Raw genomic sequence first — 223042 nt, 5'->3', positions numbered from 1 at the left:
CGCCTGCCAGCCTGCGTGATGACCAACTGCCGACTTACAACAGCTACGACAATGCCGTGCTGTACAACGACTTCGTGGTGTCCAGCCTGATCAACGAGTACGCCAAGAAGGACGACAACGGCTTCCTGCTGTACCTCTCCGACCACGGCGAAGATGTGTTCGACTCGGCCTCCGGCAACGTCCTCGGCCGTAACGAGGCCAAGCCTACGGCGCCGATGTACACCATTCCGTTTATGGTCTGGGCCTCGCCGAAATGGCGCCAAGGCCATGAGTGGAGCTTTATTGCCGATACCAAACGGCCTTACAGCAGCTCGCAGTTGATCTACACCTGGGCCGATCTCGCCGGGCTCAGCTTCGATGAATACGACGCGAGCAAAAGCATCGTCAGCGCCGAGTTCAAGGAGCGCCCGCGGATGATTGGTGACCCCTATGGAGCGAAGAAATCGCTGATCGACTTCAGCCTGATCAAGCCCAAAGCACCGACCAGTGACCTGGAAACTGCACAGAAATAAGCCCGGTCAGGCCTCTACAACGCCCCGTTCAGGGGCGTTTTCATGTCTGAAAACGACTACCGGGCCCAAGGTAGTGGCTAGAAGCCATGCAAGTTACCGTTGCTGACCTACTCTTTTGCTTGGGCAGGCGTATAAGTAGGAAATCTCTTGCGCATGGTGTCGTCCGTTTCCGGGGTAGTGGGTGTTATGCGGCCGTTTCTTTCTATTTTGCTGGGGGCACTCCTGTGGGCGGGCTCGACACTGGCGCAGGCGGCGCCAGGGATAGCGTGCACCCGCACCATGACCTTGGCCTTGCATGACCACGGTCTGCTTTATTCCGCCGACACCGATGCAGGTATCGACAAAGATTTCGCCGAAGAGCTGATCAAACGCAGTGGCTGCAAAGTCACTGTGACCCTGCTGCCGCGCGCGCGGATCTGGCAGTTGATTGAGCAGGGCGCGCTGGACTTCAGCCTGTCCGGCATTGCCGATGAAGCGCGCAACCGTTACGCCAGCTTCGCCTGGTATTTCTCCGATCAGTTCTACCTGCTGGTGCGCCAGGATGCCCAGGTGCAAAGCCTGGCCGACTTCGCCGCCAACCCGGCGTTGCAGTTGGGCGTGATTCGCAGTTTTCGCTACAGCCCGCGGGCCAACCAGTTGGTCGACGAGCTGACCACGCAGCGTCGGGTGCGCAATGCCAGCCGCCTGGAGCCGCTGTATGACGTGCTGATGGCCAACCAGATCCAGGGCATGATCATTGAACCGTTCGACTATCCCCAGGTGCAGAGCGACGAGCTGCGCCAACACACGCGGGTGGTGGAAACCGGCGACGCGCCCACGCCCCATGGGCTGATCATGTCGAGAAAGTCCCTGACGATCGAGGAACAGGCGCAGTGGCGGGCCGTGGTCGATGGAATGCGTGCCGACGGCACCGTGGAACGGATTTTCGCCAAGTATCTGCCAGCGGATCTGGCGCATACCTTGGTTAATTTCTGATCATGTCCAGACTGGGCTTGCGCTACAAGCTGCTCGCGCCGCTGATTCTGTTGGTGTCGCTGGGCATCACCTATTGGCTATGGCAGCACGAGCAACGCAACGCGCTCATCGACCGCCTGGAAACCGCCGACTACAACCTGCGCGAAGCGACCAGCAGCATCGACCAGCGCATTGCCGCCTACGAGCAGGTGTTGCGCGGTGTGCAGGGGCTGTTTGCGGCCTCCGATGTGGTTCGCCGCGAGGAATTCAAAACCTACCTCGACTCACTGCAACTGGGCGCTGATTTTGCCGGTCTGGAGGGCATCGGCTACGTGCAGTGGACCGCTCAGGCTGATCTGCCAGCGCTGATTGCCGAGCAGAAAAAAACCGGCATCAGCGACTACCAGATACGCCCGGAAGGACAGCGCGAGTTTTATGCGCCGGTGGTGCAAATGGAGCTGCTGTCAGGTAATAGCCACCTGGTGCTGGGCATCGACCCCTACGCCAACGCCGAGCGGCGGTTGGCCATGGAGCGCGCACGGGATTCGGGCGATGCGAAGATCACCGGCAAGGTGGACCTGGTGATCCCCGGTGAAACCGATGCCCAGACCAAAGCCGGCTTTCTGATGTTCTTGCCGGTGTACGCCAAAGGCCACGCCCACTCCACCCAGGCCGAACGCCGCGTGGCGCTGATCGGCTGGGTGGTGGCGCCGCTGCGCATCAACAAGCTGATGGCCAGCCTCTATGGCGGTCGCACCGCGTCGGCGTCGATCCGCATCTACGAAGGGGTGAAGATGGCCAAGCAGTCGCTGCTCTACGACTCCAGCCAGAGCGGCAGCCGCCCTTACAGCCTGCGCAGCGACGCGGTGGAATACCTGGAAGTGGCCGGGCGTACCTGGACCTTGGAAATGCTCGGCGAACAACAGCGCGAACGGCCCATCAGCAAAGACAACTCGGGAATGATCGCCGGTGCCGGCATCGCCTTGAGCCTGCTGCTGACGGTGCTGACCTGGGTGCTGGCCACCGGCCATTCCCGCGCGCATACCCTGGCGCGGGAAATGACCCGCGAGCTGCGCGACAGCGAAACGCGCCTGCGCCATCAGGCTGAGCACGATGCCCTGACCGGGCTGCCCAACCGTGCGCTGTTCAGTGATCACCTGAGCCATGCCCTGGCCCAGGCACGGCGCAACCGGGCGCGGCTGGCGTTGATGTTTATCGACCTCGACCGTTTCAAGCCGATCAACGACACCCTGGGTCATCATGTCGGCGATGCCCTGTTGCAGGTGGTGGCGGAGCGTTTGCAGCACTGTGTGCGTGAATCGGACATTGTTGGGCGCATGGGCGGGGATGAGTTTGTGGTGTTGTTGCCGGTGATCGAGACGGAAGAGGATGCGTTGCTGGTGGCGGAGAAGATTCGGGAGGCGCTGAATCTGCCGTTTGAGTTGGGCTGTGGGCAGCCGTTGCGGTTGTCGTCGAGTACCGGGATTGCGATTTTTCCGGAGCACGGTGTGGATGAGGTGCAGCTCACCAAGAATGCGGATGCGGCGATGTATCTGGCCAAGGACAATGGGCGCAATCAGGTGCAGCTGTATCGGGTGGGGGTGGGGGTTACCTAGGGAGGGCTAGGCGCACCGGCTTTGCTTCGGTGTTCTTCTATATTCGCGTGGGCTGGGCGTTTTGTTTCGCGCCTTACGCGCGCCTCACTTTTTGCCAGTCGCCGGTGTGCCGGACCAGGCAAAAAGTAAGCAAAAAACGCTTGCCCTAACCTCGGGTCTCCGCTGCGCTGCGACTCCCTTCGCTAACGGGGCGGGTGGATCAAGATCAGCAGCCAGATCAAGATCACAAACCTATCGGCGTTTCCCCTGTAGGAGCGGCCGGTCTGGCGCTCCGGTCAGCCGCGATCCCTGCACAAGGCGATTCAGGTGGACTGCTCAATGCAATTCCGGTGTCGCTCTGAGCTGGCGCAACCGTTCGCTGAGCAGCAAGCGCTGCGCGGTGTCGTCGCACAGCAGCAGGGCGTGTTCGACGTCGTAGCGTTCGCCTTGTGGGCATTCCAGTTGGCGGTAGATGTCGGCGCGGGCGAGGTGGTCTATCAGGCTGGGTTGGCCGAGCAGCAGCACGCGTTCGGCGTCTTTGAGGGCGGCGAGCGGGTCTTGTGCCTGGGTGTGCAGGCTGCGCAGGTTGCGCGACAGGCGTTGCAGCATCTGTTTCGGGGTGCAGCTTTGCAGGTGGCCGGCTTGCAGTTCGGCTTTCGGGCCGAGGGTGCGTAGCAGCAGTTCACGGCAGTCGCGGGTGTAGAGACGGCGGCCGGTGCTGGGGTCCAGCAGGTGGTCGGCGGCGGGCACACGCACCAGGAAGTGGCCGGGGAAGTTCACCCCTTGCAGGGGAATTTGCAGGCGCTGGGCCAGTTCCAGGGCAATCAAAGCCAATGACAAGGGTTGCCCGCGTCGGCGCAGTAGCACTTGGTCGAGCAGGGCGCTGCGCGGTAGCAGTGGGGTGCTGTCGTCTTCGTGGAAGTCCAGTTCGCCCAAGCGGCGCAAGAGTGGCTGGGCCAGTTCATGGGCGGGAAGGTGCGGCAGGCCGCTGCTGACTTGCTGGGTCAGGCCGCTGAAGTCACGCAGGACTTGCTGCGGCACCAGGCTGTCGTCGTGTTCAGCGCCGATCCAAAGCGCGGCTTCGAACAGCGCGGGCGGTTCACGGTCGAGACAGGCAAGGCAGGCTTGGCGTGGGGTCATCGGATTCTCCGGTTCGCCCTAGGTTTGTAGCGGGTCGCCGCGTCTTCGTCCAGCCCCGCGTTATGCCCAGGCCAGAGGGTGGCGTCGGTACTTATGCCTGGCTGGTCGGTTGGTTCGAAAGTGGCCACCTATACTGCTTGGAATTACAAAAACAAGGAGTCACCGCATGTTCGCTTTAATGGAAGCGGCACGTGTCGAGGCCCTGCATTGTTTCAATGATTCTGCCACCGGGCTGCGGGCCGTCATTGTTATCCACAGCAGCCGTCTGGGGCCGGCTCTGGGCGGCTGTCGTTACCTCAGTTACCCCGACGAAAAAAGCGCCATCGAGGACGCCGTGCGCCTGGCCCAGGGCATGAGCTACAAGGCGGCACTGGCGGGGCTCGCCCAGGGCGGCGGCAAGGCGGTGATTCTGCGTCCGCCAGGGGTGGATGATCGCGCCGCGCTATTCGAAGCCTTTGGCCGCGCTATCGACAGCCTCGGTGGCCAATACATTACCGCCGTCGACAGCGGCACCCTCAGCGCCGATATGGACTGCGTCGCCCAATACTCCAGCCACGTCACCAGTACCACCAGCGCCGGCGATCCTTCGCCGCATACCGCCATGGGGGTGTTTGCCGGCATCCGCGCCACCGCGCAGGCGCGGCTGGGCAGCGATGATCTGGAAGGCTTGCGGGTGGCGATTCAGGGGCTGGGCAATGTCGGCTTTGCCCTCGCCGAACAATTGCATGCGGCCGGCGCCGAATTGTTGGTAAGTGACCTGGACCCCGGTCGCGTGCAACTGGCGGTCGAGCAACTGAACGCCCGACCGGTGGCCAACGAGGCGCTGCTCTGCACCCCCTGCGACATTCTCGCGCCGTGCGGCCTGGGCGGGGTGCTGAACACCCAGAGCGTGGCGAAGCTGCGCTGTTCGGCAGTGGCGGGTGCGGCCAACAATCAACTGCTTAGTCCCGGCGCTGCCGATGAGCTGGAGGCGCGCGGCATCCTTTATGCGCCGGATTACGTGATCAACTCCGGGGGCCTGATCTACGTCGCGCTCAAACACCAGGGCGAGGAGCTGCCGGCGATCACCGCGCACCTGACCCAAATCGACCGGCGCCTGACCGAAATCTACGGCCACGCCCAGGCGGACAAACGCTCACCGGCGCGGGTGGCGGATGCGTTGGCAGAGAGGATTTTGTACGGCAATCGCTAGGCGGGCAGTGCCGCCTTGGCGTGGGGCGACCACGGCAGTGGTCGCCCAGGGGAGGGCAAAGCTTAAATATCGATTTCGCCGTTGGCCTTGTGCTTCCAGCTGTCATTGCCTGGCAGCAGCAAGTTGAGGCCGATGGCGACGATGGCGCAAAGGGCGATGCCCTTCAGGCCGACGTCGTCCGGACCGGTGCCGGTACCGATCAGTACGCCACCGATACCAAACACCAGGGTTACCGAAACGATCACCAGGTTGCGCGCCTCGGCCAGGTCGACCTTGTGGCGGATCAGGGTGTTCATGCCCACCGCCGCGATGGAGCCGAACAGCAGGCACAGAATGCCGCCCATGACCGGCACCGGGATGCTCTGCAGCAGCGCGCCGAACTTGCCGATGAAGGCCAGGACGATGGCGAACAGGGCTGCGTAGGTCATGATTTTCGGGTTGTAGTTTTTGGTCAGCATCACCGCGCCGGTCACTTCGGCGTAGGTGGTGTTGGGCGGGCCACCGAACAGGCCGGCCACCGAGGTGGCGATGCCGTCACCCAGCAGGGTGCGGTGCAGACCGGGTTTTTTCAGGTAGTCGCGACCGGTCACGCTACCCACTGCAATCACCCCACCGATGTGCTCGATAGCGGGTGCCAGGGCCACTGGCACGATGAATAGAATCGCCTGCCAGTTGAATTCCGGTGCGGTGAATTTCGGCAGTTCCAGCCAAGGTGCGGCCGCGATCTTGGCGGTGTCGACCACGCCGAAGTAGAACGCCAGGGCAAAACCCACCAGTACCCCGGAAATGATCGGCACCAGGCGGAAGATGCCTTTGCCGAACACTGCCACGATCAGGGTGGTGAGCAGCGCCGGCATGGAAATCATCATGGCGATCTTGTACGGGATCAGCTCGGTGCCGTCGCCGGCCTTGCCCATGGCCATGTTGGCGGCGATGGGGGCCATGGCCAGGCCGATGGAAATCACCACCGGGCCGATCACCACGGGTGGCAGCAGACGGTCGATGAAACCGGTGCCTTTGATCTTCACCGCCAGGCCCAGGAAGGTGTACACGAAGCCGGCGGCGACGATACCGCCCATGGTCGCGGCCAGGCCGAACTGGCCCTTGGCGAGAATGATCGGGGTGATGAAGGCGAAGCTCGAGGCGAGGAACACTGGTACCTGCCGGCCCGTGACGACCTGGAACAAAATGGTGCCCAGGCCTGCGGTGAACAGCGCGACGTTAGGATCCAGACCTGTAATCAGCGGCATCAGCACCAGCGCGCCAAAGGCCACGAAGAGCATTTGCGCACCCGACAGCACCGTGCGCCAGAGTGGATCGTTGAATTCGTCCTGCATGGGTTAGGCGTCCTTTTGCTTGGTGCCGAAGATTTTGTCGCCGGCATCGCCCAGCCCGGGAATGATGTAACCGTGTTCGTTGAGTTTTTCATCGATCGAGGCGGTAAAAATCATCACCTCGGGGTGAGCGTCCTGAACCGCTTTGATGCCTTCGGGTGCAGCCACCAGCACCATGGCGCGGATGTCTTTGCAGCCGGCTTTTTTCAGCAGGTCGATGGTCGCGACCATCGAACCACCGGTGGCCAGCATCGGGTCGATGATCAGCGCCAGGCGCTCATCGATTTCCGGCACCAGCTTTTCCAGGTAGGTATGCGCTTGCAGGGTTTCTTCGTTACGGGCCACACCGACGGCGCTGACCTTGGCGCCCGGAATCAGGCTGAGCACGCCTTCGAGCATGCCGATGCCAGCGCGCAGAATTGGAACTATGGTGATCTTCTTGCCAGCGATTTTTTCTACCTGGACAGTGCCACACCAGCCGTCGATGGCGTAGCTTTCCAGGGGCAGGTCCTGGGTCGCTTCGTAAGTGAGCAAGGCGCCCACCTCCTGTGCCAGTTCGCGGAAGTTTTTCGTGCTGATATCGGCGCGCCGCATCAGACCGAGCTTGTGGCGGATCAGTGGGTGGCGGATTTCACGGATGGGCATGGGTAGGCTCCGAAACGGCTGGCAAAAATTTGTGACAAGAGTAAAGCATTCGATATGCCAAGTGGCGGGGTGACCCAGCGGTCATGGCGATTTCCTGTGCTTGCGGACAGGAAATGTCGCAAGCAGATACGCCGCGCATCATCGGCGACACGTGACCGACGGGGCTTGCCCCAGGGCATGGGGATGCGTACCTTTGCCGACTTTTATTTTGACGCCTTGATCAAGTTTTGATCGGCGCACCTAAACCCCTTGAGGAATAGCCCATGTCCGTCGATCTCGTCCATATCCGCCAAGTGATGGCCGAAGCCGATTGCCTGTACAGCAATGCCGAGGTCGAAGTGGCCATCGACACCATGGCGGCCGCCATCAACAGCGAAATGGCCGAAAGCAACCCGGTGGTGTTCTGCGTCATGAACGGCGGCCTGATCTTCTCTGGCAAACTGCTGCCCAAGCTCGACTTCCCGCTGGAACTGTCCTATCTGCACGCCACCCGTTACCGCAATGAAACCAGCGGCGGCGAGCTGTTCTGGAAAGCCAAACCGGAAATTTCTTTCATCGACCGTGATGTGCTGATCATCGACGACATCCTCGACGAAGGTCATACCCTCGGCGCGATCATCGACTTCTGCCGCCACGCTGGCGCCCGTAACGTGCGCATTGCCGTGCTGGTCGACAAGACCCACGACCGCAAAGCGCGTCCGGACCTCAAAGCTGACTACGTCGGCATGCCGTGTGTGGACCGTTATGTGTTCGGTTACGGCATGGACTACAAAGGCTACTGGCGGAACGCTCCCGGTATCTACGCCGTAAAAGGAATGTAAGCGTTACTAACCGATCGGCTGCGCGTCGGCCCTGCGGCGTTAAAAAGCCCTGCAGGTCGTAGGTTGGGTTGAGCGTAGCGAAGCCCAACGGGCGATGGGCTTGCAAACGACGGTTGCCCTCGTTGGGCTTCGCCTGCGGCTCAACCCAACCTACGGCTTCGTTTAACCTGCTTTTTTCATTACAACCCCACATCCAACAACACCGGTCGCTTGGCCAGCGCTTTTTCCATCACCCCTTCGACAAACAACCGATCACTGTCCGGCAACGCCAGGCGCGGTGGGCGGGTGAGGGCGCTGCCGCGTTGCATGATTTGCTCGCAGAGCTTGATGCATTGCACCAGGTCCGGGCGGGCGTCGAGGTGCAGCAGTGGCATAAACCATTCGTACAGCGGCATGGCCTCGGCGAAGCGGCCGGCCTTAGCCAGGCGGAAAAGGGTTTCGCCTTCTTTGGGGAAGGCATTGGACATGCCCGACACCCAGCCCACCGCGCCCACCGCAATGCTTTCCAGCACTACGTCATCCAACCCTGCGAACAATACAAAGCGGTCGCCCATTTCATTGCGCACGTCGATAAAGCGCCGGGTGTCGCCGGAAGAATCCTTGAAGCAGACGATGTTGTCGCAATCGGCCAGGGAAATCAGGATGTCCGGGGTGACGTCGTTTTTGTAGATCGGCGGGTTGTTGTAGACCATCACCGGCAGGTCGATGCTGGCGGCCACGCTGCGAAAATGCGCGGCGGTTTCGAAGGGTTTGGAGGAGTACACCAGAGCCGGCATCAGCATGATGCCGTCGGCCCCCACACGCTGAACTTCCTTGGCCACTTTGCTGGCGTTCAGGCTGGTGAATTCGGCCACCCCGGAAATCACCGGCACGCGGCCGGCCGCGGCGTCTTTGGCGACCTCTACCAGGCTGATTTTTTCCTCGACGCTCAGGGAGGTGTTTTCCCCCACCGTGCCGCAGATCACCAGGCCCGACACGCCATCGCGGACCAAGCCGCTGATCACCGCGTGGGTGGCGTCCAGGTCCACCGAGAAATCGGACCGAAATTGCGTGGTAACGGCGGGGAACACCCCACTCCAGCTAGGTTTGCTGCTCATGCTCGACTCCAGGATTGGCTGTGAATAAACAGGGGGGAACGCAAAGGCCGGACATGCGTAGGGCGAATATCGCCGTAGGCGATATCCGCCGATTCACGGTTTCGGCAACGGCGGATATCCACGGTGTGGATATTTGCCCTACGAGGTGATGCCTTCTCGATAGGCCGTCGGCGACAACCCGGTCAGCGCCTTGAACTGGCGACTGAACGCGCTGTGGTCGGTGTAGCCGCACTGCAGGGCGATCTCGGTGATCGGCAGTTCGCCGGCCAGCAATTGCGAGGCTGCGCCCAGGCGGGCTTTGTGGATCATCTGCCGCGGCGTGAGCTGGAAGATGCGTTTGCAGTGGCGCTCCAATTGCGCCACCGACAGGCCGGCGATCTGCGTCAGGTCGCTGAGGCTGATGGGCTGGGCATAGTGCTGGCGAATATGGGCGTCGACGCTGGCCAGCTTCTGGTACGCGGGGTGGCTGGACTGCGGCGCCAGCAGGTCGTAGGAAATGCCCGCCATGCCAATGATCGCCCCGTGCACATCGCGTAGCGCCAGCTTGTGGGTCAGGCACCAACCGGGTTCGCGGCCGGGGTAGAGGTGCAGCTCCAACTGGTCGCTGAGCGGGTTGCCGCCATTCATCACCTGCAGGTCCTGCTCGGTATACAGCGAGCCGAAGCGCGGCGGAAACACCTCTGCAGCGGTCTTGCCCAACAGTTCGTGTTTGTCGCGCAGGCCGCAGCGTTGCGCCAGGGTCTGGTTGGCCAGTACGTAGCGGGCTTGCATGTCCTTGATGAAGAACACCACCCCGGGCATGGCGTCCAACAGGGGGGCGATCTGCGTCAGGCTGCCGAGCAGGTCGGGCAAATCCCGTGGAGTGGGCAGCGCGGCGGGGAACATGGGTGAGGGCGACTCCGGTCATGGCGGCGGGCCTACTCTACGACTGGCTGCACCGCGCTGGGAAGCGCGGCGGCGGGCAGCAGGCTGGCGACTCGAGCGGGCACAAAGGGCGCACGCAAGCTCGGGGTCGGCCAGCCAAGCAGAAATTCAGCGGCGGTGCCACACACTCGGCCTTGGCAGGCGCCCATGCCGCAGCGGCTGTGCAACTTGGCCTGGTGCCAGTCGGCGTGACCGGCAACGACGCCATAGGGCACGTCCTCGCAGCGGCACAGCAGGGTGTCGGCGCTGGGCAGGTTTTTCAGTTCGGGTTTGAGGGCGAAGTGACGCTTGAGCAGGTCGGCGAAGCGCTGCCAGTGTTGGCGCTGGGCGAACAAGGCCTGGGCTTGCGGCAATCGGCCGACCGCCGCAAAACCGGCGATGGCGCCTTCCACTTGCGCCAGTTCGTTGCCACCGATGCCGGTGCATTCGCCGGCGGCGAAATGGCTAGCGAGGGTGGTGCGTTGCAGGTTATCCACCGTGATGGCCTGGTCGGCGACGCTGCAGCCGAGGGTTTGGGCCAACTCGGTATTGGCACGCAACCCGAACCCGCAGGCCAGGCGTTCGCAGGGGACTTCGATCAGCGTATCGCCATGACGAATCCGTACCGCTTCCAGGCGGCCATTGCCGAGTGCTTCGACTACGTGGCTATTGCTGCGGTAGTGCCGATCAAACAGCTGCACGGCCTGGTGCAGTTTGCTCGGCCAGCGTGGTAGTTGCATGGCGAAAGCGGCCAGGTCGGTGGCAGTGGCCTGTTCGGCGATGTACGCAATCTGCGCCCCGGCGGCTTTGGCGCTGGCGGCGCTGGCCAGCAATAACGGACCGCTGCCGGCGAGCACCAGGCGTTCGCCATGCACCGGCATACCGCCTTTGATCAGCGCCTGCAAACCACCGGCGCCGGTGACGCCAGGCAACGTCCAGCCGGGGAACGGCAGCAGTACCTCACGGGCGCCGCTGCACAGAATCAGCTGGCCATAGCCGATGCGCCAGCTGTGCAATGGGTTTTCCAACAACAGCTCGTGGGCGCCGGTGTGTGCAATCACACGGGTGGCGGTGAACAGCTCGATATTTTTTTCAGCCGCCAGCGCGGCGCGCAATTTTTCCGCCGCGGGATAGTTGGGGGCGTTAACGCCGGTACGCCAGATCTGTCCGCCAGTGGCCGGGTTATCGTCCACCAAGGCGATACGTTGGCCACTGGCGCTGGCAGCTACGGCCGCCGCCATACCTGCCGGGCCGGCACCGAGAATCAGCAGGTCGACGTCGCGTTTCATGGCTGGGTCTCCACCTGCATGCCGGCACTGCATGACGTCTGGCAGGCCAGGCGACGTTGGCCGTCGATAGTCACCCGGCACTCCTGGCAGATGCCCATGCCGCACAGCGGCGCGCGGCGCTGGCCGTTGACCGAGGTGCGGCTGCTGCCGTCGCCGGCCAGGTAGAGGGCTGCGGCCACGCTGGTGCCGGGGGAAACGCGCAGGGCTTGGCCGTTGATCTGCAGTTCGATCATGCCGGCTGCTCCGTCAGGGCAAAACGCTGCGGCAGATAAGGCGCGGCGTCGATGGCGCAGGGCTGGCTGAACACCTGGTTGACCAGTAGCTGCGCGCTGGCCGGCGCGGTAGTCACGCCCAGGCCTTCATGGCCTAGCGCCAGCCACAGGCCCGGTTGAGTAGGGTGCGGGCCGAGCAATGGCAGGCTATCCGGGGTAGCAGCGCGAAAGCCGGTCCAACTGCGGATGGCGTTCATCTGCGCCAGGCCAGGCAAATAGTCGATGGCGCGTTGCAGCATTCGGGCGAGCACGTCGTGCTCGACGGCGGGATCCAGGCTGTCGAACTGCCGCGACGAGCCTATGAGGATCTGCCCCGTCGGCCGCGGTTGGGCATTGAACGCCACCGAAGTGCCGGAGCTGCTGTGGGCACTGCTGACATAACCGAGCTCCACCAGTTGATGGCGGATGCCGGCGGGGTAACGATCAGTGATCAGAAGGTGTCCTTTTTTCGGCTTGATCGGCAGTTCCGGGCACAGTTCACGGGCGCTGCCGGTGGCCAACACCACGACCTCGGCACTCAGCCATTCGCCGCTGTGCAACCGCAGGCGGTTGCCGCTGACTTCGCTGACCCGGGCCTGCTGCTGGCGGATGCGGTTCGGCTGTTGGGCCAACAACCAGCGCACCACATTTGGGGCATAGACAATAGCGTCGCCACTCACATGCAGGCCGCCCACCAAGCCTGGACGCAGCATCGGTTCGGCGGCCTGCACGGCGCTCGCAGTGAGCATGCGGCAGCCCAGGCCTTCGCTGTCGAGCAGGGCGCGTTTGTGTTCGGCCACAGCCAGCTCTTCGTCATTGGCCGCCAGCCACAGGGTGCCGCAGTTGCGGTAAGCACAGTCGTCTGTCAGTTGCGGCGCCCATTGCCGCCATAGATTCAGCGAGTAGTGGCTTAGGGCAAGCTCGGCGGCGTTATCGTCCATCACCACCAGGTGCCCCATGCCGGCCGCCGTGGCGCCGCCGCGGGCATCATCAAGCAGCAGCACATCGAGGCCGCGCGCGGCGAAGGCATGGGCGCAGGCCGCGCCGATAATGCCGGCGCCGACGATGATGATTTCGGCATTCACAGCACGATGCCCCAGGCGAACGGGTCGTCGTCCTGCAGCAGCAAGGTGGCCTCGGCGCTCAGGTGGGCGCGGCCGCGGATGGTGGGAATCACCCGGCCCGGTTCGCCGTCGTTGAGCCAGGCGTAGCTGCCTTCAAACTGGCTGCCGATGACACTGGCCTGGCGCCAGATCTCGCCCGGCTTGAGTTTGCCGTCGGCGGCCAGGCAGGCCAGTTTGGCGCTGGTGCCGGTGCCGCAGGGCGAGCGGTCGTAGGCTTTGCCGGGGCACAACACGAAGTTGCGGCTGTCGGCCTGGTGGTCGTCGGCGAACAGTTCGATATGGTCAATCACGCCGCCGTCTTCACCGTAGATGCCCTGCGCCTGCAGCGCCGCGCTGACGGCCACGGTGTAGGCGGTGAGGGCGTCCAGGTTACTGCCGTCGATGCGTTGGCCATGCTGGCTGATGAGGAAAAACCAGTTTCCGCCCCAGGCGACATCGCCGGTCACCGCGCCATACCCCGGCACCTCGACCCGCACCGCAGAGCGGTAACGGTAGGCTGGCACGTTGCGCACGCTTACCGAGTGGTCGTCGTGCAAGGTGGCCTCGACGGTGCCGACCGGGGTTTCGATGCGGTGCGTACCGACGCCGATGCGACCCATATGGGCCAGGGAAATCACCAGGCCGATGGTGCCGTGGCCGCACATGCCGAGGTAGCCACTGTTGTTGAAAAAGATCACCCCGGCACAGGCGGTGGGGTCGACCGGGGTGCAGAGCAGGGCGCCGACCAGCACATCGCTGCCGCGTGGCTCCAACACGGTGGCGGCGCGATAGGCATCGAAGCGTTCGGCCAGCAATGCGCGGCGCTCAGCCATGCTGCCAGCGCCCAGCTCGGGGAAACCGTCGATCACCAGGCGGGTTGGTTCGCCACCGGTGTGGCTGTCGATAATCTGGATGCGGCGCATGGATCGTCCCCGAAAGCCTTGGAAGGTCCTGCAAGAGTGAGCCTTGCAAGGCCGTGTCGGCTTGATGGTTTTGCGCCGTCGGCGTGACGAAATCAGCACAGAGGTGTCGCGGCTGAAGCCCCTCCCACAAGGGATCGCCTATTCCAGTGGGAGGGGCTTTAGCCGCGATGCTCTTGCGGTTAAGGTGGGCGCTGATTTTTCCTGGGAGGTTGTGATGCTGTCGCGCGTTTTGGTTTTGGCTCTGCTGCTCGGCTCACCTGTAGCCATGGCCGCTTTGCCCCACGAACAATACCTGCCCCCGGACGAGCAGAACCTGCGTCAGGAAGCGCCCGAGCAGCAGCAAGTGCTGCAGGTCACCGAGTATTCGGTGGTGGTCGGCAGCCAGCGCGAGTCCAGCCAGCAACCTATTCCCATCACCTCGCCGACCTGGTTGCTGCTGAAAACCAAGGCGCTGGGCAAGGGCGCGGCGGCCACCAAGGTGGTGGTGCGCTTTGAGTCCGAAGGCAAAAGCATCAAACGCCCCAGCTATGACGAGGCGAGCAAGACCCTCAGCCTCAACTACCCGCTGGCGCAGTACAGTGTGCTGCTCGATCTGCTCAGAAATGGCACGGTGTACGTGCAGTTTCTCAGCTACCCCAACGGCCATGTCTGGGCCGACTTGCACACCGGCGCGCAGCGCGCGCGTTGAGCCGGCGCCCCGGGGCGGAGTAAACTGCCGGCCCGGCGCTTTCCCGTTAAGAGAAATGAATCATGCGTAAAGACAAGAAACAGGTGATTGGCGAAGAGATTGGTGACGAGCCGATCAAGCTGTTCCTCACGGTGGAACCGGCCGATGACACCCCACCGTCGCTGCACAAGCTGGTGAAGGCTTACCGTGGTTTGCGCATCGACGACTTCGAGCGTTTCCTCGGTTTCTTCGTCGAAGCCGGTTACGACCTCAACGCCAAAGATGCTCAGGGCCACGACTTTGTTGCCCTGATCCAGGACCAGCGTCTGGCTGAGCCCTACATCGAGGCGATCAAAGCGGCTCGCGGTTAAATCCAGCGCCGTTGTTGAAAAGCCCGCCGAGTGCGGGCTTTTTCATGGGCTAAAGCGGCGGCATGCTGCCAGCGGTACGCAGGTAGGCTTCAAACTGCTGGATGATCGCCGGCCAGCCTTGGTGGCTGGCGTGCTGGCGCGCATTCAGACGCATGCGGCGCAGGGTTTCCGGGTCTTCCAGCAGCCAGCAGGCGTTGTCGATAAACGCCTCTTCATCGCCCGGCATAGCCAGCGCGCCGTTGTGGCCGTGGCGAATATGCTGACCAGCGGCCGCCTGGTCATAGGCGACCACCGCCAAGCCCGAGGCCAGCGCTTCCAGCAGCACATTGCCGAAGGTTTCCGACAGGCTCGGGAACAGGAACAGGTCGGCGCTGGCGTAGTGCGCGGCGAGCGCCTGGTCACGCTGCATGCCGCAGAACACTGCGTCTGGCAGTTCCTTCTGCAAGGCCGCGCGCTGCGGACCATCACCGACCAGGATCAGCTTCATCCGCCGCTGTGGATAACGTTGTTGCAGGGCGCGGAAGCTGCGTACCAGCAGGGTCAGATTTTTCTCCGCCGCGATCCGCCCCACATGCAGCACAGCCAGTTCATCGTCAGCCAGGTCCCAGTCGGTGCGCAGTGCGCTGCTGCGTTTGGCCGGGTGGAACAGCTGGCTGTCGACGCCGCGGGCGAGCAAGTGCACGCGCTCGAAACTGCGTCGCTGCAGTTCCAGGCTCTGGCTGGCGCTGGGTACCAGGGTGAGCTGCGAGCGGTTGTGGAACCAGCGCAGGTAGTTGGTCAGCACACGGGTGAGCAAGCCCAGGCCGTAATGGCGACTGTATTGCTGGAAGTTGGTGTGGAACCCACTGATCACCGGAATCTGCAAACGCCTGGCAGCGCGCAGGGCGGAAAGCCCCAACGGACCTTCGGTGGCGATGTACAGCACGTCTGGGCGCTGGCGTTTCCAACGCCGCAACAGCTTGTGCATCGACGCCTGGCCCCACTGCAAACCGGGGTAGCCGGGCAATGGCCAGCCACGGGTGAGGAGTAGTTCATCGGTGCTTTTCTGGCCGTCATCAGCACTTTGCCGGGGGCGTACCAGTTGCAGCCGATGGCCCCGTTCACGCAACCCCGCACACAGGCGCCCCAAGGTGTTGGCGACGCCGTTGATTTCCGGGGGAAAGGTTTCGCTGATCAGCGCGATATGCAGGGGAGATGGGCTCATGACGCCAGTGTCGACCGGCGCCGTTTAAGCCATGTGACGTTAGCGTTGCAGCGTTGTGACAGGAGCGTCGCTGCGTTCGCGTACCCAGAACAGCGTCGCCCCGGCCACCGCTGCCGGCATCATCACCACGTTGACCCCGGGGATCAGCAGCGCCAGGTACACCGAGCCACCAAAACCCAGACTCTGCCAGCGCTTCTCGCGCAGCCAGGCGAGCATTTCGTTCCAGCCCAGTTTGTTGTTGTCCGCCGGGTAGTCGATGTACTGCACGCACATCATCCAGATGCCGAACAGCACCCACAGCGGCGCGGCGATGATGTTCAAACCGGGGATGAACGACAGAATGAACAGGCCGATCGCGCGCGGCAGAAAGTAGCCCAGCTTGCGCAGCTCTCGACCGAGGGTGCGCGGAACCATGGCCACCAACTCGCTCCAGCGAAAGGGCGGGAAGGGGTCTTCGCCGCGCACCACCACTTCGACTTTTTCCGAAAGAAAACCGTTGAACGGTGCGGCGATGATGTTGGCCAGCGTGGTGAAGGTGAAGAACACCATCAGCAGGATCAGCACGAAAAACACCGGCCAGAGAATCCAGCTGAGAAAGCTCAGCCAGCCGTCCGGGTTGGGCATCAGGGCGTGCAGCCAGCCGTTGAACTCCTGCACGGCAAAGCCGATCAGGCCGATGAACAGGATCAGGTTGATGGCCAGCGGCAGCAGCACGAACAGGCGCAGGCCTGGGCTGAGCACCAGCTTCAGGCCTTCGCGCAGGTATTGGGGGCCGGAGAGAACGGGGGCGGGCATTGGTTATTCCTTTGAGAGTACGTGCCGAACATAGACGCTTCACACAGACATCGAAAGCGCGCCGCTGTTTCCGTTTGTCTGCGAGCCCGTTAAGAGTCCAGATCAAGATCAAACGCGTGGAATAGGGCCGGGCTATCGAAGATATAAGAATTGGGCATTTCCGGCTCAGGGGGCGTCTGAGTAACCTTGCCGCCATTGCAGTCCGCGGTGCGGACACAGTTTGCGGGACGCCCACTCTCTAAAGCCTTCCCCAAGTGCTCGGGCAGTCCCTTTTTATTTCCGGCTGCGGCCGGGAGAGGAGCAGTCAATGTCGGTTCGCCACGCTCGCGTCATCATTCTCGGCTCCGGCCCTGCCGGTTATTCAGCGGCGGTGTATGCCGCCCGCGCCAACCTCAAACCTCTGCTGATCACCGGCATGCAGGCTGGTGGGCAACTGACCACCACCACCGAAGTGGATAACTGGCCGGGGGACGTGCATGGCCTCACCGGTCCGGCGCTGATGCAGCGCATGCAAGAGCATGCCGAGCGCTTCGAAACCGAGATCGTCTTCGACCATATCAATGCCGTGGACTTCGCCGGCAAGCCCTTCACCCTGACCGGTGACAGCGCTACCTATACCTGCGATGCACTGATCATCGCCACCGGCGCCAGCGCCCGTTACCTGGGCCTGCCATCGGAAGAGAAGTTCATGGGGCAGGGCGTTTCGGCCTGCGCCACATGCGATGGTTTCTTCTACCGCAACCGCGAAGTGGCGGTCGTCGGTGGTGGTAATACCGCCGTTGAAGAGGCGCTGTACCTGGCCAATATCGCCAGCAAGGTTACCCTGGTGCACCGCCGCGAGACCTTCCGCGCCGAGAAGATTCTGATCGACAAACTCCATGCGAAAGTCGCCGAGGGCAAGATCGAGCTCAAGCTCAATGCCTCTGTGGATGAAGTGTTGGGGGATAACACCGGCGTGACCGGCGTGCGCTTGCAGCACAACGACGGCGGCAGTTCAGAGCTGAACGTGGCAGGCGTGTTTATCGCCATCGGTCACACGCCGAACACCTCATTGTTCGAAGGCCAGCTGGCGTTGAAAGACGGTTACCTGGTGGTCAACGGCGGCCGCGATGGCAACGCCACGGCTACCAGCATTCCCGGTGTTTTTGCGGCGGGTGACGTGGCGGATCATGTGTATCGCCAAGCCATTACTTCTGCCGGTGCCGGCTGCATGGCGGCGTTGGACGTTGAGCGTTATCTGGAAGCGTAAGTCTCAAGTGCTTTTAAAACTCAGCCGCGACTCAGTCGAGGGTTTCGGGGCGAAGGTCAGGCAAGGCGCCCCGGAGCTTTTAAGCGCAGCGTACTGCAGTACGTGAGCATTAAAAGCGAGGACGCAACGCAGCATGGCCGAAGTCCCGGAAGCCGCTTATTGCTGCAATTCGTTGAGCGCCTCTGGATTCTTAAAGGCTTTAGCAAATACATCGCGATTCTTCGCCATGTAGATACCAATTTCCTCTACCTGCTGCTCGCTCAGCGACGGCACGGCTTTTTGCAATACGTCGGCCAACGATTCGGCCAATTCCAGCATCTTGTCGTAACGATCGGCTTCGGCTTTATCCATGAACAAGCGCTCCGGATCGCGACTGCTGCGGTACACCACTTCGACGGCCATTCATCACCTCACCTTCTAACAAGCTATTACTGTGTATTTATACAGGTGGCGAGCATAAAGCACTCGCACCGCCTTGAACAGTCACGCGCTGAAATCAGGGCAGCGGTGAGAACTCCACCGGTACCCAGGCAAAACCGGTGCCTTTCTTGCGCACATGGCCAATACCGGGGAAGGGCAGGTGCGCGCCGGCCACCAGAAACTTCTCGGCAGTGGCCTCGGCGAGGATGTGTTTACGGGTGGCGATGGCCTGTTTCGAGTCGCTGTCGAAATCAATCGCCACCTGCGGGTGGGCGAACTGGATCGAGTGGCTGTGCACCACATCGCCCCAGACCAGCAGCTTTTGCCCTTTGGAGGTGAACAGATACCCGCTGTGTCCCGGCGTATGGCCGTGCAGCGCCAGGTCTTTCACCCCTGGCAACACTTCGGTGCCGTCGGTGAACAGCTTGAGCTTGCCCGCCGCTTTGTAGGGCGCGGCGCTGGCGGCAATCATCTTCAGGCGTGCCTGCTTGTCGGCCGGAGCCTTGGCCAGCAGTTCCGGGTTCAGCCAATAGTCCGCTTCGGCCTTGTTCAGCATCAGGGTGGCGTTGGGAAAGGCGCGTTCGCCTTTGCTGTCGAGCACACCGCAGGCGTGGTCGGGGTGCATGTGGGTAAGCAGCAGGGTGTCGACTTGTTCGAGGGTGTAGCCGGCAGCTTCGATATCGCGCTGCACGTTACCGAGCTTGTCGGTCAGGCATTTGCCGGCGCCGCTGTCGACCAGCACCAGGTGCTCACCGGTGTTGATCAAAAAGGCGTTGACCGCCGTCTGCACGCCATTGCTGGAGTCGAGAAAGGCGCGCGCCTGAGCGCTCTGAAGAGTCTCGGCACTGGCGCCTTTGAGCAGTTTGTTGTTGATGAAGTTGACACCGTCGAACAGCGCCGTCACTTCGAAATCGCCCAGGGCCATGCGGTAGTAACCGGGCACCTGGTTGTTCTGTTTAGCTACCGGGGCGGCGATGGCCAAGCCCGGGTGGATCAGGCTGAAGGCGCACATCAGCGCCAGAACGATCAGCAGCAACGCCTGGTGCGTCGTGCAGCACAGTGGGTTTTTCATCGCGAGGCTCCCATCGAAAATTGTCCCCAACCACGATAGACGGACTTGGGCCGGGCAGCGTTTATCGCTGGGAAATCGATTGGCTGTCCAGTGAAAGCGCTGTGACAGACTGTTTCTACTCGTCGTCCATGGCCTTTAATCTGCATGACAGCCTGTCATCTGCTGGCCATAGCCTTGGCCACACACCCTCAAGGAAGCACTGGTTTGAAAATCAAATGGGCGGAAAACCTCAAGCAGTCCATGCATGGTCTGGCCGAGTCACTGGGCGATCTGCTGGTGGAAGGCTTTCACTACCTGGCGCTGTTCGGCATTGGTGGCATCACGGCCTGGGCGGCGGTGACGGCGTTTCTGCAGATGGTCGAGAAGGGCCACATCACGGTCGACGACATTCTGCTGCTGTTCATCTACCTGGAGCTGGGGGCGATGGTCGGCATCTACTTCAAGACCAACCACATGCCGGTGCGCTTTCTGATTTACGTGGCGATTACCGCGCTCACGCGGCTGCTGATTTCCGATGTGTCGCACCATCAGAGTCCGGATATGGGCGTGGTCTATGTGTCGGGCGCGATTCTGCTGTTGGCCCTGGCGATACTGGTGGTGCGTTATGCGTCGTCGAATTTTCCGTCGGTGACGCCAAGCAAAGCGGACAGCAAAAGCGCTTCGTCCTCACGCTCGACCGAAGCCGAGGCAGCGGACACCGACTAGGCGCTGTGCTGTGGGGGAAGGGGCCTAAACCGCAGCGTGTTCGAGCTCAATGCGTTGCTGCAAGGAGCGGATCACGTTGCGAAGCCGTCGTTCGTCATTGCGCTGGGCCGGGCTGATCAGCCGTTTGGCCACTACTGTCTGCTCTTCTGACAAGGTCAACATGATGCTGCCATCGAGCCGCTCGATGCTCAGGTTGACGCGGTATTGCGGGTGGAACGCTTCGGTCAGTAACTGAAAGGGATTGTGCATAGTCCATTACCTGTTTGCTAAATAGGGCTGAATAAAACTTGGCAGTGGCAGGTAGTTGAAACAGCCTGGTTTGCACACCAGTTAGGCAAGTCTTGTTATTCAAGTCTTGGTTGTTGACCGGTCGCGCTCGTACAAAGTTCTGGTCTTCGGACAAGAAGTTTTGCGACACAGGTATCCAGCGTAGTCGGCCCTCGGAAAACCTCCAAATTCCCCCGCGCAATTAAATGAATGGCCTTTGGTGGCCGGATAATGGCACCGCAAAATAACTGCCCAGTAACAGGGCAAGTGATTGTTTGCGGTGCACTTTTCGCTGAAACGAGCGTGTGAAAACAAGCGCAAAACCGCGTTCAGAACTGCCAAGTCGGATAAATAGCGACCTCAAAGCTTTTATTCACGACCGCTTGTCGCGTTGGATACAAACTTGGCCCCTGACTTGCGAAGGGATTAGCCAGAAACCGAACAAACCGAGGTATGAGGCCATGGTTAATCCCTTCAAATACGTCAGCGACTCTTTTAAGGATGAGTTCCTGGTGCGTTTCAGCATCGGCAGCCCGGATGGCAGCGCGATGCTTTCCTTGTCCAACGACCAGGGCCGCGTGGCCCAGCGCATGCTCAGCAGCGACCAATTGGCGGACGTGGAAAAGCTTGAACAGGTGATCACCAGCATTCGCTTCGGCCTGGCCATCGACCAGGGACGCGGGCTGTCCTGCCTGGGCAAGCTCAGCCCGGCAGCCAATGAAACCTTGGTGTAAGCGGCGGTCGATTTCTGCGCGAAACATCAACAGCATCGCGGCTAAAGCCCCTCCCACGGAGTAGGTGATTCCTTGTGGGAGGGGCTTTAGCCGCGATGCCTTTAGGGCTCGGCAACGGCATATGCGTGACACTATGTCTTAATTGAAATATATTCGCATTTAAGAACGTGTCACCCATTCAGGTGCAGGCTGTGCCGGCTCAATCCGCGTTTTCCTCCTTTCTTTCTGCGCTGTACTACGACCATCACCGCTGGCTGAATGGCTGGTTGCGGCAACGTACCGATTGCCCGCACAACGCCGCTGACCTGGCGCAGGACACCTTCGTGCGCGTGCTGTTGCAGCGCGAAAGCAAAGAGCTGCGTGAGCCGCGCGCTTTTCTTGCCACTATCGCCCGTGGCCTGCTGATCGACCACTACCGCCGCGCCAGCCTGGAACGTGCCTACCTCGACGCCCTGGCCAATCTGCCCGAGCCAGAAGTGCCGTCGCCGGAATCGCGCGCCCTGGTGCTGGAAACCCTGATTGAAATCGACCGCCTGCTCGATGGCCTCAAACCCAAGGTGCGCGAAGCCTTTTTGCTCTCGCAGCTGGATGGCCTGACCTACCCGCAGATCGCCGAGTGCATGGGCTTGTCCATCAGCTCCATCCAGCAATACATGACCCAGGCGTTCAGCCATTGCTACAAGGCGCTCTACGCATGACGGCGCTGAATATGGCAGTGGTCGAACAAGCCATTGCCTGGCGGGTGCGTCTGGCTTCCGGCACCTGTGCGGCGGACGAAGTGAACGCCTGCCAATACTGGCGCGCCCAGCACCCGGACAACGAACTGGCTTGGCAACGCCTGGACGCCCTGGGCGGACGCTTCGCGGCGATCACGCCCGGTATCGGCCACGCCACCCTCGACGGCGCCCGCCACGATCCGCAACGTCGCCGCGCCTTGAAAGCCCTGGCGGTATTGATTGCCGCAGGCGGCACCGGGGTTATCGCCAGTCACAGCAACGGCGTGCAGCCCTGGCTGGCGGACCTGCGCACCGGCGTTGGCGAGCGGCGCAAATTCACGTTGCCCGATGGCGGCAGCCTGCACCTGAATGCCAGCACGGCGGTGGATATTCACTACAGCAGCGAGCAACGGCTGATCCGCCTGTACCAGGGCGAGATCTTTATCGAAACCGCCGCCGACCCGCAGCGCCGTCTGTTCTGGGTCAATACCGCGCAGGGTCGTTTGCGCGCCTTGGGTACGTGTTTTCTGGTGCGCGAACAGGGCGAACTCTGCGATTTGGCGGTGTATGCCGGGGCGGTGGAGGTGCATCCCGGCAATGGCAGCAATGCCAGCGTGGTGGAGCAGGGCTGGCAGACCCGTTTTGGCCTCGACGGCATACGGACTCCACAACCGGTGGACAGCGAGCGCAGCAGCTGGATCGACGGCGTGCTGGTCGCCCGGCAGATGCGCCTGGCCGACTTCGCCAGCGAGTTGAGCCGTCAGCGCCACGGCGTATTGCGCTGCGATCCGGCAGTGGCCGAGCTGCGCATCTCGGGCGTGTTCCCTCTGGACGACAGCGAGCGAGCCCTGCAGGCCGTGGCCAGAACCCTGCCGGTGCAGGTGCTGTATCGCACCCGTTGGTGGGTCACCCTGGCGCCGGCATAAGCCCTGTTACAACTGCAAAGCCCGGAAATACGGCCTTTTGGTCGTCTCTTGATTGCAATTTGCTCGCCGATGTAAATAATTCGCAAAAAGTTTTGCAGGTTTTTCGGATTTGCTCGGCCTCCCTTCCGCTAACCATTTTTTCTAGCCGAAGGATTCGTTCATGGCCGTTCTTTGCACTCCGCATTCCCTGGCCCGCGCCGTGCGCGTGGCATTGCTCAGCGTCAGCCTGCCCCTGGCCGTATTGCCGATGGCCGCCAACGCTGCGCCGGCAACACAGGATTACCAGATTCCGGCGGGTTCGCTGGACAGCGCCTTGAACGCCTTTGCCCGGCGTGCCGGGGTGTTGCTCAGCTTCGACCCGCAGCTTACCGCCGGGCGCAGCAGTGCCGGGCTCAGCGGGCAATACCCGGTGCAGCAGGGCTTTGCCCAGTTGCTCGCCGGTTCAGGGTTACGTGCGGTGCAGGCCAGTGATGGCAGTTTTCGGATAGAACAGGCTCCAACCCTCAAAGGGGGAGAGGTGGAATTGGGCGACATCAACATCAATAGCAGCACGCAGGTCGACTCCGCTGTCGGCCCGGTGGGCAGTTATGTCGCCAAACGCACCCGGGTCGGGACCAAGACGGACGCCTCGATTCTGGAAACCCCGCAATCGATCTCGGTGGTCAGCCGCGAACAGATGGACGCCCGGGGCGTCACCACAGTCGAACAAGCCCTGCGCTACACCCCCAACGTCAGCGTGCCTTATGGCTACGACCCGCGTTACGACTGGATGAGCTTGCGCGGCTTCGACTCCAAGAGCTCGACCTTCGTCAACAGCTTGCCGCTGGCGCGCAGCACCTACGGCATCATGCGTCCCGACACCTACCTGCTCGAACGGGTGGAAGTGCTGCGGGGCCCGGCCTCGGTGCTGTACGGCCAGAGCGAGCCAGGCGGGGTGGTCAACCTGGTGAGCAAACGTGCCCCCGACACCCCGCTGCATGAAATCAGTGTGCGCGCCGGCAGCCATGACCTTGGCGAACTGGCCGCCGACTTCGGTGGCCCGTTGGACGACCAGGGCACACTGGCGTATCGGGTGACGATGCTTGGCAATGACATGAATGGCCAGGTCGACAAAACCGACAACCGCCGCCAAGCCTTCGCGCCGACCCTCACCTGGCGGCCGAGCGATGACACCGAACTGACCCTGCTCGCCACCTACCAGAAAGACGACGGCGACTTCGCCTTCAGCCGCGCCTTTGCCCCGGAGCTGGTTCAAGCGTTCCGCCTGCAAGGCAATCGCGACCGCGAGTTCTACGAGGGCGACCCGAACTTCAACAAGTTCGAGCGCACCCACGCCTCGCTCGGTTACGAGCTGTCCCATCGCCTCAACGACGTGTGGTCGCTGCGCCAGAACCTGCGCTACGAAAACATGAATTACGACTACCGCTACCTGAACAACAACGGTGTGCGTTTCGATGGCCGCACCTTGACCCGTACCTCCAACGTCAAGGACGAGCAATTCAACGCCTGGTCGCTGGATAACCAGGCCGAAGCCAATTTCGCCACCGGCCCCCTGAGCCACAACCTGTTGCTGGGTGTCGACTGGCGCCGTCTGGATGACCATGAGATCAGCCGCCTGGGCACCGGGCCGACCCTCGACCTGCTCGACCCGCATTACGGCCTCAATGTGGCACTGCCCGGCAAAGACGCCGACAACGACATCATGCGTCGCCAAACCGGCTTCTATGCCCAGGACCAGATCAAGTTCGATGAACACTGGAACCTGCTGCTCGGCGGGCGCTACGACATTGCCAAGGGCGACACCGACAGCAACCTCAACGGCAGCAGCGTCAGCCGTGACGACGAAGCCTTCACTGGCCGCGTAGGTCTGGTGTATGTCGCCGACAACGGCCTGGCGCCTTATGTCAGCTACAGCGAGTCGTTCAACCCGACCGCCGCCACCGACCCGGTGACCAACCAGCCGTTCGATCCCGAAACCGGCAAGCAGTACGAAGCAGGGATCAAGTACCAGCCCGATGGTGGGCGCAGCTTTATCAGCGTGGCGTACTTCGATATCACCAAGCAGAACGTGGTCAGCACCAACCCCAACAACCCCACCGACGTGCGTCAGGTGGGCGAAGTGCGCAGCAAAGGCTTCGAGATCGAAGCACTGGCCAGCCTCGCCGAAGGTCTGGACCTGACCGCCAACTACAGCCGCACCGATGCGCGTGTGCGAAAGAGCGTCAACGCCTGGGAAGAAGACACCCGCATGCCCTACGTGCCACGCGAATCAGCCGGTGCCTGGCTGGACTACACCCAGCAGAGCGGTCCGCTGGCCGGCCTGGGCGCAGGTTTTGGCGCGCGTTATACCGGCGAGACCTCGTACACCGGCCGCAATGCCCTCTATGGCCTCTACGGCCCGCGCATCATCAACGTGGAAACTGGCGGCTACACCTTGTTCGACGCCAGCCTGCACTACAAAATCGACGGCCTGAAACTGGCGGTGAACGCCAGCAATCTGGACGACAAGGAATACTACAGCTCGTGCACCGAGCAAGCCTGCTACTTCGGCTACGGGCGCACGGTAACGGCGAGCGCGACCTATGACTGGTAACGCGGCAATGAAGGAGTCCTGTGAGTAACGTTATTTCTGCCAAAACCACCGCCAAGGCCTGGAGCACATCTCCGGGCCTGGCCTTGGGTTCGCGCATCGTCGCGGCAATTTTCGCCGGCTATGGCCTGGCGTATGCCAGCACCATGTTCCTGACCGTCTACCTGCCGCTGGTGCGCAGTGACCGCGTGGTGTTCGCCAGCCTGGCGAGTTTTATCGTCTACCTCACGGCTATTGTTTATACCTTCGCTGCCCGGTCCGCCTCGCGGGCCTGGCTGGTGCTGGTGGGGTTGAGCGTGGTGTTGGCGCTGGCAGCCCTGCTGGCAGGTGATTTTGGAGCACGGCGATGAGTTCGGCGGATAACACTTCGGTGACTACGGTAAAAAACAAAAGCTTGCGCCAGGCCATGGCCGGGCTGCACACCTGGGGCGGCCTGCTGCCGTCCTGGTTGCTGTTTGTGATTCTGTTCGGCGGCAGCATTGCCTGCTTCGACAAAGAGCTGGAAGTGTGGATGCGCCCGGCCCTGCACCCGGTCGGCGAAACCAGCCTGAGCCTCGACCAGGTCAGTGCCTGGGTGCAAAAGCAGGCACCGAAACCGCCGCACGCCATCTGGATGCGTCCGCCAGATGACCGCCAACCCTACTGGTATGCCGGTTACGAGCCGCAAAACGAGCTGGAGCCGTTTGTCAGCTTCACCCTCGACCCGCAAACCGGCGAAGCTCTGCCGAAAACCCTCGGCGGCAATTTCTGGTTCACCCTGCACTACAACCTGTTTGGCGGCATGCTCGGCATGTACATCGTCGCGATTGCCGGGATGTTCATGCTGGTGGCGCTGGTCAGCGGCATCATCATTCACCGGCGTATCTTCAAAGACTTCTTCACCCTGCGCCCCGACGCCAATGGCCAGCGCGCCTGGCTGGATGCGCACAACCTGTTCGGCGTAGTCGGCCTGCCGTTCCACCTGCTGATCGCCTACACCGGCCTGGCGATTTTCGTCACCTTCTATATGCCCGCCGGGCTCAAGGTCGGCTACAAGGGCGACATCGAAAAGATGTTCTCCGAAGTGCAGGGCCAGTTCGGCCGCGAAGAGCTCAAGCGCAAAACCGACCATGCCGCCTCCATCGACAAGCTGGTGCTCGACGCCAAGCGGCGTTGGGCTGCCAGTGATCAGGGCGGTACTGAACTGGGCTGGATCAGCGTGCACCACCCAGGCGACAAAGGCGCCGTGGTGGACATTCGCCGCTACGACCGCTCCCGCGTGGTCGACTTCCAGTGGATCATGTCCTACGACGCCACCACCGGCGCCTTCCTCCACGAACAGAAACCCTACAAGCCCGGCTACACCGCGTATGCCTGGCTGACCAATGTGCACATGGCTCAGTTCGGCGGCGCCATTGTTCGTTGGCTGTACCTGGGTCTGGGCCTGATGGGCTGCGCCATGGTGGTCGGTGGCCTGCAAGTGTGGCTGCGCAAGCGCGAAGCCAAGGGCGGCTGGGGCATCGGCTTTGTCCGTGCCATGAACGGCGCAGTGATCGGCGGCCTGCCGATTGCCAGCCTCGGCCTGCTCTACGGCAACCGCCTGATTCCGGCTACCGTCAACCTGCGCGACCATTGGGAAGCCTACGTCTTCATCGCTGTGTGGGTCGCCGTGGCACTGTGGGCTGTGGTCCGCCGTAACAGCGGCCGGGTAGGGCGCGACCTGTTCGCCGTCGGCGCGGTATTGGCACTCGGCGTGCCAGCGCTCGACGTTCTCACCGGCCAACCGGGCGCCCTCAGCGCTGCCATTGCACGGGGTGACTGGCGTGTGCCGGGCATCGACCTGGCGATCTTCGCCGCCGGCCTGCTGTGCGCCAAGATGGCCTGGTGGCCGCGGGTGGCCAAAGAGGCGCCGGTGAAGGCGCGGAGCAAACGTGAACGGCGTGAACTGGTCGAGGAGGGCGTCTGATGTTGTTCCTCGCATTCGGTCTCAACTACCTGGGCATGACCGCCCTGTGCCTGGCCATGTCCCGTCATCACAAAGCACTGCTCAGCAGCGCACCGTCCACCGCCCGCACTCGAAGCTTACGGGCGGTCGGCGCCCTGTTGCTGGCAGTGGCCATGGGCCTGAATATCGCCGAGCTGACGGCGGACATGGGCATCATCACCGGCCTGCTGCAACTGATGCTCGCCGGCCTGGCCGTCGGCCTGCTGATGGCCTGGCGTAACCGCTGGGTGCTGCCGATCGGTGGCTTGCTGCCGTTGGGTGGTTTGTTGGCGTTGTTGGCATAACAAACGCAGAAACTGGTGGGAGGGGCTTTAGCCGCGAGCTTTTAAGATCAACATCTCGCGGCTAAAGCCCCTCCCACAAAAAACGCTTACCGCAGCGCCAACCGATACTCCCCAGGCGTCGCGCCCAGGGCATTGCGGAAGGTGGTGCTGAAATGGCTGGCGCTGGCAAAACCACACGCCAGCGCCACTTCGCCCAGGGGCAGGGTGGTTTGCTTCAACAGCTGCTGCGCTCGCACCAGCCGCCGTGCCAACAGGTAACGGTGCGGCGGCACGCCGAAGCTTTCGCGGAACATCCGCGCGAAGTGGTATTCCGATAACGCCGCTATTCCGGCCAATTGCCCCAGGCTGATCGGCTCGCTCAGGTGCGCTTCGATGTAATCGCGCAACTGCCGGCGCAAGCCCGGCGCCAAACCACCTTTCAAGCGCAGATTCTGCCGCTGACCCACCTGATGCAGCAGGGCGTGGCTGAGCATTTCATGGGCCAGGCTGCTGGTCAGCAAACGCTCGCCCGGCTCGTTCCAGTTCAACGCGCTGAGCTGGCGAAACAGCTGCGCCTGCACCGGGTCGTCGACGAAGGTGCTTTCACGCAATTCCACTTCCCGTGGCTCGCGGTCCAGCAAGCTGACTGCGCTGAGGGCAAAACGCTCGGGGCTGATGTACAGGTGCGCCAGGCGGATATCGCCATTGATCACCCAGGACGAATCGTGACCGGCCGGCATAATGCACAGCTTGCCCGGCCCGCCCTTGGCGCCTGGGTTGTCGCGGCGGAAGGTGCCGGTACCGCCGGCCAGGTAGCACGACAGGGTGTGATGACTCGGCCTCTGGTACTCGCGGGCGTCGTGGTAATTGCTCCACAGCGCGGCGGTGAGGCCATCACCCAACTCGGCACAATGCTCCAGCTGCGCATGGGGCGAGCTGTTGAGCGATTGGAACACCTGAATGTGCGGAAGCTGGGACATCGAGCGCGGCCGTCGGCAAGCTGACTGTGGCGCCTATGCTAACGCGCGCACGCGCGGCTGCCAGCCGCCCGGGGCAAATAAGCGCAAGTTTCTGCAAGCGCGCAGACCACCGGTTACGCAGACTGCCGGCATTGCTCAGGAGCTTTGCCATGAACCTGTCGTTGTACCTGCTGACCGTCCTTATCTGGGGCACCACCTGGATCGCCATCAAACTGCAAGTGGGCAGCGTCGCCATCGCGCTGTCCATCGCCTACCGCTTCGGCTTGGCGGCGCTGGTGCTGTTTGCCATTCTGCTGCTCAGCCGCCGCCTGCAAGCGGTCAACCGCCGTGGCCAACTGCTGTGCCTGGCCCAGGGGCTGTGCCTGTTCTGCGTCAACTTTCTGTGCTTTTACACCGCCAGCCAGTGGATCCCCAGCGGCCTGATCGCCGTGGTGTTTTCCACGGCCACGCTGTGGAACGCGCTGAACGCTCGGGTGTTCTTTGGCCAGCGCATTGCCGTCAACGTGCTTGCCGGTGGCGCCTTCGGTCTGGCCGGGCTGGCGCTGCTGTTCTGGCCGGAACTGGCCGGCCACCAGGCCAGCCGCGAAACCCTGATGGGCCTCGCGCTGGCGCTGTTCGGCACCCTGTGTTTTTCCGCCGGCAACATGCTTTCCAGCCTGCAACAGAAAGCCGGCCTGCGGCCGCTGACCACCAACGCCTGGGGCATGCTCTATGGCGCGCTGATTCTGACTGGCTACTGCCTGCTCAGCGGCACTCCGTTGAGCATTGATTGGCGGCCGCAGTACTTCTGGTCGCTGGTGTACCTGGCGATTCCCGGTTCGGTGATTGGCTTTACCGCCTACCTGACATTGGTGGGGCGCATGGGCGCGGATCGGGCGGCTTACTGCACCGTGCTGTTTCCGGTGGTGGCGTTGAATATCTCGGCGTTCGTCGAGGGCTACCAATGGACAGCGCCGGCGTTGATGGGCTTGGTGTTGGTGATGCTGGGGAATGTGCTGGTGTTCAGGAAGCCCAAGGCGGCGGTAGCGCCCGCGTTGGCTCGTTGAAAGCGCATCGCGGCTCAAGCCGCTCCTACGGGGTCGCACAATTTGTAGGAGCGGCTTTAGCCGCGATGTTTTTGATTTTGTGGTCATTGACCAAAATCTGACCCACGGGTTTACAATCGCCGCTCTTCCAACGGAGCACCCCCGTGTTAACCCATCTCGACTCCCAAGGCCGCGCCAATATGGTCGATGTCACCGACAAAGCGGTGACTTCCCGTGAAGCCGTGGCCGAAGCGCGGGTGCGTATGCAGCCGCAGACCCTGCAGATGATCCAGGCCGGCGGCCACCCCAAGGGCGATGTGTTCGCCGTGGCGCGTATTGCCGGTATTCAGGCAGCGAAAAAAACCTCCGACCTCATCCCCTTGTGCCACCCGCTGATGCTCACCAGCGTCAAAGTCGAGCTGAGCGCCGAGGGCGATGACTGCGTGCGCATCCAGGCGCGCTGCAAACTGGCCGGGCAGACCGGGGTAGAAATGGAAGCCCTGACCGCCGCCAGCGTCGCTGCCCTGACGATTTACGACATGTGCAAAGCAGTCGACCGCGGCATGGTTATCGAGTCGGTGCGTCTGCTGGAAAAACTCGGCGGCAAGAGCGGCCACTTCAAAGCCGGCGAGGACCAGCGATGATTCGCGTGCAGTATTTCGCCCGGTACCGCGAAGCCCTGGGTATCGACGCCGAGCAATTGAACGATGCCAGCGCCTTCACCACCCTCGACGCTCTGCGCCTGCACCTGCTGGCCCGTGGTGGGGTGTGGCAGGTACTGGCCGAACAGAACCTGATGTGCGCCCGCAACCAGGAACTGTGCAGCCTCGACGAACCCTTGGCCGACGGCGATGAAGTGGCCTTCTTCCCCACCGTGACCGGAGGCTGAGATGGCCATTCGCGTGCAGACTGCGGCTTTCGACCCAGGCCATGAACTCAATGCCATGCACGCCGCCAATGCCGGCGTTGGCGCGGTGGTGAGTTTTGTTGGCTACGTGCGCGACTTCAACGATGGCCGCGAGGTGTCCGGGATGTTCCTCGAACACTTCCCTGGCATGACCGAAAAGGCCCTCGGCAAGATCGCCGACGAAGCCGGCCAGCGCTGGCCGCTGCTCAAGGTCGAGGTGATTCACCGCATTGGTCGCCTGGAACCGGGCGAGCCGATCGTCTTCGTTGCCACCACCAGCGCCCACCGCCAGGCCGCCTTCGACGCCTGCGCGTTCATCATGGACTACCTGAAAACCCGCGCGCCGTTCTGGAAACAGGAAGACACGCCCGAAGGGCCGCGTTGGGTGGAAGGCAAGTGCAGCGATAAAGACGCCGCCGAGCGTTGGGGCGAATAACGCAACGAGCAAAAAAAGCCCGTCACATGGACGGGCTTTTTTGTGGGGCGACGGTCAGTGCTTTCGCGGCACCGGCGTCAGCAACTCGGTCGGCGGCGTCTCGCAATTGATCTTGCGCCCGAGCAACTCTTCAATCGCCGGCAGCTGATACGAGTCATCTTCACCGGCGAAGCTGATGGACACACCGCTGGCGCCCGCGCGACCGGTACGGCCGATGCGGTGCACGTAGTCGTCCGGCATTTCCGGCAGGGTGAAGTTGATCACGTGGCTGATGCCGTCGATGTGGATGCCGCGGCCGGCCACGTCGGTGGCAACCATCACGCGGATCTTGCCTTCGCGGAAGCCTTCCAGGGTCTTGATCCGTTTGTGCTGCGGCACGTCGCCGGACATCTGCGCGGCGCTGACGCCGTCACGAATCAGGCGCTCTTCGATGCGGCGCACTTCGTCCTTGCGGTTGGCGAAGACCATCACCCGTTCCCAGTTGTTCTGGGTGATCAGGTTGTACAGCAGCTTGTATTTGTCGCTGCCGGCCACGGCATAGATGTGTTGCTCGACCGTGTCGCTGGCGACGTTTTCCGGTTCGATCTCGACGATTGCCGGGTCGGTGGTCCACTGCTTGGCGAGGTTCATCACGTCTTCGGTGAAGGTCGCGGAGAACAGCAGGGTCTGGCGTTCGTTCTTCGGCGGGGTCTGGCGGATGATCTGGCGTACTTGCGGGATGAAGCCCATGTCGAGCATGCGGTCGGCTTCGTCGAGCACCATCACTTCGACCATGTCCAAGTGCACTTCGCCGCGCTGAGCGAAGTCCAGCAGGCGACCCGGAGTGGCCACCAGAATGTCGCAGAAGCGCGATTCGAGCTGCTTGAGCTGCTTGTCGAAATCCATGCCACCGACAAACGACATCACGTTCAGCCCCGAGTACTTGGTCAGCAACTCGGCGTCTTTGGCGATCTGCACCACCAACTCGCGGGTTGGCGCGATGATCAGCGCGCGCGGCTCGCCCATGTAGCGCTCTTTCGGCGCCGGGGTTTGCTGCAGCTGGGTGATGATGGAGATCAGGAAGGCGGCGGTTTTACCGGTACCGGTCTGAGCGCGGCCGATGGCGTCCTGGCCCTTGAGGGTGAAGCCCAGAACCCCGGCCTGGATCGGCGTGCAGTACGGGAAACCCAGGTCGTGGATGGCGTGCATCAGCTCGTCGGACAACTTGAAATCATGGAAACGGGTTTTGCCGGCTTGCGGCTCAACCACGAAGTCTTCCAGTTTCCAGGTGCTCACCACCGGCGCCGGACGGGCCCGACGGGGTTTTTCTGAATGGCTGGTGGTGCTGGTGGCGCTTTCGGCTGGCGCTGGAGTCGCGACAGTGCGCTCGGTTTTTGCTGCGCGTGGTTGCCGCGGCTGGCTCGGTTTGGCCTGGCGGGGGCTGTCTACGGCAGGGGTGGACGCGGAAGAGGGGGCGGCAGGGACAGGCGCCGGCAGCTCGCCTTCGCCTTTGCCAAACATTTTCTTGAGTGCTTTGAGCACGGGAATCTCTTCAATTGGTTAAGGAATGAACGCCCGCCAGTGTAAAGCAATAAGGCGGTGCGGCGAAATGTTGCAGGCAACTGCCTAAACATCCGAGCGCGGCGAACGTTCTTTCCCCTTTGCTCAGCTCTGCGGCAGGGTTTGCAGCAGCAGGCGTTGCACATTGCCACCCATGATCGCGGCGATGTCTGCCTGGCTGAAGCCGGCCTTGAGCAGGCCTTCGGTCAGCTGCGCGAGGCCAGTGCTGTCGAACGGTGCGTGGATGGTGCCGTTGAAGTCCGAGCCCAGCGCCACATGGGCCACGCCGACTTTGTCGGCGGTGTAACGAATGGCTTTGACGATCGCCGGTACTGAGGTCTCGCACACCGCGGTTTCCCAGAAGCCGATGCCGATCACTCCGCCGGTGGCGGCGATTTTCTCGATGTGTGCATCGCTGAGGTTACGGGTACCGGGGCAGGTGCCCTCGACCCCTGTGTGCGAAACCAGCACCGGGCGGGTGGCCATGGCCAGTACATCGTCGATCAACGGCCGCGAGGCATGCGCCAGGTCCACCAGCATGCCTTTCTGTTCCAGGCGAGTGATCACCTGACGGCCCAGTGGAGTGAGGCCACCCTTGGCCAGACCATGGGCCGAACCGCCGACTTCGTTATCGAAGAAGTGGGTGAGACCAGCGATGCGGAAGTCGGCGTCATACAGGCGGTCGACGTTGTCCAGCTTGCCCTCGATCACCTGCAGGCCTTCGGTGGCCATGATCCCGGCGACGCGGTTGGGGTCTTTTTTCCACGCTTCTATAAAGGAAGCCAGATCGCCGCGGGTTCTGATCACCACCAGCTTGCCGTCGCTATTGGCTGCGCCTTCGTGCAGTTTCTGGCTCTGGTACAGGGCGCGTTGCAGCAGGCTTTTCCAAGTGGCGGTGGGCCAACGCTGGGCCATCACCAACAGGGTAATGTCGTCGCTGTCGCTGCCGTTGGATTCGTAATTGAGGTTGTGCGGGGTTTTGGTGACGGTGGAAAACACCTGCAACGCTACTCGCCCCTCGATCAGCCGCGGCAGGTCGGAGTGGCCATAACTCACGCGCTTGAGGATATCGCGCTGCCACAGCAGTTCGTCGTTGTGCAGGTCGGCGATGAACAGGGTCTTGTGCAGGGTTTCGGCCTGCTCGTTGGCCGGGTAGGGGGCCGGGTTTTCCACGCTGTTGAGCGTGCGGTCGAGGTAACTGGGCAGGCTGAAAAACACCCCGAAACCGATAAGTAGCAAAACCAGTACGGCAATAGAAAGTTTACGCATGGGTAGCTTCCGAGCTTTTTGTTGTTGTGGCCCGGACTGTAGCAAATCGGGGGCGGTGCTGGGCGCACGGCAGCTGGCCTTGAGGCTGCGCAGACGCAGCCCTCCCCAAGGACATACGAGTAGTCGCGGGGAAGATTTAGGCGGTGGTCAGGTTTTCAGGCCGCTTCGTACCACAACGGCAAACTGCGCCCGGTGCGCGGGTCCACTTCCGGGAGGTCCTGGTGTTCATGCCCGCCGAGGGCGCAATACACCAGCCAGTGGCGGTCCTGCACATTGAAGGCCAGGGCGTCGATCAAAGCCGACTGCTCATCGCTGGGGTTGATGAGATAGAGCGGGTCCTGGTTGTGCGCGTGCAACATATCAAGCTCTCTTGCCAGTCGAGGTAGGGCGCCAGTCTGGCCAGCCTGTTTGACGCGCTGATGACGGCCTGAGGCATTCGTCGGAAAGCCGTGCAGGCTGTTTGGGCTTCGGTAGAATCCGCCGCCGTAGCGCCCCGAACCGGGCGGCGCAGATCCATCCAGAGCCCTTTTCGCAGGCTCTGAAGCCGAGGTTGTAGATGTCGTTGCAGGCGCTGTTTTCTCTTGCGTTGTCCCACCCCGCACAGTCAATCAATGCCCTGGCGCTATTTTTCGCCGTCGCCGGCAGCTGGCTGTTGATCGCCACCCACATTCGCCAACGCCGCGCCATTGCCGGCCTGCTAGCGGACAGCGAAGTGGCTGAGAACGCCGAACTTTCGACCCTTGATGCCTCTACCCTGCAGCTCAATCGTTTCTTCATCAGCTTTGGCTACGCCTGCCTGGGCATCGCCTTGCTGGTGTCCTGGTTCAGCACCCAGTTCTAAGCGTTGCCCTTGCAGGAGCGGCTTCAGCCGCGATGCGCTTGAGCCAATATTCTTGATTCAATAAAAAAGGCGGCACCCGAAACCGGGGCCGCCTTTTTTGTTGCGGGCCGCGCCTTACAACGGCAGGCCAGCCTTGATCCGATACTGATTGCGCACCGGTGTGGCGTACTGCACCACCAGAAACGGCCGCTGCTCAGCCGGGCAAGCGTCCAGACGCTTCTGCCACTCCTGCTGCGCCGCCGTCAGTTCCTCGGCCGGGAACAGCTCGGTGGCGTCCGGCACCTGCAAGCTCGGATCGCGGTCGGCCCACTGCGCATAGGCCAGGTAATGCGCCGGGAACAGTCGATAGCCGCTGAGAATCTGCCGGTCCATCTCCACCGCCAACTGTTTGCTGTCCTCGAAGCCGTCGACCACCGGCGGAGCGAAGTTCAAGTGCACCCGGCCCTTATAGCCGGTGATACCCAGGCCGATGCTCTTGTCATCTTCACCGGCCGCCTTCTCGTAACTGCCGGTGCTGGCGCGGATAAACAGTTCGCGGGCCTTGGCCTGGTCGCAGGGGTCGTACTCGTAACTGATCGACACCGGCACCAGATTCAGCCCGCCAATCACCTCGGCGAAGGCTTCGTCCTTGCGGCTCATATGGAACATTTTCAGAATCGCCGAATCGGTGCGGTCGTCACCGTCCTTGGCGCGGCCTTCTGCCTGGGCGATCCAGATCGACTCGTGGTCATTGCGAATCGAGTGATTGATATAGGCCGACAGCAACTGGAACGCCGCCAGCTTTTCGCGCCGGCCGCTCAGGGAACGGTGCACGATAAAACTCTTGTTCAAACGCATCAGGTCGCTGACAAAGGGCTTTTGCAGCAGGTTGTCGCCGATGGCGATGCGCGGCGTCGGCAAGCCGGCGTGGTACACCGCGTAATTGACGAAAGCCGGGTCCATCACGATGTCGCGGTGGTTGGCCAGAAACAGATAGGCACTGCCCGCCTTGAGGTGCTCCAGGCCGCTGTACGTCACGCCATCGGTGGCCTGTTCAATACTGCGGTCGACATACACCTCGACCTTGTCCTGCAACGCCGCCACCGAGTTGATCGAGGCGAACTGCGCACGCAGGCGATGGGCTATCAGCGGCTTGAGCAGCCAGGAAAAATGCCGGGAAAGGCGAGGAAAGCGGAAGTGCGTGATGATCTGCAAAAACGCCGGGTCCGCCAACAGGCGTTCCAGCACAGCGGGGACTTCGGCGTCAGCGTACGGTCGGATGGCATCGAATTCGCCCATCATGCTCTCTTGTTCTGCTAGCGGTTACGGTGGAAAGGCGCCTTGCAGGCCACGGCGGGGCTGCACGGTCAGCAATAGACCGGTGATTATACCTACAAGTCACAGGGAGACTGCGATGAGGTATTAGCCAGCCTTGGACCGAAGCTGCCATTTCCTAGCTGTTATCGCGGACCTGAGCCAGCGCTTTTCTGACCTTGCACTTCCTTTGCGAAGGGGCTGTCGTGGTGTTCTACGCTTGTTCCTATAGCGCTTCGCTAGGTTGAGACGTTCCGGAGTTCCCTATGCTCGAAACCCAGTTCTACGATTGCCCGTATTGCGGTGAGCCGGCCGAGGCGCTGCTGGATCTGTCCGGTGGCGACCAGCAATACATTGAGGACTGCCCGGTGTGTTGCCGGCCAATCGTGTTCGACCTGCGTACCGACGGTGATGGCTGGGATCTGGATGTTCGTGCGGAGAATGATTGATGCAGCGCATATACGAGCCACAGGATCTGATGGAAGCGGAATTGCTCACCTGCATGCTGGCCAGCGAGGGCGTGGAAGTGCACGTGACCGGTGGGCATCTGCTCGGGGCAGCGGGGGAGTTGCCGGCCTTGGGTTTGTTGGGCCTGATGGTGCCCAATCAGCAGGCCGAGCACGCACGCGGTCTGATCGCCGCGTACAATGCCGCGCAGCCGCTGCCGGGCGATGAGCCGGAGGAGTTTCAGGGCGTGCTTCTTTGTTAATTGATTGTTTTTAGATGAGCCCCTCTCCTGATGTGTGGACGCTACGCCCTGTTTCGCTGGACGCCCGCCCTGGCGGCAACCCCTGGTTTCCCCGCCGACCAACAGCCGGGCTGGAACATCGCGCCCAATAGCCAGGTGCTGATGCTGCGCCAGGTCGAGGGCCAGCGTCAGGCCGAGCGCGCCCGTTGGGGGCTGACTCCGCCCTGGCTCACCGATCTGTCGAAAACCCCCGCCCATGCCCGTGCCGAAACCCTGGCCGAACAGCCGATGTTCCGCGATGCCTTTCGCCTGCGCCGGGCGTTGCTGCCAGCCAATGGCTTTTACGAATGGCGCGGTTCGGTGCGCAAGCGCCCGTACTGGATTACCGCCGAAGCCTCGCCGCTGTATTTCGCCGCAGTGTGGGAGGCGTTTCCGGTCGAGGGGCACACCTACCTGAGCGTGGCGGTGGTGACTCAACCGGCCAATGGTTTGCGTCGCCCGCTGATTCTCGATGCCGAGGGCCAGGCGCGTTGGCTGGCGGATGACACACCATTGCCGGCCCTGCAGGAATTGCTCTGCCAGCCCAGCCCGGTGCTGCGTGAGCGGGCGCTGGCGCATTTCGTCAACGACCCGAAAGCCAATGGCCCGGAGTGCCTGACCCCGGCCTAAGGCTGTTCGGGAAACAGGGTTTTGTCGCTGAACTGCGCCACCAGGTGGTCGAACACCAGGCGCACCCTCGGCGACACCGGGCCACGCTGCGGCCGGTAGATAAACAAGTCCCAGGCACTCGGCGCGATATCCTCCAATACCGTCACCAGGGCGCCGCTGCGCAGGTACGGCACTGCCAGGTAACTCGGTACTTGAGCAAAGGCCAGGCCGGCCAGCACCACTTCCAACTCGGCTTCTGCGTCGTCACTGATAAAGGCCGCCAGCTCCGGTAGCAGTTGCTCGTTATTGGCAAACAGCCACGGCCAGGGTTTGCCGCTACGGCGGTCGATCAGGGCGGACAGCGGCCGCTGGTGCAACTGCTCGATGTTCGCCGGGGTACCGCTTGCGGCCAGCAATTGCGGACTGGCCACCACATGCAGCGGCACCTTGGCCATCGGCCGGGCGATATAACGGCGGTCGCGGATCATGCCAACGCGAATGCCGATGTCGATCTGCGCACTGACCGCATCGGTCATCTCATCCTCCAGGCGCAACTCCACCTGCAGACCCGGGTGCTCGCGCAGCAGTGGCACCAACAACTGAACCAGAAAACGCCGGCCAATGGCGTGCGGCGCGGTGATGCCGACCCGACCGCTGATTTCATTGCTCGGGTGGCGCGCGTTGCGTTGGAACAAGTGGTCGACGCTGGCCAGGGTCTGCTGCGCCTGCGCCACCAGGCTCTGGCCAAAGGCAGTGATCTGTACCTGGCGAGTGCTGCGGTGAAAGAGGATTTCGCCGAACTGCTGCTCCAGTTCCTGAATCGCCCGGGTCACGCTTTGCGGCGAAATGCTCAGGCGTGTGGCAGCTTCCCGGAAGCTGCTGGCTTCGGCGGCGGCACAGAGAATTTTCAGCAGTTCCATGCGGTTGAGCATCGGTGGGGGCCTCCTCAGATTTGTTCCATTTTATGGAATAGCCAAATCCTATCTGTTCCATTTTCAGTTGCAAGCTCGCTGCCCATACTCGCCCTCAACCGGAGCCAACTCCCTGGCCCGACATTTTGAGGACTGCATCATGAGCAATAACATCGCTGGAAAAGTTGTTGTCATCACCGGCGCCAGCAGTGGCCTGGGCGAAGCGACTGCCCGTCACCTGTCGGCCCTGGGCGCTTCGGTGGTGCTCGGTGCTCGCCGCAAAGACCGCCTCGACAGCCTGGTCACTGAACTGACCGCCGCCGGTGGCAAGGCGGTGGCCTACGCCACCGACGTGACCAAGCGCGCCGAGGTTGAAGCGCTGCTGCAAGGCGCGGTCGACAGCTTTGGCCGCGTCGATGTGCTGATCAATAACGCCGGCCTGATGTCCATCGCACCGATGAGCGAGATCAAGGTCGAGGAATGGGACCGTATGATCGACATCAACATCAAAGGCCTGCTCTACGGCATCGCCGCCGCGCTGCCTCGCTTCCAACAGCAGAACAGCGGGCACTTCATCAACGTCGCCTCGATTGCCGGGCACAAGGTATTCAGCCCGGGCGGTACGGTGTACAGCGGCACCAAGTTCGCCGTGCGTGCCATCAGTGATGGCCTGCGTCATGAAGTGGGCGGGGCGATTCGCACCACGGTGATTTCCCCGGGCGCGGTGGACACCGAGTTGAAACACGGCAGCTCGCACCAGGCCAGCAGCGACGGCCTCAACGAGTTCTACAAAATGGCGATTCCAGCCGATTCGGTGGCACGGGCGATTGCCTTTGCCATTGAACAGCCGGCCGATGTGGATATCAGCGATATCTTGCTGCGTCCAACCGTGCAGGATTTCTGAGGTCGATCGCCAATTGTGTGAGGCCAACGAAGATCAAAAACGTCGCGGCTGAAGCCCCTCCCACCAGGAATCGAGTTTTCTGTGGGAGGGGCTTCAGCCGCGAGCTTTTGATCTGTTGTCTTCAGTCCTTGCGGCGCTTCAACTGATCGCGCAGCTGCGTCGGCAGGTTGCGGATGGTGAGGATGCCTTGCTCTTCGTTGTAGTCGATGTTCGAGCCCAGCAAGTGCGCTTCGAAGCTGATCGACAGGCCTTCGGCGCGGCCGGTGAAGCGGCGGAACTGGCTGAGGGTGCGTTTGTCCGCCGGGATCTCTGGCGACAGGCCATAGTCCTTGTTGCGGATATGGTCATAGAAGGCTTTCGGGCGTTCTTCGTCGAGCAGGCCGGACAGCTCTTGCAGCGTCATTGGCTCGCCCATTTTGGCCTGGCTGGTGGCGTAGTCGACCAGGGTGTCGGTCTTGGCGCGGGCCTGTTCTTCGGGCAGGTCTTCGCTTTCGACGAAGTCGCTGAAGGCTTTCAGCAGGGTGCGGGTTTCGCTTGGCGAGTCGACGCCTTCCTGGCAGCCGATAAAGTCGCGGAAGTACTCCGAGACCTTCTTGCCGTTCTTGCCCTTGATGAACGAGATGTACTGCTTGGACTGCTTGTTGTTCTGCCATTCCGACAGGTTGATGCGCGCCGCCAGGTGCAGTTGGCCGAGGTCCAGGTGTTTGGCCGGGGTCACGTCCAACGCGGCGTTTACCGCCACGCCTTCACTGTGGTGGAGCAGGGCGATGGCCAGGTAGTCGGTCATGCCTTGCTGGTAATGGGCAAACAGCACGTGGCCGCCGGTGGACAGGTTGGACTCTTCCATCAGTTTTTGCAGGTGCTCAACGGCCTGGCGACTGAAGGCGGTGAAGTCCTGGCTACCGGCCTGGTACTCCTGCAACCAGCCACTGAACGGAAACGCCCCCGACTCTTCCTGAAAGTAACCCCAGGCCTTGCCCTGCTTGGCGTTATAACTTTCGTTGAGGTCGGCGAGCATGTTCTCGATGGCCTGCGACTCGGCCAGCTCGCTGCTGCGGGCATGGAGAACGGCGGGGGTGCCGTCGGGTTTTTTCTCGATCAGGTGGACGATGCAGTGGCGGATCGGCATGGAGTTCTCGTTTCAAAGTGCAAATTTCAGAGCGGCCGGCAGTTTACCCGACCACTTCGGTCTGGGTCGCCCTTCGCCGCTGTAAGGCTTGCAAACGCTCGATCATGTAACGCAAATGCATGTGCAGTTCGTACAGCTCGTTGGAGTAGGAAAGCGGCACTTCGACCCGTGCCAGTTCGTCTTCCAGCCCTTCCAGGCGGGCGATCTCGGCGCTGAGGTCGGTGGGCAGTTTGCCTTTGTACAGCTGCTGGTCGATTTCGCGCAGGTGCTTGTACCAGCGGTAGATGCGCGCACGAATGCGCCATTGGTAGATCGGGCCGATGGCTTTGAACAGCGGGAATAGCAACACCAGCAGCGGGATGGCCAGAATGATGTAGCGGTCGGCCAGCGAGGCGATGCGGAACGGCAGGTAGCGCTGCAGAATCGGCAGGCCTTTTTTGTAGTAGTAGTCGGCTTCGTCCAGGGTATGCAGCGACAGCGGCGGCGGCGCCGGGTAGCTACCGGCGGGGTCGAGCAGGCTGCCGTTTTTCAGCACGGTTTTCGCCGCTTCCAGAATTAGTGCGGTGAGCGAGGGGTGGAAGTTTTCGCCACTGACCAGGGTTGCCATCGGGCCGAGGGTGACGATGTCGTGGTCGGGGGTGTTCTGCGCCATATCGAGCATGCCTTCGCCCACCGTCAGTTCGCTCAGGTAGGGCAGGCGCGCCAGGTAAGCGGCCGTGCGGCGCAGGCTGACCAATTGCAGGTTGGGGTCGGCGGCCAGGCGCTGCACCAGTGGGTTTTCCGCCGGGCCGACGAAAAATGCGGCGTCCAACTCGCCGGCGATCAGCGCATCAGCCGCCTTGCCGCCGCCCAGCGCCTGCCAGGTTTTCGGGTACTGCGCCGGTTCGATTCGGTTGGCCGCAAACAGCGCGGCGGTGACCGCCTGGGTGCCGCTGTCTTCGACGCCGATTGCCACGCGCATTTTCATCAGGTCGGCGAGGCGGTCGAACTTGGCTTTTTTGCCCAGGAACAACCACAGCGGTTCGCGGTACATCACGCCCAGGCCGTTGAGTTTGCTGCGCTCGGCAGGCTCAATGCTGAGCTCCTGGCCGCTTTGCACCAGGGCCAGTTCAACCTCGCCCTTGGTCAACTTGTTGAGGTTGTCTTGCGAGCCTTTGCTTTCCACCAGCTCCAGGTCGAAGCCCTGTTTATCCAGCTCGGCTTTGAGTTTTTCCGCGAAGGCGTGGTAACCGCCACCGGCGGCACCCGTGGCCATGCGTGCATGCATGGGCGGCGGCGGGGCAACGAAATAGAAGAGGGCTCCAACCAGCGCTGCGACCACCGGGACGATCCAGAGGTTGGTCAGCAGCATTATTTTCAGGTCACGCAAAATCCGACGCATCGCTTTTCCTTGGCAGCGCTCCGAGTGGATAGAGCGTAACCGCCAAGTTCTTTTTTTGCTCGCGGGTTTAGGTTGAACAGCAAAAGCATCGCGGCTGAAGCCGCTCCTACGCGTATGCACAAACCGTAGGCGCTGCGGTCCGGCGCTCCGGTTAGCCGCGATGCTCTTGCTTAGTGCGCGGAGTGCTGTGGCGTGGCGTTGCGCCGGGTGCGAATGAAGTCCAGCGCCGCCAGCGCCAGCAACAGGCCGAGGGCATACCAGGCGTCATTGCCCAGGGCCACCATCACCAGTGCACAGAGCAGCGCGCTAAACGCCGCCACCCAACGCCACACGCCTTTGAGCAGCACCCAGCCGGCCGCCATGCTGAACAGGTAGATCAGCACAAAGTTACCGTTGGCGTAGCGAATCAGTTGGTCCACCGAGAGCTGTAACACCGCCGCCAGGCTGGCGCACAGGGCGCAGATGAACACCACCAGCAGCAGTGCCCGTGCTGGCACCCCATGCTGGTTACGTTGCGCCAGCGGCTGCGGCAGTTTGCCTTCGTCGGCGAGGCTCCAGATCAGTCGGGCAAAACCCTGCACATACACGTTCATCGAGGCGAAGCAGGCCAGGTAGCCGATCAGCGCGCTGAGCCAGCGGGCTTTGGCGCCGAACAGTTGGTCGAGCATGCGCGGCAGCGAGGCGGCATCGGTGCTCACATCGCCATAGGCATGGAAGCTCAGCACCGCCAGTGAACAAGCCCAATACACCAGACCGGCCAGCAGCACGCCGAGCAACAGGGCCAGCGGGAAATCGCGCTGCGGGTGTTTGAATTCCTCGCCCATGTGGGTGAAGGCTTCGATGCCGACAAAACACCAGAACATCACCCCCAGCGCCGCCGGCAGCAGGTGCCAGGAACCGTTGAGCTCTGGCAGTAGCGGCTGGTTGGCATGGGGCAGATCGCCGGCCCACCAGATCAAACCGACGGTGGCGATAATCGCGATGGCAATCGCGCCCTGCACCATGCCCGAGGCTTTCGCCGGGCGCTGGCCGAGCAGCAGCATGGCGCCGAGGGTGGCCAATTGAATCAGCAAGGCTTCGCCGCGGCCGATGGCGAACAGGGCCTGGAAAAAACCGGTGGAGATATTCAGCGCGGCGGGCAGACCGACCGGCAGTACGGCGAGAAACAGCAGGGCGCTGATGCGCTCCATACGGGGGCCGAAGGCACGGCCGATCAAGTGCGGAGCGCCACCGGCATGGGGAAAGTGGCGGCCCAGTTGGGCGAAGGTGAACGCTACTGGCAACACCAACACGATCAACAGCAGCCAGGCCCACAGCGAGGCGTCACCTGCAGCCGTGGCGGCCAAAGCCGGCACAACAAAAATGCCCGTGCCGAGCAAGGAGGTGCTCAGCAGGCCGATGCCCTGCAACAGGCTCAATTCTTGGTTCAGGCGACTCATGGGGTATGCTCTGCGGTCCGTCGTAGCCCATGGTAAGTCGCTGGCTATTTTTGCGATCCAGACAGACTGTCGGCTTTGCCCGGCAAAGTGGCGGAAGTCACCGTCAACCTGCTTTTGCGTGAGATTCCCTGTGGACAAGTTCGATCAGCAGATCATCGCCCTGTTGCGTGCCGACGCCCGTCTAGCCGTGAGCCAGATCGCCCGCGAGGTCAACCTTTCGCGTTCGGCGGTCAGCGAGCGCATCCGCCAGTTGGAACAAAGCGGCGTGATCCAGGGCTACCACGCGCGCATCGCCGAACCGCAAGGCGTGGCGGTGAAGTGTTATCTGGAGCTGTTCTATAACGGCGGGCGCTGCGAAAACTACGTTGAGCGCATGCGCGTTTACCCGGAAATTCGCCGCATCAGTGGCATCAGCGGCGAGACCGACATGCTGGTGTACATCGAAGCGCCGTCGATGCAGCGCCTGGCCGAGGTTCGCGGCGAAATCGAAAACTTCCCCGGCATGCAGAAAGTGAAGACCCATATGGTGGTGAAGGATTGGGCGTTCTAACCAACACCTCCGTCGTCCCAGCGCAGGCTGGGACCCAGAATCGCCCGACACTGATCTCCTGACAACGTCTGGATTCCGAATCGTCGGACCGCAGCCTGCGCTGGAATGACGGCACTACGGCAACACATCCCTCGGCGGCTCGCGTCGCAACCGCTCCACCAGCGCCGGCAACTCATCCATATGCCGAATCAGATGCTCCACGCCTAATTGCCGCAGCGTTTCGCCATGCTCGGGCGGAATGTGGCTGGCGCCGAGAAAACCGATCACCCGCATGCCGGCGGTGAGCGCGGCGGTCACCCCGGTGCTGCTGTCTTCCACCACCAGGCAGCGCTGTGGCGCGACACCATTGGTTTTCGCCGCCAGCAGGTAGACGTCCGGCGCCGGTTTCGGCCGTGGTACCTGTTCGGCGCTGAAGATGCCGCTGTCGATCCGCGGGGTCAGTTCGCAGCGTTGCAGCGAGTGCACGATGCCGGCCAGGTGGCTATTGGAGGCCACCGCCAGCGGCAGGTCGATGGCCATGTAGGCCTCGCGCGCACCGGCAATCGGCAGAGCGTCGTCGTGGATGCGGGCAGCGGTACCGCGGTACAGATCGCGGATAAATGGCTCGTCGAGCTTGATGTCGAAATGCGCTTCCACGCGGGCCAGAATGTCGCGCGCCTGCAGGCCGAAGGTGCCATGCAGTACCCGCTCCAGTTCCTGCAACGGCACGAGTTTGCCCAAGGCTTCGCGCACCAGGCGCTCGGCAACGATTTCGCTGTCGATCAACACGCCATCGCAATCGCTGATCAACAGGTCGATGTAGCTCACAGCTGTCATAAGGCACAGGCTCCGATGCGCTGACACCGCAGCGCGTTGTGATTTGCCAAGGGGGGCACTTTGCTCCAAGGTTGGCGCCTTGAAAACCGCGAGAATAAAACCGGGATGCGCATTCTGCACAGCTCTGACTGGCACCTTGGCCAGCATTTTATGGGCAAGACCCGCCAGGCCGAACACCAGGCTTTTACCACATGGCTGATTGAACAATGTGCGGCGCATGCCGTGGATGCGCTGATTATTGCCGGCGATATCTTCGACACCGGCGCGCCGCCCAGCTATGCCCGCGAGCTGTACAACGAATTTATCGTCGCCCTGCGCGCTACCGGTACGCAACTGGTGGTGCTGGGTGGCAACCATGATTCGGTGGCCATGCTCGGCGAAAGCCGCAGCCTGCTGACGCACCTCAACACCCGGGTGATTCCCTCGGTAACCCGCGACCTCAACGAACAATTGCTGGTGCTGCAGGATCGCGCCGGCAACCCTGCGGCAGTGCTCTGCGCTATTCCGTTTATCCGCCCGCGCGATGTCATGAGCAGCCAGGCCGGACAAAGCGCGCAGGACAAACAGCTGTCGTTGCAGGAAGCCATTCACGACCATTACCAACAGCTGTATAGCCTGGCCGAACAGCGCCGTGACGAACTCGGTGGCGCGCTGCCGATCATTGCCACTGGCCACCTGACCACCGTTGGCGCCAGTGCCAGCGAGTCGGTGCGCGAGATCTATGTTGGCGCCCTTGAAGCCTTTCCGACCAGCGCCTTTCCGCCGGCGGCCTATATCGCCCTGGGACATATTCACCGGCCGCAGAAGGTCGGTGGCCTTGAGCACATCCGCTATAGCGGTTCGCCGATTCCGCTGAGTTTCGATGAGGCCAAGCAGAGTAAAGAAGTGCTGCTGGTGGAGTTCCACGGGCGTGCGTTGCACAGCATTCAGGCGCTGGCGGTGCCGCGTTCGCAGGCCCTGGTGTCGGTGCGTGGCAACCTTGAAGAACTGCAAAGCGCAATCACCAGCGCGGCCGAGCAAGGCACGCCCGAACAGACGGTGTGGCTGGAAGTGTGTGTGAGTGGCGACGATTATTTGAGCGACCTGCAAAGCCGCATCCAGGCGATGACCGAAGGCCTGCCAGTGGAGGTCCTGCGCATCCGCCGTGAACGCGGCATGGCCAAGGCCAGCTTGCAGGGCAGCGCCAAGGAAACCCTCGACGAGTTGAGCACCGACGAGGTATTTGCCCAGCGCCTGAGCAGCGAGACCCTGGAAGCGGATTTGCAGCAGCGCCTGCAAGGCCTGTATCGCCAAGTAGTCAGCGAGTTGCAGGAGGGCGATGAATGAAGATCCTCAGCCTGCGCCTGAAAAACCTCAATTCGCTAAAGGGCGAATGGAAGATCGACTTCTCCGCGGAGCCGTTCAAAGACAACGGCCTGTTCGCCATCACCGGGCCGACCGGCGCCGGCAAAACCACCTTGCTCGATGCCATCTGCCTGGCCCTGTACCACCGCACGCCGCGCATGAGCACGCTATCGGCCAGCGCCAATGAACTGATGACCCGGCACACTGCCGATTGCCTGGCCGAGGTCGAGTTCGAAGTAAAGGGGCAGCGCTATCGGGCGTTCTGGAGCCAGCGTCGGGCACGGGACAAAAGTGACGGCGCGTTGCAGGCCCCCAAGGTCGAACTGGCCAAGGTTGATGCCGCCAGCGGCGAGGGGGAAATCCTCACCGACAAGATCAATGAAAAGTACCGCCTGACCGAGAGCCTCACCGGCCTCGATTTCGAGCGCTTTACCAAGTCCATGCTCCTGGCCCAGGGCGGCTTTGCCGCCTTTCTCGAAGCCAACGCCAACCAGCGCGCCGAGCTGCTGGAAGAGCTGACCGGCACCGACATCTATGGGCAGATTTCCCAGCGTGTGTTCGAGCGCACCCGTGAGGTGCGTGAAGCGCTTGGGCAACTGCGCGCGCGGGCCGAAGGTGTCGAGCTGCTGAGTGATGAACAGCGCCAGGCGCTGGAAGAGGAAGGGCAGCAGCTGGGGTTGAGCGAAGCCACCCTGGTAGCGGAGCAACAGCAGGTACTGCGTCAGCGGCAATGGCGTGAGGACTTGAGCAAAGCCCAGGCGCAGCAACAGCAGGCGCTTGAGCAGGCGCAACAGGCACAGCAGCAACTGACTGCCGCCCAGCCGCAACTGGCGCGCCTCGCCGCGTGTGCGCCGGCATTAAAACTGCAGCCGGTGCACAACGCTTGGCAGCGTGCACTGAACAGCGTGGCGCAGCGCCAGGCTGAGCTGCAAAACACTGAGCAGGCACAACGCCAAGCCAGCGAGCAGGTGCAGCAGAACCTCTGGCTGGCCAGCCAACTGGCCGAGCAGATCATGGCGGCTCGTCAGGCTCAGGTAACCCAACTGGGCGAACAACAGCAGGCCGTGAGTCAGCAGTTGGCCGAACAACCCCAGCAGCGCCAGCTCGGGGAAAACCTCGGCGCCTGGCGTGCGCAGTTTGCTGCCCGCACCGAATTGCTGGAGGCCGTTACTGCCCAGCAACAGCGCCAGCAACAGACGCTGCAAACGGCAACGACTCTGGCTGAGCAACTGCAGGCACTGAGCGCCCAAGTCGGTGTAGCCGAGCAGCAGGTCCAGCAGGCCCAGGCAGCGGAAGCTGAACAACAACGGCAGTTGCAGCAGTTGCTTGCCGGCCAGGCGGAAAGCGAACTGCGCGAGCAGAGTCAGCGTCTGCTCACTCAGGGGCATGGGCTGGAGCGCTTGCAGCAGATTGGCCAACAACGTCAGCAGCTGACCCAGCAGGCCGCGCAGTTGACGGCCAGTCTGGCCGAGCTTGCGCAGCAGAAAAGCACTAAAGATCAGGCGCTGCACACCATGCGCGAGCAGTACAAAGATCTGCAGCAACAGGTGCGCGATAAGGAAAAACTGCTGGAGCAGGAGCAGCGGATTCAGGACCTCGAGGTGTACCGCGCGCAGTTGCAGGCACAGCAACCCTGCCCGTTGTGCGGCTCGCTGGAGCACCCGGCGGTGTCGGCTTACCAAGCCCTCGACAGCTCCGCGACCGAGCAGGAACTGCTGGCGAAAAAGGCCCAGCTCGATGCCCTGCGTGAGCAGGGTGAAGCACTCAACAGCGCGCTGGCGGCGTTGACCGAACGCGTGCAGCAGCAGAGCCAACAGCAGGCCGCCGTGGAGCAGGAACGCCAACAACAGGCGCAACTCTGGACCGAGCAATGCCAGGCGCTGGGCGTGCAACTCGACGATGCGGCGGCGCTGAAGGCTGAACAGGCGAGTCACCAACAAAACCTCAGCCAGCTGCAGCAGCGCCTGGCCCCGCTGGAGCACCTGAAGTCCGCGTTGGAAACCGCGCGCACTGCCAGCCAGCAAGCGCAGGCGCAGCACCGCGACCACGTCCAACAGTTGGCGCTGTTGGCGAAAGACCAGCAGGCCAATCAGCAGCAACACACCGACCTCGGCGAACAACTGAAGCGCCTGCAACTGCAGCAACAGGAGCAGCACAGCCGCCTGGCCGCCGCCCTGGCCGAATTCGGCTACGACATGCCGGAAGAAGGTGCGCAGTGGCTGGCCGAGCGCGAGCAGGAATGGGCGCTGTACCAGCAACGCCAGCAACACCTGCAGAACCTTCAGGAGCAACTGCGCGATGCGCAACATGGGCTGACGGTGGCCAGCGAAGCGTATGCGCTTTGGCAGCAACGCTGGCAGCAGCAAGGGGCGGTGACGTTTGCCGAGCTGGAGGCTGGCGATGATGCCGTGCCGCGTCTGGCCGCTGTCGAGCAACAGTACGCGGCGGCGTTGCAGCAGGTCAGCGCGCTGCTGGGCAAACAGCAAACCCTCCGCGATCTGTTGGAACAGGAGCAGGGCCAGTTACAGCAGCAGCAACAGGCCTGGAATGAAGCGCTCGTGTTGAGCCCGTTTGCCGTCGAGGCCGACTATCTGGCGGCCTTGCTCAGCGACCAGCAACACGCCGAGCTGCAGCAACTCAAGCAGCAGCTGGACAAGGCCCTGACCGAGGCGCAAGCGCTGCAGGCGGCCAGTGCCCAGGCATTGACGCAGCTGCAGGCCGCGCCGCAGACCGAACTCAACAGCGAGCAGCTCGACCAGCAACTGGAGCTGCTCAACGAGCAGCTCAAACAGCTCAGCCAACGCCAAGGCGAAATCCGCAACCAACTGCAAGGTGACGCCGTCCGCCGCGCCGGCCAACAGGCGTTGTTCGCCGCGATTGGCGAAAAGACTGCCGAGCACGACCTGTGGCAACACCTCAATGGTCTGATCGGTTCCGCCGACGGCGCCAAGTACCGCAAGTTCGCCCAGGGCCTGACCCTCGACCACCTGGTGTACCTGGCCAACCAGCAATTGCAGCGCCTGCACGGCCGCTACCAACTGGCCCGGCGCGGCAGCGGCGAGCTGGAGCTGGAAGTGCTGGACACCTGGCAGGGCGACGCTGCCCGCGACTGCAAAACCTTGTCGGGCGGCGAAAGTTTTCTGGTCAGTTTGGCGTTGGCCTTGGCGCTGTCCGACCTGGTCAGCCACAAGACCAGTATTGACTCGCTGTTCCTCGACGAAGGCTTCGGCACCCTTGACGGCGAAACCCTGGAAGTGGCCCTGGATGCACTCGATGCGTTGAATGCCAGTGGCAAGATGATCGGCGTGATCAGCCACGTTGAGGCACTGAAAGAGCGGATTCCGGTGCAGTTGAAAGTGCACAAGAGCGTGGGGTTGGGGTACAGCGCGCTGGATCGGCGGTATGCGGTGGTGGCAGGTTGAAGATCACCCGCGATCCCTGCAAACGGAGGTCACGAGATTGAATTTGAGCAAAGGAGATTTTCAATGGCCCATCGCCCCCTGCAGCACTACCAAGGCAGCTGCCACTGCGGCGCCGTGCGTTTCCAGATCGAGACCGACTTCCCCGAATTGACCCAATGCGACTGCTCCATCTGCCGGCGCAAAAACGCCTTGATGGTGGCGGTGCATGAAAGCCGTTTTCAGCTCCTGGCCGGTGAGGATGCGCTAACCGAATACCAGTTCCATACACACGTGGCGCGGCATTTCTTCTGCAAGGTGTGCGGCATCTACCCGTTCCACCGCAAGCGCTCGATGCCGGATCATTTCGGCATCAATGTTTATTGCCTGGAGAATTTCGAGCCGACCGGGATAACCGTGCGCCAGGCCGTGGGCAAGGGTATGCCGTGATGAATCACTCGACCGAGCTGACCGCTTCGATCTGCTCATCGGAGTAGGTGCCACGGTAGAACTTGGCCAGGGTACCGTCGCGTTTCATCTCGTCGAGTACCCGCTGCCAGCGCTGGATGGTGCTGTCCGGAGTCGCCAGCGAGAAGGCGATGTACAGCTCGCGAATATCCAACTCCAGCACCCGTTTGATCGTGACGGGTGGCAGGCCGACGGTGGCCAGAAAGGCATCTTTTTCGATGTCGCTGGTGGCCCACATCTCCACGCGTTTGTGCAGCAGCATGCTCAGACACTGTTCCGGCAAAGTAGGCAGGGACAGGTTGTCGAAGCCGTTTTGCAGCAGCATGTCGGCGCTGCTGTCGCCGTTGTAGGCACAGATGCCGGTGCTGCTGCGGGCTTGCTCCAGGTTGTCCAGTGGCTGCGCATTTTCCTCCAGGGTGTACAGGCCACGGGAGATTCGTTTGATCGGGCCCACCCACTTGAACAGCTTCTCACGCTCGCGGGTACGCGTCGTTTCGAACAGCGCCACCTGCTGGCTGCTGAGGGCGTAGTCATAACCGCGTTTCCACGGGTGCATTTCGATTTCAGCGGTTTCGCCCGCGCGGCGCATCAGCTCGCGGACCATTTCGGCGGTAGGCCCGGTGACTCGACCGGACGGCTCCTGGTATTCGCCGGGCGGCGAGTGTTCGGTGAGTACGCGCAACTTGCCCAGGGTGTTCTGCGGTTCGGCGAATGCGAGGGCGGGAAGGGCAATCAGCGTGGCAAGAAAAACGTGGCAAACACGACGGGCATACACGGCCATGCGGTCGGTCTCCTCAGTCATGTTTCACCTGCGTTGTGCCAGCCAATGGAAACGGCAGGCTATCAGAACTGCACAGCTTCCACAGCGCAATTTAGTACGTTGAATTTGTACGATTTAGAGCGGCTGACGGGGTGCTGACAGCACGCTGACGTTGCTCACGTACCAGCTCGATAAAGTGCTGGGCACCGAGCCCCAGCGGCTTGCTGTTGGACCACACCAGATCGACCCACAACGACAGCTGGGAGATGTTGCTCAGCTGCAATTCCACCAAGCTGCCGGCCTGCAATTGCGGGCGCACCAGCGACTCCGGCAAGTACCCCCAACCGAGCCCCGCCTGCATCATGCGCAAGGCGGCGGTGTGGCTGTCGGTGCGCCAATGGTGATGGGCTTGCAGAAAGCGTGGCTGCAGCGGTTCCGGGTCACGCCCGGCGACCACGATCTGGCGGTGTTCGGCCAGCTCATCGATGCGCAGCTGCAGGCCGTTGGCAATCGCTGGGTGTTGCGGCGCGATGACTGCCAGCAGAGTTTCCTGGGTGGTTTCCTGGCAGCATTCGCGGCTGTCGAAATTGGGGTTCTCGAAGACCAGCGCCAACTGCACCCGGCCTTCGTGCAGCAGGCGGATGGCATCCGCTTCGGGTGCCGCCAGCACTTCTACATCCAGGGTGGGATAACGCTCCGCCAGCTTGGCCAGCGGTGTGGCCCAATCCGAGGCCAGCAGCTCCGGGGCGATGGCCAGGCACAGGCAGCTTTCCAGGCCTGTGGATAACGCCAGGGCCTGCGCCTCCCACAACTCGAACTGCTGCAGCATAAACCGCGCTTTGGCCTGCAACGCCAGGGCGGCGGCAGTGGGTTGCGGCTCACGGCCGCGGCGATCGAACAGCTCCAGATTGAGGTCGGCTTCGAGGTTGCTGATGGTCATGCTCACCGCCGAAGGTACTCGCCCGATACTGCGCGCCGCGGCGGAAAACGAGCCCTTGTCGAGCACCGCGAGAAACACCTGCACTGCGTCTTTGCTGAGGCTCATCTATCAGAATTCCTGAAATAAGCTGACTAAAGGTTTCAGCTCATTAGAAATACAGTGGTCGCACATTGGCAAGCGTGAGTACGCGGTGATGCAAGGCAAAAAACGCAAAGTGGTGCAGGCGGTCAGCTATGAGCTGGTGGCACTGATCTTTATTACCCCGGCCATGGCCTGGGTGTTCAAGGGCGGCCTGGCACTGTCCGGCGCACTGGCCTTGGCCCTGTGCCTGGTGGCGATGGCCTGGAATATGCTGTTCAACAGCCTGTTTGAGGCTTGGGAAAAGCGTCAGCGCAAACCGCAACGCACTGTCGCGCGGCGAGTGCTGCACGCCATCACATTCGAGTTGGGGCTATTGCTGATGACGGTGCCCATGCTGGTATGGGCCTTGAGCATCGGCTGGTGGCAGGCACTGGCCACCGACTTTTCGCTGATGCTGTTTTTTCTGCTGTACGCGTTTGTCTTTCAGTGGGGCTTCGACCTGCTGTTTGGCGTGCCGAGTGCGACGCTGGTTGACCATGGCATCTAAACCGCGATGCTTTTTTTGCGCTAGCTCCAGCGCGCCTTGCGCCACGCCCGACGCTGATTCTTGTCGAGAAAGGTCCAGGCCACGAAGCGGCTCTGCTTTTGCCCTTGGGCCATGTCCACCACGCGGACATCGCCAGCGCCCAGTTGCTGCAAACGCTGTTGCAGCAGGGCGACGTTACTGATTTTCGACACCAGGGTGCTGAAACAGAACACCCGCTCGGCAAAGGCCGCACTCTCGTCAGCCATGCGGCTGATAAAGGCCAATTCCCCGCCTTCACAGTGCAGTTCGTTGCTTTGCCCGCCGAAGTTCAGCTCGGGCAGTTTACGGCTGGGGTCGAGCTTGCCGAGGTTCTTCCATTTGCGCTGACTGCCGCTGCGCGCTTCGTCCAGGGAGGCGTGGAAGGGCGGGTTGCACAGGGTGAAGTCGAAACGTTCGTCGCTACCGATCAGGCCCTGAAAGATATGCGCGGGGTCGGCTTGCTGGCGCAGTTCGACAGCAGCGGCAACGGTTGGGTTGGCCTTGAGAATGGCGGCGGCCGAGGCCAAGGACTGCGGATCGATATCGGCGCCGACAAATTGCCAGCCGTAGTCGTGCTGGCCAATCAGCGGGTAGATGCAGTTGGCGCCCACGCCGATATCCAGGCCGCGCACGGCCGGCCCGCGAGGAATCACGCCGTCATGGCTGGCGCCGAGCAGGTCAGCCAGGTAGTGCAGGTAATCGGCACGGCCCGGTACCGGTGGGCACAGGTAGGCCGCTGGAATATCCCAACCACGCACGCCGTAGAACTGTTGCAGCAACGCGCGGTTGAAGGCTTTTACCGCCGCCGGGTTGGCGAAGTCGATGCTCTCTTTACCGTACGGGTTGATGATCACGAAGGCGCCCAACTCGGGGCTGGCCTTGATCATCTGGGCAAAGTCGTAGCGGCCTTGATGGCGGTTACGCGGGTGCAGCACGGGCTTCTTTTCGGCGGGGTTTTTCGGGGACATCAGGGGTAACCCAATACGCGTTTGATCGCGGCCAGGTTGGCGCCGATCCATTGCTTGTCGATGGCGCCCCAGCTGCGAATTTCATAGTGCCCGGCGTTGTTGCGCTCGCCGGCTTGCTGGGCGAATTGGCAGTCGATATCCAGGTCGGCCAGGGCCAGCAGGGTGTCCTGGGCGGTGCGCCGCGGCATGCCGGTGGCGTCCATCAGGGCCGGCACGCTGCTGGCGCCGCCGCTGTCGATCAGCCAGGCCACGTACAGGCGGCGGTAGAAGCTGCTTTTGGTTTTGCTGACGTCCATGGGCGCTCCCGCCATCAGTGCAGTTGTTTACGGTCACGGGCGCGCAGAGCGCGGTGCCGGCTGGCGAAGAACAGACGGAGAAAGCCGCGCACCAGCCAAGCGGCGAGCAGCGGTTCAACGGTGAGCTGGTCGACCACCCGGGTGCCGCCATTGTCGGCGCTTTCCAACCTGCGTTCATGGCGCCATAAGCGGGTGCCAGTCATCGGCGATTGCTCGATAAAACCCACCCCGTGCGTGAGTTCCAGCAGGGTCAGTTTCGACACGCCAAGCGGCAGCAGGCCGAACAGCCACAGCCAACTGGTAAACAGCGGCTCGCCGGGTTGGATGTCGAGGTCTTCGAGGTTGCGCACGCCGAACGGAATACTCATCCACAACCACGGGCGCATTTCGCGGCGCAGGCAGCGCACGTCGGTGATCCAGCGCCAGACTTGGCTAGGGTCGGATTTCAACGTGGATTCAAAACGCAGGGAAATGGCCAATCGTGTGGGTGCTCTGGAAAAAACTCGGCCCTGATTAACAGGGCCGGGTTGGGGTTACAGGCTAGCGATGCGGGCGCGCTGTTCAGTGAACTGGGCCACCGCCTGTTCGGCTTCGGCCAGTTTTGCGCGCTCTTTGGCGATGACGTCGGCCGGTGCCTTGTCGACGAACGCGGCATTGCCGAGTTTGCCGCCCACACGGCCCACTTCCTGGGTCAGGCGTTGAATCTCCTTGTCCAGGCGCGCCAGTTCTGCGTCTTTGTCGATCAGGCCGGCCATCGGCACCAGCACCTGCATCTCGCCCACCAGCGCGGTGGCCGACATCGGCGCTTCGGCGCCGGCCGCCAGCACGGTGACGTTATCCAGCTTGGCCAGCTTGTTCAGCAGCGGCGCGTTGTCGGTAAGACGACGCTGGTCCTCGGCACTGGCGTTTTGCAGGAACACGTCGATGCGTTTGGCCATGGAGATATTCATCTCGCCACGGATCTGGCGCAGGCCGAGCATCAACGCTTTCACCCATTCGATATCGCCTTCGGCGGCGGCATCGATGCGTGCTTCGTTGGCCACTGGCCAGGCTTGCAGCATGATCGTTTCACCACTAACGCCAGCGGCGTTTTTGATGCGCTGCCAGATTTCTTCGGTGATAAACGGCATGAACGGGTGTGCCAGGCGCAGGATCACTTCCAGCACACGCACCAGGGTACGGCGGGTGCCGCGCTGGCGTTCGATCGGCGCGTTCTCGTCCCACAGCACCGGCTTGACCAGCTCCAGGTACCAGGCGCAGTACTCGTCCCAGACGAATTCGTAGAGGCTTTGCGCGGCCAGGTCGAAGCGGAAGTTGTCCAGTTGGCGGGTAACTTCGGCTTCGGTGCGTTGCAGTTGGGAGATGATCCAGCGGTCGACCGACGACAGCTCGACTTCTTCACCGTTAACGCCGGTGTCCTGGTCGTCGGTGTTTTCAATCACGAAGTTGGCGGCGTTCCACAGTTTGTTGCAGAAGTTGCGGTAGCCCTCGACGCGGCCCATGTCGAACTTGATGTCGCGGCCGGTAGAGGCCAGCGAGCAGAAGGTAAAGCGCAGGGCGTCGGTGCCATAACTGGCGATGCCTTCGGGGAATTCGGCTTTGGTCTGCTTGGCGATTTTTTCCGCCATCTTCGGCTGCATCAGGCCGCTGGTGCGTTTTTCCAGCAGGGTTTCCAGGTCGATGCCGTCGACGATGTCCAACGGGTCGAGCACGTTGCCCTTGGACTTGGACATTTTCTGCCCCTGGCCATCGCGCACCAGGCCGTGCACGTAAACGGTCTTGAACGGAATCTGCCCGGTCAGGTGGGTGGACAGCATGATCATCCGGGCGACCCAGAAGAAGATGATGTCGAAACCGGTCACCAGCACGTCGGTGGGGTGGAAGGTTTTCAGCGCTTCGGTGTGGTTCGGCCAGCCGAGTGTGGAAAACGTCCACAGGCCGGAGCTGAACCAGGTGTCGAGCACGTCTTCGTCTTGACGCAGAGACCCATACCCCATCGTTATGGAGTAGTACTGGATGACGCTTAGCTCATCATCAAGGCCATCGAAATCCGCTGAAAGACGTGCATTAAGAATCAAGTTTTCTTCAGGAATTGAGCTGTCGAGTTTTGTGCCTTTCTCAAAAAGACGCATGTCGATCGGGTCATCGTTTTTCTTAAAAAGCTGGCTGTATGCAGCTTTACCATCTCTCGCTACATACACCTGACCGGCTTCGTCGTACCAGGCCGGAATGCGGTGGCCCCACCAGAGCTGACGGCTGATGCACCAGTCCTGGATGTCACGCATCCAGCTGAAGTACATGTTTTCGTACTGCTTGGGCACGAACTGGATCTCGCCACTTTCCACCACTGCGATGGCTTTTTCCGCCAAGGGTTTGGTGGAGACGTACCACTGATCGGTCAGCCACGGCTCGATGACGGTGCCGGAGCGGTCGCCCTTCGGCACTTTCAGAGCGTGGTCGTCGACCTTTTCCAGCAGGCCCTGGGCATCGAGGTCGGCGACCATTTGTTTACGGGCGACAAAACGGTCCATGCCGGCGTATTGCTGAGGCAGGCTGGCTTCAAAGGTGTCGTTGACGCTGCCATCGATGTTGAACACCTGAGCGCGGCCAAGGATGGCTGCGTTCTTGTCCAGCACGTTGATCAGCGGCAGGTTGTGGCGCTTGCCCACTTCGTAGTCGTTGAAGTCGTGCGCCGGGGTGATCTTCACGCAGCCGGTGCCGAACTCGGGGTCGCAGTATTCGTCGGCCACGATCGGAATCAGACGGCCCACCAGTGGCAGTTTCACGAACTTGCCGATCAGCGCCTGGTAGCGCTCATCGCTCGGGTGCACGGCCACGGCGCTGTCGCCGAGCAGGGTTTCCGGGCGGGTGGTGGCAACGATCAGGTAGTCCAGGCCATCGGCGGTCTTGGCGCCGTCGGCCAGTGGGTAACGCAGATTCCACAGGAAACCTTTCTCGTCGTGGTTTTCCACTTCGAGGTCGGAGATCGCGGTGTGCAGCTTGGTGTCCCAGTTGACCAGGCGCTTGCCGCGGTAGATCAGGCCGTCTTCATGCAGACGCACGAAGGCTTCCTGTACGGCTTCGGACAGGTCGGGGTCCATGGTGAATTTTTCGCGGCTCCAATCTACGGAGGAACCGAGGCGGCGGATCTGCCGGCTGATGTTGCCGCCGGACTGGTCTTTCCATTCCCAGACTTTTTCCAGGAATTTCTCGCGACCCAGGTCGTGACGGCTGAGACCTTGGGCGCCGATCTGACGCTCTACCAGCATTTGCGTGGCGATACCGGCGTGGTCGGTGCCCGGCTGCCAGAGGGTGTTGCGACCCTGCATGCGGCGGAAACGGATCAAGGCGTCCATGATCGCGTTGTTGAAGCCGTGGCCCATGTGCAGGCTGCCGGTGACGTTCGGCGGCGGGATCATGATGGTGTAGGAGTCGCCGCTCCCCTGCGGGGCGAAATAGTTCTTCGACTCCCAGGTTTCGTACCAGGAGGTTTCAATGGCGTGGGGCTGGTACGTCTTGTCCATGCGGATCGGGACCCTGTTCGGCAGCTAATCGGAAAGCCGGCAAGTATAACGGGGTTGATCGCAGGCGGGTAATGCGCGTGATACGCGGGGATGGTACTGGCTGAGTTACTTGATTCACCACCGTCGTCCCAGCGCAGGCTGGGACCCAGAGTGGTTCAGGAGAACGCGCATGACTGGAAAGTCTGGGTCCCAGCCTGCGCGGGGACGACGGCGTTTTGCCTCAGCTTTTACGCTGTGGCAATAACCGGGTCAGGCGCGCTTCCAGGCGGCGTTTGAGTTCGGCTTCGATCTGCGGCACGAAGTCGTCGATCACGTCTTGCAGAATCAGTTGTGCGGCGGCGCGCAGTTCGGCGTCCAGGCGCAGCAGGTCGCTGGTGGTGTTGCTGCTTTCCACGCTGCGTTGCACGGTCTGGGCGATGCTCGGCGCGGGTTGTGGTGCAACCGGGGCCGGTGGTTGCGGCGCATGCGGTTGTGGGATGGCCGCCGAGGCGGTGCCGGCAGTTGGTGCATGCATGCCGGGGGCGGCCACGGTTGGGGCAATGGCCGCAGGTGACGGGTCCGGGCGCGGCACGGCAGGTGGCGGCGTATGCGCTGGCGCCGCAGGAATACTCGGCCGGGCCTGTACGGGCGGCGGAGTAAGCGGGGCGGCTGGAGGGGGAGCGACGATGTCGGAGAGCAGCGGAATCTGGCCCATCTCCACCGAATCGGTGAGCAGCGGCAGATCGAGATAGTCATCCGGGTTGCCGCCAGTGGCGTCGTTGTTGCTCAGAAACTCGCGGATCGACTCCAGGTCGTCGAGCAAGTGATTGGGCTTTTGCGGTGGTTTTGGGGTGTCCATGGCTACAGTTCAACGCGCTTGGGGTCATAACCCTGCTGGCGGTAGGTGCGGAAATTTTCCCGCGAGCTCGCCAGTTGTTCGGGTTGCTGGTTGACGATTTCGATCACCCGGCTGAAACGCTGCACGTGGGGCGACAGACTGCTGTTGAGGTTGATCAACAGGCCCTGGCTGGCCGCAGGTTCATCGTCCAGGCCGATCACCACGGGCGCTTCGGGCGCGTCGCGGTGCAGGCTGTGGGGCACGAAGGTTTCGGCCTTGAAACGCCACAAAAGTTCGTCGACTTCAGCGCATTGCGCCTCGTCGCTGGCGCGCATGAACACCGGCATGCCATGGCGCCAGGCCTTCATCGCCAATTGGCAGGCCGCACGCAGGCGGTCGGCGGGGGCGGTGGAGGAGAGGACGTAGAATTCGATGCGGGGCATTGGGCTTGATTCGTTGGAAACGGGGAGCGCTCTTTGTAGGAGCGGCTTCAGCCGCGATGCGCTTCACGATCAAAAGCATCGCGGCTGAAGCCGCTCCTACGAGGGAACGGCGTGGCTTAAACCTTAGCGCGGTCCAGCAGGTATTGGGTCAGCAAGGGCACCGGACGACCAGTGGCGCCTTTGTCCTTGCCGCCGCTGATCCACGCCGTACCGGCGATGTCCAGGTGCGCCCAGTTGAATTTCTTCGCAAAGCGCGACAGGAAGCAGGCGGCGGTAATGGTGCCGGCTTTCGGCCCGCCGATGTTGGCGATGTCGGCGAACGGGCTGTCGAGCTGTTCCTGGTATTCGTCAAACAGCGGCAGTTGCCAGGCGCGGTCGTCGGCGCTTTGGCCAGCGGCGAGCAGTTGCTGCAGCAGTTCGTCGTTGTTACCCAAGAGGCCCGAGGTGTGGCTGCCCAAGGCAACGATGCAGGCGCCGGTAAGGGTGGCAATATCGATCACCGCCTGCGGCTTGAAACGTTCGGTGTAGGTCAGCGCGTCGCACAGCACCAGACGGCCTTCGGCGTCGGTGTTGAGGATTTCCACGGTCTGCCCGCTCATGGTGGTGACGATGTCGCCAGGGCGAGTGGCGCTGCCGCTGGGCATGTTCTCGGCACACGCCATGACGCCCACCAGGTTGATCGGCAGTTGCAGTTCCAGCACCGCTTTGAAGGTGCCGAACACGCTGGCGGCGCCGCCCATGTCGTACTTCATTTCGTCCATGCCGGCCGCCGGCTTGATGCTGATGCCGCCGGTGTCGAAGGTGATGCCTTTACCTACCAAGGCAAATGGCTTGTCGCCTTTTTTGCCGCCGTTGTACTGCAGCACGATCAGGCGCGGCGGTTGCACGCTGCCCTGGGCCACAGCGAGGAACGAGCCCATGCCCAGTTCCTTAAGCTTCTTCTCGTCGAACACTTCGACTTTCAGCGATTTGTACGCCTTGCCCAATGCCTTGGCCTGCTCGCCCAAGTACGTCGGGTGGCAGATGTTCGGCGGCAGGTTGCCCAGATCGCGGGTAAACGCCATGCCGGCAGCAATGGCTTGCGCCTGGGTACTGGCGCGCTCGACGTCGGCGAGGCTGGTTTTTTCGGTCAGCAGGGTGATTTTGCTGAGGGCGCGGGCTTCGCTCTTCTGGCTCTTGAACTGCTCGAAGGCGTATTGGTTGTCGGCCAGGGTTTCCACCAGCAGACGGGTTTTGCTGTAGGCGTCGCGGCCTTTTACCTGCAAGTCGTCGAGCGCCAGTACGGCGTCTTTGCCGCCGAGGCCTTTCAACACGCCTTGCACGGCGGTGATCAATTTGCGCAGTTGGCGGTCAGACAGCTCGGTTTCTTTGCCGCTACCCACCAACAGCACGCGTTCGGCTTTGAGGTTGGGCAGGCTTTGCAGCAGCAGGGTCTGGCCGACTTTGCCAGCCAGGTCGCCGCGCTTGAGCACGCTGCTGATGGCGCCGTTGCTGGCCACATCGAGAATCTGGGCGGCGGCGCCAAGGGCGCGGCCTTCGCCAACGGCGACTACCAGGGTGGCGGTTTTCAGTGCGTCTGGACGTGCGTTCTTAACAACAAATTCCATGGCGAGGAGTCCCCAAGACAACCGGTAGGTATTACAGGATAATGCCGCGCTCTAACGGTGTGAAAACCGCGCGGCGAGAGAAAGCCTTTTGAAAAACGGGCTCGGACTGCGCAGCAGGCTCTAGTAAACTCCGCGTCCTTGTCGTTGTTCGGCAGGCGTGACCCGCGATGGTTTCGTATCCACACCTGCAAATTTTCGGTCGCTGGCCTTTACTGGGCTGGCAACAGGTCGGCTAGTTTGAGCTTAGCCGCCTGAGCCTGACAACCCTGGAGTGTCTGGTTTGATTGTCTTCCGCTATCTGTCCCGTGAAGTGATGCTGACCCTGAGTGCGGTAAGTGCCGTGCTGTTGGTGATCATCATGAGCGGTCGTTTTATCAAGTACCTGGCCCAGGCGGCATCGGGTGCCCTCGATCCGGGTGTGCTGTTCCTGATCATGGGCTTTCGGATGCCGGGCTTTCTCGAGCTGATTCTGCCGCTGGGCTTGTTTCTCGGCATTCTGCTGGCCTACGGGCGCCTGTACCTGGACAGCGAAATGACCGTGCTGGCCGCCACCGGTATGAGCCAGCAACGCCTGCTGGCCTACACCCTGGCACCGGCCACCATCGTGGCGTTGCTGGTGGCGTGGTTGAGCCTGGGCCTGGCGCCGCAAGGCGTGGCGCAGGTAGCGAAGATCCTCAACGAGCAAGATGCCCTGACCGAGTTCGACACCCTGGTGCCGGGCCGCTTCCAGGCCATGCGCAGCGGCACGCGAGTGACCTACACCCAGGAAATGTCCAGTGACCGCAGCCAGCTTGGCGGCATCTTCATTTCGGAAAAACGCCTGTCGAAAGAAGGCGATAAAGAGCGTGGCATCACCGTGCTGGTGGCCGACAAAGGTCGCCAGGAAATCCAGCCGGACGGCAGCCGCTACCTGATTCTGGAAAACGGCTACCGCTACGACGGCAACCCGGGTGCCGCCGATTATCGCTCAATCAAGTACGACACCTACGGCGTGCTGTTGGTGAAGCCGGAAGTCAGCAGCGACATCAGCGAGCGAGAAGCGCTGACCACCCGCGAGCTGATTGGCAGCGACGAGCCGCGTAAACAGGCCGAGCTGCAATGGCGCCTGTCGATTCCGCTGCTGGTGTTTGTGGTAACTCTGTTGGCGGTGCCGCTGGCGCGCGTCAACCCACGTCAGGGCCGTTTCCTCAAACTGCTGCCGGCGATTCTTCTTTATATGGCCTACCTGTCCCTGCTGATCGCCGCCCGCGGCGCGCTGGACAAGGGCAAGATCCCCATGAGCATCGGCTTGTGGTGGGTACACGGGTTGTTTTTGCTGATTGGTCTGACGCTGCTGTACTGGGAGCCGTTACGCCTGAAGTTGGCGGGGCGCCGCATGGCACGGGAGTTGGCCCATGGTTAAGTTGGATCGTTACATTGGCACCAGCGTGTTTTTCGCCATTCTGTCGGTGCTCGGCATCATTGTCGGCCTGGCGCTGCTGTTCGCCTTTATCGACGAGTTGGGCGACGTGCAGGGCAGCTACGGCCTGGATGACGCTGCCTGGTACATCTTCCTGACCACCCCGCGGCGGGTCTATGAAATGCTGCCCATGGCGGCGTTGATCGGCTGCCTGATCGGCCTCGGTAGCCTGGCCAGCAGCAGCGAGCTGACCATCATGCGGGCGGCCGGTGTGTCGGTCGGGCGGATCGTCTGGGCGGTAATGAAGCCGATGCTGGTGCTGATGCTGGCGGGCATTCTGATCGGTGAATACCTGGCGCCCTGGAGCGAGAACATAGGCCAGGCTTCACGTTCCATGGCCCAGGGCGGCGGTGAAGCGCAAAGCTCCAAGCGCGGCCTGTGGCACCGTCAGGGCGATGAGTTCGTGCACATCAACGCCGTGCAACCCAATGGCGTGCTGTACGGCGTCACCCGCTACAAGTTCGACGATCAGCGCCACCTGCAATCCTCCAGCTTTGCCAAGAAGGCCCATTACCAGGGCGATCACTGGCAGCTGGAAGACGTTGCCACCACTTTGTTCCACGAGCGCAACACCGAAGTGGTGCAAACCCCGAGCGAGCGCTGGGACGTGCAATTGACCCCGCAACTGCTCGGCACCGTGGTGCTGGAGCCCGAAGCGTTGTCGGTGACCGGTTTGTGGCGTTACATCCACTACCTCGCCGACCAGGGCCTGGCTAATGGCAAGTACTGGCTGGCGTTCTGGACCAAGGTGTTGCAGCCGGTGGTCACGGCGGCGCTGGTGCTGATGGCGATCTCGTTCATCTTCGGCCCGTTGCGGTCGGTAACCCTCGGCCAGCGCGTGTTCACTGGGGTGCTGGTGGGTTTTGTGTTCCGGATTGCCCAGGACCTGCTCGGGCCATCGAGCCTGGTGTTCGGCTTTCCGCCGTTGCTGGCAGTGCTGATTCCGAGCTTGATCTGCGGCATTGCCGGGTTCTGGATGTTGAGGCGCGCGGGGTAAACCGCCGCCCATAAAAAAGCCCCGCTTCGGCGGGGCTTTTTATTGTCTATCAAGATCAGAAACTCGAGGCTGAAGCCTTTCCCATACTGGATTGAGGTCCCTTGGGAGGCTTTTAGTTTTTCTTCTTCTTCGGGATATGCACCAGGCGCGTTTCTGAATAGATGTCATGCCAGCTGCGTTTCTGCTTGTCCCACAGCGCCCAGAAAAAACCCAGACCCAGGCAGCCCCACGAGGCAATCGACACCATAAAGCGCAGCAGCGCCTGCCACAGGCTGATGGCGCTGCCGTCGGCATTCTGCACACGCACGCCCCATACCTGCATGCCCAGGGTCTGGCCCGAGTGCGTCCAGAACTTGGCGAAGAAGGCAAAAATGGTGAACAGCACAACGGTGGAGAGCACAGGATCCACATCCAGTGCTTTGTTGTTAGCCAACTCCAGCAGACGGTCGCTGCCAAAGATCAGGCGCAACACGACTTGCTGATACAGCAGGCCGGTGACGATTGCGATGGCCACACACAGCAGGAAGTCATAGAACATCGCGGCAGAGCGACGGAGCAGGCCGACAGCGGGGAAATCGCCCTGAGGCTGAAGAATACGTTTGGACATGCGGAGCTCGCGGTGGGTGAAAAGCGCGAGGCACTTTACTGCAAAAGCAGGCTGGTGAAAAAACCTGCGCGAATTTGTCCCACGGCAACAACAAAAAGCCCCGCACTAGGCGGGGCTTTTTGTTGAGCATTCGGATTAACCGACTACTTGTACTTGGTCGGCTTGCAGGCCTTTCTGACCTTGTACCGAGACGAAGCTGACTTTCTGGCCTTCTTTCAGGCTCTTGAAGCCGTCGCCTTCGATAGCGCGGAAGTGCACGAACAGATCCGGACCGCTTTCTGGAGTGATAAAACCAAAACCTTTCTCGTCGTTAAACCACTTGACGGTACCGTTCTGACGATTCGACATATCTTATTTCCTTGGAGCTTTAGTTAATGACAGCCTCGAGCCGAGGGCTGGACTGGTTGTCGGCGTCGCGATTGGGCGCGATCCCGGCAGCACAGTGGGCGGAACGATAGTTAAGTTTTGGGCGAAAAACAACCCCTTGAAATAGCCCGTACAGCGCCTGATTCCGGTGCTTCCAGGCCTTTTTGGCATAGCGCTAAAACCTGCCGGAATAGTCGCCGTAAGGGCGGTGAAATAAAGCTGCAAAGCCTCCATGCGGTAATTGACGAGTGGAAATTTCCGAGAATACAATTAGCTTGCTAACTAATTAAATTTTCGCGTCCTTTTCAATGACCCTCGAAGCACTCCAGCTCAATATCAGCAGCGGCATGGTGACGGCGTCCCGCCATTGGCGACGCATTTGCCAGGCGACGTTGGCCAACTACGGAATTTCCGAAGCCTGCGCGGTGCCGTTGCTGATGATCGTGCGCCTGGGTGACGGTGTACGACAGGTGGCGGTGGCGCAGGCCGCCGGGTTGGAAAGCCCGTCACTGGTGCGCCTGCTCGACCAGTTGTGCCGCGCCGGTTTTGTTTGCCGCAGTGAAGACCCGGACGACCGCCGCGCCAAAGCCTTGAGCCTGACCCCGCGCGGCCGCGAGCTGGCCGAATCGATTGAAAACGAGTTGGTGCGCCTGCGCCGCGAAGTGCTGCAGGACATTCCCCCGGCGGACCTCGAAGCTGCGCTGCGCGTGGTGCGCGCCTTTGAAGATGCCGGGCGCACTAGCGGCGGAGAACCTTTATGAAAGGCTTCTTCGCCGGCATGCCGCCGGCCCGCGACTGGTTCTATGGCGTGCGAACCTTCGGCGCCTCGATGCTGGCGCTCTATATCGCCATGATCATGCAGATGCCGCGTCCGTACTGGGCGATGGCCACTGTCTATATCGTCTCCAGCCCCTTTGTCGGCCCTACCAGCTCCAAAGCGTTGTACCGCGCCGTCGGCACCTTGGTTGGCGCGGCGGCTGCCGTACTGTTTGTGCCGTTGTTTGTGCAGACGCCCTTGCTGCTGGTCGTGGTGGTTGCGTTGTGGACCGGCACCTTGCTGTTTCTGTCGCTGAACCTGCGCACCGCCAACAGCTACGCGCTGATGCTCTCGGGCTACACCTTGCCGCTGATTGCGCTGCCGGTTGTGGATAACCCCAGCGCGGTGTTCGACATCGCCTCGTCGCGTACCCAGGAAATTTTCCTCGGTATCGTCTGTGCGGCGGTAGTTGGTGCGGTGTTCTGGCCTCGGCGCCTGGCGCCGGTGCTGATGGACGCCGCAGGTGCCTGGTTCGCCGACGCCACGCGCTACAGCCAGCACTTTCTCAGCCGCGGCGCTGCGGCAGCGGAGGTGGGCAGCTTGCGTGCGGCGATGGTGGCCAGCTTCAACACCCTGGAACTGATGATCGGCCAGCTTCCCCATGAAGGCGCGCGGCCACAGACGGTGCGCAATGCCAAGGAATTGCGCGGGCGGATGATTCATCTGCTGCCGGTTATCGATGGCCTGGACGACGCGTTGATCGCCATCGAACGCCGTTCGCCCGATCTGGTGGCCTTGCTCGCGCCCGTGTTGGAACAGGCTCAGCAGTGGCTGCTGAGCACCGCCAACGATGCCAATCCTGAACGCTGGCAGACGCTGCGCGAGCAGCTCGACGCCTTGCAGCCGACCGCTGAAGCGCTGGACGAACGCCGCCAATTGCTGCTTTCCAACGGGCTGTATCGCCTAGGCGAGTGGGTCGATCTGTGGCAAGACTGCCGCAGCCTGCAGCACGCGATTCTGCTCGATGACCAGGCGCCCTGGCGCGCGGTTTACCGGCACTGGCGCCTGGGTCGCCTGACGCCGTTTTTCGACCGTGGGCTGATGCTCTATTCGGTGTTTTCCACCATCAGCGCGATCATCGTCGCCTCCTTGCTGTGGATCGGCCTGGGCTGGACCGATGGCGGCAGCGCGGTGATTCTCGCCGCCGTGGCCTGCAGCTTCTTCGCCGCCATGGACGACCCGGCGCCGCAGATTTACCGGTTCTTTTTCTGGACCGCGATGTCGGCGCTGTTTGCCAGCCTCTACCTGTTTCTGATCCTGCCCAACTTGCACGACTTCCCGATGCTGGTGCTGGCCTTTGCCGTGCCATTTATCTGCATTGGCACTCTCACCGTGCAACCGCGTTTTTACCTCGGCATGCTCCTGACCCTGGTGAATACCTCGTCGTTCATCAGCATCCAGGGCGCCTACGACGCCAACTTCATGACCTTTATCAACAGCAACCTGGCCGGGCCCGTGGGCTTGCTGTTCGCCTTTGTCTGGACCCTGGTGATGCGCCCCTTCGGCGTCGAACTGGCGGCCAAGCGTATGACCCGTTTCAGCTGGCGCGACATCGTCGCCCTCACCGAGCCGGCGACCCTGGCCGAACACCGGGGCATGGGTGTGCGCATGCTCGATCGCCTGATGCAGCACCTGCCGCGTCTGACCCAGACCGGCCAGGACACCGGCAGCGCGCTGCGTGATCTGCGCGTGGCGCTGTGCTTGCTCGACGTGCTCGCCTACCTGCCGCGTTTGCCGGTCAGTGCGCAAACCTCGCTGCAGCAAGTGGTGGCTGAAGTGGGTGAGTACTTCCGCGCCTGCCTGAAAGCCGGAGAGCGCCTGCCCGCGCCCAAGGGCTTGCTGATGACCATGGACCGCGCCCGCCGGGCGATCAATTTTTCCGCCTGTGCCGAGGCCGAACAGGCCCGGCTGCACAGCCTGCTGGCCCTCAGTGGTCTGCGTCTGGCCTTGTTGCCGGGCGTGGAAGTGCTGGTAGAGGCAGGCGATGCACAGGAACAACTGCCCTACGGCATCGATGGAGCTGCACTGTGATCGGTGATCTGGATATCAGCGGGGTATTCCTGCCCACGCTGCTGGTGATGATGGCCTTCACCTATGTGCTGTACCTGTTGGTGCATGGCGTGCTCAATCGCCTGCACTTCTACCGCCTGGTCTGGCACCGGGCCCTGTTTAACGTTGGTCTCTACGCCGTACTGCTCGGTGCGGTGGATGCTATTTGCCGAAGCCTGATGCTATGAAAAAACCTATGTTGACCCTGGGCCGCGTGGTCCTGACGTTGTTGATGGTGACCCTGGCTACCGTGGTGGTCTGGCGCATGGTGATGTACTACATGTTTGCGCCCTGGACCCGCGACGGCCATATCCGCGCCGATATCATCCAGATTGCCCCGGACGTGTCCGGGCTGATCGAGAAGGTCGAAGTGCGTGACAACCAACCGGTGAAACGAGGCGATGTGCTGTTCACCATCGACCAGGACCGTTTCACTCTGGCGCTGCGTCAGGCCGAAGCCACGGCCGCCGAGCAGAAGGAAGCCTTGGCGCAGGCGCAGCGTGAAGCCAAACGTAACCGTGGTCTGGGCAATCTGGTCGCCCGTGAGCAGCTGGAAGAAAGCCAGTCCCGCGAGAGCCGTGCCCAGTCGGCAGTGGCGGCCGCGCAGGTGGCGGTGGATGCCGCCAAGCTCAATCTGGATCGTTCGGTGATCCGCAGTCCGGTGGACGGTTACCTCAACGACCGTGCGCCGCGTGCCCATGAGTTCGTTACCGCCGGGCGGCCGGTGTTGTCGGTGGTGGACGGCGAGTCGTTCCACATCGATGGCTATTTCGAAGAGACCAAGCTGCAGCACATTCACATCGGCCAGGCTGTGGATATCCGCGTGCTTGGCGACAATACCCGTCTGCGCGGTCATGTGCAGAGCATCGTTGCTGCTGTGGAAGACCGCGACCGCACGAGCGGCAGCAACATGCTGCCCACTGTTAACCCGGCTTTCAGCTGGGTGCAATTGGCCCAGCGCATTCCGGTGCGTATCGCCTTTGACGAGGTGCCGGCCGACTTCCGCATGATTGCCGGGCGCACCGCCACGGTATCGATCATCGAAGGCGGCGACGCGACGGCGGAGAACGCGCAATGAACCGCCAGGCAGCTCGCGGTTTACTGACGGCAGCCAGTTTCGGCCTGGTGTTGTCGGCATGCCAGGCAGTCGGGCCGGATTATCAATTGCCTAAAGAGGCCGCCGTGCAGCGCGCGGATCTGCAAGGGCAACTGGCGACCGGCAACAGCGACGTGGTGTCGGCACCGGTGCCGGCGGACTGGTGGAAACTCTACCAGGATCCGCGTCTGGACCAGTTGGTGCAGCAGGCTATGGCTTCCAACACCGACTTGCGGGTGGCTGCCGCCAACCTGGCGCGTGCCCGCACCCAGGTCGAAGAAGCACAGGCCGAAGGTGGTTTCAGCGGCAGCGCCAAGTTTGGCGCCGAGCGTTTGCAGGAGTCCGGCGAAGCCTTCCTGCTCACCGAAAAAGTGCCGGTCGCCAACATCGGCAGCGGCTCGATCAGCACCTCGTATCAGTTCGACTTGTGGGGCACCTTGCAGCGTGGCATCGAGTCGGCGCAGGCCAATGCCGATGCGGCGCAAGCGGCGGCAGACACCGCTCGAATCACCCTGGTGGCCGAAGTGGTGCGCGCCTACACGCAAGTGTGCGCCGCCAACGAGGAGCGCAAAATCGCCCAGCAATCGCTGGACCTGCAAGAGGAGGGCGTAACCCTGGTGCAGCGCCTGCGTGATGCCGGGCGTGGCGATGAAACCCAGGTGACGCGCACGCAGACTCAATTCAAATCGCTACGCGCCGAGATGCCGCGCTACGACGCGGCGCAACAGGCAGGCTTGTTCACCTTGTCGATGCTGCTGGCCAAGCCGGTCAATCAATTGCCGGCGGGTGTCAGCGATTGTGCTGAGTTACCGCATATCGCTCAGCTGTTGCCGGTGGGTGATGGTGCCGAGCTGCTCAAACGCCGCCCGGACATCCGTCAGGCCGAACGCAGCCTGGCTGCCGCCACCGCCAAGATTGGCGTGGCCACCGGGCAGCTGTACCCGAACATCAGTATCGGGGCGACCGTGGGCAGCGTGGGTATCCTCGACCACCTCGGTGAGCCGGCCACCAACCGCTGGGGCTTTGGCCCCCTGATCAGTTGGACCATTCCCACCAATGGTGCGCGGGCTCGCATTCGTGAAGCCGAGGCGGGCACCCAGGCGGCATTGGCGCATTTTGATGGTGTGGTTCTTAACGCTGTACGGGAAACCCAGACCGGTCTTGTGCAATACAGCGCCTTGCTCGACCGCCGCGACGCCTTGGCCGATGCCGAACATTCGGCGCAGCAGGCGGCCAACCAGACGCATCAATTCTTCCAGGCAGGGCGGGCGTCGTTCTTGGCGGATTTGCAGGCGACCAAGACCTACACCGATATGCGTGCACAACTGGCGGCGGCCAATACCCAGGTGGCGATGGCGCAGATCAATCTGTTCCTGGCGTTGGGTGGGGGGTGGCAGGAGTCGGAGCGGCCATCCAACGTAGCGAAGCCTTAAGCGCGCTCCAGCGGCGCGAATGGGCCTTAGCGCCATGCGGCCTGTGCTTGGCGCGGGGCTGTGCAGGCGGGTTTCGGCAAATGCAGCGTTTACGTTTTCCCTTCCCACAACTCTCGCTGCTGTTGGTCGGTGCAGCTTAGGTTGCGGTCTACAGACTCCTTTGGTTCGGACTTTTAGCGTTGGCCTATGAAAGCCGGCACGCGCTTTCTATGTGCACGGCGTGTCACGACGTGCAGGTGAATAGTCTGGATAGAAGGAAGATCCGCTATGTGTTCTCAATCGTCGCTACGAAGCGCTTCAATTTCTCCATCCGCCAAAATCAGGCAGGCTTTTTTGGCTCTGATTGTCCCGTTTATCGCGCTGCCCGCCGTTGCCGAGAAAGCCGATGAACCGATTATTTATGTCGCTCAGGACGGCGACGCCAGCGCTGCATACGGAAACGGGAAGTTATCGATATTGACCCTGGATGCAGCCACGCCAACCGCAGAAATCGACAGTTACATCAATGCGCCGCGTATGGGCGCCGATGCGGCCGGCAATATCTACGTGGTCAGTTATCATTCCGGCACGCTGACGCGATATCCCGCGGGCGGCGGCGACGGCGTGGTGTTGAAGCGTGGTTTGGTTGGGCCCTCTGACGTCGTGGTTGATCGCCAAGGAGGTATCTACATCAGCGAAAGCTACCGGGTTTCGTACTTCCCGGCAGAAGGCGGAGAGCGGGTGGTGGTCGCTAATGTGATGGCGAGCCGACTGGCCCTGGATGATGACGGCAACCTGTATATATCGTCGCCCCAAGAGCGCACGGTATTTCGGAGAAACGCGGCTACTAACACGTTAGTGCCGTTGATTACTGGCGTGAGTTTTCCTACAGGCATGGCGCTTGACCCTGCCGGTAACCTCTACTTCTCGGTGGCCAAAACCAGCGAGGGGGACGGACCAGGTATTTACCGGTACAGCCCAGGGCAGTCCAAGCCTGTGCAGATAGTAAGTGGCGGCGAGTCACAGGGCTTGGCGACCGACGCCGCCGGGAGCTTGTACATGACGTGGGGCAAGACCATCTACAAGCTGGTCGTGGGCGACGGCGGGGCTGATTTCGAGGTGGTCGCCGACAACCTGAAATATCCCCAGGATCTGGTCATCACCCCGCGTTATGCCACGCCGCCATCCCTGCGGATAACCTCACCCAACCCACAGGAACTTGAGTATCTGCCCACGCAGCGGCCAATGGTTCAAGGCACTGGCGCGGTTGGCGCAGTCGTCACGGTAAGTATTAGCGCAGGGCCTGCCAGTGGCCCGGTAACGGTAGGCACCTATGTGTGCAATACCACGGTCAGCGCGCGCGGCACCTGGGAATGTGAGTCAACGGTTGATCTGACGCGTGGGCAAACCTTCGGTTTGCTGGCGTCCTCCTGGGGCTTGGATGGGACCCCTTCGCGCTCGAACGTCAGCGTTGCGATCAAGCATTAAGCCCGGCGTTGCTGATGTTCAGTGTCTAGTCCTGAAATAGGTTTACACCTGCTTCACTCTCAAAACGCCCGATGCACCGCATCGGGCGTTTTGTATTTCAAGGCCAAATGTGGCCGCTCTTCGTTATAAATCCCTATCGATTCGTCCACCATCTTTCGATCTTCTGAGAGGTTCTTGGGACGATGCAACAGGAACTCCATCTTCAAAATTCCGTTCACGCGCTCGGCCATTGCGTTTTGGTAACAGTCGTAGCCGTCGGTCATTGAGCAAGTCCCTGACTGCCACTTCTACGCTGAAATTCTGCCAGCGGATTACCCCGCTAAGGCCTTCTCTGGGGTATTCGCTCGGAACGATAAAAAGGGTTGGGTGCCAGCTGTACAGGGGGAAGCTCCTCCTGATGGTTACCACTTCGCCGAAAGCCTGCCGGATACCAGTTTGTTCGTAGCGCTGACTCAGGTTGATGCGGAACGGGATCGCCACATTGATGCTGGGATTGAGTTCGGCGGGATCCTCTATCAGTCCCGTGCCACTGACCGAGAGAACATTTCGGGCGCCGCTCAGCTCAGGTTCATGGCCGTCGTTTCCGGTGCCGTCGTCGGCGACTTGCGTTGGTCGAATCTTGGCTCTGACTTTCAGGATTGCCTCCGACAACTCCCTGGTGGCAATGGATGCTTTTACTGTGGTGGAGTTCGGCAAAGCCTCGGCGCAACGCAAAGCAGCGCTGATCTACGCCGGGCGAGCTTTGAAAAACCTGTCGGAAATTCCAGTCGATTTCGCAGCCGATAAGTGGTCGCCTTGATGAATCGTTTCCCCAATTCCTTGCAAGTAGAGTTGCAAGGGAACCGCAGAACATGGCGCCTCCTGGCGCTTTTTTCTTATCTGGCACCTGGCTTTGGTGCGATTACTGTTCCGCCGGATTTTGAGACTGACTTCGCGTCGGTCCGTCCGGTGCGCACGGCTGGCGTGTTTGCAGTACTTATCGGCCTGGTTCTGACACTGTTTGTGCCGTGGGTTGGCTCGTTGCTGGCGGCATTCGGTCTGGCTGCGCTGTTGCTCTATGCCGCAGTGGTTTCCTATGGGCAAGAAGCGGCCGTGATCCACGACTACCTGTATGCCACGGGGCTTTTGCCCCGGCTGTTGGCGGACCGTGTTTTTCGTGATGCCTTGCGTTCCAGCGGTCATGCACGCTGGCGGGCTGGGCTTATGTGGGCAGGCGTTCGACTCGGAGGGCGCTCTCGATTTAAAAAAGGTTAAACCTTGGCGTCGAGCACTGTTTTAAGCACGTTGAACAGCAGAAGGACATAGGGTTGGGGAGTGCCGATCGTGTCAATTCTAAGTTCGCCGTCTTCATTGAAGACGTCACCGTTCTCGTTGACTAGAAAAGCACCAGCCTGGAAATTTTTCTCGTCAGTAATTCTGGTGCAGATGATGTCCACCCTGGCGTAAATTTTCTCCCCAATTTGGACTGGGGTGGTCGATAGCCAAAATGGCTTGCTCAGCACAGTTCCTTCGGCAACACGAGGCGGCATATCCATGGTCCAAAAAGTGGCGTAGTCGCCAACGGCGTGCTGCCAGAGTTTGCGCCAGGTTAGGAAAATATTTGCGACCTGGTCATTGGCATTGCGCCAGCTGTTTTCTGCCCGAAAAAATTCTGCTGGGTAGTCTCTGCCGTCTCGGCTCTTAATTTCAAACATCCCTTCGTATCCTTTCCTGTGGGCGCTTACGTTGATGCCTGCGCGATTATTTCTGATGGAGTTTTAATGGAACTCACGGAGCAACAGTTGCTTCGTAACATGCCCAACGCCCGCCGCCAAGCGGGCGTTTTTGTTCCTGTCCTCAATGCGGCGATGTCACGCCACCAAATCAACACGCCCCAGCGCAAGGCTGCATTCCTCGCGCAGATTGGTCATGAGTCCGGCCAGCTTCAGTTTTTGCGTGAGCTCGGTGGCGATAACTATCTGGCCAAGTACGACACCGGCCCCTTGGCCGAGCGCTTAGGCAGCACGCCCGCGCCAGATGGTGAAGGCCAGCGATATCGCGGACGAGGGCTGATTCAGATCACCGGCCGGAAAAACTACCAGGTGTGCAGCGCCGCGTTATTTGGCGATCAGCGCTTGATGGAAAAACCGGAACTGCTCGAACAGCCAGAGTGGGCGGCAGAGTCCGCGGCGTGGTTCTGGTGGGTGCGCGAGCTCAACGCGTTGGCTGATCACGGCGACTTTGCTGGCTTGAACGCCGTTTTGCTGAAGGCGCTCCCGTATCTGCTCGCTGCTGGCTTGGCGTTCGCCGCTCTGTTCGGTGCCTATACCCACGGCGTGACTGTCACCGACAACAAGTGGAAAGCAGCCAATGCCGATCAGGCCTTGCTCAAGGCTAAAGGCCTGGCGGCCGAAACCGGCAAGGCCCGGACTACAGAGCAGGGCTGGCAACAGAACTCCAACCAGGTGGGAAAAGATGCCCGAGTACAAATCGCGGCTGCGGCCGCTGATGGGATTGTTGCTGATGCAGCTGGTGACGGCGTGCGGGACGCAGCAATCAAACTGGCCGCCGCTGCCGGCAACGTGTCCTGTGATACCGGAGCTATCGAGAGAGGCGCGGCAGCCACCCGCGCCGCGATGGTGCTCTCCGAATTGTTCCAGCGCGCTGACAAGCGAGCGGGGGAATTGGCTAAAGCTTTTGACCAATCCCGAATAGCAGCAATGGCGTGTGAGGCTAGTTACGACGCCATCGCAAAGAGTATTGATTAGGCTAAATCAGGTCGAAGCCTTTCCAGTAATCTACGAAGCCGTCTTTGGAAATGAAGTATTTGGTTTGTAGTTCGTTGTTAATAGCGTCGATCTTCTTGTGAAGATTCTTAATTTGTGGGTGGGAGTCTTTGAATAAGAACCAGCTTTTTGCCTGGGGGGAGTAGACTGATTTAGAGTAACCCCATTGGTCCATCAAGATTTCCATGCTCTTATTAGTATGGAACGCAGTATGGACCATGGGCGTAATATAAAACCAGTTCGGATCGTTCGGGACTGTCTCGCAAACTACGGTATGGATCATAAGTACACCGTTATTGCTAACGAGATTGTTAACCTCGTTGAGCGAATCACGATGTGTCACGTGCTCAAACATTGCGCTATTTATAACTAGGTCGTAATGCTTGAGATTCGGCTCTTCCACGTAGCCGGAGTTTTGGTCAGTCGATCTGACGAACTTGTCGAATATCGAAATTTTATGATTGAAGTACTTGGCAAGGGCCTTCGCCATGGTTCCATATCCTGCGGCATAGTCCAGAGTGTTATCCAGTTGGACCAGTCCGTGTTGATTAAGAATGGTTAAGGCAAGGGATTGGTCGATATAAGGTGGTTGGTTCGATATTTGGGATTCAGGATTTTGTTCGAAAAAATGATGCCACTTGTAGTTTAGTTCAGACCATTGGTCTGCACTCATTTGTTGGTGGGTCTTCGAAAGTACGAAACCGCAGTGGTCACATTTAAAATACTGCACTTCAAGTGGAGTCGAGTACGGGCTAGGAGACCCTGCCGAATAAGTCTTTGAGAAAAAATAAGTTGTCCGAGACGCGCAGATTAGGCAGGCGTCCTGCGTGTTAGGGTGGCTCACGGTGTCGTCCTTGAAGGTTATTGTATCGAGCATGTTACGTTGGTTCGCGGCATGGGTCGATGCACGTGAGTACCTGTATTGGCGTGGCTGCGTTTCGTTAGTACGCCTGGTCGGGAGCGCGTTGTAAGGTGGCGTCGCCTCTAGTGCTGTTTATTTGTACAGTATAAGGGGTTGCGCGATGATGTTTTTAGTGGTGGCAAGGCGTAACCGTGGAGTGACCTTGAACAGGGAGGGCCTCAACAGGATGAAGCCAGTAAGGGGGGGCGTTTTGATCGATTCTGGGAGGGTGGATTCGTTGGCGCGTTTTAGCGTGGTCGCGCGCATTGCTCCGATAGAGCCCCTCGACCCTGATCCGTTGCCCCGGCTGCTGGACGTAACGATCCAAGGGATGGCGCAGAACGATATGGTTTTAAGTGGAATTGAGGAGATTGATAACTGCTTCTACGCCCAGTCATGGTGGTGCCGTTTCGAGTGACGGTAATGACAGTAAGTAGCGCCCGGTGTCCCAGGTTTAGCCTGTGATCCCGGGCGTTTTTTTATGCCTGAAATTTGGGGTGGAGCTCCGGCATTGCACCGAAGTCGTTACGCCAATTTTACGCCAGGCATAAAAAAAGGCCTTGCTGATGCAAGGCCTTTTTAATGTGCTTGGTGCCCCGGGGGAGACTCGAACTCCCACTCCTTGCGAAAACGGATTTTGAATCCGCCGCGTCTACCAATTCCGCCACCAGGGCACATAGGGCGCGCAGTATAGGGAGACCTTCGCGAGTGGTCAACGGGGTCGCGTGGTCAAATTTGCCTATTTCCGTTAAACTTCGCGCCCCTGAAAAATGACCTCCCATCATGCGTGTTGCCGATTTCAATTTCGAGCTGCCGGACGCCCTGATTGCGCGCCATCCACTGGCCCAGCGCCAGGGCAGCCGCCTGCTCAGCCTCGACGGCCCAACCGGTGCTCTGGCCCATCGCCAGTTCTCTGACCTTCTCGAATACCTGCGCCCCTGCGACCTGATGGTGTTCAACAACACCCGCGTGATTCCGGCGCGCCTGTTCGGCCAGAAGGCTTCCGGCGGCAAATTGGAAGTGCTGGTGGAGCGCGTGCTGGATAACCGCCGCGTGCTCGCCCATGTGCGTTCGAGCAAGTCGCCCAAGCCGGGCTCGAGCATTCTGATCGACGGCGGTGCTGAAGCCACGATGTTGGCGCGCCACGATGCGCTGTTCGAGCTGGGTTTCAACGAAGACGTATTGCCGCTGCTCGAGCGCGTCGGCCATATGCCGTTGCCTCCTTATATAGACCGCCCTGACGACAGCGCCGACCGCGAGCGTTATCAGACCGTGTACGCCGAGCGTGCCGGTGCGGTGGCGGCGCCGACGGCGGGGCTGCATTTTGATCAGCCGCTGCTGGCCGCTATCCGCGCCAAGGGCGTGGAGACCGCGTTCGTTACCCTGCATGTTGGTGCCGGCACTTTCCAGCCGGTGCGGGTGGAAAAGATCGAAGATCACCACATGCACAACGAGTGGCTGGAAGTGACGCAAGAAGTGGTCGATGCCGTGGCCGCCTGCCGTGCGCGCGGAGGCCGGGTGATCGCCGTCGGCACCACCAGCGTGCGTTCGCTGGAAAGCGCCGCGCGCGATGGCCAGCTCAAGCCGTTCAGTGGCGACACTGACATCTTTATCTACCCGGGCCGACCCTTCCATGTGGTCGATGCCCTGGTGACCAATTTCCATCTGCCCGAATCGACATTGCTGATGTTGGTTTCGGCATTTGCCGGTTACCCGCAAACCATGGCGGCCTACGCTACGGCGATTGCCGAGGGTTACCGGTTCTTCAGTTACGGTGATGCCATGTTCATTACCCGCAATCCCGCCGCGCGCGGACCCGAGGAGCAAGCATGAGCCGCACCTGCCGCATGACCTTCGAACTGCTGGCCACCGACGGCAAAGCCCGCCGTGGTCGCCTGACCTTCCCCCGTGGCGTGGTGGAAACCCCGGCGTTCATGCCGGTGGGTACCTACGGCACCGTCAAGGGCATGCTGCCGCGCGACATCGAAGCGATTGGCGCGCAGATGATCCTCGGCAATACGTTCCACCTGTGGCTGCGACCCGGTATGGACGTGATCAAAGCCCACGGCGGCCTGCACGAGTTCATGCAGTGGAAAGGCCCGATCCTCACCGACTCCGGTGGTTTCCAGGTGTTCAGCCTGGGCGCCATGCGCAAGATCAAGGAGGAGGGCGTGACCTTCGCCTCGCCGGTCAACGGCAGCAAGGTGTTCATGGGGCCGGAAGAGTCGATGCAAGTGCAGCGTGACCTCGGTTCCGACATCGTGATGATTTTTGACGAGTGCACACCGTACCCGGCAGACGTCGATGTGGCGCGCACCTCCATGGAGCTGTCGCTGCGTTGGGCCAAGCGCTCGAAGATCGCCCATGGCGACAACACCGCGGCGCTGTTCGGAATCGTCCAGGGCGGCATGCATGAAGACTTGCGCATGCGCTCGCTGGATGGCCTGAGCGAAATCGGTTTTGACGGCCTGGCCATTGGTGGCTTGTCGGTGGGTGAGCCCAAGGAAGAGATGATCCGCGTGCTCGACTACCTGCCAGGGCGTATGCCGGCAGACAAACCGCGTTACCTGATGGGCGTTGGCAAACCTGAAGACCTGGTTGAAGGTGTGCGCCGTGGTGTGGATATGTTCGACTGCGTGATGCCAACGCGTAATGCGCGCAACGGCCATCTGTTCGTCGATACCGGGGTTCTGAAGATCCGCAATTCGGCTCACAAGCAGGACAACAGCACGCTTGACCCGACCTGCGATTGCTACACCTGTCAGAACTTCTCCCGGGCCTATCTGCATCACTTGGACAAGTGCGACGAAATGCTCGGTAGCATGTTGAATACCATCCACAATTTGCGTCATTACCAGCGCCTGATGGCTGGTTTGCGCGAGGCTATTCAACAGGGTACATTGGCCGCCTTCGTCGATTCCTTCTATGCCCGGCGCGGGCTTACTACACCGCCGCTGGACTGACAGATCACCTTTTAAAGAATCTCTAACAGGAGTTTTACATGGGCTTTTTCATTTCCGACGCTCTCGCTGACGGCGCAGCGCCAGCCGCTGCTGCCGGCCCTATGGGCGGCGACAGCATGTCGATCATCTTCCTGGTCGGCTTCATGGTCATCTTCTACCTGATGATCTGGCGTCCACAGGCCAAACGCGCGAAAGAGCAGAAGAACCTCTTGAGCAACCTGGCCAAGGGCGACGAAGTGGTGACCTCCGGTGGCATCGCCGGCAAGATCACCAAAGTGACCGACGATTTCGTGGTCATCGAAGTGTCCGACACAGTTGAACTGAAAATTCAGAAAGGCGCCATTGGTGCCACGCTGCCCAAGGGCACTCTGAAAGCCATCTAACTTCACCATTTTTACCATTCGACGGGGCGCTAAAGGCGCCCCGCGTCATAAGCGGGCGGCGTCATGCTGAACAAATACCCTCTGTGGAAATACCTGCTGATCGCTGCGGTTCTGGTGATCGGCTTCATTTACTCTGCGCCGAACCTGTACCCGGATGACCCGGCCGTACAGATCAGTGGTGCCAGCACCGCCCTGCAGGTCAGCCAGGCTGATCTGGATCGCGCGAGCAAGGCCCTGACCGACGCAGGTATCGAGGTCAAAGCGGCCACCTTGGCTGCGCAGGGGAAGGGCGGTCTGATCCGTCTGCTGAAAAAAGAACAGCAACTGCCGGCCAAAGACGTTGTGCGCAAGACCATGGGCGATGACTACGTCGTCGCGCTGAACCTGGCGCAAACCACGCCGAACTGGCTGCGTAGCCTGGGTGCCAGCCCGATGAAGCTGGGTCTGGACTTGTCCGGCGGTGTGCACTTCCTGCTGGAAGTGGACATGGAAAAAGCCCTGGATGCCCGTCGCAAAGTCTACGAAGGCGATGTGAAGAGCCTGCTGCGCAAAGAGCGGGTGAAATACCGCAGTCTGCCTGATCAGGATGGCGCCATTCAGTTGGGCTTCAGCGATGAAGATTCGCTGAGCAAAGCGCAGGCGCTGATCCGCAAAGACTTCACCGATTTCCAAGTGACCGCTGTCGAGCGTAACGGCATGCAAGTGCTGCGTCTGGCGATGACCCCGGCCAAGCTGGCCGAGATCCGCGAGTACTCGATCAAGCAGAACTTGACCACTGTACGTAACCGCGTCAACGAACTGGGTGTGGCTGAGCCGCTGGTTCAGCGTCAGGGTGCCAACCGCATCGTGGTTGAGCTGCCAGGCGTGCAGGACACTGCTGAAGCCAAACGTATTCTCGGTAAGACCGCCAACCTGGAATTCCGTCTGGCCGCAGGCCCGGATGCCACCAAGGCTACTACCGAATCGTTCGAATTCCGCGAGCCGGGCCGTCGCCCCGTGCCGCTGGAGCGCGGTTTGATCATCACCGGCGACCAGGTGACTGACGCCAAGGCCAGCTTCGACGAAAACGGTCGTCCGCAAGTGAACATCACCCTTGATGGTCACGGCGGCGAGCTGATGAGCCGCGCTACGCGCAGCAACGTCGGCCGCAGCATGGCGGTGATCTTCATCGAGCAGAAGCCGACTACGACCTACACCAAGCAAGTGGTCGACGGCGTCGAAAAAGATGTCGCGCTGCAGACCTTCAAAGAAGAGAAGAAGATCATCAGCCTGGCGACCATCCAGTCGCCGCTGGGTAGCTCCTTCCGCATCACCGGTCTGGAAGGTAAGGGCGAGTCGTCCGAGCTGGCTCTGCTGCTGCGTGCCGGTGGTCTGGCGGCGCCGATGTACTTCGCTGAAGAGCGCACCATTGGCCCGAGCCTGGGTGCGGACAACATCACCAAGGGTATCGACGCCTCGCTGTGGGGCATGGTCCTGGTTTCGCTGTTCATCATGGCCATCTACCGCTTCTTCGGTGTGCTGGCGACCGTCGCCCTGGCCTTCAACATGGTCATGCTGCTGGCGCTGATGTCTTTGCTGGGTGCAACCCTGACCCTGCCAGGTATCGCCGGTATCGTCTTGACCATGGGTATGGCGGTGGACGCCAACGTGCTGATCTTCTCGCGGATACGTGAAGAGATAGCCAACGGCATGACCGTGCAGCGCGCCATTCACGAAGGTTTCGACCGCGCCTACGCGGCGATTCTCGACGCCAACCTGACTACCTTGCTGGTTGGCGGCATCCTGTTCGCCATGGGCACCGGGCCGATCAAGGGCTTCGCCGTGACCATGTCGCTGGGTATCGTCACTTCGATGTTCACCGCCATCATGGTTACCCGCGGCATGGTTAACCTGATTTTCGGTGGTCGTGACTTCAAGAAGTTGTGGATCTAAGGGGCTGCTATGAAACGTACGATTAAGTTTATGGCCGTGCGCAACGTTGCGTTCGGCTTCACCCTGCTGCTCACCGCCATCGCGCTGTTCAGCATGTTCCACAAAGGCCTCAACTACGGCTTGGACTTCACTGGCGGTACGCTGATCGAGCTGACCTATGAGCGCGACGCGAACCTCATGCAGGTGCGTGAAGAGCTGCAGAAAGCCGGTTTTGCCGATGCTGTAGTGCAGAGCTTTGGTGCCACCAACGAATTGCTGGTGCGCATGCCTGGCGATGACCCGCAACTGGGCAGCCGTGTGGCTGATGCGCTGCGTAAAGTGGATGCCGATAACCCGGCTACCGTGAAACGCGTTGAGTTCGTTGGTCCGCAAGTGGGTGAAGAGCTGCGCGACCAAGGCGGCCTGGGCATGTTGCTGGCCTTGGGCGGCATCATGCTGTACCTGGCTTTCCGCTTTCAGTGGAAGTTCGCGGTCGGCGCCATTGTTTCCCTGATTCACGACGTGATCGTGGCGGTAGGGGTGATTTCCTACTTCCAGATCACCTTCGACCTGACGGTGCTGGCAGCGGTACTGGCGATCATCGGCTACTCGCTCAACGACACCATCGTGGTCTTCGACCGTGTACGGGAAAACTTCCGTGTACTGCGTAAAGCCACGCTGATCGAGAACATCGATATCTCCACCACCCAGACCCTGCTGCGGACCATGGCGACGTCGATCTCGACCTTGCTGGCGATTGCGGCGCTGCTGTTCTGGGGTGGCGACAACCTGTACGGCTTCTCTATCACCCTGTTCATCGGCGTGTTGGCGGGTACCTACTCGTCGATCTACATCGCCAACGTGGTGCTGATCTGGCTCAACCTGAATGTGGAAGACCTGATCCCGCCAGCCACGACTGAGGCGGTGGACGAGCGTCCATAAGCTTACTGGCTACACTGTGACCGCGGTCGCGCTTGGCGTGTACCGCGGTTTTTTTTGGTCGGTTGTTTTGAACTGGTTGTAGGAAATGGACTCCAAGGCTAGGAGAAAGGCGCTACGGCGCTTCTGTGTCAACCAGGAGGTTTCAAGTGAACAAGTCGATGCTAGTTGGTGCGGTGCTGGGCGCGGTAGGTGTTACCGCCGGAGGTGCTGTTGCAACTTACAGCTTGGTGGGCGGTGGCCCGGAGTACGCACAAGTACTCGCGGTAGAGCCGATTAACGAAACCATCAAGACTCCGCGGCAGGTTTGCAAAGATGTCACCGTGACCCGGCAAAAGCCGGTCAAAGACCAACATCAGATCGTAGGTAGCGTGCTGGGCGCTGTGGCCGGTGGCCTGCTCGGCAACCAGGTAGGCGGCGGTAACGGCAAGAAAATCGCCACCGTGGCCGGTGCAGTTGGCGGCGGTTACGCCGGCAACAAGGTGCAGGAAAACATGCAGGAAAATGACACCTACACCACCACCGAAACCAAGTGCAACACGGTCACCGACACCAGCGACAAGCTGGTCGGCTACAACGTGAAGTACCAATTGAAAGACAAGGTTGGCCAGGTGCGGATGGACCGTGATCCGGGCAGCCAGATTCCGGTGGATGAGAAGACCGGTCAGTTGATCCTCGGTCAGAACCAGCCGGCTCAATAACCCAGCCATAAAAAAGCGCCCCTTGGGGCGCTTTTTTTATTCCTGAAAAACTTAGCGTTTTTGCTGAGCCGACAGGTGCGGCTGGATCGCGGTGAGTACAGCCTTGAAGCATTTGGTGTTGCCGGCAACCACGTGACCTTTTTCCAGGAATTCGTGACCGCCGGTGAAGTCGCTGACCAGGCCGCCTGCTTCTTGAATCAGCAGTACGCCAGCAGCCATATCCCACTCCGACAGGCCCGCTTCCCAGAACGCATCGAAACGGCCGGCAGCGACGTAAGCCAGGTCCAGGCTGGCAGCGCCGGCGCGGCGGATGCCTGCGGTCTGGCCAACCAGGCTGCGGAACATGCCTAGGTAGTTATCGAGGCCGTCCATCTGGTCGTCACGGAACGGGAAGCCGGTGCCCAGTAGGGCGCCTTCCAGGCTGGTGCGGCCGCTGACGCGCAGGCGACGGCCGTTCAGTTGGGCGCCACGGCCACGGCTGGCGGTGAATTCTTCTTGGCGAACCGGGTCGAGTACCACGGCGTGCTCAAGGCGGCCGCGGTATTTGCAGGCAATGCTCACCGCGAAATGCGGGATGCCACGCAGGAAGTTGGTGGTGCCGTCCAGTGGGTCGATGATCCACAGGTAGTCTTCGCCGTCGCCGCTACCTGGGTGCAGACCGGTTTCTTCGCCGAGGATGGCGTGGGTTGGGTAGGCTTTGCGCAGGGCGGTGATGATGCTGGTTTCAGCAGCGCGGTCGACTTCGGACACGTAGTCCTTGGCGTCCTTCTCATCGACCTTGATGGTATCCAGGCGCTCGATGGAGCGGAAAATCAGTTCACTGGCGCTGCGGGCGGCGCGCAGCGCGATATTCAGCATTGGCTGCATGGATGGGTCACCTGGGTCGTTAAAGAAAGCCGAGCAGTCTATCAGAAAACCTTAGATGAAGAAGAGCCGCCTGGCATGCGCATGGTGTTTGCTGGGGTGCTTCTGTAAGATTTGCCTCCCTTTATCGTCTGTGTGAGCGCTTGTCTTGCTGGAAAATATCCGCGTGGTTTTGGTCAATACCAGTCATCCCGGCAACATCGGCGGTGCCGCGCGGGCGATGAAAAACATGGGGCTGTCGCGCCTGGTGTTGGTCGATCCGCAAGATTTTCCCAGTCATGAAGCCAGCGCTCGCGCCTCTGGCGCCGATGGCATTCTGGAAAGCGCTCAAGTGGTTGCCACTCTCGAAGATGCGTTGGTTGGCTGCACCCTGGTGCTCGGCACCAGCGCGCGCGACCGGCGCATGCCCTGGCCGATGCTCGACCCCCGCGAGTGCGGCGTGCACGCGGTAGAGCGGGCGGCCGAGGGCGGCGAGGTGGCGTTGGTGTTCGGCCGCGAATACGCCGGCCTGACCAACGATGAGCTGCAGCGGTGTCATTACCATGTGCATATCCCGTCCGATCCGGACTTCAGCTCGCTCAATCTCGCCGCCGCCGTGCAAGTGCTGGCGTATGAGGTGCGCATGGGTTGGCTGGCAAGCCAGGGGCAGAGCAAGCGCGCCGAGAAGGTCGAAGTGGCCTCGCCGCGCAGTGAACAGCTGTCGACCATGGATGAGTTGGAACTGTTTTACGGGCACCTGGAAAGTACCTTGGTACAAATCGGCTTTCTCGATCCGGAAAACCCCCGGCACCTGATGTCGCGACTGCGTCGGCTGTTTGCCCGTAGCGCCGTAAGTCAGTCGGAAATGAATATTCTGCGTGGCATTTTGACCGAAACTCAAAAGGCCGCTCGCGGAGAGCCCCACAAGCGGAGAGGTGAAGATGTTTGAGCGCGTAAGAGAAGACATTCAAAGCGTATTCCATCGTGACCCGGCGGCGCGTAACGCTTTTGAAGTCCTGACGTGCTATCCGGGGCTGCATGCCATCTGGCTGCATCGCCTCTCTGGCTGGTTGTGGCTGGCGGGCTGGAAATGGCTGGCGCGCATGGTCTCGAACTTCGGTCGCTGGCTGACAGGCATCGAGATTCATCCGGGCGCCAAAATCGGTAAGCGCTTCTTTATCGATCACGGCATGGGCATCGTCATTGGCGAAACCGCCGAGATCGGCGATGACGTCACCCTGTATCAGGGCGTGACCTTGGGCGGTACCAGTTGGAACAAGGGCAAGCGTCACCCCACGCTGGAGAGCGGTGTGGTGGTGGGGGCGGGTGCCAAGGTGCTGGGTCCGTTCACTGTCGGCGCCAACGCCAAAGTTGGCTCCAATGCGGTGGTGACCAAGGCAGTGCCGGCCGGCGCTACCGTGGTCGGTATCCCGGGTCGCATCATCGTTAAGGCTGATGATGAAGTGGAAGCCAAGCGCCAGGCCATTGCCGAGAAGCTTGGTTTCGATGCCTACGGCGTCAGCCAGGACATGCCCGACCCCATCGCCAAAGCCATCGGTCAACTCTTGGACCATTTGCAAGCCGTAGACGGACGTCTGGAGGGGATGTGCTCGGCGTTGAAAGCCCTCGGTAGTGATTACTGTGCCCAAGAGCTGCCAGCACTGCGTGACGAGGACTTTGACGACGTCTGCAAAGGTCTGGACGACAAGCCGGCCGCCTGATGCGCGCCAAAGCGCATTTTTTGCTATTATTCGCGCCCCTCATTCCGCGCAATCCCGAGTGTTTTAATCGGTCTTATAGTTGACCTAAATACTCGGGAATAGCATACTTGCGGCATATTCAGTGATCTCGCGGTACAAGCCATGCGATTGACTACCAAAGGTCGTTACGCCGTGACCGCCATGCTCGACTTGGCACTTCATGCCCAGCATGGTCCGGTTTCTCTGGCGGATATTTCCGAGCGCCAGGGCATTTCCCTGTCTTATCTCGAGCAATTATTCGCCAAGCTGCGTCGCGGAAATCTGGTGTCCAGCGTGCGCGGTCCGGGTGGCGGTTATCAGTTGTCGCGTGACATGCGTGGCATTCAGGTCGTCCAGGTGATCGACGCGGTCAATGAGTCGGTGGATGCCACCCGTTGCCAGGGCTTGAGCGGTTGCCACGATGGCGACACCTGTCTGACCCATCACCTGTGGTCCGACCTTAGTCAGCAGATTCACGAATTTCTTAGCGGTATCAGTTTGGCCGACCTTGTTACCCGCCATGAGGTGCAGGACATCGCCAGACGCCAGGATCAGCGTCACTGCTCAAGCAGAACGCCTCGCATGGATAAAATTGAAGCGTCCGCCATCGATTGAGTAGGGCGCCAGGCTGATTGGCCTACACCTGATTAGGAGACATCAATGAAATTGCCGATTTATCTCGATTACTCCGCGACAACACCGATCGATCCACGTGTTGCGCAGAAAATGAGCGAATGCCTGCTGGTCGACGGTAACTTCGGTAACCCGGCCTCGCGCTCCCATGTTTTTGGCTGGAAAGCCGAAGAAGCGGTAGAGAACGGTCGCCGGCAGGTGGCTGAGCTGGTTGGTGCTGACCCGCGCGAAATCGTCTGGACCTCCGGTGCCACCGAGTCCGACAACCTCGCTATCAAGGGTGTCGCGCACTTCTACAAGAGCAAAGGCAAACACATCATCACCTCGAAGATCGAGCACAAAGCGGTGCTCGACACCACGCGCCAGCTGGAGCGTGAAGGTTTCGAAGTGACCTATCTCGACCCGCAAGAAGATGGCCTGATCACCCCGGCCATGATCGAAGCGGCTCTGCGCGAGGACACCATTCTGGTGTCGATCATGCACGTCAACAACGAGATCGGCGTGATCAATGACATCGCGGCCATTGGCGAGCTGACCCGCTCGCGCGGTGTGTTGTTCCATGTCGATGCGGCACAGTCCACCGGCAAGGTCGAGATCGACCTGAGCAAGCTGAAGGTCGACCTGATGTCGTTCTCGGCGCACAAGACCTATGGCCCTAAGGGCATCGGCGCGCTGTACGTCAGCCGTAAGCCACGTGTACGTCTGGAAGCTCAGACCCACGGTGGTGGCCACGAACGCGGCATGCGTTCGGGCACCCTGGCGACCCACCAGATCGTCGGCATGGGCGAAGCGTTCCGTATCGCCAAAGAAGAAATGGCCCAGGAAAACCAGCGCATCGCGGCCCTGAGCGAGCGTTTCTTCAAGCAGGTTGACGGTCTGGAAGAGTTGTACGTGAACGGCAGCAGCACCGCGCGCGTTCCACACAACCTGAACCTGAGCTTCAACTATGTGGAAGGCGAGTCGCTGATCATGGCGCTCAAGGACCTGGCCGTATCGTCCGGTTCGGCCTGCACCTCGGCTTCCCTTGAGCCTTCGTACGTCCTGCGCGCCCTGGGCCGCAACGACGAACTGGCACACAGTTCCATCCGCTTCACCTTCGGCCGTTTCACCACCGAAGAGGAAGTCGATTACGCCGCCGCGAAAGTGCGCGAGGCCGTTACCAAGTTGCGCGAGTTGTCGCCGCTTTGGGACATGTTCAAAGAAGGTGTCGACATTTCCAAGGTGGAATGGGCGGCACACTAAGTAGCTGCCACTAGAGCGGCACCTGATGAGTTTCTGAGGAATTAACCATGGCTTATAGCGAAAAGGTCATCGACCACTACGAGAACCCGCGCAACGTCGGCAAGATGGACGCGGAAGACCCAGACGTCGGCACCGGCATGGTCGGCGCACCGGCGTGCGGCGACGTGATGCGTCTGCAGATCAAGGTCAACGATCAGGGTGTCATCGAAGATGCCAAGTTCAAGACCTATGGCTGCGGTTCGGCTATTGCTTCCAGCTCCCTCGCCACCGAGTGGATGAAGGGCAAGACCCTGGATGAAGCCGAAACCATCAAGAACACCCAGCTGGCCGAAGAATTGGCCCTGCCGCCAGTGAAAATTCACTGCTCGGTACTCGCTGAAGACGCCATCAAAGCGGCCGTTCGCGACTACAAGCAGAAGAAAGGCCTGCTCTAACCAGCAGTCGTTTGCGACTAAGGAGTTCTCATGGCTATCAGCATGACCGAAGCGGCGGCCCAACACGTACGCCGTTCCCTCGACGGGCGTGGCAAAGGTGACGGTATTCGCCTGGGTGTTCGCACCACTGGTTGCTCCGGCCTGGCCTATGTCCTGGAGTTTGTCGACGAAGCGCAAAGCGAAGACGAAGTGTTTGAAAGTCACGGCGTGAAAGTGATCATCGACCCGAAAAGCCTGGTGTACCTCGACGGCACTGAGCTGGACTTTGTCAAAGAAGGTTTGAACGAAGGCTTCAAGTTCAACAACCCTAACGTGCGCGGTGAATGTGGCTGCGGCGAGAGCTTCAACATCTGAGGCTGGCTGTGGGTACCCCTTGTCACTTTGCGTTATTTGAGCTGCAACCCAGTTTCCGCCTGGATCTTGAGCAGTTGGCGGTGCGCTACCGCGAGCTCGCGCGGACCGTGCACCCTGACCGTTTTGCCGACGCCTCCGAGCGCGAGCAGCGTCTGGCGCTGGAGCATTCCGCGAGCCTCAACGAGGCCTACCAGACGTTGAAAAGCGCACCCAAGCGGGCGCGTTATCTGCTCGGGTTGCGTGGCCATGAGTTGCCGCTCGAAGTCACGGTGCAGGATCCCGAGTTCCTGATGCAGCAAATGCAGTGGCGCGAGGAGCTGGAAGACCTGCAGGACAGCGCCGATCTGGCCGGTGTCGCCACCTTCAAGCGACGCCTGAAGGTGGCTCAGGACGAGCTCAATGACAGTTTCGCAGCCTGTTGGGATGTGACTGCACGCCATGAAGAGGCCGAGCGCCTGGTTCGTCGCATGCAGTTCCTCGACAAGCTCAGCTACGAAGTGCGCCAGCTGGAAGAGCGCCTCGACGATTAACTTCCGCGCCGCTCCAGCGGCGCGCCTGATGCGCAGACAAGCATGGCATTACTGCAGATCGCTGAACCCGGGCAAAGCCCGCAACCGCACCAACGCCGCCTGGCTGTTGGTATCGACCTGGGCACCACCAACTCGCTGGTAGCCGCTCTGCGCAGTGGCATTTCGGCGCCGCTGGCCGATGCCGATGGCGAGGTCATCTTGCCGTCCGCCGTGCGTTATCACGGTGATCGCGTCGAGGTCGGCCAGTCGGCGAAAGCGGCTGCTGCCAGTGATCCTTTTAACACCGTGTTGTCGGTCAAACGCCTTATGGGTCGTGGCCTGGCGGACGTCAAGCAGTTGGGCGAGCAGTTGCCCTACCGCTTCGTTGGCGGTGAATCTCACATGCCTTTTATCGACACCGTCCAGGGGCCGAAAAGCCCGGTGGAAGTGTCGGCCGATATTCTCAAAGTCTTGCGTTTGCGCGCCGAAGCGACTCTGGGTGGCGAGCTGGTCGGAGCGGTCATTACTGTTCCGGCGTATTTCGACGACTCGCAGCGCCAGGCCACCAAAGACGCCGCCCGCTTGGCTGGTCTTAACGTGCTGCGCCTGCTCAATGAGCCCACGGCCGCAGCGGTGGCCTACGGTCTCGATCAGAAAGCCGAAGGCGTCGTCGCCATTTATGACCTGGGCGGCGGTACCTTCGATATCTCGATTCTGCGTCTGACTGGCGGCGTCTTCGAAGTGCTGGCCACCGGCGGTGATAGCGCCCTCGGCGGTGATGATTTCGATCACGCGATTGCCGGCTGGATCGTTGAGCAAGCCGGTATCTCCGCTGATATCGCCCCGGGCGAGCAGCGCAGTCTGTTGCAGGCCGCCTGCGCGGCGAAAGAAGCGCTGACCAACGCTGATGCCGTCGCTGTCAGCTACGGCGAGTGGCGCGGTGAACTGACCCGCGCCCATTTCGATAGCCTGATCGAACCGATGCTGCAACGCAGCCTGAAATCCTGCCGCCGCGCTGTGCGCGACGCCGGCATCGAGATCGAAGAAGTTGAAGCTGTGGTGATGGTCGGCGGTTCGACCCGCGTGCCGCGTGTACGCGCCGCGGTGGGCGAGCTGTTTGCCCGCCAGCCGCTGACCGATATCGATCCGGATCAAGTGGTGGCCATCGGTGCCGCGATCCAGGCCGACACGCTGGCTGGCAACAAGCGCGATGGCGAAGAACTGTTGCTGCTCGACGTGATTCCGCTGTCCCTGGGGCTGGAAACCATGGGTGGCCTGATGGAGAAGGTAATCCCGCGTAACACCACGATTCCGGTGGCGCGCGCGCAAGACTTCACCACCTACAAAGACGGCCAGTCGGCCATGATGATTCATGTGCTACAGGGCGAGCGCGAGCTGATTAGCGACTGCCGCTCCCTGGCGCGCTTCGAATTGCGCGGCATTCCGGCGATGGTGGCGGGCGCGGCGAAAATTCGCGTGACCTTCCAGGTGGATGCCGATGGTCTGCTCAGTGTTGCCGCACGTGAGCTGGCTTCTGGTGTGGAGGCGAGCATCCAGGTGAAGCCGTCTTACGGCCTGACTGACGGCGAAATCGCCCGCATGCTCCAGGACTCGTTCCAGAACGCCGGTGACGACAAGGTTGCCCGCGTGTTGCGTGAGCAGCAGGTGGATGCCGAGCGCCTGATCGAGGCGGTGCAGGCAGCGTTGCTGGTTGATGGCGAGCGTTTGCTCGACGCCGAAGAGCGCCTGGTGATCGACCTGCAGGTGCAGGAACTGACCGAATTGATGAAAGGTACTGATGGTTATGCCATCGAGCAGCAGACCAAGCGTCTGTCGCAAGTGACCGATGCTTTTGCTGCCCGCCGCCTGGACTCGACGGTGAAAGCCGCGTTGGCGGGGCGCAATCTGAATGAAATCGAGGATATCTGATGCCGCAGGTGATTTTTCTGCCCCACCCGAAGTTCTGTCCGGACGGCATGGTCGTAGAGGCTGAGCCCGGCACGTCGATTCTCGATTTGGCGCATGAGCACCATATCGAGATGGAGAGTGCCTGCGGTGGTGTGTGCGCTTGCACTACCTGCCACTGCATCGTGCGTGAGGGGTTTGATTCGCTGGAAGAGGCCGACGAGCTGGAAGAAGACTTCCTCGATCGCGCCTGGGGTTTGGAGGCGCAGTCACGTCTGGCGTGTCAGGCGATTGTCGGCACCGAAGACATCACCGTCGAAATCCCGAAATATTCGCTTAACCACGCCGCCGAAGCGCCGCACTGATTCAAGGAACTGACATGAGTCTGAAGTGGACTGATGTACTGGAAATCGCCATTCAACTGGCAGACAGCAAACCTGACGTAGACCCGCGCTACGTAAATTTCGTTGACCTGCAGCGTTGGGTGATTGCCCTGCCGGAGTTCAGCGACGATCCGCAACGTGGTGGTGAGAAGGTGTTGGAGGCCATTCAGGCGGCCTGGATCGAAGAAGCCGACTGAATACCATCGCCGTGCGCACCACGGCTGGGCGCGAGCCCTACGCATTTACCCGGAACCCGCGTATAATTCGCGGGTTTAATTTTTGGCTTAACTCTTAGTTTCTGGAGCTTCACATGGCTGTTCAACGCACTTTCTCCATCATCAAGCCCGACGCCGTTGCTAAAAACGTAATCGGCGAGATCGTTACCCGTTTCGAAAAAGCCGGCCTGCGCGTCGTCGCTTCGAAAATGAAGCAACTGTCCAAAGCCGAAGCTGAAGGCTTCTACGCTGAGCACAGCGCCCGTGGCTTCTTCGGTGAACTGGTTGCTTTCATGATCTCCGGCCCGGTTGTTGTTCAGGTTCTGGAAGGCGAAGACGCCATTGCCAAAAACCGCGAACTGATGGGCGCTACCAACCCTAAAGAAGCTGCTGCTGGCACCATCCGTGCTGACTTCGCCGACTCGATCGACGCCAACGCCGTTCACGGTTCGGACTCCGAAGCTGCTGCTGCTCGCGAAATCTCGTACTTCTTCGCTGCTACCGAAGTAACTGCACGTACTCGCTAATTAGCGAACGGGCGAGGGTGAAGACATGACTGAAGCTACCGGCAAAATCAATCTCCTGGGTCTGACTCAGCCTGAGATGGAAGAATTCTTCGACTCTATCGGGGAGAAGCGTTTCCGTGCCGGTCAGGTGATGAAGTGGATTCACCACTTTGGCGTCGATGATTTCGCCGCCATGACCAATGTCGGCAAGGTCTTGCGCGAAAAGCTCGAGGCCCGTGCCTACATTCGTGGGCCGGAGGTGGTGAGTGAAGACATCTCCACCGACGGAACCCGCAAATGGGTAGTGCGCGTCGCGTCCGGCAGCTGTGTCGAGACCGTGTACATTCCTCAGGGCAGTCGCGGCACCCTCTGCGTTTCGTCGCAGGCGGGTTGTGCGCTGGACTGCAGTTTCTGCTCCACCGGCAAACAAGGTTTCAATAGCGATCTGACGGCGGCCGAGATCATCGGCCAGGTGTGGATCGCCAATAAGTCGTTCGGCAGTGTGCCGGCGAAAATCGATCGCGCCATCACCAACGTGGTGATGATGGGCATGGGCGAGCCGCTGTTGAACTTCGACAATGTGGTCGCCGCCATGAAACTGATGATGGACGACCTCGGCTACGGCATCTCCAAGCGCAAGGTGACCCTGTCCACCTCCGGCGTGGTGCCGATGATCGACAAGCTTGGTGAAGTCATCGACGTGTCCCTGGCCCTGTCGCTGCACGCACCCAACGATGCGCTGCGCAACACGCTTGTGCCGATCAATAAGAAGTATCCTCTGGCGGTGTTGTTGGCTGCCTGCAAGCGTTATGTGGCGCGCCTCGGCGAGAAACGCGTGTTGACCATCGAGTACACCTTGCTCAAAGACGTCAACGACCGCACCGAGCACGCGGAGGAGATGATCGAGTTGCTCAAGGACATTCCTTGCAAGATCAACTTGATTCCGTTCAATCCTTTCCCCCATTCCGGTTACGAGCGGCCGAGCAACAACAGTATTCGTCGCTTCCAGGACCTGCTGTATAAAGCAGGGCACAACGTCACCGTGCGCACCACGCGCGGCGAAGACATTGATGCCGCCTGCGGGCAACTGGTTGGCCAGGTCATGGATCGTACCCGCCGTAGCGAGCGCTACATCGCGGTGCGCCAACTGAGCAACGAGGCTGACGCTCCACATACCGCTGCAAACCGAACCTAAGGTAGGACACCTATGACATTGCGCACTGCGCTGCTGCTTCTGTTCACTGGCTTACTGTTTGGCTGTGTCTCAACGGGTCATGTCGATCCGATGAAAACCGACAAAGGGCGTGATGAAGCGCGTGATGCGTACATTCAGCTGGGTATCGGCTACCTCAACCAGGGCAATACCGAACAAGCCAAGGTGCCGTTGAAAAAGGCCCTTGAGCTCGACCCTGGCAACGCCGACGCCAACGGCGCACTGGCGATTCTGTTCCAGAACGAAATGGAGCCTGAACTGGCCGACGAACATTTTCGCAAGGCCATTTCCAGCCGCCCCGATTCGCGCTTCCTGAACAACTACGGCGCCTTTCTGTATGAACAGGGTCGTTACGCCGAAGCCAAAGAGCGCTACCTGCAAGCGGTCAAAGACAACATGTATCCCGAGCGTTCGCGGGTATTCCAGAACCTCGGTCTGGTGTCGCTGAAACTCAATGATCGCGCCGAAGCCAAGCAGTACTTCGAGCGTTCGATCCGTCTCAACAAGCGTCAGGCCCGTCCGCAACTGGAGCTGGCCAAAATGGCCTATGAAGACAAGGAGTACGTGCCCGCGCGCAAGTATTACGACGCCTTCAGCAAACTCACCGAGCAGAACGCTGAAAGCCTGTTGCTGGGCGCGCGTCTGGCGAAAATCTTTGATGACCGGGACAAAGCGGCAACCCTCGGTCTGCAGCTCAAACGTCTTTATCCCGGCACGCCGGAATACAAGCAATACATGTCGGAGCAATGATGAAAGCGGTGCATCCCGAAGCTCTAGCTGTTTCTCGCAGCAACCCAGGCGAGACACTGCGTAAGGCCCGCGAGAACAAGAACTGGTCGCTGGCTGATGTCGCCGGCCAGCTCAACCTGACCAGTCAGCGCCTGACTCAACTGGAAGCTGGGCAATTCGACCTGCTGCCCGGGCATACCTTTGCCCGTGGTTATGTACGTGCCTACGCCAAACTGCTGGGCATGGACCAGACCCTGATCGTCCAGGAGTTCGACCAGTACACCGGCACCAATGCCTCCGGCAGCGCCGTGCATGAGCTGGGCCGAATCGAAGAGCCGATGCGTCTGTCGCAGAACTTGCTGCGTCTGGTGTGCTTCCTGTTGCTGCTGGCCTTGGCCGGTGGTGGGTTTTTCTGGTGGCAAGATCAGTCGGCCAGCCGCGGCGGCGAAACCGCCGGCATCAGCCTGGGCCATGTCGAAGTGGACGGTGCCGATGGCACCACCGAAATCCACCCGCTGGATGAGCCCGAAGACCAGGCCGTGGCAGACGCCGAAGGCCTGCAAGAAGGTACCCCGGCCGAAGTGTCGCCGGAATTGGCGGCGCAACCGGAACACCCGGCTGCCGCTCCCGAAACACCCGCCGCCGCACCAACTGCCCCTGTTGCCAGCGCTCCAGCAGCGGTAGCGCCCACCGCGCCAGCTCCTGTTGTCGCGGCGCCAAGCGCAACGGTTGCCGCTCCAGCACCAGCACCAGCAGCACCTGCCGCTCCGGCAGCGCCGGTGGTGGCCGCTGCAGGCGAGGGCGTGGTGGCGATGGATTTTTCCGCTAACTGCTGGATCCAACTCACCGATGGCAACGGCAAAGTGGTCGTCAGCGGCCTGAAACGTGCCGGTGAAAAACTCGAAGTTTCTGGCAAGGCGCCGCTCGAGCTGCGCTTGGGTTACGCCCGTGGCGCCCAGGTGCGCTACAACGGTCAGCCGGTCGATGTGGCCACGTTCACCAGTGGTGAAACCGCCCGTATCAAGTTGGGACAATAACCATGCACGCCGAATCGCCAATCATCCGTCGCGTCTCGCGCAAGATCTGGGTCGGGTCCGTACCTGTCGGTGGTGATGCGCCGATTGCAGTGCAGAGCATGACCAACAGCGACACCTGCGATGTCGCTGCCACCGTGGCGCAGATCCTTCGCCTGGAAGAAGCCGGCGCCGATATCGTGCGCGTTTCGGTGCCGGACATGGACGCCGCCGAAGCCTTCGGCAAGATCAAGCAGCAGGTCAACGTGCCGCTGGTTGCCGACATCCATTTCGATTACAAAATTGCCCTGCGCGTAGCTGAGCTGGGCGTCGACTGCCTGCGCATCAACCCGGGCAACATCGGTCGCGAAGACCGGGTCAAAGCCGTGGTTGAAGCTGCCCGTGACCGCGGCATTCCGATCCGCATCGGCGTCAACGCCGGTTCGCTGGAAAAAGACCTGCAGAAAAAGTACGGCGAACCGACTCCGGAAGCCTTGGTGGAATCGGCGCTGCGCCATGTCGAGCACCTCGACCGGCTGAACTTCCCCGACTTCAAAGTCAGCGTGAAAGCCTCCGACGTGTTCATGGCTGTCGCCGCCTACCGCCTGTTGGCCAAGCAGATCGAGCAACCGTTGCACCTGGGTATCACCGAAGCCGGTGGCCTGCGTTCCGGTACGGTGAAATCCGCTGTGGGCCTGGGCATGCTGCTTGCCGACGGAATTGGCGATACCATCCGCATCTCCCTGGCGGCAGACCCGGTGGAAGAGGTCAAAGTCGGCTACGACATCCTCAAATCCCTGCGCTTGCGCTCGCGTGGCATCAACTTCATTGCCTGCCCGAGCTGCTCGCGACAGAACTTCGACGTGGTGAAAACCATGAACGAACTGGAAGGGCGCCTGGAAGACTTGCTGGTTCCGCTGGACGTGGCCGTAATCGGCTGTATCGTCAACGGCCCCGGTGAAGCCAAAGAAGCCCATATCGGTTTGACCGGTGGTACGCCAAACAATCTGGTGTACATCGATGGCAAGCCCGCTACCAAACTGACCAATGACAATCTGGTGGACCAGCTCGAACAGCTGATCCGGCAGAAAGCGGCCGAAAAGGTCGAAGCCGACGCAGCGCTGATCGCCCGTGGCTGATAAGAACTCTAAGGATTCTGTGTGAGTAAGTCCCTGCAAGCCATCCGTGGCATGAACGACATCCTGCCGGAGCAAACCCCGCTCTGGCGTTATTTTGAAAACAGCGTGGCGCGCCTGCTTGATGGCTATGGCTATCGGCAGATCCGCATGCCCATCGTTGAAGCCACCGAGCTGTTCAAACGCTCGATCGGCGAAGTAACCGATATCGTCGAAAAAGAGATGTACACCTTCGACGACCGCAACGGCGACTCCCTGACCCTGCGCCCTGAAGGCACTGCCAGCTGCGTACGCGCGGTGCTGGAGCATGGTATTTCCGGTGGCGGTCAGGTGCAGAAACTCTGGTACATCGGCCCGATGTTCCGCCACGAGCGTCCGCAGAAAGGCCGTTATCGCCAGTTCCACCAGATTGGCGTGGAAGTGTTCAACCTCGACGGTCCGGACATCGATGCCGAGCTGATCGTGCTCACCTGGCGTCTGTGGGGCCTGTTAGGCATCCGCGACGCGGTAAAGCTCGAACTCAACAGCCTGGGCACCAGCGAGGCGCGTGCTACTTACCGCGAAGCCCTGGTGGCCTATCTGTCGGCACGTGCCGACCAGCTCGACGAAGACAGCAAGCGCCGTCTGCTCAGCAACCCGCTGCGCGTGCTCGACAGCAAAGTGCCGGAAACCCAGGCCCTGCTCACCGATGCGCCGAAGCTCGCCGACTACCTCGACGACGCCTCCCGCCTGCACTTCGAAGGGCTCAAGGCGCGTCTGGACGCCGCCGGCATTCCGTACGTGCTGAACACCAAACTGGTGCGTGGTCTGGATTACTACAGCAAGACCGTTTTCGAATGGGTCACCGACAAGCTCGGCGCCCAGGGCACTGTATGTGCCGGCGGCCGTTACGATGGTCTGGTCGAGCAGATGGGCGGCAAGCCCACGGCCGGCGTCGGTTTTGCTATGGGCATCGAACGTCTGATCCTGCTCCTGGAAACCCTGGAAAAGGTCCCGGAAGAAATTGCTCGTCAGGTGGATGTGTACCTCTGTGCGTTTGGCGATGCTGCCGAACTCGCCGGGCTGCAACTGGCTGAACGTCTGCGTGACCAGTTGCCGGGCGTGCGCCTGGTGGTCAACGCCGGAGCTGGCAGCTTCAAGAGCCAGCTGAAGAAAGCCGACAAGAGCGGTGCGCTGTTCGCTGTGGTACTGGGCGAAGACGAACTGGCTCAGCAAGTGGTAGGTTGCAAACCGCTCCGTGGTCAGGGCGAACAAGAAACTATTGCCTGGGATGCTCTGGCCGAGCACCTGGAAGCCTGTTTAAAACAGAACTAATCAACAGGTTCGAGCATTCAGCGAGTTTAAGGAGCATTGGCGTGTCGAGTACCGAAGACGAACAACTGGCGGACATCAAGGACTGGTGGAACCGCAACGGCAAACCGCTGTTGACCGGTGGCGTACTGGCCCTGGCCGTAGTAGTGGGCTGGAACACCTGGCACAAATACCAGGCCACCCAGGCGCAGAATGCCTCGGTGCTCTACCAGCAATTGCTGGAAACCACCTTTGATCCGTCCGGCAAACCGGATGTGGCCAAAGTGGCGGACCTGTCCAACAAGCTCAAAAGCGAATTCGCCGGCACTTACTACGCTCAGTACGCCAGCCTGTTTGCCGCCAAGACTGCGGTCGACAATGGCAAACTCGACGATGCGGTTGCCGAACTGCAAAGCGTGATCGCCAAGCCGGTGGATGCCACCGTCGGCGAGTTGGCGCGTCAGCGTCTGGCCCGTGTTCTGGCTGCTCAGAACAAGGCCGAGGAAGGTCTCAAGCTGCTGGATGGCGACGCCGAAAAAGCGTTCATTGCCAGCCGTGAAGAGCTGAAAGGGGATCTGCTGGTGAAAGTCGGCCGTGCCGACGATGCTCGCAGTGCCTACGAGAAGGCCAAGGCAGCCCTGTCCGATGAAGCGGCAGTGGGTGGCTTGCAAATGAAGCTCGACGATCTGGCCAAAGGGGATGCGTGAAGTGATGCGCTGGAAATATGCCGCACTGTTGGCCCTGGCCGTTCTTGCCACGGGTTGCAGCAGCACTAGCAAGAAAGAATTGCCACCGGCTGAACTGCCGGACTTCACCGAAGAAGTCGAGCTGCACAAAGAATGGAGCCGCTCGGTCGGCGACGGCCAGGGCGACACCTTCAACATGCTGGTACCAGCTGTTGATGGCGACAGCATCTTTGCCGCCGACGTGAACGGCGAAGTCATGGCAATCAACCGCTTCTCCGGCGACAAGCTGTGGGAAACCGATCTCGACCTGCCGGTCTCCGGTGCCGTTGGCGCGGGTAGCGGCCTGGTTCTGGTTGGCACCCTGAAGGGCGAAGTGGTTGCCCTGGACGGCGCTACCGGCGAAGAGAAATGGCGCGCCAAGGTCACCAGCGAAGTGCTGGCAGCCCCGGCCACCAACGGTGATGTGGTTGTCGTGCAAACCCAGGACGACCGCGTGATCGGCCTCGATGCCAGCACCGGCTCGCAGCGCTGGATTTACGAAAACACCCCGGCGGTACTGACCCTGCGTGGCACGGGTGCACCGCTGGTTAATGACCGTCTGGCCTACGCCGGCCTGTCCACTGGCAAGGTGATCGCCCTCGACACCCAACGTGGCCTGCCCGTTTGGGAACAGCGCGTAGCTGTGCCGCAAGGCCGTTCCGAGCTGGATCGCGTGGTGGATATCGACGGTGGTCTGCTGCTTTCGGGCAACACCCTGTATGCCGTGACCTACAACGGTCGTGTCGCCGGTCTGGACGCGAGCAACGGTCGCATCATCTGGCAGAAAGAAGCCTCCAGTAACGTCGGTCTGGCGGAAAGCATCGGTAACGTTTACCTGTGCCTGGCCAACGGCACCGTAGAAAGCGTCGATGAGCGTTCTGCTTCCTCGCTGTGGAGCAACGATGCGCTGGCTCGCCGTCAGCTGTCGGCGCCGGAAGTGTTCTCCAGCTACGTGGCGTTTGGTGATTTCGAAGGTTACTTGCACCTGGTCAGCCAGGTAGATGGTCGTTTCGTCGGGCGCACGCGCATCGACAGCGACGGTCTGCGTGCCCGGCCATTGGTGGTCGCCGATTGGCTCTATGCTTTCGGTAACAGCGGAGAGCTGGTTGCGCTGACCATCAAGAAGTAGGCCCCACCGCGCTGAGGCCGGCTCCGCAGGGGGCTGGCATCAGGCAGTGAGGCCTGCGCAACAATGAGTTCGGCCGCTGCCGTTTGACGGTAGCGGCCTTTGTATTTTCTGCAATTGAGTGGAGGGGCCGTATGGTTCCCGTAATCGCCCTGGTGGGCCGTCCTAACGTCGGCAAGTCCACCCTGTTTAACCGCCTGACCAGAAGTCGCGACGCCATCGTCGGCGACCTGGCTGGTCTGACCCGTGATCGCCAGTACGGTGAGGCCAAGTGGCAAGGGCGAACCTACATCCTGATCGACACCGGTGGTATCTCCGGTGACGAGCACGGCATGGACGAAAAGATGGCCGAGCAATCGCTGCTGGCCATCGAAGAAGCCGACGTGGTGCTGTTCCTGGTGGACTCGCGCGCCGGCTTCACTGCCGCCGACCAGATGATTGGCGAGCACCTGAGAAAGCGCAACAAGACCTCCTACGTGGTCGCCAACAAGGTCGACAACATTGACCCGGACCTGGCCCGCGCCGAGTTCTCGCCGCTGGGTATGGGCGATGCGATTCCGATTGCCGGCGCCCACGGTCGCGGTATCGCGCAGATGATGGAAATCGCCCTGGGCGGTTTCCCGAAAGATGCCGAAGAACCGGAAGAGGGCGAAGTCGAGGAAGACGTCGCCGAAGGTCAGGAAGCCAAGCGCATTCCCGGCCCGAGTGAAAAAGACGGGATCAAGATCGCCATCATCGGCCGTCCTAACGTCGGCAAGTCGACCCTGGTCAACCGCATGCTCGGTGAAGATCGGGTAATCGTTTATGACCAGCCCGGCACCACCCGTGACAGCATCTACATTCCCTTCGAACGTAACGAAGAGAAGTACACCCTGATCGACACCGCCGGGGTGCGTAAACGCGGCAAGATCCACGAGGAAGTGGAAAAGTTCTCGGTGGTGAAAACCCTGCAGGCGATCAAAGACGCCAACGTGGTGATCTTTGTCATGGACGCCCGCGAAGGGGTGGTCGACCACGACCTCAACCTGCTGGGCTTTGCCCTGGAGTCGGGGCGCGCCCTGGTGATCGCCCTGAACAAATGGGACGGCATGGAGCCAAGCGAACGTGACTACGTGAAGACCGAGCTGCAACGCCGGTTGTTCTTCGTCGACTTCGCTGACATCCACTTCATCTCGGCGCTGCACGGCACCGGCGTCGGCAACCTGTACCAGTCGGTGCAGAACGCCTTCAAGTCGGCCGTTACCCGCTGGCCGACCAGCCGCCTGACGCAGATTCTCGAAGACGCCGTTAGCGAGCACGCCCCGCCCATGGTCGGCAGCCGCCGCATCAAGCTGCGCTACGCCCACTTGGGTGGCGCCAACCCGCCGCTGATCGTGATCCACGGTAACCAGGTGGAGGCGGTGCCCAAATCCTACGTGCGCTACCTGGAAAACACCTACCGGCGCGTGCTGAAGCTGGTCGGTACGCCGATCCGCATCGAGTTCAAAGGCGGCGAGAACCCGTACGAAGGCAAGAAAAACACCCTGACCGATCGCCAGGTCAACAAGAAGCGCCGCTTGATGTCGCACCACAAGAAGGCAGACAAGAAACGCCGCGACAAGAAGTGAGTTCGGCAGCGATCGGCTGCGCGTCGGCATGGCTCGATCTTGAGTTGTGGGGCTGCTGAGATCGGTAGATCAAAAGCATCGAGGCCGAAGCCTCTCCCACCTGGACAACGTTATTTGTGGGAGAGGCTTCAGCCTCGATTCCTGCAAACGGCGAGTTCTAACCGGAGCGGTGAAAAGGTTCTAGCGATATGCCAAAGGGCACCTCCGGGTGCCCTTTTTCATGCCCGGTCGATCCGTTATTCTGCCTGTCCTTATGGCTGCAGCCGTGCCATGACCGGTCGAACAGGAAGGCGTGATGATCACCAGCAAGTTGCCCAACATCGGCACCACCATCTTCACTCGCATGTCGCAGTTGGCCAATGAGGTGGGCGCGCTCAACCTCTCCCAGGGCTTTCCCGATTTCGATGGCCCGCAAGCCTTGCTCGATGCCGTTTCGCGTCATGTGCAGAGTGGCCATAACCAATACGCGCCAATGACTGGTCTGCCAGCATTGCGTGAGCAAGTGGCGGCGAAAATCGCCAGCTGCTACGGCCGCACCGTCAGCGCCGACAGCGAAATCACCATCACCCCCGGTGCCACCCAGGCGATCTTCTGCGCGATTCAGACCCTGATCCGCGCCGGTGATGAAGTGATCGTCTTCGACCCCAGCTACGACAGTTACGAGCCTTCGGTGGACCTCGCTGGTGGCCGCTGCGTGCACGTGCCGCTCAGCCAGCCGGACTTTGCCATCGACTGGCAACGCCTGAGCGATGCCATCGGCCCACGCACCCGCCTGATCATCCTCAACAGCCCGCACAACCCCAGCGGTGCGTTGATCACCCGCCGGGAGCTGGACCAACTGGCGGAGCTGATCCGCGGCCGGGATATCTACCTGATCAGTGACGAGGTGTACGAGCACCTGGTATTCGACGGCGCCCAACACGACAGCGTGCTGGCCCACGAGGAGCTGTATCAGCGCGCCTTTGTGGTCAGCTCGTTTGGCAAGAGCTACCACGTTACCGGCTGGAAAACCGGCTACGTGGTGGCGCCACCGGCGTTGAGCGCCGAGCTGCGCAAGGTGCACCAGTACGTCAGCTTCTGTGGCGTTACGCCGCTGCAATGGGGCCTGGCCGATTTCATGGCGGCCAACCCGCAGCACGTCAGCGAGTTGCCGGCTTTCTACCAGGCCAAGCGCGATCTATTCTGCGACCGCCTGGAAAACTCGCGCTTTCGCTTCACCCGCGCCGCCGGCACCTTCTTCCAGTTGGCCGACTATTCGGCCATCCGCGATGACCTCAATGACGTGGCCATGGCCGAATGGCTGACCCGCGAGCACGGCGTGGCGGTCATCCCGATTTCAGTGTTCTACCAAGAAGCGCCGAAAGACCTGCGCCTGGTGCGCTTCTGCTTTGCCAAGCGGGAAGAAACCTTGATTCAGGCGGCGGAGAAGCTATGTCAGATCTGAACCTGGGGCGCGCCATAAAAGACCTGCCCGACCTCAAGCTGGCCCTGGTGCAAACCACCCTGGCCTGGCACGACCCGGCCGCCAACTTCGCCCATTTCGAGGCCCTCCTTGAGCAGGCTCGTGGCGCCGACCTGATCGTCCTGCCGGAAATGTTCACCACCGGCTTCTCGATGGACTCCGAAGCGTTGGCAGAGCCGGAGGAGGGCGCCAGTTACGCGTGGCTGCGCGCCCAGGCCCAACGCCTGAACGCCGTGGTCACCGGCAGCGTGATCATCCAGGCCGCCGATGGCAGCCACCGCAATCGCCTGTTGTGGGCGCGCCCCGATGGCAACGTGCTGCACTACGACAAACGCCACCTGTTCCGCATGGCCGGCGAGCACAAGCACTACAGCCCCGGCGAACGCCAGATGCAGATGGAGTTGCACGGCTGGCGCATCCGCCCGCTGATCTGCTACGACCTGCGCTTCCCCGTGTGGAGCCGCGACCCCCACGACACCGACCTGCTGCTGTACACCGCCAACTGGCCGGCTGCGCGCCGTTTGCACTGGAACCGTCTGCTGCCCGCCAGGGCCATCGAAAACCTCTGCTACGTGGCCGCCGTGAACCGCGTGGGCAGCGATGGCAAGGGTCACCCCTACAGCGGTGACAGCCAAGTGCTCGACTTCCAGGGTGAGGCACTGCTGGACGCGCAAGACGCCGACGGCGTGTTCTGCGTAACGCTCAAGGCCGCCGACCTGGCCGCCTACCGCGAGCGATTCCCGGCGCATCTGGATGCCGATCCGTTTCACATTGACTGAAAAGTATCGCGGCTAAAGCCGCTCCTACAGGAGCACGCTATCCGTAGGAGCGGCTTCAGCCGCGATGCATCTCCCCATAAAAAAGGGCAGCCACCGGGCTGCCCTTTTTCATTTCTACCGCATCACTCAGCCAACGCCACTTCCGGAGCTTCCGGCGGCTTGGGCAGGGACGACAGCAGCGCCATGATCAGCGCCGCCAGGTAAGGCAGGGACTGCACCAGCAGCATCGCTACCCAGAACTTCACGTCGTTGCTCGGGAAGCCCTGGACGATACCGATGCCGATCGCCGCGCCCCACAGCAGCAGCATGATGAACACCTCTTCACGCGCCTCGGCCATGGCCACCATAAAGCCGTGGCTGGAGCGCATTTTCGGCGTGCGGAAGAACGGGATGCTGGTGGTGAAGAAGCCGTACAGCACCGCTTTGGCGATGGTGTGCGACAACGCCAGGCCGGCCAGCGCCGCGCAGAACGCATCCTTCAGGTTGACGCCAACGGCGCGCTGGTAGAGGAACACGATCTTGCCGAACTTGAAGAAGAACAGTGCCAATGGCGGGATCGCGAAAATCAGCAGCGGTGGGTCGACTCGTTGCGGCACGATGATCATCGCCGCCGACCACAGCAGGGCACCGGCGGTGAAGAAGATGTTCAGGCCGTCCGCTACCCACGGCAGCCAACCGGCCACGAAGTGGTAACGCTGACCGCGTTTGAGCTCGGTGTCTTTGCCGCGGAACAGCTCGCGGGCGTGGCCTTTCATGATCTGAATGGCGCCGTAAGCCCAACGGAAGCGCTGCTTCTTGTAGTCGATGAAGGTGTCTGGCATCAGACCCTTGCCGAAGCTGTCGTAGGCGTAGGCCGCAGAATAGCCCTTCTCGAACACCCGCAGACCCAACTCGGCGTCTTCGCAGATGGTCCAGTCGGCCCACTTCAGCTCGTCCATCACGGTACGGCGAATCATGGTCATGGTGCCGTGCTGAATGATCGCGTCGCGGTCGTTGCGGGTGACCATGCCGATGTGGAAGAAGCCTTTGTACTCGGCGTAGCAGAGCTTTTTAAAGGCGCTGCCGTCCTGGTCGCGGTAGTCCTGTGGCGACTGCACCACGGCGATTTTCGGGTCGGCGAAGTGCGGCACCATGTGCTTGAGCCAGTTCGGGTCAACGCAGTAGTCCGAGTCGATCACTGCCACCACTTCAGCATCCGGCGCGGTGTGCGGCAGGATGTAGTTCAGCGCGCCACCTTTGAAGCCATGCAGCGGCGCCACGTGGAAGAAGCGAAAGCGCGGGCCCAGAACATTTTCACAGTAGGCCTGCACCGGTTCCCATACCGCCGGGTCCTTGGTGTTGTTGTCGATGATCAACACTTCGAAGTCCGGGTAATCCAGTGCCGCCAGCGCGTCGAGGGTCTGTTTGACCATCTCCGGAGGCTCGTTGTAGCACGGCACGTGGATCGACACTTTCGGCCGGTAGGTGCTGTCGCCGATCACCGGATTGAACGGCCGGCGACGTTTGTGTACCCACACCGCTTCAGCCAGTTCGTGGGCTTCGGTGAGCAGCACGATAAATACGCCGATCGCGCCGATACCGAGCAACAGGCCCACCGTCAGGCTGAACCAGGTGCTGTATTGCTGGCTGTAGTCGTAGCCGATCCACACCAGCACCGAACCGCCGGCAAACGCTACGAAGGTCAGGAAGGTGCGGCCACGTTGACGCAGGGCGCTGCCGTCGATCAGCAGCAACGCCAGGGCCAGCATTGCCAGCACCACCGAGCCGATGGCCAGCACGCGCCATTGCGGAATGGCAACCACCGGGCCTTCAAAGGCGAACTTCTGCTGGCGTGCGGCGTTGAACACGCCCCAGTACGCGCCTACCGAACCTTCGTCGCTGGCCTTCCACGGTTGGTCGAAGGCTTCGATGACGAAGTAGTTGTAGCCCTTGGCGTTCAGGGTATTGACCAGCGTGCGCAGGTAAATGGCCTGGTCCGCCTGGGTGGCATCCGCACCACCGCGCATGCGGCCGTTGCTCGGCCAGCCCACTTCGGAGAGCAGCAGCGGTTTTTTCGGGAAGATGCGCTTCAGGTCGCGCGCACGGTCGAGCACGAACTGGGTGGAATCTTCCATGGGAATGAATTCCCAGTACGGCAGGATGTGCGCGGCCACCAGGTCGGTGTGCTTGGCCAACTGTGGGTATTTTTCCCAGATGTGCCATTGCTCGGAGGTGGTCACCGGCACTTTCACTTGCGCGCGGACGCGGTCAAGGAAGGTGATCAGTTGCTTGGTGGTGACTTCGCGGCGGAACAGCGCCTCGTTACCCACCACCACCCGCACAACACTGCGCGAGGAATTGGCAATCTCGATACCGCGTGCGATTTCGCGCTCGTTGCGCTCCTCGTCCGGGCTGATCCAGATCCCCAGGGTCACCCGCAGGCCGAATTCTTCGGCGATTTTCGGGATGTCGCCCAAGGTGCCATCCACCGAATAGGTGCGGATGTTGTCGGTGTGTTTGCTCAGCAGTTCGAGGTCTTCCCGAATCTGCTCGTCGCTCGGGTATTGATCCTTCTGCGGGTTCTGATCGAGACGGAACGGCGAGAAGGAGAAACCGGAGATCTGCTCGGGCCAGTCCGGGGCTGTGACCGGACGGTTGTACAGCGCCCATATGCCGGTGAAGAGCGCGGCGATTGCCACGAATACCACCAGGTTGAGTCCAAATTTACGCGATGACATAGACGTTTCAGGTTCCAAAGGGTGGAACGGAGAGATGCCGGCGAGCGCCGGTCGGCGCGCATCCTACTCCGGCGTCAAATGGCTGTATAGCTCCGCCATATAGCCCGGTTTTATTGCCCGCCAACCTTGGTCAGCACCGCCTGTTTTTAGTTCTGCGCCGACCCAGCAAAGCTGGCGATTTACTAGCACTTTGCGGGTGTAAGTGCCGGTGGCAGTTAAGCATAGGCAAGCATCGCTGCGCACGCGTTGAACCATACTTGAACAACCAGCGTGGCATGCGCCGGTGACGCTTCATATAATGCGCGCCGATTTGCCGGACGCGTCCTTATATAAGGGGGCGGTATAGAGGTGGTGTGATGAGTACAGATGAACAACGCTTTGGCGGCATCGCCCGCCTGTACGGCCGTGACGGCCTGGCCCGCCTGGCGGCCGCCCATGTGGCGGTGGTCGGCATTGGTGGCGTCGGTTCGTGGACTGCCGAGGCGTTGGCGCGCAGTGGCGTCGGCGAGATCTCGCTGTTCGATCTGGACGATGTCTGCGTGACCAACACCAACCGGCAGATTCACGCCCTGCAGGGCTCCATCGGCCAATCCAAGGTCGAGGTGATGGCCGAGCGCATTCGCGCCATCAACCCCAACTGCGTGGTGCATGCGGTCAGCGACTTCGTCACCCGCGAGACCATGGCCGAGTACATCACCGTGCAGTTGGACTGCGTGATCGACTGCATCGACAGCGTTAACGCCAAAGCCGCGCTGATTGCGTGGTGCAAGCGGCGCAAGATCCAGATCATCACCACGGGCGGCGCGGGCGGGCAGATCGACCCGTTGCTGATCCAGGTTGGCGACCTGAACAAAACCGTCAACGATCCCCTGGCCTCCAGCGTGCGTTCGGCGCTGCGCCGTGACTACGGCTTTTCCCGCACCCAGGGCCGTCACTACAGCGTGCCGTGCGTGTATTCGCGCGAGCAGCTGCGCTACCCGAAACCCGATGGCAGCATCTGCCTGGAGAAGAAGTTCGTCGGCGACGGGGTCAAGCTCGACTGCGCTGGCGGCTTTGGCGCGGTGATGATGGTCACCGCCACCTTTGGCATGGTGGCCGCCGCCAAGGCTGTGGATAAGTTGGTGGCCGGCATTCGCCGGCCCTCGGAGCGCGCGCCCGGCTAACACGTATCGTAGGAGCGGCATGTATCAGGAAATTTACCCGCCGATTACCCAGTCATTACCCGCTTTTCACAGCGTTTGAGGCACACTGCGCAAGCCCCCGGTTCGCCGGTTTTTTTCGCGGATACCTTGCATGTCCAAACATTCTTTTCAGGCCTGCCGTCTGCCTGTCGCACTGGTGCTTGCCACTGCCTTGCTAGGCGCCTGCGCCAGCAAACCCAACGATTTGCGTAACCCCCACGAGTCCATCGCGGCCTTCGCCGAAAAGTCTTATCAGTCGCCTCAGCATGCTCCCAGCCAGGGATGGGATGCCGCGTTCACCGTGGCCGAACAGCCCGTGGACGTCAGCTGGTTGGCGCCGGCCCAGGCGTCGGCTGCTGCGCCCTTGGTGGTGTATCTGCCGGGCCTGGGCGAGGGCGCCAGCGCGGGCCTGCAATGGCGCCGCACCTGGGCTGAAGCCGGCTACGCGGTGGTGTCGATCCAGCCGCAGGAATATGGCCGTGCCGTCTACTCCAGCAGTGAGGCGAAAGCCGGTACGTTCCGTGGCATCGCCCAGCGCGCTTATTCCGATAAGGCCCTGAAGGCGCGGATTGCGGTGGTGCAGCAAGTGCTCAACGAGCTGCGCGTGCGCGGCCAGGCGAGCGACCCGCAAGTGGCGGGTGTCGATTGGAACAACGTGGTGATCGCCGGTTATGACCTCGGTGCACAGACCGCCGCCGCCTTGGCAGGTGACAGCCTTCTCAAGGGCTGGCAACCGAAAGCGGTGATTCTGCTCAGCCCTTATGTCGGTCCCGGCAGCCCGGTGGCGCGGGTGGACGTGCCGCTGTTGAGCGTGACCGGTCCACACGACGAAGACCCCTTCAGTTGGGTGGACTCGCCCGAGCGGCGTTTGGCCATGTGGCGCGGTAATCCTAATCCGGGCAGCTACCAGCTGATTTCCAAGAATGCCCAGCACCAGTTGTTCAGCGGTTCGCTGGATGAGCTGCCAGGGCCGGATGAGGGAGGCCATCCTCGTCCGCAACGGGATGCCGATCTGGCACCGGGTGCGGGCGGTCGCGACGGCACCAGTGGCATACCGGGCGCAGACGGTGGCGAAGCGCCAAAACGGCGGCCGCGTCCGGACACCATGGGCCATGGTCAGGACAGCATGAACTGGTTCGATGCCCGCCAGATCGCCAACGTGCAGACGGTCAGCACGGCGTTTCTGGATGCTACGGTTCGCCGTTCCCCTGAAGCCAAAACGTGGCTCGGCCAGGATGCCACCCAGGCAATTGGCCAGGCCGCCACACTCGAGGTGCGTTAAGCGGTCAGTTCAGCCATGCGTTTCAGCACGGCCTGCAGGCCGTTGCTGCGCGAAGGCGAAAGGTGACGGGCCAGACCCAGCTGGGTAAACCAGTGGGTCAGGTCGAGCGCCTGTAACTGCTCGGCGGGCAAGCCGTTGACCCGCACCAGCAGCAGCGCCAGCAGACCACGAATCAAGCGGGCATCGCTGCTGGCGCGAAATTGCCAGTGGCCATCGCGGTAATCGCCCACCAACCACACCTGACTTTCGCAGCCGTCGACCCGATTGGCCTCGCTGCGCTCGTCGTCGCTCAGCGGCGCCAACTGCTCGCCCCAGGCCATTAACAAACGTGCGCGTTGCTCCCAACTGGCAGGTTCGCTGAAGGTGCGCAGCGCCTCTTCAGCAGCTGCGGGCAGGCTCACTGGAGAATCTCCAGGGCCTGATCGAGGGCAGCGAAGAAGCGCTGCAAATCGCTGCTGTCGTTGTACAGCGCCAACGACACGCGAATCGCGCCGGGCAAGCCCAGGCCACGCAACAACGGCATCGCACAGTGGTGCCCGGCACGTACGGCAATGCCCTGTTCGGTGAGCAGATGAGCGAGGTCGGCGCTGTGCACGTCGTCCACCACAAAGCTGGCCAGGGCGGTTTGCGGCGCGCCGAGAACGCGCACGTCGCTGCGGGCGGCAAGGCCACTAAGCAGTTCTTGGTGCAGGGCGGCCTCATGGGCCAGGACCGCGTTGTTATCCAGGCTGGCCAGGTAATCCAGGGTCGCGCCCAGGCCGATCACGGCTGATACCGCGGGCGTGCCGGCTTCGAAGCCGAGCGGCGCCGGACGGAATTTGGCTGTGTAGTAGTCGGTCTGCAACAGCATCTCGCCGCCGAACTGCCAGGGCAGCACGCGCTGCAAAGTCGCGGCGCGGCCGTAGAGCACACCGACGCCATCCGGGCCATAAAGCTTGTGACTGGAGCAGACATAGAAGTCGCAGCCCAGTTGTTGCATATCGTGGCGGCCATGGACCACACCCTGGGCGCCGTCGACCACGGTGATCGCGCCATGGCTTCGGGCGATGGCTAGCAGTTCGGCCAGTGGTTGCCAGCTGCCGAGCACGTTGGACAGTTGGCTGACCGCCAACAGGCGGGTGCGTGGGCCGATCAGGTGGTTGGCAGCCACCAGGTCAACCTGGCCGGCTGCGGTGATCGGCAGCACGATCAGCGCCAGGTCACGGCGCTGCGCCAGTTGTTGCCAGGGCAGCAGATTGGCGTGGTGTTCGAGGGCGCTGATGACGATCTCATCGCCTGGGTGGAAGTGTTCCTCCAGGCCATAGGCGAGCAGGTTCAGCGCCTCGGTGGCGCCGCGGGTGAAGATGATTTCATCCTGGCTGACGGCATTCAGCCAGCGCGCGACCTTGCCACGCGCGTCTTCAAAGGCTCGGGTGGCGCGTTCGCCGGGCAGGTGCTGGGCACGGTGCACATTGGCAGCGCCAGCGCTGTAGTAACCCAGCAGGGCATCGAGCATGGCCTGGGGTTTCTGCGAAGTGGCGGCGCTGTCGAGATAGGTCTGGCCTTCGGCGGCGAGGGCCGACAGGGCAGGGAAGTCCGCACGCCAGGGAGAGGTCAGCGACATAACGGGTTCCAAGGTAGGGTGTGCTGTGCGCACCAGGCGATTGGTTGGCGTACGCCATGGTGCGCACAGCACACCCTACGGTCGATTAACCGTAGGGTGTGGCGCTATCAGTTATGCGCGTGCAACGCGGCGTTCAGCTCGATCGCGGTTTTGTGCGATTTGGCTTCCACCGCGCCAGTCTGCGAGTTGCGGCGGAACAGCAGGTCCGGCTGGCCAGCCAGGTCACGGGCCTTGAGCACTTTTACCAGTTGGTTCTGGTCGTCCAGTAGTGCCACTTTGGTGCCGGCGGTGATGTACAGGCCCGACTCCACGGTATTGCGATCGCCCAATGGAATACCGATACCGGCATTGGCGCCGATCAGACAGCCTTCGCCCACGCTGATGACGATGTTGCCGCCACCGGACAGGGTGCCCATGGTCGAGCAACCGCCGCCCAGGTCGGAACCCTTGCCGACGAATACGCCCGCCGATACACGGCCTTCGATCATGCCCGGGCCTGCGGTGCCGGCGTTGAAGTTGATGAAACCTTCGTGCATGACGGTGGTGCCTTCGCCCACATAGGCGCCGAGGCGGATGCGCGAGCTGTCAGCCAGACGCACGCCAGCCGGCACCACGTAGTCGGTCATTTTCGGGAACTTGTCCACCGAGAACACTTCCAGCAGCTCGCCCTTCAGGCGTGCTTCCAACTGACGCTCGGCCAGTTCGCTGAGGTCGACGGCGCCCTGGCTGGTCCAGGCCACGTTCGGCAGCAGCGGGAAGATGCCGGCCAGGCTCAGGCCGTGCGGCTTTACGAGGCGGTGAGAGAGCAGGTGCAGCTTCAGGTAGGCCTCGGGGGTGGAGGTCAGGGCTGCGTCTTCAGCCAGCAGGGTGGCCACCAGCGGGCGCTGGCTTTCGGCCAGGCGGGTGAGCAGGGCGGCTTGCGCGGCGTCGACGTTTTTCAGCAGGTCGGCCAGTTCGGTGGCCTGGTTGCTGGTGAAGGCGATGGCCTGGTTGCCACCTTGGTAGCCGAGCTTTTCGCTGACCTTGGCAACCAGGTCGCTGGCCGGGTTGAGCAGTGGCTGTGCGTAAAACACTTCTAGCCAGTTGCCTTCGCGGTTTTGGGTGCCGACGCCGAAGGCCAGGCTGAACAGGGAATTGGACATGGTGTTTCCTCTTGCTGAATTAGGTCGACGCGCCGGATGGCGGCGGCTGTCACGGTGTTTTGTTCCGCCTGCCTGGTCGTGGCCAGGCAGCGGTTTATTTGAATGCGGCGGTGTACAGATCGGGCTTGAAGCCGAGCAGCGTCTTGCTGCCCAGGTCCAGCACCGGACGCTTGATCATCGAAGGCTGGGCCGCCATCAGTTCAATCGCCTTGGCTTGGTCGAGGTCGCTTTTGTCAGCGTCGCTCAATTTGCGAAAGGTGGTGCCGGCGCGGTTCAGCACGCTTTCCCAGCCATGTTCGCTGCACCATTGCTGCAGGTGCTCCCGGTCGATGCCCACGGCTTTGTAGTCGTGAAAGGCGTAGTCGATCTGGTGCTCGTCCAGCCAGGTGCGGGCTTTTTTCATCGTGTCGCAGGCTTTGATGCCGTACAGGGTAATGCTCATGCGTGTGCCTTGTTCTGAATGAAGGCGCGGATCCGCGTAGCGGCTTCCACGCACTCGGCCAGCGGTGCGACCAGGGCCATGCGCACACGGCCTGCGCCCGGGTTGAAGCCCTCGACTTCGCGCGAAAGATAGGAGCCCGGTACCACGGTGACGTGTTCTTCAGCGAACAGCTCACGGGTGAACTGGGCATCGTCCATCGGCGTTTTTGCCCACAGGTAGAAACCGCCGTCCGGGCGTTGTACGTCCATCACCGGCTGCAGGATATCCAGCACGGCGTCGTATTTTTCCCGGTACAGGTCGCGGTTGGCGCGCACGTGGGCTTCGTCATTCCAGGCGGCCACGCTGGCCAGTTGGGTTTGTACCGGCATGGCGCAGCCGTGGTAGGTACGGTACAGCAGGAATGATTTCAGGATTGCGGCATCGCCGGCCACGAACCCGGAGCGCAGGCCCGGCAGGTTGGAGCGCTTGGACAGGCTGTGGAACACCACGCAGCGGGCAAAGTCGCTGCGGCCCATGGCGGCGCAGGCACTGAGCAGGCCGGCCGGTGGGTTGGCTTCGTCGAAGTACAGCTCGCTGTAGCACTCGTCGGCGGCGATCACGAAGTCGTACTGGTCGGCCAGCTTGATCAGCTTTTGCAGGGTGGCTTGCGGAATCAGCGCACCGGTAGGGTTGCCGGGGGAGCACAAAAACAGGATCTGACAGCGCTGCCAGACGTCGGCCGAGACGGCGTCGAAGTCCGGGTTGAAGCCGTTTTCTTCCAGGCACGGCAGGTAGTGCGGCTTGGCGCCGGCCAGCAGGGCTGCGCCTTCGTAGATTTGATAGAACGGGTTGGGGCTGACCACCAGGCCGTCGTCGCTGCGCTGCACAACGGTTTGGGTGAAGGCGAACAGCGCTTCGCGGGTGCCATTTACCGGCAGCACATGCCTGGCCGCGTCCAGCCAGCCGGCAGGCACGTTGAAACGGCGCTCGCACCAGGCGGCGATCGACTCGCGCAGGGCTGGAATACCCAAGGTGGTCGGGTACACGGCGAGCTGGTCGAGGTTATCGCTCAGGGCCTTGGCGACGAAGTCCGGCGAGCGGTGTTTGGGTTCGCCAATCGACAGCGCAATCGCCTTCTTCTCAGCCGGCGGCTGGGCGCCGGCCAACAGGGCGCGGAGCTTCTCGAAGGGGTAGGGCTGCAGGTTGTTCAGGGCGTCATTCATGTTCGGGCGTCGCTATTCAAATACTGATACGGGAGAGTTCGACCCGGTTGCCGTCGGCATCGGAGAGCTGTTGGATGATCGCGTCCTGCAAACGGGCACACAGGTCGGGATCGGACAGCGGCTGGTTGTGCGCATCGGTGACGAAGAATATGTCTTCCACGCGCTCGCCCAGGGTGGCGATCTTGGCGTTCTGCAGCGACAGGTCGAAGTCGAGGAAGATCTTGCCGATCCGCGCCAGCAGGCCAGGACGGTCCGGGGACGTCAGTTCGAGCACGGTAACCGGGCGCCCGGCGTCGTTGGAAATCACCACCTGCGGGGCAAACGCGAAGTGCTTGAGCTGGCGCGGCACGCGGCGCTGGATGATGGCCGGGTAGTCGTCCGGGTGGCTCAGGGCATTGACCAGGCCATCGCGGATTTCCTTGATGCGCGCCGGGTTGTCGCCAATCGAGCCGCCGTCGGCGTCGAGCACGATGTAGGTGTCGAGGGTGAACTGGCTGCTGGAGGTGATCACCCTGGCGTCATGGATGTTCAGGTTGAGCTGGTCCATGGCGGCCACGGTCACGGCGAAGAAGTCGTGCTGGTCGGGCGCGTAGATGAAGATCTGCGTGCCGCCTTCGAACTCGCGCTGGGTGGTCTCTTTGATCAGCACCAGCGGGTCGTGGGCTGAACTGTGTTGCAGGATCGCGTCGGTATGCCAGGCCACGTCGCCCGCGGTGTGGCGCAAGAAGTAGTCATCACCCAGTTGCGACCACAGCTGCTCGGCGTCGTCCGGGTCGGTGCCGCTGCGCACCAGAATATCCAGGGCGGCGTTCTGCGTTTGGCGGATCTGCTCTTCGCGGTCCACCGGGTGTTCCAGGCCGCGGCGCAGGGCACGCTTGGTCTCGCTGTAGAGCTGGCGCAGCAGGCTGGCGCGCCAGGAGTTCCACAGCGTCGGGTTGGTGGCGTTGATGTCGGCCACGGTGAGTACATACAGATAATCGAGGTGCACCTGGTCGCCGACCATCTGGGCGAAATCGTGGATCACCTGCGGGTCGGATAAGTCCTTGCGCTGCGCGGTGGTCGACATCACCAGATGGTTTTGTACCAGCCAGACGATCAGCCGTGAGTCCCAGGCCGGCAGTTGGTGGCGTTCGCAGAAGGCCTGGGCGTCTACCGCGCCAAGCTCGGAATGGTCGCCGCCACGGCCTTTGCCGATGTCGTGGTAGAGGCCCGCCAGGTAGATCAGTTCCGGCTTGGGCAGGGTGCCCATCAACTTGCTGGCCAGCGGGAATTTCTCGGAAATCGGCGTGTACTGCAGTTTGCGCAGGTGCTTGATCAGGTTCAGCGTGTGCGCATCGACGGTGTAGATGTGGAACAGGTCGTGCTGCATCTGCCCGACGATATCGCCGAACTCCGGCAGGTAACGGCCGAGAATGCCGTAGCGGTTCATCCGACGCAGATTGCGGTGAATGCCGATCTCGCACTTGAACAGCTCGATGAACAGGCTGGTATTGCGAATGTCCTTGCGGAACTCGTCGTCAATAAGGTGCCGGTGCTCGCGCAACAGGCGCACGGTGTCAGCGCGCACGCCTTTGATTTCGGGGTTCTGCGCCATCAGCACAAACACTTCGAGAATCGCGAAGGGCGTGCGTTTGAACACGTTGGAGGCGGTGACTTCAATGTAACCGTCGCGCAACTGGAAGCGGCTGTTGATCGGCGACACCTGGCTTTCTTCGCCGCTGCGCAGAATCACTTCCTCGAAGTGCTGCACCACCAGCTCGCTCAGCTCGGAGATGCTCATCACCACGCGGTAGTAGTTCTGCATAAAGTGTTCGATGGCCAGCTTGCCGTTGCTGTCCTCGAAACCCAGGAGCTTGGCGATAGCGCGCTGGTGGTCGAACAGCAGGCGGTCTTCGGCGCGCCCGGCGAGCATGTGCAGCGCGTAACGCACCTTCCAGAGGAATTCCTGGGAGGAGGCCAGCAGCGAGTATTCGCTTTCCAGCAAGAAACCCTGGCCGACCATGGCATGCAGGTTCAGCGTGCCGAAATGGCGGCGGGCCACCCAGAGAATGGTCTGGATATCGCGCAGACCGCCGGGCGAGCCTTTGACGTTGGGCTCAAGGTTGTATTCGGTGTCGTTGTACTTGGCGTGGCGGGCGGTCTGTTCTTCGCGCTTGGCGACGAAAAATTCCTTGCTCGGCCACATCTTGCTGGTGCTGGTGACCTCGATCATGCGCTGGCGCAACCGCTCGGGGCCGGCGATGGTGCGGCTTTCCATCAGGTTGGTGACCACCGTCAGGTCCGCGCGGGCTTCGGAGGCGCATTCATCCACCGAGCGCACGCTCTGGCCCACTTCCAGGCCGATATCCCACAGCAGCGTGAGGAAACGTTCAATGGAATCGCGGAAGATTTCGTGGTCGGCGCTGTCCAGCAGCAACAGCAGGTCGATGTCCGAATAAGGGTGCAGCTCGCCACGGCCGTAGCCGCCAACGGCCAGCAGGGCGATGTCGGCGTCTTCGCTCCAGTCGAACTGGGCCCAGGCTTCACGAAGGATCTGGTCGATGCACCAGGCGCGGTCTTCCACTAAGCGGCGGACGTCGCGGCCTTCCTTGAAGCGCGCATCGAGCACTTCATGGGCGCGGCGGATTGCTTTTTTGAACGCCGCAATAGGGCTGGCTTTCAGCGCCAGTTCCGCCTGGAACTGGCCGCGGTCGAACAACTCGGGGTCCACCTGCGGCATTCAGCAGCTTTCCTTTCTATCTATAGGTGAGCGGGATGATCAGGCCGAGGTGCGGGCAATGGTGTCATCGCTGCGCAGGGTGAAGATCTCGTAGCCGGTGGCAGTCACCACCAGGGTGTGTTCCCACTGGGCCGACAGCTTGCGGTCTTTGGTGATGGCGGTCCAACCGTCGCCCAGCACCTTGGTGTCGGCGCGGCCCTGGTTGATCATCGGCTCGATGGTGAAGGTCATGCCCTCTTTCAGCTCCATGCCGGTGCCGGCGCGGCCGTAGTGCAGAATCTGCGGCTCTTCGTGGAACACCTTGCCGATGCCGTGGCCGCAGAACTCGCGAACCACCGAGAAGCCGTTCTTTTCCGCGTGCTTCTGGATTACTTCGCCGATGTCGCCCAGGCGGCAGCCAGGCTTGACCAGCTCAATGGCCTTGTACATGCACTCTTGGGTGACTTGCGACAGGCGCTCGGCCCAGACCGGCACGCTGCCGACGTGGAACATGCGGCTGGTATCGCCGTGGTAACCGTCTTTGATCACGGTGACGTCAATGTTCAGGGTGTCGCCATCCTTCAGCGGCTTTTCGTTCGGAATACCGTGGCACACGACGTGGTTGATCGAGGTGCAGATCGACTTGGGGTAGCCCTTGTAGTTCAGCGGCGCGGGAATGGCCTGCTGAACGTTGACGATGTAGTCGTGGCAGATACGGTCGAGTTCTTCGGTGGTGACGCCAGGTTTGACGTATTCGCCGATCATTTCCAGCACTTCACTGGCCAGACGGCCGGCGATGCGCATTTTTTCGATTTCCTCGGGCGTCTTGATAGTGACGGTCATACGAACTCTCTCAGCGCCCGTTTGGCGCTCGGCAAAAATACGGAAAGCGCGATTCTAGCATTCCAAGGGGGCTAACTAGCCAGTTTAGGGCAGCTTGCCTACGTGCCTTTGGCGCTTTCCTTATAGTAGTGTGGGTTTTACCTTCGATCTGTTGTCAGTTCGCGACGTACTTTCGGGTTCCGTTTGCTGCTCTGCTGTGGTATAAAATGCGCCGCTTTCCGGGCACCAGTCCGAAAGCCTAAACCCCACACACGTGTCGACACGATGGCCTGGGTGCCTCTCAGTAGTTCCTTATAAAGAACGGCTGGGGGTTGGTCATTGGGATACGTGGAGGCCTAACCCGACTTATCAAGGAACTATCATGTCCCAAGTCAATATGCGCGATATGCTGAAGGCCGGTGTGCACTTCGGCCACCAGACCCGTTACTGGAACCCGAAAATGGGCAAGTACATTTTCGGCGCGCGCAACAAGATCCACATCATCAACCTGGAAAAAACCCTGCCGATGTTCAACGACGCTCTGTCGTTCGTTGAGAAACTGGCTTCGGGCAAAAACAAGATTCTGTTCGTCGGCACCAAGCGTTCCGCTGGCAAGATCGTTGCTGAAGAAGCAGCACGTTGCGGTTCGCCGTTCGTCGATCACCGCTGGTTGGGCGGCATGCTGACCAACTACAAAACCATCCGCCAGTCGATCAAGCGTCTGCGTGAGTTGGAAGTTCAGTCGCAAGACGGCACTTTCACCAAACTGACCAAAAAAGAAGCTTTGATGCGTACTCGTGATCTGGAAAAACTGGATCGCAGCCTGGGTGGTATCAAGGACATGGGCGGCCTGCCTGATGCCCTGTTCGTAATCGACGTTGATCACGAGCGCATTGCTATCACCGAAGCTAACAAGCTCGGCATCCCGGTTATCGGCGTAGTCGATACCAACAGCAGTCCGGAAGGTGTTGACTTCATCATCCCAGGCAACGATGACGCCATCCGCGCCATCCAGCTGTACATGGGTGCAATGGCTGACGCAGTAGTGCGTGGCCGCAGCAACGCCAACGGCGGCACCGACGAATTCGTCGAAGCTCCTGTTGCTGCTGAACAAGCTGAAGGCTGAGTAGACCGCTTCTAGCGTCTCTCGGTTAGCAAAAAGGGGGCTAGGCCCCCTTTTTGCCACCTTAGAATTGATCATCATCCGGCCCGCCGGGTGGGACTTATCCAAGAGGATTTCGAAATGGCAGAGATTACTGCAGCGCTGGTCAAAGAACTGCGTGAGCGTACTGGCGAAGGCATGATGGATTGCAAAAAGGCCTTGACCAAGGCTGGCGGCGACATCGAGAAAGCCATCGACGATATGCGTGCTTCAGGCGCCATCAAGGCCGCCAAGAAAGCCGGTAACGTGGCTGCCGAAGGCGCCATCGCGGTCAAGGTTACTGCTGACAACAAGCGTGCCGTGATCATGGAAGTGAACTCGCAGACCGACTTCCTGGCTCTGCAAGACGACTTCAAGAAGTTCGTAGCCGACAGCATCGACCAGGCTCTGGCCGAAAACCTGACCACCGTTGAGCCGCTGATCGCTGCTCGCGAAACCGCTCGTGTTGAGCTGGTTGCCAAGGTTGGTGAGAACGTCAACATTCGCCGTCTGACCGCTGTTGAAGGCGACGTGCTGGGTGCTTACGTTCACGGCAACAAAATCGGCGTGATCGTTTCGCTGAAAGGCGGTACTCCGGAACTGGCTCGCGACATCGCTATGCACGTTGCTGCCAGCAACCCTGAGTTCCTGCTGCCATCGGAAGTTTCCGCTGAAGCCATCGAGCGCGAGAAGGGCGTTTTCCTGTCCCTGAACGAAGACAAGATCAAAGGCAAGCCAGCCGAGATCGTCGAGAAGATGGTTGCCGGTCGTATCTCCAAGTTCCTGGCCGAAGCCAGCTTGGTTGAGCAGTCTTTCGTGAAAGATCCAGAAGTCACCGTTGGTGCTCTGGCCAAGAAAGCCGGCGCTGAAATCGTTTCCTTCGTACGTTACGGCGTAGGTGAAGGCATCGAGAAAGTTGAATCGAACTTCGCTGACGAAGTAGCGGCTCAACTGGCTGCCAGCAAGCAGTAAGACGGGTTTTTACCTGTCGCCCCGAAGAGGCTGCCCGCTCACGCGCGCAGCCTCTTTGTCGAAATGGGGCCGACAATTGCATATGTAAACGGTATTGGTGCACTGTGCTGCACCAAATGCCCTGAGCGCTGTCCAAGCGCTCGATCAATGCAGGCATTTCGCCTGTTCAGAATTCAAACGCCGCAGGAGAGATACGCATGGCTCAGCAGGTGAGTGGTCGCCAACCTCGCTACAAACGCATTCTGCTCAAACTAAGCGGCGAAGCCTTGATGGGGTCGGAAGACTTCGGTATCGACCCTAAAGTGCTCGACCGCATGGCCCTTGAAGTCGGCCAACTGGTTGGCATTGGCGTGCAGGTAGGTCTGGTGATCGGTGGCGGTAACCTGTTCCGTGGAGCTGCCTTGAGCGCTGCCGGCATGGACCGCGTAACCGGTGACCACATGGGTATGCTGGCCACGGTGATGAACGCCCTGGCCATGCGCGACGCGCTAGAACGCTCGAATATCCCCGCTATCGTGATGTCGGCGATTTCCATGGTCGGCGTCACCGACCATTACGATCGTCGCAAAGGCATTCGTCATCTGAACTCCGGGGACGTGGTGATTTTCGCCGCCGGTACCGGTAACCCGTTCTTCACTACCGACTCCGCAGCCTGCCTGCGTGCCATCGAAATCGATGCCGATGTGGTGCTGAAGGCGACCAAAGTGGACGGCGTGTACACCGCCGACCCGTTCAAAGACCCGAATGCTGAAAAGTTCGACCGTTTGACCTATGACGAAGTATTGGATCGCAAGCTCGGCGTGATGGACCTGACGGCCATCTGTCTGTGCCGCGATCACAAGATGCCGCTGCGGGTCTTCAATATGAACAAGCCCGGCGCACTGCTGAATATCGTAGTGGGCGGCGCGGAAGGAACCCTGATCGAGGAAGGCGAGCAATGATCAACGAAATCAAGAAAGATGCCCAAGAACGTATGCAGAAGAGCCTGGAATCGCTTGTCCACGCCTTCAGTCGCATTCGCACCGGCCAGGCGCACCCAAGCGTGCTCGGCGGCGTGATGGTGCCTTACTACGGCGCTGATACCCCGCTGAACCAGGTCGCCAACGTCACCGTTAAAGATTCCCGCACCCTGCAGATCGTCGCGTTCGAGCGCAACATGCTCAGCGCCGTCGACAAGGCTATCCAGAGCTCCGGCCTGGGTCTGAACCCGACCAACCTCGGCGAGCTGCTGCTGGTGACCATGCCGGCACTCACCGAAGAAACCCGCAAGGGCTTCACCAAGCAGGCGCGTGACGCTGCTGAAGACGGTCGTGTCGCCGTGCGCAACATCCGCCGTGACGCGCTGAGCCAGCTCAAAGACCTGGTTAAAGAGAAAGAAATCAGCGAAGACGAAGAGCGCCGTGCGGCCGACGATATCCAGAAACTGACGGACAAGTTCGTCGGCGAGATTGAAGTGGCTGTGAAGCAGAAAGAAGCGGATCTGATGGCCGTTTGACGGCCGGTCTCGTCATGGAAAAGACCGTAAAAGCCGGCTCGCCGGGCGTGCCACGACATGTGGCGATCATCATGGATGGCAATAACCGCTGGGCCAAGAAGCGCCTGCTGCCCGGCGTCGCCGGGCACAAGGCTGGCGTCGATGCGGTTCGTGCGGTGATTGAGGTGTGTGCCGAAGAGGGCGTCGAGGTACTGACCCTGTTCGCCTTTTCCAGTGAAAACTGGGATCGACCGGCAGACGAGGTTGGCGCCTTGATGGAGCTGTTCCTCTCGGCGCTGCGGCGTGAGGCGAAACGCCTGAACGCCAATGGCATCAGCCTGCGCATCATTGGTGACCGCTCGCGTTTTCACCCGGAGCTGCAAAGCGCCATGCGTGAAGCCGAGGCGCTGACTGCCGGCAACGACCGTTTTGTCCTGCAAGTGGCTGCCAACTATGGCGGCCAGTGGGATATCGCCCAGGCTGCGCAACAGTTGGCGCATCAGGTGCAGGCCGGTCATTTGCGTCCGGAAGACATCACCCCGCGTTTGCTCCAGGGGCACCTGGCCACCGGCGATCAGCCGTTGCCGGACCTGTGCATCCGTACCGGTGGCGAGCACCGCATCAGCAACTTTCTGCTGTGGCAGCTGGCGTATTCCGAGCTGTATTTCTCCGACCTGTTCTGGCCGGACTTCAAACACGACGCCATGCGCAAAGCGCTGGCCGATTACGCTACCCGCCAGCGCCGCTTTGGGAAAACCAGCGAGCAGGTGGCAGCTGAGGCTCGCGCACAATGTTGAAGCAACGCATCATCACCGCCCTGATTCTGGCGCCTATCGCCCTTGGCGGTTTTTTTCTGCTGAGCGGCGCTGCCTTTGCTCTGTTTATCGGCGCCGTTGTAACCCTCGGTGCCTGGGAGTGGGCGCGTCTGGCTGGGTTTCAGGCGCAGCCGGTGCGGGTTGCTTTCGCCGCAGCGGTAGCGGTGTTGCTAGTGGGGCTTTACCACCTGCCAGGTCTGGCGCCTGTGGTCTTGGTGCTGGGTATTCTCTGGTGGCTGGTGGCGACCCTGCTGGTACTGAGTTTTCCCAATAGCCACGGTTTCTGGTCGGGCAGCGCGCCGATAAAAGTGCTGATCGGTCTGCTGATTTTGCTGCCGGCCTGGCAGGGTTTGGTGCTGATCAAGCAGTGGCCTCTGGCGAACTGGCTGATTTTCGCCGTGATGATCCTGGTCTGGGGTGCTGATATCGGCGCCTATTTCTCGGGTCGCAAATTCGGCAAGCGCAAGCTGGCGCCGCGTGTGAGTCCCGGGAAAAGCTGGGAGGGCGTTTACGGCGGCCTGGCTGCTTGCCTGGCAATAACCGTCGGCGTCGGCATTTTTCGCGGCTGGAGCGCTGGTGAGTTTGTCTTCGCGTTGCTGGGTACGGCGTTGATCGTCGCAGTCTCGGTGGTGGGCGATCTGACCGAAAGCATGTTCAAGCGCCAGGCGGGCCTCAAGGACAGCAGTAACCTGCTGCCAGGCCATGGCGGTGTGCTGGATCGCATCGACAGCCTGACTGCCGCCATCCCCATGTTCACCGTGTTGCTCTGGGGCGCAGGCTGGGGCTCGCTGTGAGTCAGCCGCAACAGATCACCGTGCTGGGAGCCACTGGTTCCATCGGCCTCAGCACCCTCGACGTGATTGCCCGTCATCCGCAGCGTTACCAAGTGTTTGCCCTCAGCGGCTTCTCGCGATTGGCCGAGCTGGAGGCGCTGTGTCTGCAGCATCGCCCGCGTTACGCCGTGGTCGCCGACAGTGCCGCAGCGGACAAACTCCGTGCCGCCCTGCAAGCCGCCGGTTTGCCGACTCAAGTGCTGGAAGGGCAGGGCGGTCTGTGTGAAGTGGCTGCGCACCCGGAAGTGGATGCGGTGATGGCGGCGATCGTTGGTGCGGCAGGTTTGAAGCCAACCCTGGCAGCGGTCGAGGCCGGCAAGAAAGTCTTGCTGGCTAATAAGGAGGCACTGGTGATGTCCGGCGCGCTCTTTATGCAGGCGGTGCGCAAGAGCGGCGCCGTGCTGCTGCCGATCGACAGCGAACACAACGCGATTTTCCAATGCCTGCCCACCGACTATGCGCGCGGCCTCAATAATGTCGGCGTGCGGCGCATTCTGCTGACGGCTTCCGGTGGTCCGTTCCGGCAGACGCCGCTGGGCGATCTGCAGCACGTCACCCCGGAACAGGCCTGCGCTCACCCGAATTGGTCGATGGGGCGCAAGATCTCCGTCGACTCGGCCAGCATGATGAACAAGGGCCTGGAGCTGATCGAGGCCTGCTGGCTGTTCGATGCGCCGCCGTCCAAGGTCGAAGTGGTGATTCACCCGCAGAGCGTCATTCACTCACTGGTCGACTATGTCGATGGCTCGGTGTTGGCGCAGTTGGGTAATCCGGATATGCGCACGCCGATCAGTCATGCCCTGGCCTGGCCGGAGCGAATTGATTCCGGGGTGTTGCCGCTGGACCTGTTCGCCATCGCTCGTCTGGATTTCCTGCCGCCCGATGAACAGCGCTTCCCTTGCTTGCGCCTGGCGCGACAGGCTGCCGAGGCTGGCGGTACGGCGCCGGCCATGCTTAACGCGGCCAATGAAGTGGCGGTGGCGGCGTTTCTCAAGCGGCGCATTCGTTTCCCCGAGATCGCGAGTATGATTGACGCGGTCTTGAACGCTCAGCCGGCCCTGCCGGTGGACAGTCTCGACGCCGTGCTGGCGGCCGATGCCAGTGCGCGAGCCCAAGCTGAACACTGGTTGAGTCACCACGGGCGCTAGCTCGGAGGATGTAAATGAACATGCTGTATATGGTCTGCGGCCTGCTGGTCGCGCTGGGCGTGCTGGTTACCTTCCACGAGTTTGGCCATTTCTGGGTCGCCCGCCGTTGCGGGGTGAAGGTGTTGCGCTTCTCCGTTGGCTTCGGCACCCCGCTGGTGCGCTGGAGCGACCGTCACGGCACTGAATTTGTCATCGCCGCCATCCCGCTGGGCGGCTATGTGAAGATGCTCGATGAGCGTGAAACCGACGCGCAGATCGCCGCCGAAGACCTCCCTTTCACGTTTAACCGTAAGCCGGTGCTGCAACGCATCGCCATCGTTTCTGCCGGTCCTATCGCCAATTTCCTGCTGGCGATCTTCTTTTTCTGGATTCTTGCCATGATGGGCGGCCAGCAGGTGCGTCCTGTTATTGGCGCGGTCGAGCCGCAGAGCTTGGCGGCGCAGGCCGGTCTGACTGCTGGGCAGGAAATCATCGCCGTCGACGGCGAAAAGACCACCGGTTGGAGTGGTATTGGTTTGCAGCTGGTGCGCCGCTTGGGTGAAAGCGGGCAAGTCGCGGTACAGGTGCTTGAGCCGGGCTCCAGCACCGAATCCACCTATCAAGTTCAGTTGCAGGATTGGCTCAAAGGCGCCGAAGAGCCGGACCCGATTGGTGCTCTGGGTATTCGTCCTTGGCGGCCGGTATTGGAGCCGGTGCTGGCGACACTTGATCCGGAAGGTCCGGCACAGGCTGCCGGGCTGAAAGTAGGTGATCGGTTGGTGAGCCTCGACGGCGCCCCGCTAAGCGACTGGCAACAACTGGTCGATGGCGTGCGGCCTCGTGCTGGTCAGCGCGTGATGTTGGTGGTGCAGCGCGACGGGCAATCGGTCGATGTTCCCGTCACTTTGGCCGCCAAAGGTAAGGATAAGGCTCATGCAGGCTACCTTGGCGCGGGTGTGCAAGGTGGCGAGTGGCCGGCCGATATGCTCCGCGAGGTCCGCTTCGGCCCCCTGGAATCAGTGTCCGAGGCGCTGAAACGCACCTGGACGATGAGCCTCTTGACCCTTGATTCGCTAAAGAAAATGCTCTTTGGCGAGCTCTCGGTAAAAAACTTGAGCGGGCCGATAACCATTGCTAAAGTGGCGGGCGCTTCAGCCCAGTCCGGGGTAGGGGATTTTCTAAATTTCCTGGCCTATCTGAGCATCAGTTTGGGGGTTCTCAATCTTTTGCCGATTCCCGTGCTTGACGGGGGGCACCTGCTTTTCTATCTGATCGAATGGGTGCGTGGTCGCCCGGTGTCGGAGCGAGTGCAGGGGTGGGGGATGCAGATCGGCATCAGTCTGGTGGTTGGGGTGATGTTGCTGGCGCTGGTCAATGACCTGAGCCGGTTCTGAAGTTTCATCGTTATACCGTTAACCGAATTACAAAAAGTGCCGCACCTGCGGCAGATTTTTTATCGTCAGTTGGAATAAGAAAGGACTTCATGAAACGTCTGCTGCTGCTACCTGTGGTGCTCTTCGCACTGATGATCGCCGAAGTTCACGCCGAGTCCTTCACCATCTCCGATATCCGCGTCAACGGCCTGCAGCGGGTTTCCGCCGGCAGCGTGTTCGGCGCATTGCCACTGAACGTGGGCGAGACGGCCGATGACCGCCAATTGGTCGAAGCGACCCGCTCGCTGTTCAAAACCGGTTTCTTCCAGGACATCCAACTGGGTCGTGACGGCACCGTGCTGGTCGTGACAGTGGTCGAGCGTCCGTCGATCTCCAGCATCGAGATCGAAGGCAACAAGGCCATCACCAGTGAAGACCTGCTCAAGGGTTTGAACCAGTCCGGTCTGTCCGAAGGTGAGATCTTCCAGCGCGCCACCCTCGAAGGTGTGCGTAACGAGCTGCAGCGCCAGTACGTGGCCCAGGGCCGTTACTCGGCCGAGATCGAAGCGGAAGTGATTCCACAGCCGCGCAACCGCGTCGCGCTGAAGATCAACATCAACGAAGGCACCGTGGCCGCCATCCAGCACATCAACGTGGTGGGCAACACCGTGTTCCCGGATGAAGACCTGGTTGATCTGTTCGAACTGAAGACCACCAACTGGCTGTCCTTCTTCAAGAACGACGACAAGTACGCCCGCGAAAAGCTCTCCGGTGACTTGGAGCGTCTGCGTTCCTACTACCTGGACCGCGGCTACATCAATATGGATATCTCCTCCACTCAGGTATCCATCACCCCGGACAAGAAGCACGTCTACATCACCGTCAACGTTGATGAAGGCCAGAAGTACACCGTCCGTGAAGTGAAACTCAGCGGTGACCTCAAGGTTCCCGAGGAAGAAGTCAAAGCCCTGCTGCTGGTGAAGAAAGGCCAGGTGTTCTCGCGCAAGCTGATGACCACCACCTCCGAGCTGATCACCCGCCGTCTGGGTAACGAGGGTTACACCTTCGCCAACGTCAACGGCGTGCCGGAAGCGCACGACGAAGACCACACCGTTTCGATCACATTCGGCGTCAACCCGGGCAAACGTGCTTACGTCAACCGCATCAACTTCCGTGGCAACACCAAGTCCGAAGACGAAGTGCTGCGCCGTGAAATGCGTCAGATGGAAGGCGGCTGGGCTTCGACCTACCTGATCGACCAGTCGAAAACCCGTCTGGAACGTCTGGGCTTCTTTAAAGAAGTAAACGTCGAAACCCCGCAGGTTCCAGGCACTGACGACCAGGTTGACGTGAACTACAGCGTGGAAGAACAAGCGTCCGGTTCGATTACCGCTAGCGTCGGTTTCGCCCAGAACGCTGGTCTGATCCTCGGTGGTTCCATCAGCCAGAACAACTTCCTGGGTACCGGTAACAAGGTCAGCATTGGCCTTACCCGCAGCGAATACCAGACCCGCTACAACTTCGGCTTCGTTGACCCCTACTGGACCGTCGACGGCGTAAGCCTGGGTTACAACGCCTTCTACCGCACCACTGACTACGACGAACTGGATACCGATGTTTCCAGCTACGCGGTAGACAGCTACGGTGGTGGTGTGAGCATCGGCTACCCGATCAGTGAGACCTCGCGTCTGACCTTCGGCCTGACCGTACAGGAAGACGAAATCAAGACCGGTGACTACACCGTTGACGAGATCATCAACTTCCTCGACCAGGAAGGGGATAACTTCCTCAACTTCAAAGGCTCCATCGGCTGGTCCGAGTCCACCCTCAACCGAGGCGTACTGGCTAACCGTGGTCACTCGCAAAGCCTGGTTCTGGAAAGCACCATTCCAGGTAGCGACCTGTCCTTCTTCAAGTTGGACTACCGCGCGCAGATCTTCGCGCCGCTGACCACTAACACCACCATGCGTTTCCATACCGAACTGGGTTATGGCGATGGCTACGGTTCCACCTCCGGCCTGCCGTTCTATGAGAACTACTACGCTGGTGGTTTCAACTCGGTGCGCGGCTTTGAAGACAGCAGTCTCGGCCCACGCAGTACACCGAGCTATGTAGCCGGTGGTGGTCAGGACAAATACGGTCGTTACACTGACCCGGACCAAGATCCGCTGCCATTTGGCGGTAACGTGTTGATCCAGGGTGGTGCGGAATACCTGTTCCCACTGCCTTTCGTGAAAGACCAGCGTTCCCTGCGTACCTCGTTGTTCTGGGATGTGGGTAATGTGTTCGATACCAATTGCAGCTCCACGCAGAAAAATCGTGGTGACAGCGGTTGTGATCTCGACTTGAACAGTCTGGCCAGCTCCGTGGGTGTTGGTGTGACCTGGATTACCGCGTTGGGCCCACTCAGCTTCAGCTTGGCCATGCCAATCAAGAAGCCGGACGACGCCGACACCCAAGTGTTCCAGTTCTCCCTCGGTCAGACGTTCTAATTACCTGAACCACAACAGTTTTGCAGGAGTTCACCGTGCGCAAGTTGATCCAATTGGTACTGTTAAGCGCTGCCGTTCTGGCAGGCCCGGCCTTCGCCGACATGAAAATTGCCGTGCTGAACTATCAGCAGGCACTGCTTGAGTCGGATGCTGCGAAGAAATATGCAGTCGATGCCGAGAAGAAATTCGGTCCGCAACTGACCAAGCTCAAGGCCCTGGAAACCAGCGCCAAAGGCATTCAGGACCGCCTGGTCAAAGAAGGCGAGAAAATGCAGCAAGGCGAGCGTGAGCGTCTGGAGCTTGAATTCAAGCAAAAGGCCCGCGACTTCCAGTTCCAGTCCAAAGAGCTGAACGAAGCCAAAGCCGCTGCTGACCGTGAAATGCTGAAGAAGCTGAAGCCGACTCTGGACAAGGCTGTTGAAGACGTCATCAAAAATGGCGCCTTCGACCTGGTGCTCGAGCGCGGTGCGGTGATCGATGTCAAACCTCAGTACGACATCACTCGCCAAGTCATCGAGCGCATGAACCAGTCGCGTTAATTATGACTGCTTCGGTTTTCTCCCTCGGCCAGCTGGCCGAGCGTCTAGGCGCCACCCTGCGTGGCGCTGCGGACATCCGCATCAGCGGCCTGGCCACCTTGCAAGAGGCTGGCCCGGAACAGCTGAGCTTCCTCGCCAATCCCCAATACCGCAAATTCCTCACTGACTGCAAAGCCGGTGCGGTGCTGCTGACTGCGGCTGATGCCGAAGGTTATGCGGGCGCGGCGTTGGTGGTGGCCAATCCTTACCTGGCCTACGCCGAACTCTCCCACTTGTTCGACCGCAAACCGCGTGCGACGGCTGGCGTGCATGCCACTGCCATTGTGGCGTCAGATGCTGTGGTCGATGCGACCGCCAGTATCGGTGCTTACGCGGTGATCGAGAGCGGTGCCCAGATCGGTGCCGGGGTGACCATCGGTGCGCAGTGTTTTATCGGCGCGCGCACGGTGATCGGCGAGGGCGGCTGGTTGGCGCCACGCGTGACGCTTTACCACGACGTGTTTATCGGCAAGCGGGTAGTGATTCAGTCGGGCGCCGTGATCGGCGGCGAGGGCTTCGGCTTCGCCAATGAAAAAGGCGTGTGGCAAAAGATCGCCCAGATCGGCGGCGTCACCCTCGGTGATGACGTTGAAGTAGGTTCCAATACCACCATCGACCGTGGTGCCCTGGCCGATACCATTATCGGCAACGGGGTGAAACTGGATAACCAGATCATGATCGCGCACAACGTCCAGGTCGGTGATCACACCGCCATGGCCGCCTGTGTCGGGATTTCCGGCAGCACCAAGATCGGTAAGCACTGTATGCTTGCCGGCGGTGTGGGGCTGGTGGGCCACATCGATATTTGCGATGGCGTGTTCGTCACCGGCATGACCATGGTTACCCGCTCGATTACCGAGCCCGGTTCCTATTCTTCCGGCACCGCCATGCAAACGGCTGCGGAATGGCGCAAGAGCGCCGCCCGTTTCCGTAACCTGGATGACATGGCGCGTCGCCTGCAGCAGCTAGAAAAGCGTCTGGCCGCCGTGACCCCGGCCGACGATGCTTCATCTGATGCGTGACTGACGGCATTCGTCAGTCCCCTTCCTCTATTACAGGCTTTTCCGAACATGATGGACATTAACCAGATCCGCGAATACTTGCCGCACCGCTACCCGTTCCTGCTGGTAGACCGTGTGGTCGACTTGGATGTGGCAGACACCAAGACCATTCGCGCCTACAAGAATGTCAGCATCAACGAGCCTTTTTTCAACGGTCACTTCCCTGAACACCCGATCATGCCGGGCGTGCTGATCATCGAAGCCATGGCCCAGGCCGCTGGTATTCTCGGTTTCAAGATGCTGGACGTGAAACCGGCCGATGGCACGCTTTACTACTTCGTCGGCTCGGATAAGCTGCGTTTTCGCCAGCCGGTTACCCCTGGTGACCAACTGATCCTCGAAGCCACCTTCATCAGCTCCAAGCGCAGCATCTGGAAGTTCGCATGCCGCGCCAGTGTCGATGGCAAAGAAGTGTGCTCGGCGGAAATCATCTGCGCGGAAAGGAAACTATGAGTTTGATTGACCCTCGAGCGATCATCGATCCGACTGCCAAGCTTGCCGACGACGTAGAAGTCGGCCCTTGGTCGATCGTCGGTCCCGGTGTGGAAATCGGCGAGGGTACGGTTATCGGGCCCCACGTGATTCTCAAGGGGCCGACGCGCATTGGTAAGCACAACCGAATCTACCAGTTTTCGTCCGTGGGCGAAGACACCCCCGATCTCAAGTACAAGGGTGAAGACACCCGCCTGGTGATCGGCGACCACAACGTCATTCGCGAAGGCGTGACCATCCACCGCGGCACCATTCAGGACCGCGCGGAAACCACCATCGGCGACCACAACCTGATCATGGCCTATGCCCATGTCGGGCATGACAGCGTGATCGCCAACCACTGCATCCTGGTCAACAACACCGCGTTGGCCGGCCATGTGCACGTGGATGACTGGGCGATTCTGTCGGGCTTTACCCTGGTGCATCAGTTCTGCCATATCGGCGCCCACAGCTTTTCCGGCATGGGCACTGCCATCGGCAAGGACGTACCGGCGTACGTCACCGTGTTCGGCAACCCCGCCGAAGCGCGCAGCATGAACTTCGAAGGCATGCGCCGTCGCGGCTTCAGCGAAGAGGCGATTCAAGCCCTGCGTCGTGCCTACAAAGTGGTGTACCGCCAAGGCCTGACCGTCGACAAGGCGCTCGCCGAGTTGGCCGATTCGGCAGCGCAGTACCCGGAAGTCGCGGTGTTTATCGACTCCATCAAGGCGTCATCCCGCGGCATCACCCGCTGATCATGGGCCGCACTGTTCGCATAGCCCTGGTCGCCGGTGAGGCGTCTGGCGACATCCTCGGCGCCGGCCTGATGCAGGCTCTCAAAGCGCAGCATCCACAGGTTGAGTTCATTGGCGTCGGTGGCCCGCGTATGCAGGCCCAGGGGCTGAACTCGTATTTCCCCATGGAGCGCCTGGCGGTCATGGGCTTGGTGGAAGTGCTCGGCCGGCTGCCGGAACTACTGTCGCGGCGCAAGCGCCTGATCCAGACCCTGACGGCGGCCAAGCCCGATGTGTTCATTGGTATCGACGCGCCGGACTTCAACCTGCACCTGGAACTGAAGTTGCGTCAGGCCGGGATCAAGACTGTGCACTACGTCAGTCCGTCGGTCTGGGCCTGGCGGCAGAAGCGCGTGCTGAAGATTCGCGAAGCCTGCGACCTGATGCTGACCCTGTTTCCCTTCGAAGCTAAGTTCTACGACGAGCACCAGGTGCCCGTGCGTTTTGTCGGTCACACCCTGGCGGACGCCATTCCTTTAGAAGCTGATCGTGCTGCTGCCCGCACCGAGCTGAATCTGCCGGCAGACGGCCCTGTAGTCGCGCTGATGCCTGGCAGCCGTGGCGGTGAAGTGTCGCGCCTGGGTGGCCTGTTTCTCGATGCGGCTGTGCGGTTGCGCGCGCTGCGTCCGGGGGTACGTTTCGTGTTGCCCTGCGCCAGCCCTGAACGCCGCGCGCAGATCGAAGCGCAGTTGGTGGGCCACGATATTCCCGTCACGCTGCTCGAAGGTCAGTCGCATACCGCGCTGGCCGCCTGCGATGCAGTGTTGATTGCCTCCGGTACCGCGACCCTGGAAGCACTGCTGTACAAGCGTCCGATGGTGGTGGCCTACCGCGTGGCACCGATGACCTACCGCATTCTCAAGCGCATGCTGAAAAGCCCCTATGTGTCGCTGCCCAACCTGCTCGCCGGCCGCCTGTTGGTGCCTGAGCTGTTGCAGGATGCCGCCACCCCGGATGCCTTGGCACAAACCCTGGCGCCGCTGCTGGTTGGCGGCCAGGCGCAAACCGAGTTTTTCGATCAGATCCACCGTACCTTGCGCCGCGATGCATCCACCGAAGCGGCCAAGGCCGTGCTTGAACTGGCGGGAGCGCGCTGATGCAGTTGGGGCTGGATTTCACTCTGGTGGAAGAATTGGTCGCCGGTGTCGATGAAGTCGGCCGTGGTCCGCTCTGCGGCGCGGTGGTGACCGCCGCCGTGATCCTCGATCCGGCGCGGCCGATCCTTGGTCTCAATGACTCGAAGAAGCTCACCGAAGCCAAGCGCGAAAAGCTCTTCGACGAAATCAAAGAGAAAGCGCTGGCCTGGTGCATCGCTCGCGCCGAGGTCGAAGAAATCGACCAACTGAATATTCTCCACGCCACCATGCTGGCCATGCAGCGGGCGGTCGAAGGCTTGAGTGTGACCCCGCGTCTGGCGCTGATCGACGGCAACCGCTGCCCGAAGCTCAAGGTGCCCAGCGCCTCGGTGGTGCAGGGTGACAGCAAGGTGCCGGCGATTGCTGCGGCCTCGATTCTGGCCAAGGTCAGTCGCGACCGCGAAATGCAGGAAATGGAAGCGCTGTACCCCGGCTACGGCATCGGTGGGCACAAAGGCTATCCAACACCGGTTCATCTGGAAGCCTTGCAGCGTCTAGGTCCTACACCTATTCATCGGCGCTCCTTTGCCCCCGTGCGGCGGTTATTGGAAGACGTTTAAAGCTCTGAGCTGATGTTTGCGCCAAGGCCCGGTACAATCCGGGCCTTGTCGTTTTTGCGCTTTATAGGATCAGCATGCCGGCCACCTTTGTTCATCTGCGTTTGCATACCGAGTTCTCCCTGGTTGACGGTCTGGTGCGGGTCAAACCGCTGGTCAAGGCCGCCGCCGGCGCCGGTATGCCCGCCGTGGCGGTTACCGATCAGCGCAACCTGTGCTCGCTGGTGAAGTTCTACAAAGCCGCCATGGGCGCCGGGATCAAACCGATCTGCGGCGCCGATCTGATGCTCGCCAGCAAGGACGAAGACGGTCCGCTGAGCCGTATCACCCTGCTGGTGATGAACGCCAAAGGCTATCGAAACCTCACCGAGTTGATCTCGCGCGGCTTCACCGAAGGCCAGCGCAATGGCGAAGTGATCATCGAGCGCGAGTGGGTCAAGGAGGCGTCCGAAGGCTTGATTGCCCTGTCCGGTGCCAAAGAGGGTGAGATCGGCTTGGCTCTGCTGGCCGGCAATACCCAGGAAGCCGAAGCTTCGCTGCGCGAGTGGCAGGACGTATTCCCCGACCGCTTCTACCTGGAGCTGCAACGCACCAGCCGCGTTCACGACGAAGAATACCTGCACCTGGCGGTCGACCTGGCTGGCCGCTGCGACGCCATGCTGGTGGCCACCAACGATGTGCGCTTTATCAAGCAAAGCGACTTCGAAGCCCACGAAACCCGAGTGTGCATCGGTGAAGGCCGTGCCCTCGACGACCCGCGCCGCGCCCGCACCTACAGCGATCAGCAGTACCTGAAGTCGCCGGAAGAAATGTGGGAGTTGTTCAGCGACATTCCCGAGGCGCTGGAAAATACCGTCGAAATCGCCAAGCGCTGCAACATCGAGATTTTGTTGGGCAAGAGCTTCCTGCCCAACTTCCCGGTGCCGGACGGCATGACCATGGACGAGTTCTTCCGCAAGATCTCCTTCGAGGGTCTGGAGGAACGCCTGGCGGTGCTGTGGCCAAAAGAGACCACGCCCAACTATGAAGAGAAGCGCCAGGTCTATGTCGACCGCCTGAATTTCGAGCTGGATATCATCATCCAGATGGGCTTCCCCGGTTACTTCCTGATCGTGATGGACTTCATCCAGTGGGCCAAGCGCAACGGCATTCCCGTCGGTCCTGGCCGGGGGTCAGGTGCTGGTTCCCTGGTGGCTTATGTACAGAAGATCACCGACCTCGATCCGCTGCAGTACGACCTGCTGTTCGAACGCTTCCTTAACCCGGAACGGGTATCGATGCCCGACTTCGATATCGACTTCTGCATGGACGGCCGCGACCGGGTGATCGAGTACGTGGCCCAGGCATACGGCCGTAACGCGGTGAGCCAGATCATCACCTTCGGGACCATGGCCGCCAAGGCGGTGGTGCGTGACGTGGCGCGGGTGCAGGGCAAATCTTATGGCCTGGCGGACCGTCTGTCGAAGATGATCCCGTTTGAAGTCGGCATGACCCTGGAGAAAGCCTACGAGCAGGAAGAGATCCTGCGCGACTTCCTCAAGGTCGATGAGGAAGCCGCTGAAATCTGGGAGATGGCCAAGAAGCTTGAAGGCGTGACCCGTAACGTCGGCAAACACGCCGGTGGTGTGGTGATCGCACCGACCAAGCTCACTGACTTCGCCGCCATTTATTGCGACGACGAGGGCGGCGGCCTGGTAACCCAGTTCGACAAAGACGACGTGGAAGCCGCCGGCCTGGTGAAGTTCGACTTCCTCGGTCTGCGTACCCTGACGATCATCGACTGGGCGCTTAAGACCATCAACCGCGAGAAGGCCAAGGTCGGCGAAGCTCCGCTGAACATCGACTTCATTCCGCTGGACGACAAGCCGACCTACGCGCTGCTGCAGAAAGCTGAAACCACCGCGGTATTCCAACTTGAATCGCGCGGCATGAAAGAGCTGATCAAAAAGCTCAAGCCCGACTGCCTGGAAGACCTGATCGCCCTGGTGGCCCTGTTCCGTCCGGGACCACTGCAATCGGGCATGGTGGACGACTTCATCAACCGTAAACACGGTCGCGCTGAGCTCGCCTACCCGCACTCTGACTACCAGTACGACGGCCTGAAGCCGGTGCTGCTGCCGACCTACGGCATCATCCTGTACCAGGAACAGGTGATGCAGATCGCCCAGGTCATGGCCGGCTACACCCTCGGAGAGGCGGACATGCTCCGTCGTGCCATGGGTAAGAAAAAGCCCGAGGAAATGGCCAAGCAACGCGGCGGTTTTATTGAGGGTTGCAGCAAGAACAACATCGACCCGGACCTGGCCGGTAACATTTTCGACCTGGTGGAAAAATTCGCCGGTTATGGCTTCAACAAATCCCACTCCGCCGCCTACGGCTTGGTGTCGTACCAGACGGCCTGGCTGAAAGCCCACTACCCCTCGCCCTTCATGGCCGCGGTACTGTCGGCGGATATGCACAACACCGACAAGGTCGTGACCCTGATCGAAGAGTGCCGCAGCATGAAGCTGCGCCTCGACGCGCCGGACGTGAATACCTCGGAGTTCAAGTTCACGGTTAACGACGACGGCCGGATTGTTTACGGTCTGGGCGCGATCAAGGGTGTGGGCGAGGGGCCGGTGGAGGCCATCGTCGAGTCGCGTCAGGCCGGGCCGTTCAAGGACCTGTTCGATTTCTGCGCGCGCGTCGACCTCAAACGCATCAACAAGCGCACCACCGATGCCTTGATTCGCAGCGGTGCGCTGGACCGTCTGGGCCCGTACTTCCACGACGAAATCAAAGCCTACCAGGCCAACATCGACCGCAACCGCGCGGTGCTGCTGGCCTCGATGGAGGAAGCGATTCAGGCCGCCGAGCAGACCGCCCGCAGCCACGACAGCGGCCACGCCGACCTGTTTGGCGGAGTGTTTGCTGATGAAACCGCCGACGTCTATGCCAAGCACAAGAAGGCCAAAGAGCTGTCGCTCAAAGAGCGTCTGCGCGGCGAGAAGGAAACCCTGGGCCTGTACCTCACCGGTCACCCGATCGACGAGTACGAAGGCGAGATTCGCCGCTTCGCCCGTCAGCGCATCATCGACTTGAAGCCGGCGCGCGACAGCCAGACCATCGCCGGTCTGATCGTCAACCTGCGGGTAATGAAGAACAAGAAGGGCGACAAGATGGGTTTCATCACCCTCGACGATCGCTCGGGCCGTATCGAAGCCTCCTTGTTTGCCGATGCCTTCAACTCGGCGCAGGCGCTGTTGCAGACCGATGCCCTGGTGGTGGTCGAAGGCGAAGTGAGTAACGACGATTTCTCCGGCGGCCTGCGCCTGCGTGCCAAGCGCGTGATGAGCCTGGAAGATGCACGTACCGGCCTGGCGGAAAGCCTGCGGGTGCGGGTCAAGAGCGATGCGCTGAAGGGCGATCGCCTGCGCTGGCTGGCGGAATTGTGCAAAAAGCACCGCGGCGGTTGCCCAATCACCCTCGACTACACCGGCAGCGAAGCCAAGGCCTTGTTGCAGTTCGGCGAAGGCTGGCGAATCGACCCGGCTGATGGATTGATTCAAACATTGCGTGACCAGTTCGGGCGCGACAACGTCTTTTTGCACTATCGCTAGTTTTTGGCGTGCCGAGCGGGGCAATCCCTGCTCGCCGCACGGTTTTTACTCTCGACCTGACTGCGCCTGTTCCCGTAAGGTAAGGCGCTCAACGGACTAAGCCGCCAGGCCACGGCCTCGGCGCAAGACGGATGACTATGAACCCGAACTTTCTCGATTTCGAACAGCCGATTGCCGATCTGCAAGCCAAGATCGAAGAGCTGCGCCTGGTCGGTAACGACAATTCGCTGAACATCAGTGATGAAATTGCCCGTCTGCAAGACAAGAGCAACACCCTGACCGCGAGCATCTTCGGTAGCCTCACCAGTTGGCAGATCGCCAAGCTGGCCCGCCACCCGCGCCGGCCCTACACCCTCGATTACATCGAACACATCTTCACCGAGTTCGACGAACTGCACGGCGACCGTCACTTCTCCGACGACCCGGCTATCGTTGGTGGCGTTGCCCGTCTGAACGATCAACCGGTGATGGTGATCGGTCACCAGAAAGGCCGCGAAGTGCGCGAGAAGGTTCGCCGCAACTTCGGCATGCCGCGCCCTGAGGGCTACCGCAAAGCTTGTCGTCTGATGGAAATGGCTGAGCGCTTCAAGATGCCGATCCTGACCTTTATCGACACCCCCGGTGCCTACCCGGGCATCGACGCTGAAGAGCGTGGCCAGAGCGAAGCGATTGCCTGGAACCTGCGCGTGATGGCGCGGCTGAAAACCCCGATCATTGCCACCGTTATTGGTGAAGGTGGTTCCGGCGGCGCATTGGCCATTGGCGTTTGCGACCAACTGAACATGCTGCAGTACTCCACCTACGCGGTGATCTCGCCGGAAGGCTGCGCTTCCATCCTGTGGAAAACCGCCGAGAAAGCGCCGGAAGCTGCCGAAGCCATGGGCATCACGGCTGAGCGTCTGAAGGGTTTGGGCATTGTCGACAAGGTTATCGACGAGCCACTGGGTGGCGCGCATTCGGCCCCGGCCGTGGCAGCCGAATCGATTCGTGCCGCCCTCGGCGAGCAGCTGAAGTCTCTGCAGAAATTCGATACCGACGCGCTGCTGGCCCGTCGTTACGAGCGTCTGATGAGCTACGGCGTCGCCTGAGTGAGCCTTCACGCCAGGTTGCTAGCTGGCCTGGCACCCTGGCGCACAGCGCCGGCTTGGCATATCGCCTTGTCCGGCGGATTGGACTCCACCGTTCTGCTGCACCTTCTGGCTAGTCTCGGGCACACCGAGCACCTGCCACCTCTCCACGCTATTCATATCCATCACGGTCTGCAGGCTGCGGCTGACGGCTGGCCGGCGGTTTGCCAGCAGCTGTGCGCTGGGCTGGGTGTGCCGCTGCGCACTATCAATGTGCAGGTTGTGCCGGGCGCCAGTCTGGAGCGGGCGGCGCGCGAGGCGCGTTATCAGGCATTTACCCAGGTGCTGGGGGAGGGCGAGGTACTGCTCACCGCTCAGCACCGTGATGATCAGGCGGAGACCATACTGTTTCGCTTGCTTCGAGGTGCCGGTGTGCGCGGGCTGGCGGGCATTCCGGTGAGCCGTCCGTTAGGGCGGGGCACTGTGGCGCGGCCGCTCCTGGAATGCTCGCGCACTGAATTGCTGGCTTATGCCCACGAGCACGGCCTGAGTTGGGTGGAAGACCCTTCCAATACTGACCCGGCCTACGCCCGCAATCATTTGCGCCATCAGGTATTCCCGCAGTTCGCTGCGCATTGGCCGCAGGCTGCACAAACCCTGGCGCGCAGTGCCGCGCATTTGCGTGAGGCGCAGGGCCTGCTGGACGAGCTCGCCGAATTGGACCTGAAGCTTGCGCAAACGCCCAGTCCCTTCGCCTGGCTGAGCTTGCCTTCGCTGGTTTTGCAGCCGCTGCTCGGTCTCTCGCCGGAGCGCCAACGTAATGCCCTGCGCCATTGGCTGACGCCGCTGACCTTGCTGCCCGACAGCGAGCATTGGGCTGGCTGGAATGATCTGCGTGATGCCGGCCCTGAGGCCAAGCCTGTGTGGCGGCTGGCTCAAGGTGAGCTGCATCGCGAGGGTGGCCGACTGTGGTGGTTGAGTGGTGACTGGCTGATGCCCACGGCGCAGCCGCCGGTCTGGGCAAGCCCGGAACGGGCGCTGGAACTGCCGGGTAACGGTCAGTTGCGTATTCATGGCGAGCCGCCGCTAGGCCCATTACAGGTGCGCTACCGCCAGGGCGGTGAAGTGCTGAATATCCCTGGCCGCGGTCACCGCGATCTCAAACGCCTGCTCAACGAGCAGGCGATTCCCGCTTTTGTTCGCAGTCGATTGCCGTTGTTGTACCGCGCTGATGAGCTTCTGGCGGTCGCCAATCTGCCTGCAATCCGCGGCCCTGCTGAGGTGCGCTGGTTATTGCAGTGGCAGGCGCCGACGAATGACCAACGTTTGAGCTGAAAGGGTAGTTCCGGTAGACTACGCTCCCGTCTCATACAGCTAATGCGTAGACCTTCTGGTTCTCTGCATGGCTATCAATTTTCAAGGCGCGGCCAACAGGCTTCGCTGGTAATGGGTGGGCAGCAGCCCTCCTTCAGCTTTCCCCGGCGGCGCAAACCGCCTAAACGCAGACTTCTAGGGTTTTTCATGACGCGCTACATATTCGTCACGGGCGGTGTTGTTTCTTCATTGGGGAAAGGCATCGCCTCGGCTTCATTGGCGGCTATCCTGGAGGCGCGGGGCCTGAAGGTCACGATGCTCAAACTGGACCCCTACATCAACGTCGATCCGGGCACTATGAGCCCGTTCCAGCACGGTGAAGTGTTCGTCACTCACGACGGTGCCGAGACCGACCTCGACCTTGGCCACTATGAGCGGTTCATCCGCACCACCATGACCAAGGGCAATAACTTCACCACCGGCCGCGTCTACGAAGACGTGCTGCGCAAAGAGCGCCGTGGTGACTACCTGGGTGCGACCATCCAGGTGATTCCGCACATCACCGACGAAATCAAACGCCGCATCATCAAAGGTGCTGGCGATGCCGACGTGGCCATGGTGGAAATCGGCGGTACCGTTGGCGACATCGAGTCCCAGCCGTTCCTCGAAGCCATCCGCCAACTGCGCGTGGAAGTGGGCGCCAAGCGCGCCATGCTGATGCACCTGACCCTGGTGCCGTACATCGCCACCGCGGGTGAAACCAAGACCAAGCCGACCCAGCACTCGGTCAAAGAGCTGCGTTCCATCGGTCTGCAGCCTGACGTGCTGATCTGCCGTTCCGACCACCCGATCGATGTGTCCTCGCGCCGCAAAATCGCGCTGTTCACCAACGTTGAAGAGCGTGCGGTGATTGGTCTGGAAGACGTCGACACCATCTACAAGATTCCTTCCGTGTTGCACGCCCAGGGCCTGGACGATTTTGTCGTCGAGCGCTTCGGTCTGGAGTGCGGCGGTGCCGACCTGTCCGAGTGGGATCGGGTTGTCGACGCCAAGCTGAATCCGGAAAAAGAAGTCAACATCGCCATGGTCGGTAAGTACATGGAACTGCTGGACGCCTACAAATCGCTGATCGAAGCGATGAGCCATGCCGGCATCCAGAACCGCACCAAGGTCAACCTGCGTTATATCGATTCCGAAGACATCGAACAGCAAGGCACCGGCCTGCTGGAAGGCGTTGACGCCATTCTGGTACCGGGCGGCTTCGGTCTGCGTGGCGTAGAAGGCAAGATCACCACGGTGCAATACGCCCGTGAAAACAAGATCCCGTACCTGGGCATCTGCCTCGGTATGCAGGTGGCTGTCATCGAGTTCGCCCGTAACGTCCTGGGCTGGACCGATGCCAACTCCACCGAGTTCGACAAAGTCAGCGGTCACCCAGTGGTCGGTCTGATCACCGAGTGGGAAGACGCTGAAGGCGGTGTGGAAATTCGCACCGAAGCCTCGGACCTGGGCGGCACCATGCGCCTCGGCGCGCAGGATTGCCACCTGATCGAAGGCTCGAAAGTGTTCGACTGCTACGCCAAAGAAACCATCGTTGAGCGTCACCGTCATCGCTATGAAGTGAACAACAACCTGCTGCCAAAACTGCAGGAAGCTGGCCTGAAAATCACCGGCCGTTCCGCCGATGGCGCCCTGGTTGAAGTGGTTGAAGCGCCGGATCATCCGTGGTTCGTGGCCTGCCAGTTCCACCCTGAGTTCACCTCCACCCCGCGCGATGGCCACCCATTGTTCAGTGGTTTCGTTAACGCCGCCCTGGCGCAGAAAGCGAGAAAGGCATGACCCAGAAAGTCATCAAAGTTGGCAATATTGAAATCGCCAACGACAAACCCTTTGTGCTGTTCGGCGGTATCAACGTTCTTGAATCCCGCGACCTGGCGATGAAAGCCTGCGAAGAATACGTGCGCGTTACCGACAAGCTCGGCATCCCTTACGTGTTCAAGGCCAGCTTCGACAAAGCCAACCGCTCCTCCGTGTCTTCCTTCCGCGGCCCAGGCCTGGAAGAGGGCATGAAGATTTTCGAAGAAGTGAAGAAAACCTTCGGCGTGCCGGTTATCACCGACGTGCACGAGCCTGAGCAAGCCGCTCCGGTTGCCGCGGTGTGCGACATCATTCAACTGCCGGCGTTTCTGTCGCGGCAGACCGATCTGGTAGTGGCGATGGCCAAGACCGGCGCGGTGATCAACATCAAGAAAGCCCAGTTCCTCGCTCCCCAGGAAATGAAACATATCCTGGCCAAGTGCGTCGAAGCCGGTAACGACCAGCTCATCCTTTGCGAGCGCGGTTCGAGCTTTGGCTACAACAACCTGGTGGTGGACATGCTTGGCTTCGGCATCATGAAGTCGTTCGAATACCCGGTGTTTTTCGACGTGACCCACGCCCTGCAAATGCCGGGCGGGCGTTCCGACTCCGCTGGCGGCCGCCGTGCCCAGGTCACCGATCTGGCCAAGGCCGGCATGAGCCAGGGCCTGGCGGGCTTGTTCCTCGAAGCCCACCCGGACCCGGACAACGCCAAGTGCGATGGTCCATGCGCCCTGCGCCTGGACAAGCTGGAGCCGTTCCTCACTCAGCTCAAGGCCCTGGACGACCTGGTCAAGAGCTTCCCGCCGATTGAGACTGCCTAAGCGCAGCAACTTTCGGTAAAGTGCCGCTCGGGCGAGCTCTGACCCGTGAGTCAGAGAGTCGTCGAGCGGGCTGGTTTGATTTCAAGCTGCCTGCATCAACCTCTCTGCAGCGCCGTTTTCGTCATATTTTGGAGTGTTAACAACAATGGCAAAGATCGTCGACATCAAAGGTCGTGAAGTTCTCGACTCCCGCGGCAATCCGACCGTCGAAGCAGACGTCATTCTCGACAACGGTATCGTTGGCAGCGCCTGCGCGCCGTCGGGTGCCTCCACCGGTTCGCGCGAAGCGCTGGAACTGCGTGATGGCGACAAGAGCCGTTACCTGGGTAAAGGCGTTCTGAAAGCAGTCGCCAACATCAATGGCCCGATCCGTTCCCTGCTGCTGGGCAAAGACCCGGTAGACCAGAAAGCCCTCGACCTGGCGATGATCGCCCTCGACGCCACCGAGAACAAAGGCAGCCTGGGTGCAAACGCCATCCTCGCTGTGTCCCTGGCCGCTGCCAAAGCCGCTGCCCAGGATCAGGATCTGCCGCTGTACGCGCACATCGCCAACCTCAACGGCACACCGGGCGTGTATTCCATGCCGGTACCGATGATGAACATCATCAACGGCGGCGAGCACGCCGATAACAACGTCGACATCCAAGAGTTCATGGTTCAGCCAGTAGGCGCCAAGACTTTCGCCGACGGCCTGCGCATGGGCACCGAAATTTTCCACCACCTCAAAGCCGTGCTGAAAGCTCGCGGCCTGAGCACCTCGGTGGGTGACGAAGGTGGTTTCGCGCCGAACCTGGCGTCCAACGAAGACGCTCTGGCCGCCATCGCCGAAGCCGTGGCCAATGCTGGCTACAAACTGGGCACCGACGTGACCCTGGCTCTGGACTGCGCTTCCAGCGAATTCTTCGAAGGCGGCAAGTACGACCTCGCCGGCGAAGGCAAAGTGTTCGACGCTGCCGGTTTCGCTGACTACCTGGCTGGCCTGACCGAGCGTTACCCGATCATCTCCATCGAAGACGGCATGGACGAGTCGGACTGGGACGGCTGGAAAGTGCTGACCGACAAGATCGGCGCCAAGGTGCAACTGGTCGGTGACGACTTGTTTGTTACCAATACAAAAATTCTCAAGGAAGGCATCGACAAGTCGATCGCCAACTCGATTCTGATCAAGTTCAACCAGATCGGCACCCTGACCGAAACCCTGGAAGCCATCCAGATGGCCAAGGCTGCTGGTTACACTGCCGTGATCTCGCACCGCTCGGGCGAAACCGAAGACAGCACCATCGCCGACCTGGCTGTGGGCACTGCCGCCGGTCAGATCAAAACCGGGTCGCTGTGCCGTTCCGACCGCGTTTCGAAGTACAACCAACTGCTGCGTATCGAAGAGCAGTTGGGTGCCAAAGCACCGTACCGTGGTCGCGCCGAGTTCCGCGGCTAAGCTGCCGGTGGTAAAAAGGGCACCGGAAGGTGCCCTTTTCATATGAGAAAAACCGATTTTGCGTAGCCCTTACTGGTTATTCGTCGTTCTGATCTTAGTGCTGGCCGGCCTGCAGTACCGCCTTTGGGTGGGCGAAGGTAGCTTTGCGCAGGTCACCGACTTGCAGCGGCAGATTGCCGAGCAGAAGGGTGAAAACGAAAACCTGCTGGAACGTAACCGTATCCTTGAAGCGGAAGTCAGTGAGCTGAAGAAGGGTATGGAAACTGTCGAAGAGCGTGCCCGTCATGAACTGGGCATGGTCAAAGACGGCGAAACCCTCTATCAGTTGAACGAATGACGACTCCCGTTTTGCCTGCCTTCTGGGCTTTGATCCCAGCCGCAGGCGTCGGCGCCCGAATGCTCGCCGACCGGCCCAAGCAGTACCTGCAACTGGCCGGCAAAACCATTCTCGAACATACCCTCGACTGCTTTCTCGACCACCCGCAATTGCGTGGGCTGGTGGTCTGCCTGTCTGTCGATGACGCCTACTGGCCGACGCTGGCTTATGCCAGCAACCAACGCATCGAGCGTGCTGACGGCGGCTGCGAACGTGCCGACTCGGTGCTCAATGGTCTGATCCGTCTGGCTGAACTCGGCGCGGCTGAAGACGATTGGGTGCTGGTGCACGATGCGGCGCGGCCCAATCTGTCGCGTTACGACCTCGATCTGTTGCTGGCCGAATTGGCCAATGATGCGGTCGGCGGGCTGCTGGCAGTGCCGGCACGCGACACCCTGAAACGCGCCGGCGCCGATGGCCGCGTGCAGGAAACTGTCGACCGCTCAGTGATTTGGCAAGCCTATACGCCGCAGATGTTTCGCCTTGGCACCTTGCACCGGGTGTTGGCGGATGCGTTGGTTTCCGGTGTGCAGATTACCGACGAAGCCTCGGCCATCGAATGGGCTGGGCAGGCGCCACGGTTGATTGAGGGACGGGCGGATAATCTGAAGGTTACCCGGCCGGAAGACCTCGAATGGCTGCGCCTGCGGTGGGCGCACAAAAGCTGATTCGAGCTCTCTGTAGGAGCGGCTTCAGCCGCGATGTTTTTGATCTCAATCGCATCGCGGCGGAAGCCGCTCCTACGAGTGCAGTGTTCGTTCAGCCCAAATGCGCCAACCCCGCCTTCAAGTGATCGACCAACTGCCGCACCTTCGGCGACAGATGCCGCTGCTGTGGATACAGCGCCCACACCGCCGTATTCGGCGCCTGATGTTTTTCCAGTAACGACACCAACGCGCCAGTGTGCAAATGCTCTTGCACGTAATAGTCCGGCAACTGACACAACCCCAACCCTTGCAGCGCCGCATCCAGCACCGCCTGCCCGCTATTACAGCGCCAGTTGCCGTGCACCCGCTGCGACAACTCACGGCTGTCCTGCTGAAAGCTCCAGCTGTCGCTGCTGCCGATAAGGCAGTTGTGCTGGCTCAGTTCCGACAGGCTGTGGGGCTGCCCGTAACGCTGCATATAGCTGGGTGCCGCACACACGTACATCCGCCTCGGTGCCAGACGCGTGGCCACCAGTCGTGAATCCTGCAAGCGCCCCAGACGAATCGCCAGATCGATGCCGTCCTGCACCAGGTCCAGGGTTCGGTTGCTCAGTTCGATATCCACTTTCAACAGCGGGTGGCGGCTCATGAATTGGGTCACCAACGGCACGATAAACCGTTCGCCATAGGCCACCGCGCAGGTCATGCGCAGCAACCCCTTGGGTTCGCTGCCCAGATCGCCGACTGCCAGCAGTGCTTCTTCACGGGCATCCTGCAGACGTTGGCAATGTTGCAGAAAGGTCTGCCCGGCCTCGGTCAGCGCCACGCGCCGGGTGCTGCGGTAGAACAGCCGCGTTTGTAGGTTCTCTTCCAGGCGGGCGATTTGCCGGCTGACCTGTGACGACGACAATCCCAGGCGCTGCGCTGCCGCCGTGAACTGGCCGCACTCGGCCACCGCGACAAATTCATCCAGGCCATCCCAACTGTTCATGTGTGCTCCTCCAGCTAGGCGGCGATTATCCCTCAATAGCAATAATGTTTTGCCATTTGCCAGATTATTTCCATAAAGCACCTTGGACTACACTCTGTGCCACTGTTTTAACCCGCTGGAGAGCGACCATGATCAAGTCCCGTGCTGCCGTAGCCTTTGCCCCGAACGAGCCGCTGAAAATCGTAGAAGTCGATGTTGAAGCGCCGAAAGCTGGCGAAGTGCTGGTGCGCATCGTCGCCACCGGCGTCTGCCACACTGACGCCTACACCTTGTCCGGCGCTGATTCGGAAGGCGTGTTCCCCTCGATTCTCGGCCATGAAGGCGGCGGCATCGTCGAAGCCGTGGGCGAGGGCGTGACCTCGGTGAAGATTGGCGACCACGTCATTCCGCTGTACACCGCCGAATGCCGCGAGTGCAAATTTTGCAAATCCGGCAAAACCAACCTGTGCAGCTCGGTGCGCGCGACCCAGGGCAAAGGCCTGATGCCCGACGGCACCAGCCGTTTCTCTTACCAAGGTCAGCCGATTTATCACTACATGGGCTGCTCGACCTTCTCCGAATACACCGTGCTGCCGGAAGTTTCTCTGGCGGTGATTCCGAAAGAAGCGCCGCTGGAAAAAGTCTGCCTGCTGGGTTGCGGCGTCACCACCGGCATCGGCGCCGTGCTCAACACTGCAAAGGTGGAAGAGGGCGCCACCGTGGCGATCTTCGGCCTGGGTGGTATTGGTCTGGCAGCGATCATTGGCGCCAAGATGGCCAAGGCCTCGCGCATCATCGCCATCGACATCAACCCGGCCAAGTTCGACGTGGCCCGTGAACTGGGTGCCACCGACTTCGTTAACCCCAAGGACTACGACAAGCCGATTCAGGACGTGATCATCGAGCTCACCGACGGCGGCGTCGACTACAGCTTCGAGTGCGTCGGCAATGTGCAGCTGATGCGCGCCGCCCTGGAATGCGCCCATAAAGGTTGGGGCGAGTCGGTGATCATCGGTGTGGCCGGTGCCGGTCAGGAAATCAGCACCCGCCCGTTCCAACTGGTGACAGGTCGCGTCTGGCGTGGTTCGGCTTTCGGCGGCGTCAAAGGCCGCACCGAGCTGCCGAGCTATGTGGAAAAAGCGCAGAAGGGCGAAATTCCTTTGGACACCTTCATCACCCACACCATGGGCCTGGAGCAGATCAACGAGGCGTTCGACCTGATGCATGAAGGCAAGAGCATCCGCACCGTCATCCACTACTGATTACGGCGGGCCTGCCCATGACCCTTGAAATCGTTTCCAGCAACAAAGCCTTCGGCGGTTGGCACAAGCGTTACCGCCACCGCTCCAGCTCGCTCAACTGCGACATGGTGTTCGCCGTCTACCTGCCACCGCAAGCCGAGCAGGGCGTCAAGCTGCCGGTGCTGTACTGGCTCAGCGGCCTGACCTGCAGCGACGAGAACTTTATGCAGAAGGCCGGCGCCCAGCGCCTGGCCGCTGAATTGGGGCTGATCATCGTCGCGCCGGACACCAGTCCGCGCGGTGAAGGTGTGCCGGATGATGCCAATGGCGCCTACGACTTCGGCCTGGGCGCCGGCTTCTACGTCAACGCCACCCAGGAACCCTGGGCGCGGCACTACCGCATGTACGACTACGTGGTGCAGGAGCTGCCGGCGTTGATAGAGGCCAACTTCCCGGTGTCAGCCAAACGTGGCATCAGCGGCCACTCCATGGGCGGCCACGGCGCGTTGATCTGTGCGTTAAAAAATCCGGGGCGCTACCAGTCGGTGTCGGCCTTTGCGCCGATCAGCAATCCGCTGAATTGCCCATGGGGCGAGAAGGCACTGGGCAACTACCTGGGCGCCGATCGGTCGCGCTGGCGCGAGTGGGATGCCAGCTTGCTGATTGCCGAGGCCACGGAAAAGCTGCCGCTGCTGGTCGACCAAGGCGATCGCGATGACTTCCTCGAAGGCCAACTGAAACCCCAGGCACTGGAAGCAGCGGCGAAAGCGGCGGGTCATCCACTGACCCTGCGGATGCAGCCGGGCTATGACCACAGCTATTACTTCATTGCCAGTTTTATCGATGACCACCTGCGTCATCACGCGGCGGCGTTGCGCAGCTGAGCGCTGGAGCAGGGCGCCCTGGCGTCAAAGCGGTTAGAATCTGGCCCTGACTTTTCAGGGCCTTATTTTTTCATGAGCAGCTCCATGCGTATCGGCCACGGCTACGATGTTCACCGCTTTTGCGACGGCACCTTCATCACCCTCGGTGGCGTACAGATTCCCCACAAGTTCGGCCTGCTCGCCCATTCCGACGGCGACGTGCTGTTGCATGCCTTGAGCGATGCGTTGCTCGGCGCAGTGGCGCTTGGCGATATCGGTAAACACTTCCCCGACACCGACCCCACCTTCAAGGGCGCCGACAGCCGCGTGCTGTTGCGCCACGTGGTCAGCCTGGTCAAGGCCAAGGGCTGGAAGGTCGGCAACGTCGACGCCACCATCGTCGCCCAGGCGCCGAAGATGGCGCCGCATATCGAGACTATGCGCGCGGCCATCGCCACGGACCTCGACGTCGAGTTGGACCAAGTCAACGTCAAAGCCACCACCGAAGAAAAGCTCGGTTTCACCGGTCGTGAGGAAGGCATTGCGGTACACGCGGTCGCGTTGGTGGTGGCGTTATGAACGAATTCGAATTGCTCGGCCCGCTGGCCTTCGGCGAACCCGCCGGGCGCGCAGTACTGAAAGCCACCGCCGAAGATTTCCAGGTTGATGAAGTGCTGGATATTCCCCTGGCCGGCGAAGGCGAGCACCTGTGGCTGTGGGTGGAAAAACGCGGCCTGAATACCGAAGACGCTGCGCGCCGTCTGGCCAAGGCTGCCGGAGTGCCGCTGCGGATGATCAGCTATGCCGGCCTCAAGGACCGTCAGGCCCTGACTCGCCAGTGGTTCAGCCTGCACCTGCCGGGCAAGGCTGATCCGGATTTCACTGCCGCGCAGAGCGATAGCCTGATCATCGTCAAAACCGCCCGGCACAAACGCAAGCTGCAACGCGGCGCACACTCGGCCAACGGTTTTACCCTGCGCCTGACCCAGGTGCAGGGCGACACCGCCGCGCTCGACGCGCGCCTGGAGCAGATCAAAGCCCACGGCGTGCCCAACTATTTTGGTACCCAGCGGTTTGCCTACCAGGGCGGCAACGTGGTGCAGGCGCGGGATTTCGCCAGTCGCCAGGAACTGCCCGATGCGCGCAATGTGCGCTCGCGCTTGCTGTCGGCGGCGCGCAGCTACCTGTTCAATCAGGTGTTGGCTGCACGGGTTGCAGACGGCAGTTGGCAGCGCGCGCAAGTCGGTGACTTGCTGGCGTTCACCGACAGCCGCAGCTTTTTCCCTGCTGGCGAAGCCGAGTGCAGTGATCCGCGCCTGGCGATTCTCGACCTGCACCCCACCGGCCCGTTGTGGGGCGAAGGGCCGTCGCCGGCCGCGGGTAGCGCCCATGAACTTGAGCAATCGGTCGGCGAAAAAGAGCCAGCATTGCGCGACTGGCTGGTCGCAGCGGGCATGGCTCACGAACGGCGTATCCTGCGCCTCCCCATCGGGGGTTTGACGTGGCATTATCCCGAGCCTGACATTCTGCAACTGGAATTCGTCCTGCCGGCTGGATGCTTCGCCACCGCTGTGGTGCGTGAAATCGTCGAGCTGTTGCCGGTAGGGCAGACGGACAACTCATGCGCATTCTGATTTCAAACGACGATGGGGTGACGGCACCCGGCCTCGCCGCGCTGTACGGCGCGCTGGCGGATTACGCCGACTGCGTAGTTATCGCCCCCGATACGGACAAGAGCGGCGCTGGCAGCTCACTGACCCTGGATCGTCCGCTGCACCCGACTACCCTCGGTAACGGTTTCATCAGCGTCAACGGTACCCCCACCGACTGCGTGCACCTGGGCCTCAATGGCTTGTTGCCCGAGCTGCCGGATATGGTGGTGTCGGGTATCAACCTGGGTGCCAACCTGGGTGATGACGTGTTGTATTCCGGCACCGTCGCCGCCGCGCTCGAGGGGCGCTTTATCGGTGCGCCGGCTTTCGCCTTCTCGCTGACCTCGCGCCAGGTTGATAACCTGCCGACCGCCGCCCATATCGCTCGCCGTCTGGTTGAGGCGCATGCACGCCTGAATCTGCCGCCGCGTACCGTGCTCAATGTGAATATTCCCAACCTGCCACTCGATCAGATTCGCGGCATTCAGTTGACCCGTCTGGGCCACCGCTCGCGTGCGGCGGCGCCGGTAAAAGTTGTCAATCCGCGTGGTAAAGAAGGCTATTGGATTTCAGTGGTGGGCGAGGCCGAAGACGGCGGCCCGGGAACTGATTTTCATGCGGTCATGCAGGGCTACGTGTCGATTACCCCGCTGCAACTGGATCGCACCTTCCATGCCGGCTTGCCGAGTCTAGAGCCTTGGTTGGAGGGGTTGCTCTGATGGCGCGTGGGCAAGACGATCTGCAACACCGCGGCATAGGCATGACCTCGCAGCGCACCCGTGAACGGCTGATTCAACGTCTGTACGAGGAAGGGCTGTCCAACGCCAGCGTCCTCGAAGTGATTCGCCGTACCCCCCGTCATCTGTTTGTCGATGAGGCCTTCGCGCATCGCGCCTATGAAGACACTGCACTGCCCATCGGCCACAACCAGACCATCTCCCAGCCTTATATGGTTGGGCGCATGACCGAATTGCTGCTGGCTGCCGGGCCTTTGGACAAGGTGCTGGAGATCGGCACCGGTTCTGGTTATCAGACCGCCGTGCTGGCCCAGGTGGTAGAGCGGGTATTTTCGGTGGAGCGCATTCAGGCGCTGCAGGAGCGGGCGAAAGAACGATTGCAGGCACTCAATCTGCGCAACGTGGTCTTTCGTTGGGGCGATGGCTGGGAAGGTTGGCCGGCATTGGCCAGTTACAACGGCATCATCGTCACCGCCGCTGCCGCCGAGGTACCGCAAGCGTTGCTGGATCAACTGGCGCCGGGCGGGCGCCTGGTGATTCCGGTCGGCGCGGGGGATGTGCAGCAGTTGATGTTGATCGTCCGTGAAGAGAACGGCTTCTCCCGCCATGTGCTGGATGCCGTGCGCTTTGTGCCGCTGCTCAACGGGCCTGTGGCCTGAGCCGCGTTGGCACGGGCCAGGCGGCCCAACTTAGGGTTGGTTTCGGCGTAAGTAGAATTTTTTTGTCACCGGATAGGGAGAGGCGGGTGAGTCTCACAGCCATTCAGCAGTGGATTTGCATCGCAGGCGCCAAGCGTCTGGTGAGTGGCGTGGTCCTTGGTGTGTTACTGGCCGGTTGCAGCAGCACCCCGCCCGGCGGCGTAAAGGTGGTGGACCGTACCACCGGTGGTAGCAGCGCTCCCAGTAGCGCCGCCACCCCTCAGCGCCCGGCCACCACCACCGGTCAATACCGCGTGCAGCGCAGTGACACCCTCTACTCCATTGCCTTTCGTTTTGGCTGGGATTGGCGCGCGCTGGCGGCCAACAACAATATCCCGGCGCCTTACACCATCAAGGTTGGCCAGGTGATTCGCTTCGATGGCGGCCGTCCGCCGACCGTGGTGAAAGGCCCGACGAGCACCGCCAATAACGGCAGCAAACCGCCTTTGGTAGTGGTGCCCACCAACACCGTTCCGGTCATCGCCAGACCCGCACAACCGCCCGTTGCCACCACCCCGGCAACCACGCCAGTGCAGGCTGTGAGTCGTTCCGCTACAGGTTGGGCATGGCCCACAGGCGGTGCTTTGATCGGCAAATTCTCCTCAAACGGTAGTTTGAATAAAGGCATTGATATAGCCGGGGAATTGGGACAGCCTGTTCTTGCCGCGTCGGATGGTTCTGTTGTGTACGCCGGAAGTGGATTACGGGGCTACGGCGAATTAGTGATCATCAAACACAGCGATACCTACGTAAGCGCTTACGGTCACAACCGCAAGTTGTTGGTACGGGAGGGGCAGCAGGTCAAGGTTGGGCAGACGATTGCCGAAATGGGTTCCACAGGAACCGATCGGGTGAAACTCCACTTTGAGATTCGCCGTCAGGGTAAACCTGTGGATCCGCTGCAATTTTTGCCTGCCCGTTGATAGGTTGTCAGCCCGATCCAGCCACGTAGGCCGGACGGGCTCAGGTGTTGCCAGGGATATTGGCGCCACTGAGCTTATGTCGAACTCAGCAAGGGATAAGAACAATGGCACTCAACAAAGAAGCGCCGGAGTTTGACTTGGATGATGACGTGCTGCTTATGGAGCCCGGCATTGTTCTGGAAGACGTGCTCAATGATGAGTCGGAAGTTCCGACTAAGCGCACGAAAGCCAAGCACTCCACTGCGGTCAAGCAACACAAGTACATCGACTACACCCGGGCGCTAGACGCCACTCAGCTTTACCTCAACGAAATCGGTTTCTCCCCCCTCCTTACTCCTGAAGAAGAAGTTCATTTTGCGCGGCTGGCGCAGAAGGGCGACCCTGCGGGCCGTAAGCGCATGATCGAGAGTAACCTGCGGCTGGTAGTGAAGATCGCCAGGCGCTACGTGAACCGAGGTTTATCGCTGCTGGACCTGATCGAGGAGGGCAACCTTGGCTTGATCCGGGCGGTAGAGAAGTTCGACCCGGAGCGCGGTTTCCGTTTTTCCACCTACGCCACTTGGTGGATCCGGCAAACCATTGAACGCGCGATCATGAACCAGACGCGCACCATTCGTTTACCCATTCATGTGGTCAAGGAGCTGAACGTCTACCTTCGCGCTGCGCGGGAACTGACGCAGAAACTCGACCACGAACCCTCGGCCGAGGAAATCGCCAACCTGCTGGAAAAACCGGTGGGCGAGGTCAAGCGCATGCTCGGCCTCAACGAGCGGGTGTCTTCGGTGGACGTGTCCCTGGGGCCAGACTCTGACAAAACCCTTCTCGACACCCTGACCGATGACCGCCCGACCGATCCCTGCGAACTGCTACAGGATGATGATCTGTCGCAGAGCATTGATCAGTGGCTGTCGGAACTCACCGATAAACAGCGGGAAGTGGTGGTGCGGCGCTTTGGCCTGCGCGGCCATGAAAGCTGCACTTTGGAAGAGGTTGGCCAGGAGATTGGCCTGACGCGCGAGCGAGTGCGGCAGATCCAGGTCGAGGCGTTGAAACGTCTGCGGGAAATCCTCGAGAAAAATGGTCTGTCCAGCGACGCCTTGTTCCAATGACGTAGTAATTGGGCGACAGACGAAACCCGGCTTAGGCCGGGTTTTTTTTGTAGGGAGCTTCTTACTAAATTGGGATGTGTAAGATATTGCTTACAAAGCTTGTAAGTGATGCGAGGAATGATTAGCCGGCGGAAGGCCCGTTTCGCCGCTTCGCTTTCTATAACTTATTGAAATTAAACGAATTGTATAATTTCGATAGCTGGGGTTGGCTATCTTTTAGTCGATTTCGCGAGTTGAACCGCCCCTGGATATCGCTAATATCACCCCTGTGCTTACGGATTAGCACGGGCTGCCACGGATGATGGCCAGGAACATCGAAGGACACGATTCATCAGGACGATGAGTGGGAAATAGAGGGAATAGGGACGAAAGAGTGGGCGGGTCAAACCGCCCCTTTTTTTTGCCTGCCGAAAGGTAGGCACAAACAAAAGGCCCGCTTGCGGGCCTTTTGTCTTTATCACGGTTTTTATGTCTTGTAGCGGCAGGCGCCTCGTTGGACGCCTTCTCTCGCTGCTGCAACGCTGGTGCTTAACGCTCCAGAAGTTCCAGCTTGTTCTTCTTGCCATCCCACTCTTCCGCATCCGGCAGAGCGTCTTTGCGCTCAGTGATGTTCGGCCAGACTTCAGCAAGATCCGTGTTCAGGGCGATGAACTCTTGCATGTCTTCTGGCACTTCATCTTCGGAGAAGATCGCTTGGGCCGGGCATTCTGGCTCGCACAGGGCGCAGTCAATGCACTCGTCCGGGTGGATCACCAAAAAGTTCGGGCCTTCGTAGAAGCAGTCCACCGGACAGACTTCTACGCAGTCGGTGTACTTGCACTTGATGCAGTTGTCGGTGACGACGAAGGTCATTTCTAATTCTCTCCTCAGGCGGCTGGGGAACCCGGTTCAGTAATTGGGCTCCTCGGCTCGGGAAACGATAGCGCCGATCCAGGCTAATAGATCGGAGCTTTCCCAAAGCGCGCGGGATTCTAACAGCTTGTGCGCACAGGCGTTAGATGCGTGCTTTCAATGTATATAACAGTTCGAGCGCACGGCGCGGGGTTAAATCATCGGGATTGATTCGGCCCAATTCCTCAACCACCGGGTGCGGCGCACTGGCGAACAGGTCACTTTGCATCGGTACCGACGGTTTGCCCGGCTCGCTACGTGGCGTCTCGTGTGGCAGCGCGGTGGTTTCCAGACGCGCCAAGTGCTCCTTGGCGCGCACGATCACATCGCCGGGCACCCCCGCCAACTGCGCCACCGCCAAGCCATAACTCTGGCTCGCCGGGCCTGGCAGAACGTGGTGTAAAAACACGATACGTTCGTTGTGCTCGGTGGCATTGAGGTGCACGTTGGCGACGATCGGCTCGCTTTCCGGCAACACGGTCAGCTCGAAATAGTGGGTGGCGAACAGCGTATAGGCGCGCAGGCGTGCCAGGTGTTCAGCCGCCGCCCAGGCCAGCGACAAGCCGTCAAAGGTGCTGGTGCCGCGGCCCACTTCATCCATCAGCACCAGGCTGCGGTCGGTGGCGTTGTGCAGGATATTGGCGGTTTCGCTCATCTCCACCATAAAGGTCGAGCGCCCGCCGGCCAGGTCATCGCTGGAGCCGATACGGGTGAAGATACGATCCACCAGCGACAGCTCGCAGCTGGCCGCCGGCACGAAGCTGCCGATGTGCGCGAGCAACACGATCAACGCCGTCTGGCGCATGTAGGTGGACTTACCGCCCATGTTTGGGCCGGTGATGATCAGCATGCGCGTGCCGTCATCCAGGCTCAGGTCGTTGGCCACGAACGGCGTGGTCAGCACCTGTTCCACCACGGGGTGGCGGCCCTGGCTGATGCGCATGCACGGCTCGTCGACGAAGCGGGGGCGGTTGAGGTCGAGGGTCAGGGCGCGCTCGGCGAGGTTGCTCAGCACGTCCAGCTCGGCCAGGGCGGCAGCGCTGTCTTGCAGCGGGCCGAGGTGGCCGATCAGGCGTTCGAGCAGCTCGTCATAGAGCATCTTCTCCCGTGCCAGGGCGCGACTTTTCGCCGATAGGGCTTTGTCTTCGAACTCTTTCAGCTCGGGCGTGATGAAGCGCTCGGCGCCTTTGAGCGTTTGTCGGCGGATGTAATCGGCCGGCGCCGACTCCGCCTGCTTGCTCGGCAACTCAATGAAATAACCATGGATGCGGTTGTAGCCGACCTTGAGGTTGGCCAGGCCCGTGCGCGCTTTCTCGCGCGTTTCCAGATCCATCAGATATTGCCCGGCGTTTTCGCTGAGCGATTGCAGCTCATCCAGTTCGGCGTCGTAACCGGTTTTCAGCACGCCGCCGTCACGGATCACCGCAGGCGGGTTGTCGATAATCGCGCGCGCCAGCAGCTCGGCCAGTTCCGGGTAGGTGCTGACGGTACCCGCCAGCGTCTGCACATGCGGGCTTTCCAGATTGGCCATGGCCATCTGCAGATCCGGCAGCGCCGCCAAGGCATCGCGCAGGCGCGCCAGGTCGCGGGGACGGGCGTTGCGCAGGCCGATACGGGCGAGGATGCGTTCCAGGTCGCCGATTTCTTTCAGCTGCGGCTGCAGGTTCTCGAAGCGGTAGCGTTCCAGCAGGCAGGCGATCGACTCCTGACGGGCGTCGAGCACTGCGCGCTGGCGCAGCGGGCGGTTCAGCCAGCGGGTCAGCAGGCGGCTGCCCATGGCAGTCTGGCAACGATCGACCACCGATTGCAGGGTGTTGTCGCGACCACCGGCGAGGTTGGTATCCAGTTCCAGGTTGCGGCGGCTGGCGCCATCGAGGATCACTGTGTCGTCGATGCGCTCGTGGCGCAGGCTACGCAAGTGCGGCAGGGCGGTGCGCTGGGTTTCCTTGGCGTAGCCGAGCAGACAACCGGCGGCGCCGATAGCCAGGGTCAGGTTTTCGCAACCAAAGCCTTTGAGGTCCTGGGTGGAAAACTGTTGGCAGAGGCTCTTGTGCGCTGAATCGCGCTCGAAATCCCATGGCGCGCGGCGGCGTGAGCCACGGCGTTTTTCCGCCGGCAGGCCTTGCGGCCAGTCATCGGGAATCAGCAACTCAACCGGGTTCAACCGTTCCAGCTCGGCCAGCAGGTTTTCCCATCCGGCAATCTCCAGCACGCTGAAGCGGCCGCTGGTGATGTCCAGCACGGCCAGACCGAACAGGCGCTCGTCACCGAGCACGGCGGCCAACAAATTGTCGCGGCGCTCATCGAGCAGCGCTTCATCGCTCACCGTACCCGGGGTGATGATGCGCACCACTTGGCGTTCCACTGGGCCTTTGCTGGTGGCCGGGTCGCCGATCTGTTCGCAGATCACCACCGACTCACCGAGCTTCACCAGCTTGGCCAGGTAACCTTCGGCAGCGTGATAAGGGATGCCGCACATGGGAATGGCCGTGCCGGCGGACTGGCCGCGCGCGGTCAGGGTAATGTCCAATAGCTTGGCGGCCTTCTTCGCGTCTTCGTAGAAAATTTCGTAGAAGTCGCCCATGCGGTAGAACATCAACTGGTCGGGGTGCTGATTTTTCAGCCGCCAGTATTGTTGCATCATCGGTGTGTGTGCGGAGAGATCGGTCATTCCCAAGCCTTGCGCGCAAAAGGCGCTAGTGTACGGTATCCCCCTCATCCTCTTTAAGCCCGGAGTTCGCCTTGGACGCGATTACCCAACTGGCCACGCAATTGGGCCAGGCATTGCGTGCGCTGGACGCACAAGTGAGCACGGCCGAGTCCTGCACCGGCGGCGGCATTGCCGAAGCCATTACCCGAATTGCCGGTAGCTCGGCCTGGTTCGAAGCCGGCTATGTCACCTATTCGAATGCGCAGAAAACCCGCCAGCTCGATGTGCCGCCGACCTTGTTTACCTCAGTGGGCGCGGTCAGTTGTGAGGTGGTGGAGGCCATGGCAAGAGGGGCGCAGGCGAAAAGTGCGGCGCGCTTTTCCGTAGCAGTCAGCGGCGTTGCCGGCCCGGACGGAGGTACAGCGCTAAAGCCCGTAGGCACGGTCTGGCTGGCCTGGGCGGACGGCGAGCAGCTATTCACCCGCAAACGCCTGTTTGCCGGGGATCGCGAAGCCGTGCGGCGACAAACGGTGGAATCCGCACTGGCCGGGCTGATCCGACTAGCTGCAGGAGAAATTCCAGATCAGGGGTAGGCGCTCGACTTGCGCTGTGGAATAATACTGGCTACTTATACAGTTGTTAGCGGCCGCTAGGCCCTCTTGATCACGTGAGGATTCAATGGACGAGAATAAGAAGCGCGCCTTGGCTGCAGCCCTGGGTCAAATCGAAAAGCAATTCGGCAAAGGCGCAGTCATGCGCATGGGCGACCATGAGCGCCAAGCCATTCCTTCTATCTCCACTGGCTCGTTGGGTCTGGACATCGCCCTCGGCATCGGCGGCCTGCCGCGCGGCCGTATCGTGGAAATCTACGGTCCGGAATCGTCGGGTAAAACCACCCTTACCCTGTCGGTGATCGCCGAAGCCCAACGCATGGGCGCAACCTGCGCCTTCGTTGACGCCGAACACGCCCTCGACCCGGACTACGCTGGCAAGCTCGGCGTCAACGTCGATGACCTGCTGGTTTCCCAGCCTGACACCGGCGAACAAGCGCTGGAAATCACCGACATGCTGGTGCGCTCCAACGCCATCGACGTGATCATCGTCGACTCCGTGGCCGCTCTGGTGCCGAAAGCGGAAATCGAAGGTGAAATGGGTGACATGCACGTCGGCCTGCAAGCCCGTCTGATGTCGCAAGCGCTGCGTAAAATCACCGGTAACATCAAGAACGCCAACTGCCTGGTGATCTTCATCAACCAGATCCGCATGAAGATCGGCGTGATGTTCGGTAGCCCGGAAACCACCACCGGTGGTAACGCCCTGAAGTTCTACGCCTCGGTACGTCTGGACATCCGCCGCACCGGCGCGGTGAAAGAAGGCGACGAAGTGGTAGGTAGCGAAACCCGCGTGAAAGTGGTGAAAAACAAGGTGGCACCGCCATTCCGTCAGGCTGAATTCCAGATTCTGTACGGCAAGGGCATCTACCGTAACGGCGAGATCATCGACCTGGGCGTTCAACTCGGTCTGCTGGAAAAGTCCGGCGCCTGGTACAGCTACCAGGGCAACAAGATCGGTCAGGGCAAGGCCAACTCGGCCAAGTACCTGGAAGACAACCCGGAAGTGGCAAAAACCATCGAGAAGCTGATTCGCGATCAGTTGCTGATGGCCGGTAAAGATGCCGCTGCTGCAGCCGCTGCCGCCGCGGTAAACAACACCGAAGACGACCTGGCTGACGCCTAAGCCCTGCCATGTCCGTTGTACTCGACAGCCCTGCCGCAGTACGACGGACAGCCATGGATTTGCTCGCACGCCGTGAACACGGGCGTGTCGAGCTTACCCGCAAGTTGCGCCAACGCGGCGCCCCGCCTGAATTGATCGAACCGGAACTCGACCGCCTGACGGAAGAGGGCCTGTTGTCCGAAGCCCGTTACCTCGAAAGCTTTGTCTCCTACCGTGCCCGCTCCGGGTATGGACCTGTACGTATCCGCGAAGAACTCGGCCAGCGCGGCTTGGCGCGCGCGGATATCGAACAGGCACTGCGCGAATGCACTGTCGACTGGCGTGAGCAGATGGCCGAGGTATGGCGGCGCAAGTTCGGCGAACAGCCGCAAGATGCCCGTGAGCGCGCCAAGCAAGGACGTTTTCTCGCCTACCGCGGTTACTCAATGGACATGATCAGCCGGCTGTTGCGTGGTGAGTTGTACGACTGAGTCCGCAATCCTGTAGGAAGGCCTGGCGGCGCTCCTACGGGAGAGGTGGGGTTGCCCAATTCTGCGGCGCATTGAGAAAGTCATACAGCTCACGCAACCGTCCATATTCCCTTCCCCGAAAGGTAAACGCCAAACGGCTTAGCGACGCCAGATCCGGCTCGTCGCCTTCGCTGTCGAATGGCCCTTGTTGCTGGACGAAACCGCCGCTTTTACACAGGTCGGAAAACAGTTCCGGTAGTTGCGCCATGGCCTCGGCGTTCAAAGCGTGGTGCAGGCGCACGACAAAACGCTCGTTCAACCAACGGCTGGAGTGGTAGTTGCCGTAGAAGCGGGTGATTTCTGCGACCGCGGCGTCGGCGCTGCTCGTCAGGGTCAGTAGTTTCTGGTCGCTGGGCAGGATGTAGCCGTTGCCTTCCAGTTGCTTGTGGATAAACGTCAGGGCGTCCTGCCAGAAACTGCCGTCGGGTTCATCCAGCAGCACCACCGGCACCAATGGGCTTTTGCCGGTCTGGATCAGTGTCAGCACTTCCAGGGCTTCATCCAGGGTGCCGAAGCCGCCTGGGCAGAGCACCAGGGCGTCGGCTTCTTTGACGAAGAACAGCTTGCGCAGGAAGAAGAACTTGAACGACAGCAAATTGCTACTGCCTTGCAGGGTGGCATTGGCGCTTTGTTCGAACGGCAGGGCGATGTTCAACCCCAGGCTGTGTTCCAGGCCGGCGCCTTCGTGGGCCGCTGCCATGATGCCGCCACCAGCGCCGGTGATTGCCATCAGTTCATTACGGGCCAATACCGCGCCGAGCTCTTTGGCCAGTTGGTAGAGGGGATGGTTGATTGGCGTGCGGGCAGAGCCAAATACGGTGACCTTGCGCCGCCGCTTGAACTGCTCGAGCACGCTGAAGGCATGCTCCATTTCGCGCAGAGTCTGCAGCATGATTTTCGCGTCCCAGCGATTGCGGTCAGCCTGTGCCATGCGCAGCACGGTGGAGAGCATATCGCGGTACAGCGGCGAGTTAAGGCTGGCGCCGGGGGCGGCGAGGGCGAGCAGTTCATCGACCTTGGACGCCAGGTCGGTGCCGCTGGTTTGCAGGTGGCGGTTCAGATAATCGTCCGGTTCGTAAGGCATGGAACAACTCCTTGTGCGAGAACCTTGGATCGGCAGGGTGTGTCCGACACACCCTTTTTCAGTAAAGCTTATTTGATCGAGCAGTCAGCTTTATTGAAGTTCTCGGCGGCGATGTAGTTGTTGGTTTTGTATTCGCTGAACTGGTAACGCAACACGGCGCCGCGAGCCAGCAGTTGGCGAAAGCCAGTGTTCTTGCAGACGCTGGCACCCAGTTGCTGGCGCACGGCGTCGGGGTTGCCACGCATCTGAGCGGCGTGAGCGGGTTGCACGCTGAGGTGGTTGATCAGTACGTTGCCGTCGACGGTGTAGCCCTGGTCGAGAATGTCTTCGTTGATTGCGCGTGGGGTGCCGACGCTGCTTTGCGTGGCCACTTGGTTGAGCAGTTTGCTCAGTTCGAAATCCTGCAGCGAGGCGGCGTGCGCAGCGGGGAGGGCGAAGCAGAAGGCCAGGGCCGTGAAGCGCAGCATGTAAATCTCCATATCGGTAAAGCGACTTGGACCCTGGCACCCAGGCTAGGTTCGTTACGCGGTCAGTTATCGTCGGGCCGATGCTCGATCAAGCGTTGCATCCTGACCAACCGACGAATGCAGATCAAGTTCGCTGGCCGATTCAGGCCATTTTCGCTCGGGCATCCCCTCTCATTTGCGGCAAACGCCGTCCAGTTGGCGAAGATCCTCAGGCAAAAAACGCCAGGTTCCTTCGTTCGAAAAAACTCTTCGATCTTTTTTGAATTATTTGGTCATACAAATTTGTACGGATTGGTGTGAATCGGTAACGGTTTTATTACACCCGGCAAGGGGGCGTGAGCCCTTTAACCATGGGCTTTGGGGGAAGCCCAGGTTTTACCAGGTGTTATCCGGCCATGTGGTTTGGCGCGCGGGTGTTACCCGCCTCAAGGCCGGATAAGACCGGAAGCAGTACGAAGGATTGGGGATCGTCGCACAGGAGGGGCCGGTCACAGGTCGCATACCGTTTCGTTCAAGAGTCGGTTTTACCACCGCTGTTTCAGAGGTCCCGATTGACCTGATCGGGTATGTGCAGCGGCTTATATCGTGCGTGTAGGAGTCGAGAATAATGATAAGAACTCGCCCATCTTGCTTGCAGACCGCAGTGTTCGGCGCAAGCGTGATGTTGGTCTGGACCTCCGGAGCCACGGCTTCCGGGTATCACTTTGGTTCGCAGTCGGTGGCCGCCCAGGGTACTGCCCATGCCAACGGAGCGGAGGCGGTCGACCCCTCGACCATTTTCTACAACCCCGCCGGCCTGGCGCGATTACCGGGTACGCAGGTCACCAACGGCATCACCATCGTCATCCCCAAGGGCAGCTTCAAAGACACCGGCAGCACCGATGCCTTTGGTAACCCTACCGGAGGCTCGGGTGCAGGCTCCTACTTGCCGGATGCGGCCGCGGCGCCGGACTTCTACTTCTCCAGCCAGATCAACGACAACATCACCGTCGGCTTGGGCATATTTGTGCCCTATGGCGCCAAGCTGGATTACAAAGAAGACTGGACCGGCCGTTACGGCATCCAGTCGGCCAACCTGGAAACGGTGAACATCAACCCGAGCATCGCCTACCGCTTCAATGAACATCACAGCATCGGCTTCGGCCTGTCGGCGCAGTACATCAAGTCGATTCAGCGCGGCGCGGCGGACGTGCAGGGTGCGTCGCGGCAATTGGCCGGCCAGTTCGTCGAGAAAAACCAGGCGCTCACCGAGTTGGCCGCCAACCCGATCGGGCAAATCGGTATTCCCTTGCTGTACCCGGGGCTGACCGTTCCCGACGAAATCACCAGCTGTAACGGCCAGACCGGCGATGGTTTCGTCGATTGCGTGGCAAAGAACTTCTCAGACAACGTCAGTGGCGACGGCTACTTCCGGGTCAAGGGTGACGACTGGGGGTTTGGCTGGAACATCGGCTATATGTGGGAGCCGACTGAGAGCACCCGCTTTGGTGTGGCCTATCGCTCGAAAATCAGCCACACCCTGGAAGGCGAATCGAAATGGAGTTTCGCTGGCGTCGATGGTGCTGTGCCTAGTCCAACCACTGACCTGACGCCGGATGGCACCACCATTCTCGGCGGCCTTGGTTTACCGCCGCGTGACCAATTGGCCCAGGTGCTGGACCCCAGCAACTGGATCAACCCGGGTAACTTCGCCGCCAGCAACCTGCACCCGAACTCGGATGCCAAGACCAGCATCGATACCCCCGAGTCGTTCTCGATCAACGGCTTTCACCAGTACAACGACAAGATCGCCTTTATGGGCGACGTGACCTGGACTCGCCACTCGCGCCTGGATTCAATTGCAATCCAATTGAAAGAAGTGAATGGCTACCCCTACTTCAACGGCGTCACCGAAGGCGATGCCACTGTCGATCAGGACTGGAACGACACCTACAAGATTTCCCTCGGTATGAACTACCAATGGGACAAGGACCTGATGCTGCGCACCGGTGTGGCCTACGACAAATCGCCGGTGAACGGCAGCGACCAACGCCACCCGGCGTTCCCTGATGCCGACCGTTACTGGCTGTCGTTCGGTGCCAACTACAAGCTGGACCAAGACACCTCCATCGACCTGGCGTACAGCTACGTGCAGTTCGCCAGCGGCAAGATGGATTACAAGGACGGCTGTTCGCCTGCCGGCTGGGCGCCGGGCGGCGGCAGCATGTATGTCGACAGCGGCAATCATTGCACCGGTAACGGCGGTAACTTCAAGGGTGAGTACGAAACCCGTATCCACTTCATCGGCCTGGCCTTCAACCAATCGTTTTAAATCCTGCCACTCTCAGCCTATAAAACCTGGCGGGTCGCTGGTCGACCCGCCCTGCGGTTTTGCCCCACGCCTCTGCTAGACTCGCCGGCTTTCTTTTTCGATGGTCGGATGTTGTCCATGATCAGCCTTCATTCCCTGCTCGAGCGCATGCCATGAGCCATGCCGTTTCGCGTTTGCGCGCCGAGCGCTTGGAAATGAGCTCCAAGCCCTTTACTGCCCGTGGTTCGCGGGCACCGCGCTGTGAAGGGTGCCGGGTGATCCCCGAATATTGCCTGTGCCACCTGCGGCCGCAGGTGCCGACCAACGCCGGCATGTTTCTGCTGATGCACGATGTGGAGGCGTTGAAGCCGACCAATACCGGCTGGCTGATTGCCGACCTGGTGAGCGATACCTTCGCCTACCGCTGGTTCCGTACCTCAGTGGAGCCGGAAATTCCGGCCCTGCTCAACGACCCACAATGGCAGCCGTACCTGGTGTTCCCCGGTGAGTTCGTCGCGCCGGAGCGGGTGGTGACTGAAGTGAAGGTGGAGGAGGGCAAGCGCCCGCTGTTCATCCTGCTGGACGCGACCTGGACCGAGGCGCGCAAGATGTTCCGCAAGAGCCCGTACCTGGACCAGTTCCCGGTGCTCAGTCTGCAGCCGGAGCAGCTGTCACGTTATCGCTTACGCCGCTCCAAGCGCGATGACCATTTGTGCACGTCGGAGGTGGCGGCGTTGTGCCTGGAGTTGGCCGGTGAGCCGCGGGCCGGGGCGGCATTGGACGCCTATCTGGATGTGTTTACCGCGCATTACCTGGGCGCCAAGTTTCAGCGCCCGGTCGATCCTGAAGATGACGTGCATCAGCGCATGGCTGAGTACCTCTAGGTCCTTCCATATAGAAGGTCGCTCAGGCGACCTTCGCTTCTGCCACTTCCTCAGCGACTTTTCTCGGCCATAGCTGCGCCACCAGCATGCCGGCGAACATCAGCGCGCAGCCGATGTAGCCGCGCAGGTGCAGCGATTCGTCGAGAAACAGCGCGCCGGCAATGGCCGCAAACACCGCTTCCAGGGAAAAGATGATCGCCGCGTGGGAGGCAATGGCGTGTTTCTGCGCGATCACCTGCAGGGTGTAGGCGATGCCCACGGAAATCAGGCCGCCGTAAATGATCGAGGGACCTGCAGTGATGATGCTGGCGGCGTGGATGTCTTCGAAGGTCAGCGCCAGCGCCAGACTGATTACCGCGCACACGGCGAACTGGATGGTAGCCAGGCGGATCGGGTCGTAGCGGCCGGCAAAGTAGCCCACCAGCAGCACATGGCTACCCCAGACAAAGGCGCCCGCCAGTTGCAGCCAGTCACCGGAGGCAACATGAAAACCGTCGCCGACGCTGAGCAGGAACATGCCGAACACTGCCAGCACGGCGCCCAACCACGTGCCGATGCCGGTCTTGTGGCCGAGAAAAATCCCCACCAGCGGCACCACGATCACGTACAGGCCAGTGATGAAACCAGCGTTGGTCACGCTGGTAAACAGCAGACCTACCTGCTGCAGGTTGATGCCCAACGCCAGCACCACACCCATCAGCGCGCCGCCAATGAACAGGCCGCGGTTGAACGGTTGTTTATTGCCGCGGCTGAGGAAATACACCACCGGCAGCAGCACCAGAGTGCCGAGGGCAAAGCGCAGGCCGGAGTACAGGTACGGGCCGATGGAGTCCATGCCCATGCGTTGGGCGACAAAGGCACTGCCCCAGATCAGCGCGGTAATCAGCATCAACAGGTCGGCGCGCAGGGCTTGGTTTCGCATGGTCGGTCTCGGCAGGAAAAGCCACGAACTGTGCCGTAAAGCTTAAGGCTTGACCACCCCATTCTGGCTCGGCATGCTGGGCGCCGCCGCTGCGCTCTGCACCCTGATGGGCAGCGGCTTTTCGTACATCGAGAAGCGCCCCCTTTCGTGCCGCCGCGATCAACCATCGCGAACAGACCCTCGCATAACGAGCGGTTCCTACAACAAGAGCAGCCCATGGCCGACTACGAAATCCTGATTGCCGACGATCACCCGCTGTTTCGCAGTGCGCTGCATCAAGCCCTGACCTTGGGCCTGGGGCCGCAGGTGCGGCTGGTGGAGGCGGCGAGCATTGCCGAACTGGAAGCGCGTTTGGGGGAGAAGTCGGACTGGGATTTGGTCCTGCTCGACCTGAACATGCCTGGCGCCTACGGTTTTTCCGGTCTGGTGCTGCTCCGCGGGCAATACCCGCAAGTGCCGGTAGTGATGGTTTCGGCCCAGGAAGAAGCCGCCGTGGTGGCCCGCGCCCGTGAGTTCGGCGCCAGCGGTTTCATCCCCAAGTCCAGTCCGCTGGAAACTATTCAGCAGGCCGTGCGTGAAGTGCTCGACGGCGATGTCTGGTGGCCGCCGCAAGCCGAAGAGGGCGCCAGCCTGTCGGCCGAAGCGAAAGCCGTGAGTGCCGGGCTGGCCAGCCTCACGCCCCAGCAGTTCCGGGTGTTGACCATGGTCTGCGACGGCTTGCTGAACAAACAGATCGCCTATGAGTTGAGCGTGTCGGAAGCCACCATCAAGGCCCACGTCACTGCGATCTTCCGCAAGTTAGGCGTGCGTACGCGCACCCAGGCTGCATTGCTGTTGCAACATCTGGAATCCATTCCTGCCGGTTGAACTGCAGCAGGTCTTTGGTTTTTCACGCATTTTTGACCGCGTATGGCGTAGCCTGCGGCCCTCATGAATTCTGGTTGTATTCCCTATGTCGCCATTCAAAGGCCAGACCGGCCTTAAACGCATCCTCAACGCCACCGGCTATTCCTTCGACGGCCTGCGCGCCGCGTTCACGGGCGAGGCGGCGTTCCGTCAGCTGGTGCTGCTCAATGTGGTGTTGATTCCGCTGGCCTTCTGGTTCGACGTCAGCCGTGGCGAACGCGCGCTGATGATCGGCGTATGCCTGGTGGCGTTGATTGTCGAGTTGCTCAACTCGGCGGTGGAGGCCGCGATTGACCGCATTTCGCTGGACTTGCACCCGCTTTCCAAGAACGCCAAAGACATGGGCAGCGCCGCGCAATTTGTCGCGCTGAGTCTGATTGGAAGCGTCTGGTTGGTGATTTTGCTGGGCTGAAAACTACTGCGCTCGGCTAGGCGGCGTTAAAAGCAGGTGCAAAAATGCTCATTGGCTACAGCCAACTCCGCTTTTGCCTTGCCTATCCTTCGCTCGCTACGTTTTCAATCTGTTTATATTTCAGGCAATCGCCGGCAATACAATCTCATCGCTGCGCCGCACCCCGGCGGTCAGCTTGCGGCATTGCTCGAGAAACTCGCGCATGGCGCTGGTCTGGTACTTCTGCTTGTGCCAGATGAAGTAGAACTGCCGCGTGAGGTCCAGCTCCGGGGTTTCAACCGGCACCAAGCTGCCGCGGCGAAACGCATCGCGCAAGGCCAGGCGCGAGATACAGCCGATGCCCAGGCCGGACTCCACGGCGCGCTTGATCGCTTCGGTGTGTTCCAGCTCCAGGCGAATATTCAATGCGGTGGGGTGATGACGCATCGCCTGGTCGAAGGTCAGGCGGGTGCCGGAACCCTGTTCGCGCAGAATCCAGGCTTCTTGCGTCAGCTCCAGCAGGGTCGCGCGGCCATTGGCGGCCAGCGGGTGCTGCGGGGCGCAGAACACCACCAGTTCGTCTTCCACCCAGGGCTGCACTTCGATGTCCGGGTGCTGGCAGTCGCCTTCAATCAGGCCTAGATCAATTTCGTAGTGGGCCACCTGTTGTACAACATGGGCGGTGTTCTGCACGTGCAGCTTTACCCGGCATTCCGGATGTTGCTGCATGAAACTGCCGATCAGCAAGGTCGCCAGGTAGTTGCCCACCGTCAGGGTGGCGCCCACCGACAACGAGCTGAAGCCGCCCTTGCCACCGAGCATGCGTTCGATCTCTTTAGCTTGGTCGAGCAGTGCCACTGCCTGAGGCAGTAATTGATGGCCGAGGGCATTGAGCGACAGGCGTTTACCGGCGCGGTCGAACAGCTGGCAGGCCGATTGCCGCTCCAGCTCGGTGACTGCGGTGCTGGCGGCGGACTGCGACAGCGCCAGCGATTCAGCCGCCCGCGAGACGCTTTCCTGCTGGGCGACGGCGACAAAAACCTGGAGTTGGCGGAGTGTGAAACGCATATCTATATAACCGATAACCTATATCTTAATAATCCACTTAACAGATATTGTTGTCGCCCTTAAAATGCCGCGCACTAGCACCCGTCGGTCGGGTGCATGCGATTACCGAGGAAGCAGCATGAGCAACTTGAACTCCGAGCGTGTGCTCAGCGTCCATCACTGGAACGACACCCTGTTCAGCTTCAAAACCACCCGCAACCCGGGCCTGCGTTTTGAGAACGGCCAGTTCGTAATGATTGGTCTGCAACAGGAAAACGGTCGCCCGCTGATGCGAGCTTACTCGATTGCCAGCCCGAACTATGAAGAGCATCTGGAGTTCTTCAGCATCAAGGTTCCGGACGGCCCGCTGACTTCCCAACTGCAGCACCTGAAAGTGGGCGACGAGCTGATGGTCAGCCGCAAGCCCACCGGCACCCTGGTGCTGGACGACCTGCTGCCTGGCAAGCACCTCTACCTGCTGAGCACCGGCACTGGCCTGGCGCCGTTCATGAGCGTGATCCAGGACCCGGAAACCTACGAGCGTTTCGAAAAGGTCATCCTGATTCACGGCGTGCGCTACGTGAACGAAGTCGCCTACCGCGAGTTCATTACCGAGCACCTGCCACAGAACGAATTCTTCGGCGAAGCGCTGAAAGAAAAGCTGATCTACTACCCCACCGTTACCCGTGAGCCGTTCGAGAACATGGGTCGTCTTACTGACCTGATGCGCAGCGGCAAGCTGTTCACCGACATCGGCCTGCCACCGATCAACCCGCAAGACGACCGCGCAATGATCTGCGGCAGTCCGAGCATGCTCGATGAAACCAGCGAAGTGCTGGACAGCTTCGGTCTGAAAATCTCTGCTCGTATGGGTGAGCCGGGTGATTACCTGATCGAACGTGCCTTCGTTGAGAAGTAAGCAGAACGCAAGTGAAAAGCCCGCCTAGATGGCGGGCTTTTTTGTGTGCGTTGGAAAAGCATCGCGGCTGAAGCCGCTCCTACGGACTGTGCGTAGGAGCAGCTTCAGCCGCGATCCCTGGAAAAGGTGATCAAGCAGGAACCACCTCGAGCACACAAATCTGTGTAGGCGTCGGGTAATGCCACCGCACCTGCACATCCCACAACTGCGTGCCATAGATGCGGCTCGGTTCCGGCTGTTGATAAGCCGGGCGCGGGTCCTGAGCCAGACACTGTTCGACCAACTCTTGCACCGGTTGCTCCAACCGCTGCCCATGCTCCAGCGCCTGCGCCAATGCACCTTCGCTCCACACCACCTCAATCAACCCGGGCGCGCCATCGGCCATGTGATTGAACGCCCCGCTTACCGCATCGGCATAGGGCACATAGGGTTTGATATCCAGCACCGGCGTGCCGTCGAGCAAGTCGATGCCCGACAGCCACAGCTTGCCGGCTTCAACCCGTTCCAGCTTCACCACCGACTGGCCAATGCCGTTAGGCCGGTGGGTGGCGCGGGTGGCGAACACGCCCATCGACTGATTGCCGCCCAGGCGCGGAGGGCGCACCTTCAGCCGCGGCTTGTCTTCCAAGGCCTGGTGAAAGAGGAACAGCAGCCACACGTGGCTGACCTGCTCCAGCCCTTGCACGGCTTCGCCCTGATCGAACGGCGGCAGCAATTCCAGCACCCCACGGGCTGCGGGGGCCAATTGCGGCTGACGGGGAATGGCGAACTTCTCCTTGAAGCAGGAGCGCACAAAACCGATGGGGGCGACCGAATAAGACATAAAAAAGCCCGGCTGGAAAACCGGGCCATCATACCTGTCGGAGGAATGACGTTTGCAGGAATCTCGGCTGAAGCCGCTCCTACGAGATTGCACATTCCGTAGGAGCGGCTTCAGCCGCGATGCTGTTGCTTTACATCGCAAACCCACCATCAATCGGAATCACGGTACCAGTCATATAAGCCCCGGCGGTGCTCGCCAACGCAATCGCCAACGCCCCCATCTCTTCCTCACGGCCCCAACGTTTCATCGGAATGATCGCGGTGTCTTCGGCCAGCGCTTCTTCATCGTTGGCGATATGGCTGGTCATCTTGCTCGGGAAACGGCCTGGAGCGATGACGTTGACGTTGATGTGCTGGCCGACCAGATCACGCGCCAGCGAGCGCGACAGGTGGTGCAGGGCGGCCTTGCTCGGGCCGTAGGCGTAGGCTTCTTCGCCATAGGAGGTGATGCCGGCTACCGAGCCGATATTGATCACCCGCGCCGGGCTGTCGCTGTTGCCGGCTTTGCGCAGCAGCGGCAGCAGTTTCTGGATGCACAGGAACACCGAGGTGACGTTCAGCTGCATAACCTTTTCAAAGCCCTTCACCGGGTAAGTTTCCAGCGGTGCGCCCCAGGTGGTACCGGCGTTGTTGACCAGAATGTCGAGCTTGTCGATCTGCCCGGTCAGTTGTTCGACCAGCGCCACCACGCCTTCTTCATGGGCCAGGTTGGCGGCGATGCCGTGGCATTCACCAAAGGCCGACAACTCGGCGGCCGTTGCCGCACAAGCTTCGCCGTCACGGGCGCAGACATAAACGCGGGCGCCGGCTTCCACGAAGGCTTTGGCGATCATCTTGCCAATGCCACGGGTGCCGCCGGTTACCAGTGCGGTACGGCCTTTGAGAGAGAAGTAAGGGTGCATGGGGCGTGCTCTTGTCAGGGTTGTTGTGCCAACACCCTAATGCGAGAGGCGCGATTACGCAGGGACTATTGCTTGCGAGAATAGAGAGGCATGCGGGTTGGTGTTCGTAGGAGCGGCCGGTCCGGCGCTCCGGTTAGCCGCGATGCTTTTTTTGATTTCAAGAGCATCGCGGCTGAAGCCGCCCTACAGGTGTTTATTTGTCCCGCACGCGCTGGGTCAGGCCCTTGAGGAAGTTGCGTAGCAACTGGTCGCCGCAGGTGCGGTAGTTGCTGTGGCCGAACTTGCGAAACAGGGCGCTGAGTTCAGGTTTGCTCACCGGGAAGTCGACGCTCTGCAGAATCTCGTGCAGGTCGTCTTCTTTCAGTTCGAAGGCCACTCGCAGTTTTTTCAGCACCATGTTGTTGGTGACTGGCAGTTCGATGGGCTGCGCCGGGCGGCTGTCGTCTTTGCCGCGCAGGTGGAAGATCAGGCCGTCAAGGAAATGCGCGAGCACTTCGTCGTCACATTCCAGGTAGCCCTCTTCCTCGTCCTTTTTCAGGTAGGCGCGCACGGTGTCGAGGTCGACTTCCAGGCCGGACAGTTGGATAACCTGGGCCACCTTGGGGTCGCTGAGGTCGAGCATGTAGCGCACGCTGCGCAGTACGTCGTTGTTGATCATGGTGCGGTCCTGAATGGGGAGGAGGGCAGAGCCTGCGCCTCAGAATTTTTCGGTTTTGGCCAGGTAGCGCCATTGCCCGGCGGGCAGCTTGCCCATGGAGACGCCGCCGATGCGGATGCGCTTTATGCCGACCGGCGTGAGTCCCACGCTGGCGCACAGGGCGGCGAGCAGGCCCGGTGTCGGGTTTTTCAATACGATGCGCAGGCGGGTTTCGTTTTGCCAGCTGGCTTTCACCGGCGGCAGTACCTTGCCCTTGATGGTGCGGCCCTGGTTCAAGCGGCTGAGGCCGTGCTCGATGATGTCGCCGGTCACTTCCACCACGTATTCCTGTTCCAGCTTGGCCAGGTCGTCGGTGAGCTTGCGCAGAATCTTCCAGTCTTGGGTGAACACCAGCAAACCGGCGGCGTTGTGCTGCAACGGTGCGGCGCTGTTCAGGCGCAGGAAGTGGCCTTTGAGCGGGCGGGTGCCAAAGCGGTGTTCCGCCGACAGGGTGGCTGGGCTGATCAGCGCGTGGGCGGCGTCGATATCCAGGTCGGGCGTCTGGTGAAACAGAATGGTCACCGGCTCAGGCGGAGTGAGTACCGCGTCCGGCAACAGAGCGACCGTCTGTTCGGCTACCTTGAACTGCGGTTCGTCCACCACCTCACCATCGACCGTTACCCAGCCGCCCTCGATATACAGCTCGGCCTCGCGACGCGAGCAGCCGATCACTTCGATCAGGCGTTTGGAAAGGCGAATGGGGTCTGTCATGACGAGGGCCGGGAAGCGTAATGGGCGGGCATTGTAACAATGCCTGCTGTCGCCGGGCTGGCTTTTCGGCCGTCAGGCATCAGGCGTATCCGTGTCCAGCGTACCGAACGCCAATCGCTCCCGTGCAGAGCCCGCCAGGGCCTCATATTTGCGGCGAAAAATATCGAGCTTTTTATCGTCCAGTTCTTCGAGGTCCAGCAGGGCGTTATGGGCGCCCTGGGTGGCGCGGATCAGTTCGTCGAGTTTGATCTGAATGGCTTGAGTATCGCGGTTCTGGGTGTTCTGAATCAGGAAAACCATCAGGAACGTGACAATGGTGGTGCCGGTGTTGATCACCAATTGCCAGGTGTCGCTGTAGTGGAACAGCGGCCCGCTGATGAGCCATACCACGATCACTCCAATGGCGATGGCAAATACCGGTGGCTTGCCACAAAACCGCGCTGCCGCTTTGGCGAACTGGGCGTAAAGGGAGCCGTTGTCCATGTATCACCTCATTGAAAGCGCCGTATGCAGCGCTCGGTGAGTGTGGCCCTAAACCCGGGGTAGCGCTCAGGCAGCTGCGAAGGCTTTGCGCAGGGCGGCGATATCCAGCTTGATCATCCCCATCATGGCGCTGAAAGCCCGTTGCGCGGCGGCTTTGTCGGGGCTGTTGAGCATGTCGTAGAGGGCGGTGGGCACCACTTGCCAGGACACCCCGTATTTATCGGTCAGCCAACCGCATTGCACTTCCTGGCCGCCCTCGCTCAGTGCGGCCCAGAGGCGGTCGACCTCGACCTGGTCAACGCAGTTGGCGACAAACGACACCGCCGGCGAGAACTGGAACTCGGGCCCGCCATTGAGGGCGATGAATTCTTCGCCATCCAGGCTGAAACGCACGGTCATCACGGTGCCGGCAGGCTTGGGCGCGCCTTCGAGAAAGTAGTTGGTTTCGATGATCCGCGAATTGCGAAACACCGATACGTAGAACTTCGCCGCTTCTTCGGCCTGGGTGTCGAACCACAGGCAGGGACCGATTTTTTGCATGACGGGGCTCCTGTTCGCTAGGGCATGGAGTTATCCAGTCTAGCTGCCCCTATCGGCCCAGGCGTTTGGTCACGTCGATATCCAGCCCGGCCATGAAGTGTTCCACCGCATCGGTGTAGGCGCCTGGCGTGCCGAGAAGTTGGTTGATTTCCTTGTGGCTCATGTCCTGCTTGAGCACGCTGATGCTGACGCCCAAGGCCGCGCCATGGCTGGCAAACAGCTGCGCTTGCTCGCAGGCAACTTCGCGGCGGGTGGAGCATACGGCGAGGATCGGCGCGGCGCCGCTGGCCAGCACATAGTTGGGTGAAGTCTGCTGCCAGTAGGCCGGGTCGCTACCAAAGGCCTGGTCATAGAAGCGCATGTGGCGCGCCTGCATGATCTTCTCCACATCCAGCGCGGCGCTGTCCAGGGCCACAGTGCCAAGCCAGGGTTTGGCGCCCTGAGCGGCCGCCAAACTAGGCGAGGCGGCCAGCAGGGCGACCAGGTGGGCGCCCGCCGAGTGGCCAATGACAATCACGTGGTTGGCCGAGCCGCCCCAGCTAGCGGCTTTGGCTTGGGTCATGGCCAGCGCCTTGGCGACTGCTTCGGCCTGTTGCAGCGGCTTGGCGTCCGGCAACAGCGGGTAGTTGGTGGAGACGAAGATAAAACCCTGACTTACCCAGCGCGCGATCTTGTTGGCCACCACTTGCTGGGCGTCTTTGTCACCGGTTTTCCAGGCGCCACCGTGGACCATAAAAATGATCGGGGCATTTCTGGGTTTTGCTGGCAGGTAAACATCCATACGCTCGCGCTCGGCGGGGCCGTAGGCGAGGTCTTTGATGGCCGTGGCGCCGGCGGGCAGTTCTAGCGGGGCTGAGGCAGCGCTGTCCTGCTGGCGCTCGGCGCGGCGCTCTTTGATCGCGTCCAATAGCGGGCCGGCGAGGGTGGCTTGGCAGAAAAGCGCGAGCAGCAGCACGAGGGCAGAGCGGGGGAAACGCAGCGACATGGCGGGCTCCTGAAACGGGGGAACTGTCGGGGCGTTGGTTATACGAAGTACCGGCCACAACACCTGCGAATAATAAGGTCAAAAGCTCGCGGCTAAAGCCCCTCCCACAACAACTCGATCACTGTGGGAGGGGCTTTAGCCGCGAGCTTTTGATTGTTGCTTCGGCCGATACTGAGCCAATCAAAAAGCCCCGCATCAGCGGGGCTTTTTATTACAGCGTTTCGGCCCAGAGATCGTACTCGTCAGCATCTGTAACGCGGCACATCACTTTGTCACCAGGCTTGAGGTCCTGATCGCTGTCGACATACACGCGGCCGTCGATTTCCGGCGCGTCGAAGAAGCTGCGGCCGATGGCGCCTTGTTCGTCGACTTCGTCGATCAGCACTTCGATCTCTTTGTCGATTTTCAGCTGCAGACGGGCGGCGCTGATGGCTTGCTGGTGCTCCATGAAGCGGTCCCAGCGCGATTGCTTGACGTCGTCCGGTACTACGGCGGCGTCCAGCAGGTTGGCGGGGGCGCCTTCCACCGGCGAATACTGGAAGCAACCCACGCGGTCCAGCTGCGCTTCGCTCAGCCAGTCGAGCAGGTACTGGAAGTCTTCTTCGGTTTCGCCAGGGAAGCCGACGATGAAGGTCGAGCGGATGATCAGCTCAGGGCACTGCTCGCGCCATTTCTTGATGCGCGCCAGGGTCTTGTCTTCGAAGGCCGGACGTTTCATCGCCTTGAGGATTTTCGGGCTGGCGTGCTGGAAGGGGATATCCAGGTACGGCAGGATCTTGCCGGCGGCCATCAGCGGAATCACGTCATCTACGTTCGGGTACGGGTACACGTAGTGCAGGCGCACCCACACGCCCAAGGTGCTCAACGCTTCGCAGAGTTCCAGCATGCGGGTTTTCACCGGCTGGCCGTTCCAGAAGTCGGTTTTGTATTTCACGTCGACGCCGTAGGCGCTGGTGTCCTGGGAAATCACCAGCAGCTCTTTGACGCCGGCCTTGACCAGGCGCTCGGCTTCGCTGAGTACGTCGCCCACCGGGCGGCTGACCAGTTTGCCGCGCATGGAGGGGATGATGCAGAAGCTGCAGCTATGATTGCAGCCTTCGGAAATCTTCAGGTAGGCGTAGTGACGCGGGGTCAGCTTGATGCCTTGCGGCGGCACCAGGTCGATCAGCGGGTTGTGGTTTTGCGGCGGTGCCACGGCGTCGTGGACGGCAGTGACGACTTGCTCGTATTGCTGCGGGCCGGTAACGGCCAACACGCTGGGGTGCACATTGCGGATGGCACTTTCTTCCACGCCCATGCAACCGGTGACAATCACCTTGCCGTTCTCGGCAATGGCTTCACCAATCACTTCCAGGGACTCGGCCTTGGCGGTGTCGATAAATCCGCAGGTGTTGACCACCACGACGTCGGCGTCCTGATAGGTCGCCACGACTTCATAGCCTTCCATGCGCAGCTGGGTGAGGATGCGTTCGGAATCGACGAGTGCCTTGGGGCAACCCAGGGATACGAAGCCGACTTTCGGCGTGGCGACGGTGGACATGACTAACCTCAGGCGTTTGGACGGGCGCTTTGGGCGCCTCTGGTCAAAAAGTGCGCAATTCTAGCGGCAGGTCACCCACTTGACCAGCCTCCATCCGGCAGGTGGCGCCTCAGCTATGCTCTGGGCGGGCGTTATAGCCATATCGCTGCTTGAATTGCAGGGGGCAATCTTCGTTTGGTAACCCGTGCACGGCGTTTTACGGCGCGATTTCGCCGGCCTGCGCAGCGTAAACAGGTGCCTTGAGCCCCAGGATTCAGGTATAAAGCCGCCCAGTTTTAGCGCATGCAGGTAGCACATCTGTGTGTGATTTCCTTCAGGAGCTTAGTGCATGTCCAATGCGCATTCTGCGCCCAGGTCCTCGACCATCAGCCTGATGGTCGCTGCCGTCGGCGTGGTGTTCGGTGATATCGGTACCAGCCCGCTGTACACCCTCAAAGAAGTGTTCAACCCGCACTACGGGGTGCAGGCCAACCACGATGGCGTGCTGGGCATTCTGTCGCTGATCTTCTGGTCGCTGTTCTGGGTGGTGTCGCTCAAGTACGTGCTGTTCATGCTGCGTGCCGACAACCAGGGCGAAGGCGGGGTCATGGCCTTGACCGCACTGGCCCGCCGTGCCGCCAATGACTACCCCAAACTGCGCAATGTGCTGGTGCTGCTGGGCCTGTTCGGTGCCGCGCTGTTCTATGGTGACAGCATGATTACCCCGGCGATCTCGGTGCTGTCGGCGGTGGAAGGTCTGGAGTTGGCCTTTGACGGTATCGACCATTGGGTCGTGCCGTTGGCCTTGATCGTGCTGGTGGCGTTGTTCCTGATTCAGAAACACGGCACGAGCCGCATCGGTATTTTCTTCGGGCCGGTGATGCTCACCTGGTTCAGCGCCCTCAGTGCGTTGGGGATTTACGGCATTCTGCAAGCACCGGAAGTGCTTCACGCGCTCAATCCTTATTGGGCGGTTAATTTCTTTATTTCCCACCCCGGCATCGGCATCACCATTCTCGGTGCTGTGGTGTTGTCGCTGACCGGCGCTGAAGCGCTGTACGCCGACATGGGCCATTTCGGTCGCAAGCCGATTGCTCGCGCCTGGTTCTTCCTGGTGCTGCCGGGCCTGGCTCTGAACTACTTCGGCCAGGGCGCGCTGCTGCTGCAAAACCCGGAAGCTGCGCGTAACCCCTTCTACCTGCTGGCGCCAAGCTGGGCGCTGGTGCCGATGATCCTGCTGTCGACCTTCGCCACCATCATTGCCTCGCAGGCGGTGATCTCTGGTGCGTTCTCCCTGACCCGCCAGGCTATTCAGCTGGGTTATGTGCCACGCATGTTCATTCAGCACACCTCCAGCCATGAGCAAGGGCAGATCTACATCGGCGCGGTGAACTGGACGTTGATGGTCGGTGTGGTGCTGCTGGTGCTCGGCTTCGAGTCTTCCAGCGCCCTGGCTGCGGCCTATGGCGTGGCGGTGACCGGCACCATGCTGATCGACACCTTGCTGGCTTCTGCCGTGGTGCTGCTGCTGTGGCGTTGGTCGCCCTGGGCGTCGGTGCCGATGCTGCTGGCGTTTTTGCTGGTGGATAGCCTGTTCTTCGCTGCCAACCTGCCCAAGGTTCTTCAGGGCGGTGCGTTTCCGGTCATCATCGGGACTGCGCTGTTCATTCTGATGACAACCTGGAAGCGCGGCCGCCAACTGCTGGTGGACCGCCTCGACGAAAGCGCCATTCCGCTGCCGCTGTTTATCAGCAGTATCCGCGTGCAGCCGCCGCATCGGGTGCAAGGTACCGCGGTGTTCCTCACTGCCCGCGCCGACGCCGTGCCCCACGCGCTGTTGCACAATCTGCTGCACAACCAGGTGCTGCACGAGACCGTGGTGCTGCTAACGGTAATGAACGAAGACGAGCCGCGGGTGCCGAACGAGCGCCGTTTCGAGGTCGACTCCTTTGGCGAAGGCTTCTACCGCGTGGTGCTGCACTTCGGCTTTATGGACGAGACCGACGTGCCAGCAGCGTTGGGCCTGTGCCACCTGGATGGCCTGGACTTCAGCCCGATGCGCACCACCTACTTCCTCAGCCGGGAGACCATCATCTCCACCAAGTTGGTGGGCATGGCGCGTTGGCGGGAAATGCTGTTCGCCTTCTTGCTCAAGAATGCCAACGGCAATTTGCGGTTCTTCAACCTGCCGCTTAATCGGGTGATTGAGCTGGGTACCCAGGTCGAGATTTGATGGAGAGGCGTAGGTTGGGTTGAGCATAGCGAAGCCCAACTGTCCTCGGCACCGCGAATGTTGGGCTTCCTTCGTCAACCCAACCTACGCCTTCTCTGAACCCCGATGGATTAACCCCGGCGCGGCAACATGCGCAGCAGGGTGTTATCGCGAATCACATAGTGATGCGCCAACCCTGCCACGGCATGCAGGCCGATCAGCCAATAGCCCACTGAGCCGCCGAGCTCATGCCATTCCTTGATCTGCTTGGCCAGGTCAGGGTTCTTGCCGATCAAATGGGGCAACTCCAGGCCGAAGAACGGCACCGGTTTATCGGCGGCGCTCAGAATCAGCCAGCCGGCGAGCGGCAGACCCATCATCAGTAAATAGAGCGCCAGGTGCATCAGCTTGGCCGGCAGCATTTGCCAGGCCGGTGGTGCCGGTTCGATGCGCGGTGTCGGGCTGATCACCCGCAGCGCAATGCGCAACCACACCAAAGCAAACACGCTGAGGCCAAGCATGAAGTGGAACTGCTTCATCAGGTCGCGTTCGGGGCTGTCTTTGGGAAAGTAGCCGCGCAATTCGATGCAGGCGTATACCGCTGCCAGCAGGATCACCATCAGCCAATGCAGGGTGATGCTGGCGGAGCCATAACGGAACTCGCTGTTTTTCCAACTCATCAGGTCTTCCTTCTTCTGCCACAGGCCCGCTCTTTTGGCGGGTTCGAAGAAGACCTTAGCATTTGACGTCCACCGTCGTCCCAGCGAAGGCTGGGACCCAGAGTGTTGGATAAGTCGAGGTTGGAGGATCGATCCGAAATGCTGGATCCCAGCCTTCGCTGGGATGACGGTGATGGGGTGAGGACGTTCGGTTTACGGCTCCGGCCGCTTCTCGATGTCTTTGATCAAGCGCACAGCCAGCGCCGGGTAGTCTTCGTCAAAGTGATGGCCGCCCGGTAATTCAAGCTTCTCACCGACTGTGGTGGCTTCGGTGCAGCCGCTTTCGGCCAGTTCATCCTTGCCGTACACGCACAGCACCTTGGCCGCTGGCAGGCGCGCCACTTCCGGGCCGGTGGCGGCTTCTTTGCCGGCGGTGCCGAGCCAGCCCTGCACTTCGATTTCAAAGCTACCGCTGCGCGCCAGGGCGATCAGCTGGATGCCGCGCACCTGTTGCTGTTCGGCGGCCGGCAAGCGGTTGTAGATGGCGGGCAACACGTCGGCGCCAAACGAGTAACCGATCAGCACAAAGTTCTTCGCGCCCCATTTGTCGCGGTACAGCTTCATCAGCTTGGCCAGATCGACCGCGCTCTGTTCCGGGCTCTTGTGCTGCCAGTAGTAGCGCAGGGCGTCGATGCCGACCACCGGGTAGTTACGTTTGGCCATTTCTTCGGCCACATCGCGGTCCAGGTCGCGCCAGCCGCCGTCGCCGGAGTAGAACAGGCTGACGGTGTCGGAGGCGGTGTCAGGGTCCGGCGCCGGCACTTCGACCACTGGCATGGCGTCGCTTTCACCTTGCAGCAGGTTGCGCAGTTCTTTCTCCAGTACCTGCGGCAGGGAGGTGTCGTAGTCGCTGATGCTGGTCACGCCATTGCTTTGCTCGCGGGCAAAGGCGGCGCTGGGGTCATCAGGGTTGTCGTTCCAGGCGGCTACCCAATGGCCGTGGGGCGCTTTGGCCGGCTGCGGGCAATCGGGTTTCTCGATGGAAAAGTCCACCGACAGGGCCTTGGCCTGGTCGTTGCTCTGCCCGGCCAACCAGTTCCACGCCAGGGTGGCGCCCGGGCCGATACCGGCCACCAGGGTCGCCGGACCGGCGAGGTGACTGAGGCTTTCCTGCAGGCGCTGTTGCTGCACGCTGCAGTCTTTGCCGTCGAGGATGAACTGCACCAGTTGCGCGCTGTTGTCGCGGCTCAAGGTCAGCAGTTGAGCGTCGCTGAGCAGCATGTCCGGCGGTACGCCGATGGCCACCTGGGCCTTGGCTGCGCTGCCCGGTTTGACCAGGGTCAGGGCGCTGCCGTCGGCCAGTTGCAGGTGGGCGGTGCTGGGCAGGCCGCTGCGCATTTTCCACCACAGGCCGCCGGCCACCAGAACCAGCACAATCAATGCGGCCAGCAGCGGCCGCCAGAAGCGTCGAATCATCAGCGTTTCACCAATCCTGTCAGGCCGCCGGCAATCAGGGCGGCGGTGTCGGCCAGGGCTACCAGCGGGTCGAGCCCGGCAGGCACGGCCATGTAGCGCGGTTCCCAGTCGGGCTGGAACTTGTCTTTGAAGCGGCGCAGGCCCTGGAAGTTGTACAGCTGTTCGCCACGGCGGAACACCATCGCCCCCAGGCGCTGAGTCAATGGCGCGCCGCGCCGCGGTTGCAGGCCGGACAACGGCACCATACCGAGGCTGAAGCGGCTGTAGCCAGCCTGCTTGTAATGCAGAATCAGGCCGAGCATGAGGAACTCCATGGTCAGCTTCGGTGCATCCGGGTGAGCGCGCATCAGGTCGAGGCTGGCCAGTTCGGTGCTTTGGGTTTCCAGCAGGTTGGCAAACGCTACCGCGCGGCCCTCGAAGCGAATCACCGCAATGCGGAAATGGCGTAGGTACTGCGGGGTGAAACGGCCGAGGGAGAAGCCTTTCTCGCGCACGTTCTTGCCTTCGACCCAGGCCGCGGAGATGGCTTGCAACTCGTCCATCGGCGCCGCCCCGGCCTCGAAGATTTCCAGGGCCAGCCCATCCCGCCCACCACGGTTCCAGGTGTAGCGCAGGTCTTTCATTTCCTTGCCTTTGGCTTCCAGGTCGAACGCCTGCAGGTCGACCCGCGCCTCTTCACCGAGCTTCAGTGCGGTAAGGCCGATATCCATATAGAAGGGCAGGTTCTCCGCACGCACCTGGTAGAACACCGGGCGCGCGTGGTGCAGGTCGCAGAGGTCGCGGAACTGCCAGATCAGCTCAGCACGTTGTTGCGCCGGGCCGATGGGGTCGTACAGGGCGATCATGCTGCGGCCGCGGCGGGCGTACATCAGAAACGCGTCGTCACCTTGGTGGAACAGCAGGGCTTTGTCGCCGGTCAGGGCCAGGCCGCCATCGGGCTGGTCGGAGGCGCGCAGGATGCGCGCGGCGGTATCCAGTTCGGCGTCATCCGGCAGGCGAATTTCCGGTGGCTCGGTGCGTAGCAGCCAGGTCAGCACCACGATCACCAGCAGCAGGGCGCTGCCCAGGGCTGAACGCAGGGCGCGCGGGGCGCCGGCATCCAGCGCGAATTGCCACCACAGTTGGTGCTCGTAAGGCACGTCCTGGTAGGCGAAAAACATCAGCCAGATCGAGGCGCCCAGCACACACAGTGCGGCCACCAGGTATACCCAGGAAAACGGCAGTTCGAGCAAACGGCTGGGGCGGTAGAACGAGCGGCGAAACACGGCGAGCATGCTGGCGGTGAGGGTCAGCAGGCTGGCTTCTTCCCAGTCGAAGCCCTTCATCAACGACAGCAGGGCGCCGACCAGCAGCAGCACCATGGTCAGCACCCAGGCGGCCGACAGACGCCGGCGCAGGCCTTGGGCGAGTAGCAGGCAGAGCACGCCGATCAGGCTGGCGCCAAGGTGCGAGGCGTCGATCAGGCGGTGCGGGATAAGGAAGCCGAGGTCGTCGATGCGCGAATCGATGGCCGGAGTGGCGCCAGAAAACAGCAGCACCATGCCGGAGATAAACACCAGCAGGGCCAGCACCGGAGCAGCCAGGCCGGACGCGACGCGCACGGCTTGGTGTTTGACGATCAAGCGGTAGGCCTCGTTGCACAGCAACAGCAGGCAGGCCACCAGCAACGGCAATACCACGTAGATCAGGCGATACAGCAGCAACGCGGCGGCCAAGGGGGCGCTGCCCAGTTGGTCAGCGAAGGCCGCCAGCAGTACCGCCTCGAACACCCCGACACCGCCGGGCACATGGCTGAGTACGCCAGCCGCCAGGGCCAGCAGGTACACCAGCAGGAACGCGCCAAAGGGCGGCGCTTCCGGCAGCAGCAGATACAGCACGGTGGCGGCAGCGGCCACATCGAGTGCGGTGATCACCAGCTGCAACGCCGCCAGGCGCAGGCCAGGAACCCGCAGGGTGCGACGGCCGAGCTGAATCAGCAGGTTGTCCGCCATCGGTTGTTCCGGCAGACGACGTTTGCTGATGGCCACCAGCAGCGCGCCGCAGCCGAGCAGAATGGCCACGGCAATTGCTGCCAACACGCTGGCCGGCAAATGCAGGGCGGTGGCAGCAGCAGGCAGATCGCTGAGCGTGGCCAGGGCCGCCAGAATTGGCAGGGCGCAACCCAGCGACAGGCTGGCGAACAGGGTCATCCGAGCTACTTCGCCAGGACCCAGGCCGTGGCGTGCATACAGGCGATAACGCACCGAGCCGCCGGAGAGCATCGACAGGCCAACGGCGTTGCCAATCGCAAAGGCATTGAAACCGCCGAAGGCCAGCGCCGGCAATGGCAGCTTCACATCGGCGAAACGGCTAGCCGACCATTCGTAGCCCAGCAGAATGATGAAACCGACCACGGTGGCGGCCAAGGCGCCGAGCAGGGCGCCGGTGGGTACGCTGAGCACCGACTCACGCAGGGAGTCTGGGTCGAGGTCATTGACCAGATGGCGGCAGGCGATCAGGGCAATGGTGAACAGCAATAGGGTCACGGCCAGGCCGATCGGCTGGCGGTAGGTGCTCAGGCGTTCCATCCACTGCAGGCGCGACGGGTGTACGTCGGAGGCGGGTGGGTGTTGGGCGTCTGGAGGGTTAGCGCGCATTCAGCACCTCTGAAGCAGCCGGAGTCGGTGCAGGGCGAGCGAGAACAAATGGGGTAGCGCAAGTAGGTCGCGAAGCGTGATGCGGTCCTGGGTAAAGCATGCATGACTCCCTATGGCGAACGAGCCCGGCAATGATCAGCTGCGTTGGCGCGCGGAGCAACCGGTTTGCACTTCCAGATGGTGCTTCATTAGTAGTGGTTCAAGGCTGGCTTGTGGTCAAGCCGAGCGCACGGCCTCTTCTATATATAGGTGGGCCGCGGAGGAGGGGGCGGGAACAGGTTCCAAACGCCAGAAACACAAAAGGCCACTTGTTTCCAAGTGGCCTTTAAATGTTTGGTTGCGGGAGCCGGATTTGAACCGACGACCTTCGGGTTATGAGCCCGACGAGCTACCAGACTGCTCCATCCCGCGCCGGCAATTCTACAGTCCGAGGCTTTTGTGTCAACCGCTAATTTCGTTTTTTATCAAAGAGTTATGCGCGTGCAAAAATCGCAGGCAACAAAAAAGGGCCACTTACTGAGTAAGTGGCCCTTTATATGTCTGGTTGCGGGAGCCGGATTTGAACCGACGACCTTCGGGTTATGAGCCCGACGAGCTACCAGACTGCTCCATCCCGCGCCGCACATTCTACAGTCGAACTCTTGCCTGTCAACCTTTAATCCTGAAAAACTGTTGTTTGTTCAGATGCTTAGCGTCACCCCGATGCTACACTGCGGCCTGCCAGCCCATGCCAGACGGGGCTTACCGGACTTTTTGTGCGCAAGATTATTCATGTGGATTGTGACTGTTTTTACGCCGCTATCGAGATGCGTGATGATCCGCGCCTGGCCAACCGACCGATTGCCGTGGGCGGTTCGGCAGATCGACGTGGCGTAATCGCTACCTGCAACTACGAAGCCCGGGCCTACGGCGTGCGTTCGGCGATGTCCTCGCGCCACGCCCTCAAGCTGTGCCCGGACTTGCTGATCCTGCGTCCGCGCATGGAGGTCTATAAAGAGGTGTCCCGCGAGATCCAGGGGATCTTCCGCGAATACACTGACCTGATCGAACCGTTGTCGCTGGACGAGGCCTATCTGGACGTTTCCGACTGCCCGCATTTTTCCGGCAGCGCCACGCGCATTGCCCAGGATATTCGTCGGCGAGTATCGACCCAGGTGCACATCACCGTGTCGGCCGGGGTGGCGCCGAACAAGTTTCTGGCCAAGATCGCCAGCGACTGGCGAAAACCCAACGGGTTGTTTGTGATCACCCCCGACGAGGTGGAAGGTTTTGTCTCGGTGCTGCCAGTGAGCAAGCTGCACGGCGTCGGCAAGGTTACCGCCGACAAGCTGCTGCGCCTGGGCATCGAAACCTGCGCGCAACTGCGTGAGTGGAGCAAGGTGGAGCTGGCGCGCGAATTCGGCAGTTTTGGCGAGCGCCTGTGGAACCTGGCGCGCGGTATTGATGAGCGTGCGGTGCAGATCGACCATCGGCGGCAGACCATCAGTGTCGAAACCACCTACGACAAAGACCTGCCGGATCTCGAGGCCTGCCTGGAGCGTCTGCCGGGGCTACTGGAAGAACTGGATCGGCGCATGCAGCGCCTGGATGCCAGCTACCGGCCGGACAAACCGCTGGTGAAGTTGAAATTCCACGACTTCACCCAGACCACCCTCGAACAGGCCGGCGCCGGCCGTGACCTGGACAGCTACCGCAAATTGCTCAGCAGCGCCTTCGAGCGCGGCGGCAAACCGGTGCGCTTGATCGGGGTGGGGGTGCGCTTGATTGATTTACGTCGGGTGAGTGAACAGCTGGAGTTGTTCACAAGCTAGCGCTTTTGTGGGAGGGGCTTTAGCCGCGAGCTTTTAAAATCAACAGCTCGCGGTTAAGCCCCTCTCATAGTGATCGCGAGTTACTGGTATTGCGCCGGCCACAGCCGAATAGGCTTGCCTTCCGCTGGCCATAACTGCAACTGGTCAATCGTGGAAATATCCCAGCGCTGCACCTTGCTCAGCGCATCGAGGAACCGTTGTTCCTGTTCCATCAATGCCGGGGCGCACATTTTTCGCGTGCTGCCAGCCTGGCTGAAGCTGATCTGCTGGTCTTTCAGGCTGTAGCTGGCGAACCAGTGGTTGCAACCCGCGCTACCGAAGGCGCGGCCGTCGGCGCCGAGGGTGAGAGTCAGGTGGCTGTTGTCGATCAGCGGGCGTTCGCCGATCCACTCCACTTGGTAGGCGCTGTCCTGTTCCAGTTGTGGTGCTTCGCTGGCACAGCCTGCCATCAGGCCGGTGGCGAGCACGCCGAGGGCGAGGTTTGCTTTCATCAGCTGTCCTTGGTTTGGCATGCCGGGCAGAGGTGACGACCATCGCGGTTCTGCCAGAGCAGCTCGGTGATACGGGCTTCGGCGGCAGGCGCATGGGCCTTTTTGCCGAGGGTGGCGTCGACGGCGAATTCGAAATCCAGCTGCTTGTCACAGCCGTCGCACTTCACTTGCCAGTTGAGGATAGACAACTCGGTGAACACCGGGCCTTGCGCCACCGCCACCCACTGGCCGGTCGGGTTGATCAGGTGGCGAACCTTGTCGACGTTCAGGCGCATGCTCAAATCGCGGCTGCCTTTGAGGGTCACCAGCAGCACGTCGCCGCTTTTCACTGAGCCGCCATTGCCGGTGACCTGATAACGGCCCGGCACCAGGGCGCGGCATTCGATCAGGGTGTGTTCTGGGTTGAGCAGGTTGTAGCGAAAGTCGTGTTCGGCCATGGCGCAGGTTCAATTCGGTAAGAAAAACGAGGCCGGCATCTTAGCATGGGCGCTGCTGCCGGCCGGCCGTCGATCGGCTTCAGGCACTCAGCCTGGCGGTGTCGGCCAGGCGCACCATGGCCGCATCCAGTTCATCCAGGGCCTCGCGGTAGGCCGGGTCGCCTTGCTTGAGCAGGGTCTCGGTGCGCTGGCACACCGCGCGCAATTGCGGCACGCCGCAGTAACGGGTGGCGCCATGCAGGCGGTGCACACGCTCGATCAGGGCGGCGCGGTCGTCGTTGTCGCGAGCCTGGCGGATGGTATCGCGGTCGCCATCCAGGGAGGCCAGCAGCATGCTCAGCATGTCGGCGGCGAGGTCGGCTTTGCCGGCGGCCAGACGCAAGCCTTCTTCTTCATCCAGTACTTTGTGAGTGGGCACCGGTGCCGGCTGCGGCGCTTCGGCTGGGCGGTCGGCGCCCTGGTTGCGCAGGCCCAGGCCGGTCCATTTCAGCACCACCTGAGACAGCTGCCGCTCGCTGATCGGTTTGGTCAAATAGTCGTCCATGCCGCCTTGCAGCAGGGCACGTTTTTCATTGGCCAGGGCGTGGGCGGTGAGGGCGATGATTGGCGTCGGCACTGCTTCCTGCTCGGCTTCCCAGTGGCGGATCGCCTCGGTGGCCTGGCGACCATCCATGCCGGGCATCTGCACGTCCATAAAAATCAGGTCGAAGGTCTTGTGCTTGACGATCTCCACCGCGGCAAAGCCGCTGTCCACCGCCGTTACCTCGGCGCCCATGTCGCTGAGCAGGGTGTGCACCAGCTTGAGGTTGGCCGGATTGTCGTCGACACACAAAATCTTCGGCGGCCGACTGCTCTGCGCTTGCGGAACCGTTTCGGCCGGCTGATGGCGCGGGCCAAGCAGTTCGATCAGGGCGCGCTGGACCTTGCGCGTGCAGGCCGGTTTGGCTTGCAGTTGGCTGTGGGCGTCCGGCAGCGACTCGTGGTACAGCGCCTGCTCGGTGGTCGGGCAGAGCACCAGGCTTTTACAACCGATGCGCTCCAAGTCCCACACCCTCTGGCTGAGATGCTCGGGCGGCAGGTCATGAAAGGTGACGCCGAGCACCGCCAGGCTGATGGGCTTGTCAGTGTGTTGCTGGGCGCTGACGGCGCCGAGCAAGCTGTCGAGCGTCTGGTGGTGCACGACCAACAAGCCGCAATCTTCCAGTTGATGCTGGAGGGCTTGGCGGGCGAGCGCGTGTGGTTCCACCACGGCCACGGTGCGCCCCAACAGCGGCGCTTGCGGCTGGTCTTCGGCATCTTCGCGGGCCTTGGGCAGGCTGAGACTGACCCAAAATTCCGAGCCTTCACCTGGTGTACTGGCCACGCCAATTTCGCCGCCCATCTGCTCGATCAGCCGCTTGGAAATCACCAGGCCCAGCCCGGTGCCGCCGGCTTGGCGCGACAGCGAGTTGTCGGCCTGAGTAAAGGCCTGGAACAACGCGCGCAAGTCTTCATCGGACAAACCAATGCCCGAGTCCTGCACGCTGATGCGCAGTTGCGCGCGCTCGCCGTTGTCTTCCTCGACCATGGCGCGAATGGCGATGGTGCCTTCGTGGGTGAACTTGATCGCGTTGCTCACCAGGTTGGTCAGCACCTGTTTCAGGCGTTGCGGGTCGCCGATCAGCGACAGCGGCGTGTCGCGGTACACCAGGCTGACCAGCTCCAACTGCTTGGCATGGGCGGTAGGGGCGAGGATGGTGAGGGCGTCCTGCAGCACATCGCGCAGGTTGAACGGAATGTTTTCCAGCACCAGCTTGCCGGCCTCGATTTTCGAGAAGTCGAGAATCTCGTTGATGATGCCCAGCAGGCTGTCGGCGGATTTTTCGATGGTGCCCAGGTAGTCCTGCTGGCGCGGGGTCAGCTCGCTTTTTTGCAGTAGGTTAGTGAAGCCGAGAATGCCGTTCAGTGGCGTGCGGATTTCATGGCTCATGTTGGCCAGAAATTCCGACTTGATGCGGCTGGCCTCCAGGGCCTCCTTGCGCGCGAAGTCCAGCTCGATGTTCTGGATCTCGATGGTTTCCAGGTTCTGGCGCACGTCTTCGGTGGCCTGGTCGATGCTGTGTTGCAATTCTTCCTGGGCGTTCTGCAGGGTTTCAGCCATGCGGTTGATGCCGGAGGCCAGCTCATCCATCTCGTGACTGCCCAGCGGCGGCAGGCGGGTTTCCAGGCGGCCTTCCTTTAATAGCGCCACGCCTTGCTTGATTCGCCGTAATGGGTCGTTGATCGAACGGCTCATCTGCACCGCCAGCAGCGCAGTCACGCCCAGGCCAGTGATGATCAACAGCAGGCTGGCGAACAGGCTGCGGTAGCCGCGCAGCAAGGTGCCGTGGTGGGAAAGCTCCAGCTCGACCCAGCCGAGCAGACGGTCCGGGTCATCGGCAACCGGGTCGCCGGACAGGCTGCGGTGGCGGCCGAATACGGGTAATAGGAAACGGGTGGCGTCGTTGCCACTACGCAGTAGCAACAGGCGGTTATCGCCGTCGGGCTCGGCATTGAGCATGCTCGGGCCGGCATTGGCCAGTCGCGAATGGTCGCCGGCGAGGAAGTGCACCGAGCGTACGTCCGGCTGCTCCAGGGCCTCGTTGGCAATTCGTTCGAGCAGTGCCGCATCGCTGCGGGCGAGGGCGGGCGCGGCAATGGGCGCCAGTTGTTCAATGGTCATCTGCCCGCGTTGCAGCAATTGCTCCTGCAAATCTGACAGCTGCATCCAGGTGAAATAGCCGCCTAGCACCAACGCCAACAAACTGGTGGGAAGCAGTGTGAGCAGCAGCACGCGGCCCTTGATGCTGAGATCCTTGAACACATCACCCTCGCTAAAAAACTGGCTCCAAGCCCGTCCCGCAGTGTAGCGCCTGGGGTTGGCTGAACAAACCTCCGGATTCGCCAGTCGCTTTTGCCTGGGCCGTTTACGCTGCCAGGTCGACGATCAGGAGGTTGTTCCCCAGTTTTCTCGTTATCATGTCGCCCCGCTTGATCGGATCGGACCGTTCTTCATGACTACACCTGTTACCTACCCAACTATCGCTGACACCGTCGGCAATACCCCCCTGGTGCGCCTGCAGCGCTTGCCGGGCAACACCAGCAATACACTGCTGGTGAAGTTGGAAGGCAATAACCCGGCGGGTTCGGTGAAAGACCGTCCGGCCCTGTCGATGATTACCCGCGCCGAACTCAGTGGCGCGGTGAAACCTGGCGACACCCTGATCGAAGCCACCTCCGGCAATACCGGCATTGCCCTGGCGATGGTCGCGGCGATCAAGGGCTACCGCATGATCCTGATCATGCCGGACAACATGAGCGCCGAACGCAAGGCTGCCATGACTGCCTATGGCGCCGAGCTGATCATCGTCAGTAAAGAAGAAGGCATGGAAGGCGCCCGCGACCTGGCTGAGCGCATGCAAGCCGAAGGCAAGGGCATTGTCCTCGACCAGTTCGCCAACGGCGACAACCCGATTGCCCACTACCACGGTACCGGCCCGGAAATCTGGCGCCAGACCCAGGGCACCATTACCCATTTCGTCAGCTCCATGGGCACCACGGGCACCATCATGGGCACGTCGCGGTACCTCAAGGAGCAGAACCCGGCCATTGAGATCGTCGGCCTGCAGCCGATGGAAGGCTCGGCCATTCCCGGCATCCGCCGCTGGCCGCAGGAATACCTGCCGAAGATCTACCAAGCTGAACGCGTCGACCGCATCGTCGATATGCTCCAGCGCGAAGCCGAAGACACCATGCGCCGTCTGGCCCGTGAAGAAGGCATCTTCTGTGGCGTGTCCTCCGGCGGTGCGGTGGCGGCGGCCTTGCGCCTGTCGCAGGAAGTGGAGAACGCCACCATCGTTTCGATCATCTGCGACCGTGGTGACCGTTACCTGTCCACCGGCGTTTACGATGACCCTCTCTAATGGCTAAGAAACCCGTTGGGCTGCGCTTTCAACCCAGCGGCGGCACCCGTGCGGTACAGATTCCGGTCGGCAAAAAACAGCGCCTGACGATCGAGCGCCTGGCCAACGACGGCCGTGGTATCAGTTTTTTCGAAAACCGCACCTGGTTTGTGGCCGGCGCGTTGCCGGGCGAGCAGGTGGAAGCACGGGTGCTCGGCGCCCGCAGCCAGATTGTCGACGCCCGCGCCGAACGCATTCTGGTCGCCGCCCCCTCGCGGCGTCCGGCGCCCTGCCAGCATGCCGCGGCGTGTGGTGGTTGCAGCCTGCAACACCTGCCCCATGAGCAACAGCTGCTGCTCAAGCAGCAACAGTTGAACGACCAGCTCAGCCGTATCGCCTCGGTGCAACCAGACGAATGGGCGCCACCTTTGGTCGGCCCGGAATTTGGTTACCGCCGCCGCGCGCGCATCGCCGTGCGTTGGGACGCCAAGGCCAAGCGCCTGGACGTAGGTTTCCGTGCCGCCGCCAGCCAGGACATCGTTGCCATCAGCGAATGCCTGGTGCTGGTACAGCCCTTGCAGTCGATCCTGCAGGCGTTGCCCGAGGCTCTTCGGCGTTTGTCCAAGCCCCAGGCGTTGGGCCATGTGGAATTGTTCAACGGTACGGCCAGCGCCGTTTTGGTGCGCCATACCGCGCCCTTGCCGGACGCCGACGTGGCGCTGCTGCAGGCCTTCTGTATCGAGCATCAGGCGCAGCTGTGGCTACACGGCAGTGACGAACCGCAACCTTTTGAAACCACCCAGGCACTCGGCTACCGGTTGCCGCAGTGGGATTTGCAGCTAGCCTATCGCCCCGGTGATTTTGTCCAGGTCAACGCGCCGGTAAACGAAGCGATGATCGCCCAGGCGCTAGACTGGTTGGCACCACAGCCCAATGAGCGGGTGCTGGATCTGTTCTGCGGCTTGGGCAACTTCAGCCTGCCACTGGCGCGCCAGTTGCAGGAAGTGGTGGCGGTGGAAGGGGTGCAGGTGATGGTCGATCGGGCTGCCGAGAACGCCGCAGCCAATGGTCTGGGCAACGTGCACTTTTTCCAGGCCGACTTGTCGAACTCGCTGGCCAAGGCCCCCTGGGCCGCACAAGGTTTTTCCGCTGTACTGCTGGACCCCCCGCGTGACGGCGCTTTGCAGGCTGTTGAGGGGTTGGCAAAACTGGGTGCCAAGCGCGTGCTGTACGTGTCTTGCAACCCGGCCACACTGGCCCGTGACACGGCGGTATTGGCGCAACAGGGTTACCGGCTAAAACGTGCCGCAATCCTCGACATGTTTCCTCAGACGGCGCATGTCGAGGCGATGGCGTTATTTGTGGCGGACTAGGATGTTCGCGTAACCGACTGACCCGCAGAGGTCAGCGATATTCGGCGTGTGGACTGCGCGTCGTAGGGAAGGTAAACGATGGTACAGGTTAGAGCGCAGCAACCGATCAACACGGATGGCAGCATCAACCTAGAGGCCTGGCTCGATCATGTGTTGAGCGTCGACCCGGCGCTGGATCGTGAGGCCCTCAAAGCCGCGTGCGAATTCGCCCGCGAAGCCGAGCAGCAAGCCAATGCTGCGCAGAACCTGTGGACCGAAGGCACCTCTAGCTTTCGCACGGGCCTGGAAATCGCCGAAATTCTCGCTGACCTCAAACTCGACCAGGACTCTCTGGTGGCCGCGGTCGTTTACCGTGGCGTGCGTGAGGGCAAAATTCCCCTGGCCACCGTGCACCAGCGCTGCGGCGCGGTGGTGGCCAAACTGATCGAAGGCGTGCTGCGCATGGCCGCCATCAGCGCCAGCTTGAACCCGCGTGAATCGCTGGTGCTGGGCACCCAGGTGCAGGTGGATAACCTGCGCAAAATGCTCGTGGCGATGGTCGATGACGTGCGCGTGCCGTTGATCAAACTGGCCGAGCGGACCTGCGCGATTCGCGCGATCAAAAATGGCGACGACGAAAAACGCCAGCGCGTTGCCCGCGAGGTGTTCGACATCTACGCGCCGCTGGCTCACCGCCTGGGCATCGGCCATATCAAGTGGGAACTGGAAGACCTGTCCTTCCGCTACCTCGAGCCTGAACAGTACAAACAGATCGCCACCTTGCTGCACGAGCGGCGGTTGGACCGTGAACGGTTTATCACCGACGTGATGGCCCAGCTCAAAGACGAACTGGCGGCCACCGGCGTGCAGGCCGACATCAGCGGCCGGGCCAAACACATCTATTCGATCTGGCGCAAAATGCAGCGCAAAGGCCTGGCCTTCAGCCAGATCTACGACGTGCGTGCATTGCGCGTGCTGGTGCCGGAAATGCGCGATTGCTACACCGCGCTGGGCATCGTTCACACCCTTTGGCGGCACATTCCCAAGGAGTTTGACGACTACATCGCCAACCCCAAGGAAAACGGCTACCGCTCCCTGCACACCGCGGTGATCGGACCGGAAGGCAAGGTGCTGGAGGTGCAGATCCGCACCCACGCCATGCACGAAGAGGCCGAGCTGGGCGTTTGCGCGCACTGGCGCTACAAGGGCACCGACGTCAAATCCGGCTCCAACCACTACGAAGAGAAAATTTCCTGGCTGCGGCAAGTGCTGGAATGGCACGAAGAGCTGGGTGATATCGGCGGCCTGGCCGAGCAACTGCGGGTGGATATCGAGCCTGACCGCGTCTACGTATTCACCCCCGACGGCCACGCCATCGACCTGCCCAAAGGCTCCACGCCGCTGGACTTCGCCTACCGCGTGCACACCGAAATCGGTCACAACTGCCGCGGCGCGAAGATCAACGGCCGTATCGTGCCGCTCAACTACAGCCTGCAAACCGGCGAGCAGGTGGAAATCATCACCAGCAAGCACGGCGTGCCGAGCCGTGACTGGCTGAATAGCAACCTGGGTTACGTCACCACCTCGCGGGCGCGGGCCAAGATTGTTCACTGGTTCAAATTGCAGGACCGCGACCAGAACGTGGCCGCCGGCCGAACCATGCTGGAGCGCGAGTTGGCGCGCCTGGCGCTGCCCAGTGTCGACTTCGACAAGGTGGCGGAAAAAGCCAATATGCGCACCGCCGAAGACCTGTTTGCCGCCCTCGGTGCCGGCGACCTGCGCCTGGCGCAGGTGGTCAACGCGGCGCAGCAACTGGTCGAGCCGGAACGTGGCAACGAACAGCTGGAGCTGATTCCGCGCCGGCACACCGGCTTCAAACCGGGCAAACGCGGCGATATCCAGATTCAGGGCGTGGGCAACCTGCTGACCCAGATGGCCGGCTGCTGCCAGCCGCTGCCGGGCGATGCCATCGTTGGCTATATCACCCTGGGCCGAGGCGTGAGCATTCACCGTCAGGACTGCGCCTCGGTGCTGCAACTGGGCGGTCGTGAGCCTGAGCGCATCATCCAGGTGAGTTGGGGCCCGGTACCGGTGCAGACCTATCCGGTGGACATCATCATCCGCGCCTACGACCGTTCCGGCCTGCTGCGCGACGTGTCGCAGGTGCTGCTCAACGAGAAGATCAACGTACTGGCGGTCAACACCCGGTCCAACAAGGAAGACAACACCGCCGCCATGTCCCTGACCATCGAGATTCCGGGGTTGGATGCCTTGGGGCGTTTGCTCGGTCGCATCTCCCAGCTGCCAAACATTATCGAAGTGCGCCGCCACCGCACCTCCTGAGCTACTGCGCTCGGTCTGGCTTCGTTGAAGGGCTGCTGAAAAATGCTCATTGGCATAAGCCAACTCCGCTTTTTCAGTAGCCCTTCGCCTCGCCAGCCCTTCGCTCGCGACGCTCAGCCAACGTAGGAAGTGCTCCGTATGTACCAACTCCCCGACTTATTGCACCTCATGGCCCGCCTGCGCGACCCGCAATACGGCTGCCCGTGGGACTTGCAGCAGAACTACGCGACCATCGTGCCGCACACCATCGAAGAGGCCTACGAAGTGGCCGACGCCATCGAGCGTGCTGACTTCGAACACCTGCCGGGCGAGCTGGGCGACCTGTTGTTCCAGGTGGTGTATTACAGCCAATTGGCCAAGGAGGAGGGGCGCTTCGAGTTTGCCTCGGTGGTCGATGCCATTACCCGCAAGCTCCTGCGCCGCCACCCCCATGTGTTTCCCGACGGCGACCTGTACGGCGCGCCCGACATGGCCCGCCTCAGCGAGGCGGCGGTAAAGCAACGCTGGGAAGAAATCAAAGCCGAGGAGCGTGCCGAGAAGGCCGCTGCGCCGGAGCAGTTGTCGTTGCTGGACGATGTGCCGAACACCCTGCCGTCGCTGTCACGCGCCGCCAAGCTGCAAAAGCGCGCCGCCCAGGTCGGCTTCGACTGGCCGGAGGCCTTGCCGGTGGTGGACAAGGTCCGCGAAGAACTGGACGAGGTGCTGGAGGCCATGAGCGCCAACGACGAAGAGGCGATGGCCGAAGAAATTGGCGACCTGCTGTTTGTCGTCGTCAACCTGGCCCGGCACCTGAAGGCCGACCCGGAAACCGCCCTGCGCGCCGCCAATGCCAAGTTCGAGCGACGCTTCCGCTTTATCGAACAGGTGCTACGCGAACAAGGCCGCGACATCCAGGCCTGCAGCCTGGAAGAACTGGACACTATCTGGGGTCAGGCCAAACACGCCGAGCGCCAAGTGGCGACATCGACTACTGGCAGTTGTGGATAACGTTGCCAGAGAATTTTGCCGGGTAGGTTTTCGCCCCCGGCTTGTGGAAGAATAACGGCGTTTTTTACCAGTGCCCTTGAGAGAGTCGTCAACGAATGAGCATGTCATTGCGTGACCAGTTGCTGAAAGCCGGCCTGGTCAACGAAAAGCAGGCCAAACAGGTCAGCAAGGAAAAGCAGAAACAGAAACGCCTGGAGCACAAAGGCCAGGTTGAAGTGGACGATAGCCAGCAGCGCATCGCCCTGGAAGCCAAGGCCGAGAAGATCGCCCGCGACCAGGAACTGAACCGTCAGCAGCAGGAAAAGGCACAGAAAAAGGCCGAAGCCGCGCAGGTCAAACAGCTGATCGAACAGAGCCGTCTGCCCAAGTTGACCACCGAGGATTACTACAACTTCGTGGACGACAAGAAGGTCAAGCGCATCTCCGTCAACGCCCTGATGCGCAACAAGCTCAGCAGCGGCTCGCTGGCCATCGTCCAGCATGGCGGCGGCTACGAGATCATCCCGCGCGAAGCGGCGCTGAAAATCCAGGAACGCGACCCTCGGCGCATCGTCCAGCTCAACGTGCAGACCGAAGAAGACGACGCTAACGATCCGTACGCGGCGTACAAGATTCCTGATGACCTGATGTGGTAATGGCTGCGCGCCATCAATAAAACTTTGCACCCTCCGGAACGTGCTCGGTCCAACCCACTAGACCGTCACTTCCGGAGCCCAGCCAATGGCCGATCCCTACAACCTGCAACGTTTTGTCGACGCCCAAGCCCCCACCTACGAACACGCCCTGGCCGAACTCCAGGCGGGCAAAAAACAAAGCCACTGGATGTGGTTCATCTTTCCCCAGCTAGCCGGCCTCGGCCATAGCACCAACGCCCAGCTCTACGGCATCACCGGACTCGACGAAGCCAACGCCTTCATCACCCACCCCGTCCTCGGCCCGCGTTTGCATGCCTGCACCAACGCCCTGTTGGCCTGGCAATCGCGTAGCGCCCGCGAGATCCTCGGTAGCCCAGACGATACCAAGCTGTGCTCGTGCATGACTCTGTTCGCCACGCTTACCCATGAGCCGAATGTCTTCTCCCAGGTGCTGGAGCATTTTTTCAATGGGCACGCCGACCCGCTGACGCTGGCGCGGGTGGGGTAGGGGTGTCGTTAAATCGGGACTGGCTGATTGAAACCAGTTAGGTTTTGGTAGTTGCCCCACAAAACGGTATGGCACACCGCTGTTCAACCGGTGCTGCAAGGAGGAAATGAAAATGGCCAGGGAGGACATCGAAGTGATGTTAAGCGTCGTCTGGGTCATCACCGCAGTCTGCACGGGCGCTTTTTACTTTATCTGCACTGCATTCGCCTATGGGCTCACCGAGAAAAAGTGGTCGGTATTGAGCGGATGGTGGTTCTTGAGCCCCAGTGATTTCCCTACAGCAGAAGGTCGGCGTTGGTGCAGGCGCGGCGGGCTCTGTTTCGCGTTGTTGATGGGGTTGTTCGCGATTCAGTATGTTGGCTGGCACCCGATTCTGGAGTTCTTTTCAAGCATCCAGTTGAGGTCATAACTGCGATTAACCTGCCGAGTCCTTTACCTCCCCACACCTTCCTTCCCGCATCTGCGCCAACACCCGCTGCGCATTCCCATCACAGCCCATCCCCTCGGGCTTGTTTTCGATATTGCCGATGATTTCCAGCAACCGGGCTTTGTTCTGCGCCAGGCGTTCCTGCATGGCTTCGATTTCGCTGACTTTGCGTTGCAGGCTGGAGAGGATTTCTTCGTGGTTCCAGCCTTGCTGGTTGCTGTCCGGCAGAAAGCGGCGGATTTCTTCCAGGCTGAAGCCGGCGCGTTGGGCGTTGAGGATGATTTCCAGGGTATGCACGGCATGCGCTGGGTAGTGGCGGTAGCCGTTGGCGTGGCGCTGCGCGGCGATCAGGCCGCTGGCTTCGTAGAAGCGGATGCGCGAGGGCGCGAGTTGGGTGCGTTGGGCCAGTTCGCCGATTTTCATCTTGGGTTTCCTGAGGGTATTGACCTTAAAGCTGACTTTAACCTTAGGCTCACCGCAACTGCCAACTGCATTTCCTTTTCGGAGCGTGAGATGACTGCCTTTGCACCGCTGCAACTGCCCAACGGTACCGCCGTTCCTAACCGCATCGCCAAAGCGGCGATGGAGGAAAACCTCGCTGACGCCGAGCAAGGCCCGTCCGCTGAACTGCTGCGTTTGTACCAGGCCTGGGCCGACGGTGGTGCCGGCCTGATTCTGACCGGCAATGTGATGGTCGACCGCCGCGCCATGACCGGCCCCGGCGGCGTGGTGCTGGAAGATGCGCGGCAGTTGGACAAGTTTCGCCAGTGGGCGCGAGTCAGTCGCAGCCACGGCGCGCAGGTGTGGATGCAACTCAACCACCCGGGCCGGCAGATGCAGGCCAGCCTGGGCCAGCAGACGGTGGCGCCATCGCCTGTTTCTCTGCAGTTGGGCGGCATGTCGAAAATGTTCGCCGAGCCCAAGCCGATGAGCGAAACAGACATCGCCGAGCTGATCCAGCGTTTCGCCAACGCCGCGCAACTGGCCGAACAAGCCGGCTTTACCGGCGTGCAAATTCACGCTGCCCACGGCTATCTGTTGAGCCAGTTCCTCTCGCCACTAAGCAACCAGCGCAACGACCGCTGGGGCGGCAGCCTGGAAAACCGCGCACGCCTGTTGCTGGAAGTGGTGAAGGCGATACGCGCTGTGGTGGCCCCTGAATTCTGCGTGGCGGTGAAGCTCAACTCGGCAGACTTCCAGCGCGGTGGCTTTGATGCGGCGGACGCCTTGAAGGTGGTGGAGTTGCTCAACGAGTTGCCGGTAGATCTGGTTGAACTGTCCGGCGGCAGCTACGAAGCGCCGGCCATGCAGGGCGATGCCCGCGACGGTCGCACCCTGGCACGTGAAGCGTACTTTCTCGAGTTCGCCGGCGACATCGCCAAGGTTGCGCGCATGCCAGTGATGGTCACCGGCGGTATTCGCCGGTTGCCAGTGGTTGAACAGGTTCTGGCCAATGGTGTGGCCATGGCCGGTATCGCCACCGCGCTGGCCATCGACCCCGCGCTGCCCAAGCGCTGGCAGGCAGGGCAGGGCGGCAATCCGGAGCTGGCACCGATCACTTGGAAAAACAAGGTATTCGCCTCGCTGGCTTATATGGCCGTGGTCAAGTTCCAGCTCCGCCAGCTGAGCCGAGGTGAGCGACCCAATCCAAGCGTTTCGCCGCTATGGGCGCTGGTGCTGGAACAGGTGAAAACGCTTCGGCGTACCAAGCAGTACAAGCGGTGGATGGCTAGCTAAAAGCTTTCGGACGTATTTCATGTGGCCCAATTCCGAGCAGTTGGTTTTGGGCTAGTCATGATCGGTGCTTGACATGCAGGATGCGCACTCTAAAAATGTACGCGAGTTGCGCATAGTTATGGACGCTACCTTTGTAGAGATGCAACTGTTTACCCGGCATCGCCACGATTATCTGGACGACAAGGCATTCGCCGATCTGCAACAAGCGTTGTTGTTGCAGCCGGACATTGGCGACGTGATCGCTAACACCGGCGGGCTGCGCAAAGTTCGTTTTGGTGACGCTCTGCGGGGCAAAGGGAAGCGAGGGGGGCTGCGGGTTATCTACTACTGGCGGCAGAGTGATTCGCAGTTTTGGCTATTTGCCCTATACGACAAGGATCAGTTGGACGACCTGAGCTATGACCAGCGCAAGCTGTTAAAGAATCTATTGGATATCGAGTTAAAAGCGAGAAAACGTCCATGACCAAAAAGCGAGATATTTTTGCAGAGCTTGTCGAAGGTTTCCGGGACTTGGCACTTGAGCGCGAAGGCAAGATCACCCTGCGCACTCACCATGTCGAGATCAAGCCGCTGGTTCCAGCTTCTGCCGAAGAAATCATCGCGGTGCGCAAGAAGCTGAACATGTCCCAACCGGTGTTCGCTCAGCACCTGCACGCGACCCCCGGCACGGTTAAGAACTGGGAGCAAAATCGCGCCAAGCCCAATGCCCAGGCAACCGTGCTGATACGTCTGCTGGATGCCTATCCCGAAACTGCAAAGCACTTGGCGCAGCTCGCCTGATCATCCGGCCGACCACACCGCCAACTCATACCCATCCAAATCCCGAAACTGAAAGCGGCGCCCACCCGGAAAGGCGAACACCGCCTTGCTGAGGGTGCCGCCCGCTTTCTCCACGCGTGCCTGCGTGGCGGCCAGATCCTCGCCATACAAAATGACTAACGGCCCGCCCGGGCGCACGGGTTCGCCGGTGGTAAAACCGCCGGTCAAACGGCCGTCGCTGAATTCGCAGTAGGTCGGGCCGTAGTCGGTGAAGGTCCAGCCGAATACGGCGGCGTAGAAGGCTTTGCTGCGTTCAATGTCGGCGACGTTGAATTCGATATTGTCGATCTGCCGGTCGTGGCCACGGGTGTCCATGTTGTTGTCCTCGTTTAGCGCGTGACGTTGTGCAACGTTAGCGGCGCGATCAGCCGGTGGAAAGGTGCGACCGGCAGCATGTACAGGGTGCCCAGCCAGTTGTGGGTGTGCACCACGGTGGACAGCACCAGGGTGCGGGTCCCGTCGGCATTCACCGGCAGGCGGTTGAGGGCGAGGAACACGTCCAGGTGTTTGTCCTGGTCGGCCATCAGCACTTCGTCCGCGCTGTTGGCGAGCAGGGTGAAAATACCGACGCGGTCACCCGGCAGGTAACTGCTTTCTTCGCGCTGCAGATCGATCCGGGTCAGGCGGCCGAGGTCCTTCAGGCCTAGCCGACTTACCACCGCGTTGCGCACCTGCATGAGGTTGTCGATCCACGCCGGAGTGCTGGCCAGTGCGCGCAGGGCGTGACCAAAGGCGCTGCGTTCGGTGTTGTCGACGTCGATCCGCTGGCAGTCGATAAACGCTGCGCCGGCCGCCTGTTGGCTGAGGCTGCAAACGCTGGGCAAGGCGCAGCGGTGGACGGTGGCGGTCATGGCAGGCTCTCCTTGGCAGGTGTTGCGAAGGCTCAGTGTCTGCCATCCGCGTAACGCACGCCTGCTCCAGTTTGTCGCAGGGCGGCTCAGGCCAGATCCCGTATGGCGTCTTCAACCTGGGGAAAGCGGAACACATAGCCCGCCTCGAGCAAGCGGGTCGGCGCCACGTTCTGGCCGTCGACAAACAGCTCGGCCATTTCCCCTGCCAGCAGACGCAGCGGGGCGGCTGGCAGGTGCAGCCACACCGGCCGGTGCAGCACCTTGCCGGCAGCCGTGGCGAACTGCGCCTGGCTGACGGTGTGCGGCGCGACCAGGTTGTAAACGCCGTGCAGGCTGGTGTCTGCCAGTGCTCGGGCAAACACCTGCAACACGTCTTCACGGTGAATCCAGCTGATCACCTGGGCGCCGCTGCCCAGCCGGCCACCGAGGCCGAAACGATGGGGAAGCAGCAAGGGGCGCAGGGCGCCACCGGGGCCGAAGACTACGCCCAGGCGCATTACCACGCGGCGCACGCCGGCAGCGTCGACAGCCTGGGTAGAGGCTTCCCAACGTGAGCACAGTTCGGCCATAAAGCCGCCACCGACTGCGCTGTCTTCCTGCAGCACTTCCTCCGGACTGCGCACGCCGTAGTAACCAATTGCCGAGGCCTGCAGCCACACCTGGGGTTTATGCCGGGCGGTGGCCAGCCAGGCGACCAGGGCTTGGCTGACGCCGACGCGGCTGGCCAGCAGTTGTTCCTGCCGGGCCGCTGTCCAGCGAGGGCCGGCCACCGGTGCACCTGCCAGATTGATGACGGCGTCGAAGGCATCGAATTCAGTCAGCGCGGCCAGGCTGGCGATGCATCGAGCGCGGCCGTTGAACATAGACGCAGCGCGCAGCGGATCGCGGGCGAATACGCAGACGTTGTGGCCGGCATCCAGCAACTGGTTGACCAGGGTTTCACCAATAAAGCCGGTGCCGCCGGTAATCAGTACGCGTTGATAGGGGACGGCGGTAAACGGGTTCGGCGCTTGCTGCGAGCGGGTTGCGCGAGGCGCTGGACGACCGTCGTAATGAAACAGCCAGGCCAAGGGGAGGAGCAGACAGATCAAGGCGATGCTATCCACCCACACATGTGACCAGATCCCCAGCTGCGCTGAAATCCAGATGTCCTGGGGCGCCCACAGCACCAGCCCGGCAATCAGCCCGCCCCAGGCTGCACGGCTTCGGTAGCGGTTGCCCAGGTACACCAGCGCGCCCATGAACACCGCGTAGCTCTGCACGGTGGCGCCGAACAGGGCCAGCCACCACACCTGCAGGCCGCGGGCGGCGGTGGGTACATCCTGGCCGAAGAAGGCTTGCTCGACACTGCGGTGGTAGTTCTCGAAGACGGGTAAATTTCCCCACCAGGCGAATAACATGCCACCGAGCAGATGGGCGATGGCTAGCGCATACAGCCAGCGTACCAACCCCACCAGTAGCGCACTGCGACCGACCTGTTGCATAGCGGCTGACTCCCATCCGGCTCGATGTTCCTGGCCGGATCATAGCAGCGGCACCGTAACATCAGCGGACAGAATGCACGGCAGGCAGGCGCTACTGTGGCGCCGGCAGTGCCACTTCCGACAGGGGCGCCGGCACCACCACCCGCGCCTGCGGTGCGCTCTTGGTAATGGCGTCGAGCATGCCGACTGGCGATTGACCGGGGATGGTCTGCGGTTGCAGCGGGTCGTTGCCGAAGAAATTTTCCCAGTGGCCCACGATCACCAGTCTGGGCTTCGTCACGTTCAGCAGGCCGCTGGGGTAGTGGCTGACCTGGTCCCAACTGCCGGCGCAGAGAATTTCCACGTCTATACCTTTGCCGTCGCTGAGCAGCGGCGGGAAACCATAGGGCGGTTGCGCGGCGCTGTCTTGGTAGTGGATGCGGTAAACCGGGTTGCCGTTGGCGTCCAGCAGGTCGATAAGCCAGGCCAGGGTGTGTTTGCCCAGCTTCCAGTTGCCGACGTAGCTGGGCAGCTCGCTGAGGTCGTGGTCATAGCTGCCGGGCAGCAGGTTGATGCCGAAGATATGCCCGGCATGCATGCTTTCAATCGGCATGGCGCGAATATGTTTGCCCGAGGAATAAAACCAGGTGCCAGGCAGCTGCGGTTTGCCGACGCTGGTGATCTGCTCGTCGCGGGGCACGACCACGCGGGTGATCGGCGGCTCGGCACCACGCAGAATGTGGGCGACGGTTTCCGAGCCGTACACGGTGGCGTTCGGCGCGTGCTGGCTAACCACTCGCGGCACGTCGAGCAGGTGGTCGTAGTGGGCGTGGCCGACCAGCAGCATGCTGACGTCGTCGGCAGGCGGCATATAGCGGTCGATGCGCTCGTCATCGGCGGCTACCCGCAGCGGCGGAATGCCTTTGATGCCGAGAAACGCCGGGTTACTGAACGAGGGCGCCAGCAACAGGCCTTCGCCCTGCCAATGCAGCAACCAGCCACCGACGCCGAGGAATTGGATTTTCGGTTCAGCGAGGTTGTGTTGATCGCTTATTTCGAGCCCGAGGTCCTTGGGGTCGTGGACGCAGCCACTGAGTAACAGCAGGCACAACATAAGCGCGCGGGGCATGCGGATCGTCCTTGTTCTGGGTGCTCATCAATAGCGGTTTAGCCAGGCGCTGGCGCCTTGCTTTAGTTAGGGGCGGCGTGCTTTAGCGGAATACGCATTCGCGGTAATCGCCTTTGTCTTCCACCGTTGGGCACCAGGTGAGCATGTTCACCACATAGGCGTCGGGACGGCGGCTTTTGGCTTTGAGCAGAAGTTGGTCGGCCATGGCGCGGTCGTCGGCCAGGGCCACGCTGCGGTAGGAGCCTTGGCGGGCATAAACGAAGACGTTGGGCACGCCGAGTTTGCTGCTGGCGTATTTCACTTCGTACAAGGCGGGGTCGAGCGCGGTGTCGCCACCGAACACCACGCCCCAGGAGGTCGGCGTGCCGATCGAGGTCTGCGCCTTGCGAACCAGCGGCGCGTTGCTGGAGATGGTGTTGGCCAGCGAGGCGACCACCTTGGACGAGGCCACCTGCAGCTGAGCATTGCTTTGCGTCAGGTCGCTCAGCTCCTGCTTGAGGCTTTCGCTACCGGTTTGCTGTTGCGCTTGGGCCAGGGCCTGGGTGAGCTTTTCGTTCTGGTCTTTGTAGCTGGTGATGGTGGCCTGCGCCTCTTTGAGCGCGGCGTCGGTCTCCACCAGCTTGGCCTTCCATTTGAAGCCGACCACGCTGCCTTCTTCGAAACCGGCTTTTTGCAGAATGTCGTTGAAGGTCACCGGGAAGGCCACCAGCAACACGGCGATCAGCAGCAGGGCGGCGTCGCGTAGCAGGGCGACCAGGTCCTTGCCGACCCCCACCAGGCTGCTGATGGCGGAGGCGGGTGGTTTGCTGTTGGCGTCTGGCGTGCTCATGGCTGATCTCCCTGGGTGCAGCGAGCAGCATAGTCACGCAGCCGACCCTGCGCCTTTCAGCTTGGCACGCCATAGCGCGGCGCCGGGGTGTTCAACGACAGGTTCGGCGCCAGCGCCTGGCGGGCATTCTGCAGCGCTTGCCAGTCGGCGGCGTTGGGCAGCGAGGGAATGGTCACCGCTTCGCCTTGATCGAAACCGGCGAGGGCGGCGTCCACCATGTCGGCCACTTCCATCACCATGCGCGGGTCGAGCTGGCTGATGTCGCCACCCGCGCGGTCGAAGATTTCCGTGCGGGTCAGGCCCGGCAGCACGGCTTGCAGTTTCACCCCGCTGGGCGCCAGTTCAGCGGCCAGGCTCTGACTGAAGGCGAGCACAAAGGCTTTGCTGGCGACGTAGGTGGGGTGGAAGTATTCCGGCATCAGCGCCACCACCGAGGCGATGTTGATGATCGCGCCGTTGCCTCGCGCGGCAAAGGCGCGGCCGGCGGCGATGGCCAGGCTGTGCAAGGCTGTGACGTTGACGTCGAGCATGGTTGCCAGGGTCTCGTCATCGTTGTCCAGGGCTTTACCGTGCGGGCCGAGTCCGGCGTTGTTGACCAGCACGCTGATGGCGCTGTTCTCCCTGAGCACGTTGGCGATGTTTTGCACGTCGCTGGCGCGGCTGAGGTCGGCGGCCAGCACTTCCACGTCCACGCCATAGCTGGCGCGCAGGGTGTCGGCCAGGGCCTGCAAGCGTTCCCGGCCACGGGCGACCAGTACCAGGTTGTGGCCGCGGGCCGCCAGGCGTTTGGCATACATGGCACCGATGCCGGACGAGGCACCGGTCACCAGGGCAGTTCCAAGGGGCAGAGTCGACATGGCGCAGATCCTTTTCAGCGGGAGGGGAAGAGGTTTTAGCCTGCTCCCGACGGCTGACGGTGTCTGCTGTACCTTGGCGTGCGCGGCTCATCCATAGGTATAGGGCGGCGCGCAGGCTCAATAGCTGAGGCGATCAAGCACCCGCCTGACCGTTCGCAATGCCTGCCCTAGCTCCTCCAGACCCAGCGAACCCAGGGCCAGGCGCAGCGCATGGGGCACATGGGCCGAGGTGCAGAACGGTTCGGCGGTGGACACGGCCACCCCTTGCTGCAGCAGGGCCATGGCCACTTGATCGGCGCGCACGTCCTCGCCCAGCGGTAGCCAGATGAAATAGGACGCCGGGTGACCCACCAGCGGCAGGCCATCGAGGATCTGCCGGGCAAGTACCTGACGTTGTATGGCGTCCTCGCGCTTTTCCGCCTCCAAGCGCGTGACGCTGCCATCTTCCAGCCAGCGGCAGACGATGGCGGTCATCACGCTGGGGGTGTTCCAGGTGGTGGCGCGGATACAGCGCTCGAGTGCCGGCACCCAGGCCGACGGCGCGACGACAAAACCGACGCGCAAACCGGTGGCGACGCTTTTCGAAAAACCGCCGACGTACACGGTGCGCTCCGGCGCCAGGGCTGCAATCGGCGCTGGCGGCTGGTCGGCGAGAAAGGCGTAGGTGGCGTCTTCGATAATCAAAAGGCCGTGCTCGCGAGCCAGCGCCACCAGGTGTTCGCGGGTGGCCAGGTCGAGCACCCAGCCGAGCGGGTTGTGCAGGGTCGGCATGCAGTAAAGGGCACGCACCCGACGGGTTTTGCACAGTTGACGCAGGGCCTCGATGTCCGGGCCGTTGCCTGCAGCGGGAATCGGCGCCAATTCCAGGCGGTAGGTTTCTGCCAGCACCTTGAAGCCGGAGTAGGTCAGGGCATCCACGGCAATCACGTCGCCAGGATGCAACAGCGCCATGGCGGTGATCGCCAAGCCATGTTGGGCACCGCTGACCAGCAACAGGTTGGCCGCCTGAGTGTACAAACCGCGGTCACGCAGGTGATGGGCGACCGCCTGTTGTTCATGCTGACGGCCGGCATGCGGCTGATAGCGCAGCAAGGCTTCCATGTCGCCGCCCATGGCCAATTCGCGCAGTGCCTTGCGCAGCAGGTTGGCTTGGCCGGGCAGCGAGGAGTAGTTGAAGTTGAGGTCGAGCAGGTCCGGGCTGCTGGCCGGTTGGTCGATCCCCAGCCCTGGCGGAAGGGCGGTTTCGCGCACAAAGGTGCCGCGCCCGGTTTCGCCGCTGACCAGGCCCATGCCTTCCAGCTCGGCGTAAATGCGCGTGGCGGTGGCCAGGGCGACTCCATGATCCCGGGCTAACTGCCGGTGAGTGGGCAGACGAGTGCCAGGCACCAGTTGACCACCACGAATTTCGGCGGCGAGGCGGTCGACCACTTGCTTGTAACGGGCGCGGGGCATGGGCGGAATGTATCCATGACAATAGTTTGATTGTGCTGAATATGGGCGATTAGCATGGCCATCAGCAACCCCACCTCAGCCCGGAGGCCCCACCATGCATATCGCCATCCTCACCTTCGACGGCTTCAACGAGCTCGACTCGCTGATCCCGTTCGGTATTTTGCAGCGGGTGAAAAAGCCTGGCTGGAAAGTCTCCATCGCCAGCCCCACCCGCCAGGTGCGGTCCATGAATGGCGTGACCCTGGAGGCGCAGATCGACCTCGTAGAAGCATGCTGCGCCGACGCTGTATTGATCGGTAGCGGCATGGCCACTCGCGAGGTGGTCGCCAACCCGGCGCTGATGGCGCAACTGCAACTGGACCCGGCGCGGCAACTGATCGGCGCGCAATGTTCCGGCACCCTGGTACTGGCCAAGCTCGGCCTGCTGGCAGGTGGCGTGGCCTGCACCGACCTGACCACTAAACCCTGGGTGATCGAGGCCGGAGTGGAGGTGCTGAACCAACCGTTCTTTGCCAACGGCAACGTCGCCACGGCGGGCGGTTGCCTGGCGTCGCAGTACCTGGCGGCTTGGGTTATCGCCCGTTTCGAAGGGCTGGAAGCGGCGCAAAACGCCATTCATTACGTGGCGCCGGTCGGGGAGAAGGAGGCGTATATGGAGCGGGCGCTGGGAAATATTGCGCCGTATCTCTAGAGGCGTTACCCGGCGTTAACCCACGCTGCTATCGCTCGCCCTTTCGGCCCGAAACTGCAGCACTTCGAGTTCGATCTCGATGGCGTGGGCGATGATTTGCACGTCGTCTTCGGACAGCGCGGTGCCGCACGGAATGCAGCTGATCACCACCAGGTTTTCACCGGTTTGCGGGTCGTAGACCCGGGCGGTCATCGAGGTAGGGGAGCTCAGGACGCCCTCGAAGCCAAGGGGCGCGAAGTGGTTTTGCAGCCTGGCGCACGCGGCTGGGAAGATCATTCTGGCCATTAATGACCCTCTGGGAAAAAGCTATCGGTGGCAAGGATAATTCAAGCGGCTGAAATGTGACAGGTTGGGCATTCCTGCTGCGACCTGGTTGGCCGTTTTTCACCCCCGCAGGCGTTGCCGGTAGTGCGCCGGGGTTTCACCGAGTTGCTGCCTGAATACCCGGCTGAACGAACTGAGCGTGGGGTAGCCGACTGCCAGGGCAATCTCACCAATCGCTGTGGCGCTCTGCTGTAACAGTAGCTGAGCCCGCTCCAGGCGTAGTTGTATCAGCCAGGCGGCGGGGGCGATGCCCGCAGTGGCGGTAAAGGTGCGCACAAAGGTCGAGCGCGACATGCTGGCTGTGGCCGCCAGCGCCTCCACACTCCAGGTCCTACCGAGGTCGGCCAGCAAGGCCATCACCGCTTTGGCCAAACGTTTGTCCTGCAGCAGGGCAAATACGCCTGGCAGGTGCTGCTGTTGTTCGCAGAAGTGCCGCAGCACCAGAGTGAACAGAATCACCGACAGCCCATCCACCACCGATTGATTGGCCAACTGCTCACCCTCGGCCTCCAGGCGCATCAGGGCAATGATGGCGTCGAGACGTTCGCGGTTGCCTGGCGCGCTGGCATTGATCAGCAAAACCTCGGGTAGCGCCTCCAGCAGGGTGGCGTGCGGCGTGTACTGAATGCGTCCGCAGAGCATGTCCAGCCCACCTTGGCCCTGGCGCAGTTGGGTGATCCGCCCCGGTTGTTCTACCCGTCGCACCGCAGCATTGCGCGGTTTACCCGCAGTCAGCACATGCACGGCGCTGCGCGGCAGCAGCACGATGTCGCCAGCGTGCAGTGCCAGCGGCGTTTGGCCGGGCACTTCCAGGCGGCATTCACCCGCCAGAATCAGGTGATAGCTGGCCTGCCCGGCGGGCAGCGGCGGGTGGTCCAGGGCCCAGTCGCCCTGCAGTTGGCAATGCAGGTCGAGAATCCCGCGCAGGTTGGCCAGGGCGATCAGGTGGTCAAAAGCATGCATTCGAGACGATTCGACAAATGAATGAGCGGTTGGGAAAAGCGCCGGCGGCGCGAGCGGACCAGACTGTCCCTGTCGGCCACTAACAGGCCATCGGCAATCAAGCCCTCAGCAAAGTAGGAGAAACGATCATGCTCTTCAACTGGACCGAATACGTTCCTGCCGTCAAAAAAGCCTTCGGCAAACTGGGCAAGGCCCATCCAAAAATGCTCCAGGCTTACGGTGCCCTCAGTGAGGCCGCCGCCGAGGGCGACGCGCTGGACGAGAAAACCCGCGAGCTGATTTCGATTGCCGTGGCCATCACCACCCGCTGCGACGGCTGCATTGGCGTGCATGTTCAGGCCGCGCGCAAGGCGGGCGCCACAGAGGCGGAGCTGGCGCAAACCCTGGCCACGGCCATTTCGCTCAACGCTGGCGCGGCCTACGTCTATTCGCTGCGGGCGCTGGAAGCGTTCGAGCAACTGGACGCCTAGAACGGCAGGCATTGCGCTATGGAGGGGGCTGGCTATATTGCTTAACAAGCGCGGCCGCATGGTCGCCTTGTCTATAGCCCCTTCCAGTTGCCGCGCACGTGCCGGCTCCATTTGCGCAAGCGGCGTTGACCGGAGCCTCTCCCATGTTTTTCCCCTACACAGGTTCCGCCTGATGGCTGGCAAGCGTTTGCAGCAGTTCTGGAATTCGGCAGACCTGGCCTTGATTCATCACCGCCGTGAACGACGCATGCGGGTGCTCGCCAGCTTTGTCATGTGGGTGCTGGGCGGCATCTGGGCGGTGTACTTTTCCTTGCAAGGGCAATGGCTGATCGTCGCCATCGATCTGATGCTGATGGGCACCGGTGTGGCCGTGTTCGTGCTCAGCTGGGTGCACCATGACCGCAGCGCCCGGTTGCTGTTGTTTGGCGTTTTGCTGTTGGTGATCGTCGGTATTGCCGCCGTGCTGGACGTGCCCAACGCGAGCATTCCGCGCTCCACCCATTTGTACCTGCTGCCCCTGGGGGTAGCGGCGATGATGGCGTTTCGCGACGAACCCAGGTGGTTGCGCTACAGCGTGATCGCCGTGTGCCTGCTGAGTTTCATCGGCCTGGCGGGCAGCTATTGGACGCCGCTGCCCGGTTTCAATCTGCCCGACGCCACGCGCGGACCGGGTACCTGGGTCAACACCTGGGCGGCGATCCTCTGTCTGTTCGCCATGCTCCATGTATTGCAGACCGATGCGGTGCAACGCTCGGCCTGGGAAGGGGAGTTGCTGGAGGCGTTGTCTGCTCAGCAATTCCAACTGCACTACCAGCCTCAGTTGGACACCCACGGCCAGGTGATTGGTGCCGAAGCCTTGCTGCGTTGGTACCACCCACAGCGCGGCATGATCCCGCCCGGCAAATTCATTCCCCATGCCGAGGAAACCGGCCTGATCATTCCCATCGGCAAGTGGGTGCTGGAAACCGCCTGCGCCCAGTTGCGCTGCTGGATGGATGAACCCGAGATGCAGCACCTGTGCCTGGCGGTGAATATCAGCCAGAAGCAATTCAATCAGGCCAGCTTCGAAGCCGAAGTGCTGGCGCTGATCAAACGTTATGAGATCGACCCCGGCCGCTTGCAGCTGGAAATCACCGAAACCATGGTGGTGAAAGACATGGAGGAGTTGTCGCGCAAGATGGCCAACCTGGTCAGCCTGGGCATCACCTTCGCCCTGGACGACTTCGGAACCGGCTACTCATCGCTGAGTCATCTCAAACGCCTGCCGCTGAACAAGCTGAAGATCGACCAGTCGTTCGTCTTCGATGTGCTCACCGACCACAACAGCGAAGCCATCGTGCGCACTGTGATCGGCCTTGGCAGCAACATGGGCCTGACGGTGATTGCCGAGGGCGTGGAAACCGCTGCCCAGCATCAGTTCCTGCTGGACAACGGTTGCGAGCAATTCCAGGGCTACTTCTTCAGCAAACCTCTGCCGTTGGTGGCGTTTACCGAATTCACCCTGAGGCGCAATGCCTGATCGACGTGCTTACTTCAGCAACGGTACGTTCGCCGCGCGCTGATACGGGCCGTACTCCACGGGCACCCAGGCAAAGCCTTTACCCTCGACGCGGATATGGCCGATGGCAGGGAAGGGCAGGTGCGCGGCCGCTACCCAGATGTTGTCGTGGGCGACCTGAGTAAATAGTTTTTCCCGCGCGGCGATGGCTTTGCTGCTGTCGTTATCAAAGCCGATGCTGACCTCGGGGTGGGCAAACTGCACGGCGAAGCTGTGAATGATGTCACCCATAAACAGAATGCTCTGGCCGTTCGAATTGAACTGGTAACCGGTGCTGCCCGGCGTGTGGCCGGCCAGGTTTACGGTGGTGACACCCGGAATCGGCGATTGGCCAAGGCCAAAGGTTTTCAGCCGGCCAGAGGCAACATAGGGCGCGGTGGAATTCTGCGCGATCTGGAAATAGCCATGGGCTTCCTTCGGCGCTTTTTCCAGGTTGCTTTTGCTCAACCAGAAGTCGGCTTCGGCTTGCGCGGCATACACATCGGCGTTGGCGAACACCGCCGCACCTTTGCCATCCACCAGGCCGCAGACGTGGTCGAGGTGCATGTGGGTAAGCAGGATGGTATCGACCTGATCAGGGCTGTAGCCGGCAGCACGAATGGCCTCCGGCAGGCCGCCAGCGGTGGCGCCGATGCACTGGCCGGCACCGGTGTCGACCAGCACAAGGTTCTTGCCGGTATTGATCAGAAAGGCGTTGAAGGCTGTCTGCACGCCGGCGCCCATCAGGTTCTTGCGCGCCAGCAGGGCGCGGATTTCTTTCTGCGACAGGCCCTTGAGCAGCGAGGGGCCGAGGTCGTTGTAACCGTCGAAGAGTGCCGTCACTTCATAGTCGCCCACCGCCAGGCGCTGGTAGCCCGGCACCTGGGTTTTGATCTGCGCCGGTGGCGTGGCGTGGGCGGCAATGGGGGCCAGGCTGGCGCCCAGCACCAGCAAGGGGGCGAGCAGGAGGTTGAGTGTGCGCATGGGAAGCCTCGGTCGGTGCGGGCGAAGTGCCCAGTGACAAAGCGCGATAGTGGCGCGGCGCGCGGTGGGCGCATTGCACCGATGTGCTCAGGCAGCCCAATGCAAACGGGGCGAGCACCGCTTTCGCCGTACTCGCCCCGTGTCATGCCAACCTCGGGCCGGGTTGCCCCGGCGTCGGTTGTTTAGCGGCGTTCTACTTAGAAGATTTCCAACGGGTATTCGACGAAGGCGCGGATCTCGTTGAGGTTCGGGCCCACATCGCGGTCAGCGCGGTAGATCGAGTTACGCAGTTTCAGCGACAGATCTTTGAGCGAACCGTCCTGCACCACGTATTTCACCTGGTTGAAGAACTCGCGCTCGGTGCCATCCTGCTCGCCGCCGGCATCGATGTTGCTGCCGCGAACATAAGCGGTTTTGTAGCTCAGACCCGGTACGCCGTACTCGGTGAAGTCCAACTCGTAGCTGACCTGCCAGGACTCTTCATCCTTGAGGTTGAAGTCGGAGTAGTAGGAGTTGGCCACGTAAATGGTGCTGCCGCCGTCGCCGTAGTCGTATGCATAGCCAGCGTCGCCGCTGCTGCGCTGGTGGGCAACGATGAAGGCATGGGCGCCTACGCTGTACTTGGCTGCCAGGCTCCACAGGGTGTTGCTGTCGTTGTTGCCGTCACCGCCGAAATCCAGCGCCGCCTGCGAGTTGTCATCGTAGTCAGTGCGGTAGATGTTGAAGTCGAAGTTCAACGCCTGGTTGTCGCTCAACGGCTGGGTGAAGTTGACGTTGCCGTAGTACTTCTTGAAGGTGTCTTCGACATCGGAGTGGTACGCCGCCACGCTCAGGGCGTCGTTGATGGCGTAGGTACCGCCGATCACGTCGATGCTCTTCAGACGGTTCGGGTCGCGCGAGGAATCGCCCATCGGGCTGTCGGCGGTGAAGCGGCCGGCGTTGAGTTCCAGGCCTTCGATTTCCTTGCTGGTCACCAGGGTGCCGGTGAAGGACTGCGGCAGCAGACGCGAGTCGTCATAAGCCAGCACAGGGAGCGACGGGAACTGGTTGCCGTAGCGCAGCACGGTGTTGGAAATGCGCAGCTTCACCACACCACCGGCTTCGGACGTGTCGTCTACCGGATGGCCATCGCTATCGGTGTCAAAGAACGCGCCGTAGTTACGGCCACGGCCGCTGTCCAGCTTGATGCCCAGCAGGCCATAGGCATCGACGCCAAAGCCAACAGTGCCTTGGGTGAAACCGGACTCGAAGGTACCGATGAAGCCCTGGCCCCAGACCTTGGCGTCATTGGTGTGGTTCTTGTAGTCACGGTTGAAGTAAGCGTTGCGCAGCAGAACGTTGAGGCTGCTGTCTTCAACGAAACCCTTGGCGTCAGATTGTTCACTGGCGAAAGCCGGCGAAACGCTCAGCGAAGCCAGCGCGCAGGCCAGCGCGATGCGTGTGCGATTGAACATAGGTGCTCCCCGTATCAGGTTTTTGGTGTGGCAGGAGACTGCACGGCCGATTCGACAGTCAGCGTAGCGAGACGGCTGACCATATGCGGGACGTTATTGGCTATAGGAATTCCCAGCCTATGCAGTGGCTGGGATAAATACGCCTTCAGGAACCATCGGTAAAACTGCTTATTTCAATTTTTACTATCGACAGTATTGATGGTCTATTTCAACGCTGCGGAGTTACCCTTGGCCGCGATGAATCTCCAAGGTACTGAATTCAGAGACTAATTCAGTGCCTTGCTCCCTTCATCAACCTTTGGTTTTATTTGCCGCCTCCTGTGGGCGGCTTTTTTATGGGCGCAGAATTATCGACATTGTCGATTCATGTTGCCCGCTTAACGCGCCAAATCCAGCGTCACCCGGCCCCCGGAGCGACGATGGAGTCGAGGGGACCCCAAGCGCAGCGTAGGGCCGAGGTAGGGCCGAGGCGTTTTTTGCTTATTTTTTAGCTGGGCGGCATTCCGGGCGACTGGCAAAAAGTAAGGCGCGCGTAAGGCGCGAAACTAAACGCTCAGCACACGCGGTAAAGAAGATCGCCGAAGCCTTCAGAGCAAAAGCTGGTGCGCGAAGCACAGCCTACAAAAGCCCCGTGCATACAGCTGGGCTCAGCGTGCGGGCCCGCCATCCAATAACACCCGAATCCGCTCCAGCAACTCACTGCTGTTAAACGGCTTACTCAACATATCCATCCCTGTCCCCACCAGATCCTGCCGATCCAGCGCATTCTCCGCATACCCCGACACATACAGCACCGGCAAACTCGAACGCATGGTCCGCGCCAACGCCGCCAGATCCCGCCCATCCATCCGCGGCAGGCCGATATCCGTCAGCAACAGATCAATCGACGCATCGTTCTTCAACGCATGCACTGCCCCCTCCGCGTCATACACCTGGGTGGAGCGGTACCCCGCATCACTGAGAATTTCCGCGACCAGGGCACTGACCGAGACCATGTCCTCCACGATCAGCACATGTTCGCCCGTGCCATCGTGCGGCACGTCTTGAGCGGCCGCGCTGCTGGCCGGCTGCTCCTGGCCCGCCGGCAACAGCAACACCACCTCGGTGCCCTTGTTGATCACGCTGCGAATGCTCACGTCGCCGCCAGACTGACGGGCAAAACCATAAATACTCGACAGTCCCAGGCCGGTGCCCTGGCCGACCGGTTTGGTACTGAAGAACGGGTCGAATACTTTGCCTATCACCGCCTCGTCGATGCCCACGCCATCGTCGCGCACCGACAGGGCTATATAGGTGCCGTCGTCGACCTTGGGATTGCCCGCCACCACCGTGGCATAGGTGGCAATGCGGATGCTGCCGCCATTGGGCAACGCATCGCGGGCATTGATGATCAGGTTGAGCAGCGAACTTTCGAACTGGAACGGATCGACCATCGCCACCGAAGTGCCGGAGGTCAGCTCCAGGGTCAGGGAGATGCGTTCGCTGATGGTGCGTCGCAACAACTCTTCTAACGACAACACGTGTTCATTGATGTTGATCGGCCGCGTGTCCAGCGGCTGCTGGCGGGCAAAGGCGAGCAGGCGATGGGTGAGGGCGGCGGCGCTGTTGGCCGAGCTCAGGGCGGCATCGGCGTAACGCATCAGGGTGTCGTAGCGCTGGTCTTCGACGCGGCGTTTCATCAGCTCAATGGCGGCGATGATGCCGGTCAGCATGTTGTTGAAGTCGTGGGCGATGCCGCCGGTGAGCTTGCCCAGGGCGTCCATTTTCTGCGCCTGCAGCAACTGCTCTTCGGTGCGCTCGCGCTCGGCCACTTCCTGGGCGATACGGGTATGGGCTTTGTCCAATTGGTTGCGCTGCGAGCGGTCGCGGACCCGGTGTTCGGTCACGTCCTCGACGAACACCAGGCTATGCCCCGGCAAACGATAGGGCGAGGTCTGCCATTCGGTTTCGCGCTCTTCGCCGCCCAGCAGCAGGTTGAGGCTGCCACTCCAGCGCTCGCCGGCCAGCAGCGCCGCGCGCAGTTGGATCAGGCGCTCGTTCTGCTCCGGGGCAATGCACTGCAGCAAACGCTCGTCCTGGGTGCAGCCTTGCAGCAACTCGGCAAATGCCTGGTTGCTTTCGATTACTTTCAGGTGCTCGTCGATCACCGCGATGGGCGCCGACACGTACTGGAAGATCTCGCGAAAGCGCGCCTCGCTTTCGCGCAGGGCGTTTTCACTGTCGCGCACCCGCAACAACGTGCGCAGGGTGGCCATCAATACTTCGGGATCGATAGGATGGGTCAGGTAGGCGTCGGCGCCCGTTTCAAGGCCGGTAATGATGTCCTGTGGCTGAATCGAGGCGGCCGACACATGCACCACGGGTACCAGGGCGGTGCGCGGTTGCTGGCGCAGTTGGCGGACGATGTCGAAGCCGGTCATGTCCGGCAAGTTCACATCGAGAATCAGCGCGTCGTACTCGTTGACCGCGATCAGCGCCAGCCCTTCCTCGCCGGTGCCCGCTTCATCAATGACATAACCCTGCTGCTCGAAGCGCCGACGCAGGGCGTAGCGGGTCGCTACGTTGTCGTCGACGATCAGCAGATGAATGTCAGTCTTCATCGGGTTGGTCCTGGCCTAAGGCAAAAGGAATGATCACGTAAAAGGTCGAACCTACGCCGGGTTCGCTTTCCACCCCGACCCGCCCGCCGAGCAGCTCGGCAAAACGTTTGCACAACGACAGCCCGAGGCCGGTACCGCGCAAACGTTTTTGCAGCGGCGAGTCTACCTGAGAGAAGTCTTCGAACAGTGCGCCATGCATCTCCGCGGGTATACCAATACCGGTGTCACTGACCGCGAAGCGGACTTCGTTGTCACTTTCCAGGCGCGCCGACACCCGCACTTCGCCGCGCTGGGTGAACTTCAGCGAGTTGGAAATGAAGTTGCGCAGAATCTGCGCGAGCTTTTTGTCATCGGTATACAGCCGCGGCATATTCACGGGTTCTGCAAAGATCAGATCAACCGTGCCGCCCTCGACAATGGGCCTGAACATACCGCGCAGGGCCGAGAACAGGTCGAGCATGTCGAACCAGGCCGGCGAAATGGTGATGCGCCCGGCCTCGATCTTTGCCAGGTCCAGCAGATCGTCGACCATGTCGCTGAGCTCACTGGCCGAGGTTCGGATAAAGCCGACCTGTTTGTGCTGTTCGGGGCTCAAGGGGCCGTCGAGTTCGTCGCCGAGCAGGCTGGTAATGCTCAGGATCGAGCCCAGTGGCGTACGAAATTCGTGGCTCATGTAGGAGAGAAAGCGGCTTTTCAGATCGGACGCCTGGCGCAGTTCTTCAGCCTGAATATCCAACTCGGCATACAGCGCCAGCACGCCCTGATTGGTTTCATCCAGTTCGGCACGCAGCGCTTCATTTTCGGCCAGGGCAGCTTGCAAGGCCTGGTTATCGCTGTCAGCCATTGGCTGCCTCCAGGGGAACGACCAATATGGTTACATCATCACGCCCACGGCAGAAGTCGCGGTGCAACACGGCGGCGATCACGGCCGGGTGGCGGTGCGCCAGGCCGGGATAGTCGCCGAGGTTCCAGCGCGACTGCAAACCGTCGCTGTACATCACCAGCAACTGCCCCGACGACTCGGGGAAATCGAACGCCTGGGCCTTGCGGAACTGGCCGCCGAGAATGCCAGGGTGGGACGCCAGGCCGCGGCTTTTGTCCGCGGTAATCAGCGTGGCGCCGATGTTGCCGATGCCGGCAAATTGCAGGTGCCCGGATTCGGCATTGAACTGCGCCACCGCCCCCGCACCGCCGCGTGTGCCGCACATGGCGCGGTGCAGGTCGTCGATCACCACGGTCGGGCTGGCAAACGGCGCGTTGGCAAACGCTTGCTCGCCGGCGCGGGAAGCTTCTTCTGCCGCTTCACCATGGCCGAGGCCGTCTATTACCAGCGCGCTGACATTCTTGCCATTGACCACCAGGTGCCAAGAGTCGCCGCACGCCGGGTCGTCATGCAGCGAATGCTGGCTGATGCCGAAACGCAGGTCGGCGGTCTGGCTGCCGCGCGGATACAGGCGCGCCATCAACACGGCACCGCGGTGATCGGCAAACACGTCGAAAACGTCGGATTGCCTGTCCACCGCGCCCATGCCAATGCCTTGGGTGCCACCGGTGGAAAAACCATCAGCCAGGCAATCCTGCAGGTTAAAACCTGGTCCCCGGTCGACCGCTACCAACTCCAGGCCGCTGACCGAACCGTAGGGCAGCACACGCACGTGCAGCTCGCCGCGGCCGGCATGCTTGAGCAGGTTGCTGGTCAGCTCGGTGGTTACCAGGGCCGCGCGGCCGGCGTCGTTGCTGTCGAAACCATGGTCCTGCGCGAGTTTCTGCACCACACGGCGGGCATGGCCCACCTGGCTGTCATCGTCGACCGCTAGCACCTGGGTGAGTGAGCTGGATAGGTTCAGGTCCATCGGGTAATCGTCACACGCGTGCCGGCACCCGGTGCGGTGTCCAGTTCGAATTCGTCTACCAGACGCTTGGCGCCGGTCAAACCCAGGCCCAAGCCGCCGCCGGAGGTCCAGCCATCGGTCATCGCCAGCTTGATGTCGGGGATGCCCGGACCTTCATCACGGAAGGTAATGCGCAAGCCGGTACGGCCGTTGTCTTCGATCACTTGCCAGTCCATGTCGCCGCCACCGCCATACACCATGGTGTTACGTGCCAGCTCACTGACGGCAGTGACCAGCTTGGTCAAATCGATCAGGCGCATGCCGCATTCCTGGGCGAGCTTGCGCGACAGCTGTCGAGCCATGACCACGTCCTGTTCCACGCGTACCGGTTGGCTACCGCTACTGCGCACGGTCATTGCGCTGCTACTCGTTCGCGCAGCAGTTTCATGCCGCGCTCAACGTTCAGTGCGGTGCTCACGCCCGGCAAGGTGAGGCCCAGTTCCACCAAGGTGATCGCCACCGCTGGTTGCAAGCCGACCACCACGGTTTCGGCGTCCATGATCCGCGACAGGCCGGAGATGGTGCCGATCATGCGGCCGATAAACGAGTCGACCATGTCCAGCGCCGAGATATCGATCAGTACACCGCGCGCCGAGGTGGCGCTGATGCGTTCGGAGAGATCGTCTTGCAGGGTCAGGGCCAGTTGGTCGTGCATGTCCACCTGAATGGTGACCAGCAGGAATTGGCCCATCTGCAGAATGGGGATGCGCTCCATATCACTGCGCCTTGGTCACGGTGGTGCCCAGACGGCGTAGCGCCAAAGCCAGCGCATCGGCCAGGTTGGCCTTGGTAATCACACCCTGCAGGTCCAGCCCCAGGTGCACGATGGTTTGCGCAATTTGCGGACGCACGCCGCTGATGATGCAGTCGGCGCCCATCAGGCGAATCGCGGTCACGGTTTTCAGCAGGTGCTGCGCCACCAGTGTGTCGACGGTGGGCACACCGGTGATGTCGATGATGGCGATTTCCGAGCCGGTGTCGACGATGCGCTGCAGCAGCGACTCCATCACCACCTGGGTGCGTTGCGAGTCGAGGGTGCCGATCATGGGCAGTGCCAACACGCCGTCCCACAGCTTGACCACCGGGGTAGAAAGCTCCAGCAATTCTTCCTGCTGGCGACGGATCACCGCTTCCCGGGATGCCTGGTAAGTGCGGATGGTGTGCAGACCCAGGGCATCGAACAGCTCGGAAGCTTGCAGCAGTTGTTCGGCCAGCAGCTGCGGCTGGTCGCTGAATTCTTGTTGCAGCAAGGAGAAGAATGGGCCTTTGAGGGCGAAGATGAAGTTGGCGGTCTGGCTGGAGTCCTGACCCAACTGCGCGCGGCTGCGCGACAGGCGTTCGAGGAACTGGCGGGTGTCTTCCCACTGCGCGGTGCCAATCGCGGTACCGGCACCGTTCTCCAACGCGGAGGTGATCAGCTTGAGGAATTCTTTGGTCTCGGCTTTCAGCTCATCGTCTTTCAGGTTGCGCGTGGCACCCGATGTTTGCAGTGCGGCGATCCACTCTTGCAACAGTTGAGGCTCGGCGCTTTTAACTTTCGAAACGGCGTGTTGACCCAGTGCGGCCATGCTGGAACTCCTGTAGGTGGCTGTTCTTTTAATTAGGTGGGGGTAGTGGCGTGAACGGCCTGCGCTAGCGGGCTGCCTTCACTGTAGTGCGTGGCTATGACGAGATACAGCATGCTGCGAATTCGGTAAAGCGCTGCGCTAAGAGGGCGCGTCTAAACCGTGTTTTGGCAGCTGTTAACTGTCTCGCTAACGCGTAGAGCATGGCCTGAAAATTAAGTTCAGGTTCAATTGCGCGGCGGCTCTCGGGTCGGAGAGGGCGAGAAGGGAAGGGTAGAGCGGGACCGACATCGCGCTCATCCCTGAGCTGGAGTTCGTCCGTGAACAGGCGCAGCGCCAGAGCGCCGGCGAGAAAAGTCGTGGCTCAGGCGCGCCGCCATTGCAACTCGGCGTATTCCTGGCGCTGAGCGTGCGCCGCTTCGTTGGCACGGTTGGCCAGAAACGCGCCTTGCTGGGTGTTCAGGCTCAACGAACCGTTGGCAATCTTCATGTCGCGACGCAGTTCACGAATCAGGCGGCCGACCATCTTCTCGTTAAAAATCATCGCCGGCTCGATGACCTTGGTGAAGGTCTCACGGGCGTTCTTCATGGTCAGCAGCACGGACGTATCCGGACGCGGGCTAAAGGAGATTTCGTAAGTCGGGAAGGCATTGAACAGATGCTTGACTGGATATTTCATTTTCACCGCTCCATCGGGGTTTTTAATCGTTGATGGAGCTAGAGCAGCCAACGTGCCAGCTTGGCGAAAAAGCACCCCCTCAGAGAAATCGCGGCCTCCAGCGAGGTTGCAATCATGCTGCCATTAGCAAATTGCACGATCGGCGCAGTAGGGCCATGCAAATCGCATGAGGCGCCGTTAGTAACAGCCTAAGTCCCTGTCGTGTCAGCCGACTGTCTGAACCGCGCCCCCTTTCCCATAGTTTGCCCAGTGGTAACTGGCAGACACGCCGCCCGCCTCAGGCCTGAATGTCTGCACCTTGCTCATCATCGACCTGTGATCGCTCAGGCCAGAATGATCAGGTTGTTTTATATCAAAATAGATATATTCTGTTCTGGCTGGTCTATTCGCTTCTGCACGGGAGAGAACTGATCGGCGAAGGAGTGTGCATGCTGTATCAGGAGATGAAGCCGATCGCGTTTGTTGGCAGCAGCAGAACCGACCTCAAAGCCTTTCCGGCGGGCGCGCGATTGGAGGCCGGCTATCAGTTGCAAACATTGCAATATGGCGGCCAGGCACGCGACTGGAAACCGATTAAAGAAATAGGGCCGGGCGTGCAGGAGATTCGCGTCGCCTGTGACGAAGGGGCGTTTCGCGTGTTTTATGTCCTCAACCGACCCGAGGCTCTCTACGTTTTGCACGCGTTCAGAAAGACCACGCAGAAGACGCAGAGGCGCGATATCGATCTGGCGAGGGCCCGATTGAAGTCACTGGGGTAGAGCAAGCTGCTTCTAGCGGCAATACACATTTGAACGACGAGGATTTACCCATGACCAGTGAACACTACGCGAGTATCTGGGACGCCTTGGCCGACAGCCCGGAAGAGGCAGAAAACCTGCGTCTGCGCGCGCATTTGATCCGCGCCTTGGCAGGTGCTGTATCTGGGTGGGGCGTTACCCAGAAGGAAGCCGCCGAGCGCCTGCAGCTGACACAGCCAAGGCTCAATGACTTGCTCCAGGGCAAGGTCGACAAGTTCTCTCTGGACGCGCTGGTGAACCTGTTGGCCGGCGCCAAGCTGAAAATTGAAGTTGAAGTAAAAGCGGCGTAAACATCGGTTTGCAGCGCGACTTCGCGCCGCTGTTTGCTGCTACACATCTGCTGCTAATCTTCCCCCGTCGCCCAGGCCGTCGGGCGAGTTGTTTTCATCTGGCTTCAGACGTAGCAGAGCAGGACGCTCGCTTAAGGACAGCTGCAACTGTGGACTCGAAGATTTTCTATACCCGCTACGGCAACCCGCGCACGGCGTACATTTCCACGCGCCTGGTGCCTAACATGTTGGCGGTGAAGTTCGCGGTGATCGCCCAGGAAATAGAAGAGGGCGACACCTTGCCGAGCATGGAAGGTCACCACTTTCTCGACGCCTTGCTCAAGCGCATGGGGGTGGTGATCGTCGATGTGGTGGCGGTGCGCAAGGCAGCGCGCAAAAAGGATGTCAGCGAAGGCGAGCCGGGCTAGCCGGCCGCCGTAAACCTCACGCCGGGCGACGCATCATCAGCAACGCCAGAACCACGGCCGCTGCCGCGCCCAGCGTGGCCAACAGGCCAAGGCTTTCCAAGCCGAAATGGCGAATACCCAAGCCACCGAAGATCGCGCCCAAGCCAATTCCAGCATTGGCGGCGGAGATATTCATGCTCGCCGCTAACGCCTGTGCACGGGCACCCGCTTGCATCACCCGCACCTGGCAAATGGGGAACAAGGCCGTATGGGCGATGCCCCAAGCGGTCAGCGCGACGCCCAGCCACAGGGTATGGGTGGCGGCGGGCACACTGGCCAACATGCCGGCCGCGAGCATCAGCAGAAACAGCACCATGGCGGCCAAGGGATTGCGGTCGACCATGCGCCCGCCCAGGTGATTGCCGAGCATGCCCACCGCGCCGAATGCCATCAGCCACCAGCCAACCTGGCTGGAGGGAATGCCGGCCAGGCGTTCGAGGGTATCGGCCAGGTAGGTGTAGGCGGTGAACATGGCGGTGAAGGCCAGCGTCGAGAGCAGCACATGGGCGAGAAAACGCGGCTGTTTGAGAATAGCGGTCTGCTTTTCTCCGGCGGCCTGCTTCGGTGCGGCCGGCATGGTCGGCAGCAGCAGATGGATCAGCACGGCGATCACCAACGCGGCGCCTGCCAATAGCCAGAAGCTTCCGCGCCAGCCCAGCGCGTCGGCCGCCAAGGTGCCCAGTGGAATACCAAATACAAAGGCCGCAGAAATGCCCATGTACACCTGCGCCACAGCCTTGCCAGAGTTACCGGGGCCCGCCAGTTGCCCGGCAGTTTCGCTGGCGGTGCTCCAGAACACTGGCAGGAACAGTGCCGCCATAAATCTGGCCAAGGCCAGCACCCAGATGTTCGGGGCGGCAGCAGCCAGGGCATTGGCGACCACGAACACCAGCAGCACAAACACAAACAACGGTTTGCGCGGCAGGTGCGCCAACTTGGCGGTCAGCAACGGGCCGAACAGCATCACGGTGAAGGCGAACAGGGTGACCAGTTGCCCCGCCAGCGGAATGGAAATGTTCAGGTCGCGGGCCAGGGCGGGGAGCAGACCCAGAATCAGAAACTCGGTGGTCAGAATAATGAAGCCGGCAATCGCCAGAATCAGAATCGACAGGCCCACGCGCGGAGCGGCGGCGCTGGCGGTCAGGGTGGAAGTTGCCATGACAAATTGCTCGGTAAGAAATCAGGTGGCAAGCTTATTGGCGAATCACAGTCCTATTTGCGTTACTTTCTCCAGAATGCTGTGAACTGAATTCCTTAATGTGAGCGCGCCATGTTTGCTTCTGAGCGACTGAAGGGCATCGATGTATTCGTCTGCGTAGCCGATGCCGGCAGTTTCACGGCAGCGGCCGAGCGGATGAACCTCACCAGTTCGGCGGTGAGCAAAGGGATCGCCCGTCTCGAGTCGCGCCTGAACACGCGCCTATTCCAGCGCACCACGCGGCGCCTGGCCCTCACCGAAGCCGGCAGCGATTTTTACCGCACCTGTACGGCAGTGCTGGCGGAGCTGGAAGAGGCCGAGCAGGCGTTACACACCCAACATGGGGCGCCCTGCGGCAAGGTGCGTATCGACCTGCCAGCCTCCTATGGCCGCTTGCATGTGCTGCCGGTGATTCTCGACTGCGTGGCGGAGCATGGCTTGCTGCACCCCCATGTCTCTTTTTCCGACCGGTTCGTCGATCCGGTGGAAGAGGGTATCGACATCCTTGTGCGCATTGGCGGCTCGGACGTCTGGCCGGCGGCGCTGGGCCACCGCTATCTGGGCGCCGAGCGACTGATCTTCTGCGCCGCGCCCAGCTACCTCGCACGCCATGGCGAGCCGCACAGCGAAGCGGACCTGGCGCTGCACAGCTGCGTGGTTTACGGCCGCGGCGATGGCGGGGTGAACCCGTGGCTGTTTTCCGGCGAGCATGCAGGCGACCGCGAGCGGCGCGTGTTGCCGGGGCGAATTGCAGTGGGCGATGGCGAAGGGCAGGTGATTGCTCTGGTGGCCGGGCATGGCATCGCCCAGTTACCGTTGTGGCTGGTCGAAGATCACCTGCAAGCCGGCACCCTGGTGCAGGTGCTGCCACAGCTGGCGATGGATGGTTTACCGATGAACCTGGTGTGGCTGAAAAGCCGGCAAACCCTGCCCAAAGTCAGCGCCTTGCTCGAGGCCCTGGGCAACGCCCTGACGCCATCGGGCCGGCGTGTTTGAAGACTCAGGCGTCGCGCAGCAGGTCGTTGGCGTTGAGCAGGTCGAAGGCAATTTGCGGGGTTTTTTCCAGGCCGCGGCGAATGGCGGCGGGAATCGCCTGGCGGGTTTTGCGGCACAACCCGGGCAGTTCCAGCACCTGAATGCTGATGCCGCGCATGCTGCGCACTTCGTTGAAACCAGGGCCGATCTCCAGGCGAATGCCTAACTGCTCTTCCATGCGCCGGCACATGTGCTCAAGGTCGGCGAGGCTGGCGACACGCTCCAGGCGCTCGAGCAGTTTGCGTTCTTCCAGGCGCGTTAAGCGCACGATACGCAGGTCCGCATTCAGCGCCGTGCGCAGTTCCTCCAAGCCGCAAATGCAGGCGCCCGGCGGGCAAGGTTGGCGAATGGGCAAGGCGCTGTTCATGGGCTCCGATCATAGCCAGCAGGCACCGGCGTTGCCCATGGCTTTTTTATGCCGCTGATCGCCCTCGCACAATGGTATTTCCCCACTAGGCTGTAGCGGGTCACTGTCAGGGAAGAGGCGTCCGTCATGGCTGCCAGGTATTTGCTGCTGGTTTTGCTGCTGAGCGCGCTCGGCGGCTGCGGGTTGTTCAAGCTGGAGCAAGAAATGCAGCAGGCCCAACAAGACCTGGTGCTGATCGCCGGCCGGCTGGAGAGTACCGAGTCGGGCCGTGATGCCCTGGTGGCGTTGCTCGATGAGCACGGCAAGCTGCTGCGCTACCGGATTGCCGCGCTGCACGAGACCTTCTACTTCAATGAGGCGCCCGGGCGTTATCAACTGCTGGTGTTCGATGACCACAACGGCAACTTTGCCCTCGACGCCGACGAGCCGCGCCAGTGGCTGCCCAATGCGCAAAGCACCACGCTGCATGTGCAGCCCGATGCCGCCACCCGCGAACAGCTCGGCCGTCTCAACCCGATCAATCTGCGGCCGACCGACCTGGCCAGCGCCCCGGCCGTCGACCTCAACCTTGAGGTGCTGTACCGCGAGCAGCCCCGCCTGCAGCGCAACTACTTGCAACCGGTGAGCTTCGACGACCCGCGCTTCGACCAGGCCAGCATCGAATTGGGTGCCTGGCAGCCGCTGACCTTTCTGCGTGACCTCGGCTATGGCCTCTACCTGCTGGCGCCTTGGGACCCGAAGAAAGAACCGATTTTTCTCGTCCACGGCATCAACTCCTCGCCGCGTAATTGGCAGGAACTGGCGGCCAATCTGGACACCAAACGCTTCCAGTTGCTGCTGTTCCATTTTCCCAGCGGCGTACCGCTGAACAACAGCGCCTACATGCTCAGCCTGGGCATTCGTGATGTGCAGCGCCGCCTCAACCCGCCGCGCTTTCATGTCATGGCCCACAGCATGGGCGGCCTGGTGGCCCGGCGCGCCTTGCAGATGTTGAACGAAGAAGACAGCCGCAACCTGTGCCTGTTTATCACCCTGGCCACGCCCTGGGACGGTCACCCTTCAGCGGCCACCGGCCTGGAGCGGATGCCGATGGAAGTGCCGGTGTGGAAGGACATGTCGCCGGGCAGCCCGTACCTGCAGCAGTTGTTTGCCACGCCGTTACCCGCGCATATCCGGCAGTGGATGCTGGTTGCCTATACCGGTAACAGCCGCCTGCTGGAAGAACCCAACGACGGCGTGGTGCCCCTGGCCAGCGAACTGCGCAACGCCGCCCAGGACGAAGCGACTCGGCTGTACCTGCTCAACGAAAACCACACCAGTATTCTGCAAAGCCGCCGCACCACCGAGCTGCTGCAGCGGGCGTTTGGCGGTTTGCCGGAGAAGGGGTGTGAGTAGAGGCAGTTAAAGAGTGGACGTTGCTTTTTTAGCCCAATTGAATGGTTTCTGGACAAAACAAGGCCGCCCTGCGGCGGCCTGGTTCGACTCTGTACTGACCCTCAAGCCCGTACAGAGATAGTCGGCTCCAATGAAGCCGGAAGTTGCCCGGGCGAAGCCAGGCCTGAGTTGTCGCTATAGTCGCCTTGACGGCGGTCCTGCTGTTGGCTCACCTCGCGGGCGACCTCCAGTGGGGTGGGTTCGCTGTCAACGTCGCTCTCGGTGGCTACCGCCAGGTAGATATCGAGTTGCTTCTGCTGGCTGCTGTTGCTGTACACCTCGGAGGCGGCTTCGCGACGGTTCGCTTGGCTCGCATCAGCGCTTTGCTGGCTCAGGGTGACGCGATCAGCACCGCGGTCGACGGCTGTATTCACCTCTTCCGGGGTCACGGGAGAGTTCGGATCTTGCGCGGCTTCCCCAGCCTTTTTGATCACTTGCGTGGACGGGGGGAGGGCGCTGCTGCTGGTGCTGGTTATCTGCATAGAGCTCTCCTGCATGGTGGGGTTAGGTGAGTCTAATTCAGGCCATGGGCGGGCTTAGATTGAATGGCGATTTGCACCGCTGCGCTTAGCCGGTACTGGCAGAGAATTCGCTGCAACTGGCCCAGAAGCGTTGCAGGCTGGCGGAGACAAATTTGTCGCGGTGGCGAATCAGGAAAAAACGCCGGGTAAGCGCCGGCAAAATGCCGTCCAGGGTGCAGAGCTCGCCGCTGGCCAGCTTGTCCGCCACCACCCAGCGCGACAGGCAGCTGACGCCGATGCCCTGAACGAGCGTAGCGGTGATCGCTTCCGAGCTGCCGATCTGGCAGGTGTCGCTGAGCTGATGCAGGTGGCGCAGGAGCAATTGCTCCACCACTTCACGAGTGCCGGAGCCCGGTTCGCGCAGCAGCCACTGGGCGTTTTGCAGGTCGCCAAGGCGGGTGTCGCGTTGGTCGGCCAACGGGTGCCGGCGGCCACAGACGATCACCAGCTCATCCACCAACCACGGGTGAGCCTCCACCTCCGGTAAATGGCAGGGCCCTTCGATCAGGCCCATGTCGATCTCGAAATTGGCCACCTTGGCGGCGACGGCGGCGCTGTTGCCCATGTCCACATCCACCCGCAACCGCGGCGCGCTGTGGTGCAAGCCGCCAAGAATGTGCGGCAGCACATGATTGCCGATGGTGGTGCTGCAGCCAACGCGCAGGCGGGTGGGCAGGCTGGCGTCGGGGTGGGCGAAGCCGGCTTCGATCTGCTGCGCGCCTTCGAGCAGGCGTTTGGCCTGGGGAAGCAGGGCGCGGCCGTTATCGTTGAGCACCAGGCGTTTGCCGACGCGGTCGAACAGGCGCGTCGCCAGCGCACTTTCCAACTCGTTCAGCGCCGCACTCACCGCCGATTGCGACAAGGCCACGGCCGTTGCCGCACTGGTGGTGCTGCCGTGTTCGGTAATGGCGCAGAAGAGGTGCAGCTGGCGCAGGCTGAGTTTCATGATCGGTTACCTGAAAAATGGGTAAGTGAAACCGATATTACCCGTTTGTCTGCTTGATTGGCGCGCCGTAGCCTTGGGCTCAATCGAGTGAAGTTGGAGCCTCACCATGCGCACAACCCCGAACACCTGCCGCCGTCCCCTGGCGGCGTTGGCCAGCCCACGGGAAGCCATTCGCCAGTTCACCCCCAACTGGTTCGCTGCCACCATGGGCACCGGCATTCTTGCCTTGGCCCTGGGCCAAGTGCCGGGCGCGCGACCCTGGGTGTTTCAACTGGGGGAGGGGTTGTGGCTGCTGACGGTGGTGCTGTTCGTGCTGTTCAGTGCGCTGTATGCCTGCCGCTGGTTGCTGTTTTTCCAAGAGGCCAAGCAGGTGTTTGGCCATGCCACGGTGTCGATGTTTCTCGGCACCATTCCCATGGGGCTGGCCACTGTGATCAACGGTCTGCTGCTGTTCGGGCTGCCGCGTTGGGGCGTCGCCGTGGTGCCGCTGGCCGAGGCGTTGTGGTGGCTGGACGTGGCCATGGCGTTGGCCTGCGGGGTGCTGATTCCGTTCCTGATGTTTACCCGCCAGGCGCACCAGATCGAGCAGATGACCGCCGTCTGGCTGCTGCCGGTGGTGGCCGCCGAAGTCGCGGCGGTAACCGGTGGTTTGCTCGCGCCGCATCTGTCGGACGCCGCTGCACAGTTCCATCTGCTGGTCACCAGCTACGTGTTGTGGGCCTATTCGGTGCCGGTGGCACTGAGCATTCTGGTGATCCTGCTGCTGCGCATGGCGCTGCACAAACTGCCGCACGACAGCATGGCCGCCTCCAGTTGGCTGTCCCTCGGCCCGATCGGCACCGGTGCCCTGGGCATGCTGGTGCTGGGCAGCCATGCACCTGCGATCTTCGCCGCGCAGGGGTTGGCCGGCGTCGGTGAGGTGGCGCAGGGCATCGGGGTGATTGCCGGTCTGCTGTTCTGGGGGCTGGGTGTCTGGTGGCTGCTGCTGGCGCTGCTGATTACCGCGCGCTACGCCAAGGCGGGTATTCCGTTCAACCTGGGCTGGTGGGGTTTTACCTTTCCCCTCGGGGTCTTCGCTCTGGCGACCCTGAAACTGGCGGCGGTGCTGCACCTGGCGTTTTTTGCCTGGTTGGGAACCGGCTTGGTGATGCTGCTGGTGCTGATGTGGCTGCTGGTGGCGAGCAAGACGGCGGCGGGGGCGTATCGGGGGAATCTGTTTTATTCGCCGTGCATAGCCAGCAAAGGCTGAAGTTACCCGTGTCGGGCTTCGCCTAAGGCTCAACCCAACCTACGGTGAAAGAGGGGTATGGGAGTAGGTTGGGTTGAGCAAAGCGAAGCCCAACAAAACGATGCCATTGGGTTGCACCATCTGGGTGGGCCAACGGGCCCACCCCACACGGTCTCCCGACAGCCCTAGCTCAACGACGCCATATCAATCACAAACCGATAGCGCACATCCGAGCGTTCCATGCGCTCGAAGGCTTCGTTGATCTCGTCCATGCGGATCATCTCGCAGTCCGGCAGGATGTTTTTCCGCGCGCAGAAGTCGAGCATTTCCTGGGTTTCGGCAATTCCACCAATGGGGGAGCCAGCCAGACGGCGACGGCCGAGGACGAAGGGCAGGGTCAACTGTTGGTCGATGGGGCCGATCTGGCCGACGATCACCAGGGTGCCGTCGACATCCAGCAGTGCCATGTACGGCGACACGTCGTGGCGCACCGGCACGGTGTCGATGATCAGGTCGAAGCTCGACGCGGCCTTTTTCATCGCCTCTTTGTCGGAGGACACCAGCAGGTTGTCGGCGCCCAACGCCAGGGCATCGGCTTCTTTATCCGGGCTGCGGCTGAGCACCGTCACCTGCGCGCCCATGCCGGCGGCCAGTTTTACCGCCATATGGCCCAGACCACCCAGCCCGATCACACCGACACGGCTGCCGGGCCCGACGTTCCAGGTGCGTAGCGGCGAGTAGGTGGTGATGCCGGCGCACAGCAGCGGCGCCGCCTTGGCCAGGTCGAGGGCGTCCGGCACGCGCAGCACGAACTCTTCGCGCACCACCAGGTGTTTGGAATAGCCGCCGTAGGTGGGGGCTTTGGTGATGCGATCACGGCTGTTGTAGGTCTGGGTGTTGGCCTGACGGCACAGTTGCTCTTCGCCTTTACGGCACTGGTCGCATTCCTGGCAGGAGTCGACCATGCAGCCGACTGCCACCGCGTCGCCGACCTTGTAGCGTTTCACCGCGCTGCCGATCTCGGTCACGCGGCCGACAATCTCGTGGCCGGGCACTATCGGGAAGGTGCTGAAACCCCAGTCATCGCGGGCCTGGTGCAGGTCGGAGTGGCACACGCCGCAATACAGAATTTCCATTGCGACATCGTTGGGGCGCAGCGCCCGGCGTTCGAAGTTGAACGGTGCCAGGGGCGACTTGGCGGTTTGGGCGGCATAACCAATGGTGAGCATGAACAACCTCCAGGTAGCGGGAAAGCAGGGCGGCGCCACGTGGGCGCCGAATCAAAGGGTTCACTGTAGCGGCTTGAGCGGTCAAGCCGCCTTAGCGATTGACCATTTGCGACACGCTGGCCGGGTAACGCTCGCCGACCACCTGGATCTGCTGCAATGCCGCATCAATGGCCGCCAGGTCGGCGGCGCTCAGTTGCAGCTCGGCGGCGCCGATGTTTTCTTCCAGACGGTGCAGCTTGGTGGTGCCCGGAATCGGCACGATCCACGGCTGTTGCGCCAGCAGCCAGGCCAGCGCCACTTGGGCGCGGCTGGCGCCGAGGCCCGTGGCGATACGCCCGAGCAGCTCGATCAGGCCGGCGTTGGCTGTGCGGTTTTCTTCGGCAAAGCGCGGCAACTGGTTGCGAAAGTCGCCCTTGTCAAAGGTGGTGCTGGCGTCGATGGCGCCGGTGAGAAAGCCGCGGCCCAGGGGGCTGAACGGCACAAAACCGATGCCCAGTTCCTGCAATACCGGTAGCACGGTGGTTTCCGGCTCACGCCACCACAGCGAATATTCACTTTGCAGGGCCGCCACGGGTTGCACGGCATGGGCGCGGCGGATGATGTCGGCACCGGCTTCGGACAAGCCGAAGTGCTTTACCTTACCTTCAGCAATCAGGTCTTTGATGGTGCCGGCGACGTCTTCGATCGGCACAGCGGGGTCGACGCGGTGTTGGTAGAACAGGTCGATGCGGTCAGTCTGCAGGCGTTTGAGCGAGGCTTCGGCAACAGCGCGAATCGAGGCCGGGCGGCTGTCCAGGCCATCGGTGGAGTTGCCGTTCCTGAAGCCGAACTTGGTGGCGATCACCACCTGGTCGCGCACGGGGGCCAAGGCCTGGCCAAGCAGGGTTTCATTGGTGAAGGGGCCGTACACCTCGGCGGTATCGAAAAAACTGACACCGCGTTCTACCGCTGCACGCAGCAAGGCAACGCCGTCCGCTTCGCTGGTCGCAGGGCCGTAGGCGAAGCTCAAACCCATGCAGCCAAGGCCGATGCTAGACACTTGCAGACCATTGGTACCGAGTGTGCGTGTTTTCATTTCATCCTCCGGTGGCGCGTGACGCCGTGTTCGCCGACACTTCGGCTATGTGGCATGGCAATGTGGCATGGGTGAACCTTACCCGCGCCTGCGTGCTCTGATTAGCCATATAAACCCGCATGCGCTTATAAGCCTGACGCATAAATGGCCATGGGGCGTTGCCAGTAGCGGGACTAAATCGCTGATCATGGGGGCCGTTCGTTCAAAGGGCCGATCAAGGGAGAGATACATGCGCGTTCGTTCAACCGTTGTGCCAGGGGTGTTGCTGTCGTTGTCCGTGCTCACCGTTACGCCGGTGTTAGCCGATGACGAGACACAGCTGGTGCAAGCGATCAACGCCTACCGCGGCCAGGTACAGCGCTGCGAAGGCCAGGCCTCGCCGGAGTTGCCGCCGCTGGCCGACGACCCGCGCCTGCGTTTGCGATCGGACAGTTTTGGCGGCCTGCAAACCGCGCTGGCCAAGAATGGTTACCCGATGGTCAATGTGCAGGCCATCAGTCTAGCCGGCGCCCGAGATACGGCTGCGGCGATGAAAGCGGTGCAGGAAAGCTTTTGTCGGGTGATTCTCGACCCGCAATTCGTCGACATCGGCGTGCGCCGCGAAGGCGACCTGTGGCGCATCACCCTGGCCCGGCCGATGCTCACCGCGCGCATGGGCGACTGGCAGAGCCAAGGCCAGCAACTGCTGCAAATGATCAACAGCGCCCGTGCCCAGGCGCGCCAATGCGGCAGCCAATCCTACGCTGCAGCTACTCCACTGAACTGGAACAACACCCTGGCTGGCGCCGCCGAAGTCCATAGCCGGGCGATGGCCAACGGCAACTTCTTCGACCACAAAGACCGCGACGGCCGCACCCCAGGCGACCGCGCCGAACTGGCCGGTTATGCCGGGCAAGCGATTGGCGAGAACATCGCCGCCGGCAATGACAGCCCGCGCAAGGTGCTCGATGGTTGGTTGGCCAGCCCCGGCCACTGCGCCAACCTGATGAACCCGCAGTACCGTGAACTGGGCGCAGCCTATGCCCTGGACCCGAAAAGTGATGCGGGCATCTACTGGACGGCGATGTTCGGTAGCCAGTAAAGGCAATCGAGGCTCAAGTCTCTCCCACAGGGTGATGCATCTCATGGTGGAAGAGGCTTCAGCCTCGATAAATTGCAGCGCCAACGTGCTGGCTTGATGATCAAAAACTCGCGGCTAAAGCCCCTCCCACAGGACATGCGATCTGAAGTGCGCCCCAAAAGTTGGACGGCTATTGATTAAGCCATGGCGGACTTGGCTCTGTATGCGACAGGGCTGAGTCCGCCTAGCTTCATCTTGA

222 protein-coding genes, 3 tRNA genes and 3 pseudogenes (1 of these 228 cut by a window edge) are annotated in these 223042 nt (G+C 61.4%); 132 read left to right on the top strand and 96 right to left on the bottom strand.

What is annotated here, in order from left to right; all coding sequences use genetic code 11:
• From cptA to C8K61_RS26970, 3 genes are all read left to right on the top strand, one after another.
• Positions 1–512 carry the end of a phosphoethanolamine transferase CptA gene (gene cptA, locus C8K61_RS09785; RefSeq protein WP_108096056.1) on the top strand. It extends 1222 nt beyond the left edge of the window, so the window shows 512 of its 1734 coding nt (coding positions 1223–1734); its start codon lies beyond the left edge, outside the window; the stop codon is at positions 510–512.
• Positions 513–791: 279 nt separating this feature from the next.
• A complete protein-coding gene (locus C8K61_RS09780) occupies positions 792–1487 on the top strand; it encodes an ABC transporter substrate-binding protein (protein WP_218277808.1) in 696 nt (231 codons plus the stop codon).
• Between the two features lie 2 nt (positions 1488–1489).
• Entirely contained in the window at positions 1490–3082 is a 1593-nt protein-coding gene (locus C8K61_RS26970) for a CHASE domain-containing protein (RefSeq protein ID WP_256589398.1), read from the top strand.
• Positions 3083–3397: 315 nt separating this feature from the next.
• On the opposite strand, the gene C8K61_RS09770 is transcribed toward C8K61_RS26970, so the two are convergent.
• Positions 3398–4201 (bottom strand): SirB1 family protein, encoded by an 804-nt coding sequence (locus C8K61_RS09770; protein ID WP_108096054.1) that lies wholly within the window; start codon positions 4199–4201, stop codon positions 3398–3400.
• 166 nt (positions 4202–4367) lie between these two features.
• On the opposite strand from C8K61_RS09770, the gene C8K61_RS09765 reads away from it, so the two are divergent.
• A complete protein-coding gene (locus C8K61_RS09765; RefSeq protein WP_108096053.1) occupies positions 4368–5393 on the top strand; it encodes a Glu/Leu/Phe/Val dehydrogenase dimerization domain-containing protein in 1026 nt (341 codons plus the stop codon).
• A gap of 62 nt (positions 5394–5455) precedes the next feature.
• Here the strand turns inward: C8K61_RS09765 and C8K61_RS09760 are convergent, their stop codons facing one another.
• Together C8K61_RS09760 and upp are read right to left on the bottom strand one after the other, a co-directional pair.
• On the bottom strand, positions 5456–6730 hold the full coding sequence (locus C8K61_RS09760; protein WP_108096052.1) for a uracil-xanthine permease family protein: 1275 nt from the start codon (positions 6728–6730) through the stop codon (positions 5456–5458).
• A gap of 3 nt (positions 6731–6733) precedes the next feature.
• Positions 6734–7372, bottom strand: coding sequence for a uracil phosphoribosyltransferase (gene upp, locus C8K61_RS09755; RefSeq protein ID WP_108096051.1), 639 nt, complete (start codon positions 7370–7372; stop codon positions 6734–6736).
• A 263-nt stretch (positions 7373–7635) separates the two neighbouring features.
• Here upp and C8K61_RS09750 point away from each other — a divergent pair, with 263 nt between their 5' ends.
• On the top strand, positions 7636–8193 hold the full coding sequence (locus C8K61_RS09750; RefSeq protein ID WP_108096050.1) for a hypoxanthine-guanine phosphoribosyltransferase: 558 nt from the start codon (positions 7636–7638) through the stop codon (positions 8191–8193).
• Positions 8194–8372: 179 nt separating this feature from the next.
• On the opposite strand, the gene C8K61_RS09745 is transcribed toward C8K61_RS09750, so the two are convergent.
• The 6 genes from C8K61_RS09745 to C8K61_RS09720 form a co-directional block, all read right to left on the bottom strand.
• A complete protein-coding gene (locus tag C8K61_RS09745) occupies positions 8373–9290 on the bottom strand; it encodes a dihydrodipicolinate synthase family protein (RefSeq protein WP_108096049.1) in 918 nt (305 codons plus the stop codon).
• Between the two features lie 138 nt (positions 9291–9428).
• A complete protein-coding gene (locus C8K61_RS09740; protein WP_178086442.1) occupies positions 9429–10175 on the bottom strand; it encodes an AraC family transcriptional regulator in 747 nt (248 codons plus the stop codon).
• A 32-nt stretch (positions 10176–10207) separates the two neighbouring features.
• Positions 10208–11482, bottom strand: a complete 1275-nt coding sequence (locus tag C8K61_RS09735; RefSeq protein ID WP_108096048.1) for an FAD/NAD(P)-binding oxidoreductase — start codon at positions 11480–11482, stop codon at positions 10208–10210.
• Entirely contained in the window at positions 11479–11715 is a 237-nt protein-coding gene (locus C8K61_RS09730; RefSeq protein WP_108096047.1) for a (2Fe-2S)-binding protein, read from the bottom strand. The genes C8K61_RS09735 and C8K61_RS09730 overlap by 4 nt, the downstream gene beginning before the upstream one ends.
• Positions 11712–12818 carry an FAD-binding oxidoreductase gene (locus tag C8K61_RS09725; RefSeq protein ID WP_108096046.1) on the bottom strand — a complete coding sequence of 369 codons (1107 nt, stop codon included), beginning with the start codon at positions 12816–12818 and terminating at the stop codon, positions 11712–11714. Before C8K61_RS09725 ends, C8K61_RS09730 begins: the two co-directional genes overlap by 4 nt.
• A complete protein-coding gene (locus C8K61_RS09720) occupies positions 12815–13759 on the bottom strand; it encodes a 4-hydroxyproline epimerase (protein ID WP_108096045.1) in 945 nt (314 codons plus the stop codon). The genes C8K61_RS09725 and C8K61_RS09720 overlap by 4 nt, the downstream gene beginning before the upstream one ends.
• A gap of 214 nt (positions 13760–13973) precedes the next feature.
• Here C8K61_RS09720 and C8K61_RS09715 point away from each other — a divergent pair, with 214 nt between their 5' ends.
• Both C8K61_RS09715 and C8K61_RS09710 read left to right on the top strand, forming a co-directional pair.
• Entirely contained in the window at positions 13974–14447 is a 474-nt protein-coding gene (locus tag C8K61_RS09715; protein ID WP_108096044.1) for a hypothetical protein, read from the top strand.
• Positions 14448–14509: 62 nt separating this feature from the next.
• A complete protein-coding gene (locus C8K61_RS09710) occupies positions 14510–14797 on the top strand; it encodes a PA4642 family protein (RefSeq protein ID WP_108096043.1) in 288 nt (95 codons plus the stop codon).
• A 49-nt stretch (positions 14798–14846) separates the two neighbouring features.
• Here the strand turns inward: C8K61_RS09710 and C8K61_RS09705 are convergent, their stop codons facing one another.
• Together C8K61_RS09705 and cysZ are read right to left on the bottom strand one after the other, a co-directional pair.
• Positions 14847–16001 carry a glycosyltransferase family 1 protein gene (locus tag C8K61_RS09705; protein ID WP_108096042.1) on the bottom strand — a complete coding sequence of 385 codons (1155 nt, stop codon included), beginning with the start codon at positions 15999–16001 and terminating at the stop codon, positions 14847–14849.
• 39 nt (positions 16002–16040) lie between these two features.
• The gene (gene cysZ, locus C8K61_RS09700; protein WP_108096041.1) at positions 16041–16796 is read right to left on the bottom strand and encodes a sulfate transporter CysZ; all 756 of its coding nucleotides are present in this window, start codon (positions 16794–16796) and stop codon (positions 16041–16043) included.
• Positions 16797–17103: 307 nt separating this feature from the next.
• On the opposite strand from cysZ, the gene trxB reads away from it, so the two are divergent.
• Positions 17104–18045, top strand: a complete 942-nt coding sequence (gene trxB, locus C8K61_RS09695) for a thioredoxin-disulfide reductase (protein ID WP_108096040.1) — start codon at positions 17104–17106, stop codon at positions 18043–18045.
• 156 nt (positions 18046–18201) lie between these two features.
• Here the strand turns inward: trxB and C8K61_RS09690 are convergent, their stop codons facing one another.
• Entirely contained in the window at positions 18202–18447 is a 246-nt protein-coding gene (locus C8K61_RS09690; RefSeq protein WP_108096039.1) for a YebG family protein, read from the bottom strand.
• A 94-nt stretch (positions 18448–18541) separates the two neighbouring features.
• Positions 18542–19537 carry an MBL fold metallo-hydrolase gene (locus tag C8K61_RS09685; RefSeq protein WP_108096038.1) on the bottom strand — a complete coding sequence of 332 codons (996 nt, stop codon included), beginning with the start codon at positions 19535–19537 and terminating at the stop codon, positions 18542–18544.
• Between the two features lie 204 nt (positions 19538–19741).
• On the opposite strand from C8K61_RS09685, the gene C8K61_RS09680 reads away from it, so the two are divergent.
• Entirely contained in the window at positions 19742–20242 is a 501-nt protein-coding gene (locus C8K61_RS09680) for a phosphate-starvation-inducible protein PsiE (RefSeq protein ID WP_108096037.1), read from the top strand.
• A 39-nt stretch (positions 20243–20281) separates the two neighbouring features.
• On the opposite strand, the pseudogene C8K61_RS09675 reads toward C8K61_RS09680, so the two are convergent.
• Positions 20282–20491: pseudogene (locus tag C8K61_RS09675) on the bottom strand (DUF3509 domain-containing protein); the annotation flags it as partial.
• 479 nt (positions 20492–20970) lie between these two features.
• Between C8K61_RS09675 and C8K61_RS09670 the strand changes: the two are divergent.
• The 7 genes from C8K61_RS09670 (at position 20971) to C8K61_RS09640 (ending at position 27743) form a co-directional block, all read left to right on the top strand.
• Positions 20971–21243, top strand: coding sequence for a DUF3509 domain-containing protein (locus tag C8K61_RS09670; protein ID WP_108096035.1), 273 nt, complete (start codon positions 20971–20973; stop codon positions 21241–21243).
• Positions 21244–21434: 191 nt separating this feature from the next.
• Complete coding sequence (locus C8K61_RS09665; RefSeq protein ID WP_108096034.1) at positions 21435–21941, top strand: sigma-70 family RNA polymerase sigma factor; 507 nt, start codon at positions 21435–21437, stop codon at positions 21939–21941.
• Positions 21938–22885 (top strand): FecR domain-containing protein, encoded by a 948-nt coding sequence (locus tag C8K61_RS09660; RefSeq protein ID WP_108096033.1) that lies wholly within the window; start codon positions 21938–21940, stop codon positions 22883–22885. The genes C8K61_RS09665 and C8K61_RS09660 overlap by 4 nt, the downstream gene beginning before the upstream one ends.
• Before the next feature lie 160 nt (positions 22886–23045).
• Positions 23046–25478 (top strand): TonB-dependent siderophore receptor, encoded by a 2433-nt coding sequence (locus C8K61_RS09655; protein ID WP_108096032.1) that lies wholly within the window; start codon positions 23046–23048, stop codon positions 25476–25478.
• A 32-nt stretch (positions 25479–25510) separates the two neighbouring features.
• Positions 25511–25825 carry a DUF3649 domain-containing protein gene (locus tag C8K61_RS09650; RefSeq protein WP_371919983.1) on the top strand — a complete coding sequence of 105 codons (315 nt, stop codon included), beginning with the start codon at positions 25511–25513 and terminating at the stop codon, positions 25823–25825.
• On the top strand, positions 25822–27420 hold the full coding sequence (locus C8K61_RS09645; RefSeq protein ID WP_256589397.1) for a PepSY domain-containing protein: 1599 nt from the start codon (positions 25822–25824) through the stop codon (positions 27418–27420). Before C8K61_RS09650 ends, C8K61_RS09645 begins: the two co-directional genes overlap by 4 nt.
• Entirely contained in the window at positions 27420–27743 is a 324-nt protein-coding gene (locus C8K61_RS09640; RefSeq protein ID WP_108096031.1) for a DUF3325 domain-containing protein, read from the top strand. The genes C8K61_RS09645 and C8K61_RS09640 overlap by 1 nt, the downstream gene beginning before the upstream one ends.
• Positions 27744–27829: 86 nt before the next feature.
• Here the strand turns inward: C8K61_RS09640 and C8K61_RS09635 are convergent, their stop codons facing one another.
• Positions 27830–28702 (bottom strand): helix-turn-helix domain-containing protein, encoded by an 873-nt coding sequence (locus C8K61_RS09635; RefSeq protein ID WP_108096030.1) that lies wholly within the window; start codon positions 28700–28702, stop codon positions 27830–27832.
• Positions 28703–28851: 149 nt separating this feature from the next.
• Between C8K61_RS09635 and C8K61_RS09630 the strand changes: the two genes are divergently transcribed.
• The 4 genes from C8K61_RS09630 to moaE all read left to right on the top strand — a co-directional run bounded on the left by C8K61_RS09630 (position 28852) and on the right by moaE (position 31070).
• Positions 28852–29748, top strand: coding sequence for a DMT family transporter (locus C8K61_RS09630; RefSeq protein ID WP_108096029.1), 897 nt, complete (start codon positions 28852–28854; stop codon positions 29746–29748).
• A gap of 143 nt (positions 29749–29891) precedes the next feature.
• A complete protein-coding gene (gene moaC, locus C8K61_RS09625; RefSeq protein ID WP_108096028.1) occupies positions 29892–30371 on the top strand; it encodes a cyclic pyranopterin monophosphate synthase MoaC in 480 nt (159 codons plus the stop codon).
• Positions 30368–30616, top strand: a complete 249-nt coding sequence (locus C8K61_RS09620) for a MoaD/ThiS family protein (RefSeq protein WP_108096027.1) — start codon at positions 30368–30370, stop codon at positions 30614–30616. The genes moaC and C8K61_RS09620 overlap by 4 nt, the downstream gene beginning before the upstream one ends.
• A 1-nt stretch (position 30617) precedes the next feature.
• Positions 30618–31070: a molybdopterin synthase catalytic subunit MoaE gene (gene moaE, locus C8K61_RS09615; RefSeq protein WP_108096026.1), complete on the top strand. Its 453-nt coding sequence runs from the start codon at positions 30618–30620 to the stop codon at positions 31068–31070.
• Between the two features lie 54 nt (positions 31071–31124).
• Here moaE and rhlB read toward each other — a convergent pair whose 3' ends face one another.
• The 3 genes from rhlB to C8K61_RS09600 form a co-directional block, all read right to left on the bottom strand.
• Complete coding sequence (rhlB, locus tag C8K61_RS09610) at positions 31125–32591, bottom strand: ATP-dependent RNA helicase RhlB (protein ID WP_108096025.1); 1467 nt, start codon at positions 32589–32591, stop codon at positions 31125–31127.
• Between the two features lie 123 nt (positions 32592–32714).
• Positions 32715–33878 carry a dipeptidase gene (locus C8K61_RS09605; protein WP_108096024.1) on the bottom strand — a complete coding sequence of 388 codons (1164 nt, stop codon included), beginning with the start codon at positions 33876–33878 and terminating at the stop codon, positions 32715–32717.
• Between the two features lie 155 nt (positions 33879–34033).
• The gene (locus tag C8K61_RS09600) at positions 34034–34237 is read right to left on the bottom strand and encodes a hypothetical protein (protein WP_108096023.1); all 204 of its coding nucleotides are present in this window, start codon (positions 34235–34237) and stop codon (positions 34034–34036) included.
• A gap of 197 nt (positions 34238–34434) precedes the next feature.
• On the opposite strand from C8K61_RS09600, the gene C8K61_RS09595 reads away from it, so the two are divergent.
• Complete coding sequence (locus C8K61_RS09595) at positions 34435–34719, top strand: hypothetical protein (RefSeq protein ID WP_108096022.1); 285 nt, start codon at positions 34435–34437, stop codon at positions 34717–34719.
• Positions 34720–34833: 114 nt separating this feature from the next.
• On the opposite strand, the gene C8K61_RS09590 is transcribed toward C8K61_RS09595, so the two are convergent.
• Positions 34834–36000: a 1-acyl-sn-glycerol-3-phosphate acyltransferase gene (locus C8K61_RS09590; RefSeq protein WP_108096021.1), complete on the bottom strand. Its 1167-nt coding sequence runs from the start codon at positions 35998–36000 to the stop codon at positions 34834–34836.
• 278 nt (positions 36001–36278) lie between these two features.
• Between C8K61_RS09590 and C8K61_RS09585 the strand changes: the two genes are divergently transcribed.
• From C8K61_RS09585 to C8K61_RS09575, 3 genes are read left to right on the top strand one after another with little or no spacing between them, the layout of a single operon-like run.
• The gene (locus C8K61_RS09585; protein WP_108096020.1) at positions 36279–36461 is read left to right on the top strand and encodes a CPXCG motif-containing cysteine-rich protein; all 183 of its coding nucleotides are present in this window, start codon (positions 36279–36281) and stop codon (positions 36459–36461) included.
• Positions 36461–36721: a putative signal transducing protein gene (locus C8K61_RS09580; RefSeq protein WP_108096019.1), complete on the top strand. Its 261-nt coding sequence runs from the start codon at positions 36461–36463 to the stop codon at positions 36719–36721. Before C8K61_RS09585 ends, C8K61_RS09580 begins: the two co-directional genes overlap by 1 nt.
• Before the next feature lie 30 nt (positions 36722–36751).
• Positions 36752–37369: an SOS response-associated peptidase gene (locus C8K61_RS09575; RefSeq protein ID WP_108096018.1), complete on the top strand. Its 618-nt coding sequence runs from the start codon at positions 36752–36754 to the stop codon at positions 37367–37369.
• On the opposite strand, the gene C8K61_RS09570 is transcribed toward C8K61_RS09575, so the two are convergent.
• A complete protein-coding gene (locus C8K61_RS09570; RefSeq protein ID WP_108096017.1) occupies positions 37366–38280 on the bottom strand; it encodes a LysR family transcriptional regulator in 915 nt (304 codons plus the stop codon). The genes C8K61_RS09575 and C8K61_RS09570 overlap by 4 nt on opposite strands.
• A gap of 139 nt (positions 38281–38419) precedes the next feature.
• Between C8K61_RS09570 and C8K61_RS09565 the strand changes: the two genes are divergently transcribed.
• A complete protein-coding gene (locus C8K61_RS09565; protein ID WP_108096016.1) occupies positions 38420–39163 on the top strand; it encodes an SDR family oxidoreductase in 744 nt (247 codons plus the stop codon).
• Positions 39164–39284: 121 nt separating this feature from the next.
• On the opposite strand, the gene yejK is transcribed toward C8K61_RS09565, so the two are convergent.
• The 3 genes from yejK to yjeH all read right to left on the bottom strand — a co-directional run bounded on the left by yejK (position 39285) and on the right by yjeH (position 43112).
• The gene (yejK, locus tag C8K61_RS09560) at positions 39285–40292 is read right to left on the bottom strand and encodes a nucleoid-associated protein YejK (protein WP_108096015.1); all 1008 of its coding nucleotides are present in this window, start codon (positions 40290–40292) and stop codon (positions 39285–39287) included.
• Between the two features lie 43 nt (positions 40293–40335).
• Positions 40336–41673 carry a TAXI family TRAP transporter solute-binding subunit gene (locus C8K61_RS09555; protein WP_108096014.1) on the bottom strand — a complete coding sequence of 446 codons (1338 nt, stop codon included), beginning with the start codon at positions 41671–41673 and terminating at the stop codon, positions 40336–40338.
• 170 nt (positions 41674–41843) lie between these two features.
• The gene (yjeH, locus tag C8K61_RS09550; RefSeq protein ID WP_108096013.1) at positions 41844–43112 is read right to left on the bottom strand and encodes an L-methionine/branched-chain amino acid transporter; all 1269 of its coding nucleotides are present in this window, start codon (positions 43110–43112) and stop codon (positions 41844–41846) included.
• 130 nt (positions 43113–43242) lie between these two features.
• Between yjeH and C8K61_RS09545 the strand changes: the two genes are divergently transcribed.
• Positions 43243–43662 carry an Lrp/AsnC family transcriptional regulator gene (locus C8K61_RS09545; protein WP_108096012.1) on the top strand — a complete coding sequence of 140 codons (420 nt, stop codon included), beginning with the start codon at positions 43243–43245 and terminating at the stop codon, positions 43660–43662.
• Positions 43663–43776: 114 nt separating this feature from the next.
• Here the strand turns inward: C8K61_RS09545 and C8K61_RS09540 are convergent, their stop codons facing one another.
• A complete protein-coding gene (locus tag C8K61_RS09540; protein ID WP_108096011.1) occupies positions 43777–44478 on the bottom strand; it encodes an HAD-IA family hydrolase in 702 nt (233 codons plus the stop codon).
• A gap of 105 nt (positions 44479–44583) precedes the next feature.
• Here C8K61_RS09540 and sbcD point away from each other — a divergent pair, with 105 nt between their 5' ends.
• The 3 genes from sbcD to C8K61_RS09525 all read left to right on the top strand — a co-directional run bounded on the left by sbcD (position 44584) and on the right by C8K61_RS09525 (position 49670).
• Positions 44584–45804, top strand: a complete 1221-nt coding sequence (gene sbcD, locus C8K61_RS09535; RefSeq protein ID WP_108096010.1) for an exonuclease subunit SbcD — start codon at positions 44584–44586, stop codon at positions 45802–45804.
• On the top strand, positions 45801–49244 hold the full coding sequence (locus tag C8K61_RS09530) for an AAA family ATPase (RefSeq protein WP_108096009.1): 3444 nt from the start codon (positions 45801–45803) through the stop codon (positions 49242–49244). The genes sbcD and C8K61_RS09530 overlap by 4 nt, the downstream gene beginning before the upstream one ends.
• A gap of 63 nt (positions 49245–49307) precedes the next feature.
• The gene (locus C8K61_RS09525) at positions 49308–49670 is read left to right on the top strand and encodes a GFA family protein (RefSeq protein ID WP_178086440.1); all 363 of its coding nucleotides are present in this window, start codon (positions 49308–49310) and stop codon (positions 49668–49670) included.
• Between the two features lie 4 nt (positions 49671–49674).
• On the opposite strand, the gene C8K61_RS09520 is transcribed toward C8K61_RS09525, so the two are convergent.
• Both C8K61_RS09520 and C8K61_RS09515 read right to left on the bottom strand, forming a co-directional pair.
• Positions 49675–50490, bottom strand: a complete 816-nt coding sequence (locus C8K61_RS09520; protein ID WP_108096008.1) for an ABC transporter substrate-binding protein — start codon at positions 50488–50490, stop codon at positions 49675–49677.
• Between the two features lie 70 nt (positions 50491–50560).
• On the bottom strand, positions 50561–51493 hold the full coding sequence (locus C8K61_RS09515) for a LysR family transcriptional regulator (RefSeq protein ID WP_108096007.1): 933 nt from the start codon (positions 51491–51493) through the stop codon (positions 50561–50563).
• 88 nt (positions 51494–51581) lie between these two features.
• Between C8K61_RS09515 and C8K61_RS09510 the strand changes: the two genes are divergently transcribed.
• Positions 51582–52016 (top strand): PACE efflux transporter, encoded by a 435-nt coding sequence (locus tag C8K61_RS09510; RefSeq protein ID WP_108096006.1) that lies wholly within the window; start codon positions 51582–51584, stop codon positions 52014–52016.
• Between the two features lie 20 nt (positions 52017–52036).
• Here the strand turns inward: C8K61_RS09510 and rlmF are convergent, their stop codons facing one another.
• The 7 genes from rlmF to C8K61_RS09475 form a co-directional block, all read right to left on the bottom strand.
• A complete protein-coding gene (gene rlmF / locus C8K61_RS09505) occupies positions 52037–53002 on the bottom strand; it encodes a 23S rRNA (adenine(1618)-N(6))-methyltransferase RlmF (protein ID WP_108096005.1) in 966 nt (321 codons plus the stop codon).
• Positions 53002–53298, bottom strand: a complete 297-nt coding sequence (locus C8K61_RS09500; RefSeq protein WP_108096004.1) for a helix-turn-helix domain-containing protein — start codon at positions 53296–53298, stop codon at positions 53002–53004. Before C8K61_RS09500 ends, rlmF begins: the two co-directional genes overlap by 1 nt.
• 14 nt (positions 53299–53312) lie before the next feature.
• The gene (locus C8K61_RS09495; protein WP_256589396.1) at positions 53313–53747 is read right to left on the bottom strand and encodes a hypothetical protein; all 435 of its coding nucleotides are present in this window, start codon (positions 53745–53747) and stop codon (positions 53313–53315) included.
• 84 nt (positions 53748–53831) lie between these two features.
• Complete coding sequence (locus C8K61_RS09490) at positions 53832–56822, bottom strand: valine--tRNA ligase (protein ID WP_108096002.1); 2991 nt, start codon at positions 56820–56822, stop codon at positions 53832–53834.
• Between the two features lie 220 nt (positions 56823–57042).
• Positions 57043–57660 carry a DNA polymerase III subunit chi gene (locus C8K61_RS09485; RefSeq protein ID WP_108096001.1) on the bottom strand — a complete coding sequence of 206 codons (618 nt, stop codon included), beginning with the start codon at positions 57658–57660 and terminating at the stop codon, positions 57043–57045.
• Positions 57661–57662: 2 nt separating this feature from the next.
• Positions 57663–58082 carry a DNA polymerase III subunit chi gene (locus tag C8K61_RS09480; RefSeq protein ID WP_108096000.1) on the bottom strand — a complete coding sequence of 140 codons (420 nt, stop codon included), beginning with the start codon at positions 58080–58082 and terminating at the stop codon, positions 57663–57665.
• Positions 58083–58198: 116 nt separating this feature from the next.
• The gene (locus tag C8K61_RS09475; protein WP_108095999.1) at positions 58199–59689 is read right to left on the bottom strand and encodes a leucyl aminopeptidase; all 1491 of its coding nucleotides are present in this window, start codon (positions 59687–59689) and stop codon (positions 58199–58201) included.
• 280 nt (positions 59690–59969) lie between these two features.
• Here C8K61_RS09475 and lptF point away from each other — a divergent pair, with 280 nt between their 5' ends.
• Positions 59970–61091 carry an LPS export ABC transporter permease LptF gene (lptF, locus tag C8K61_RS09470; RefSeq protein ID WP_108095998.1) on the top strand — a complete coding sequence of 374 codons (1122 nt, stop codon included), beginning with the start codon at positions 59970–59972 and terminating at the stop codon, positions 61089–61091.
• A complete protein-coding gene (gene lptG / locus C8K61_RS09465; protein ID WP_108095997.1) occupies positions 61084–62145 on the top strand; it encodes an LPS export ABC transporter permease LptG in 1062 nt (353 codons plus the stop codon). Before lptF ends, lptG begins: the two co-directional genes overlap by 8 nt.
• A 112-nt stretch (positions 62146–62257) precedes the next feature.
• On the opposite strand, the gene C8K61_RS09460 is transcribed toward lptG, so the two are convergent.
• Both C8K61_RS09460 and C8K61_RS09455 read right to left on the bottom strand, forming a co-directional pair.
• Complete coding sequence (locus C8K61_RS09460; RefSeq protein WP_108095996.1) at positions 62258–62752, bottom strand: RDD family protein; 495 nt, start codon at positions 62750–62752, stop codon at positions 62258–62260.
• A gap of 135 nt (positions 62753–62887) precedes the next feature.
• On the bottom strand, positions 62888–63100 hold the full coding sequence (locus C8K61_RS09455) for a cold-shock protein (RefSeq protein ID WP_108095995.1): 213 nt from the start codon (positions 63098–63100) through the stop codon (positions 62888–62890).
• 326 nt (positions 63101–63426) lie between these two features.
• Here C8K61_RS09455 and C8K61_RS09450 point away from each other — a divergent pair, with 326 nt between their 5' ends.
• The 6 genes from C8K61_RS09450 to C8K61_RS09425 all read left to right on the top strand — a co-directional run bounded on the left by C8K61_RS09450 (position 63427) and on the right by C8K61_RS09425 (position 69980).
• The gene (locus tag C8K61_RS09450) at positions 63427–63879 is read left to right on the top strand and encodes a MarR family winged helix-turn-helix transcriptional regulator (protein WP_108095994.1); all 453 of its coding nucleotides are present in this window, start codon (positions 63427–63429) and stop codon (positions 63877–63879) included.
• Complete coding sequence (locus C8K61_RS09445) at positions 63876–65966, top strand: FUSC family protein (protein ID WP_108095993.1); 2091 nt, start codon at positions 63876–63878, stop codon at positions 65964–65966. Before C8K61_RS09450 ends, C8K61_RS09445 begins: the two co-directional genes overlap by 4 nt.
• Positions 65963–66172, top strand: coding sequence for a DUF1656 domain-containing protein (locus tag C8K61_RS09440; protein WP_108095992.1), 210 nt, complete (start codon positions 65963–65965; stop codon positions 66170–66172). Before C8K61_RS09445 ends, C8K61_RS09440 begins: the two co-directional genes overlap by 4 nt.
• Complete coding sequence (locus tag C8K61_RS09435) at positions 66169–67062, top strand: HlyD family secretion protein (RefSeq protein WP_108095991.1); 894 nt, start codon at positions 66169–66171, stop codon at positions 67060–67062. The genes C8K61_RS09440 and C8K61_RS09435 overlap by 4 nt, the downstream gene beginning before the upstream one ends.
• Positions 67059–68513, top strand: a complete 1455-nt coding sequence (locus C8K61_RS09430) for an efflux transporter outer membrane subunit (RefSeq protein ID WP_108095990.1) — start codon at positions 67059–67061, stop codon at positions 68511–68513. Before C8K61_RS09435 ends, C8K61_RS09430 begins: the two co-directional genes overlap by 4 nt.
• 267 nt (positions 68514–68780) lie before the next feature.
• Positions 68781–69980 carry an SMP-30/gluconolactonase/LRE family protein gene (locus C8K61_RS09425; protein WP_108095989.1) on the top strand — a complete coding sequence of 400 codons (1200 nt, stop codon included), beginning with the start codon at positions 68781–68783 and terminating at the stop codon, positions 69978–69980.
• Between the two features lie 59 nt (positions 69981–70039).
• Here C8K61_RS09425 and C8K61_RS09420 read toward each other — a convergent pair.
• Positions 70040–70249 (bottom strand): annotated as a pseudogene (locus tag C8K61_RS09420) (integrase core domain-containing protein); the annotation flags it as partial.
• A gap of 395 nt (positions 70250–70644) precedes the next feature.
• Here C8K61_RS09420 and C8K61_RS26965 point away from each other — a divergent pair.
• The gene (locus C8K61_RS26965) at positions 70645–70779 is read left to right on the top strand and encodes a hypothetical protein (protein ID WP_256589395.1); all 135 of its coding nucleotides are present in this window, start codon (positions 70645–70647) and stop codon (positions 70777–70779) included.
• A complete protein-coding gene (locus tag C8K61_RS09415; protein WP_108095988.1) occupies positions 70779–71234 on the top strand; it encodes a DUF1353 domain-containing protein in 456 nt (151 codons plus the stop codon). Before C8K61_RS26965 ends, C8K61_RS09415 begins: the two co-directional genes overlap by 1 nt.
• Here the strand turns inward: C8K61_RS09415 and C8K61_RS09410 are convergent.
• Entirely contained in the window at positions 71231–71674 is a 444-nt protein-coding gene (locus C8K61_RS09410; protein ID WP_108095987.1) for a hypothetical protein, read from the bottom strand. The genes C8K61_RS09415 and C8K61_RS09410 overlap by 4 nt on opposite strands.
• A 66-nt stretch (positions 71675–71740) precedes the next feature.
• Here C8K61_RS09410 and C8K61_RS26960 point away from each other — a divergent pair.
• Both C8K61_RS26960 and C8K61_RS26955 read left to right on the top strand, forming a co-directional pair.
• Positions 71741–72202: pseudogene (locus C8K61_RS26960) on the top strand (glycoside hydrolase family 19 protein); the annotation flags it as partial.
• Positions 72182–72727, top strand: a complete 546-nt coding sequence (locus C8K61_RS26955) for a DUF2514 family protein (protein WP_371919982.1) — start codon at positions 72182–72184, stop codon at positions 72725–72727. The pseudogene C8K61_RS26960 and the gene C8K61_RS26955, both read left to right, overlap by 21 nt.
• Position 72728: 1 nt before the next feature.
• On the opposite strand, the gene C8K61_RS09400 is transcribed toward C8K61_RS26955, so the two are convergent.
• Positions 72729–73418 (bottom strand): methyltransferase domain-containing protein, encoded by a 690-nt coding sequence (locus tag C8K61_RS09400; protein WP_218277807.1) that lies wholly within the window; start codon positions 73416–73418, stop codon positions 72729–72731.
• 817 nt (positions 73419–74235) lie between these two features.
• Positions 74236–74320 (bottom strand) — tRNA-Leu (locus C8K61_RS09390).
• Between the two features lie 109 nt (positions 74321–74429).
• Between C8K61_RS09390 and queA the strand changes: the two genes are divergently transcribed.
• From queA to C8K61_RS09360, 6 genes are all read left to right on the top strand, one after another.
• A complete protein-coding gene (gene queA / locus C8K61_RS09385) occupies positions 74430–75479 on the top strand; it encodes a tRNA preQ1(34) S-adenosylmethionine ribosyltransferase-isomerase QueA (RefSeq protein ID WP_108095983.1) in 1050 nt (349 codons plus the stop codon).
• Positions 75480–75493: 14 nt separating this feature from the next.
• Positions 75494–76609, top strand: a complete 1116-nt coding sequence (gene tgt, locus C8K61_RS09380) for a tRNA guanosine(34) transglycosylase Tgt (protein ID WP_178086444.1) — start codon at positions 75494–75496, stop codon at positions 76607–76609.
• 38 nt (positions 76610–76647) lie between these two features.
• The gene (gene yajC, locus C8K61_RS09375; protein ID WP_108095981.1) at positions 76648–76992 is read left to right on the top strand and encodes a preprotein translocase subunit YajC; all 345 of its coding nucleotides are present in this window, start codon (positions 76648–76650) and stop codon (positions 76990–76992) included.
• 63 nt (positions 76993–77055) lie between these two features.
• On the top strand, positions 77056–78924 hold the full coding sequence (secD, locus tag C8K61_RS09370; protein WP_108095980.1) for a protein translocase subunit SecD: 1869 nt from the start codon (positions 77056–77058) through the stop codon (positions 78922–78924).
• Between the two features lie 9 nt (positions 78925–78933).
• Entirely contained in the window at positions 78934–79845 is a 912-nt protein-coding gene (gene secF / locus C8K61_RS09365) for a protein translocase subunit SecF (protein ID WP_108095979.1), read from the top strand.
• Between the two features lie 146 nt (positions 79846–79991).
• Positions 79992–80543 (top strand): glycine zipper 2TM domain-containing protein, encoded by a 552-nt coding sequence (locus tag C8K61_RS09360; RefSeq protein ID WP_108095978.1) that lies wholly within the window; start codon positions 79992–79994, stop codon positions 80541–80543.
• Positions 80544–80594: 51 nt separating this feature from the next.
• Here the strand turns inward: C8K61_RS09360 and suhB are convergent, their stop codons facing one another.
• Complete coding sequence (gene suhB, locus C8K61_RS09355; RefSeq protein ID WP_108095977.1) at positions 80595–81410, bottom strand: inositol-phosphate phosphatase; 816 nt, start codon at positions 81408–81410, stop codon at positions 80595–80597.
• Between the two features lie 145 nt (positions 81411–81555).
• Here suhB and trmJ point away from each other — a divergent pair, with 145 nt between their 5' ends.
• From trmJ to C8K61_RS09250, 21 genes are all read left to right on the top strand, one after another.
• The gene (gene trmJ, locus C8K61_RS09350; protein WP_108095976.1) at positions 81556–82335 is read left to right on the top strand and encodes a tRNA (cytosine(32)/uridine(32)-2'-O)-methyltransferase TrmJ; all 780 of its coding nucleotides are present in this window, start codon (positions 81556–81558) and stop codon (positions 82333–82335) included.
• Positions 82328–83107: a serine O-acetyltransferase gene (cysE, locus tag C8K61_RS09345; protein WP_108095975.1), complete on the top strand. Its 780-nt coding sequence runs from the start codon at positions 82328–82330 to the stop codon at positions 83105–83107. Before trmJ ends, cysE begins: the two co-directional genes overlap by 8 nt.
• A gap of 141 nt (positions 83108–83248) precedes the next feature.
• Entirely contained in the window at positions 83249–83740 is a 492-nt protein-coding gene (gene iscR / locus C8K61_RS09340; protein ID WP_108095974.1) for a Fe-S cluster assembly transcriptional regulator IscR, read from the top strand.
• Between the two features lie 45 nt (positions 83741–83785).
• Positions 83786–85000 carry an IscS subfamily cysteine desulfurase gene (locus C8K61_RS09335; RefSeq protein WP_108095973.1) on the top strand — a complete coding sequence of 405 codons (1215 nt, stop codon included), beginning with the start codon at positions 83786–83788 and terminating at the stop codon, positions 84998–85000.
• Positions 85001–85047: 47 nt separating this feature from the next.
• On the top strand, positions 85048–85434 hold the full coding sequence (iscU, locus tag C8K61_RS09330; RefSeq protein WP_108095972.1) for a Fe-S cluster assembly scaffold IscU: 387 nt from the start codon (positions 85048–85050) through the stop codon (positions 85432–85434).
• A gap of 30 nt (positions 85435–85464) precedes the next feature.
• Complete coding sequence (iscA, locus tag C8K61_RS09325; protein ID WP_108095971.1) at positions 85465–85788, top strand: iron-sulfur cluster assembly protein IscA; 324 nt, start codon at positions 85465–85467, stop codon at positions 85786–85788.
• A gap of 8 nt (positions 85789–85796) precedes the next feature.
• Positions 85797–86318: a co-chaperone HscB gene (gene hscB / locus C8K61_RS09320; RefSeq protein ID WP_108095970.1), complete on the top strand. Its 522-nt coding sequence runs from the start codon at positions 85797–85799 to the stop codon at positions 86316–86318.
• A gap of 42 nt (positions 86319–86360) precedes the next feature.
• Positions 86361–88226 (top strand): Fe-S protein assembly chaperone HscA, encoded by a 1866-nt coding sequence (hscA, locus tag C8K61_RS09315; RefSeq protein WP_108095969.1) that lies wholly within the window; start codon positions 86361–86363, stop codon positions 88224–88226.
• Positions 88226–88567, top strand: a complete 342-nt coding sequence (gene fdx / locus C8K61_RS09310) for an ISC system 2Fe-2S type ferredoxin (protein WP_108095968.1) — start codon at positions 88226–88228, stop codon at positions 88565–88567. Before hscA ends, fdx begins: the two co-directional genes overlap by 1 nt.
• A gap of 14 nt (positions 88568–88581) precedes the next feature.
• A complete protein-coding gene (iscX, locus tag C8K61_RS09305; protein WP_108095967.1) occupies positions 88582–88782 on the top strand; it encodes a Fe-S cluster assembly protein IscX in 201 nt (66 codons plus the stop codon).
• A 113-nt stretch (positions 88783–88895) separates the two neighbouring features.
• Positions 88896–89327 carry a nucleoside-diphosphate kinase gene (gene ndk, locus C8K61_RS09300; RefSeq protein WP_108095966.1) on the top strand — a complete coding sequence of 144 codons (432 nt, stop codon included), beginning with the start codon at positions 88896–88898 and terminating at the stop codon, positions 89325–89327.
• A 25-nt stretch (positions 89328–89352) separates the two neighbouring features.
• Positions 89353–90501 carry a 23S rRNA (adenine(2503)-C(2))-methyltransferase RlmN gene (rlmN, locus tag C8K61_RS09295; RefSeq protein WP_108095965.1) on the top strand — a complete coding sequence of 383 codons (1149 nt, stop codon included), beginning with the start codon at positions 89353–89355 and terminating at the stop codon, positions 90499–90501.
• A gap of 12 nt (positions 90502–90513) precedes the next feature.
• Positions 90514–91269, top strand: a complete 756-nt coding sequence (gene pilW / locus C8K61_RS09290) for a type IV pilus biogenesis/stability protein PilW (RefSeq protein WP_108095964.1) — start codon at positions 90514–90516, stop codon at positions 91267–91269.
• The gene (locus tag C8K61_RS09285) at positions 91269–92285 is read left to right on the top strand and encodes a RodZ domain-containing protein (RefSeq protein WP_108095963.1); all 1017 of its coding nucleotides are present in this window, start codon (positions 91269–91271) and stop codon (positions 92283–92285) included. Before pilW ends, C8K61_RS09285 begins: the two co-directional genes overlap by 1 nt.
• Before the next feature lie 2 nt (positions 92286–92287).
• Positions 92288–93400, top strand: a complete 1113-nt coding sequence (gene ispG, locus C8K61_RS09280; protein WP_108095962.1) for a flavodoxin-dependent (E)-4-hydroxy-3-methylbut-2-enyl-diphosphate synthase — start codon at positions 92288–92290, stop codon at positions 93398–93400.
• A 21-nt stretch (positions 93401–93421) separates the two neighbouring features.
• Complete coding sequence (gene hisS, locus C8K61_RS09275; RefSeq protein WP_108095961.1) at positions 93422–94711, top strand: histidine--tRNA ligase; 1290 nt, start codon at positions 93422–93424, stop codon at positions 94709–94711.
• A gap of 41 nt (positions 94712–94752) precedes the next feature.
• Complete coding sequence (locus C8K61_RS09270) at positions 94753–95394, top strand: tetratricopeptide repeat protein (protein ID WP_108095960.1); 642 nt, start codon at positions 94753–94755, stop codon at positions 95392–95394.
• Entirely contained in the window at positions 95387–96541 is a 1155-nt protein-coding gene (gene bamB / locus C8K61_RS09265) for an outer membrane protein assembly factor BamB (RefSeq protein ID WP_108095959.1), read from the top strand. Before C8K61_RS09270 ends, bamB begins: the two co-directional genes overlap by 8 nt.
• Positions 96542–96672: 131 nt before the next feature.
• Positions 96673–98145: a ribosome biogenesis GTPase Der gene (gene der / locus C8K61_RS09260; protein ID WP_108095958.1), complete on the top strand. Its 1473-nt coding sequence runs from the start codon at positions 96673–96675 to the stop codon at positions 98143–98145.
• A gap of 295 nt (positions 98146–98440) precedes the next feature.
• Positions 98441–99589: a pyridoxal phosphate-dependent aminotransferase gene (locus C8K61_RS09255; protein WP_108095957.1), complete on the top strand. Its 1149-nt coding sequence runs from the start codon at positions 98441–98443 to the stop codon at positions 99587–99589.
• Positions 99577–100386 (top strand): amidohydrolase, encoded by an 810-nt coding sequence (locus C8K61_RS09250; protein ID WP_108095956.1) that lies wholly within the window; start codon positions 99577–99579, stop codon positions 100384–100386. Before C8K61_RS09255 ends, C8K61_RS09250 begins: the two co-directional genes overlap by 13 nt.
• A gap of 122 nt (positions 100387–100508) precedes the next feature.
• On the opposite strand, the gene C8K61_RS09245 is transcribed toward C8K61_RS09250, so the two are convergent.
• The gene (locus C8K61_RS09245; RefSeq protein ID WP_108095955.1) at positions 100509–103103 is read right to left on the bottom strand and encodes a glycosyltransferase; all 2595 of its coding nucleotides are present in this window, start codon (positions 103101–103103) and stop codon (positions 100509–100511) included.
• 356 nt (positions 103104–103459) lie between these two features.
• On the opposite strand from C8K61_RS09245, the gene tcdA reads away from it, so the two are divergent.
• Together tcdA and C8K61_RS09235 are read left to right on the top strand one after the other, a co-directional pair.
• Positions 103460–104266 carry a tRNA cyclic N6-threonylcarbamoyladenosine(37) synthase TcdA gene (gene tcdA, locus C8K61_RS09240; RefSeq protein WP_108095954.1) on the top strand — a complete coding sequence of 269 codons (807 nt, stop codon included), beginning with the start codon at positions 103460–103462 and terminating at the stop codon, positions 104264–104266.
• A gap of 130 nt (positions 104267–104396) precedes the next feature.
• Positions 104397–105566 carry an alpha/beta hydrolase gene (locus C8K61_RS09235; protein WP_108095953.1) on the top strand — a complete coding sequence of 390 codons (1170 nt, stop codon included), beginning with the start codon at positions 104397–104399 and terminating at the stop codon, positions 105564–105566.
• On the opposite strand, the gene C8K61_RS09230 is transcribed toward C8K61_RS09235, so the two are convergent.
• The 7 genes from C8K61_RS09230 to map all read right to left on the bottom strand — a co-directional run bounded on the left by C8K61_RS09230 (position 105563) and on the right by map (position 113496).
• Positions 105563–105967, bottom strand: a complete 405-nt coding sequence (locus tag C8K61_RS09230) for a SufE family protein (RefSeq protein WP_108095952.1) — start codon at positions 105965–105967, stop codon at positions 105563–105565. The two genes, C8K61_RS09235 and C8K61_RS09230, sit on opposite strands and share 4 nt — an antisense overlap.
• Positions 105964–107169, bottom strand: a complete 1206-nt coding sequence (locus C8K61_RS09225; RefSeq protein ID WP_108095951.1) for an aminotransferase class V-fold PLP-dependent enzyme — start codon at positions 107167–107169, stop codon at positions 105964–105966. The genes C8K61_RS09230 and C8K61_RS09225 overlap by 4 nt, the downstream gene beginning before the upstream one ends.
• 107 nt (positions 107170–107276) lie before the next feature.
• Positions 107277–108311 carry a 2,3,4,5-tetrahydropyridine-2,6-dicarboxylate N-succinyltransferase gene (dapD, locus tag C8K61_RS09220; protein ID WP_108095950.1) on the bottom strand — a complete coding sequence of 345 codons (1035 nt, stop codon included), beginning with the start codon at positions 108309–108311 and terminating at the stop codon, positions 107277–107279.
• A gap of 94 nt (positions 108312–108405) precedes the next feature.
• Positions 108406–108753, bottom strand: a complete 348-nt coding sequence (locus tag C8K61_RS09215; RefSeq protein WP_108095949.1) for an ArsC family reductase — start codon at positions 108751–108753, stop codon at positions 108406–108408.
• Complete coding sequence (dapC, locus tag C8K61_RS09210; protein ID WP_108095948.1) at positions 108750–109955, bottom strand: succinyldiaminopimelate transaminase; 1206 nt, start codon at positions 109953–109955, stop codon at positions 108750–108752. Before dapC ends, C8K61_RS09215 begins: the two co-directional genes overlap by 4 nt.
• Positions 109956–109971: 16 nt before the next feature.
• Complete coding sequence (locus C8K61_RS09205; protein ID WP_108095947.1) at positions 109972–112674, bottom strand: [protein-PII] uridylyltransferase; 2703 nt, start codon at positions 112672–112674, stop codon at positions 109972–109974.
• 39 nt (positions 112675–112713) lie between these two features.
• Positions 112714–113496: a type I methionyl aminopeptidase gene (map, locus tag C8K61_RS09200; RefSeq protein WP_108095946.1), complete on the bottom strand. Its 783-nt coding sequence runs from the start codon at positions 113494–113496 to the stop codon at positions 112714–112716.
• 361 nt (positions 113497–113857) lie between these two features.
• On the opposite strand from map, the gene rpsB reads away from it, so the two are divergent.
• The 23 genes from rpsB (at position 113858) to ispD (ending at position 139439) form a co-directional block, all read left to right on the top strand.
• Entirely contained in the window at positions 113858–114601 is a 744-nt protein-coding gene (rpsB, locus tag C8K61_RS09195; protein ID WP_108095945.1) for a 30S ribosomal protein S2, read from the top strand.
• A gap of 117 nt (positions 114602–114718) precedes the next feature.
• Positions 114719–115588: a translation elongation factor Ts gene (gene tsf / locus C8K61_RS09190; RefSeq protein WP_108095944.1), complete on the top strand. Its 870-nt coding sequence runs from the start codon at positions 114719–114721 to the stop codon at positions 115586–115588.
• 197 nt (positions 115589–115785) lie between these two features.
• The gene (gene pyrH / locus C8K61_RS09185; RefSeq protein WP_108095943.1) at positions 115786–116529 is read left to right on the top strand and encodes a UMP kinase; all 744 of its coding nucleotides are present in this window, start codon (positions 115786–115788) and stop codon (positions 116527–116529) included.
• Positions 116526–117083, top strand: coding sequence for a ribosome recycling factor (gene frr / locus C8K61_RS09180; protein WP_108095942.1), 558 nt, complete (start codon positions 116526–116528; stop codon positions 117081–117083). Before pyrH ends, frr begins: the two co-directional genes overlap by 4 nt.
• A 14-nt stretch (positions 117084–117097) precedes the next feature.
• The gene (uppS, locus tag C8K61_RS09175; protein ID WP_108095941.1) at positions 117098–117859 is read left to right on the top strand and encodes a polyprenyl diphosphate synthase; all 762 of its coding nucleotides are present in this window, start codon (positions 117098–117100) and stop codon (positions 117857–117859) included.
• Positions 117853–118671, top strand: coding sequence for a phosphatidate cytidylyltransferase (locus tag C8K61_RS09170; protein ID WP_108095940.1), 819 nt, complete (start codon positions 117853–117855; stop codon positions 118669–118671). Before uppS ends, C8K61_RS09170 begins: the two co-directional genes overlap by 7 nt.
• Positions 118668–119858, top strand: coding sequence for a 1-deoxy-D-xylulose-5-phosphate reductoisomerase (gene ispC / locus C8K61_RS09165; RefSeq protein WP_108095939.1), 1191 nt, complete (start codon positions 118668–118670; stop codon positions 119856–119858). The genes C8K61_RS09170 and ispC overlap by 4 nt, the downstream gene beginning before the upstream one ends.
• A 14-nt stretch (positions 119859–119872) precedes the next feature.
• Positions 119873–121231 (top strand): sigma E protease regulator RseP, encoded by a 1359-nt coding sequence (gene rseP, locus C8K61_RS09160; protein ID WP_108095938.1) that lies wholly within the window; start codon positions 119873–119875, stop codon positions 121229–121231.
• An 89-nt stretch (positions 121232–121320) separates the two neighbouring features.
• A complete protein-coding gene (gene bamA, locus C8K61_RS09155) occupies positions 121321–123702 on the top strand; it encodes an outer membrane protein assembly factor BamA (protein ID WP_108095937.1) in 2382 nt (793 codons plus the stop codon).
• Between the two features lie 35 nt (positions 123703–123737).
• Complete coding sequence (locus C8K61_RS09150; RefSeq protein WP_108095936.1) at positions 123738–124241, top strand: OmpH family outer membrane protein; 504 nt, start codon at positions 123738–123740, stop codon at positions 124239–124241.
• Positions 124242–124243: 2 nt separating this feature from the next.
• A complete protein-coding gene (gene lpxD / locus C8K61_RS09145) occupies positions 124244–125302 on the top strand; it encodes a UDP-3-O-(3-hydroxymyristoyl)glucosamine N-acyltransferase (RefSeq protein WP_371919979.1) in 1059 nt (352 codons plus the stop codon).
• Between the two features lie 48 nt (positions 125303–125350).
• Positions 125351–125794, top strand: coding sequence for a 3-hydroxyacyl-ACP dehydratase FabZ (gene fabZ, locus C8K61_RS09140; protein WP_108095934.1), 444 nt, complete (start codon positions 125351–125353; stop codon positions 125792–125794).
• Positions 125791–126567 (top strand): acyl-ACP--UDP-N-acetylglucosamine O-acyltransferase, encoded by a 777-nt coding sequence (gene lpxA, locus C8K61_RS09135; RefSeq protein WP_108095933.1) that lies wholly within the window; start codon positions 125791–125793, stop codon positions 126565–126567. Before fabZ ends, lpxA begins: the two co-directional genes overlap by 4 nt.
• A gap of 2 nt (positions 126568–126569) precedes the next feature.
• The gene (gene lpxB / locus C8K61_RS09130; protein ID WP_108095932.1) at positions 126570–127703 is read left to right on the top strand and encodes a lipid-A-disaccharide synthase; all 1134 of its coding nucleotides are present in this window, start codon (positions 126570–126572) and stop codon (positions 127701–127703) included.
• Complete coding sequence (gene rnhB, locus C8K61_RS09125) at positions 127703–128302, top strand: ribonuclease HII (RefSeq protein ID WP_108095931.1); 600 nt, start codon at positions 127703–127705, stop codon at positions 128300–128302. The genes lpxB and rnhB overlap by 1 nt, the downstream gene beginning before the upstream one ends.
• Positions 128303–128376: 74 nt before the next feature.
• Positions 128377–131898, top strand: coding sequence for a DNA polymerase III subunit alpha (dnaE, locus tag C8K61_RS09120; RefSeq protein WP_108095930.1), 3522 nt, complete (start codon positions 128377–128379; stop codon positions 131896–131898).
• Between the two features lie 137 nt (positions 131899–132035).
• A complete protein-coding gene (locus C8K61_RS09115) occupies positions 132036–132986 on the top strand; it encodes an acetyl-CoA carboxylase carboxyltransferase subunit alpha (RefSeq protein WP_108095929.1) in 951 nt (316 codons plus the stop codon).
• Positions 132987–134300 (top strand): tRNA lysidine(34) synthetase TilS, encoded by a 1314-nt coding sequence (gene tilS / locus C8K61_RS09110; RefSeq protein ID WP_108095928.1) that lies wholly within the window; start codon positions 132987–132989, stop codon positions 134298–134300.
• Between the two features lie 186 nt (positions 134301–134486).
• Positions 134487–136118: a CTP synthase gene (locus C8K61_RS09105; protein WP_108095927.1), complete on the top strand. Its 1632-nt coding sequence runs from the start codon at positions 134487–134489 to the stop codon at positions 136116–136118.
• On the top strand, positions 136115–136960 hold the full coding sequence (gene kdsA / locus C8K61_RS09100; RefSeq protein WP_108095926.1) for a 3-deoxy-8-phosphooctulonate synthase: 846 nt from the start codon (positions 136115–136117) through the stop codon (positions 136958–136960). The genes C8K61_RS09105 and kdsA overlap by 4 nt, the downstream gene beginning before the upstream one ends.
• A 145-nt stretch (positions 136961–137105) precedes the next feature.
• A complete protein-coding gene (gene eno, locus C8K61_RS09095; RefSeq protein ID WP_108095925.1) occupies positions 137106–138395 on the top strand; it encodes a phosphopyruvate hydratase in 1290 nt (429 codons plus the stop codon).
• A 58-nt stretch (positions 138396–138453) separates the two neighbouring features.
• Positions 138454–138732 (top strand): cell division protein FtsB, encoded by a 279-nt coding sequence (gene ftsB, locus C8K61_RS09090; protein ID WP_108095924.1) that lies wholly within the window; start codon positions 138454–138456, stop codon positions 138730–138732.
• Positions 138729–139439 (top strand): 2-C-methyl-D-erythritol 4-phosphate cytidylyltransferase, encoded by a 711-nt coding sequence (ispD, locus tag C8K61_RS09085; protein ID WP_108095923.1) that lies wholly within the window; start codon positions 138729–138731, stop codon positions 139437–139439. The genes ftsB and ispD overlap by 4 nt, the downstream gene beginning before the upstream one ends.
• A gap of 91 nt (positions 139440–139530) precedes the next feature.
• Here the strand turns inward: ispD and C8K61_RS09080 are convergent, their stop codons facing one another.
• Entirely contained in the window at positions 139531–140409 is an 879-nt protein-coding gene (locus C8K61_RS09080) for a LysR family transcriptional regulator (protein ID WP_108095922.1), read from the bottom strand.
• Between the two features lie 128 nt (positions 140410–140537).
• On the opposite strand from C8K61_RS09080, the gene C8K61_RS09075 reads away from it, so the two are divergent.
• The 8 genes from C8K61_RS09075 to rpoS all read left to right on the top strand — a co-directional run bounded on the left by C8K61_RS09075 (position 140538) and on the right by rpoS (position 147611).
• Entirely contained in the window at positions 140538–141650 is a 1113-nt protein-coding gene (locus C8K61_RS09075) for an S-(hydroxymethyl)glutathione dehydrogenase/class III alcohol dehydrogenase (protein WP_108095921.1), read from the top strand.
• Between the two features lie 17 nt (positions 141651–141667).
• Positions 141668–142513 carry an S-formylglutathione hydrolase gene (gene fghA / locus C8K61_RS09070; RefSeq protein WP_108095920.1) on the top strand — a complete coding sequence of 282 codons (846 nt, stop codon included), beginning with the start codon at positions 141668–141670 and terminating at the stop codon, positions 142511–142513.
• A gap of 84 nt (positions 142514–142597) precedes the next feature.
• On the top strand, positions 142598–143071 hold the full coding sequence (gene ispF / locus C8K61_RS09065) for a 2-C-methyl-D-erythritol 2,4-cyclodiphosphate synthase (RefSeq protein ID WP_108095919.1): 474 nt from the start codon (positions 142598–142600) through the stop codon (positions 143069–143071).
• Complete coding sequence (gene truD / locus C8K61_RS09060; protein WP_108095918.1) at positions 143068–144126, top strand: tRNA pseudouridine(13) synthase TruD; 1059 nt, start codon at positions 143068–143070, stop codon at positions 144124–144126. Before ispF ends, truD begins: the two co-directional genes overlap by 4 nt.
• A complete protein-coding gene (surE, locus tag C8K61_RS09055; RefSeq protein WP_108095917.1) occupies positions 144114–144863 on the top strand; it encodes a 5'/3'-nucleotidase SurE in 750 nt (249 codons plus the stop codon). Before truD ends, surE begins: the two co-directional genes overlap by 13 nt.
• Positions 144864–144904: 41 nt before the next feature.
• The gene (locus C8K61_RS09050) at positions 144905–145540 is read left to right on the top strand and encodes a protein-L-isoaspartate(D-aspartate) O-methyltransferase (protein ID WP_178086443.1); all 636 of its coding nucleotides are present in this window, start codon (positions 144905–144907) and stop codon (positions 145538–145540) included.
• A gap of 86 nt (positions 145541–145626) precedes the next feature.
• Positions 145627–146502 carry a peptidoglycan DD-metalloendopeptidase family protein gene (locus C8K61_RS09045; protein WP_108095915.1) on the top strand — a complete coding sequence of 292 codons (876 nt, stop codon included), beginning with the start codon at positions 145627–145629 and terminating at the stop codon, positions 146500–146502.
• A 104-nt stretch (positions 146503–146606) separates the two neighbouring features.
• A complete protein-coding gene (gene rpoS, locus C8K61_RS09040) occupies positions 146607–147611 on the top strand; it encodes an RNA polymerase sigma factor RpoS (RefSeq protein WP_108095914.1) in 1005 nt (334 codons plus the stop codon).
• A 528-nt stretch (positions 147612–148139) separates the two neighbouring features.
• Here rpoS and fdxA read toward each other — a convergent pair.
• Entirely contained in the window at positions 148140–148463 is a 324-nt protein-coding gene (gene fdxA / locus C8K61_RS09035) for a ferredoxin FdxA (RefSeq protein ID WP_108095913.1), read from the bottom strand.
• Positions 148464–148605: 142 nt separating this feature from the next.
• Positions 148606–151173: a DNA mismatch repair protein MutS gene (mutS, locus tag C8K61_RS09030; RefSeq protein ID WP_108095912.1), complete on the bottom strand. Its 2568-nt coding sequence runs from the start codon at positions 151171–151173 to the stop codon at positions 148606–148608.
• A 71-nt stretch (positions 151174–151244) separates the two neighbouring features.
• Here mutS and C8K61_RS09025 point away from each other — a divergent pair, with 71 nt between their 5' ends.
• The 3 genes from C8K61_RS09025 to recX all read left to right on the top strand — a co-directional run bounded on the left by C8K61_RS09025 (position 151245) and on the right by recX (position 153359).
• Positions 151245–151745 carry a CinA family protein gene (locus C8K61_RS09025; RefSeq protein WP_108095911.1) on the top strand — a complete coding sequence of 167 codons (501 nt, stop codon included), beginning with the start codon at positions 151245–151247 and terminating at the stop codon, positions 151743–151745.
• A gap of 85 nt (positions 151746–151830) precedes the next feature.
• Positions 151831–152889, top strand: coding sequence for a recombinase RecA (recA, locus tag C8K61_RS09020; RefSeq protein WP_108095910.1), 1059 nt, complete (start codon positions 151831–151833; stop codon positions 152887–152889).
• 8 nt (positions 152890–152897) lie between these two features.
• Positions 152898–153359, top strand: a complete 462-nt coding sequence (gene recX, locus C8K61_RS09015) for a recombination regulator RecX (RefSeq protein WP_108095909.1) — start codon at positions 152898–152900, stop codon at positions 153357–153359.
• A 34-nt stretch (positions 153360–153393) separates the two neighbouring features.
• Here recX and C8K61_RS09010 read toward each other — a convergent pair whose 3' ends face one another.
• Positions 153394–154482 carry an LOG family protein gene (locus tag C8K61_RS09010; RefSeq protein WP_108095908.1) on the bottom strand — a complete coding sequence of 363 codons (1089 nt, stop codon included), beginning with the start codon at positions 154480–154482 and terminating at the stop codon, positions 153394–153396.
• Positions 154483–154550: 68 nt separating this feature from the next.
• A complete protein-coding gene (locus C8K61_RS09005; RefSeq protein WP_108095907.1) occupies positions 154551–154949 on the bottom strand; it encodes a quorum-sensing-regulated virulence factor family protein in 399 nt (132 codons plus the stop codon).
• Between the two features lie 607 nt (positions 154950–155556).
• Here C8K61_RS09005 and C8K61_RS09000 point away from each other — a divergent pair.
• Together C8K61_RS09000 and C8K61_RS08995 are read left to right on the top strand one after the other, a co-directional pair.
• Positions 155557–157260 (top strand): OmpP1/FadL family transporter, encoded by a 1704-nt coding sequence (locus tag C8K61_RS09000; RefSeq protein WP_256589393.1) that lies wholly within the window; start codon positions 155557–155559, stop codon positions 157258–157260.
• Positions 157261–157412: 152 nt separating this feature from the next.
• Positions 157413–158123 (top strand): tRNA-uridine aminocarboxypropyltransferase, encoded by a 711-nt coding sequence (locus C8K61_RS08995; protein ID WP_108095906.1) that lies wholly within the window; start codon positions 157413–157415, stop codon positions 158121–158123.
• 22 nt (positions 158124–158145) lie between these two features.
• Here the strand turns inward: C8K61_RS08995 and C8K61_RS08990 are convergent, their stop codons facing one another.
• Entirely contained in the window at positions 158146–159045 is a 900-nt protein-coding gene (locus tag C8K61_RS08990) for a DMT family transporter (RefSeq protein ID WP_108095905.1), read from the bottom strand.
• A gap of 216 nt (positions 159046–159261) precedes the next feature.
• Here C8K61_RS08990 and erdR point away from each other — a divergent pair, with 216 nt between their 5' ends.
• Both erdR and C8K61_RS08980 read left to right on the top strand, forming a co-directional pair.
• Entirely contained in the window at positions 159262–159912 is a 651-nt protein-coding gene (gene erdR / locus C8K61_RS08985; RefSeq protein ID WP_108095904.1) for a response regulator transcription factor ErdR, read from the top strand.
• 85 nt (positions 159913–159997) lie between these two features.
• A complete protein-coding gene (locus tag C8K61_RS08980) occupies positions 159998–160363 on the top strand; it encodes a diacylglycerol kinase (RefSeq protein ID WP_108095903.1) in 366 nt (121 codons plus the stop codon).
• A gap of 120 nt (positions 160364–160483) precedes the next feature.
• Here C8K61_RS08980 and C8K61_RS08975 read toward each other — a convergent pair whose 3' ends face one another.
• A complete protein-coding gene (locus C8K61_RS08975) occupies positions 160484–161410 on the bottom strand; it encodes a LysR family transcriptional regulator (RefSeq protein WP_108095902.1) in 927 nt (308 codons plus the stop codon).
• A 118-nt stretch (positions 161411–161528) separates the two neighbouring features.
• Here C8K61_RS08975 and fpr point away from each other — a divergent pair, with 118 nt between their 5' ends.
• A complete protein-coding gene (gene fpr / locus C8K61_RS08970; protein ID WP_108095901.1) occupies positions 161529–162308 on the top strand; it encodes a ferredoxin-NADP reductase in 780 nt (259 codons plus the stop codon).
• Positions 162309–162438: 130 nt separating this feature from the next.
• On the opposite strand, the gene tsaA is transcribed toward fpr, so the two are convergent.
• From tsaA to rimO, 8 genes are all read right to left on the bottom strand, one after another.
• Positions 162439–163131, bottom strand: a complete 693-nt coding sequence (gene tsaA / locus C8K61_RS08965; protein ID WP_108095900.1) for a tRNA (N6-threonylcarbamoyladenosine(37)-N6)-methyltransferase TrmO — start codon at positions 163129–163131, stop codon at positions 162439–162441.
• A gap of 130 nt (positions 163132–163261) precedes the next feature.
• Positions 163262–164032, bottom strand: coding sequence for an SDR family oxidoreductase (locus tag C8K61_RS08960; RefSeq protein ID WP_108095899.1), 771 nt, complete (start codon positions 164030–164032; stop codon positions 163262–163264).
• Between the two features lie 193 nt (positions 164033–164225).
• Positions 164226–164690, bottom strand: coding sequence for a DUF1456 family protein (locus C8K61_RS08955; RefSeq protein ID WP_108095898.1), 465 nt, complete (start codon positions 164688–164690; stop codon positions 164226–164228).
• 39 nt (positions 164691–164729) lie between these two features.
• Positions 164730–165440: an rRNA pseudouridine synthase gene (locus C8K61_RS08950; protein WP_108095897.1), complete on the bottom strand. Its 711-nt coding sequence runs from the start codon at positions 165438–165440 to the stop codon at positions 164730–164732.
• Between the two features lie 72 nt (positions 165441–165512).
• On the bottom strand, positions 165513–165923 hold the full coding sequence (locus C8K61_RS08945; protein ID WP_108095896.1) for a low affinity iron permease family protein: 411 nt from the start codon (positions 165921–165923) through the stop codon (positions 165513–165515).
• 66 nt (positions 165924–165989) lie between these two features.
• Positions 165990–166463 carry a VOC family protein gene (locus C8K61_RS08940; protein ID WP_108095895.1) on the bottom strand — a complete coding sequence of 158 codons (474 nt, stop codon included), beginning with the start codon at positions 166461–166463 and terminating at the stop codon, positions 165990–165992.
• A 49-nt stretch (positions 166464–166512) separates the two neighbouring features.
• Positions 166513–167448 carry an alpha/beta hydrolase gene (locus C8K61_RS08935; RefSeq protein WP_108095894.1) on the bottom strand — a complete coding sequence of 312 codons (936 nt, stop codon included), beginning with the start codon at positions 167446–167448 and terminating at the stop codon, positions 166513–166515.
• 211 nt (positions 167449–167659) lie between these two features.
• Positions 167660–168988 carry a 30S ribosomal protein S12 methylthiotransferase RimO gene (gene rimO, locus C8K61_RS08930; RefSeq protein WP_108095893.1) on the bottom strand — a complete coding sequence of 443 codons (1329 nt, stop codon included), beginning with the start codon at positions 168986–168988 and terminating at the stop codon, positions 167660–167662.
• A gap of 328 nt (positions 168989–169316) precedes the next feature.
• On the opposite strand from rimO, the gene C8K61_RS08925 reads away from it, so the two are divergent.
• Positions 169317–171200, top strand: coding sequence for a potassium transporter Kup (locus C8K61_RS08925; RefSeq protein ID WP_108095892.1), 1884 nt, complete (start codon positions 169317–169319; stop codon positions 171198–171200).
• A 110-nt stretch (positions 171201–171310) separates the two neighbouring features.
• Here the strand turns inward: C8K61_RS08925 and C8K61_RS08920 are convergent, their stop codons facing one another.
• From C8K61_RS08920 to C8K61_RS08900, 5 genes are all read right to left on the bottom strand, one after another.
• The gene (locus tag C8K61_RS08920; RefSeq protein ID WP_108095891.1) at positions 171311–171859 is read right to left on the bottom strand and encodes a cytochrome b; all 549 of its coding nucleotides are present in this window, start codon (positions 171857–171859) and stop codon (positions 171311–171313) included.
• Positions 171860–172051: 192 nt separating this feature from the next.
• Complete coding sequence (locus C8K61_RS08915) at positions 172052–173314, bottom strand: virulence factor family protein (RefSeq protein ID WP_108095890.1); 1263 nt, start codon at positions 173312–173314, stop codon at positions 172052–172054.
• On the bottom strand, positions 173314–175950 hold the full coding sequence (gene mprF, locus C8K61_RS08910; RefSeq protein ID WP_108095889.1) for a bifunctional lysylphosphatidylglycerol flippase/synthetase MprF: 2637 nt from the start codon (positions 175948–175950) through the stop codon (positions 173314–173316). Before mprF ends, C8K61_RS08915 begins: the two co-directional genes overlap by 1 nt.
• 334 nt (positions 175951–176284) lie before the next feature.
• A tRNA-Met gene (locus C8K61_RS08905) sits at positions 176285–176361 on the bottom strand.
• A gap of 130 nt (positions 176362–176491) precedes the next feature.
• Positions 176492–176568: transfer RNA gene (locus tag C8K61_RS08900), tRNA-Met, on the bottom strand.
• Positions 176569–176705: 137 nt separating this feature from the next.
• Here C8K61_RS08900 and dinB point away from each other — a divergent pair.
• Positions 176706–177761: a DNA polymerase IV gene (gene dinB / locus C8K61_RS08895; RefSeq protein WP_108095888.1), complete on the top strand. Its 1056-nt coding sequence runs from the start codon at positions 176706–176708 to the stop codon at positions 177759–177761.
• Positions 177762–177841: 80 nt separating this feature from the next.
• On the opposite strand, the gene C8K61_RS08890 is transcribed toward dinB, so the two are convergent.
• From C8K61_RS08890 to C8K61_RS08880, 3 genes are all read right to left on the bottom strand, one after another.
• Complete coding sequence (locus C8K61_RS08890) at positions 177842–178252, bottom strand: META domain-containing protein (RefSeq protein WP_108095887.1); 411 nt, start codon at positions 178250–178252, stop codon at positions 177842–177844.
• The gene (locus tag C8K61_RS08885; protein ID WP_108095886.1) at positions 178252–178689 is read right to left on the bottom strand and encodes a hypothetical protein; all 438 of its coding nucleotides are present in this window, start codon (positions 178687–178689) and stop codon (positions 178252–178254) included. Before C8K61_RS08885 ends, C8K61_RS08890 begins: the two co-directional genes overlap by 1 nt.
• 79 nt (positions 178690–178768) lie before the next feature.
• On the bottom strand, positions 178769–181531 hold the full coding sequence (locus tag C8K61_RS08880; protein WP_108095885.1) for a response regulator: 2763 nt from the start codon (positions 181529–181531) through the stop codon (positions 178769–178771).
• A gap of 190 nt (positions 181532–181721) precedes the next feature.
• Here C8K61_RS08880 and cysM point away from each other — a divergent pair, with 190 nt between their 5' ends.
• The 7 genes from cysM to C8K61_RS08845 all read left to right on the top strand — a co-directional run bounded on the left by cysM (position 181722) and on the right by C8K61_RS08845 (position 188843).
• Positions 181722–182630 carry a cysteine synthase CysM gene (cysM, locus tag C8K61_RS08875; protein ID WP_108095884.1) on the top strand — a complete coding sequence of 303 codons (909 nt, stop codon included), beginning with the start codon at positions 181722–181724 and terminating at the stop codon, positions 182628–182630.
• The gene (gene rlmD / locus C8K61_RS08870; RefSeq protein WP_108095883.1) at positions 182630–183982 is read left to right on the top strand and encodes a 23S rRNA (uracil(1939)-C(5))-methyltransferase RlmD; all 1353 of its coding nucleotides are present in this window, start codon (positions 182630–182632) and stop codon (positions 183980–183982) included. The genes cysM and rlmD overlap by 1 nt, the downstream gene beginning before the upstream one ends.
• Before the next feature lie 78 nt (positions 183983–184060).
• On the top strand, positions 184061–186304 hold the full coding sequence (relA, locus tag C8K61_RS08865) for a GTP diphosphokinase (protein WP_108095882.1): 2244 nt from the start codon (positions 184061–184063) through the stop codon (positions 186302–186304).
• A 138-nt stretch (positions 186305–186442) separates the two neighbouring features.
• Positions 186443–187291, top strand: coding sequence for a nucleoside triphosphate pyrophosphohydrolase (gene mazG / locus C8K61_RS08860; protein WP_108095881.1), 849 nt, complete (start codon positions 186443–186445; stop codon positions 187289–187291).
• Between the two features lie 95 nt (positions 187292–187386).
• Positions 187387–187926, top strand: coding sequence for a DUF2058 domain-containing protein (locus C8K61_RS08855; protein ID WP_108095880.1), 540 nt, complete (start codon positions 187387–187389; stop codon positions 187924–187926).
• Positions 187927–188011: 85 nt separating this feature from the next.
• Entirely contained in the window at positions 188012–188434 is a 423-nt protein-coding gene (locus tag C8K61_RS08850; protein ID WP_108095879.1) for a DUF1810 domain-containing protein, read from the top strand.
• 112 nt (positions 188435–188546) lie between these two features.
• A complete protein-coding gene (locus C8K61_RS08845) occupies positions 188547–188843 on the top strand; it encodes a hypothetical protein (RefSeq protein WP_108095878.1) in 297 nt (98 codons plus the stop codon).
• Between the two features lie 6 nt (positions 188844–188849).
• On the opposite strand, the gene C8K61_RS08840 is transcribed toward C8K61_RS08845, so the two are convergent.
• Entirely contained in the window at positions 188850–189284 is a 435-nt protein-coding gene (locus C8K61_RS08840) for a MerR family transcriptional regulator (protein ID WP_108095877.1), read from the bottom strand.
• Between the two features lie 90 nt (positions 189285–189374).
• Here C8K61_RS08840 and C8K61_RS08835 point away from each other — a divergent pair, with 90 nt between their 5' ends.
• From C8K61_RS08835 to C8K61_RS08825, 3 genes are all read left to right on the top strand, one after another.
• Positions 189375–190598 carry an NADH:flavin oxidoreductase/NADH oxidase family protein gene (locus C8K61_RS08835; RefSeq protein WP_108095876.1) on the top strand — a complete coding sequence of 408 codons (1224 nt, stop codon included), beginning with the start codon at positions 189375–189377 and terminating at the stop codon, positions 190596–190598.
• Positions 190599–190716: 118 nt separating this feature from the next.
• Complete coding sequence (locus C8K61_RS08830; protein WP_108096198.1) at positions 190717–191061, top strand: toxin; 345 nt, start codon at positions 190717–190719, stop codon at positions 191059–191061.
• Positions 191058–191378, top strand: coding sequence for a DNA-binding transcriptional regulator (locus tag C8K61_RS08825; RefSeq protein WP_108095875.1), 321 nt, complete (start codon positions 191058–191060; stop codon positions 191376–191378). Before C8K61_RS08830 ends, C8K61_RS08825 begins: the two co-directional genes overlap by 4 nt.
• On the opposite strand, the gene C8K61_RS08820 is transcribed toward C8K61_RS08825, so the two are convergent.
• From C8K61_RS08820 to C8K61_RS08790, 7 genes are all read right to left on the bottom strand, one after another.
• On the bottom strand, positions 191379–191732 hold the full coding sequence (locus C8K61_RS08820; protein ID WP_108095874.1) for a VOC family protein: 354 nt from the start codon (positions 191730–191732) through the stop codon (positions 191379–191381).
• Positions 191733–191746: 14 nt separating this feature from the next.
• Complete coding sequence (locus C8K61_RS08815; protein ID WP_108095873.1) at positions 191747–192268, bottom strand: DUF2867 domain-containing protein; 522 nt, start codon at positions 192266–192268, stop codon at positions 191747–191749.
• Between the two features lie 86 nt (positions 192269–192354).
• A complete protein-coding gene (locus tag C8K61_RS08810) occupies positions 192355–193752 on the bottom strand; it encodes a TIGR01777 family oxidoreductase (RefSeq protein WP_108095872.1) in 1398 nt (465 codons plus the stop codon).
• Positions 193753–193843: 91 nt separating this feature from the next.
• Positions 193844–194860: an MBL fold metallo-hydrolase gene (locus C8K61_RS08805; RefSeq protein ID WP_108095871.1), complete on the bottom strand. Its 1017-nt coding sequence runs from the start codon at positions 194858–194860 to the stop codon at positions 193844–193846.
• Between the two features lie 82 nt (positions 194861–194942).
• Positions 194943–195689, bottom strand: coding sequence for a hypothetical protein (locus C8K61_RS08800; protein WP_218277806.1), 747 nt, complete (start codon positions 195687–195689; stop codon positions 194943–194945).
• A 56-nt stretch (positions 195690–195745) separates the two neighbouring features.
• Positions 195746–196546, bottom strand: a complete 801-nt coding sequence (locus C8K61_RS08795) for an SDR family oxidoreductase (RefSeq protein ID WP_108095870.1) — start codon at positions 196544–196546, stop codon at positions 195746–195748.
• A 117-nt stretch (positions 196547–196663) separates the two neighbouring features.
• Positions 196664–197998, bottom strand: coding sequence for a PLP-dependent aminotransferase family protein (locus C8K61_RS08790; RefSeq protein WP_108095869.1), 1335 nt, complete (start codon positions 197996–197998; stop codon positions 196664–196666).
• A 94-nt stretch (positions 197999–198092) separates the two neighbouring features.
• Between C8K61_RS08790 and C8K61_RS08785 the strand changes: the two genes are divergently transcribed.
• Entirely contained in the window at positions 198093–198689 is a 597-nt protein-coding gene (locus C8K61_RS08785; protein ID WP_108095868.1) for a DJ-1/PfpI family protein, read from the top strand.
• A 15-nt stretch (positions 198690–198704) separates the two neighbouring features.
• On the opposite strand, the gene C8K61_RS08780 is transcribed toward C8K61_RS08785, so the two are convergent.
• Positions 198705–198974 carry a DUF1652 domain-containing protein gene (locus C8K61_RS08780; protein WP_108095867.1) on the bottom strand — a complete coding sequence of 90 codons (270 nt, stop codon included), beginning with the start codon at positions 198972–198974 and terminating at the stop codon, positions 198705–198707.
• A gap of 99 nt (positions 198975–199073) precedes the next feature.
• Complete coding sequence (locus C8K61_RS08775; protein WP_108095866.1) at positions 199074–199976, bottom strand: AraC family transcriptional regulator; 903 nt, start codon at positions 199974–199976, stop codon at positions 199074–199076.
• Positions 199977–200104: 128 nt separating this feature from the next.
• Between C8K61_RS08775 and C8K61_RS08770 the strand changes: the two genes are divergently transcribed.
• Both C8K61_RS08770 and C8K61_RS08765 read left to right on the top strand, forming a co-directional pair.
• Complete coding sequence (locus C8K61_RS08770) at positions 200105–200446, top strand: carboxymuconolactone decarboxylase family protein (RefSeq protein ID WP_108095865.1); 342 nt, start codon at positions 200105–200107, stop codon at positions 200444–200446.
• A gap of 172 nt (positions 200447–200618) precedes the next feature.
• Complete coding sequence (locus C8K61_RS08765) at positions 200619–201965, top strand: bifunctional diguanylate cyclase/phosphodiesterase (RefSeq protein WP_108095864.1); 1347 nt, start codon at positions 200619–200621, stop codon at positions 201963–201965.
• 9 nt (positions 201966–201974) lie between these two features.
• Here C8K61_RS08765 and C8K61_RS08760 read toward each other — a convergent pair whose 3' ends face one another.
• The 9 genes from C8K61_RS08760 to C8K61_RS08720 all read right to left on the bottom strand — a co-directional run bounded on the left by C8K61_RS08760 (position 201975) and on the right by C8K61_RS08720 (position 211157).
• Positions 201975–202967 (bottom strand): MBL fold metallo-hydrolase, encoded by a 993-nt coding sequence (locus C8K61_RS08760; RefSeq protein WP_108095863.1) that lies wholly within the window; start codon positions 202965–202967, stop codon positions 201975–201977.
• 197 nt (positions 202968–203164) lie between these two features.
• Positions 203165–204421, bottom strand: a complete 1257-nt coding sequence (locus C8K61_RS08755; protein WP_108095862.1) for an OprD family porin — start codon at positions 204419–204421, stop codon at positions 203165–203167.
• Positions 204422–205068: 647 nt separating this feature from the next.
• Entirely contained in the window at positions 205069–207021 is a 1953-nt protein-coding gene (locus C8K61_RS08750; protein ID WP_108095861.1) for a response regulator, read from the bottom strand.
• Positions 207011–207865, bottom strand: a complete 855-nt coding sequence (locus tag C8K61_RS08745; protein ID WP_108095860.1) for a sensor histidine kinase KdpD — start codon at positions 207863–207865, stop codon at positions 207011–207013. The genes C8K61_RS08750 and C8K61_RS08745 overlap by 11 nt, the downstream gene beginning before the upstream one ends.
• Positions 207858–208874, bottom strand: a complete 1017-nt coding sequence (locus tag C8K61_RS08740) for an ATP-binding protein (RefSeq protein WP_371919978.1) — start codon at positions 208872–208874, stop codon at positions 207858–207860. The genes C8K61_RS08745 and C8K61_RS08740 overlap by 8 nt, the downstream gene beginning before the upstream one ends.
• Positions 208865–209269 (bottom strand): anti-sigma regulatory factor, encoded by a 405-nt coding sequence (locus tag C8K61_RS08735; protein WP_108095859.1) that lies wholly within the window; start codon positions 209267–209269, stop codon positions 208865–208867. Before C8K61_RS08735 ends, C8K61_RS08740 begins: the two co-directional genes overlap by 10 nt.
• Positions 209266–209628: an STAS domain-containing protein gene (locus tag C8K61_RS08730; RefSeq protein WP_108095858.1), complete on the bottom strand. Its 363-nt coding sequence runs from the start codon at positions 209626–209628 to the stop codon at positions 209266–209268. Before C8K61_RS08730 ends, C8K61_RS08735 begins: the two co-directional genes overlap by 4 nt.
• 1 nt (position 209629) lies before the next feature.
• Positions 209630–210481 carry an STAS domain-containing protein gene (locus tag C8K61_RS08725; protein ID WP_108095857.1) on the bottom strand — a complete coding sequence of 284 codons (852 nt, stop codon included), beginning with the start codon at positions 210479–210481 and terminating at the stop codon, positions 209630–209632.
• 361 nt (positions 210482–210842) lie between these two features.
• A complete protein-coding gene (locus C8K61_RS08720; RefSeq protein WP_108095856.1) occupies positions 210843–211157 on the bottom strand; it encodes a DUF3509 domain-containing protein in 315 nt (104 codons plus the stop codon).
• 428 nt (positions 211158–211585) lie between these two features.
• Between C8K61_RS08720 and C8K61_RS08715 the strand changes: the two genes are divergently transcribed.
• The 3 genes from C8K61_RS08715 (at position 211586) to C8K61_RS08705 (ending at position 212651) form a co-directional block, all read left to right on the top strand.
• Entirely contained in the window at positions 211586–211915 is a 330-nt protein-coding gene (locus tag C8K61_RS08715) for a type II toxin-antitoxin system RelE/ParE family toxin (RefSeq protein ID WP_108095855.1), read from the top strand.
• 50 nt (positions 211916–211965) lie between these two features.
• The gene (locus C8K61_RS08710) at positions 211966–212244 is read left to right on the top strand and encodes a helix-turn-helix domain-containing protein (protein WP_108095854.1); all 279 of its coding nucleotides are present in this window, start codon (positions 211966–211968) and stop codon (positions 212242–212244) included.
• A 149-nt stretch (positions 212245–212393) separates the two neighbouring features.
• On the top strand, positions 212394–212651 hold the full coding sequence (locus C8K61_RS08705; protein WP_108095853.1) for a hypothetical protein: 258 nt from the start codon (positions 212394–212396) through the stop codon (positions 212649–212651).
• Between the two features lie 16 nt (positions 212652–212667).
• Here C8K61_RS08705 and C8K61_RS08700 read toward each other — a convergent pair whose 3' ends face one another.
• On the bottom strand, positions 212668–213849 hold the full coding sequence (locus C8K61_RS08700; RefSeq protein ID WP_108095852.1) for an MFS transporter: 1182 nt from the start codon (positions 213847–213849) through the stop codon (positions 212668–212670).
• Positions 213850–213960: 111 nt separating this feature from the next.
• Between C8K61_RS08700 and C8K61_RS08695 the strand changes: the two genes are divergently transcribed.
• Positions 213961–214884, top strand: a complete 924-nt coding sequence (locus C8K61_RS08695; RefSeq protein WP_108095851.1) for a LysR family transcriptional regulator — start codon at positions 213961–213963, stop codon at positions 214882–214884.
• A 4-nt stretch (positions 214885–214888) separates the two neighbouring features.
• Here C8K61_RS08695 and C8K61_RS08690 read toward each other — a convergent pair whose 3' ends face one another.
• Positions 214889–215290: a hypothetical protein gene (locus C8K61_RS08690; RefSeq protein WP_178086439.1), complete on the bottom strand. Its 402-nt coding sequence runs from the start codon at positions 215288–215290 to the stop codon at positions 214889–214891.
• A 126-nt stretch (positions 215291–215416) separates the two neighbouring features.
• On the opposite strand from C8K61_RS08690, the gene C8K61_RS08685 reads away from it, so the two are divergent.
• A complete protein-coding gene (locus tag C8K61_RS08685; protein ID WP_108095850.1) occupies positions 215417–216685 on the top strand; it encodes an alpha/beta fold hydrolase in 1269 nt (422 codons plus the stop codon).
• A 101-nt stretch (positions 216686–216786) separates the two neighbouring features.
• Here C8K61_RS08685 and C8K61_RS08680 read toward each other — a convergent pair whose 3' ends face one another.
• A complete protein-coding gene (locus tag C8K61_RS08680; RefSeq protein ID WP_108095849.1) occupies positions 216787–217206 on the bottom strand; it encodes a hypothetical protein in 420 nt (139 codons plus the stop codon).
• Between the two features lie 85 nt (positions 217207–217291).
• Positions 217292–218191, bottom strand: coding sequence for a LysR family transcriptional regulator (locus C8K61_RS08675; protein WP_108095848.1), 900 nt, complete (start codon positions 218189–218191; stop codon positions 217292–217294).
• Positions 218192–218297: 106 nt separating this feature from the next.
• On the opposite strand from C8K61_RS08675, the gene C8K61_RS08670 reads away from it, so the two are divergent.
• Positions 218298–219440: a TDT family transporter gene (locus C8K61_RS08670; protein ID WP_108095847.1), complete on the top strand. Its 1143-nt coding sequence runs from the start codon at positions 218298–218300 to the stop codon at positions 219438–219440.
• A 164-nt stretch (positions 219441–219604) separates the two neighbouring features.
• Here C8K61_RS08670 and C8K61_RS08665 read toward each other — a convergent pair whose 3' ends face one another.
• Both C8K61_RS08665 and C8K61_RS08660 read right to left on the bottom strand, forming a co-directional pair.
• Entirely contained in the window at positions 219605–220648 is a 1044-nt protein-coding gene (locus tag C8K61_RS08665; protein ID WP_108095846.1) for an NAD(P)-dependent alcohol dehydrogenase, read from the bottom strand.
• Positions 220649–220739: 91 nt separating this feature from the next.
• Positions 220740–221723: an aldo/keto reductase gene (locus C8K61_RS08660; protein ID WP_108095845.1), complete on the bottom strand. Its 984-nt coding sequence runs from the start codon at positions 221721–221723 to the stop codon at positions 220740–220742.
• A gap of 229 nt (positions 221724–221952) precedes the next feature.
• Between C8K61_RS08660 and C8K61_RS08655 the strand changes: the two genes are divergently transcribed.
• Positions 221953–222804 (top strand): CAP domain-containing protein, encoded by an 852-nt coding sequence (locus C8K61_RS08655; RefSeq protein ID WP_108095844.1) that lies wholly within the window; start codon positions 221953–221955, stop codon positions 222802–222804.
• Positions 222805–223042: the final 238 nt, after the last annotated feature.

It is taken from the genome of Pseudomonas sp. GV071 (genome assembly GCF_003050835.1).
GTDB lineage: Bacteria > Pseudomonadota > Gammaproteobacteria > Pseudomonadales > Pseudomonadaceae > Aquipseudomonas.
Note: the sequence above shows the minus strand (reverse complement) of the source record. Positions and strands in the feature narration are given on the sequence as shown.

What these genes read in the sequence shown, in the direction of transcription:
- C8K61_RS09780 (WP_218277808.1), top strand. Translation starts at nt 792, where the DNA reads ATGACCTTGGCCTTGCATGACCACGGTCTGCTTTATTCCGCCGACACC.
- C8K61_RS26970 (WP_256589398.1), top strand. Translation starts at nt 1,490, where the DNA reads ATGTCCAGACTGGGCTTGCGCTACAAGCTGCTCGCGCCGCTGATTCTG.
- C8K61_RS09770 (WP_108096054.1), bottom strand. Translation starts at nt 4,201, where the DNA reads ATGACCCCACGCCAAGCCTGCCTTGCCTGTCTCGACCGTGAACCGCCC.
- C8K61_RS09765 (WP_108096053.1), top strand. Translation starts at nt 4,368, where the DNA reads ATGTTCGCTTTAATGGAAGCGGCACGTGTCGAGGCCCTGCATTGTTTC.
- C8K61_RS09760 (WP_108096052.1), bottom strand. Translation starts at nt 6,730, where the DNA reads ATGCAGGACGAATTCAACGATCCACTCTGGCGCACGGTGCTGTCGGGT.
- upp (WP_108096051.1), bottom strand. Translation starts at nt 7,372, where the DNA reads ATGCCCATCCGTGAAATCCGCCACCCACTGATCCGCCACAAGCTCGGT.
- C8K61_RS09750 (WP_108096050.1), top strand. Translation starts at nt 7,636, where the DNA reads ATGTCCGTCGATCTCGTCCATATCCGCCAAGTGATGGCCGAAGCCGAT.
- C8K61_RS09745 (WP_108096049.1), bottom strand. Translation starts at nt 9,290, where the DNA reads ATGAGCAGCAAACCTAGCTGGAGTGGGGTGTTCCCCGCCGTTACCACG.
- C8K61_RS09740 (WP_178086442.1), bottom strand. Translation starts at nt 10,175, where the DNA reads ATGTTCCCCGCCGCGCTGCCCACTCCACGGGATTTGCCCGACCTGCTC.
- C8K61_RS09735 (WP_108096048.1), bottom strand. Translation starts at nt 11,482, where the DNA reads ATGAAACGCGACGTCGACCTGCTGATTCTCGGTGCCGGCCCGGCAGGT.
- C8K61_RS09730 (WP_108096047.1), bottom strand. Translation starts at nt 11,715, where the DNA reads ATGATCGAACTGCAGATCAACGGCCAAGCCCTGCGCGTTTCCCCCGGC.
- C8K61_RS09720 (WP_108096045.1), bottom strand. Translation starts at nt 13,759, where the DNA reads ATGCGCCGCATCCAGATTATCGACAGCCACACCGGTGGCGAACCAACC.
- C8K61_RS09715 (WP_108096044.1), top strand. Translation starts at nt 13,974, where the DNA reads ATGCTGTCGCGCGTTTTGGTTTTGGCTCTGCTGCTCGGCTCACCTGTA.
- C8K61_RS09710 (WP_108096043.1), top strand. Translation starts at nt 14,510, where the DNA reads ATGCGTAAAGACAAGAAACAGGTGATTGGCGAAGAGATTGGTGACGAG.
- C8K61_RS09705 (WP_108096042.1), bottom strand. Translation starts at nt 16,001, where the DNA reads ATGAGCCCATCTCCCCTGCATATCGCGCTGATCAGCGAAACCTTTCCC.
- cysZ (WP_108096041.1), bottom strand. Translation starts at nt 16,796, where the DNA reads ATGCCCGCCCCCGTTCTCTCCGGCCCCCAATACCTGCGCGAAGGCCTG.
- trxB (WP_108096040.1), top strand. Translation starts at nt 17,104, where the DNA reads ATGTCGGTTCGCCACGCTCGCGTCATCATTCTCGGCTCCGGCCCTGCC.
- C8K61_RS09690 (WP_108096039.1), bottom strand. Translation starts at nt 18,447, where the DNA reads ATGGCCGTCGAAGTGGTGTACCGCAGCAGTCGCGATCCGGAGCGCTTG.
- C8K61_RS09685 (WP_108096038.1), bottom strand. Translation starts at nt 19,537, where the DNA reads ATGAAAAACCCACTGTGCTGCACGACGCACCAGGCGTTGCTGCTGATC.
- C8K61_RS09670 (WP_108096035.1), top strand. Translation starts at nt 20,971, where the DNA reads ATGGTTAATCCCTTCAAATACGTCAGCGACTCTTTTAAGGATGAGTTC.
- C8K61_RS09660 (WP_108096033.1), top strand. Translation starts at nt 21,938, where the DNA reads ATGACGGCGCTGAATATGGCAGTGGTCGAACAAGCCATTGCCTGGCGG.
- C8K61_RS09655 (WP_108096032.1), top strand. Translation starts at nt 23,046, where the DNA reads ATGGCCGTTCTTTGCACTCCGCATTCCCTGGCCCGCGCCGTGCGCGTG.
- C8K61_RS09645 (WP_256589397.1), top strand. Translation starts at nt 25,822, where the DNA reads ATGAGTTCGGCGGATAACACTTCGGTGACTACGGTAAAAAACAAAAGC.
- C8K61_RS09640 (WP_108096031.1), top strand. Translation starts at nt 27,420, where the DNA reads ATGTTGTTCCTCGCATTCGGTCTCAACTACCTGGGCATGACCGCCCTG.
- C8K61_RS09635 (WP_108096030.1), bottom strand. Translation starts at nt 28,702, where the DNA reads ATGTCCCAGCTTCCGCACATTCAGGTGTTCCAATCGCTCAACAGCTCG.
- C8K61_RS09630 (WP_108096029.1), top strand. Translation starts at nt 28,852, where the DNA reads ATGAACCTGTCGTTGTACCTGCTGACCGTCCTTATCTGGGGCACCACC.
- C8K61_RS09620 (WP_108096027.1), top strand. Translation starts at nt 30,368, where the DNA reads ATGATTCGCGTGCAGTATTTCGCCCGGTACCGCGAAGCCCTGGGTATC.
- moaE (WP_108096026.1), top strand. Translation starts at nt 30,618, where the DNA reads ATGGCCATTCGCGTGCAGACTGCGGCTTTCGACCCAGGCCATGAACTC.
- C8K61_RS09605 (WP_108096024.1), bottom strand. Translation starts at nt 33,878, where the DNA reads ATGCGTAAACTTTCTATTGCCGTACTGGTTTTGCTACTTATCGGTTTC.
- C8K61_RS09600 (WP_108096023.1), bottom strand. Translation starts at nt 34,237, where the DNA reads ATGTTGCACGCGCACAACCAGGACCCGCTCTATCTCATCAACCCCAGC.
- C8K61_RS09595 (WP_108096022.1), top strand. Translation starts at nt 34,435, where the DNA reads ATGTCGTTGCAGGCGCTGTTTTCTCTTGCGTTGTCCCACCCCGCACAG.
- C8K61_RS09590 (WP_108096021.1), bottom strand. Translation starts at nt 36,000, where the DNA reads ATGATGGGCGAATTCGATGCCATCCGACCGTACGCTGACGCCGAAGTC.
- C8K61_RS09585 (WP_108096020.1), top strand. Translation starts at nt 36,279, where the DNA reads ATGCTCGAAACCCAGTTCTACGATTGCCCGTATTGCGGTGAGCCGGCC.
- C8K61_RS09580 (WP_108096019.1), top strand. Translation starts at nt 36,461, where the DNA reads ATGCAGCGCATATACGAGCCACAGGATCTGATGGAAGCGGAATTGCTC.
- C8K61_RS09575 (WP_108096018.1), top strand. Translation starts at nt 36,752, where the DNA reads ATGTGTGGACGCTACGCCCTGTTTCGCTGGACGCCCGCCCTGGCGGCA.
- C8K61_RS09570 (WP_108096017.1), bottom strand. Translation starts at nt 38,280, where the DNA reads ATGCTCAACCGCATGGAACTGCTGAAAATTCTCTGTGCCGCCGCCGAA.
- C8K61_RS09565 (WP_108096016.1), top strand. Translation starts at nt 38,420, where the DNA reads ATGAGCAATAACATCGCTGGAAAAGTTGTTGTCATCACCGGCGCCAGC.
- yejK (WP_108096015.1), bottom strand. Translation starts at nt 40,292, where the DNA reads ATGCCGATCCGCCACTGCATCGTCCACCTGATCGAGAAAAAACCCGAC.
- C8K61_RS09555 (WP_108096014.1), bottom strand. Translation starts at nt 41,673, where the DNA reads ATGCGTCGGATTTTGCGTGACCTGAAAATAATGCTGCTGACCAACCTC.
- yjeH (WP_108096013.1), bottom strand. Translation starts at nt 43,112, where the DNA reads ATGAGTCGCCTGAACCAAGAATTGAGCCTGTTGCAGGGCATCGGCCTG.
- C8K61_RS09540 (WP_108096011.1), bottom strand. Translation starts at nt 44,478, where the DNA reads ATGACAGCTGTGAGCTACATCGACCTGTTGATCAGCGATTGCGATGGC.
- sbcD (WP_108096010.1), top strand. Translation starts at nt 44,584, where the DNA reads ATGCGCATTCTGCACAGCTCTGACTGGCACCTTGGCCAGCATTTTATG.
- C8K61_RS09530 (WP_108096009.1), top strand. Translation starts at nt 45,801, where the DNA reads ATGAAGATCCTCAGCCTGCGCCTGAAAAACCTCAATTCGCTAAAGGGC.
- C8K61_RS09525 (WP_178086440.1), top strand. Translation starts at nt 49,308, where the DNA reads ATGGCCCATCGCCCCCTGCAGCACTACCAAGGCAGCTGCCACTGCGGC.
- C8K61_RS09520 (WP_108096008.1), bottom strand. Translation starts at nt 50,490, where the DNA reads ATGACTGAGGAGACCGACCGCATGGCCGTGTATGCCCGTCGTGTTTGC.
- C8K61_RS09515 (WP_108096007.1), bottom strand. Translation starts at nt 51,493, where the DNA reads ATGAGCCTCAGCAAAGACGCAGTGCAGGTGTTTCTCGCGGTGCTCGAC.
- C8K61_RS09510 (WP_108096006.1), top strand. Translation starts at nt 51,582, where the DNA reads ATGCAAGGCAAAAAACGCAAAGTGGTGCAGGCGGTCAGCTATGAGCTG.
- rlmF (WP_108096005.1), bottom strand. Translation starts at nt 53,002, where the DNA reads ATGTCCCCGAAAAACCCCGCCGAAAAGAAGCCCGTGCTGCACCCGCGT.
- C8K61_RS09500 (WP_108096004.1), bottom strand. Translation starts at nt 53,298, where the DNA reads ATGGACGTCAGCAAAACCAAAAGCAGCTTCTACCGCCGCCTGTACGTG.
- C8K61_RS09490 (WP_108096002.1), bottom strand. Translation starts at nt 56,822, where the DNA reads ATGGACAAGACGTACCAGCCCCACGCCATTGAAACCTCCTGGTACGAA.
- C8K61_RS09485 (WP_108096001.1), bottom strand. Translation starts at nt 57,660, where the DNA reads ATGGACACCCCAAAACCACCGCAAAAGCCCAATCACTTGCTCGACGAC.
- C8K61_RS09480 (WP_108096000.1), bottom strand. Translation starts at nt 58,082, where the DNA reads ATGCCCCGCATCGAATTCTACGTCCTCTCCTCCACCGCCCCCGCCGAC.
- C8K61_RS09475 (WP_108095999.1), bottom strand. Translation starts at nt 59,689, where the DNA reads ATGGAATTTGTTGTTAAGAACGCACGTCCAGACGCACTGAAAACCGCC.
- lptG (WP_108095997.1), top strand. Translation starts at nt 61,084, where the DNA reads ATGGTTAAGTTGGATCGTTACATTGGCACCAGCGTGTTTTTCGCCATT.
- C8K61_RS09460 (WP_108095996.1), bottom strand. Translation starts at nt 62,752, where the DNA reads ATGTCCAAACGTATTCTTCAGCCTCAGGGCGATTTCCCCGCTGTCGGC.
- C8K61_RS09455 (WP_108095995.1), bottom strand. Translation starts at nt 63,100, where the DNA reads ATGTCGAATCGTCAGAACGGTACCGTCAAGTGGTTTAACGACGAGAAA.
- C8K61_RS09450 (WP_108095994.1), top strand. Translation starts at nt 63,427, where the DNA reads ATGACCCTCGAAGCACTCCAGCTCAATATCAGCAGCGGCATGGTGACG.
- C8K61_RS09445 (WP_108095993.1), top strand. Translation starts at nt 63,876, where the DNA reads ATGAAAGGCTTCTTCGCCGGCATGCCGCCGGCCCGCGACTGGTTCTAT.
- C8K61_RS09435 (WP_108095991.1), top strand. Translation starts at nt 66,169, where the DNA reads ATGAAAAAACCTATGTTGACCCTGGGCCGCGTGGTCCTGACGTTGTTG.
- C8K61_RS09430 (WP_108095990.1), top strand. Translation starts at nt 67,059, where the DNA reads ATGAACCGCCAGGCAGCTCGCGGTTTACTGACGGCAGCCAGTTTCGGC.
- C8K61_RS09425 (WP_108095989.1), top strand. Translation starts at nt 68,781, where the DNA reads ATGTGTTCTCAATCGTCGCTACGAAGCGCTTCAATTTCTCCATCCGCC.
- C8K61_RS26965 (WP_256589395.1), top strand. Translation starts at nt 70,645, where the DNA reads ATGGATGCTTTTACTGTGGTGGAGTTCGGCAAAGCCTCGGCGCAACGC.
- C8K61_RS09415 (WP_108095988.1), top strand. Translation starts at nt 70,779, where the DNA reads ATGAATCGTTTCCCCAATTCCTTGCAAGTAGAGTTGCAAGGGAACCGC.
- C8K61_RS09410 (WP_108095987.1), bottom strand. Translation starts at nt 71,674, where the DNA reads ATGTTTGAAATTAAGAGCCGAGACGGCAGAGACTACCCAGCAGAATTT.
- C8K61_RS09400 (WP_218277807.1), bottom strand. Translation starts at nt 73,418, where the DNA reads ATGAGTGCAGACCAATGGTCTGAACTAAACTACAAGTGGCATCATTTT.
- queA (WP_108095983.1), top strand. Translation starts at nt 74,430, where the DNA reads ATGCGTGTTGCCGATTTCAATTTCGAGCTGCCGGACGCCCTGATTGCG.
- tgt (WP_178086444.1), top strand. Translation starts at nt 75,494, where the DNA reads ATGACCTTCGAACTGCTGGCCACCGACGGCAAAGCCCGCCGTGGTCGC.
- yajC (WP_108095981.1), top strand. Translation starts at nt 76,648, where the DNA reads ATGGGCTTTTTCATTTCCGACGCTCTCGCTGACGGCGCAGCGCCAGCC.
- secD (WP_108095980.1), top strand. Translation starts at nt 77,056, where the DNA reads ATGCTGAACAAATACCCTCTGTGGAAATACCTGCTGATCGCTGCGGTT.
- secF (WP_108095979.1), top strand. Translation starts at nt 78,934, where the DNA reads ATGAAACGTACGATTAAGTTTATGGCCGTGCGCAACGTTGCGTTCGGC.
- suhB (WP_108095977.1), bottom strand. Translation starts at nt 81,410, where the DNA reads ATGCAGCCAATGCTGAATATCGCGCTGCGCGCCGCCCGCAGCGCCAGT.
- cysE (WP_108095975.1), top strand. Translation starts at nt 82,328, where the DNA reads ATGTTTGAGCGCGTAAGAGAAGACATTCAAAGCGTATTCCATCGTGAC.
- iscR (WP_108095974.1), top strand. Translation starts at nt 83,249, where the DNA reads ATGCGATTGACTACCAAAGGTCGTTACGCCGTGACCGCCATGCTCGAC.
- C8K61_RS09335 (WP_108095973.1), top strand. Translation starts at nt 83,786, where the DNA reads ATGAAATTGCCGATTTATCTCGATTACTCCGCGACAACACCGATCGAT.
- iscU (WP_108095972.1), top strand. Translation starts at nt 85,048, where the DNA reads ATGGCTTATAGCGAAAAGGTCATCGACCACTACGAGAACCCGCGCAAC.
- iscA (WP_108095971.1), top strand. Translation starts at nt 85,465, where the DNA reads ATGGCTATCAGCATGACCGAAGCGGCGGCCCAACACGTACGCCGTTCC.
- hscA (WP_108095969.1), top strand. Translation starts at nt 86,361, where the DNA reads ATGGCATTACTGCAGATCGCTGAACCCGGGCAAAGCCCGCAACCGCAC.
- fdx (WP_108095968.1), top strand. Translation starts at nt 88,226, where the DNA reads ATGCCGCAGGTGATTTTTCTGCCCCACCCGAAGTTCTGTCCGGACGGC.
- iscX (WP_108095967.1), top strand. Translation starts at nt 88,582, where the DNA reads ATGAGTCTGAAGTGGACTGATGTACTGGAAATCGCCATTCAACTGGCA.
- ndk (WP_108095966.1), top strand. Translation starts at nt 88,896, where the DNA reads ATGGCTGTTCAACGCACTTTCTCCATCATCAAGCCCGACGCCGTTGCT.
- rlmN (WP_108095965.1), top strand. Translation starts at nt 89,353, where the DNA reads ATGACTGAAGCTACCGGCAAAATCAATCTCCTGGGTCTGACTCAGCCT.
- pilW (WP_108095964.1), top strand. Translation starts at nt 90,514, where the DNA reads ATGACATTGCGCACTGCGCTGCTGCTTCTGTTCACTGGCTTACTGTTT.
- C8K61_RS09285 (WP_108095963.1), top strand. Translation starts at nt 91,269, where the DNA reads ATGAAAGCGGTGCATCCCGAAGCTCTAGCTGTTTCTCGCAGCAACCCA.
- ispG (WP_108095962.1), top strand. Translation starts at nt 92,288, where the DNA reads ATGCACGCCGAATCGCCAATCATCCGTCGCGTCTCGCGCAAGATCTGG.
- bamB (WP_108095959.1), top strand. Translation starts at nt 95,387, where the DNA reads ATGCGTGAAGTGATGCGCTGGAAATATGCCGCACTGTTGGCCCTGGCC.
- der (WP_108095958.1), top strand. Translation starts at nt 96,673, where the DNA reads ATGGTTCCCGTAATCGCCCTGGTGGGCCGTCCTAACGTCGGCAAGTCC.
- C8K61_RS09255 (WP_108095957.1), top strand. Translation starts at nt 98,441, where the DNA reads ATGATCACCAGCAAGTTGCCCAACATCGGCACCACCATCTTCACTCGC.
- C8K61_RS09250 (WP_108095956.1), top strand. Translation starts at nt 99,577, where the DNA reads ATGTCAGATCTGAACCTGGGGCGCGCCATAAAAGACCTGCCCGACCTC.
- C8K61_RS09245 (WP_108095955.1), bottom strand. Translation starts at nt 103,103, where the DNA reads ATGTCATCGCGTAAATTTGGACTCAACCTGGTGGTATTCGTGGCAATC.
- tcdA (WP_108095954.1), top strand. Translation starts at nt 103,460, where the DNA reads ATGAGTACAGATGAACAACGCTTTGGCGGCATCGCCCGCCTGTACGGC.
- C8K61_RS09235 (WP_108095953.1), top strand. Translation starts at nt 104,397, where the DNA reads ATGTCCAAACATTCTTTTCAGGCCTGCCGTCTGCCTGTCGCACTGGTG.
- C8K61_RS09225 (WP_108095951.1), bottom strand. Translation starts at nt 107,169, where the DNA reads ATGTCGCTGACCTCTCCCTGGCGTGCGGACTTCCCTGCCCTGTCGGCC.
- dapD (WP_108095950.1), bottom strand. Translation starts at nt 108,311, where the DNA reads ATGTCCAATTCCCTGTTCAGCCTGGCCTTCGGCGTCGGCACCCAAAAC.
- C8K61_RS09215 (WP_108095949.1), bottom strand. Translation starts at nt 108,753, where the DNA reads ATGAGCATTACCCTGTACGGCATCAAAGCCTGCGACACGATGAAAAAA.
- dapC (WP_108095948.1), bottom strand. Translation starts at nt 109,955, where the DNA reads ATGAATGACGCCCTGAACAACCTGCAGCCCTACCCCTTCGAGAAGCTC.
- C8K61_RS09205 (WP_108095947.1), bottom strand. Translation starts at nt 112,674, where the DNA reads ATGCCGCAGGTGGACCCCGAGTTGTTCGACCGCGGCCAGTTCCAGGCG.
- map (WP_108095946.1), bottom strand. Translation starts at nt 113,496, where the DNA reads ATGACCGTCACTATCAAGACGCCCGAGGAAATCGAAAAAATGCGCATC.
- rpsB (WP_108095945.1), top strand. Translation starts at nt 113,858, where the DNA reads ATGTCCCAAGTCAATATGCGCGATATGCTGAAGGCCGGTGTGCACTTC.
- tsf (WP_108095944.1), top strand. Translation starts at nt 114,719, where the DNA reads ATGGCAGAGATTACTGCAGCGCTGGTCAAAGAACTGCGTGAGCGTACT.
- pyrH (WP_108095943.1), top strand. Translation starts at nt 115,786, where the DNA reads ATGGCTCAGCAGGTGAGTGGTCGCCAACCTCGCTACAAACGCATTCTG.
- frr (WP_108095942.1), top strand. Translation starts at nt 116,526, where the DNA reads ATGATCAACGAAATCAAGAAAGATGCCCAAGAACGTATGCAGAAGAGC.
- uppS (WP_108095941.1), top strand. Translation starts at nt 117,098, where the DNA reads ATGGAAAAGACCGTAAAAGCCGGCTCGCCGGGCGTGCCACGACATGTG.
- C8K61_RS09170 (WP_108095940.1), top strand. Translation starts at nt 117,853, where the DNA reads ATGTTGAAGCAACGCATCATCACCGCCCTGATTCTGGCGCCTATCGCC.
- rseP (WP_108095938.1), top strand. Translation starts at nt 119,873, where the DNA reads ATGAACATGCTGTATATGGTCTGCGGCCTGCTGGTCGCGCTGGGCGTG.
- bamA (WP_108095937.1), top strand. Translation starts at nt 121,321, where the DNA reads ATGAAACGTCTGCTGCTGCTACCTGTGGTGCTCTTCGCACTGATGATC.
- lpxD (WP_371919979.1), top strand. Translation starts at nt 124,244, where the DNA reads ATGACTGCTTCGGTTTTCTCCCTCGGCCAGCTGGCCGAGCGTCTAGGC.
- fabZ (WP_108095934.1), top strand. Translation starts at nt 125,351, where the DNA reads ATGATGGACATTAACCAGATCCGCGAATACTTGCCGCACCGCTACCCG.
- lpxA (WP_108095933.1), top strand. Translation starts at nt 125,791, where the DNA reads ATGAGTTTGATTGACCCTCGAGCGATCATCGATCCGACTGCCAAGCTT.
- lpxB (WP_108095932.1), top strand. Translation starts at nt 126,570, where the DNA reads ATGGGCCGCACTGTTCGCATAGCCCTGGTCGCCGGTGAGGCGTCTGGC.
- rnhB (WP_108095931.1), top strand. Translation starts at nt 127,703, where the DNA reads ATGCAGTTGGGGCTGGATTTCACTCTGGTGGAAGAATTGGTCGCCGGT.
- dnaE (WP_108095930.1), top strand. Translation starts at nt 128,377, where the DNA reads ATGCCGGCCACCTTTGTTCATCTGCGTTTGCATACCGAGTTCTCCCTG.
- C8K61_RS09115 (WP_108095929.1), top strand. Translation starts at nt 132,036, where the DNA reads ATGAACCCGAACTTTCTCGATTTCGAACAGCCGATTGCCGATCTGCAA.
- C8K61_RS09105 (WP_108095927.1), top strand. Translation starts at nt 134,487, where the DNA reads ATGACGCGCTACATATTCGTCACGGGCGGTGTTGTTTCTTCATTGGGG.
- kdsA (WP_108095926.1), top strand. Translation starts at nt 136,115, where the DNA reads ATGACCCAGAAAGTCATCAAAGTTGGCAATATTGAAATCGCCAACGAC.
- eno (WP_108095925.1), top strand. Translation starts at nt 137,106, where the DNA reads ATGGCAAAGATCGTCGACATCAAAGGTCGTGAAGTTCTCGACTCCCGC.
- ispD (WP_108095923.1), top strand. Translation starts at nt 138,729, where the DNA reads ATGACGACTCCCGTTTTGCCTGCCTTCTGGGCTTTGATCCCAGCCGCA.
- C8K61_RS09080 (WP_108095922.1), bottom strand. Translation starts at nt 140,409, where the DNA reads ATGAACAGTTGGGATGGCCTGGATGAATTTGTCGCGGTGGCCGAGTGC.
- C8K61_RS09075 (WP_108095921.1), top strand. Translation starts at nt 140,538, where the DNA reads ATGATCAAGTCCCGTGCTGCCGTAGCCTTTGCCCCGAACGAGCCGCTG.
- fghA (WP_108095920.1), top strand. Translation starts at nt 141,668, where the DNA reads ATGACCCTTGAAATCGTTTCCAGCAACAAAGCCTTCGGCGGTTGGCAC.
- ispF (WP_108095919.1), top strand. Translation starts at nt 142,598, where the DNA reads ATGCGTATCGGCCACGGCTACGATGTTCACCGCTTTTGCGACGGCACC.
- truD (WP_108095918.1), top strand. Translation starts at nt 143,068, where the DNA reads ATGAACGAATTCGAATTGCTCGGCCCGCTGGCCTTCGGCGAACCCGCC.
- surE (WP_108095917.1), top strand. Translation starts at nt 144,114, where the DNA reads ATGCGCATTCTGATTTCAAACGACGATGGGGTGACGGCACCCGGCCTC.
- C8K61_RS09050 (WP_178086443.1), top strand. Translation starts at nt 144,905, where the DNA reads ATGACCTCGCAGCGCACCCGTGAACGGCTGATTCAACGTCTGTACGAG.
- rpoS (WP_108095914.1), top strand. Translation starts at nt 146,607, where the DNA reads ATGGCACTCAACAAAGAAGCGCCGGAGTTTGACTTGGATGATGACGTG.
- fdxA (WP_108095913.1), bottom strand. Translation starts at nt 148,463, where the DNA reads ATGACCTTCGTCGTCACCGACAACTGCATCAAGTGCAAGTACACCGAC.
- mutS (WP_108095912.1), bottom strand. Translation starts at nt 151,173, where the DNA reads ATGACCGATCTCTCCGCACACACACCGATGATGCAACAATACTGGCGG.
- recA (WP_108095910.1), top strand. Translation starts at nt 151,831, where the DNA reads ATGGACGAGAATAAGAAGCGCGCCTTGGCTGCAGCCCTGGGTCAAATC.
- recX (WP_108095909.1), top strand. Translation starts at nt 152,898, where the DNA reads ATGTCCGTTGTACTCGACAGCCCTGCCGCAGTACGACGGACAGCCATG.
- C8K61_RS09010 (WP_108095908.1), bottom strand. Translation starts at nt 154,482, where the DNA reads ATGCCTTACGAACCGGACGATTATCTGAACCGCCACCTGCAAACCAGC.
- C8K61_RS09005 (WP_108095907.1), bottom strand. Translation starts at nt 154,949, where the DNA reads ATGCTGCGCTTCACGGCCCTGGCCTTCTGCTTCGCCCTCCCCGCTGCG.
- C8K61_RS09000 (WP_256589393.1), top strand. Translation starts at nt 155,557, where the DNA reads ATGATAAGAACTCGCCCATCTTGCTTGCAGACCGCAGTGTTCGGCGCA.
- C8K61_RS08995 (WP_108095906.1), top strand. Translation starts at nt 157,413, where the DNA reads ATGAGCCATGCCGTTTCGCGTTTGCGCGCCGAGCGCTTGGAAATGAGC.
- C8K61_RS08990 (WP_108095905.1), bottom strand. Translation starts at nt 159,045, where the DNA reads ATGCGAAACCAAGCCCTGCGCGCCGACCTGTTGATGCTGATTACCGCG.
- erdR (WP_108095904.1), top strand. Translation starts at nt 159,262, where the DNA reads ATGGCCGACTACGAAATCCTGATTGCCGACGATCACCCGCTGTTTCGC.
- C8K61_RS08980 (WP_108095903.1), top strand. Translation starts at nt 159,998, where the DNA reads ATGTCGCCATTCAAAGGCCAGACCGGCCTTAAACGCATCCTCAACGCC.
- C8K61_RS08975 (WP_108095902.1), bottom strand. Translation starts at nt 161,410, where the DNA reads ATGCGTTTCACACTCCGCCAACTCCAGGTTTTTGTCGCCGTCGCCCAG.
- fpr (WP_108095901.1), top strand. Translation starts at nt 161,529, where the DNA reads ATGAGCAACTTGAACTCCGAGCGTGTGCTCAGCGTCCATCACTGGAAC.
- tsaA (WP_108095900.1), bottom strand. Translation starts at nt 163,131, where the DNA reads ATGTCTTATTCGGTCGCCCCCATCGGTTTTGTGCGCTCCTGCTTCAAG.
- C8K61_RS08960 (WP_108095899.1), bottom strand. Translation starts at nt 164,032, where the DNA reads ATGCACCCTTACTTCTCTCTCAAAGGCCGTACCGCACTGGTAACCGGC.
- C8K61_RS08955 (WP_108095898.1), bottom strand. Translation starts at nt 164,690, where the DNA reads ATGATCAACAACGACGTACTGCGCAGCGTGCGCTACATGCTCGACCTC.
- C8K61_RS08950 (WP_108095897.1), bottom strand. Translation starts at nt 165,440, where the DNA reads ATGACAGACCCCATTCGCCTTTCCAAACGCCTGATCGAAGTGATCGGC.
- C8K61_RS08945 (WP_108095896.1), bottom strand. Translation starts at nt 165,923, where the DNA reads ATGGACAACGGCTCCCTTTACGCCCAGTTCGCCAAAGCGGCAGCGCGG.
- C8K61_RS08940 (WP_108095895.1), bottom strand. Translation starts at nt 166,463, where the DNA reads ATGCAAAAAATCGGTCCCTGCCTGTGGTTCGACACCCAGGCCGAAGAA.
- C8K61_RS08935 (WP_108095894.1), bottom strand. Translation starts at nt 167,448, where the DNA reads ATGTCGCTGCGTTTCCCCCGCTCTGCCCTCGTGCTGCTGCTCGCGCTT.
- rimO (WP_108095893.1), bottom strand. Translation starts at nt 168,988, where the DNA reads ATGTCCACCGTCGCCACGCCGAAAGTCGGCTTCGTATCCCTGGGTTGC.
- C8K61_RS08925 (WP_108095892.1), top strand. Translation starts at nt 169,317, where the DNA reads ATGTCCAATGCGCATTCTGCGCCCAGGTCCTCGACCATCAGCCTGATG.
- C8K61_RS08920 (WP_108095891.1), bottom strand. Translation starts at nt 171,859, where the DNA reads ATGAGTTGGAAAAACAGCGAGTTCCGTTATGGCTCCGCCAGCATCACC.
- C8K61_RS08915 (WP_108095890.1), bottom strand. Translation starts at nt 173,314, where the DNA reads ATGATTCGACGCTTCTGGCGGCCGCTGCTGGCCGCATTGATTGTGCTG.
- mprF (WP_108095889.1), bottom strand. Translation starts at nt 175,950, where the DNA reads ATGCGCGCTAACCCTCCAGACGCCCAACACCCACCCGCCTCCGACGTA.
- C8K61_RS08890 (WP_108095887.1), bottom strand. Translation starts at nt 178,252, where the DNA reads ATGAAAGCAAACCTCGCCCTCGGCGTGCTCGCCACCGGCCTGATGGCA.
- C8K61_RS08885 (WP_108095886.1), bottom strand. Translation starts at nt 178,689, where the DNA reads ATGGCCGAACACGACTTTCGCTACAACCTGCTCAACCCAGAACACACC.
- cysM (WP_108095884.1), top strand. Translation starts at nt 181,722, where the DNA reads ATGACTACACCTGTTACCTACCCAACTATCGCTGACACCGTCGGCAAT.
- rlmD (WP_108095883.1), top strand. Translation starts at nt 182,630, where the DNA reads ATGGCTAAGAAACCCGTTGGGCTGCGCTTTCAACCCAGCGGCGGCACC.
- relA (WP_108095882.1), top strand. Translation starts at nt 184,061, where the DNA reads ATGGTACAGGTTAGAGCGCAGCAACCGATCAACACGGATGGCAGCATC.
- mazG (WP_108095881.1), top strand. Translation starts at nt 186,443, where the DNA reads ATGTACCAACTCCCCGACTTATTGCACCTCATGGCCCGCCTGCGCGAC.
- C8K61_RS08855 (WP_108095880.1), top strand. Translation starts at nt 187,387, where the DNA reads ATGAGCATGTCATTGCGTGACCAGTTGCTGAAAGCCGGCCTGGTCAAC.
- C8K61_RS08850 (WP_108095879.1), top strand. Translation starts at nt 188,012, where the DNA reads ATGGCCGATCCCTACAACCTGCAACGTTTTGTCGACGCCCAAGCCCCC.
- C8K61_RS08845 (WP_108095878.1), top strand. Translation starts at nt 188,547, where the DNA reads ATGGCCAGGGAGGACATCGAAGTGATGTTAAGCGTCGTCTGGGTCATC.
- C8K61_RS08840 (WP_108095877.1), bottom strand. Translation starts at nt 189,284, where the DNA reads ATGAAAATCGGCGAACTGGCCCAACGCACCCAACTCGCGCCCTCGCGC.
- C8K61_RS08835 (WP_108095876.1), top strand. Translation starts at nt 189,375, where the DNA reads ATGACTGCCTTTGCACCGCTGCAACTGCCCAACGGTACCGCCGTTCCT.
- C8K61_RS08830 (WP_108096198.1), top strand. Translation starts at nt 190,717, where the DNA reads ATGGACGCTACCTTTGTAGAGATGCAACTGTTTACCCGGCATCGCCAC.
- C8K61_RS08825 (WP_108095875.1), top strand. Translation starts at nt 191,058, where the DNA reads ATGACCAAAAAGCGAGATATTTTTGCAGAGCTTGTCGAAGGTTTCCGG.
- C8K61_RS08820 (WP_108095874.1), bottom strand. Translation starts at nt 191,732, where the DNA reads ATGGACACCCGTGGCCACGACCGGCAGATCGACAATATCGAATTCAAC.
- C8K61_RS08815 (WP_108095873.1), bottom strand. Translation starts at nt 192,268, where the DNA reads ATGACCGCCACCGTCCACCGCTGCGCCTTGCCCAGCGTTTGCAGCCTC.
- C8K61_RS08810 (WP_108095872.1), bottom strand. Translation starts at nt 193,752, where the DNA reads ATGCAACAGGTCGGTCGCAGTGCGCTACTGGTGGGGTTGGTACGCTGG.
- C8K61_RS08805 (WP_108095871.1), bottom strand. Translation starts at nt 194,860, where the DNA reads ATGCCCCGCGCGCTTATGTTGTGCCTGCTGTTACTCAGTGGCTGCGTC.
- C8K61_RS08800 (WP_218277806.1), bottom strand. Translation starts at nt 195,689, where the DNA reads ATGAGCACGCCAGACGCCAACAGCAAACCACCCGCCTCCGCCATCAGC.
- C8K61_RS08795 (WP_108095870.1), bottom strand. Translation starts at nt 196,546, where the DNA reads ATGTCGACTCTGCCCCTTGGAACTGCCCTGGTGACCGGTGCCTCGTCC.
- C8K61_RS08790 (WP_108095869.1), bottom strand. Translation starts at nt 197,998, where the DNA reads ATGCCCCGCGCCCGTTACAAGCAAGTGGTCGACCGCCTCGCCGCCGAA.
- C8K61_RS08785 (WP_108095868.1), top strand. Translation starts at nt 198,093, where the DNA reads ATGCATATCGCCATCCTCACCTTCGACGGCTTCAACGAGCTCGACTCG.
- C8K61_RS08780 (WP_108095867.1), bottom strand. Translation starts at nt 198,974, where the DNA reads ATGGCCAGAATGATCTTCCCAGCCGCGTGCGCCAGGCTGCAAAACCAC.
- C8K61_RS08775 (WP_108095866.1), bottom strand. Translation starts at nt 199,976, where the DNA reads ATGCATGCTTTTGACCACCTGATCGCCCTGGCCAACCTGCGCGGGATT.
- C8K61_RS08770 (WP_108095865.1), top strand. Translation starts at nt 200,105, where the DNA reads ATGCTCTTCAACTGGACCGAATACGTTCCTGCCGTCAAAAAAGCCTTC.
- C8K61_RS08765 (WP_108095864.1), top strand. Translation starts at nt 200,619, where the DNA reads ATGGCTGGCAAGCGTTTGCAGCAGTTCTGGAATTCGGCAGACCTGGCC.
- C8K61_RS08760 (WP_108095863.1), bottom strand. Translation starts at nt 202,967, where the DNA reads ATGCGCACACTCAACCTCCTGCTCGCCCCCTTGCTGGTGCTGGGCGCC.
- C8K61_RS08755 (WP_108095862.1), bottom strand. Translation starts at nt 204,421, where the DNA reads ATGTTCAATCGCACACGCATCGCGCTGGCCTGCGCGCTGGCTTCGCTG.
- C8K61_RS08750 (WP_108095861.1), bottom strand. Translation starts at nt 207,021, where the DNA reads ATGAAGACTGACATTCATCTGCTGATCGTCGACGACAACGTAGCGACC.
- C8K61_RS08745 (WP_108095860.1), bottom strand. Translation starts at nt 207,865, where the DNA reads ATGGCTGACAGCGATAACCAGGCCTTGCAAGCTGCCCTGGCCGAAAAT.
- C8K61_RS08740 (WP_371919978.1), bottom strand. Translation starts at nt 208,874, where the DNA reads ATGGACCTGAACCTATCCAGCTCACTCACCCAGGTGCTAGCGGTCGAC.
- C8K61_RS08735 (WP_108095859.1), bottom strand. Translation starts at nt 209,269, where the DNA reads ATGACCGTGCGCAGTAGCGGTAGCCAACCGGTACGCGTGGAACAGGAC.
- C8K61_RS08730 (WP_108095858.1), bottom strand. Translation starts at nt 209,628, where the DNA reads ATGGAGCGCATCCCCATTCTGCAGATGGGCCAATTCCTGCTGGTCACC.
- C8K61_RS08725 (WP_108095857.1), bottom strand. Translation starts at nt 210,481, where the DNA reads ATGGCCGCACTGGGTCAACACGCCGTTTCGAAAGTTAAAAGCGCCGAG.
- C8K61_RS08720 (WP_108095856.1), bottom strand. Translation starts at nt 211,157, where the DNA reads ATGAAATATCCAGTCAAGCATCTGTTCAATGCCTTCCCGACTTACGAA.
- C8K61_RS08715 (WP_108095855.1), top strand. Translation starts at nt 211,586, where the DNA reads ATGCTGTATCAGGAGATGAAGCCGATCGCGTTTGTTGGCAGCAGCAGA.
- C8K61_RS08710 (WP_108095854.1), top strand. Translation starts at nt 211,966, where the DNA reads ATGACCAGTGAACACTACGCGAGTATCTGGGACGCCTTGGCCGACAGC.
- C8K61_RS08700 (WP_108095852.1), bottom strand. Translation starts at nt 213,849, where the DNA reads ATGGCAACTTCCACCCTGACCGCCAGCGCCGCCGCTCCGCGCGTGGGC.
- C8K61_RS08695 (WP_108095851.1), top strand. Translation starts at nt 213,961, where the DNA reads ATGTTTGCTTCTGAGCGACTGAAGGGCATCGATGTATTCGTCTGCGTA.
- C8K61_RS08690 (WP_178086439.1), bottom strand. Translation starts at nt 215,290, where the DNA reads ATGAACAGCGCCTTGCCCATTCGCCAACCTTGCCCGCCGGGCGCCTGC.
- C8K61_RS08685 (WP_108095850.1), top strand. Translation starts at nt 215,417, where the DNA reads ATGGCTGCCAGGTATTTGCTGCTGGTTTTGCTGCTGAGCGCGCTCGGC.
- C8K61_RS08680 (WP_108095849.1), bottom strand. Translation starts at nt 217,206, where the DNA reads ATGCAGATAACCAGCACCAGCAGCAGCGCCCTCCCCCCGTCCACGCAA.
- C8K61_RS08675 (WP_108095848.1), bottom strand. Translation starts at nt 218,191, where the DNA reads ATGAAACTCAGCCTGCGCCAGCTGCACCTCTTCTGCGCCATTACCGAA.
- C8K61_RS08670 (WP_108095847.1), top strand. Translation starts at nt 218,298, where the DNA reads ATGCGCACAACCCCGAACACCTGCCGCCGTCCCCTGGCGGCGTTGGCC.
- C8K61_RS08665 (WP_108095846.1), bottom strand. Translation starts at nt 220,648, where the DNA reads ATGCTCACCATTGGTTATGCCGCCCAAACCGCCAAGTCGCCCCTGGCA.
- C8K61_RS08660 (WP_108095845.1), bottom strand. Translation starts at nt 221,723, where the DNA reads ATGAAAACACGCACACTCGGTACCAATGGTCTGCAAGTGTCTAGCATC.
- C8K61_RS08655 (WP_108095844.1), top strand. Translation starts at nt 221,953, where the DNA reads ATGCGCGTTCGTTCAACCGTTGTGCCAGGGGTGTTGCTGTCGTTGTCC.